This window comes from Leptospira kobayashii (assembly GCF_003114835.2).
GTDB classification, from domain to species: Bacteria; Spirochaetota; Leptospiria; order Leptospirales; family Leptospiraceae; genus Leptospira_A; species Leptospira_A kobayashii.
Genome location: NZ_AP025028.1, coordinates 1,330,001 through 1,560,686, shown reverse-complemented (window position 1 = coordinate 1,560,686; position 230,686 = coordinate 1,330,001). Strand labels below are relative to the sequence as shown.

The window sequence follows — 230,686 nt, the reverse complement described above, 5'->3', positions numbered from 1 at the left end:
TTGGAAAAACCAAGCAGCTTGTAATTGGTAAAAATATAACGAAGCCCGGAAATCACTGTGATGATCGTAGTGAATAACATTCCGAAATAAGGAACGAAAGAAGCAATGGATGTGAAAACTTCCGAACTTTCTTTTTCCTTTTCCGAACTGACTAAATCCACAAATCCATGCGCATTGGCGCAAGCGATTTCAAACGTACTCAGTCCGGCGGTTCTGCCTAGGGAATACATATCGTTGATCATCGCTCTTCTTTTGCCCGAAATCAGCATAAAGATCACAAGTATGATCAAAATCGCACCCATTTGAAATGCTGTTTTTACTTTTCCCATCATCGTGGTTCGTAAAGAAGTTCCTGAACGCACAGCAATATAGCGTAAAAAAGTAATCAACATATCACGACCGATGATGAGTACCACCATCCAAACTTCAATCGGCTCATGAATGAATAAAAACGTAATGAAACAACCGATTACCAAAAACTTATCGGCAAGCGGATCTAAAAATTTTCCAAACTCTGTTTGTTGATTCCATTTACGCGCTAAGTATCCATCCACCAAATCCGTGATAGATGCCAATGCAAACAGTACAAAAGCGAAAATCTGATAATTGATTTCCTTTTGAAAGAGCGCAAAAATAAAAAAAGGAAGCGCGAGAACTCTAAGTACGGTAAGTAAATTAGGGATATTTGCTATTGTTTTCCAATCTTCCATTAAGCTACCCAAGAACCTGCCATATCCAATTCGAAAAAGGATTCCACTCGCACTTTTCCGATCTGGCCGACTTGTAAATTACGATCTTCCACAAAAACAACTTCATCAATCTCAGGTGCGTCCTGAAATCTCCTAACAGTTGCTCCCTCTTCCGTGACTTCATCCACGATGGCAGGATATATTTTGCCGATCCTGGATTGGTGTGTGTCTTTTAAAACTTCCAGATAAGCGTCTCTCACCAAATTCACACGTTTGGAAATCTCTTTGTCTTTGAGCTTACCTTCCAAATCAAAACCTTTGGTTCCTTCCTGAGGAGAGTAAGGAAATAGATTTACCTTTTCCGGTTTTACATCTTGGATGAATCGAATGATCTCATCCACATCCGCCATAGTTTCACCCGGGAAACCCAAGATAAAAGAAGTGCGGATCTCAAGCCCCGGCTTTACCGATCTTGCTTTTTCAAACAAAGATTTGAAATAGGAATACTCTCCGGTTCGGTTCATTGATTTCAGAACGGATTTGGATACGTGCTGGAGAGGAGATTCCAGGTAAGGAGCGATCTTGTCGATTTTGCCGTAAAGATCCAAAAGCCTTTCCGTTTTTTTGTCAGGATAAAGGTATAATAATCTTAAAATCTGAAGCCCTTCCACTTCGGAAACGGACTCAATCAACCCGAGCAATTTATCAGTGTCTTTTCCGTAGAACACGGTATCCTGCGAAACAAGTGCGATTTCTTTTGCACCGGCAGCGATTGCACGGCGAGTATCGCTTAACACTGATTCCTCGGAAGAATCCCTGAACTTTCCCCTTAAATTCGGAATGATGCAAAAATGGCAACCACGGTTGCATCCGTCGGAAATTTTTACATAAGAATAAGGTTTGGAATAATTTTCAATGGAATTGGAAAGAGTGAGTCTTTCCAAAATGTCTTCGTTGAATTCCTTGATTTCTTTGAAATCGAGAGGGAATGTCTTTTTTAAAATATCTCCGGCTTGATCGTATTTCCCTGTTCCGAAATGAAGATCTACTTCCGGAAGATCATCCGAGATTTCTTTGCCCGCACGTTCGGCAAAACACCCTACTACTACCAGTTTTTGATTATTTTTTTTTTTCAAATCAATGGAATCAAGTATCGTTTGGATCGTTTCCTTGGTTGCGTCTTGGATAAAAGTACAAGTATTGATCAGGTGAAAATCACTCGCTTCAGGATCATTTGCAGGAAGCAGTCCCTCTTTTAAAAGAGACTGGTGCATGCTCATGGAATCGACTGTATTTTTGGGACACCCCAGAGTCGTAATATAAAACGACTTAGGGAGTGTGTCTTCCTTTTCCTTGGTCTTCGGCATTTTATTCGCCTAACTCCCCAATGATGGACTGGGTAGAATCATAAGGATTTTGTTTGCGTATGAATATCTTTTTCACGAGTTTGCCAGGCTTGCCCAGAACGGATCTTTCTTTTCCGTTTTGAACCATTTCTACCGCACCACCGTCACCAACTTTCATTTCCAGGCGGTCTCTTGCTTCCAAATGTTTGACCTCACCCGCAGAAACAAGTCCTCTTTCTCCCATTTGACCGTCGATTACGAATTCCACATAACTAGGTTTAGAGAAAAACAATGTAACCTGAATGGGAACATCTCCTACCGGTTTGGAGGCGACTCCTTCTCTTTCTTCTTTGAGAGTCACGAGTACTTTCGCTGATTTTTCGGTCACTGCTTGAGTCACAACTCTGATATCACGGCGAAGAGCGGAAAGTTCCGCTATTTTATAGGAAAGAACAGTCTCTTCTCCTTCGGCGGATTGAAAACTATATACGTTCTTTTCAGGGAAAATATTGAATCCTATGATGGCCTTTCCGCCTTGAACTCCCTTAATGAACATCTTACATTGTTGGTTGTTCACGCTGAAAGACACTCCCCTATCTTCTGTTAGGATGAAAGGGACACTTGCATTTTCGGGAACACTTTGAGAAACAAAATTGATTCCGGAAGGAATCTCGGCGGAAGATACGGGGGTGGATTCGGAGGATGAAGTTGTTGTCTCTTCATCGGCGATGGAGGAGCCCGATTCTTGAAAACTCAAGTAGATGATATAAGCCGATATAACAAACAAGGCAACGGAAACGATCGTGATGAGTTTGTTGCGATCCAAAGTGAAGCTGGAAGTCGTAGGCCGGGTAAGTTCTTCCAAAGGTGCTTGCGATTCTTCTATTTGTTCGCCGCGGTACAAATTGAGTAACATCGCAGTGTCCAATTTCAAATAACTGGCGTAATTCTTTAAAAATCCAAGTGCGAACGTTTCCGCTGGAAACTGGGAATAATCTTCCGTTTCCAAGGCAATGATGTACTTCGCTGCGATATTCGTATCTTTAGCTACATCTTTTACAGAGAGTTTTTTTTCCTCTCTGGCTTCTTTTATGATTTGGCCTACTCTTTTCGTATTCAAAACGTTTTTCCTCTTAACAGGGATTAGTTCTCAGAAACCAATGGATTGTTTACTATCTTTGCATTCCCACTCATGTGAAAATTAAACACTCCATCCTGAATCTCTTCTTCAAAATTAATATTAGAAAATGCAATTGTAGTCTCTTTGCCGCGTCCGTCCGTTGCAATCGCTCTTTTGATCAGATAGGATTCCGAGTCTACAAACAACTTCATTTTTTCAAACCCGCCGATCTTTTCTCTTTGGTCCAATTCCAAAACAAAGTATTTGGTAGGGTCTTTTTCAAAAACGATTCTGGGTTGTTCGATCGCGTCGAATTTATAATGATATTTGCGAAACAAACGTGACAATCCGTCGGCACTGTTCGTAGTAAAAAGCGCTCCGGAGGAATTTTTCTTATCCAAACTTAAGTCCTGTTTGCCGACGGCACCTAACCTCTTGATGAAAATATAAAGAGTTTTGCCGTCCGATACGATTTCGTCCCCTTCCGGTTCGTTGAAATTGTAACGAATCTTTCCCGGTCTCTTATAAAGAGACTTTCCCCGCATGGTTTTTTCTTTTTTATTCTCCACGCTCTTGATTTGGAAATCAGCGGAATAGGAATTGATTTCGGAGAATTTCTTTTTGATTTTTTTGACTACTTCCGAAGGGGAATGCCAATTATGCGCAGGCCCGGTTTGGGGAAAAATAGGAAACCAAACGAGTAAACACACAAAGACAAGGCCAATACGAACTTTCATAGTTTCCCAGTTTTTCAAGAAAGCCTCACTTGTCGATGATTTACGCTGAACGAAGGATTTCTCTGGGTTTCGAGCCGATTTGCGGCGAAACATAGCCGCGCATTTCCATAAGTTCCATGAGTCTCGCCGCTTTATTATAGCCGATCCTCATCCTTCTCTGGAGGTAACTGGCACTCGCTTTTTTCTCGGAAACCACGATATTCCAAGCCTCATCAAAGAGCTCTTCATCCTCTTCCGAGCCGGATTCCGTACTTCCTTCCTCATCCCAGTTCATTTCTACATAAGCCGGAGCGCCTTGTTTTTTGGCCTCTTCCACGATCGCTTCGATTTCCTTCTCTTCAATGTAAGGCGCCTGGATTCGGGTTAGGTCGGAGGAAGTAGGAGAACGATAGAGAAAGTCCCCTTTTCCGAGAAGGGATTCGGCACCGTTCGTATCCAAAATAGTCCGGGAATCCGTTTTTTGTGCCACATGGAATGCCACTCTGGCAGGGCAATTGGCTTTGATAAGACCTGTGATCACATCCACGGACGGTCTTTGGGTAGCCATGACCAAGTGAATTCCCACAGCTCTAGATTTTTGGGAAATCCGGGTGATCTGGTCTTCCAGGTCTTTCCCGGAAACCATCATCAAATCCGCAAGCTCATCGATGAAGATCACTATATAAGGAAATTTTTGATAACCTTTTTTATGGGCGAATTCTTCCACCTTGTCGTTATAACTTTTGAAATCCCTACTCTTCAATTGAGATACCATTTGGTAACGGGATTCCATTTCCTGGATCGCCCAAGACAAGGCCTTGGTCGCCTTTTTGGGATCTGTAATAACAGGCATTAATAGATGAGGGATGTCCTCATAAAGGGTCATCTCCACCATCTTAGGATCGATCATGATAAAACGAACTTCTTCCGGAGAACGGGTACAAATCAAACTTGTAATCATCGAGTTCAAACTCACCGATTTACCCGAACCTGTTGTTCCCGCAACAAGCAAGTGAGGAAGTTTCGCAAGATCTATAATTACGGTTTTACCGGAAATATCCTTACCTATGGCAATGGTAAGATCCTTGGTTTTGTTTTGAAGGATGGACTCTTTTAAAATCTCGGACAAAAACACATCTTCCCTATGGATATTGGGAACTTCAATTCCTATCGACGACTTACCGGGGATAGGCGCTACGATACGGATATTTTTTACCGCCAAATGAAGTTTCAATTCATCGGAGAGGGAAGTGATCCGACTGAGTTTGATTCCGTGAGGAATGGTAAGCTCATAACGGGTAATGATCGGACCTCGCTCACGTGCAATCACTTTGGATTCGATTCCGTAATAACCTATGATCTCTTCGATTTTACGACCTACAGTTTCCAACTCCGAATCGAATTTTGCGGTAAAAGACGGAGGTTGTTTATGATCGGCAAGAAGCTTAGGAGAAATATAATAAGATCCCTTCTTCAATTTGATCAAAGGAACCATGGAACCCATTGCGAATTCTTTTTTCTCTTCCTTCTTAATCTTTGACTTGGGTTTTTCCAAAGCATAAACATTGGAAGGAATTTCATCCTCTTCTTCGGATTCTTCATCGGTTTCCAATTCGGACGCATCTACCTCATCATATTCGGGAGAGTCATCTAGTTCGGATTCTACCGTTGGAAACTCTTCTTCCCATTCTTCCTCTTCCTCGGGACTAATCGGTAGAGACAGAACTTCGTCCTCTACTTCGTTCACCACAGTCTCAATGTCTTCTTCCGAATCATCCGATTCCAAAATAGTTTCTTTTGTTTGGCGGTTTGGATAAAGATCAATATCATCAAAACTGAATTTGGAAATCGGTTTGTGCAAGGAAGAACCTGGATTTAATTCGGGAAACTTGGACTCAAGTATATCGGAAACAAAATTTGTTTCCGGCTTTTGCGAAACCGGTTCCAAAGGAATAGAAACGACTTCTTCTATAACTTCAGGAACTGCCAAACCCCTAAAATCGCTGACTTTGATTTTAAATAGATCGGGAGCGAAATTCTCCGTACGTAGTTTCTTTTGCAAGCTAACAGATGTTTTATGAAATCGGAAACTATCTCCCGACTCTTCAAAAAAACCTTCATACAAGGAAGTATTTTTATAAACCACCTTTGGGGATTCGAGTTTAGTTGTTTCTTTGGGAAAAGAAAATTCCACAGGTTCTTCGTCTTCCCAAATCGTCGATTCTTGTTTTCGGGAAACCGGATCTATTTCCGATTCCAATTTTCTTTCGAACCATTTCTTGGAATGAGTATCCTCTCCGAAAATAGGTTTGGCTGGGAAAGTCTTAGATACAATCGTTTGGTTTAAAAAATCGGGAAGTTTAAAATGACTTAGATCACGGGTTCCACCGAATCCTCTGTACATTACATGTGCGAAAGACTGCAATTTACCCAATGTGAAATTCCAAGTGGAATCTTCCAACCAGATCACTGCGGAATATAAAAACAAAAAGAAGACGACTATGATGCGTCCTGTTTCTCCGAAGAGATAATTCAAAACCCAGGAAAAAAACTGACCGAAGATTCCACCACCATCACCTAACTGACCGAGAGGTGTTTCCATAACGTTCAAAGCAACGGAGGAACCTATGATGAATAAAGGGAAAAAAAGCGCCTTTCCCAAACGGTCAAACTCGGGGTTTTTAAATGAAATCACTCCAAGAACAAGAGAAAATCCTGCGAGTAAAAATGCCGATTTTCCCAGCAGATAAAATAGTGTGAAGGAAACATAATAACCGATTCTACCGAACCAGTTGGCACCGGTTCCATCCTCCGTTTCCGTAAAAGAAAAAAGGGATAAAAGTAAAAAAACACCAAGAAAAACCAGGATATAAGGCGTAAAATCCTGACGGATGGCATTCCATTTGGGTATGGCTTTCTCTTTGTTGTCCATATCCAAACTATCGGATGTTTCGAGACATAGCCGGGAAAAAAAGCCATTTACCCGACCGGGAAAGTCTAAAAAAAACTAAGGACGAACATTTGGAAAAAACAAAAAACACATCAATTAGAGACACATATATTTTTATAGGGAATGCGATCCTTTTGGTTACAACCGCCGGGTTAATCAATTCGATCGCCATTTTAGGAATCCACGGATCTTCCGTGGCTCACGTAACGGGAAGTGCCAGTTCCTTGGCAATCGAACTTTCCAAAGGAATATTTTCCTACCATCTTGCACTTCTGATATCCACTTTTTTATTGGGAGCCTTTGCTTCGGGTGCATTCATAGGTTCCGTCAAATTCAGAAAGCAAAACAGCTACGGCGTGCTTCTCATCATCGAATCCTTTATTTTGGTCTTCGGAGCCTTTTTATATATCAATGAAATTGAAATCGGGGCCTATATGTTTTCTTTCGCCTGCGGACTTCAAAATGCGATCGTAATGACTTACAGAGGAAGCATCATCCGCACAACACACCTAACAGGAATTATGACGGACTTCGGAAGTTATTTGGGAAACAAGGCGAGGGGTGTGGAAGTGGAAGCCTGGAGAATTTATATGAATTTTTTCCAGATTGTGGGATTTCTATTCGGGAGTTTCTTCGGGGCTTATTTTTTTCTGGAATACGGAATCATAATGATTTGGCTCCCTGCAATCGCTTGTTTTTCGATAGGACTTTCCTATCATATCTGGAGCCATTATTTCCGAAAGATCATCCATTTGCAATAAGACGCATAAAACCGGATTTCCTAAAACCCGGGTCACCGGGTTAGATATCTAACTTAGCCTTTAAAGTTTTGGAAATTCGCATCAAACTTAAAATCCGCATTTCGAACGGCTTGCATCACTGCTTGCAAGTCGTCCTTTTTTTTGCCAACCACTCGAACGGAATCTCCCTGAATGGTGACTTGGACTTTTAGTTTCGAATCCTTGATCAAATTTGTAATCTGTTTGGTTTGTTCTTTGTCCAATCCGTTTTGGATCTTTACTTTTTGGCGGACAGTCTGTCCGGTTGCAGGTTCCACTTTGGATTCGAAATCAAATGCGCGAAGACTGATTCCCCTCTTCGCCATCTTGGTGGTCAATACGTCGATGACCTGCTTTAATTTGATTTCATTTTCGGAGGTAAGTACAATATGTTCGTCCTGTAATTTGATTTCAGAGTTGGAACCTTTAAAATCAAATCTGGTGGAAATATCGGTCATAGCCTGAGATATCGCATTTTGTAATTCAGGTCTTTCTACTTTGGAAACGATGTCAAATGATGGGTCTTGTGCCATAGCTTATGCTCCGAATTTATTTTGAATTTCTTTCACTGCAGTTTCAAGTGCAAGATCGATTTGGTCGGGGTTTTTCCCACCACCTTGCGCCATATCCGGTCTGCCTCCACCCTTTCCGCCAAGGATTTCGAGTGAGTTCTTCAAAAGATTTCCGCAATGAACTCCCTTGTCGACAAGTACCTTATTGCACATATAAACCAAGGTGGAAGTATCTCCTTCTTTGGACGCAAACAAACAAAGTATTTTTGTTTCTCTGGATTTCAAAGAATCCGCAAGGTCTTTTAGGGATTTGGCATCGACTGCATCAAAGCTATGTTTTGCGATCACTACGTCCCCGATTCTGATCGTTTTGGACATTAGATCTTCGACAAGCTCCGGATTCAAAGAAAAGGAAAGTGCTTCCTTTTTCTTTTTATCTTTGTGCAGACTGGAAAGTTTTTCAGTCAAGCTGTCTTCCAGTTTTCTTTTGATCTCTCTTAAATATTCCACTGCCGAAGTCTTTTTGGATTCGAACAAGGACTGAACTTCTTCCGGTGCAGGAATTTTATCCAGGATTCCGTGGGTCTTTAGATCACCATACACGTCTTTAGCGTTCAAATTATAGTCTTGGATTTTCTCCGCCAAGACCTGAAACGCGGACTGGAAATAATCCACAACAGGATCCCCGCAAATGGCTTCGATCCTGCGATTTCCCGCTCCGGGGCTTGATTCTTTCAATATGGCAAAGTATGAAATTTCCTTCGTGTTGGAAACATGGGTCCCGCCGCAAAATTCTTTGGACACATCTCCCATTCCCACTACCCGAACCAGATTTCCGTATTTCTCATCGAACATAGATAATGCGCCAGAAGTTTTAGCCTGTTCGATCGGGAGAACTTCCGTTTCTACCGCGATCCCGCGTGCCACGGCCCCGTTGACATCTGCTTCTATCTTTCTGATTTCTTCGTCTGTTAAGGAAGCAGGATGGGAAAAATCAAATCGCAGATATTCGGGAGATACTACAGATCCTTTTTGATATACATGAGATCCGAGGACTCTACGAAGTGCACCGTTTAACAAATGAGTTCCTGAATGGTGATTGGCGAGACTCTGTCTGCGTTTGGAATCCACTTCCAAATCCACCTGATCTCCCAATTTGATTTCACCCCGCAAAACAAGTCCCAGGTGAAGATGGGAATCATTTTCCTTTTGAGTATCTTGTACTTGGAATTGGGAAGAGCCTGCTTTGATATAACCCCAATCTCCCAATTGTCCTCCCCCTTCGGCATAAAAAGGAGATTTATCCACAAGGATAACTCCCTCTTCTCCCGCCTTTAAAGAGTTTACCTGCTTTCCATCTTTGAATAAAAACTGAACCGTGGCACCTCCCTCAAGGCTGGTGTATCCTGTAAATTCCGTCTTTAGTTTGGAGGTATCCGTAATACCGGTGAGGTACGCTGTTTTTTTGCCTTTCCAGCTAGCACGTGATAAGTCACGATCCTTATCCAATTCCGCATCGAACTCGGAATCATTAAAACTGAATCCTTTTTCCAAAACAAGTTCTCTAGTCATCTCTCTTGGAAAACCGTAAGTGGAATAAAGCCGGAAACTATCGACTCCCCTAACCTCTGTTTCATTTCTGGATTTCATCTGACTCAAAAGATGTTCCAATTCTTCGAGACCCACTTCCAAAGTATTGAGAAAAAGTTCTTCTTCCTTACGAATGACGGATTGAATCTCCTTGGCTCTTTCTTTGAGCTCCGGGTATCTCTTGGAATAGATCCCGGTCAGAGTATCCACAAGTTTGTAAATAAATGGTTCCGTTATCCCGAGTGTGCGTGCAAATAAGGATGCTCGTCGGATTAAACGTCGGATCACATAACCGCGACCTGTGCGGTCAGGATAAATGCGATCTCCAATGGAAAAGAATACGGAACGGGAATGGTCGGTAATGACCCTGAAATTTACCTTCGTGGACTGGTCGTATGTTTTGCCGGAAAGGGATTCGATCGTTTTGATGATGTTTTTCAATTCATCCGTATCATAAACGGAATCCACTTCCTGTAAAAGCATGGCAACCCGTTCGAGTCCTGATCCTGTATCGATTCCAGTTTGCTTCAAAGGGAGGAGTTCTCCCGAAACGGTCTGGTTGAATTGATTGAATACCAAATTCCAATATTCCAAATAACGGTCGCAGTCGCAGCCTGGTTTGCAAGTGCCGGAGGTACCACAATCGGGTCCTCCTTTTTCAGGTCCCCGGTCCAGATACAATTCGGAACAAGGTCCGCAGGCACCACTGTCCCCCGCAGGTCCCCAAAAATTGTCCTTTTTGCCCAAACGAACAATCCTTTCTTCCGGGATGCCTGCATTCATCCAGATTTGTTTGGCTTCGTCATCGTCCAGATAAATGGTAACCCAGATTTTATCTTTGGGAATTTCCAGATGGTTCAAAGAAAAATCTAACGCATATTCGATGGCTTCCTTTTTGAAATAATCTCCGAAGGAAAAATTCCCCAACATTTCAAAAAAAGTACAATGCCTTTCCGTCTTTCCCACAACTTCCAGATCGGTTGTGCGAACGCATTTTTGGCAGGAACATGCCTTAGAGTAAGGAAGCTCCACCGCTCCGGTAAATAAGGGTTTGAATTGAACCATGCCGGCGGTCGTGAACAGAAGCGTCGGATCCCCCGCAGGGATTAGGCTCGAAGAAGGCACCACAGCATGGCCCTTCGACTTAAAATAATTCAGATATAGATCACCGATCTCTTGTACCGACTTAAACTTCATACTCTTACAGAGATTTTGTTTTTGGCGGATTTCGCAAGTAGATTCGAGATTTAAGCCTCTCTTAATTCAGAATAAACAAAAAAAGAAAGTATACTCGCGATGAGAAAAAAACCTCCCAAATAAGAGAAGGCCACCAAAATCCCGAAAGCGTCTCCCAAAAAGGCGGAAACAAGTCCGGACACTGCAGGAGTGAATTGAAAACAAACGGTATAAAGGGAAAGGAGTCTACCTCTCACACGATCTTCCGCACGTTTTTGCAGAATGGCAGGCAATAGACTGGAAAGAACTCCACCTGCGATCCCAAATAGAAATAAAGAAAAAGAAGTGATCCAAGCTTTTTGAAACGGGAAAAATCCGATAAACAGTACCGAAGAAAAAATCAAAAGTAAAAGTAATATCTTACCTTTATTCTCTCTTTTGTGAAGGATCATACTGAGAGCTCCTCCGAAAAATAACCCGATCCCCAAGGGAGCCAATACCTTCCCTCGGGAAAATTCCCCCAGCCCCAAAATATCTCTTACATACAAAGGAAGCAACACCTGGATCGGACCGAGTGCAAGCATAGTCAGGATCGCGACATACATCACCTGCCTGGAAACGATATCATTCAAAAGAAATTCTTTTACTTCGGAAAAATTAAAACGAATCCCCTCTATCTTATGAGTCACTTCGGTGATTCGAACAAAAATCAGTAAAAACATACTGAATAAGTTCATACTTCCCAAAAGCCCGAAGAGTTCCGAAAAACTAAGACTCTCTTTCAAGGAGCCGATGATGATCGGATTGATTCCGAAAAATAAAATCAATACCAAGTTGCCCGCAATCGTGTGAAACACCAAACGATGATGAGGTGCAATATCCCGAAGGATTGCCATCCTTCCCGGCAAAACCGTCGTCATAGCGATTCCGTTCAGAAAAGCAACGGGAAGAAGGAAGAGTGGATTCTGAGTCAGCCAGTCGGCAAAACAAAAGACCAAAAAGGCTGCCAGAACATGCAAAGCCTGGAAAGAAAATAGAACCCATTTTTTAGAATAACGATCAAGCAGGTATCCTGTTCCGAGAAAAATCAAAGGAAACGGTAGAAACAGAAAGAAGAAAACGATTCCCGAAAATCCGTGGAAGGTAGGAAAACTTTGGCTAAAGATCACCAGAGTGTATAGAAAAGAACTCCCGGCAAGGGTTCCGATTCCGAAAGCCAGGTAAAAAAGAATTAGGTTCATTGCAGCTAATTCTAGATTTTAAATTTTTATAACAACCGTTAAAAAACAAAAAAGCCTCCGGGTTGCGGAGGCTTTCAGAAAAAAGAGGAAAGAAAAAATCTTAACGTTTAGAGAACTGAGTTCCTCTTCTCGCTTTGCGTAGACCGTATTTTTTACGCTCCACCATACGATTGTCACGTGTAAGAAATCCTTCTTTTTTCAAAGCAGGTTTGAAAGCTTCATTGAAAGCAACAAGAGCACGAGCCACAGCGTGACGAATCGCACCTACTTGTCCTACAACTCCACCACCGGATACGTTCAAAAGAATATCGTATTTATCACGAGCATCCAATGTAAATAGAGGCTCAAGTGCACGACGAACCAAATGTTCTCCGTTTTTGATATATTCAGTTACATCTTTTTGGTTTACAGTAATCTTACCGGAACCTGCGGAAATTCTTGCTCGCGCAACAGATGTTTTACGACGACCGACTGCCCAAATTGGTTTAGCTGCCATAGATTATTTTAACTCCAGTTTAAGAGGCTTTTGTGCGCTCAAGTTGTGCTCAGCGCCGGCAAACACTCTGCAATTGCGAAGCATTTGATCGCCTAACTTTGATTTAGGAAGCATACCTTTTACCGCTTCAGTTATGATTCTTTCGGGATTTTCTTGAATCAATTTATGAAAAGCAATCGCAGTCATACCGCCCGGGTAACGAGAGTGATGATAGTAAATCTTTTGTTCCGATTTACGACCAGTCACTGCTACTTTAGAAGCATTGATGATAATGATATTGTCTCCGCAATCTTGATTGGGAGTAAATGTGGATTTGTGTTTGCCTCTCAAACGAGTGGCAACTTGGCTCGCTAGGCGTCCAAGTGTTTTATCAGTAGCGTCCACAACAAACCACTGTTTTAATATTTCTTCTTTTTTCAAAGAAGGTGTCTTGTGGGCTTTAGACAATAGTTCCATAGGTACGAGATTTTCCTCTTTTCTGTCAGGATTTTCGGTTTTCACGGCGGGTCAAACAAATTTATTGGGACTTACCCTTGAAAGAATCCGAGATCATTCATACCCTATTTCCGAAACAGGATTTCCCCGAAGATGATTGTTATTTTCTGGCACCGGATACCCTTGTCACTACAGATTCTTTGGTGGAAGGAACTCATTTTCTGCACCAGTGGTCTTCTCCCGCTCAAATCGCAGAAAAATTAATCGAAGTCAATGTTTCCGACATCGCAGCTTCCGGGGGACTGCCTAATTTATGCTTTTTGAATCTGGGTTTATCCAAACATTCGAAAGAAGCCGTTTGGGTGAAGGAATTCAGCAAAGCGCTTCTGAAACGTTTGAAAAAATACAAAATGGATTTGGTTGGAGGAGATACTTTTTATTCCAAAACCACTCATTTGACTTTGACTGTTTTTGGCAAAACCTCTCGGCCTTGGTTTCGAAACGGAGGAAAGGACGGGGACTATCTTTATCTTACCGGTTCCCTGGGGGATTCTCAGTTAGGGCTCAACATTCTGAGCAAGGGAAAAGTTAGAGATCTAACCCGATACAAAGCTTCCATTCGCAAACACCTAAGTCCCGAATCTAAAATAGAATTGATCCCTCATTTGCAAAAATACGCGATCCATGCTTGTATGGATATCACCGATGGACTCATCCAGGACAGTCTTAGATTGTCCCTTGCCTCCCGGGGAAAATTGGAAATTCATATGGAGGACTTACCCATATCTCCTCTCATTCGAAAGGAACTGGGATGGGACGGAGCCTTGTCTTCCGGAGAAGAATTGGAACTATTGTTTTTATCACCTTCCGAATTGCCTTCGAAAATCGAAGGAATTCCCATTTCCAAAATAGGAAGATTCCGTTCCTCTCGCAAAACAGAAGTTACTTATATACTTGACGGATCAGTCTATATTCCGAAGAAATTAGGTTTTTTGCATTTCAAAAATTAGAAATCAGTTTTAAATGAATTTATATATAAGGTAATTTGATTTTAAATTCTACTTTTGCCTCTTTTGAATCTTTCGAGTAATCCGTTAAGTTTGCCACCTGGACAGTCCCTCCGAATTTAGTAATAGCCTCACGAACAAAACTCAATCCGAGACCGAAATCCAAAGTTTTATATGCATCGTAATTGTTTTTATTTAAACGGAAAAAAGGCTCGAATAATAAGTTATGTAGCTCGTTGGGCAATGCTTCACCAACTCCATTATCAGAATTCATCACATTGATAAAGGAAAGAGAGATTTCATCTTTTTCCGTATAGATCAAAATCGTAATTTTAGATCCTACAGCGGAAAACTTCATCGCATTTAAAAGTAATTCCGTTATAATTTTAGTGAAAAGAGTCCGATTTAACAATACCTTAGCTTGATCGTATTTACGGTTATCAGGCTTTCCTATCAGAATGGTTTGGTCTTTATTTTTCAGCATATCTTCGAGATTCATCTTCGCTGTGTCCAAGATTACGAAAATATCCTGCACTTCAGTCGGCTCGGTTTTAACCCTATCAAAAATAATATCTTCTATTTCAGAAAAAGTATCTACAATCCGATTCGCATAACTGGCATTTTCTTCTAATATTTCAACGATTTCCTCCTGGAGCAAATAATGTCCTTTCCCATCTTTTTCCATTGCCTTGATTATATCGATAATCTGCATAAGAATACCGAAACCCGCTCCTTGGGAAAGGCTTGTTCTCAATGTTTGGAATAAATTTTTATGAAGGGTTTTTTTATCGAAATCGCCTTTTTCCATCGCGCGATTTTTGAAACTGTACCAATCCAAAAGTTTTTCCAAAGAAATAATTTTCTCTTTTTCATAAATCCATCTGGAAAAATCTATTTCCGTTCGTGAAAGTATCGATTGGACCTTGTTCACTAATTTTTTTCGATCAATCGGTTTGATCAGATAGTCCTGAACATTTTCCCTCATTACATCGATAACGACACTCAATTGTTCATTCGCGGAAATAACAAGAATGGGAATCGTTTTATGAATCGAACGAACGTATCTGACAAAATCAGCGCCATCTCCGTCTGGGAGACCGAGATCTGTGATAATGATGTCTTCACTTTCTAACTTGGATGCTTCGCAATGATTGATGGCAGCTTTACTCGTAGTAAAAGAAAGTATTTCAGCCCCTTCTTTTTTCAGAATCGCACCGTACAACTCCTGTGTGCTGAGATCATCCTCTAGAAGCAATATCTTCGTCTTTTTTGCGAACACTAAATATCTCCTGGGAGACTCTAAATTTTCAAACTTATCTACTACTTTTAGGACGTAATTTTTTAATCAATCTTAATCTTACCTTGATTTAACAGGTACAACGTGAAATGAATGATGGTTTTGCATTGAAATCCTCCTTTGCAAAAAAAGGAGGATTATGATCAACACTGGTGGGGAAATGCGGTATCTAGGGATTTAATCTTCGCTATCGTCCGCCGGTGGTTTTTCCGGGCGACGTGGATTCTGGTCTCTAGGTTCTCTCGGAGTATCGGAATCCGGTTGGTTTTGATTTCCTCGGGATTCGGAATCCGAACCCTGGTCTTGTCCATTCGGGTTTCTTCCGGGATGCGGTCCTCGTCCTCCCCTCATTTTTTTGCGAGGCGGACGTTTCTTTTCTTTTTTACGGTTTTGTTGGCCGAACTGATGGGAATCCGGTTTCGGTCTTTGCCGTAAGGAAATTTCCCAAAAGAAAGCGGATTGAACTGCAGCTTCGTTATTTTCGGAAAGAGCGACAATCTTGTACACCATAAAGGCATCGTAGAAGTAATCTTTCTTTTTGAAGAAAGTATTTTGTCTTTCTCTTTCATCATCAGTCACGAGAAATCTAGGTTGGCTGATAAACACCTTAACAAGATTGTCCTGTTCCCGTTTCGGAATTCCCATTCTCTCGAACACAGGTTGAAGAGCATCTTTGATATTATGGGCAAGATGTCCTTCGTCGGAGGAAAAGATATCGCTTACCAAATCATAAAAAATCAAGGAATAGAAGATGGCAGGAGTCATCTCCTCTCTGGCAGATAACAACTGATCCGTGATGACTAAACGTTTTCCGAGAGGAGTTTCGAGAAAATGTTCTCTCCATTCCGGATCGTTTTTTTTCAGCTTATCAACTAGTTCTTTGAATAGAACTTCAAAAAGAAAATTTTCAGCCAAACCTTGGAAGATTTGAGAAGTTTTCCAAGTGCGGAACATTTTATTGTATTCTTCAAGTAACCTTGCGGAAGAGGATTTCTCCATTTCCAGGCGATTCTTTTTGATAGCAAGTTTTGTTTTCTTTTCAATATCTAACCCGAGTAATACGGAGAACTTTACTGCTCTGAGCATTCTGACCGGATCTTCTTTGAAAGAAATGTCTGGATCGCCGATCACTCGGACGATTTTTTTTTGGATGTCATCAAACCCACCGACGTAATCCAGAATGGAATCGTTTTTAGGGTCGTAGAACAATGAATTGATGGTAAAGTCGCGTCTAGCGGCGTCTTCCTTTGCGGTCCCGAAGGAATTGTCTCTTTTGATTAAGTAATCGTTTTCAGCCTTGTGTTTTTCCAATCTGTGTTCCGGGAGGGAACGGAAAGTGGAAACTTCAATGATCTTACCCTTAAAAATGATGTGTACAATTTTAAATCTTTTGCCAATGATGCGGCAATTATTGAACACTCTTTTGATCTGGTTCGGTGTGGCACTAGTCACAATATCAAAATCTTTTGGGCGTTTACCCATGAGGAGATCACGCACCCCTCCACCTACCAAATACGCTTTATAGCGAAACTTGTTCAGACGGTTGATGATTTTTATGGCATCTTCATCAATGTTTGTACGGCGGATGGAATGTGTCTCTCGGTAGTATCTCTTTCCCTCGGGATACATCAAAAAGGAATCGACAGAGTCGGCTTTCTTTCGGAAAAGAGATGTGAGAAATTTAAACATATTCGATTCGTCCACTTTCCCCCAAAAAATGGCTCGGGCAAGTTAAAAATTGGCAGTTTAACCGACATTGGAAGAAACTTACTCAACAACCACCTATGAAAGGCTCCTCATATCCCAATTGAGGTGGAAAAAGCGTATTTTGAAGCTTTTGGACAAGGGGAAACGAAAAGTTAGTTTTGTACTCATCCCAAATAATGAAAAAGCACTCTTCCAGGTGGAAATCTCTCTGGGAATGCTGGTTTTCCTCTCCGCGCTCTCTTCTGCCCTTGTAGGGCTTTCCCTAGTTTTTTTAGTTTATTTTTCCTTTATTTACCAACCGAACCTTTCTTTGGAAAAAAGGACGGAAACCCAACTCACCTCATTTCTATTTTATGACCTGCTTTCCCAGGATTTAACGGAGTCGGTGAAGGATTTGGAAGGAGCAACCGAGGATTTAAACCTATTGGCCTGGGACCAGATTCCTGAAAAAGAAATGATCACCCAAGATTATCTCTTGAAAGAAGAATTTGAAAAAGACGAAACCCAATTGGATTCCAATCTGAATCTTTATAAAGAAGTGGTTACCACCTACAAGGAGTTTGGTGTTCGTTTAGGAAATTTGGTCCCGAATTTTCAAAATGCAATCGATTACCTTTCCATGAGAGAGAGTATTTTTTATTCCATGCCGAGAGGAAGACCCCTGAAACCGGGAGTGGGAGTTGTCACTTCCACATTCGGATACAGAAGTGACCCTTTCGGAATTTTGCCTGTGGGAGAATACCATTCGGGAATTGACTTTGCAGCAGGAGAAGGGACTCCGATTTATGCAACCGGTCCCGGTGTCATAGGAGATGTGGACGCTGCCGCGGGGGGACTGGGACGTTCCGTTCGGATCAATCACGAAAACGGTTTCTTTACTTTATACGGACACTGCTCTCAAGTTTTGGTATCTCCCGGAGACCGCGTGAAACGAGGAGATAAAATCGCGTTAGTCGGTCAAACGGGAAAGGCAACCGGAGCACACGTTCATTACGAAGTACGTATCGGTCTGGATGCTCCTTTGGATCCGGAAGAATTTATCAACCTGGATTAACAGACTACTTAACTGACGCTAAGCCCAATGTTCGGGAGGAGCAATCGGTTTTCCTTGTTTTTCCAAAAAACGATCCAATTGATGGATTCGTTTATGATCCGGTGATAATTTTCTAGCTTCTCCCAAAATCACGTTGGCCCGATTCCAGTTTTTCAGTTTGATATGAATGAAAGTCAAGTTGAGAAGCACCTTTAGATTGTCAGGTTCTCTCAGTCGGACTCTCTCCGCCATGTCTGCGGAATCATTCCAATCCCCCATATGATACTTGTTCAACGAAGCGAGAAATAATGCTCTGGTTTCTTCCGGAAAATATTTACTGATTTCCTCACATACCTGAAGCGATTCTTTAAACAGCTTTTTTTTATGCAATGCAACTGCATCCTTCCACATGGGACGAAGGTCCAGTGAAATCGAATTTTCGGGACAATACTCGATACGAAGTAGAGAAAGATCGTCAGTAAGATCTCCGAATTTTTGAATGTGTTCCGCTATATTATTGAGGTTGCCATCCCCTTTTTCCACAAATTGCAGAAACTTGGTTTCATCTTCGTTGATGATCCTTTTGTTTTCCCCTTCCGTCCCGATAAGTAGGTCGTCTCTTCCGTCGGAGCCGGAAATCAAAATATCTCCCGGTTTCATTGCAAAAATACGAACGCTTAGGTTTCCTTCGGTGATTCGAATCCCCAATTTGCGAAGCTGCATTTCCCGATCTAAAAATTCAGCGATTCCGTCTCTGTACAATACCAAACTGGGATGTTCCGCATTGATATAATAAACTGTTCCGGTGGAATCGTCCACCAAACCGAGAACAAGCGATACAAGCATGCTTCCGTCGAAAGTTTCAAAAACCTTCTGCAATTCCAAAAATGAATTTTTAAGCCATCTTTCCGGATAAACATTGGAAGTGAGTGTGGACATTTTAGTTCGTTCCACTATGGCTGCAAATACGGAACCGAGAACGAGGACCCCACCTGCCCCTTGAATGGATTTCCCCATAGCATCCGCATTTACAAAGACCGTATAATTTTTGTTTTTCAAACTTACCGAATGAGTAACGCAAAGGTCTCCTCCGATTTCGGAATTCCATTGTTTGAATTGAAATTTCTTTTTCTGCTGAATTAGAAATTCGATTTTGACATCTTGGTTCTTAGAAAGATTGGAACCTAATGGGCGTAATAAAAGCGAAGTAAGAAAATAATCTCCATCCTGTTGTGCCTTCAGCTCCTGGATGCTATCCAAACTCCTGGAAAGTTCCTTGGTTCTTTCGATTACTTTTTGCTCGAGAGTGGCATTCAGAATTTCCGTTTGTCTGTGCAATTCGGTGAATTTGTCCGCAAGGACAGTCGCAATCCCCAACATATAGATGAAAAAGGAATATTTTGAGATGGCAATTCCCGTATTAAAAACAACCGAGTCGAGAATATCGAACATTGCCGTCAAAATCAATGCAATTGATCCGAATAAAAGATTTTTCGAATAACTTGCGTTTGTTTTTACACCTTTGTAAAGTAAATACACTACCGCTGGCAAAACGAAAAGAACAGCGGAGAGCTGCCATAGACGAAGTATATATTCACAAATGTAAAGAGGAGGGAAAACGGTAATGAGCGCCAAACTGATATTAAAATAGAATAAGGTTTTTAAATAACGATTTACGGAGCTGAAATAAAGATAGGAAAAAAACAAATAATAGCAGGAAACGAAAAGGTAGAGAATGATGAGCTCTGTTTTTTGGGTTATTTCGGAATCAAGACCCAGTTCAAAGATCTCATTTGTCCTTGTAAAAAAATAAATCCCGGCCCCGATCGCAAACCCGCAGAAAAACAAATTATGAAGCTCTTTTCTTCTTTTGAGAAATAGAAAAAAATGATACATGCCGATAGCGATATAAACCGCAATCAATCCCAGGGAAGTTCGGTCCTGAGCTTCGTATTTCAGATCATCGTAATACCCGATTTCATAACCCCGAGTTAAATAGAGCCCCGTATGATCGTATCTTGGATCACCTATTATATGTAATACGAGTAGATTGTTTTTCGGTCTTAGAAATTTTTTAGGAAGGTGATATACTTGCCCTCTGATGGTTCTATGAAAACGGATTTGCCCGTTTTCGAAAATCCCGTCCGAGGTAATTTTTTCACCATTGACATAAATGGTAAAAACTTCGCCGATTTCCCCCATCCGGATTCCCATCTGAATTTCGTTTTCGAAATATTCATCAGGTACATCAAATCGTGTAGAAAGGGTATAGTTTGCCGAGGATTCGGAAGAAGGATAAAACTGGTTCAACCAAATCGGAAACGATCGAACTTCTTTCCAATCCTTCGAACCGTCCATGTTCTCCTCCGGCTTGAAATCCGGTTTTAAATAGTTTTGGTTAAAATCATTTTTGATATTCCATATTCGGCCTTCACACTTCTTTTCCGAACATAGTTCAGACAAATGGATTGGCTCTATGGCGTAAACGGCTAGAGAGAAAAAAAAGTAAAGCAGTAAGGAAATAGAAAGGCGCAGTTTAAGCATGGGAATTGTTTCTTGTTATGGAAATGTAAGCCAGAGTCAAACCAAATTCTGTTTTAAGACAGATGATGCAATGATTTGCCTAGAGATTGATCAAATTTGTATGATGGTCAGTATTTATTCTTCGTTGGCAGAAGAAATCAAGCCATGGCAACTAACATAAATTAAATTTGATTAGGGTAAATACGGAAAATGCGGGGAGTTATAATCGATAGATCAAACGAACCCGAAAGAAACTACCTGGCCAAGAAGGTTTTGTAGTGAGGGTGAGTTTGAGTTGGGGGAGGAGGGCTAGAGGTCTAACCACCCCCATCTCCCCCAAAACCTCCCCCCACCCAATATCATCCATCTCCAACATATACGAAAACAACCAACATTTCGAAACCCCGAGATAAGTCGCAATAACACCGAATTCAATCAAATCCACTTCCCTTACCTTTACCCCAATTCTTTTCAAATTCAGTCCTTCCGATTGGTAGGCCCGATTCACGGAAGTAGCTCTTACGCCACGACAATTTACTGTAGACTCCACATAATTTCGCAAAAGCGAACGAAATGCTTGAGCGAAGGTTCGATTCCGAACCAAAGATTCCAATTTCATCTGAAGATGAGCCGGAACAAGAAACATAGCACCGATAGAAGTGTATCGATCCATTTTAGATACATTATTGTAAACGTTGATAGAGATAGGGTGACTGAGATAAGTTGGTTTTTTTGCCATACAAGCTATATGGTTGAAAAACCAATCCCTTTGGTTCGAAAAAGTTTACATTTACTCAGTTTTAAATCTAATTTTTAAGAAACTTTGAATCCCCTCCTCCCAAAATTCTCCTTTTCACTCACCCCTATCCTTTCTAGCGTATTCCTATGATTGATCGAATTCCAATACCTAACCCATTTGGATGGGAAGGACTTTCCACTTTTAGCCTTCTGATGATGTTGGCATTCCTTGTCGGTTCTTATACCTTACCGAAAGAATTAGCTAGAAAAAAACTAGACCCAAGTCATTCCGATTGGCTGATATTTCTTGGAATTTTAGGCACTTTGATTGGTGCGAAAGTGTTTTTCATTTTTGAAATTTGGGATCAAATTTTTGTGAACGTTCCCGGATACGAAGGTAGATTTATCTATCCTATCACTCATTGGAATGGATTCCCGGGACAACCCGGACTTTGGTCTTCCCTGTTTAGCGGAGGGGGACTAGTATTCTTCGGAGGCTTGCTTTTCGGAATGCTATTCATTATCCTCTATTTCAGATACTTTAAACTGGATACTGCGGCATATCTGGATGCGGTCGTTCCGTCCGTTAGCATCGGCTATGCGATCGGGAGATTGGGATGTTTTATCAGCGGAGACGGATGTTACGGATTTGCAACGGAAGCCAACATTCCTTTTTTCGTTTTCGAATTTCATGGCGCCCACCCTTCCGGCGTCCCCGTATGGAATACTCCCGTCATGGAATCCATTATGGCATTCGGATATTTTGCTTATTTCCAATACTGGGCACGTTACCAAAATTTTAAAAAATTAAGCATTGGCGCCCAATTTCTGATTCTTCATGGAATTGCCCGACTATCTATCGAATTCCTTCGCGTCAACAAAGCTGTTTTTCCGTTTATCGACCCGCCTAATATGGTAAATATTCCGGATGCAAGTGGCAATCCCACCTTTCTGACAGGATACTATTGGCATGGATTCTCCCAATCCCAATATATATCTCTTGCATTGATAATTGCAGGTGTGATAATGATGGTCCGAGGAAAACTCTGGCAAAAAGAGGTGCAACCCGCATGACTTCCTATCCGTTTTTCGAAATAGAACAAGAAAGAAATGTTGCAATTGTTTACTTAAACAAGCCTGAAAAAAGAAACGCAATGGATTGGTCTTTCTGGAGAGACCTACCCGCGGTCATTGATGACATCAATCGGAATCCGTCCGTTCATTGCTTTATGATTGCCGGGAAAGGAAAATCCTTTTCTACGGGACTTGATTTGGATAATTTTTTCAACGAATTCAGTTCTGTCGTACAAGGCGAATTAGGCGACAATCGGGAAAAGCTCTATCATCTGATTCTAACCATGCAAAAAGGGATCAATGCGATTTACGATTCTCTCAAACCTTCGGTTTCCGTTATCCAAAAACATTGTATTGGCGGTGGTTTGGACCTGATTTCTGCAACTGACGTTCGTTATGCCTCACAAGACGCTTCTTTCTCCTTACGGGAAGCTAAAGTGGGGATCGTTGCGGATATGGGATCTCTCCAAAGATTGCCCGGCATCATCGGCCAGGGAAATACCAGAGAACTTGCACTGACCGGAAAAGACATTGATGCAACCGAAGCGTTGAGAATGGGACTTGTTACAAAAGTACTTCCCGATTTCGATTCTTTACTCAAAGAGGGAAAGAACACAGCGCATGAAATCGCGGAGAATCCGACTCTGGTAATTCGCGGAGTAAAACAAGTATTAAACTATGGGGTAGGCAAATCTCTTTCTGATTCCTTGAATTATGTAGCGGTTTGGAATTCCAGTATGTTGGATTCCAAAGATTTTCGTTCCGCCATCCAAGGCTTTCGGGAAAGAAAAAGACCTACATTCAATCTTGAAACAAGAAGGTTGAACGATTAACAGTAAATGTCTAGTAGCCTTTGGGGAGAAACTTGCGCTGTTACTTTCTCTTCAATGGCCATTTTCATCAATTTTTCCGACAGTTCGCTGTTCTGTTTAAAAATCTCTTTCGGTAAATTCGCAACACTTTGGAGGCTAATTGCATTGTTGATCATATCCCCCTCCTATTTGGGTTCTATACTCCCCAGTCTTAAGTTCGACAGTATCCCGAAAATCTTGAGCCATTTCTAGAAAAATGAACTATTTTTTTACACTGATTCGGGAGGCAAAAGAAAGGGAGGAAGAGAAGGAATTCACCAAAGCATTCAATCTTTATACCCAAAGCGAACAACATACGAAAAACCAAGCCTCTCTTATCAAGATTAAAGCGAAAAAAGCATGGTGTTTGCATTCCGTCGGTAATCCCAAAGAAACAGATTCATTATTCCAGGAAATTCTCGCCTCATTCCCCAAATCACCGTTAAGTACTGTTGTATATTCTAAATATCTAATTAAAACAAAGCGGTATAAAGCGGCCAAAAACCTACTTGCTAAGGGCATCGAAGAATTTCCCACTTATCTGGAAAATTACCTGATCCTCGCTTCCCTTCTAAAAGATACGGAAAGATCCGAAGAAGCGATTGAAATTTTGAAACTAGCTCTTTCTCAGGAAGAATTAACCAGGGCAAGAGGAATCGACAGAAAAGATATCTGGGCGGAACTGGGGTCTCTTTACTTTTCCAGAGGAGATTTCAATTCATCACTCGCTTGTTTAAAAAAATCACAGAAGATGTCGAAAGAAGAAGATTTTCTTCATTACGATGTGCTATCCTTGTGTTATTTGGAGTTGGAAGATCCTGATAATGCCCTGAAAAGCATACATCTCTTTTTGGAATACAGAGGAGAGATTGATCCGGATATTCTTTTGATATTAGCGCGAGCACAATGTAGGTTGGGACTCATCGACGAAGCGGCGCAAAATCTGATTCAAGCTTACTCATATGAGGATTCGTTGTCTTTGAAAGCACATGATTTCATTGACTTCGCTCCGCTCCTCAGAAATGGTTTTTTTACAACGTTAGAAAATATAGAATGGGAAGATGAATAATATAATTTCAAAGAGTCTGGACGAAACCCTTCAAATCACAAAAAGTTCGGTTCTTGTAGAAAGAGAATTGGAACGAAACTTATTTCAAAAAGAAAAATCAAATTCCAAAAACAATCTCAAAGGATTATCCATCGACGATCACTTCTATATAACAGGAGATATATGGAGAATCTCCATATCCGTCTCAAGCCCTAACGCAAACAAATCCTGGTTGAGGCAAGGTGCTCCTGCATTACTGGAAAGAGAAGATTTTTCCCTGGTTGTACAAATTTACCAAGTGAAAGAGAAACTCATCATTTTACAATACAAAGGTGAAATCGAAATTCCGGAAGAAACATCGTTTACGCTTTCTCCTTGGTATTCCGAATCAACTTATGATGCCTACTTGGAAGCGATCGATACTCTCGCGCAAAAAAAAGATAAACGTGCCCGAGACCTACTCTCCTGGATTTTAGGCTTCAACAAAAACGAAAAACCAAGTCCGCCAAAACTTCAAAACATAGCTTCTTATTCGGAAAAATTACTGGATATTAATGATTATGCCTTTCTATACGGACCACCTGGAACCGGTAAGACGACTGTTCTTACGGAATCGATTCAAAAATGGAAAGCGCAAGGAAAATCGATTCTAGCACTTGCACCTACCAATTTTGCTGCGGATTACCTAGTGGAAAAAGCGGTAAGTCAAGGGCTAAGACCGCTCCGTTTGGGAAATTCCGCAAAAATCAAAGAATCCGTCCAAGATTATTTACTGGATACTGCTCTGGAAGAATCCGAGGAACAAAAACAAATCAACATTTGGCGAAAAGAATGGCAAAATCTGAAAAAGAAAGCGTTCGCATGGAAAAGGAATTTCGGCGCTGAGGAAAGAGAAGAAAGGAAACAGCTCCAGAAAGAAGCGAAAGAACTGATTAAATTAATCGGTAGTTCTCAAAAGAGAGTCAAAGAAAGAATCATTGCAAATGCTGATTTGGTAGTATCGACTTTTTTAGGAGCCTGGAATTTTTTCGAAGAAGGAAAAAAGTTCGATATAGTTGTAGTGGACGAATGCACTCAAGCCTGGGAAAGCGCCTGTTATATGGCTATTCTTATGGGAGAAAAAGTAATATTCGCAGGAGACCCGAAACAGCTTCCACCGACTTTTCTGGATACGAATACCTCTCAAATGAAATCATTCCTGGAAAAAGGAATCGAAGAAGATGACGGAACCAGAACAATCTTTTTAGAAACGCAGTATCGGATGCACAACGATATTCTATCTTTTTCAAATAGCGAATTTTATGACTCCAAAGTGATTACAAGCGATTCTCTCTCTCCTTCGGTAAGTTCAAATATCAAATCGGTCTTAGGTTCCGACAAAAATCTTTTTTGGATCGATACCGCAGGTTCCGACGCTTCGGAAGAAACGAGCGAAGAAGACGAATCCACATTTAATACGATGGAAGCGGACCTTATCTTGGAACTTCTTGGGAATGACATCAATAAATCCTCCATCACGATTCTTTCTCCCTATCGGGCTCAGATAGATCTGATTAAAGAAAAAATAAGCAAAGAATTTTCCGGTGGAACCGATCTACCGATGGTTCAGACTATCGATTCTTTTCAAGGAAGAGAGGCGGACACGATCATTCTATCTTTCGTTAGAACGAACGACGAAGGAGAGATCGGTTTTTTGAAAGATTATCGAAGGCTAAACGTAGGATTGACAAGAGCTAAATCAACTCTCATTCTGATAGGAGATAGCGTCACTCTCTGCTCGGACAAAGTATATTCCAGATTATTTGAAACTGTTCAAATCATAGGAGAACATAGAACTATTTTTGAATTTTTATACTGATTTTGCTGGTATAAATAATCGAAGCAAATCCACCGCCAACTAAAAGCAGTAAATAAGATACAGCGACTAACAATGTCTGTAACCAAACGAAAGGAAATGATAAAAATAAAAATGTCAAGGGCATGCCCAGGATTGTAAAGGTAAACCCTGCAAAATAGATAAGTAGAAAATCGAATTTCAAGTTATACTTTGTCGCTAAAATAAAATTACCCAACCAATAGATCGGGAAGATCGCTAAAGTAAGAACAGGGTGAAAGAGTATAAAGTAGAGTAACATGGTTCTGTTAAGATGTTTTTGTAATAAAGATCCGTTTTGAAATTAATATTCCTATCAGAGGGCAAAAGAACAAAATCATCCAGAACACAACGGCAGTTTGTAACTGCAATGCAATGCTGAGATAAAAACAAAGGGAGCCTACCAGTACGGAAAAAGGAAGCGCAAAACAAAGAGAAGGGAAAAATAAAAACCTTAAATCGGATTTGGAAAGTTTCACAACTAGAAATAATACGAAATAAGAAAAAAGGAAAATGAAAAAAGCAACATAAGGAAGCAAGAAATAAATTCCAAACAAAGCCATGGTTTCGTTATGAGAAGAATTCATAAAACCACCCACTTGGAATCATCCAAAGAATACATAAGGCGAAATGCTCCGTCAGCCCCCGGAGGAACATCTTCGATCTCTTCAAAATCGAAATCAACTACAGTCTCCGCATTTTCTTTTACGGAACTAGTCACTAAAATATCCCATGCTTTTGCTGTATCCTCTCCTAGTTTGGAAGCTGCATTCACTTCGGATCCAAAAACATCGGTATCTCCAATCTTCAGAATCTTTCCGTATCCTAAGCCAACGCATAACAAAATCTGCTCTTCTGCCAACTTACCTTCGTTATATTTTTTAACCGTTTTTTGCATCTGTATCGCACACTGAATGGCCTTATTAGTGTTCCGGAACAATACCAAAAAACTATCCCCTTCATCTTTTAATAAAATCCCATCGTATTCGTCCAATACCGGAATCAGGATTCTTTGAGACTCGTAGATCGTTTGTAAAAAATGAATGATTCCGAACTGAGCCACCCCACGAGAAAAGCCGGACAGATCCGTGAACATCACACACCATGTCTCTCCGAAAAGATCCCAAATCCTATTGTCAATAACGGTTTGATTTGCACCTGATTTCAGTCTTTCTTCTAAAAGTTTTTCGAGTCTTTCTTCCGAAGCGGAAGTGGCAATAGTACGTTTTTGACCCATAATGTGAAACTATATCATTCTAAAATTTTAGATTGTCAAAGTAAATTTTTTATTAAAACTGAATGCTGATAAATGGATTATCCGAGGCCAAAGACATTTGAAGAAGCTCTCGATCGAATTGCAGCTTTAGAAAAAGAAATTAGCAATAGCAAACTATTTCAAATTTCAGAAGAGCGATATCGTAAAATGTTCGAATTTGATACGGACGCTATCGTTGTATTTGATCCGGTCAGTGGCTTTTTCGTGGAAGCAAATCCAAGTGCTTGTGATTTTTTCCATTATAGCAAAAACGAATTATTAGGAATGACCCCTTACGGTCTTAGTCCGGATTATCAGCCGGATGGCAAATATTCTCAAGATGCAGCCATGTTTTATATCGAAGAGACGATAAGAACAGGTTCCTGCATTTTTGATTGGACGCATAAGGATAAATTCGGCCAAACCATTCCTTGCGAGATTCATACACTGGCGATTCCCTACTTCGACGGTAGTCTGCATGTAAGAGGACTTATTAAAGATAAAAGAAAAATTTTGGAATTGGAAAAACAAATTATCAAAAACCAAGATTTGATCACCAGAATTACCAAAACGCTTCCGGGAATTTTATATATCTTAAACCTAGAAGACCGATCCTATACTTATTTTAATAATAATTTCGAAAACCTTCTAGGCTACCAAGAAACGGAGTTTTCTTCCTTCAACTCAACAGACCTGCTAAATTCCCATGTCCATCCGGAAGACACGGACAACCTGAGAGAACATTTACAAATCATGTTGGAAAATCCCAGTCTGCCTTCAAAAGAATTGGAATTCCGTTTAAGAAAAAAAACAGGCGACTATCTTTGGTTACATACCTGGGAAACAGTTTTCAAACTAAACAAGGCGACCGGCAGAGTGGAGGAAATTCTCGGAATTGCACAAGATGTAACAAAAGTTAAGCAACAAGAAATTTACTTAAAAGAGAATGACTTCCGTTTTAAAACGATAGCGGAACAAACCGGGCTCATCGTTTACGAATATGATATTCCTTCGGGAAAGATATACTGGGAAGGAGCCATCAAAGAGGTATTAGGTTATACGAAAGCGGAATTCGATTTGGATATCATCGGTTGGGCGAAATTAATTCATCCTGACGATATTTTTCGGGTTCAGAAAAATTTGGAATTTTCCATCCGAAACGAAATCTCCTTTAAAGACACTTATCGATTTAAAACAAAAGAAGGGAATTATATCGATATTAACGAAAGAGGCGTCTATGTAAAAGGAGACCACTTTCATTCCACTAGAATGTTCGGTGTGTTGGAAGATGTTACTTCCAAAAGATTGGCCGAAGAAGAAATCAGAAAGAGCGAGGAAAGATTTCGAATCGTTGCGGAACAAACCGCTCAAATGTTATACGAAGTCGATATGGAGACTGAAAATATAATATGGGCCGGCGCTATAACTAAGGTTACAGGATACTCGGAGGAAGAATTCAAAAGGTTCAATCTGTCCGAATGGTTCGATTCGATTCACCCTGACGAAAGAGCGAATTCCAAAGAAATTTTCGAGTCCGCAAAAATCGGGTCCGGTATTTACAACGATATTTATCGTTTCAAAAAAAAAGACGGCGATTATATATACCTGGAAGATAGGGGAACTTTCCTAAAAGACGATTCCGGAAATATCACTCATATGTTCGGAGTCATGGAAGATGTTAACGAAAAACGTCTTTATGAAGAAGAGCTTAAATCAAGCGAAGAAAGATTCCGTACTTTCTATCAACTTACAAACGAACCGGTCCTCATTATTGATCCGTTAGATGGTAAAATATTAGATACAAACCCCGCTTTGCATACCTTATTTGAATTCGAGAAACACGAAATGTTGGGATCATTCCTTGATAAACTGTTTTCCAGACCGTCACTTATCAAAGACCTGACTTTGAATCTGGATGATCCCGTGGTTCCTATTTCCGTCGAAGGAATTACAAAAAACGAGAAAAGGATTCCCCTGCTCGTTTCTGGCAGACTTTTCATTATAGGAAAACAGGAACGATTTCTTATTTCCGTATTGGATCTTTCTTCATTGAAGGAAGCGGAAACACTTAGGCGTGCAATCCAGGATATTGAAGAAAGAAACAGATTGATCCAGGATCAAAAAGCGGAACTTGAATTTGCGATAGATACTTTGAAAAAAACCCAAAATAAATTGATACTTTCCGAAAAGATGGCATCTCTCGGGCAATTGATAGCAGGGATCGCACATGAAATCAATAATCCTATCGGAGCGATGAAAGCATCGAGCGAACTCATCCAAGATAGTTTGGAAAATCTTCAATCGAATTTACATCGCTTCATTCAATTATTCAAAACTTCACCTGAAAACATATTGGAAGAAGTAAAGGAATGGATTCAAGTTTCCTCCCATCTGGATAATATGCGACACGGGATGGAAGCGCGTAAGCTCAAAAAAAAACTAACAGAGGAATTGAATCTTCTGAATGTAAAAAATCCTTCCCATATCGCAGATGAAATCGTTGATATGGGAATCCAAGATAGTCTGGATCAAATCAAATTGTTTACGAAGTATCAGGATTTTTATGAAATTTTCACCTTCGGAATGTATCATATTCGTTCTTTTCAACATTTAAATTCCATTCGCGAGTCCATTGGTCGTATTGCAAAGATTGTATATGCTTTAAAAAACTTCTCTCATATTGATATCTCCGGAATGAAAGCGCCTACGAATATCGCGAAAAACCTGGAAACAGTTTTAACAATCCATCAAAACCAACTGAAAAAAGGAATAGAAGTTATTAAGGAATTCGAAGAATGTCCGGATATTCCATGTTATGCGGATGACTTGATGCAAGCCTGGACCAATCTCATATTCAATGCGATCCAGGCTATGAATTACAAAGGAACCCTAACGATCAAAATCAAAAATGCGGAAGCCCATATCATTGTTTCCATCAAAGACACCGGTACAGGGATTCCGATTGAAATACAACCTCGCATCTTCGAACCCTTTTTTACAACAAAGGCACCGGGAGAAGGAAGCGGGCTCGGACTAGATATAGTAAAAAGAGTGATAGAAAAACACGAAGGAGAAATCCGCTTTCTCACTTCCAAGAACGGAACCGAATTTCAAATCTTTCTTCCCAAATAAAAAAGCCCAAGGCGTTAAACCCTGGGCTTCCCAAAACGAAGTCTTGAAAGATTCGTTTAGTTTTGTTTCAGAATGTTTTTATTCACGTATTCCGTATCTTCCAATCCCTTTGTAAGTTCAGCCAAAGGAATCTTATCTTTAGGAAGATCTTTCAAAGTTCCGTACTCATAACCTTTAGGATAATGTTCTTTATCATTCGGGTCATAGAAGAATTTGTAATCTTTCACAAGGTTTTTAGAATAACGCCATACGCTTTGTTCCGGGTCTTGATTCACTATGAAACATTTCGGGTTCATATAACCTTCATTCTTCGCAGTTTGAACACGGATAAAATATCTCGGCGCCCATACGTTATGATTTCTGTTTTCAAAAACTTTTACGACGGTTCCTACCGGAACAAATTCAACCACATTGGACTTGTTATCCGCTTCCGCATACAACGGAACCGTAAAATCCAATGTTGCCTTGTTTGTTTTTGCATCACAAAGTTTATGCCAAGCAACTTGCGCATTATGAGAACAATTTACAAAGCCTGCTAAAGCGAGAGTGCTAATTAGGATTGTCTTTTTCATATTCATTTACCTATTGATTGTGGTGTAGACATTCGTCTAACCTTGGATCACCGACCGGAACCAGACTGTGTTTTTCCAATTTTTTAAAGACAAAAAGTCCGAAAAGTCCGATCGTTCCGATCGTTGCTCCCAGAGCCAATCCGAAGTGAACGAACGAGAATTTTTCGAAACTGGCAGGGAAAACCAACCAGAATAATTCAAAAAACTGAACTGCGAAAATCCAAATTGCCATCTTCCATAGAAAATCCAAATCACGTTTGTTAGGACGGTTCAAAAGAAGTAAAAATGGAATTACGAATTTTACAAAAGGAAGAAGAAGAGTAGTATAACCCCATCCTCCTGTAAGTCTCATCTCGTAGAAAAAAGTTTCTTCCGGGATGTTTGCATACCAGATCAACATGAACTGAGAGAATCCTACGTAAGCCCAGAAAGTGGTCATACCTAGTAAAAATTTTGCGATATCATGGTAATGGTTTTCATTCACCACTTCTCCGTAGAAACCGTTCTTTTTCAAGATTGCGATCACTAATAGGTAAGAAGCAAGACTGGTTTGGAAAGCACCTGCAAATGTATAAACTCCGAACATAGTGGAAAACCAGTGAGGAGAAAGGGACATGAGAAGATCAAATGCGAACAAACACCAGGAAAGTGCAAAAAACAGAATGAACCCGCCGGAAAATTTGGCAAGTGTCTTTGTTGTTCCGACCTCTTTGTCTTTGTCCTGCCCTACGGATTTGCTGTGGAAGATATAAGCAAACACAGTCCATACGACCAGAAAAAGAACAATTCGAATGATAAACGCAGTCGGATTCAAATATCCGCTTTTGTGATGAATCAAATGGTCTTTTTCACGAATCGTAGCATCCGCCCATTCATACAGATCATGCATTCCGAAAAGAACACCGATCAGAAGAACTCCCAGAACAGGTACGAATAATCCGTAAGTTTCGAAAAGACGTCTTACAGTCACTGACCAATGAGATCCTGTTAGGTGCTGGATGGCAGTGAAGAAAATCCCGGTAATGGCAAGCCCTGCAACAAAGTAAGTTGCTACAAGAAGCGCATGATAACCCAGGTTGGTATGGTGGAAACGTCCTGCTTCATCCATATGACGGGATGTTTCGTGTCCATAACCGAGAAAGGATACAAGTAGACTCACTACCCCGATTCCAATCATTGCGATCAAAGCGTTTCGCAAATTGGCAGGAAGCTTGAATTGTAAAAGTTTTTCGTCTAGTTTAGCTGCTTTGTGTGCGCTCATAGTTTCCTCTAGTTTGCCTGGCTCAGCTTTTGATTTTTGGCTTCGAACTCTTGCAATTTACGAATGTAAGCAATGAGTTTCCAACGATCTTCCGGTTCGATCTGGAAAGCATAACTTCCCATCAGACCACGACCCATAGTGATGATATGATAGATTTGTCCGTCAGACCAGGAACGGATTTTGTCCGAAGTCACAGGAGGAGGAGACTGAGCAAACCTTGGATAAGGACCGACTACGTTTCCGTTTCCAGCTCCACGAACTCCATGACAAGGAGAACAATAGGTTTGGTATCTTTTTTCACCTAACATCAAATCACCTAAATTCGCTTTTACGATCGGATTTTTCAATCCTTTGTCAGGGTTTGTAAGATTGTCAGGAGTGGCGACAGCAGTATAAGGATAAGGGTAATATCCTACAGGAATCGCACCTTGGGGAGGAATACGGGAAGCCGCTCCGTTTCTGGAAAACGAATCCGCCTCTTGGGATTCTCTTGCAGGAGAATCATACATATTGGGAAAATATTCCCAAACTGGTGTCTTGTATTCGCAGTTCGCTAAAGAAAGAAGTGCTAATGCGAATAACAAACGTAAAATGATATTTTTCATCTATTTGTTCTCCGATTTTACAACAGTCACTTCCGTGCCGCCGAGTCCTTTGATAAAGGAAACAACTTCCGATTCGTTATAACCTTTTGCATGTTTCGGAATCCAAAGGGCAAATTTATGAGAAGTGATGTCTTTATGAAGAATCCTTCTATTTGCCTTAGGAAGACCGGAAAGGAAAAAGAGGGCCACAACAGTGTAAATACCTGCTGCGAAAACGGTTAATTCGAAAATGATGGGAACGTAAGCAAACCATGCGTTCAAAGACTTACCTGCGATATTCAAAGGCCAGTCATGAGCGTGTGTTAGGTATTGAAATAAAATACCGATCGTGCATCCGAAAATCCCTGCAAAGAAAGTCACCCAAGGAAGTCCCGATCTAGGTGTTCCCATCGCTTCGTCAATCCCGTGAACAGGATAAGGAAGCAGGCAATCAAAACCTTCGTAGTTTTTTTCCTTGGTTTTTTCCGCTGCATGAATGATCGCATCGGGAGTGTCGAAGAGGCCGAAAACCCCTTCTTCCATCTCTTTGTATTTATGAAATTGTTCTAGTTTAGGAAGATACATATTAGTGATGTGCTCCTTCTTTTGCAGGCATAACCGTTTTTACTTCCGCAATCGCAATCACCGGCATGATTCGACACCACATCAGGAATAATGTGAAGAAGATACCGAAAGTTCCGATTAACATTGCATAGTCGAAAAGAGTGGGAGTATACATGGCCCAACTGGAGGGTAAAAAGTCGCGGTTGAGTGTCATCATGATCACAAATCTTTCAAACCACATCCCCACGTTTACAACGAGAGATGCGATGAACATCACAGGGATATTGTAACGAAGTTTTCTGAACCAGAACACTTGCGGACTGAGAACGTTACAGGAAATCATAATGAAATAAGCCCAACCGTAAGGACCGAAGGCTCTGTTCCAGAATGCAAATCCTTCGTATTCGTTACCGGAATACCAAGCGATGAAAAACTCAGTTCCGTAAGCAAGACCTACGATGAGACCGGTAACCATCATGATTTTGTTCATGTTGTCCAAGTGTTTTCCGGTGATGTAGTCTTTTAGGTTGAATACTTCCCGAGCGATTACCATAAGAGTTACCACCATGGCAAAACCGGAAAAGATCGCACCGGCAACAAAGTACGGTGGAAAGATCGTAGTATGCCAACCAGGCAAAATGGAAACAGCGAAGTCAAAAGATACGATTGTGTGAACCGAAAGAACGAGTGGTGTGGAAAGTGCCGCGAGAATCATACATACGATTTCCATATGAGACCAAGCGCGAGCGGAACCGACCCAACCGAAAGAAAGAATGTTATAAAGACTCTTTCTCCAAGTTTCCGTTGCTCTATCTCTAAGAGATGCTAAATCGGGAATGAGTCCGATGTACCAGAATACCACCGAGATGGAAAGGTAAGTAGATACCGCGAATGTATCCCAGATCAGAGGAGATCGGAAGTTCACCCAAAGAGGACCCCTTTCATTCGGATAAGGGAAAAGCCAGAATCCTACCCAAGGGCGTCCTACGTGAAGGATCAAGTTGGATGCGGCAACAAGAACGGCAAAAATCGTCATCGCTTCCGCAGCTCTGTTGATCCCTGTTCTCCAACCTTGACGGAAAAGGAATAATACCGCAGAAATCAAAGTTCCTGCGTGACCGATACCAATCCAGAATACGAAGTTTACTACGAAAAATCCCCAACCAACCGGGTTGTTGATCCCGAGTAGGTAAAGACCTTCATAAAATAGATAACCGATGATGGCAACGTCGATGAGTGTGATCGTTGCGACCAAAGTGAAAGTATTCCACCACAGTTTTGTGGGAAAATCCTCATTCGGTTTGGCGATATCAGATGTTACATCTTTGATGCTTTTCCCGCCTGTTACCAGGTCGGGGATGTCCAATTTATCTCGAACTGCTTGTGCTATTGACATAAACGCTCGTGCTCCCTAAACGTTGTTACGAACTCGAGTCAGGTAGCTGACCGCAGGTCCAATGTTCAAATACTCCAAGAGTTTATAAGATCTTGGGTCTTTTAATAATTTCGCGACTCTTGATTCCGGATCATTTACGTTACCGAAAACAATGGAATCCGACGGGCAAGACTGCTCGCAAGCACAGGATGCTTCCCCGTCTCGGAGAGTTCGTCCTTCGTTTTTGGCTTGGATTTTAGCTTCTGCTACACGTGAAGAACAGAAGTTACATTTTTCCATAACACCACGAGAACGAACCGTAAGTTCCGGGTTCAAACCTAAGTTACGCGGAGGAGTTGCTTTGAAAGTGTAAGTGCTTTCTCCCAAAAGATTGTGCTCATTCCAATGCTCTAACCAATTGAAACGACGAACCTTATACGGGCAGTTGTTAGAACAGTAACGAGTTCCCACGCAACGGTTGTAAACCATGTCGTTAACCCCTTCCGAACTATGAACTGTCGCAGCCACCGGACAAACAGTCTCACATGGAGCATTGTCACAATGTTGGCACATCAATGGTTGGTGAGCAATTTCGATGGACTCAGGAACTTCTGGGTCACCGATATAATAACGGTCGATACGAAGCCAATGCATCTCACGACCCATTCTGACTTCGTCACGTCCTACCATAGGAACGTTGTTTTCAATGCTACATGCAACTACGCAAGAACCGCATCCTGTGCAGGAAGTAAGATCCACTGCCATTCCCCATTTGTATCCTGGGTATTGGAATTGGCTTCCCGGTTGGTCGGCAGGAGCGTTTGCCCCTTGTGCACGAACCAACTTTCCATCGACTAGGATTTTTGGAATCTCAGGCTCAGGGATGTTAGCGGAAGGGTTCTTATCGTAATCTTGGATTTTTGCGGAAATGATAAGAGGTCTTTCTTTCCACTCAACTCCCATCATCACACCGGGAGACATCATATGGTGATCTTGAGTGGTAGCTAGTTTGTATTTTTTGCCTGTAGGTTCAACGGATACGGAAAGTCCGGAATAAACGATTCCGTCTTTTGTGATAGGTGCAAGAACACTTGCATTCTTACCTACACCGTTTCCGATTTCACCGACTGCAGTGCGTCCGTAACCGATTGCGATTCCCACTGCTTCCGGGTGAAGACCCGGTTGAACGAGAGCTGGCAATTCGAAGGACTTGTCCCCTACAGTTACCTTCACCACATCATTCAGTTTGATTCCTGAAGAACGTGAAAATTGTGGACTGATGGCAACATAATTGTCCCAAGTTACTTTGGAAACAGGATCCGGAAGTTCTTGCAGCTGGGAGTTGTTTGCACGCGCTCCGTCTTTTACCGCAGAACTAGTGTATAACGAAAGTGTCAAGCCTGACTTGGAAGCAGCGAGAGGAGCGATTGCCCCTTTGAATCCGCGAGCTCCTTTGTCGGCTTTGCGATTTCCCGCAGTATTGTAAATTCCACTGCGAAGCAGCTCTTCCCAGTTTGTTTTTTTAGAATACTTTGTTTTCAGGTAATCGTAATAAGAAGAAGCACCCAGTAAACTTCCACCCGCCCAAGCGATCAAAGAATCTTCGAAAGATCTGGAGCTGAAAAGAGGACGAATGGTAGGTTGTTGGATGGTTGCGATTCCGCTGAAAGGCTCCGCATCTCCCCAAGACTCAAGGAAGTGGGAAGCAGGTGCCAGCCAATTGGAAGCAAGTGCCGTTTCATCCACTCTGTCGCTGAGTGTTACGATTTGCGCCGCTTGGTGAAGCAGGTTTTTCCATTCTTCTCCGTTCGGAGCGGAATAAACCGGGTTGAATCCGTAAAGGAAAACCACGCCTACTTTGCCGTCTTTCAAATCTTTTGCAAGAGTGGAAAGGTTTGCGTAATAATCTGTGCGTCCGTTTTTTCGCACACTTGTGGAATCGATCGTCTTACCGTCGTTACCAAGTGCACTATTCAACATATTCACAGCGATTTGCAAATCAACCGCATCTGCAGTTTCCGCACTAGATCCGCCGGCAACAACCAAGGATTCACCCTTAGCACTTGCAAGTGCGGTCGCGGTTTTCGTAATGAGTTCTTTCGGGATTCCAAGCTCAGCTGCAGTCTTAGCTAAGTCAAGACCCGCAACTCCCGAGATTCCGCCCACACCTAAATCGGAAAGTGCTTTAGCAACAGCTAAAACAAACTTTCTTTGATCGCCCGGCTTAAGAGGAACTCTTTGGTCTGCATTGGTTCCTGTCATCGTAGGATGAGTTTCCGCTGCGATGAACTTGTTGAAATCTTTGGATTTTTGTTTAACCAGGTCTCTTCTTTTTGCGAAGTCTTTTTGGAATTCTACGGAAGAAAGCCACTCTCCAAGAAAATCACAATCAATCGATAGGATTACTTTTGCTTTGTCGAAATGGTAGTTCGGAAGAACCGCTTTGCCGTAGGATTTTTCCTGAGCGATTGTAATTGCATCTTCGGAAGTTCCAAGTAAAATTTCGTAATGTTTTCCACCGCCAACTGATCTTAGGAAATCATTTACGATCTCTTGGGAAGAGGAAGAAGGAAGAGGTTTTGTCACCACCACCGTCTTACCTTTGTTTGCGGAAAGTTTATCTTTTACGTCTTTATCGAGTACGAACCAATCGGAAGCTTTTGCTTTGCCTTCGATGATTTGAACAGGCTCTTTTGCTCTGTCAGAATCATAAAGGTCAAAAATAGCTGCCTGACCGGATGCACAAAGTGCACCTTGAGAAACAGGGTGATTCGGATTTCCTTCCAATTTCAAAGGACGTCCGTCTCGGGCTTTTACTAAGATCCCGCATCCAGCACCACACTCTCCGCAAACGGAAGCATAGTGATAAGACTTGCCATGTTTTACGAAGTCGTATTGTTCGATTTCGTCCTTTTCATTTTTGAAAGTAAGATTTACATAAGGAAGAATCTTTTCTTGCGGTTTTGGGATACAACCTACCGTCGTCATCACAACGGAAGCACCCATAAACTTAAGGAAAGTTTTGCGATCGAAATCGCCTTTTTTGATCCTTGCGATCAGAGGATCCGGAGATGTGTAAAATTCTTGTTTACGAAGTTGCGATTCTTCTTTGGATCCGCGGAGTTCGTAAGACTGCCAGTGGGCTTTTTTCTCTTTTTGGAAAGTATCATCTTTCATCATATATATTCTCTTAAGTCCTCCGGATTACCTGTGACAAGTAGAACAATCGTTTGGCGCATTGTTTTCCCGGTGGCAATCCACGCAGAAACCCATGTTTAACGATTTGGTTTGTTTGACCTTGACCATCTCGGCTACGTTTCCGTGGCAAGTGGAACAATCCACTCCCCTTTGCACGTGACGCGAATGATTGAAGAAAACAAAATCTGGTTGGTCATGAATGCGAACCCAGGGAACGGGTGTTTTGTTGTCAAATTGTTGATTTAACCATTTAACATGTTCTTGTTTACCAGCAACGTTTCCGTATGCACCACCATGACAATTCATACAAGTGGAGCTAGGTGGTATTGTCGCATGGGCAGATGTCTCTACACCAATATGGCAATACTTACAATCTATCTTGTTGTCGCCCGCATGAATTTTGTGGTTAAAAGGGATGGGTTGATCCGGAGAATAACCCACATAACGGCTTGGTGAAAAAATCAAATATGCGACCGCGGCAATTGCTACGATCGGCACAGAGATCTTGAGTATTTTTATGTTCATTCGAAGAAATCCTGAGCCCGTTTACACTGTCTTCTGACAAGGAAAGGTAAAATAAGAAAAAAAGCAAGTATGTATGAGTTTTCTGATTAGAAAAAACTAATAAGGAGACATAACTAAAAAATCTCCCGGCAGGACTGTAATTGATTCTTATTCTCAAATAGATATTTTAAGACAATTCGATTTAGAAAATCATTATATTCTAAATTTCTAAATTTAAGGAAAACTACTAAAAATATTACTTCAAATCGGATTCATTCTGCCGGAATTTTGAATCTTTGAGTCACAACCCTAAGAGTCTCAGCCGTATGGGACAGGTTCTTAGACGAAGATGCCACCTGTTCCGACCCGGAAGCAATGTGCATTGTCTCATTATTAATCCCTACTACCGATAAGGAAATCTGCTGCATCGCCTTTTTTTGTTCTTCCATCGAGCTTCTGAGGAAGTCCGACTCCCTTCCCACTTCTTCCGATCTCTCATCAACCTCCCGATTGTAGCTCAATTGGGACTGAGTCGCATCATAAAGCCGCTTCATCACGGTTTCTACTTGGCCGATTTCTTTGATGATATGGTTGAGTAATTCCACCGAAGACCTGATTCCTTTCGCACCCGCTTCCAGATCCTGACTGTTTTTTCCGATCATATCTTCAATGGACTGAATGGAATGCGCGGTCTTGTCCGAAAGTTTGGAAATCTCCTCTGCTACCACCGCGAAACCTCTACCTGCCTCCCCCGCTCTCGCGGCTTCAATGGCTGCATTCAACGCAAGTAGGCTCGTTTGTTCCGAAATCTCATCGATGATTCCGATCACTTCTCTCATTTCCGTGGAAGATTCCAAGATAAGAGCGATCATATCTTTCATCTGATTCAAAGATTCTCCACCCAACTTTGCTTGTTTGGTGATGTTTTCCGTATTGGAAAGAGCGGATTCGGTATCTTTCCCGATCTGTTTCGCACCTTGGGACAGCTCCATGATTTTTTCGTGAAACTCTTGTATGTTGGTATGTTGTTTAACGGTAGACGCGGCGGTGCTTTCCATACTGGACAAAACTTCTTCCGTGGTTGCGGAAATCTCTTCGGAGGAAGCTGCGGTGCTTTGCGCCATTTCCGAAAAAGAATCCGAAGAACGATTCAACTCTTCCGAAGAAGATGCGATTTCTTCCGCTACGACTTGGATTTCACGGACGGAAGTGCGGATGCTTTTGATGAAACGGTTGAGAGACATACTCATCCTGCCGATCTCATCGTTATAAGCAGGTTTCAAATCTTCCGTCAAATCTCCTTTTGCCATTTTTTCCAAAACAGCTCCCGATTCCTCCAAAGGCTTCAATCTCTTATTCAGTAAAATGAAAATTCCTATGATAACAACCGCAGTGATCAGAATGGCGGCAAGTGCCGCATAAAGCGCGACTTTTGCGAATTCGTTTTTGATTTCCGATTTGGGAAGTACGACTCCGATGATAGTTCTCCATTCTTCCAAACGATGAATGAGCATCATACGATCGGTTCCTTGAAATTCGTAGTGGATGAATTCACCGGATTTGGCAGCTAACATCTGTTGACCGAATGGAACCTTTTTCAAGTTCAATTTTAAAATTTGGGATTTTTGCGGGTGGGCAAATACCATTCCTTCCGTCGTGACTGCGGAAACATAACCCGATGTTCCCACATGCACTCCTTCGACCATCCTTTTGGAAACTTCCTCGAGGTTGAGTGCAATCCAAAGAATTCCCACTACTTTGTCTTTTGCATCTTTTACAGGGACTGAAATCAAACTAACGGGAAGACCGGTAATCGGAGATTCATGGACAAAGCCGATGGATATTTTTCCCGCCAATGCCTCTTCTACGTTTTTGCCTGTTTTTTCTTTTTCCAATTTGAAACCGATGGATCTGGGAATTCCTGCCGCAAAGATGCGTGCGGTATATTCCGGAACGGAAAGGAATATATTTTCATATTCTCCCTTGGAATCATTTACGATCTCTACGAATTGTTTTGTAGCAGCTGTTCCGTTTAAAGTCTTAAGCCCGTCCAACACTTCATTTTGTTTCGCCAACATTCCCGCCACACGTAGCTGAGATTGGTAATAGGAAACCAATTCGGAACCTGCGCTTTTACCTGCGTTTCTCATTTCGCCTTTGTAAACGTTCACCAACATATTCCAGGAAAGATAAAGGATCAAACTGGAAACTACAAATGCCAAAAGGACAATAGATAGGAAGGTATAAATGCCAAGTATATGTTTCAGACTTTTCATAGGTTAGATTTTTTATAGGATACGTTCAGTACGGATATGAGACGAAAAAAAAATCTCATATAACGACTGCAAATTTTCATTACACAGAGGCAAGAGATTAATACAAATATCCAAAAGGATCAAGTGATAATTTTTTGACAAAACAAAGATCCCTAGTGTTCGTACGAACGAGCGGAATGATAAGTGTACCATTTGAGATATAATCGAAAAAAGATGAGGGTAAAAAAAAAGGCCCTGATTTACACCAAAGGGCCCTAAAAACCAGACTTACACAATTTAGCCTAGTTTATGTTTCGTGAATTTTACGGTTTTCCCTGAGTCTTTTTCAACCAAACCAGAGAAATTTTCTTAGTAACGAGGTGTCTGGACTCCTTTTTCAGGAAAGCGACCGTGGGAGTGGCCACTTTGTAGGATTCTTTCTCCAAAATGGGTTCAATGATGTATTTCTTTCCCGCCGTTTCCTGGAGCGCTCCCAAAAACTCAGTGGGAACCACGACCAGACGTTTTTCTCTTCCTTCCCAAGCCTTTTCGATTTTCCCCGAATCGTAGATATTACGGAACAATCTGTTGGAATAAAACGCATAAGATCTTTTGGAATGGGAAATGCGATATGTATAAAGAATCGGTTCTTCCGGTTCCAGTTTTTGAATCTCCTTACCAAAAAGATGGGAAGGTTGATAACTTGTAAGAAGAGGATAGTATACCAAACTGATCGCTCCCAAAAAGAGACAAGCGCCGGTAGTGGTCACTAAAATTTCGAGAGGTAGAATTTGTGCGGAGATCAGTATAAATGCGATTCCCACAAATGCAAAAACATAATACAGAACTCCTACTTCGTTCACAAACAAAGGAAGCAAAAAATAAGAAACCAAGTAGACGATCCCCGCGATCATAAAGGAAGGGCGGATTCGTTTCGCCGAAGAAGTAAACAAACTCTCTTCCGAAATTTTACCGAAGTAAAGTGCTCCCGCAGGTAAAATCCAATAAATATACTGAGGAAGAGGAAAACGGGAAAAGGAAATTAGAAATAAAAACAAAAAGAGCCAGAAGGGAATCACGAAATCTTCCCCTTTGTATTCATTGTCTTTGATCTTTCTCAGTATCTCTTTCCAACCTACCGACTTAAAGTATTTATAAGATCTGAACACTACATACAAAAAGAGTGGAATGACTCCACTAAAGAATGCCCAGGCAAAACTTTTGTAAAAGTAGAACGGATCAAACTTCACATCATACATATCCTTGTAAAATCGTCCGAAGGATTGAATCCATAAAAAGAAAGTGGGACCGTACGAATTGTACTCCCGGTAAAGATGAAAACACCAGAACAAAGGAAGAGATGCCAAAACAAAAATCCCGGTGATCGGTCTCATCTCCCAAAGCAACTTCCAATCTCTTCGGAAAAGAATGTCTCCTCCGATGGAAAGCGCAGGAATCACAACGCTGATGGGACCTTTTGTAACAAAACCCATAGACATCATAAGATACATCAGATAATAATAACGGGTGTCTTTCTTTCTTCCCAAATAATAAAAATGGTAAGTGAACGCCAAGTAGGCAGTGAGATAAACATCTATTTTCGGATCGACCACCATCGCAAAAAAACCGGGAGCAAGCAAATAAGCGAGTGAGGACAAGTAGGCTTGTCTCTCTTTTTCCCAAACCAACATGGAAATACGAAAAATGGAATATACCGACAACAAACTGAGAAATAATGCAGGTAGTCTGAATGTAATGTTATTTACACCGAATAACGAATACGAGGCGGCAATCGTCCAAAAAGTAAAAATAGGTTTGTCCAGATACTTTCTACCATTGTCAATAATGGTAAAAAATTCTCCCGACAAATTCATCTCGCGCGCGATTTCCGCATACTGGGAAGAATCGATATCGATTACATCCAAAGGGAGAGTGCATAAAATAGGGATGGATGCGATTAAAATTAGAATTCTGAAAAATAATCTTTCTGTAGTAGTCATTTTTTACTCGAGTGTTCCTATTTGAATCACGCATTCTCCGAAACCCTGACAAGAAGTAGGTTCTTGTTCGAAACATTGCAGAATCTCACTATTATAAGTAGTGCATCCGTTCAGACAAGAGGTGTGTCCCGTCTTGATGGCTTCGGGTGCAAGCTCGATCTTCATCACTTTCTGAGTGCAAGATACGAACTGATCGCAAGCTGCGATGCATTTTTTTTCAATCACATCCTGGCAGGATACAAAAAGTCCCAGATGCAATAAAATCATAAGTAAAACTAATTTTCTCATTTTAATCCTAATACTCCATATAAAAGAATTATGACTGACCAACTAGTCAAGTTCCTATTTGGGCTTGTCCAATTTGGTTCCCAAAATTTCATTGAAATTGGAGAGAAGTTCATACAGGGGTATTCATGAAATCAGTCCATAATAATAATATAAAAAAATGGGTTTTATCACTTCTAATCCCAGTTACGATATTGGCTACTGATTTAGGTTTTAGATTTGAAATTGTTAAGGGATTCGAGTTAGTCCAATTATTTTTTTATTTAAGTTCCATCTTTTTTTCCGTATTTCTCTACTGCTTTTTTCTCTTCAGTTTAATCGGTACAAATAAAGCAAAAAGAACTTACGAAATTTTGCTAATCACCATTGCCATTTTTTACACTATTGCAGTGATAGGATCGTACGGGTACTACCAGTATTCGGGGATCATGCCCAATTTTTTTGTCTTTTCTTTTATGTTCCAGGAACCTTATAATAGTTGGGTTTTATTCAAAGCCGGACTTTCCATTGTTTCCTTACTTTTGTTCGTAACTGTATTTTTCATTTTCTATCTTGCCTTACGTTCGATCACTCGTAGGGAAAAGTTTCGTTTTTTCCGATGGACTTATCTCGCACTCATACTCTGCCTCATTTTGCTTAATTTCTTTTTTCATAATAATGCACGATTTAACGATCAAATGTATGTAACCGATACTAATGCGGTCGTATTCATTAATCGTAATGTATACAATTTGCTCACGGGAGACCGGCTTGGATCGGCGGGATTGCAATCCAGGAACAAACCGAAACTGGGGATTGAAACAAATACATCCAAGCCGAACGTCCTTCTCATCATTGCAGAAAGTCTACGCAGAAAGAGTATGGGATTGTATGGCTATGAAAGGGATACTACTCCTCGATTGGATCGTTGGTTTGCGACAAACACGGGCGGAAACAAAGTTTTGTTCAAAAACAGTTTTTCCAACTCCAGTTCCACTCTGATTTCGGTGCCCAGTATCCTTTCCGGAATTTCTCCTGACCAACCGGTAGCACTCACTCACAATTCCCCTTTGTTTTGGGAGTATGGCAAAGCTGTGAATCTATCCACCTTCTTTATCTCAAGCCATAGCTTTCGCTGGAATAATTTCGAAGGTTTTTTTAAGAACGCAGGAATAGATTATCTTTGGAACAAAGAAACAAGCGGAAACCCTACTTTCAACGATATAGGAATCGATGATAGAAAAACTGTGAAGGAATTCAAAAAACATGTAAGTTTGCTGAAAAAAAACGGTAACTCTTTTGCAGGAGTGCTGCACTTCAACACAAACCATTTTCCTTATTTTATTCCGAAAGAATCGGAGTTTTTGCCCGTAGGGAGAGACATACTGGCACCTTACGACAATTCGGTGAGACACTTGGACTCTCTCGTAGATGATGTCCTGAACTTTTTAGAAAAAGAAGATCTCCAAAAAGATACTCTCGTCATCTTTACATCGGATCACGGCGAAACGATATTCGAACACGGATACATCGGACATGTGGAAAGCAATCATATTGAAACTGTTTCCATCCCTATGTTTTTTTATGTTCCCGAATCACTCAGATCGCAAACAAGAGATCAGATTTTGAAAATCAATCAGGATAGGAATGTGGAAAATATAGATATCATTCCCACCATTATCGACTTTCTGGGATTGGAAGGAAGAAAAGATATCGCCCCTTATATGGCAAAGCTGGAAGGAAAATCCCTTCTAACCAAAGTTCCGACGGATAGAAAGATCTTTATCGCAAATAATAATGAAACATCCCTATACCGGGTAGGGCTCAGTTTTATATACAAAGATCTGCACTATATGTTGAGATTGAACAAAACTTCTCCAACGGAAGAATTGTTTGAATACACGAAAGATAAAAACGAAACCAACAACCTTTGGCCGAACTTAAATGAAACGAAAAAAAAGGAATATCGCAGCCTCTTAAAAGACTGCAATCTTTGTTTCGATCTCTATTCTACAGCGGACATTTCCTTATGAATGACTTTATCCAGTTCTTTATCAGTGGGAAAAATTAAATTTTGATTTAAAAGATCATAACTCAAATTTAAAAATGCCCTTGCTTTGATTCCCAAATCATCGCAAGGCCCGTGGTTGATTTTACAAATGTCTTTTTTCTCACGAGGAGGATCAGTGTCATATGCAAAGTCCTCTTTCCCGTCGAAAAATCGCGCATAAAAAACATTGTCTTGTATCCAACCGAATAGATTTCCGTAAGCGTAATATGCCGATTTGGAACGTTCTTTCGCTAGCAGGTTCCTACCCATGGCCGAGAAGTATGTTTCCTTTCCCACCAAACCAAGAATAGTCGGGATTACATCCAGTTGCGATCCTATGGACTCTTCTATACCCGGTTTCACTCTACCTGGTGCATAAATCAAAAACGGAACTCTTCTATCATCATAATAATCCAGATATCTATGATGCGTATGATCCGCAACGAACACGAAAATGGTATTTGAAAAATACGGAGAAGCTTCCGCTTTTTTCATAAACCGATCCACTGCATAGTCCGCATAATGATATACATTTAAAAAATCTGAGTCTCTTGTTTCCGAGCTGAAAATATTAAAAGATTCATGGGGAGTTCTATAAGGGTAATGCGTAGTCAAAGTCAACGCGACACCCAGAAAAGGTTTTTTGGAAGAAGAGATCTTTTCATGAAGTACGGTTAAAACATCTTCGTCATCATATCCCCAACTTCCTAATTTGAATCGATTCAGTTTAACGATTTCCTTTTCACCATTGACATCTTTAAAACCCCAATGAGGCATCAAAGTATTCTTATTATCAAAATTCAAATCACCACCGGTGACAAAAAAAGTATCGTATCCCATCTTTCCGAAAATACTGCCGAGACCGGAGAAGTTTCCGAGCACCTGATGCGTTCGAACCACAGTGAGTCCCGGCCTGTCGGGAACTCCCGTAAGGATAGACATCATTCCGTTTGTGGTCCTTCCACCGGAAGCCATGAAATGATTGAAGAATTTTCCTTTCTTGATCAACTGATTAAAATTAGGTGCTACTTCCTTTCCGTCCACCAAACCGTCAGAAATCGGTCGGATGAATTTTCCCGTCCAATTTTCCAATAAGATCAATACTATATTGGGAGGAGTTCCTTTGTTAGTTTCTTTTTGCACACGAAGAAGAGGATAACGGTTGCTGATGAATTCCGCTCCTTCGTAAGAGATTTCTTTTCTTACAACTTCAATGTATTCTTTCGAATCCATTCGAAGGAAACCGGGAATGGATTGACTTTTCATATCCATCACGGATGTGAAAACACCGTTGAGCGCCAGGTTATTCGCAAATGTATTTCCGGAGACAATCGCATTGGTCGCGCGTATGGGAGAAGTCTGAAGTCCTCCCCTGATCCCTATGATCACCACCGCAAGTATCAGAACTAATTGAATGAGTTCCTGCTTCCAGGAAAGTTCGACGTATTTGTAAGGATTGAATTTTTTAAAGATCCATGTGGAGACAGGAAGAAAAACCGCCAAAAAGAATAAAGTTCCGATCGAGAGAAATGGATTTTGTTCAAATGCGGATTTAAGTAAAACTCCCAAATCTTTGCCGAGAAAAACAAATCCTTCATAACCGATATGTTTGTTTGCATTCTCATAATAAATAATATCAGCAACCAAATGAGAAATCATCCAAAGGCTGAGTATAATGGGTGTATAACCCCAAAAAAAACGGTAATAGGAATATCTGTTTAAGTAAGGAACGGCGGATAAAACCGCAAATAGGCCGAGAACCATAGAGATCGTAGCCAGGTCGAATCGCACTCCCAAAAGCAAAGCGCGTAACATCTCCGATGTTTTTATATCTTCCAGACGGTAAAAATAAACCCCGAGAAAGGTAAATCGGTAGAGTGTTAAAATGGCAAAAAAGAACAGAACATAAACAAAGATAAGTTTGAATTGGGAAGGGAACTTCCAAACAAAATCCTTGGGCAAAATCGCAGCCAACCTCTTCTTCATGATTCGGCTCTCCTCAACAATACCAAATTAGAATGATTGACTATGCGGTCAACATAGAAAGAACACGACCCGCACAAGCCTTTTCGATCGTAATCATGATTACCGCATTCCTGAAAAAACAGTAACTAAGAATTCACAGATTTCCAGAAAAATAAAGACTGTATTAGAATATTAAATTATTAAACTTCAACTTCTTTTCTGGTACCTTTTAAGGCGAGCATACCGCATGCGCCGTTGATATCCCGACCGGGACTCTGTCTATTCAAGATAGGTACACCCGCCTTCGCTCTCAAATAAGAAACAAATTCCCCCACTTCATCCTCGGTAGGTCTTCTCCACTGAGTGAAATCGGTATTTAATGGAATGACATTGATTTTGCATTTGTTCACGGATCTCGCAATCTTTACGAGTCTGTCCGCATTTTCCCGACCCATATTCACATCAGGGATGAGTACATATTCAAATGTAATCATTCGATCCAATTCCTGGGTAAATCTGCGGGCCACGGCCAGAAGTTTCTCCAGAGGATGTTTTACATTCACATCCATGATCGTATGACGGGTGTTGGGATTGGGATGATTGAGTGAAATGGCGAAATTAAAAGGTTCTTTATTTTCGATAAAACGGGTGATCCCCGTAACTACTCCTGCGGTAGAGATGGTAATCCGTTTGGCGCCCAACCCGAAAGCATCTTTATCATGAAGAATATGTGCCGCTTTCATTACCGAAAAATAATTGTGCATGGGCTCACCCATTCCCATAAAAACGATGTTAGTTGCACGGTCGCCTACGATCTTTTCGACTTGGATGATTTGATCCAGGATTTGCCAAGCATGCAAATTCCCTTTGTATTCGAGAAGTCCTGTTGCACAGAAAGCACAATTGAGAGTACAACCTACTTGAGAGGAAATACAGATGGTTTTGCGTTCTTCATCCGCAGTAGGAATCCAAACGGTTTCGATCTCCTTACCTGGTTCCACTTCGAATGTAAATTTTCTGGTTCCGTCTTTCGAAATCAATTGGCGTCCCAGTTGGATTTCAGGGTATTCCGCATTTTCCGATATTTTGGCGATGAGTTCTTTGGAAAAAGTCGTGAATTGGGAAATGGATGTATAACGGTTTTTATAAATGCCGGTATACAATTGTTTGGCGCGAAACGCTTCGACCCCTATGGACTTGCAAAAGTCCTGGATCTCTTCCAGACGTTTCCCTTTCAGTATAAACTTTTCTTCTTTCATATGTATTTCAGGCTTAAAAAAATTAAGCCTTTGCCGCCGGTGCAGGGGCTTCGGAAATTACTTTTCCGTCTTCCAAAATCATTCGGATGAGTTTTGTCATTTCAACAGAGTATTCCACATCCAAGTGTTTTGTTACGCCTTCGCAAAATCCGTTGATGATCAGCAATTTGGAATCGTCTTCGCTGAGTCCTCTGGATTGTAGATAGAACAATTGGTCTTCATCTATTTTGGAAACGGTGGCTTCGTAATTCAAAGTCCCCTCTTCTCCGGAAACATCATTATAAGGATAAGCATGGGACTGGGAACGATTGTCCATCATAAGTCCGTCGCATTTGATATGGCTATAAGACCCTTTACTGGAAGGTTCGAATTTAACAAGTCCACGATAGGAATTGATTCCTCCGTCCAAGGCAACTCCTTTTGCCAAAATATTGGAACGTGTATTTTTTCCCACGTGAATGATTCGGGCCCCAGTGTCTTGCACTTGTCCGCCGCCCGCGAACGCTAATGAAAGTACGTCACCTGTGGAATGGTCCCCTTTCAGTATGATGCCGGGGTATTTGATTGTGTTCGCACCGATATTGCAATCCGTCCAAGTGATATGTGCCGCTTCTTCGCATATTCCGCGTTTTACGGTCCAATTGTACATGTTCTTTTTCCAGTTTTGGATGGTAGTATAAAATATCTTGGCATTCTTTTTGGCAACAAGCTCGACGACTGCCGTATGAAAATTGGTTCCTTTGTCTTGGACGGAAGTACAACCTTCGCTGTATTCCAAATGGGAATCTTCGTCTGCGATCAGAAGTGTTCTTTCGTATTGGCCGGAACTTGCGGCAGTGACTTTGAAATAAGCCTGAAGAGGCATCGGTGTTTTTATGCCTTTGGGAATGTATGCAAAAGATCCACCGCTAAACACACATGAGTTGAGGGCGGAAAATTTATTGTCTCCGATCGTTACCACGGTTCCCAAATACTGACGAACCAGTTCCGGATATTCCTTGATGGCTGTATCAATGTCGCAAAAAATGATACCTAGATCGGTCAGCTCCTTTTTCACGTTGGCATAGATGGTTTCGGAATCGTTCATCGTTTCCATACCGGCCAGGTACTTTCTTTCGTGCTCAGGGATGCCCAGTTTTTCAAAACTGCGTAAAATTTCAGGATCCACTTCGTCCCAGGATTTTTTCTTTTTCTGGTTGGTCCCTACATAATGAACATAATCATCAATATTGATATGGAACTGAGGAATAAAGCCCCAATCCGGCATAGGCTTTTCTTCATAGATGGAGAATGCCTTTAACCTAAACTCTGTTAGCCAGGAAGGCTCGTTTTTAATATGAGAGATCGACTCTACTACTTTCCGAGAGAGTCCCTTGGGGAATCCGTCGGCCGGATAAAAATCTGGATTTACTTTCGGAATTTCAATCGTAGTGTTCATATTGCCTAACTATTAGACTAAATAGTCTCTCCAAACCAGACTGGAATAAGGTCTGATTTGGAGTAGAAGGAAATTTTAATTTACAGCGGCAAAATAGTCTTTGGAACCTTTTGGATCCGCTTTCATTGTTTTTTTGCCTTCGTCCCAGTTTGCAGGGCAAACTTCACCGTGTTTTTCCACAAATTGGAATGCTTTGATGAGGCGAAGCGCTTCGTCTATATTTCTACCGACAGGCAAATCGTTCACAGTCGCTTGGCGAATGATTCCGCTCGGATCGATGATAAATGTTCCCCGTAGAGCAACACCTGCATCCGGACCTGATTCAATCAAAACTCCGAAATTCTTAGAGATTTCTTTTGTTTTGTCTGCAATCAAAGGGTATTTTACGTCCCCGATCCCGCCTTCTTTTTTAGGGGTATTTTTCCAAGCTAAGTGAGAGAACTCGCTGTCGATGGAAACTCCCAAAACTTCTGCACCGATTTTTCTGAAATCTTCGAGTTTGGCATCGTATTCGATGATTTCCGTAGGACATACAAAAGTGAAATCCAATGGGTAAAAGAAAAGGACGACCCATTTTCCTTTGTAATCGGATAATTTGATTTCTTTAAAAGTTTGGCCGACGACGGCAGTTGCCTTAAAATCAGGCGCGTGAGAGGTTACTTGTGGCATGATTGATTCACTCCTTAGAATTATTCTAAATTTAGACTTAGTTCCTGTCTAGATGTTTTTTAGGAGAAAACCAAACGGAGTAACTCAAAATTACCATTTAGGATCATTTGCCCTTTTCATTCTTTTTTCAAAATACTGTTGGGAATCGTATTCCTAAAGACAGATCCTATCCGAATGTCTCATACCCGGGTCTAAGGATCTTCTTTATGGAATCGTTTGAAAAAATCCGATTTGTCCTTTCTATTCATTAGTTCCGTTTCAACCGTCTCGTCCCAATTCGTAAGAAACAATCTGTCCGATTGGGAATGATAGATCCATTTCTTTTCTCCTTCCAGATAACCCATGTAAGAATCGGAATTCCAGGACTTGAATTTATGTTCGATCTTATATTCTTTATTAAAAAAGTTTTTTTCTTCCCGGATCCCGACATCCGGAAAATCAAAGAGCGCGAGCAAACTCGTTTTAAAATCGGAGAGAGATCCTACGGGAAAATGTTTCCTTTCATTCGATTTCGTATAACGAATCATAAATGGAACCAAGGTTTCGGAATTATAAACGGAATAATTATGCCCGAAGAATCCCCTTTCTCCGAAAGATTCCCCATGATCGGAGGTAAGGATGAATAAAGTATCTCTTCCTCTTTTTTTCGTTATCTCATTTATCATTTCATCCACCAAACTCAAATTAAATTGCAATGCGGATAAAAATCGGGAATGAGGGTCGGAAGAATTTTCCGCGGGAAACGGATTGGAATCGGAAACAAAATACGGGCTATGGGTATTGGAAAAACCGACCCAGAGAAACATCGGCCTTTCAAAATCCGGCAAATATTTTTTTACAAAATCCAATAAAGACCTGTCGTCCAGTCCCCAACTGAACTCACTGTAACGGGAATTCAATTTGGATTTTAACTTCTCCTTATCATAATGAATTTGAAACAGCCTCTTTGCCATTTCATCTATATTTTCAAATACGGAAGGTTGGGAAAAAAGAAAGATCGTTTCATAACCGTTTCTCTCGAGTATTTTAGGAAGACTCGCACTTAAATGGAGCGGATTCAGATTCGGCCTGGTTTCCCTGATTTGGGTTACCCCTGTCAGTGCCGTAAATATGCTTTTGCTGCTATGAGGAACGGAAATATAAAAATGATCCACTTCCCAAACAGGATTTTTTTTGGAAAAATTTTGCGATCGGTTCAAATTCAGATCTTTTTTGCCGACTCCTTCCAGAAAAAAAACAACGATATCCGTATCCTTAGATAACTTCGGTATCGTAAAATCGATGTTTGGTTTGGAATCGAAAACAGTCCGATTGGAAACCTTTCTTTCCGGGTTTTGCAATGAGGTGAAGACCAAAAGAAGAATGAGTATTCCCAAAAAGAGGAAACTCAGGTTTTTCCTTTTAAAAAAAGGAAAACTACTGAATAAAAAATAACTGAAAAATATCAAATGGATCCCGAAAGGAAGTTCTTTGATCTGAAATACAAAATCATTCCACAAATAGGAAATATGGATGATAAAATAAGAAAATAGGGAAAACGAAACGGAAACTTGAAATTTCCTTTCATACAAAAGGAATAAAAGTAAAAATAGAAAAGAAATGTTTTGAATCAGAATTCGAATCGGTTTATATTTGTTTCCATATTCAGATCCGATTCGTATCAGAATGCAGATTGCAAATACGGTGAATTTAAATATTGTTTGGTGGTTCCACCACAACGCAAAACCGTTCCATAGAGGAATCGGAAATAATATCAGGAGCAAAAAATAAGGAACTAAATACAAATAGGAAGAAAGGAATTTCATTTTACGATAAATCTTATTTTTTGAATTTCTTTTCCCTCTTCCTTGAGTGCAAGACTATGTTCTCCTCTCTCTATGGGAATACTCGCATTACCGGAAATAGGAATCGGAATACTGAATGATCCGTTTAAGACCAGAGAAGGGTTTCTATCTTTTTTATAACGATAGTTTCTCAATCGAACAGGAATCTCCTGACTGTTTTTTGAAACTCCGGGATGATAAAGAAATACTTGTCCGTTTGCAGGAAAACTGATCGTTATACTCTCTTTTGTTTCGGAAAGATTTTCTTTTTCCTTATGCCTCGAACAATATTCCTTCGGAGATCTGAGCTCTCTCATATGAAGTGTAACGAAAGGACATGTCTCGAGAGCAAGCATTCCCGTCTTTCTGCAAATTCTTTTTGGCAAAACGGAAACGGGCAAATAAGAACGATCCGTTTCCCTTTCCATCATATAACGCATAACACTATGAAATATCCTTCCCGCGCCGAAAGAACCGGATACTTCCATCGTTTTTTCTCCTGAAAAATTTCCAACCCATGCACCGATTATGTATTTTTTCGTGAATCCGATGGTCCAGGAATTACGAAAATCTTTGGAGGTTCCCGTTTTGATCGAAACAGGATAAGGAAAGTCCATAAAGTTTCTGTTTCCAAAGGCTCTGGATCTTAAGGAAGAATCATTTAAGATATGAGTGATTTCTTCCGCTGTTTCTTTGGAAAATAAGACTTTGGAACTTCCGAAATAAATTTCGGAGTTTCCGTTTTTGCCGATGGAAACTTTCGGAAGAATCCCTCCCAACGGAAAAGAAGCATAAACGCGCGCTAGTTGAAAAAGATTCGCTCCACCCGTTCCCAAAGATAATCCCAAACCATAACGATCCGATCCTTCCTTTAAATGATTCATTCCTGATTTTCTGAGGAAAGAAAGGAATTCACCTACTCCTATTTTCCGAGCCGTCTCAACCGCAGGTATGTTTCTGGAATTTGCCAATGCTTCCGCAACAGTCATTTCTCCCCAGAATTGTAAGTCCGCATTTCGGGGAATATAACTGCCCGAACCGTCCTCCAAAGGAAATGTTTTGTTCTCATCATGCATAATGGAATTGATTTGAACCAAATTTCTTTCGACTCCTAAAGCGTATAACATAGGTTTCAAAGTACTTCCGGCATCTCTATAAGCCAAAGCTCCGTTCACCTGGCCGAAACCGTCTTCAAAGAAATTTTTAGAACCGATCATTCCCACCAAACGTATCTCATCCTTCTTATTTTCAGGAATTTCAAAAGCAATGACGGATGCATTGCTCACATTGTATTTTCTTAAACCTTCTAACTCAGATAAGACGATCTGATGGATCTTATGGTTTGTTTCGTTTGAAAAATGGGTTTCCAGAGAACCGGTCAGACCGGGAAGCTCCGATTGAATCCAAAATTTAAAATGTTGGTTTTCCGATTTCAAAACATCGGACAATACTTCTGTTTGTTTGCCGATTTCCAAACTGGAGACAAGATATTCAAGATCGGGCTTTTCTTCCGGTGAAATTAAATTCATAAGAAGAACCACCCTTCTTTTGAAATCATTTAAAGAAGGCGAATTGGAACGAATGAGAACCGCAATAGCCACTCCTTCTTCCACAGATAAAAACCGAACATGTTTTCGAAAATACTTCCGACTGACGGAAGAAAATCCTTCATAATTGGAGCGAATAGAAATCGAATTGAGATATGCTTCCAGTATTTCCTTTTTGGAAAGCCATATCGTATAACGAACGGAAGTCAGTATCTCCAAAGGTTTACGAACATATCCCGGAAGGGATCTTATTTTCGGGTTTTGGATTCTTACCAATTGTTGTGTGATCGTAGATCCACCGTTGGTTTTTTCATTCCAATTTACCAGTGAATACAAAGCTCTCAGCATTGCGATCGGATCGAATCCGGGATGGTTGTAAAATCTTTTGTCTTCCGCAAAGATTACGGTTTGCAACACATGTTTCGGGTATTGATCCAAACTAACCCAATCACGAAATGCCCCGGAAACATTGGTTTTGTTTCCGATACTCGCCTTTTCAAGGGATAAAATCCTCAAGGAAGAATTTGTTTTGAATTCCTCAAAAGAAACAGGGGTCAATAGAAATACAAACAAACAAAGGTTAATTGCAATAAGAATAAACCAATGTTTGCCGGTTTTTCTTGTAAATTTCATCCGCTATTCCACTTTGATTTTGGTTGTCGCAGTGTTCGCATAAATATTAGGATGATACATCAAAAAAGCTTTTGCAGCCGGACTGAGCGCCAATCCTTTGACAAGTGGTCTTAAGAAATAATGGAATTCCGTTTTTCCTTTACTCAGATAATCTCTGGAAAATAAAACCTTATCATCTCTAAACTCCTGGTATCCTCCGTAAGAGATATGATAATCTTCTTCGTTTCCATCTTCATTCGATTCTTCATAACCTTCTTCGTTGGATTTCCCTTCGGTCAAAAAAGAAGTGTTTACTATCTCCGAATTGCTTGGGATCGGATCCACTACCATAAGGAAAGGTCTGTTCTCTTCGGACTCTACAATGATTTTAACCATATAAGTTCCTCCTCTTTGGAGAAGAGAGTTGGAATCTTTTAGGATCGGATCTCCGTTCGAATCACGCCCTTCCACACGATAGATTTTTTTCTCAACATTGATTCCGTTTGAGACTGCTTTTCTTTCATCTTTTGCGGGAATATAATTGAAGCTGGACGAGTAGTACAATCTACCTTCGCTACTGGTTCTTTGAAAAGATAACTCTGTAGAGGACGGAGGTTTTTTTTCAAAAAGACGATCCAATGAATATTCTTCCTGAAGAATGGAAGAAGCACTTCCCGAAAAAGATTGATCGATTAGATTTCTTTCTCCGAAAAACACCGACGCGGAAGTATCGGATTGCCCTACTTCATAAGTATTTCTATACTCTCTCAGTGCGAGAGCAAGATTTCCCGAACCGTGACTTTCATCCCAATAGCTCAAAGTTTTTTCCAAAAGAATGTTTTGAACCAGTTCGGGGATCTTTTTATTCTGAGAATCCAATCGAACCATAAGCCGGAGTAATCCGGCAAAAACGGATGCTTTCGAATAATACGAGTACCAGTATTTACCCGATTGGTCCGAGATGATTTTGATGGAATCTTTTTCCCAAACGAAGTTTTTCAAGAACTGGTCATATCGTTTTTTCAATTCCGAGTCCGAGCTAACATTTGTTAAATTTTTTGATTCCGCATATGCTAAAAGAAAAATCGCCTGAGACTTCGGATTGAGTTCCGAAAAATTGTCGAATAAGGATTTTTGAAGTCCTGCTACGTCCTTTTTATCTTTGGAAAGTACGGAATAAATCAAACTCAAAGTCTGCCACGACTCATCCTTGCTTTCCGTAGGGTTCTTTAAATAATTTTCCAAATAACGAATCGCTTCCGAATATGCTTTGGGATTGTACCTGTAACCTTTCTCCTTCCCGATTTGCATAGTTTGAACTACATAAGCCGTCAGAAACGGGTACCCCGATCTTCCGTATTTTTCCTTCCAAAGTCCGAAGCTTCCATCGGAAAATTGAAACTCGGACATCTCGTCCAAAAACAATTTTTCGATATTATTAAAATCATAAGATTCATGGGAAGGAGGAGAGTATTTGAATTCCTTAAGTAACTCTCCTGCACTCACCGAAAGTAGATAAGCGGAAGTTCTTTGTTCCATACAAAAATAAGGATTTGATGCGTAAAAATCGAATGCGTTCCGAATTCCGGTAAGTGCGGTAGCGGATAAATTGACTTTCAAATAACCTCTGTTAGCAAGTATGGATTCCTGATTCGGAAACTTTATGGAATACTTGGATGTGGAATCGGTATATCCCGAAGTCCGTGCAATCGTAACCGGTTCCAATTCCTTGATTGGGATAACTACCTTCAAAGAATCCGAAATATCCGTCTTTTTCAGATCGGAAAAATCGGAATAAGATTGAGGTTCCGCATGTACTTCGTAAGTCGCTGAAAGATTTTCCGAAGTGTTTTTCGATCTCATCTTCAGATATTGTTCCTGGGTCAGTTTGAATTTTTTGTTATATTCCTTGGTCTGCCCCGCAGCCAAATCCAAAATTTCTTCCTTAGCCGGTGACACCAAAAATTCGGAAGAAATCAAAATCTTAAATTTACCGTTCTTCTTAGTGTTATTGGTGATGGAAACTCCTACCTCCAATTCATCCCCCAATCTTAGAAAGCGGGATGCGGTCTTTTGCAAAACCAGACTTTTTTTAACCCGGAACTCTTTGTTTTCTACAGCATAAGATCCGTTATTTGATGATGCAACCATCACTCTGAACGTAGTCAGATTGTCAGGCAATGCAAAACTGACTTCGGCTTCGCCGTCGGAGTCTGTCGTTACAGTAGGGTTCCAGTAAGCGGTGTATCGAAAATCCTTTCTGATTCCGCTTTCAGAATCAAATCCGAACCCACCACCTCCTTCGTTTCCGTAATCACCTCCGGGACTATCGCCTTTATTCTGATAAGCATAATGTTTGATGATCATTCCCCTGAGCTCGAAAGTTTCTACGATGTTTCTCCATAATCGATAGAAGGCGGAAACGGGATTGATAAACCTATAACCAACCAAATCCAAGACTCCTCTATCCGCTACTGAAATCGCTAACTCAGAATAAGGTGCGGTTTTGATGGAAATGGTAACTTTGTCCCTTGGTCCATATTCTTCTCTGTCCGTTTTGACAACCAAAGGAGAAATTTTGCCCGAAGTATCCACCTTTAAAACAATAGATCCCGTTTTGGACTTGGGAGCACCTAAATCTTGTTCGTTGAATTCTTTTTTATCTTCTTCCGAAGCATCGTCCGGAAGACTCTGCCTTCCCGTAATCAACATCACTTTCACTTCTACGTTGGGCAAATATTCGGAGGAAATGGGAATCTCCAAAGGAAGGCTATTTCCTTTCATTTGATATGTTTTAGTAAAATACAACTGATCTCTTTCTACGGTTACAACTGCCCGTGCATTTGCAAAAGGAGACTTTATCAGAATTTTAGCTTTGTCTCCGATCGCATACTCCTGTTTGTCGGACTTGAGTTCGATCGAATCATCCCCTCTGAAATCCCAAGTATAATGGGATTCTTTTTCATAAGCATAAAAATCCATCCTGGAATAGGCACCGTCTTTGTTTGTGACGATCAGAGTATAACTGCCTGAATCTTTTACTTTGTAATCGAACGCTACTTTGCCGGAAGTTGTGGTCAGTTTTTTCGTATCCACAATCTTCTTTTTCAACTGATTGGAGCGGAACAGATACTTTCCGATCCCTTGGGAAAGAACGGAAGTCCAATCATTATAAATTATATATGCCTTGATATCCTTTCCCGATAAAGGTTTTCCGTCATTGGAAAGAGTCACAAATTCAAACTTGAAATTTTTCTCCATCCCCTGATATCGATCGGAACATTTGACTCCCACCAAAAAATCGGAAGGAAAATATTGAACGGATTCCGTTTTAGTAACGGACTTTCCATCTACATCAAAAACGGAAGCTTCTACTGCAAGATTGTAAGGCTTTACAATTTCAATATCCTCTCCTTCCGTAGAAAATTGAGTCGCAAGATCCTTTACCGGAATATCCAATTGATATTTCCCTTTCTCATCCAGGCTCGATTCTTCACCGGTAATATAGCCGGAAGAATCCTCGGAGTAGTCATCCGAATAATCGTTGTAATACCATCTTTCTCCGAAATCATATTCGGAATATTCGGGAAAATGAATATAACGGTTCTTTTTAAGAAGTGAAAATTTCATTTTGGCATTTGCCATCGGCGCACCGAATAAATATTTCCCTTCCACGTCCCCTTTGATAGATTCATTCTTCGCAATGGAATTTTTCAAGTTTACATTCACCATAAAATTCACGGGACGGAACTCTTCCACTTGAAAGCTATCGCTTGCGATGGCATAACTTTCACCACCGACAAGAACACTTACGGAATAATGTCCCAGAGGAGAATCGGAAGATATCGTATAACTTCCATTTGCTCCTCCTTGGGAAGAAGTAATCACGGATTGAGACAATAACTCTTTTCCTTTCGAATCTCTAATCAGGATGGTCGCAGACTTTCCCGAATAAGGTAAGAAACTACCTTTCTTTTTTTCTCCGAGGAATGCTTTAAACTCCACCCGATCTCCTGGCCGGTAAAGTTTGCGGTCAAAGAATAGCTTTCCCTGATATGTAGAATGATCGGAATAATAACTGTAATAATCGGACTTTGTTTCTCCCAAATAAAGGAATGCTTTATCACCATCACTTTGTTCTGCGATCAAAACGGATTTGTTCGTGTCTAATTTTTCTCCCGAATAGGATAATGCGCAATAACCTTCCGCGTCCGTTTCACAACTACCTTTCGCGTTCCCTTTTTCATAGAGCTTTACGCTTACTTTATCAACGGGTGAAGCTTTGCTTAAAGTATGGGCCCATACATAAACTTTTTCCCTATCGGTTTTGGCAGTGATTCCCAAATTCGTAGATTGCAGAAAAATCTTTTCTTTTTTGAAAGTCTCCTTGTTTTCCGAGCCGATGATATTGGCTCCGATTTCCAAAGCAAGCCAGGACTTTTGTTTTGGTTTTCCGAAGTAAGAATCCAAATCCATTCCCTGATCGGAATTTGCATTTATCTTCTGGCCGGGAATCCAAGTTTTATTTTTCCATCCGATTCCGTTTTCAAATTCATAATAACGGTTCCCCAAATGAGATACGGCTTGTACCAAAACCTGAGGGTCAATCTCCGCATAACGTATTTTAAATTCTTTGATATTGGAAACCGAGATAGGAAGTATTTTATTTAAATCCGATTCGAAAATATTTTCACGATTCAAATAAAAACCGGGTTTTCTGGGAAGAGCCGGAATTTTAAAACTTTGTTCTTTGGAATAAATACAATCGTTCTCGCTGAAAAATTTGGAGACCCGAACCTCATATTCCCGGTTTGATAACAAACCCCAATTGTCCAAAGAAAATTTTTCAGAACTCCAGGAGTATTCATCGGTTAACTCCTGATAGTATTTTGCTTCCGGTATAAATCGAACCGCCGAAACGAATTCCTTGATTTCCGTTTTTTCGGAAACCTGAAAATGATAATTCCAAAGATCATCAATGTATTTCAAATCGGTAGTATCGAGCGTAACTTCCACCCTGCAATCTTTCGGAAAAAGTGTGCGACTGATTTTTCTCCAGGCGTTGGAAGTGAATTTTCCTATCCCGCAAAAGGAAACAAATAGGGGTAATAATAAAATTATAAGAATTCTTCTTTGAAACATTGTCTTTCCTGAAATCGGATTAGACAAAGTTTAGAAATCGTAAGAAAGAAATGCCAACTTTTATTAAAAATGAAGCGATGATTTTTACGGATTTTTTTTATGGAAAAACCGATTTGCGAAATTCTTATGCAATAAAACCGACGTTCCGTTGAAAAAAGACAATGAATTCCTTATCAAATAAAAATCTATATCTGAAACCCGGTAAGCCTTTCTGTAGTATTTTTTATTCCAAAATCCCAAGAGGCGGTATTGCCTGCGAGTATCACTTGTTCTTTAGCGCGTGTTAATCCCGTATAAAGAATATGTCGGTTTAAAAGCCGGTTCGCCTTTTCATTGGGATCCGTATCCAAACGGTCCGGCAAATAAAAGAAAACGGTATCGTATTCGGAACCTTGACTTTTATGAACGGTAAGTACGTAAGCCGCCTCATGTTTGGGAAGAGTGTCCAATGCGAAATGATACAGTTCATTATCAATCGGAAAAACCGCTCTCAGCTCTTCTCCCAGTTTCATAACGAGTCCGATATCTCCATTGAATAGTTTTCTATTCCGATCATTCTCGGTTATAAGCAAAGGCAATCCGGAATAGTACAATCGTTCTGCGAGGTGTTTTTTATAAATAGAATCAGAAATATTTTTAGTCTGCGACCTTAATTCCAATTGAGCAAGCGAAGCAAGTTTTTCCTGAATCCCTTCGACTCCCCAATAACCGGATCGGAATGTAGTCAAACACCGGAACTTTTTCAACTCAAGAGAAAACTTATCATATAAGGATTTTTCTTTGATCTCGGTATGATTTTTTATCTTCCATTCCGAAATTCTTTTTACCTGAGGAAATAAATACTGTTTCCAAACTTGCAAAAGGATTTCATCCCTGGATTGATTGGAAGAACCGTTTTTAGATTGAAACCAAACTACTTCGCTTGGATAGGAAACGGATTCCCCTATCTCATTCGTCTTCTTCAAATCATTTCCGATCGAAACGTTTTTTTTCAAATCCGCGCTTTCGTTTTTCAAAATAAAATCGGCAAGTTCGATAATTTTGGATGTTTCCCCGTTTTTTCCAACCTTCTGTCGATTACTCTCCGTTAGTTTAGAAATGAACTTTCCCTTCTCTTCCAATACGGATAAAAAATCGCCGAGCACCGCTCCCTTATCTACGGAAGGCAATTGATTAGGATCCCCTATCAAAATAAGTCGGATCGGTTTTTGTTTCGGATTAGGCAACGCTTCCAAAAGAGAACGCATCAATTTTAAATCCACCATAGACACTTCATCGACTATGATAAGGTCGTGCGGCAAATAACGGTCTTTGTTATAATAAAATCCGCCTAAGTAGTGTTTGTAAGCGAGTAAGCTATGAATTGTTTGCCCACGCAAAAAATCATCTTTTGCCGAATTGATTTTATTTAGATTTTCACGAATGGATTCGGTTAGCCTTTGTGCCGCCCTACCTGTCGGAGCAGCCAAAGCGATTCGATCCCCCTCCGGTAGCATCCCCAATTCTTTTAAGATGGCAAGTATATAGGCAACGACAGTCGTTTTGCCTGTTCCCGGTCCCCCGCTTATGATTTGGAAGGGGTTTCTGATTGTTGCAAAGATAGCATCCTTTTGGCCTTCTTTCAAATGAATCGCATCTGGTTTTCCTTCGGATTTTTCCAAAAAGGCAGATATCCTATCTTCATCTAACTTTGTTTTGGAGACAAACGCCAACCGCTCCTTTAATTTTTCTTCCAAAGCTTTCTTCGCTTTAAATGTTTTCTCAAAATATAGTAATTTTTCTTTTCCTTTCGTTTCGAGGATCAAACCTTCCGGTTTGGATTTTAAAAGACTTTCCCACTCCTTTTTTATGGGAATGCACAGGTTTCCTTCTTCTTCCGAAAGCCATAGTTCCGTTAAAATGTTTTCCAATTCAGTAGACCCGAATAAAGATTGCTCCCTCTCTGCCACATAACTAGAGTTATGTTTCAATTTTTCCAAATCTTCTTTCAACCTGGACACAAAATTTTTCATGAAAGGCTCTCCTCTCCGGTCAGCCTTTGGACTTCGGATTGAATTTTAATCAATCTTTCCTCGTTCCAATCTCCATCGAAATAAATTCCATCCTGCTTTCCGACTTTCATACCTCTGAGAAAAAAATAATACACACCGCCTAATTTGGATAAAGCGTCGTTTTCACCGTATATATGTTTCAAATACTCGGCTAAAACCAGCGCGTAGATATCTCTTTGTAAATCATATCTGCTCTCCGGATCTGAAATCACATCTTCCAAATGAGAAGAAGAATAATCGGAAAGTAAATTTGATTTATAATCCGCCAGATAAAACTTCCCTTTAAAGGAAAATACTAGATCAATCGAACCCTTTAGAAAATTGCCGGGACCTTGGGGAAGAGATTTGTATTTAGGGTGATCCAAATACAAATGAAAGTCCATTTCGGCAACCCTGTCCTCCTTTGACAATTCCGCCAATCGAAAACGATCGGCTCCCATTTCCGCATTCAAAGAATTCCATATAATTTCCATGGTTCTTCTTTCATACTCCGGTTTATCGGAAATCAGCCCGAACCGGTCCAAATGATAGTCGATTTTGTTTCTTAGTTTTTCGTTCTTATACAAATCGGACGGATCGGGAACCATAAACCAGGAAAAATCGGAAGTTTCCAAAAGAGAGTGTAAATACGAACCGGTATTAGCTGATGAAGGTAATAAATCTGCTATTTCATTTATATTTTTTTTCTCATCGTCCGATTTTTTTTTCGAATCGGAGTCATTGAATAGAAAAACTTTTTCCTTCTCCTCTTTTGCACGCAAAGAGGAGTAACTGTTGATTTCTATCGTTTTCCGAAGGTTGTCTCCCTGAAAATAAAGAGGCTTACCTGTATCTTCTTCGGGAAAAAATCTTTGGGATTTTTTCTCCAATTTCAGACGAGGAATATAGTCACGAAAACCGATCCCTTTCGTCCCTATACTTTGTGTCAGTGCGGCGTGAACGAAATTTTTATAAGGGGAATTGGAAGAGGTTTCAAAATAAGGTAGATACAATCTGTATTTCGGCCTAGTCATTCCAACGTAAAACAGTCGTTTGTCTTCTCTGACCAGTTGACTGAGATAAGTTTTATTATCCGCATTCCAAAGATCCAATTGGTGTATTCTTTTTCCATTTTCAGCGATCGAATAACTATAGCTGGAATTATGATACGAATTCAGATAACCTTTCAGATGAAATAAAAAAACGATCGGCCACTCCAAACCTTTGGATGCGTGCAATGTCAGGATCTGGACTGCATCCTTTTCCGTTTCTTTTTCATATAACGGAAGTTCTTCTTCGTTTGTCTTTTCCTCTCCGAGCCGAACCAATTCTTTCAAAACTTCCTCCAGCCCAACTTGTTTGGCGATTTGGAATTGAAGTAATTTTCGGAAAATCTGTCTATAATTGGTTCTCTTTCTTTCCCAAATGATATCCGTTTCTTCTTCGTTGAGTAAAATCCGACTGTCTTCTTCGATGGAACGGAATAGTTCCGCGAACTTTCTTTCCGTTGCAAGCACCTTCCATCGGTTCAGCATTGTTTTTTCATAAGAATCTATCGAGTGTTCGTCGAACGAAGCAAGATATTTCGGATGAATTTTAAAAATATCACTTAAAAGTATTTTTCGATACGAGGAAGGTTTATTCGGATCCAGCAAACATTCCAAAATATTTTGAATCTGAATCGACTCTTCCGATTGATAGATTCCCTGTTGTTTGTAAAGAGTGAATGGAATTCCCCTCTCCTTCAATGCTTGACCGACCAAGATCCCATTTCTTCTGGAGTCCACAAGGACGGATATATCCTTCGGTCCGATTATTTTCTTTTTTTCGTTTTCAATATAAGAGAGTGCTTTTCCGGAATTCAATATTCCATCGATTTCGGCTGCAATACAGTCGATCCACAAATCCCTTGCTTCGCCGATACTGAGTTTATTTTCGGAAAGTCTTAGAATATGAATCGAATCCTCAGTATCCTCGGGAGATTTTTTTGTCTTCAAAGAAGTTTCTTCGGGTACAAGGACAGGAATATAATCCACCTTCTCTTCAATTTCCTCTATGGGAAAAAAATGACCGATGATTTTATTATAAGCCGAAATCAATTCGGGAACGGATCGGAAATTGTATTCCAAATGAAACAATCTTGCTCCATTTTTAATTAACTCTTGTTTGGCCCCCAAATAAGTGCCCAAATCAATTCCTCTAAATCCGTAAATGGACTGTTTGGGATCTCCAATCAAATACAATGCCTGATTTTCTTTTTCCAAAAACAAAGAGGAAAAGATTTCATACTGACCTGCATCCGTATCCTGAAACTCATCGATGATTCCGACTTGGTATCTTTCACTGAGCGCTTCTTTCAAATGCGGATTCGTTCGCAAAGAGTCCCTTAGTTTCAGAACCATTTGATCATAACTCATCCACTCGCCTGTTTTAAATTCTTCTTTAAGATTTTCCGCAATTAGTATTGCGGTATTCTGTTTGAAATTTTCCGAATTCCATTCTTCCATTTTATAAGGGTAAGATTTTCCGCTTAATAATTTTTCTACTGAAAAAAGAATCTTATCCACAGATTTGAAAAAATTGGATTCGGAAAGCAACTTGGCGAGTTTTTCCTTTTCAATCAGGCCGTTCCAAAGATTGTGCTGAAGATCATATAACAAAAGTTTTGCCTTTGACTTAACATCCGTGATTTTGAAATGATCGAAAGTTTCCGTTTCAATCGGGTATTCTCCCAAAACCATATTGCAAAATCCGTGGATTGTGGAAATAGTCGTTGAATCCAAATCCCGAAGTTCGTTCGTTAATTTTTCCTGGACGAGTTTTTTTCTCAGTCTCTCTTTGAGTTCCCCCGCCGCTTTTTCCGTATAAGTAAGGATTAGAATTTTTGAAAGCGGGATATGATGAAATTGGATCAGATCGGAAACAATCTCCATGATCGTATAAGTTTTACCGCTTCCCGCGGAAGCTTCGATAAAACTATGCTGCAACGGAAACGGACGAAGGCTCATAAATGAATTCTCCAATCCAGAAAAGGTTGATAAAAATCTTTTGCAAAACCGAGGGAAGATTCCAAAATCATCGAATGCAAGTCAGGATACAAACGAACGAGAGAATCCAAACCGGATTGAATCGCATCTACCTCTTCGTTCAAATATCTTTTCCAGGAAACTTCATCTTCGTAAACTTCGGTTAGGTTGGGAAGATTGGGATTTTTGCCGGAAGCTTTTTCCACGCTTACATAATATTCTAAAAATGCGTACCTTGGAAAAAAATAAGGCTCCTCTTTCTGATAAAGAGAAATGAGTTTGGAAAGATAAGAAAGATTTTCCTTTTTATCTTTTGTCTTATAACGAAGAGTAAAAAGGTCTTCCCCTTTTTTCTTAGGATCTCCTTTAGGTCTGGAACGAAAAGAATAGATTCGAAAATCTGATACCTCCGAACTAAGAACGGCTAAAGAACTCAAAAAAGGAAAACTCATTTTTTTCCAATAATCAGTGAACCCGTTCCAATCCACTTCCGGATCTTTGTCCAAAAGTTTTGGTAAAATCCAAAAATAGATTCCGTTCTTTTCAATTATATGTTCCCATTCGCCTACGATTTCCTCCGCACCTATTTTCAAAGAAGGAATCTTTTTACATACCGTCTCGGAAAGTCCCGTATCACCTAAGCTGAAAAAACGATGATAAGTTCCTCCTGCAAATTCGGAGTTCCATGTTTTAAATATTTCATTCGTGATAGAAAGAAACCGCAACAATTCCACTTCTTTCACTTCCGCATAAACGGATTGCGGAAACTTCGCCCTCGATTTTTCCTTTTTTATTTCACCGGAAAGCAGTTCCTTCAAACGATCTTCATTCCAAGGCCAATCCCCTTCTACTACCAAATCGGGAATCATATGTTCATAAATTGATTTCAAGATCATAGATTCACCAAGCTCTTGTATGGTGAACATTTCTCCAATCTCTCTATCGGTTTCCTCTTCGTTTAAATACATCCCCATTCTTTTGCTTAGGTATGCGGAAAGAGGATCTTCCAGGAATTGGGAAATTTCTTTCAAGTGGATGATTCGGGAAGAAGTGAGCTTGGAAATGGTTTCCAAAGAAGACGGATCCTGGAAACGGGAAAGTAATGGATGAGCCTTTCTATCCAGAGAAAGCCAGTGTTTTGAAAAATCAAAGCTAAGCAAACCTTGTTTCAATTCATCTTCCTTATGAGTATAAAGTTTACTGTAAGAATGGAGCGGAATCTCCGTTGCGGTTTCAATACCCAAACCGAACATTATCTCGTAAAGGCTCGAACAAGGTTCGAACGATTTGTCTTCCTGTATGTTTTTCCCCACATAACTTAGAGTAATCGATTCACCTGCGGAATGCAATGACTCCCAAAACAAAGACTCGCCCACTTCCTTACGGTTGATATCCCATTCTTCGGGAACATCTTTTCTTAAATTCAAAGGAGAGAGATCTTTTGAGCCCGGAAATTTTCCTTCTCCGAGTCCGAGTATATAAACATGTTTAAAGGGAATGGGCCTCATAGGCTGCAAAAGGAAAATAGTCACTCCACCCGTCAGATAATCTCCCTTACGGTAAGGGATTTTATCAAACGACTGTTCCGTGACAAACCGAAGAAATTGAATGCCGTCCTTTTCCGATAAATTTTCCAATCCTTCCCACTCGGACATCGATTCCAATAAGGAATGAAACAAATGCAATTCTCCCGTTTCTTCCGAAAGATCGAATAAGGATTCCAATATCTCACGGATTGCCAAAAACTCATCCTTTCCCCAATATCCTTTCTCCAAAATCAATTGTAGTCTGTTTCTTGTTTGAAAAACAAGTTCCCAAATTTCGGTCAGGATAACAGGATCTTCTTCCGATTCCATGGGCAAAAGTATCTCTTCGTAATTTTTCCAGGAAGAATCGGAATCCAAAACTGCGGACAAACGAATCCTGCGTAGCCCCCTGGATATTTGAAACCCTTCTTCTTCCCTGCCCTTCTCTTCATACTGAACACCCGTTAGTTCAACTAACTCTTCCAGTCTTAGAAGAGTTTCATTATCGATATTCAATTTAGAGAGAAACAAAGGATTATGAAGCAAAGATAAAAAGGAATCTTTCGTAATTCCCATACCGGAACATAAATCCCAAAAGCCCATACAACCTTGATAAAGATAGGAAGAATCACTCGCTTTAATATCGGTTAGTGAGTATGGAATTTTTTTCCGGATCGGTTCCGAGGTTTCCGAACTTTGGATGAGGAGTCCTCCGTCAAACACCCATTCTACTGTCGGTCTGTAGGTTTTGATATCCGTCAATAGGATTGCGAAATCCACATAGGAAAGTCCGGGGTCCCGGTTCAATTTGAATAAAATATCATTTGCTACCGCTTCCATTTCCCGAAATGCGGAAGGAGCATTCCAAAAACGCACCGAAAAATCGTCTGTCCGGGAATTACCGGACAAAGAGTACGGTTCCTTCAATTGTCCCGACAATAATTTTCTCAATGCTCCCAGACCTTCCGGGTATGTCTGTTTCGGAGTAATATCCTTTTGGGAGAATTTACCCATATTCCTAATGCGGGAATGTGTTTGGACCTGAGGTCTTGACCAATGAACGGGGATTAAACTATCTTTGGGAATATGCGAAAACCCGTTATGAAACTGGTAGATATAAACCGGGAAATCATCCGTTTCCGAAATGGATTCCAAAATACCCAAATATGTATCCGCAAGATTGGAAAGACAGAACAAATGAACGGAAGAAAATTCGCTTTTGAAATTTCCTTTTTTTTTCTTCGATTCCTTCAGGAAAAAATGAATCGAAGATTGCAAGTTTTCATCCGAAAGGGAAGGATCTAAAAATATATCCTGATAGATTTTCTTTTCCATTCTCAGATAATCATTGTCATGTGGAAACTTCGACTTTTTCTTGGATACGGAAGGAATTTCTATTCCGTTTTCTTTCGCCCATTCCTCAATCCATCCGGAACGATTCAATTCATAGTCCCGAAAGAGCAATGCAAGTTTTGCACTTAGGGAAAATACCCTGGGAATGTTTGTCAGATAAGATGATAAAAAAACGAATTCTTCCTTTTCTTTATTACGAACAAGATAGGACAGAATTTTTTTTTGAATGTTTCCTGGGCCCGGAAATGTACGAACCAAAGGATCATATTCCTTCCCTGCGCGACCCAAATAGTACTCTTCAAAAAACCTTTCTAAAAACTGATACCTTACTTGCGTTGACAGTCCTCCGATTCTTGCCAAATTCAGATCCAACCACCTACGCATGTTTAGGTTAGGAATGATTACTGTCGGAGCTTTGAGAGGATACCTTTTTCTCTCCTCCCATAAATTGTCCGATAAAAGCGAACTGATATCGTGTAAAGAAAGACTAGTAAAATGTTGTATTGGCATTGGAATACAATTTCCCATCTTGAATTTTCCATTCCAGAAAGGAAAGTCTTTCTAAAAACCGAATGTCATGACTTACGAGCAAAATCGCCGAATGAATGGAAATCAAAATCGATTCCAAAACTTCGATCGAAACCAGATCCAAATGATTGGTTGGTTCGTCCAGAATCAAGAGCTCCGGCCTACTACCGACCGCCATAGCGAAAGAAAGTTTTTTCCATTCTCCCGGACTGAACTCTTTCGATTCCAAAATTCTTTCCGGATCCGTCCCCAAACGATGAATGACGGAGAGAATCTCCCCCTTATTTTTCGTATCCGTATTTTTCCAGGAAAGGTCGATTTCGTTTTTGTTTTGGTTTGTTAATTCCTGAGGGAGATAAAATACTTTATCATTTGTTAGATTTAGATGGGAAGAAAGCCACTTCAGAAAACTGGATTTGCCGGAACCGTTGGCACCGGTTAAAACGATTTTGGATTTTGGGGTTATGGACAAATTTCCGGAAGAAAGCTTCAAATATCCGAAATCCAATTCACCCGCATCCTTGAGAAATAAAAAATCCTTCTTGGAATACCCTGTCTCCCAGCTAGCACCTAACGTTTCTTTTTTGGAAAGTTTCAATCTAATTTCTGTTTCTTTTTGGTAGATCCGATCGACCCTGGATTCCAGTTGGGATTTTAATTTTCCCGCCTGTCCATCTTTTCCGGAAACAATGGCAAGCCCGATCCTACCGCGACCGTCACTATCGTGTAAGGCTAGTCTTTTTTTCGACCTCTTACCATCCGCGACAAGTGCATCTTCCGTTCTCCTCTTCAGTTCCTTTTCCAATTTTTTTTTGGTTTTTCGAATCGCATCCAAATCGTTTGCAACTTCTTCTTCCTCTCTTTTCTTTTCCAAATTCCCTTGGGTATAATTTCCCATTCGTTGAATCACAAAAGGCGGCTCCATAAAAACGCAGGATTCGCAAGCATCCAAAAGTTCACGGTCGTGGCTGACCAAAATCCCGATCCCTTTGTATTTGGACATTGCAGTGACAAACAGATCCCTGCTCTCTTTATCCAAATGATTGGTCGGTTCGTCCAAAATCAAAATCTTGGGGTTATGAAAAATAGCCATCGCCAAGAGAGCTCTTTTTTTCTCTCCGTAACTTAAGTGCTCGATTCTTTCCAAAAAATCATAACCAATGGCAAGCCTGCTTTTCCAAAAGCCCGATTCGTTCGAATCATCGTATAAAAATTCTTCCAAAGCATTGTAAGTTAAAACAGGTTCCTGTGGGTAATACTCCACTCCGTTATTTCCGATGATTTCTCCTGAATCCGGCTTTAATTCGCCTGTGATGAGTTTGGTGAGAGTGGTTTTACCGGAACCGTTTCGACCGACGATGCCAGTCCATTGGTTTCGGAAATGAAGATTCACATCCCGCATCAGATAAGAAGATGCTGTGGGAAATCGGAAAGAAATATTATGAAAGGAAAGATGAGATAACATAAGATGCCCCTTTGGTTTGGAAAACAAAACCCAGGTAAACATCCGGAATTTAAGAAAAGATTTTAAAACAAGCGGTTTACCTGGAATTAGGCGGTCAGTCTCATCGGTGAAAATACCTCTCAGTTACTTACAACAGAAATGCTAAAATTGAATTTGTCAAATGAAAATCATTTCATTTTTCCCGCTCTCGAAACATATTATTTCGGCTTCTAAACTTCAGCAACCTTTTGGCGCCTATTGTTCGTTATACGAACAAAGAAACCAACGGTTGTCCCGACCGGGCTCTCCTTAAGGCGGCAACGCTCGCTTCGCTGGTCGATCCCTGGCGAAGGAAAAATTTCGTAATTATTTTATTTGGGATGACAGGAAATGACCCAAGGAGGGATTCGAAGGTATACCATCCCCGCCCTATTCGAACTGGGTGGGGTTAACCACCCGCCACCCAATGGCTTCCATCTATCACATCGCCTATTTTTTGTAAAGCGGGGATGAGTTTTATTGAATTTTTATTCCAATAAGTTCGGCTTTCTGCCCTGTTATCGCTCTCATCTTCGTCACATCCACCTAACCGCCTTTGGCCATTAGGAATTTTTCCATGAACTCGGTGATATCCCGGATGTTTCTATTGATCATTTTACGAAGTTCTGGCGGAATATTTTGCGATTTGATCACGCGATAGTAGTTCAAAGCGTTCTTTAGCATTTTTCTTCGGGCAAATTCCTGAGCCTTCATCAACATGGGTTTGTATTTAAAATAAGAATATTCCATAATCGAATAGTTTTTCGACAAACGGAAAGCATGCGGTATTTTTCCGAAATCATAAGTAAGTGTAAGAAAAGGTGCATCATCCGCTTCGGGGGGTTTTAATTCCAAAACCCCGTGGATGATTTTTTCCGGTTCTTCCTCCGTTTTTTCCGCCAGTTCATCCGGAGTGTCCGTCGCTTCGGGGATCTCATCCAGATTTCCATCAACGATTTCAATTTCGGGAGGTTCCGTATCTAGTTCGGGTTCTTCCCCTTCCTCAAAAGACCCCGGCTCTTCTCCTTTTTTAAAAGGTCTATCTCTATAAACTTCATCCGGATCGGGAAGCCCGATTTTCAGTTCTTCTTTTTGAGTGGGACCACCCATCAACTCCACTTGGATAGGGTCGTCCGTTTCGATTACTGTTTCCGATTTTGCCTTTGCGGGATCTATTGCATCCGGTAAACCGATCTTAGGTGCCGTGCTCGAATAATCATATGGATCCACGGGAGCCGGCAGATCCACTTCCTTACGAAGTGCCTTTGTTGTTTCTTCAAACCATTCCGATTCGTCCCCGATCCACTCCTCTTCCTTTGGTACTTCCTTCGTAAGAGGATCAGGAAGATCTAGTTTCTCGGTAGGTTCAGGTTTGGGTCGTAAATCATCTCCCGGAGGAAGGTTCAGTCTCTGAGGAAGTGCGGGAAAGTAAGGAGCGAGTAAATCATTCAACGAAGACTTGGGAAGGTTTTGTGCCTTCTTTACATCTGATTCTAATTTCTGTACGGCTTTATCTTTTAGATACTCTTCTCTTTCCTTGAACTTATCGCTTTGCCTTCTGTCAAGGCCCGATCTACGGTCTTTTCTTCCCGCTTTTTCCCTTCTGTCGGCATTGACTCTTCTTTCCTTACCCGACCTGCGATCCACCAATGGGAGATCTCTAAACTTTTTCCAGTCATTGGAGAAGAAAGTATCATCGGGAAGATCAAGTCCGCCCAAATCTTTAGACTTGGCACTGGCACCTAACGCAGATTCCATGCCACCCGCGATGTTACCGAGATTTCCAACTTCTTCGGTAGCCTTCGAGAGTGCTTCCGATAAATTCTGAAAATCGGATTGAATCTGTCCTGGATTCGGTAGATAGAAAGGACCTACGATTCCGGACGCAGCCGGGCTTGCTCCTTCCATCGAAGGAGTACCGGGAGATGCTCCTCCCGCCATAGGAAAATTAGGTGGTAGAACAATAGGTCCTCCTACGGAAGGAGGAGCCATCAGCCCTTGGTTTAAGGACTTAAGTAGATTTTCATAATTCCCTTTTGCTTCCTTTTCTCCTACATGAGAGTAGTCAGGAAGAGGAGGTGCGTCCTTTAAAAATTGATACACCAGCGGATGTAAAAAATCCGCTCCTGCAGCTCCCGGAGGAGGAAGAGTATAGGGAACATCTTGCCTTCCCCCTCCTCCGGATTCTGGTGTTCTTGTTTCCGCATTGCCTGGTTTTTGGGGCGTGAATTTATCAGAATCAATTGCATTGGGATTATTATTAACAGGAGTTTGTGGGGAAGATGGCGGAGGTTGGAACGGTTGTTGACTTGATCCGGGTCCAGGCCCTCCTCCCGGAGGAAGGTTTTGGGCATATTGAATTGCTTTCGCAATGGATTCCGCAAATACCTCGGATACTTGTTTCAACGCGGAAACAAAATCCTGATAATCTGCATTTTTAGAATCACCTAACTTTTCTTTTTTGGAATCCTTTTGAGGTTTCGGTTCGTCCCTTTTGCCGGAAGGCAGATCTTTTTCAGGCTCGAATACTGGCTCTCCGCCTGCGAACTCAATGTATTCTTCCAAGTCCCGAATATTTTTCTGGATCTTACTTTTGATTTCCGGATCGGGGATTCTGTCTCCGGTTCTGGTATAAATTTCAATCGCTTCTTCCACATGGTCCGATTCAACCAATGCTTCCGCATTCAAAAGCGGTCTTCTGTGAAAGGAATATTTCGAGTTTTTAGAAATGATATCATCGGCAGAAAAGGAAAGTTCGGGTTTTTCCTTTCTTTGCTTTAAATTCCCGGCAAGAATCGGATCGTCTTCGTCTTCACCAAACTCTCCTAAGGGGATATCTTCCAGAGATTGCGGTTTGGTTTCCTTTTTTTTATTTTTATCTCTGGATCTGCCTTTGGGAGCGGGAACAGGCGGATAACCGGCATTATCTTCTTCATCGCCTAACTCAGGTAATTCATTTTCTACCGGCTTTGGTAGTTTTGGCTCTCTATCGGTAGGACCTTTCGGTGTACGGAACGGTACTTCTTTTCCCCTTCCTCCCCATTTAGGAGGTGGAACATCCGGCAATCCATCCCCATCCTCTGATTCTCCGCTTTCTTCGCGTGCGCGTTTTCTCTCTCTCCTCCGCCTACTACTTCCCCCACCTTCCTCCTCTCTCTCTTTTCCCCGGGAAGGCTCTTTGATTACATTGTACAATCCGGCACCGGCGCCGGAAAGTCCGAGTAACATCATAAGAGTGGTGATCATTTGAATAAGGCCTTATTAGTTATTTTCGAGGTTTCGGAACCCATTATTGAGTAAAGCTTACTCAGGCTTCAGATAAAACGGAAAACTTCTCTAACCTGTAGACGAATTTAAGTAAGATGCAAGTGCCAAAAAGGAGTATGTGTTTAGGCGAAAAGCACGATTTCCGCCTAAAAACCCACAGAATCGGCCTAGGCTTGATTTGGCACGTTTTATGCTTGACACCAGAGTTTTTCTTGCGTGTTATGGTGGCATGAAATCCGTTGCCAAAAAAAATCTAAGCTTTGCCTCGAGTCCGGACAACGCAGACGGGTTGCAGCTCAAAATCACATTCGACGAAGACACTAAAACTGCCTTCGGTGACTACACCTGCCCCGACAAGTACCAGGGACTACCGGATCAGATCCACCCAGGTATCATCTCTACCATATTGGATGAGATCATGATGAAGATCAACGAAGCGATGAATTTCGAAACCACAACAGGTGAATTGACCATTCGGTTTTTGCAACCTGCCAAGGTAAATGAGCCACTTCACCTTCGAGGATGGTTTGTTAAGAAAAACAAAAAAATCATCGAAAACCGTGCTGAAATTGAAAATGAGATCGGCAAAATAGTGGCCCGCGGAAAAGGTAAATATATCGAAGCAGAGGATTAAAGCTAAACCGCCGATGTGGTGGAATTGGTAGACGCAGTGGATTCAAAATCCACCGATGGCAACATCATGCCGGTTCGATTCCGGCCATCGGTACCACCCACAGAACTCTAAGGGTTCGTTTCAGCACTCCTCTTCGCTTCGATAAAGTAATCTTTTTCTATTTCATCAATTGCTTGCACGATCGCAAGCATCTCTTCCCGGTTCAGCTTTTCAAATAAATCTTTCCCTCTTTCCAAAATCAAAATCCCCAACTGGATTCCTTTTCTATCTTCTTCCGTATAGATGTTAAACTTTTTCTCCATTCGAATCAGTACATCTTCCATAATCAGAATGATTTTATTTACAAGTATTTCATCCGCAAAAAGAGAAAGTAATTTTCCGATGTCTTTACGAAAACTATCCGCATCCTTTTGTGAAATCCTACCTAAGATCTTTTTGAATCCTTCTTCCGTATGGAGAAAGTAATCAAGTCTTGATTCCTTCTTTGCTTCCTGCAATAGTACTTCTTCAAAACTATGAGCGGTTATATACGAGTGTAATGCGGCGATTCCGGCTTTCAATGCTTGCGGAAAATGTTTTCCGAACCGGAAAATGGATGCTGCAAGATTCCCCAGAATCCCCCAGAGTTTTGCAGGATGATGAATAAAACCAGCTAACGAATTAAATGCGGAATCGAGTTTTTTTCTGTCTTCATATTCAGGATATAGAAATTGTATGAAAAATTTTACCAACCCGTCGATCAATTCCCTATCTATGTTTTTGTATTCGGGATATTTGTTCAAAGATTCGCGGGAGTATCTGAATCTTAAGGAATTTTGATAAGCGAGGATGAGTTCGGGAAAAACGGGATCGTCCAGAATATTTTTCTCTTTCAAGGTGCTGCCACCTCTTCAAAATAATCTCCGTATCTATCCCAGTTTACTTTTTTACCTTTCGGAAAAATCGGCATATTCTTAAATTTCCGAACTTCGATACCGCTAAACAAGGAGTAAATGCCGACTGCAAGAGAGATTGCGGTTTCTTTTTTATTTTCAGTCAGATACTTTATATCTCTTTTTCGATTGATGTAACCGATCTCGATAAACGCGCAAATCGCATTTGTATATGTAGGCAGGCTATAAGTCGAAATATAAGGATTTTGAATCGGGCCGACCTCCGGATACCCCTTCTCGTCTTTCAATTGCAATCTGAGTCCGTATTGGACAAAACGCATCAGCTCTTTTGCTGCGTAATAATTATCCCCACCGAAACCTTCTCGACCCCCTTCTCTTCTCCAAGTTTCCTTTTTACTTTTTTCCCTTTCAAAAAAAGCTCCTTCGGGACGGAAACCGGAATGGGTTTTGGAATAAGGACCTTTTCCATTGGCATTTGCTTTGGCTTCCCAACCTTTTTCATCCGCATACTTCCAACTAACCATATTTTGGCGATATCCTTCGAATTTATCCAATTCCGTTTTTTTTCCGGAACGATCGGACCAGTATCCATGAAAATAAATCCAGGCATCCGCAACCGCATTTTCCAATTTGGACCAATTGCCGGCAAACACCATCCAGTCGGACCAGGGTTTGTTCAAAAATTCTTTAGGTTTTCTTTTGCCTTCCGAAATTTCTTTTAAGAGATTGAAAGTGGAATAACCGGGAGTAAGTACAGCTGCCATTCCCCCCGTTTGCCCCTTACCCGCAGGATTCAAATGAAGGGAAAGTACAAGATGGGGTTTTTGGTCGTTGATAAACGAAATTCTTCCTTTCTTTCTAACGCCTGTTTTGGGGTCGGGAAAATCATAAAGCCTGTATGGGGCATTGGGATCGGAAGAAGAAGGGTCGGAATCGAAATTGGATTTTCGAGTCAAAACGGATTTGATGATGATTCTAGGAAATGTTTTGGATTTAGAAAATTGACCGAGGTAGGAGGAAAATTTAATCCAACCTTCTTCCGTTTCCGTAAGCCGAAGTATTGCCTCTACTTCTTTGGAAAGTGCAAGAACCACTTCTCTTTCCGTTACCTTACCTGACTCCGTTCCTTGTTTGTATTTTTCCAAATAACCCATAGTGATCGAATCATACTTGTCACCGTGTTCGCTGGTAGGGTCTTTTGCAATCCCACCATGTCCCGGATCAATGACTACCTGATAGGTGGGAAAAGAAAAAAGGGAAAAAGAAATGAAAAATAAAAAAATAAATCGAATCAAATCGGAGATCCGCCAAGGTGATTACCTTGGCTCACCTTTAGTTAATTAATTAGGTTGTGCGGACGAACCGGAACCGTAAATCAGATTTCGGTTATCGCTTAAGTCTTTCGCGTATTTGTCCTGGATCGTTTTTTTGTCCGCTTCCGTTCCTTTCAGATCGGTCAAAATTTTGATTCCATAATCCTTGGCATTGCGATAATGAACGATAGAATGATAGTAACGTTTGCTTTCCGCCATATCAGTAGCCAAACCTAATTGATAATATGCAATTTTTAATTTTTGTTGGCTGCTGGTAATATCAACATATACATTCGATTGTTTTCCGGACTCTTTTGAATCATCCACCAATTGACTTTGTTCCTGTTGGCTGATTGCATCGGCACATTCGGTCAGTAGAGCTTGCGTTTTGGCATCGAATGATTTTGCAAACTTGGAAAGTATATCACTCAGATCCTTGTCCACCTGAACGATCCCTTTTCCGGATAAGATATAAGTCCTTCTGTAATAATAACGGAGAGCTACTTGATAATCCTTTCTGATCTTTTCCAAAGTATTTTTGGAATCGGGAACATCTTCTCCGAAATTGGCAGTGATGATCGTGAGCAGTTTTAATCCGTTAACAATCCTTTCACGATAAGATTCGGAAATCTCCTTGGCTTGTTTTTTTTCCAAATTAGATCCTTGGTCTAATTTTTCAATTTCGTCATGGGATTCTTTCCCTTTGTCCGCTCCGCCTGATTCTTGGGCGGAAAGAGAGCCGATCGTGAATAGAATGATAAATAGAAGATAGAACTGTTTCATTTCCAACAAAGCATAATATTCAAACCGGCAATGAAAAGCATTTTTTATGGCTTTTCAATAAAGAGTAAGCCGTCTCCCACAGGATAAAGAGTGAACGGATATTTGGAATCTTTCACCTTTTCCCAAAAACTCTTGATCGCAACATCAGATGGCTTTTGCAATTTTGGGTCCAAAATCCTTCCGTGCCAAAGCACATTATCATAAATGATTTTTGCTCCCGGCTTCGCTTTTGCGGAAAGCAGTTCCCAAATTTGAGGATAAGTCACCTTATCACAATCGATGAAAAACAAATCCGCATCCGACCATAAATCTATGTTTTCATACATATAATCCATACACCAGGAAGTGATTCGTTTAATTTCTGTTTTTCGAAGATCACTCCATTTTTCCTTATATCCGTCGAGTAAAGCGGCTTGGGACCCGTTCCTGTCTATGGTAGTGATTTCGGATTCGGGCGAACCGTAAGCCATCCATAAAGTCGAATAACCGATCCCGGTTCCCAACTCCCAAACGGATTTCGGTTTGAGAAGGCCTACGAGATGGGATAATACTTTTCCAGTCGCGGCAGATACGATCGGAATTGAATTTTCTTTTGCATACTCTTCCATCTCGTCAAACAGAGAGTGAGGCCGCAAAACATAGTTTTCTTCTATATGATCCTCTAAGTGATCCCGGAAAATACTCGGTCTTGATTTCATACGAAAGCTTTTGTAGGAATGAAAAGATGAGTGCGGTCTCGCAGACTATCCGGAATTTTTTTACGAAACCATTCGTTTAATTCCCTGTAACTATATCTTTTGGAAGGATGGATCAAAACGATCGCTTCATTTTGAAACGAATCCGCGTAAGCGACGATCTCGTCCAAATGAGTGTGTCCCCATTCTCTCGCTCTTTCCACCCCTCTCTTCTCGCAATAATAAGTACATTCCAAAAACAAAATACTGCTTTTACGAACTTCTTCGTTTTCAAGCAGATATTCTATTTTAGTATCTCCCGAAAAAGAAACGATTGGAGATTGGATTTCTTCCGTAGGATCCTGACCTATTTCACGAAGGGTGCGGATTTCATTTTGACCGAGTCCTATGAATTCTTTTTTCAACTTGCGTCTGGATTCGAAGACCGTATAACCTTGTGAAGGTACTCTATGAAAAGAAGGCAATGCTTTAAAAAAAAATCCCGGTTTCAAATCCACTCTTTTGTTATGCGGAACGCCCTCCAAGTGGTATCCGTAATCGAAGTCTTCCATTTCTGAATAAAGTTTCAAAACCTTTCTCATATTTTCTTCCAATTCTACCGGAACGTAAATTTTCGGCTGGGACAAACCCCGAAGACTTCTTTGGGAAACATAATAGGGAATGCCCGCGGAGTGATCCAGGTGAGCGTGAGTCAAAAGAATCTGACTGATATGAACTTTGTCCGGATTGACTGCACCGAAATCGAACATCAAATCAAGTGCGGGAAACGCAATGGAAGTCCTGATTCCACCTTCGGAAACCCCGTCAAATTTCCAACCCTTATGTTCGAAATAAGATACTGCCATTAAGGTATTCTGTCTTCTGGAGAGATAACCTGAAACTTTTCACCTAAGTTCTGTTTGAGAGATTTGGGTCCGACAACCACGGTAGCCAGTTTTTCCGGATTAAAATACAATTTGCCAACTCTTTGGATATCGGAAAGACTTACCTTTTCTATATTTTCCCTGAAGTTCACAAGGTATTCCTTGGGCATATGATGTTCTTTGAATCTCAAATCGTTATTTAAAACTTTTTTGGAATCATCGAATAGAAAAACAAACTGATTTGTAATCGCTACTTTCGCGCGTGTAAGTTCCTCTTCCTTGATCGTATTTATAAATTTGGAATCGATCAACTCTTTCATCAGGCTCACGACTTCCGGTACCGATTCTGTTTTTGTCATCGCGAAAAAATTGATCACTCCGTACTGATCTTGAAAATCAGCGGAACTTCCGGCAGAATAGGCAAGCCCACGATTGTTCCTGATCTCTCTCATAAAGTACGAATTGAACCCTCCTCCGCCAATGATATAATTCAATACCTGGATGGAATAAAAATCAGGGTCATTGTGTTTGGGAAGAACTCCCATCATAATTACAAACGATTGGGAAACATCCTTATCCACCAGAATGTTTTTACTTTTAGCTCCCGCCAAAGATTGTTTCAAATTTTCAGTGGTTATCTCTTCCGAGGAAACTTTTGGAGGGGCTTCATATACCGCTAAAGCGGATAGATTTTTTTTCCAGGAAGATACATTTACATCTCCGGATAAAATCAGAACTCTTTTCTTTTCAGATAGAATTTCCTTTTGAAATTCAATCAGATCCTCTTTCTTAATTCCTTCTAACCCTTGTATGGTGGAGGTTTTTCCCTGGAGAGTACCCGAAAAAAGCAGTTCCTGGGATTTTCTTCCTCCCACAGCGGAAGGATTATCATTTCTTCTCTTAATCTCTTCTAAAATCCTTCCTCTCATGGTGGAAATCACTTCATCATTCAATGCGGATTCTTTCCAAAAAGATTGAAATAGCTCAAATACCCTTGCTTCGTCCTTTTTCAAATAACTAAAACCGATCACTGTTTTATGATAACCGATCGAAAGGGAAAAACTAGCTCCTAAATTTTCGAACTCCTGCAGTAGAGTGTCTTTAGGATATGACTTCGTACCTGAAAATTCCCAGCTATCTTCCAAAAGCCGGATGATTTCCACAGGTCTTTCTCCCAGATCCTTTTTACCATGATAGATATGTAACTCGGAATAGATGATTGGAAATTCCGAATTAGGAAGCGCCAAAATTTCGGTTCCATCACTTAGTTTTTCGGAAACAAAATCAGGGATCGAAAAATGGAGAGGAGTGATTTTTATATCTTTTACAAAATCTCCCATCTCTCTTGCAAACAAACCGGGCGCTAAAAGTAGAACTATGATTAAGATTTTATTTTTCATTTTTGATTTCCGTTTTTTCTAACGTCTTCCAAAACACCGATGGTAACACGGTTTTTGGACAAATAGGTTTTTACTATATATTTTATGTCTTCGGATTTAACCGCGAGGATCGCATTGTATTGACGGAACAATTGGTTCCAGTTTCCGTATAACAGTTCGTAGTAACTGAGGGAATCGGCGATATTCGCATTATCATCCATGGATTTCAGAAATTCGGAAACCATTTGATTCTTGATTTTTTCCAATTCCTGGTCCGATACTCCTTCCTTTTCGATCAGATCCAATTCTTCTCTGATCGTATCTTCCATTGTTTTTTGGGAAAACTCTGACTGAGGTTTGATAAATAGAGTGAAAAAATTGGAATATCTTTCTCCCGGATATCCGTTTGCAGAACCTACGGAAACTGCCGACTTATCTTTTAACACAAGTCTTTGATTCAATCGGGAACCGGCTCCTGTCGTAAGCAGATTCGACAAAACGTCGAAAGCAGCATTGTCCTTATGAGGATAAGGAGGTTTCAGCCAACCCATCATGATTTGAGGACTGGAAGGATGAAGAACGGAAAATCTTTTCTCACCTAAGTATTGTTTTTCGGATATCTTGTAAGGAGATCTTTCTTTTCCCTTTTTCAAATCGGAAAAATATTTTCTGATAATCTTTTCCGTAGAATCAAAGTCCTGGTCTCCTACGACGGCAATCACCATTCTATTGGGAGTATAGTTTTCCAAAAAAAACTTTTTCGTATCGTCTATTTTCAGGAAAGGAAGTCCGGTCGCATAACCGATCACAGGTTTTCTGTAAGGATGGCTTTCAAATGCCACGGAAAAAAATCTTTCCCTGAGAACTCCCGCTCCGCTATCTTCCGTTCGCATCCTTCTTTCTTCGATGACAACATCCCTTTCGGTGTAATATTCCCTCAAGATAGGATTTTTCAATCTATCCGATTCCAATTTCGCCCAAATTTCCAGACGATTGGAAGGCAATTGAATTTGATAATTGGTTACGTCCTGGGAAGTATAAGCATTGAACCCGACTTCCCCGTTTTGTTCGTAAATATAAGAATCTTCGTTTTTAATGATAAAAGAATCCTGAAGTTCGATCAGATTCTTCAGTCTTCGACTAAGAACGGTTATCTGATCATCCAGCTCTTTGGGAACTTCTTCTCCCCTTTCCAGATAATCCCTTTTCAAAAGGCCCAGGTTGTCCAGTTTGGTTCCCCAAACTTCTATCTGGATCTGGTATTTTTCCTCTTCGGAAAAATTACTGGTTCCTACATTTTTTGTTCCCTTGAAGAGCATATGTTCCAAGAGGTGGGCGATCCCTGCCTGTTCGGGAGTTTCATCCACTGCGCCCACTTTGAATTTAATATAAAGGGCCAAAGTGGGAGAAGTCCCTCTTTTCATGAGAATGGCTGTAAGACCATTTTCCAATTTGATCTTTCTGATTTTTTCAAGGAATTGCTTTTCAGAACTGGGAAAGAAGTTTTCCTGGGCACTAGTCCCGGTTGCGATAAGAAAAAGGCAAAGGAAAAAGGATCGTATTTTCAACATCTACTGCTATCTTTGAGACTATAAAATGAATCGTAAACTTCTAATTTTATCCTTTTTCTTCTCTTGTTCCGGCTTTCAACCTGCGGACAAACTTCTTGTGGAAAGGGCATTACAAAATGAGACGGATATAGGTTTTATTTCCAGGGAATTTTTTCAAATGAAAGTTGAGATTCCTTACTCTTCCTTGGAAGCCCCGAAAAAAACGAAAAGAGAAGAATGCAAAACCAAGGCGTTCCTAAAACGGGAAGAACTTTCCATGCCGTTTCTTTTGCAAGTTCATAGGGACAAATACAGATTTGGCGAAGGAATAGAAGACTATTCAAAAACAAGAGTCGGGCAAATGCGAGCTCTCAAACAGCAAAAGGATGCCCAGGCAAGTGCAAGTCCCATTCCGGGGCTCGCCGTTGGAAATACAAATACCGCACTTCCCAACCAAACACAAAACCAAAACCAAGCCGCAACGGTTCCCCTTCTATCAGCCCCCCTCCCTCAGGGAACGAAACCGTACACTCAGAACTTTGCATGGTTCTTCGACTCACTTCATCTTTATAAAGAAGATTATTCGGATAGATCAAAATGTGCTTTCCTATTTAGAAACATTCAAGAAAAACTATACGCAAAGGTAGAGGAGACCCAAGTTCCTTTGGGTGCTTTCCAAAATCTTGAAGAGAGGGATTTAGAGTGAAACAGACCCGTATATTTTCGTCTACATTGGCATTTCTGAGTATTTTTTTTCTTTCAGCTAATGCTTGCAAGACGCCGCAAAAAGAAGTCAAATCCAATCAAGAGACGATTATCAAAGAAGAAGTAGTTGAATCTCCGGAAGTGATCGAATTTACAAAAGCAAAAGAAGGATTCTTAAACGAGAATTTATTCCAAGTCGCTATTTCCAGCGTTCTTGCGGATTCGGAATCGCGCAAATCCGAAGCAAACACAATCGCAGAACAAAAAGCACTTAATTTATTAAAGACATACTCTCCCCCAAATCTTTCGGAAAAAGGGAGAAAAGAATTACGCGAAATCTCGAAAGAGGGTAAATTGGTGGATAAGAATATCTCGCTCGGCGGAAGATATTTTTTCCTATACCAAATCCAGAAAAAAGACTTAAAAAGACTGGTTACAAGCCAACTCGAATAACAGACGCTATCTAAAGAATCTGTATCTTTTGCGAAATCTTTCCCGGGATACAGATATTCTTTTTAAAGTTGCAATAAAACAATTTTCCGTTTACTTCCAGATCCCCCTTTCCCGAAACTTCGAACGGCAGACCTTTTACATATTCAAAATATTCCACTTTCTTAGGATGAATGGGACCATTTAATTTCAAATCCGCTTTCGTAACAGTCAATCCATTGGCACCTGACAAAAACAGACGATGCGGCGCTTCTATCTGAAATCCGTAATCGGGCGGAAGTTCCAATCTCAATTCAAATTTGTTATTTTTCAATTTCGCCGCAGTGATCACAATCGGATGTTCCGGAACGAGGCTTCCTTGCTTTGCCGTTTGACTCATGGAATCGCTGCATTGCAAAACAAGAAAGGATAAGATAAAAACAAATACAATTCTTCTAATCATTCTGATTATTAGACTGGAAAAATAAAAACAATCGTCAATTCTTTCTCTGTTTATGAAAAGCTAGTTTGCCTTTCTTAAAACCACGCAGCGATTGGAATTTGTACCTTTTTCGTTATTGGATACGTTCCAGCAATTGGAAAGTTTGGTAAAGCTTTGCGTATGAATATAAGTTTTGGCCCAGACAAGCCCTGTTCCCTTCGCCATATCCACGACATCCTCATCCAAATTAAGAGTTTCTTTTCCCTTCTTCACCTCACCCACTTCCATTACCATATACGCACCCTTTTTCAAAACACGGGATGATTCTTTCAATGTGGAGCGAATGAACTGATTCCAATCCGTGATATTACTAAAAATACTGAGTTTGCGTTCTGAATTTTTAGGAATATCCAAAAACCAATGTCTCAGCCAATTATCCGCTTCATAATCCACCTTATCCAAAAAAGGAGGAGAAGTCACGATCAGATCCACGGATTCGGAAGCGATCGACGGAACATTATTTGCTGAAGACAAGGTGTATAAATTTTGTTTGGAGAATTCATGATAAAAAGGAGGAATCGGTGTCGCAAGATCCCTTCTCATCTTTTGAATGATTCTGGATTTGATATCGCGATACTCCGGAGTCTGATGCCTCTTTATATTATTTTTTCTCTGAGCTTCCGGAGGGATGGAAAGTTGAGGAAAAGTATAAACTGAAAAAAATCCGGTGCTATGTCCATGTAACCTGGACAATGCGATAAGTCCCAAAAATTGCATTTCAGGAGAAAGATCTTCTTTCATATAATTCTTCAGGTTTTTGATCTCAACCAAAGTATCGGGATGAAAAAAAGGAAGTAACCTTTCATCACCTTCCTCTTCGGGAATATGTTTTTTCAAATCCAAAGACTCCAGTTTTTTCACTAAAACATCGAAGCTCGGAACCGTTTGCCTTGCGCTCGCCAAAAAAATAGACAAAGGATGAATATCGTTATGAATTGCAAAATGCCCTTCTATATTGGCCTGAACAGCGGTAGTTCCACGACCACCAAACGGATCATAAACGACTTTTTTCTTTTTATGTAAAAATTCCTTCATAAAGAAAGAAGGTAACTCGGGCTTAAAGGAAGCTCTATAACTAACCGTATGATGGATAGGATGTCCTTGTCTTTGTTTTGCGGTCCAAAATTCTCCGAATAAAAATTTATCCGACTCTTTTTTTAATCTCTCTGCTCCTGCCATCCGTTGCAAAAGCCTCCTATCTTTATAACAAGATCGGAAAGAAATGAAAAAGAGCGGGGATGTTTTTTAAATTATGTTACGCGACATATTCGGACGGAATATCCGCAGCTAAGTGACATAAGTCAGACGAAAGAGGACAATGAAAATTATTTTCTTCACTGGTAGTCGGATCGACGAAAGACAACGAATATGCATGAAGGCATTGGCGGTTGTGTCCCAATTCCTCATTCAAAAGATCGGACTCGCCCGTTTGAATGAAATCAAGAAACGCAGTTTCTCTTTTTCCGTAAAGTTTGTCCCCTACTACGGGAAAACCTTCGCTAAATAATGTAGCACGTATTTGGTGGATTCTTCCCGTATAAGGTTTTACTAATAAAACGGAGATATCTTTTTTCGGATCATAGGAAATAAGAGAAAATTCGGTTAGAACGGGTTTATCGTCACCCAGACTTTCTTTCCGAAGGGATTGTTTTTTGCGGATACTCGAATCCGGATCTTTTCCCATATATCCTTCCGACACCAGTTTCTCTGGAAATTTTCCATAAACAAAGGTTATGTATTCTTTCCGAATCAACCTGTCTTCGAATAATCTTTGCAAAACAAGTCGAAACTCAGCGGTTTTTGCAAATAAAATGATCCCTGAAGTCTCCCGGTCCAATCTATGAACCGGATAAAATTTAGCACCTCTGTCGTTTTCCAGAAGATTCAAAAGAGTATTGGTTCTGTATCTTCCCGCAGGATGAACTGGAATATTGGGAGGTTTGTTCACGACGATAAAGTTTTCCTTTTCCGCCAAGATACTATAATCTTTGTTAATATCCGGTTCCCGAATGGAATTCGGTTTCGGGGAATAGGAAATTTCATCTCCTGTTTTTAAAATCAAATCAGGGAAAGAAGGATTTCCATTAATTAGAACATTCTGATTTTCTACTAAAGAAATCCAATCCTCTTCGTTATGATAGGGAAACCTTGCCTTTAAATATTCAATCAACGGATAGGAATGAAAATTGGACGGTACGAAACTTTTGTAACTCTTAAGAGGAATGGAAGACACTATTCGGGCAACGGTTCACCGGCAAAAGGATCATCCGAACTATCTGTTTCACCCGCATTATCTTCCGCATTGTTTGTTTCTTCCGAAACTTGATCTTCCGAAGTATCCGTCTCTTCCCCTTCTTCGGAAGCATTCTGTTCGGATACCTGCTCGGGAGGAGCCGCCTCCTCGGTAGGTTTGCCGATGCTTAAGAATGCATCAAGTGCATCTATATCTTTTTGGTTTAGGTTATAAAACTGACAACCTACCCTAAAATTGGTTTCCTGGTTGCGAATATTCTTAATGATACCCCTGAATGTTCCTTTGGATTCCTGATTAAAAACTATATCAAACAGGATCGTTCCGTTCATCGTCATACTTCTGCTAAATGATCTGGACGGAGAATGAAGAAAACTGATACCACCGGAACTTAAATCCATAACTTGGCAGACTTCTCTGGACTCCTGGAAGACTCCCGTGCTAATCACATCTCTCGCTACTGCATTTGCAAAAATTTCCACTTGCTGATAGGCTTCCATCGTCAGGCTGTTTTCACTTAAGACCTGCACATAACCGAGATGAACATAACCTTTGTACCGGATGGGAATACAAATCTCGGAAATATACTTATCATCAATTTTGGAAGATTCAAAAATTCTTAAGTATTCGTCGAAAGGGAAATATTGAGGATTTGCCGAACTTTTATCCTTTCTATCCATGATAAATATGGATTTTTCATAATGATGCATCAATCGAAGTCTGTTGTCCATTCTTCCCGCAAAGTAGATGGAAGATTGAGGATATGCTTTCAGTAATTTCGTTCGATAAGCAAGTAACACTGCGTCCACTTTTTTATCATCAAATCCGATCGCTTTGGAAACATCGATCACATTGATGATATTGATCGCCTTTAAGCTGGCATTGCTTCCGCTTGCAGGAGCAACTTCAACCCTGGTGGTCTCCCTTGTAGCGGCTACGATCGATATTTTTCTAGGTGTAAGTATTTCGATTCCGTGTCCGTCGCCACCAGCTAACAAAAACTGTGCGATAAACTTGCTTCCGTTATGAACAACTGATAAATTGCGATCCTTATTTGGAAAAATAAGAGGAGTGTTTATGATAAGAGCTTTGTTTTTTAAAGCGATGATCTTGACCGGAATATCCTTCCCTTCGTATTGAATGGATACGGGTAGTTTGCCGAAAAGCGCGGTAATTACTTTTAGAACACCCTCAATGTCGGTTATTTCTTTATCCATAAATCAACCATTCATCTTATGAAGTAACATTGTTTTTGCGATTTGCGATAGATCGGATGCACCGCTAACACTCATGCTTTGAGTTAATTCTTCCGAATATTTGTTGAGTAAAAAACGAATTCCCGCTTCATCACCACCCACAAGAGAAATAGCAACAGGCCTTCCCACAAGTACCGAATCCGCACCAAGTGCTAACATTTTAAACACATCCATTCCACTTCGAATGCCACCGTCCGCAAGAATCGGAATTCTTCCTTTTGCATATTCTGCGATTTTAGGAAGTACTCTTGCAGTCCCTGGCATACCATCTAAAACTCTACCGCCGTGATTGGATACTACGATTGCGGAAAAATTTCCATCTATTGCTAATTTAGCATCTTCTAAACTCATAATGCCTTTCAGTACAAAAGGTATTTTGATTTTTTCTCTGATTTTGGAAAGAGATTCCATAGATCTGGAAATACTAGAAAGATTTTTGGATGTCATTGTTCTGAAATTAACGGCGTCAATGTCCATACCTACTGCAAACACACCCGCTGCTTCCGCTTCAAGCAATCGTTCCATCAGTAAACCTTCATCCGCTCTCGGTTTACAAATCAATATTCCTTTGCCATTCGATTTTGTTATGGCATCGATCATGATTTTATATTTTTCAGGACTGGCACCGTCTCCAAGCCAAGCAATGGAACCGTTTTGTGCAAATGATTTTACGACAGCTTGTGCATAGTCCGCATCCGTCATAACAAAATTCATATTAGTCCCTACCCCGGTCATAGGTGCGGACATAATAGGCATCTTTAGTGGAAGTCCTAAAAAATCTGTGGAGATGGACGGAATCACATGATCGCGAATGTATCTGGGAACAATTTGAAACTCTTGTAATGCGGTATAATTGTCCTGGAACGTCTCCATTCGTCCGACTCCGCCCATTCCGGGAATGCCGGATGCACAATTGACTCCGTCACAGACTTTACAAACCCAACAAATGTCTTTTCCGAATCTTTGTCTGGCGGAATCATTGATTTCCTTTTCGCTAATGGAAAAAAGTTCATCTACTTCAAAAAGAATCGTCTTTTTGACTTTTTCAAAAATAAGCTCAGCTTCCGACAGAGAATCAGCAGTAATGATTACGTGTCCCGACTTATCAATGTTATTCGTAGGCTCTTTGATTACATCCCCCGGTTTGGATTGCAAAAAAACTTCATTGACTCCGTCGATTTTTTTTGTTTCTTCCAATCCTGAGATTTGAATGAGTTTGCCGGGCTTTGATAATAAGGATCTTTCGATGGAAACACGGGTCAAAACCGGTTCCAGATTGTCGGGAGTTTCACCAAGCGCAATGAGTAATGCCGCCCGGTTCAAATTGACACCGGTTGACAATGGATAGGTGAAAGCGGACATAAACCCGCCGGAAAGTCGAGCTGCAATCTCTCCGATCATTACGCCTTTTTTTGTGACTTTGATATCGCCTTTACCCGCGCCCAAATGAATTCCCAGAGCGCGCATTCCTCCAGACATCACCTTTTCCACTTCCAGGATCGTTTCTTTGGATAAGGCGGAGGGCATATTATGCCCTATTTCAATAAAAAAAGGTTCTCTTTCAATGATACGATCCGCAATCCCGGTCATTCGAATCTGGCCTTGAAAAGCAAGAGCATCTACGGATAATTCGGGACCTTCCATGTATTCTTCCAAAATCAATTCCCCCGTCGGGCAGAATTTTTTGGCATGCCGGAATGCATGAGGAATCTCATCCTTATGATTTACTTTGATCACTCCTCTTGCGCCCATATTGTCGGCGGGTTTCATTACCAAAGGAAAAGTCAAAGAATCCAGAGCATCTTTTGCATCCTGTAAGGACCAAACAGGTGCAAATCGGGGAATGGGAAGACCATGTTCTTTCAAACGTTGTCTCATCTTCACTTTGTTTGTTGCGGCTTCCGCGTCCACGAAACGGATACCGGGAAGTCCCAATGCGGAAGCGACCGCTGCAACAGTCATACTTGCATCGGTTCCCGCAGTGATCACTCCGTGGATTTGTTTGGTAAGGCTGTATCTTTTCGCCTCACGGACCATTCCTTCCAAATCTTTCGTAGACATGATGATCTTTTCATCTGCGATTTGAAATCCGATCGATTGGGGATTCATATCCGCAACAATCGTTTTCAATTTCATAGTCTTTGCAGTTTGAATGATGGGAACCTGTAATAGCCCTCCACCAATGATTAGAATGGATTTATCCGCAACTGATTTCAAATGACAAAATTCCTAGTTATGTTTGCCCCGAACCGGATACGGCGAGTTGCCCTCTTTGCAGTTGAATGCTTCCTTTTCGGATGATTCCGCCGCCCAAAAGATAATTATCATCTAACGGATAAAATGTGGCGGATTGACCCGGCGTAACACTTTTTACCTTTTCGATAAACTCCACTTTCCAAGAGTCACCGAGACTGGTCACTTTACAATGAACAGGAGTATGGCGATATCTGATTTGAACTCTCATTTCGGCCGTTTCTCCGACTTCCATGGGGTGGATCCCTTGGTAAGTGATATCTTCCAAAACGAAAGACTCGCAAAAGGTTTCTTCATCTTCCCCGACCACTACTGTTCCGTCGTCTTCGATGGAGATCACATAGAGAGGGTTTTTCCAAGACACGCCCAGACCTTTTCTTTGGCCGATTGTAAAATTTTCTTTGCCAGTGTGTTTGCCAATGATCTCACCGGAAACCAAACGGAAAAAACCGGGGGTAAAATCAACGCCTTGCTTTTTTAAAAAACTTCTATAATCGTTTTCAGGAATAAAACAAATTTCTTGGGATTCCGGTTTTTCCGCAACGGGGAGTCCCATACGTTTCGCAATTTCGCGGACTTCGGACTTATCCATTTCTCCCAAAGGGAATATAGTAGAGCTGATATTTTCTTGAGACAAACCGTACAAATAGTACGCTTGATTTTTTTTCATGTCCACGGCATTGCGAATGGCATAACGGCCGTTTATCTCAACGGTCCGTGCATAATGTCCTGTAGCGATTTTGGAAATCCCAAGCGCCTTCGCTTTTTCAAATAAAGCGCCGAACTTTACGAATGTATTGCACTCCACGCACGGATTGGGAGTGCGGCCGTCTTTATAATCATCTATGAATCTTTGGATTACCCTTTCTCCGAAAACCTTTTCCATCTTGATCACGTAAAAAGGAATATTGAGAGAAAGTCCCACATCTCTTGCATCCCGGATATCTTCGGGAGAACAGCAGGATTTTTTTGTAACATCGCAGGCCGGGGCTTCGTATTCCCAAGTGCGTAAATTAACACCGATTACATCATAACCTTGTTCTATGAGCAAACCCGCGGCAACTGCGCTGTCGACTCCCCCACTCATTGCAACTATGATCTTTTCTTTTGTGCTCACTTTTAATTGGACGAATGATTTAAGATGGCGATTCTATTTCTTGCGAAATCCCAGAATAAGGGTTTTCTGCGCAAAATATCCAAACCGATGACCCAAACCTCTTCCCTATCCTTGTCCCTTGATAAAAGGAAATTCTCAAGTGAAATTCCGCTTAAAAAGTAAATGTCAAAGTATTCTTCCCAAATTCCCAGGTTCGTCCCCAAATAAAGCGGCCCCTTCCAGTAAAAAAGATCCGCTTCCTGAATTTGATTTCCGGGCAAAAATACCTTCTTTTTGCCTTGGGATTCCAAATCCTCTTCTCCTTTAAAGGGAAGAAGACTAAGGCTCGCTCCGGTGTCCAGAATTCCAAGATAGGTCTTTTCCTTTTTGCCCTTAAAACTTGCATAATAATGAAGATTCCATTTCCGAACGGAAAGTGTACGTAAACTGGTGGATAAAAAAGCCTGCGGTCTTTCGCAAAAACTCGAAGAAGAATCGAATACAAGTAATTCCCCGTTTTCCCACCAAACACACGTATTATCAAAAAAGTCGTTTCCTACAAGTCCTTGCAGACTTTCGGGAAGAACTCCCTTTCTTTTTTTGAAAGGAAAATCCTTTCCTGCCCATCTCAATCGGAATTGGGTATCCGTCTCCGCGCCCAGATGTTCCCTCACAAAACTAATATCCGAACCGGTATCCCATAACAACGGATAAGGTTTATTTGTCTCCGGATCGGAAAACCCATGGAGCAAAAGATGGGTTCCCAAATCTTCCACTTTGAATTTGCCCTTAGGAAGAACGTTTAGTAATGATGTTTTGTTAGAAGAAGAATCGGGAGAAATGGATACGATTTCCCTCTGGCATTGAACAAAAAAGAAACAGAGGGAAAATAGAATGAAAGATCTTAAACCAGTTTTTTGATACAATTTTGATTGGGGCAACGGGAATAATCTACAATACAATCTCTGTATTCGATCCCTGTTTTCTCTTCTTTGGACTTATACTCGATAAAACAGGAATAAGGTTGGAAGTTAAACGATTTAAGTCCCAGGGCTCTATCCCGGATAGATTCGAGTACCCCGGAATGGCCAGGACGGGAAAGATCGGAGAGGATGGTAACTGCTTCTGCCATACTCTCCTCATCGGCTTTTTTTTTATTCCTTAAAGCAAATTGTTCTGTTTCTACCGGAATGTTTCGCTTGGTAGAGTGCCTTATCCGCACGTTCGATCAGATCTTTATTATTCCGGTCTGTAGATCGGAAAGTGGAAACTCCTACGGACAAAGTCACTTTCAAATCTGTGCCATCGTTCGGGTTCTTTACAACCATTGCTTCCACACTCTTGCGAATCTCCTCACCCTTAGCAAATGCTTCTTCTTCCGTAGCTCCAGGCATAACCAAACAAAATTCTTCTCCGCCGTATCTCGCGGGAATGTGATGACGTTGGCCAGCATTGATAAGTTGCCTTGCCACTTCAATCAAAACGACGTCGCCAGCTTGGTGACCGTAAGTATCATTGAATACTTTGAACTTGTCCACGTCCGTAAAAAGAAGTGCGAGCTTGGTTCCTTTTTTGCGGCAACGTTCCATTTCTTCTTTCAGTTTGGTTTGGAAGTAATGATGGATTTTCAAACCCGTCATCATATCCACGGTAGCAAGCTCATACAAACGAGCGTTATCTACTGCAATCCCGGCCAAATTGGCAAGTGTGGTCATGAATTCCTTTTCATCTTCCAAAAACTCTTCCGTAGTCATCTTTTCCCCGAGAACGAGGAGGCCGTTCACCTTTCCTTTTGCATTCAAAGGAACGATGATCTCGGCACCTAACTCACGTAAGTAGTTAAGGTCTTTGGAATCTTTTAGGGACTCAACCAAAAGGATTTGATCCATCGTGATCGCTTTCGGTTTTTCTTCGAAATAATGAATGAGAGGAGTATCGATTTTGATTTCGTAATTATGATCAGCTTCCGTTAACTCGAATCCTTTCGTGGATTGAGGCTCCAACCGGAAAAGACCTAAATCTATCTCCGGCTCCAGGTACATGGCGGCATGTAAAGTCTGCAATTGAGCTAGGCAAATATTTAAGATCGCATCAATCAGATACTTGTAATCAAGCGTAGAGTTGAGAGCGCGGGAAATCTCAAGGAGCTGTTTTTGATCGTAGATTTTTTTTTCGTAATGTTCGAATACTATGTCTGTATTTTCTTTTAGTGACAAAGCACACCGCCCAAGCTCAGATTAAATTATTAAAAACAATGAAAATAGGGTCAATGTAAAGTAAGATTTTAGGGATTGGTTTAAAAATTGTACAAATTGTGTGAACTTCTTAGAACAAAGTATAAACGATCTTGACAGAAAACCCGCGTCATAGAATGTGGTATTTACACCGCGCGGTGGAGCAGCTGGTAGCTCGTTGGGCTCATAACCCAAAGGCCACAGGTTCGAATCCTGTCCGCGCAACCGTTATTATCCTTCTTTATTCCTTTCCACCCAGTTCTTTGCTTCTCTTAGTTGCCTCCGTGACCGCATCACGGACGGCTGTGGTAAACCCACCTCTTTCCAAAGCATCCAAACCGTAAATCGTAGTTCCCCCCGGAGAAGTGACCCAATTCCGCACTTCCATCGGATGGAGACTGGGGTCCGATTCACTTAGCTTACGAAAGTACTCCACACTCCCTGCAATCGTCTCCAAAGCAAGATCCAGACTTTGCGAATAGGAAAGGCCTGCTTTCAATCCCCCTTCCGCCAGTGAATGAAGAAAAGTCATCACATAAGCCGGTCCCGATCCGGAAAGACCTGTTACGGCATCCAGTAAGGATTCCTTGTCCAGTCTAACAACCGTTCCAAGAGAAGAAAAAAGATCTACAACCAAAGAATCAAGACCGGGTTCTCCGAAAAATCCGACTGCCCCCCGGCCCACCACCAAAGGTAGATTGGGCATAAGCCTGGAAACCTTAGAACCTTTGGGTGCGTTATTTTGAATGGTGGCCACGGAAATTCCAGCAGCAATCGACAAAAATGTTTTCGGTTTTTTAAATTCTTTCACCACGGAGGCGATATCGTTCGGTTTGACTGCAAGTATGATGATATCTGCCATTTCTTCCAAGGAAGGAATTCCGGATTTGTATTCGATACCGGGGATCTTTGTTTTGGTGAAAGGATCATAACCGTAAACGAATCCTTTTCCAGAGGCATGGATTCCGAGAGCGATCGCCCCGCCCATTTTTCCGAGTCCCACCACTCCCACATTATGCCTGTTTGTCTGTTCCATAAACCCTATCCCCAAATATTTTTGAACCGATCCGCAAATAATCGGATCCGTACTGAAGTGCGAGATCGTAATCCCCACTCATCCCCATTGATAATTTTTTATCGGGGAAGTATTCATTTCTCAAATCATTCAATTTCCGAAAAGCCAGTTTAGTTCCCTCCGATTCGCCGTCGGACGGTCCCATCCCCATCATTCCTTCCCAAATGCAATATTCATTTTGAAAGTTTAACATCTCTTTCTTACGAGAGATCAACTCTTCCGTATCCATCCCGTTTTTGGAAGATTCCTTCGTAAGATTGCACTGTATAAAGTATCGGATTGTTTTTTTCTCTTTCAAAGCCCGTTTCAATAATTCGTTCAAAGTGGAGAAAGATCCCACTCCGTGAGTGAATTGGAAATGGCCAAATAACTTGCGTAAAGTACCGGATTGCACAGGTCCTATATGATGCAATTGTACCTCTTCATTTGCCTCGGGAAACTCTTCTCTCAGCCTTGTGAATTTTTCAATCGCCTCGGGAATGTAATTTTCTCCGAATACGCGGATTCCGCCGAGATAGGCTTTTCTGATTACTTCATAAGGTTTTGTTTTGGAAACAGCCAGGATTTGAAATGATTTCTTCGGGTATTGGGATTGAAGAGAGGAAATGAGGTTTTTGTAAGATTCTCCGTAGAAAGACAAGAATTAAGGTCCGAGAGATTTTTCTAATTTTTCGATTCTTTTTTCAATCTCTGTAAAACGCATTTCGTTCTTTTGGTTCTGCAATACAAACTTGGATTCCATATCTTTGAACCGCGCTTCCAAACTCACAGATTGTTTTGATTTGGTTTCTGAACCGGTGCGACTGGGTTTTGCCCAAGTCTTTTTGACTTGAGACTTAGAATCGGAAACTTTTTTTGCGGTGTAAACATATTTTGGCGCAGATTGTTTTTTCTTTGCCGCAGGTCGATAAACAGCAGTTTGCTGCTTGTTTTTCTTTTCTTTGGAAGTGGAAGAGATCTTTGGACGGACTTCTTTGGGAAGATCACGAGGCTCTTCCGCAAACTTGTCTCCGATCATTTCCTTTTCTTTTTCTATAGCAACTTTTTCGGATGATTTCGGATTTTGTTTTTTTTCCGTTTGGCTACCGGTTACGGAAACGGATTTGGAACTAGGCTTTTCCCAAGCGGGATCCATCTCTTCCAAACTGGGGAGATTGGGTAATTTGGTCTTTGTGGATTTGTCTTCTTTATTGGAAGGATCCTCAACATTCGCAGTTTCCTTTTCTGAAGAAACAGGGGAAGTCCAAGGTTTTTCGATGATGCGGTCTTCTTTTTCCAAAGAATTGGCTTTGCCGATCATCTGAATTTTTTGGTAGATTTCATTACGATAAATGAATCCAAAAATAAAAGAAGAAAGGAGTAGTACGACAAGGATCGCCGTTGTGAAGATTTTTAGATTATCCTGTCTAGCCATAGAAAAGACTTTACCCTTCTTATTTTTTACCGTTACTATAGAAAGGATTACACTTTTTTGCCGATTAGAAAAGTTAGAAATGTTTTTATTTATAAAAAAAGTTAATATATTTTTTCTACTTCTTATCTTTTTTTGCCTGGACCTGAGTGGCGCACCCAGACCTTGGGACAGAGATGAAGAAGGTAGAGTTTTACGACTGCAAAAAGCACTCGAAAATGAAAAAAACTATGTCTTATTCCTTGCGGAAGACTTCGAAGGAGAAAGGCCTTGGAGTATTTACAGATCCGATTCTTTTTTAAATCACACCGAGTTCAGCGCAAATCTTCCCGACTCCTCCGCATTTCCCCAAGAAAAGGAAATTTTGAAAAACAACGGTTATCCGAATGTACAAACCCAAAATTCTTTTTTGGTTCATAGTTATGTGGAGAATCCGAAAAGAGACCATTGGACGATCAGACCCGAAGAACAATTGTTACTTCCTCTAGGACTTCCCATTCAAGCGATCATTTGGGTTTATTCGGAAGGCCATCATATGGCATTGGATCTGGTAGTGACTCAGAAAAAATCAAAAGAGATTTACCTGCCTTTGGGAATTTTGAATTTTTTCGGTTGGAGAAGACTGGAAGTTCCCATCAATCTCCCGAAGGAAAATGCAAGACTCATCCAATCTTTTTCCTTACCTATGTCAGTAAAAGCATTTCGGCTAACATCTCAACCGACTCAGAAAACCGGTGCCTTTCATTTGTATTTCGATCAATTGTGTTTTTTAATGGATAAGTCCACTTTTGTTTACCCCGGATCTGAAGTGCAAGATACTTGGGGAAACAAACGTTAAATGGCATATTTTTTCTATAACCTGATTCTCATTCTGCTTTACCTCCCCTTTCGGATCATTGTTTTTCTTTTTCCCAAAGGAAGAATGTTATTAAACAAAAGAAAAAATAGTTTAACGGAACTTTTAAATTCGGAAGAGGACGCACGTAAAAAAACAGTTTGGTTGCACGCTTCCAGCGTGGGGGAACTCGATCAGGCCCGTGCACTTGCAGCGGAAATCAAAAAACAAAATCCTTCTCTCTTTATCATCCAATCGGTTTATTCGGATAGCGTTACCGACAAACAAAGGATCGATCCTAACTTCGATCGTAGTTTTATCTTGCCTTTGGATTTTCCATTCGCTTACGATTCCGTATTCAAAAAATTTAAACCGGAAAAGCTCATCATCCTGGCTTGGGACACTTGGCCTAATTTATTAAAGACGGCATACAAATACGATTGTAAGTCTTATTTGGCATGCGCTTCTTTGTCTTCCGGTTCGGGAAGAAAAAAAGGATTCGTTCATTCTTTAACAAAAGCTAGTTTCCAATATCTGGAAGGGATTTATCCTTCCCATCCCATCATGGTGGACGAGTTCAAAACATTGGCCTCAGGCCATAAGATAGAAACATTGGGTGATACACGTTTCGAATCGGTCTTGAACCGGATCGAGTCCGGAACTCCTCCGGAAAGATTTCAAACTTTTTTGAAAAAATACAAAACGGAAATAGAAAGCCGGAAACCGATCTTACTCGGTTCCACTTATTCCCAATGCGAATCCTATTTTTTGGATTTTATTTCCCATTGGTCCGAAGAGAATCATCCTTTGCCCACATTTTGGATCTTTCCGCACAAATGGGAAGAGAATCGAATGAAATCATTCCGATCGAAATTGGAATCGATTACGACTGTAAAAACCTTTTCAGAGCTTACTGATAAGAATTCGGAATACCCTAAGATCGTGCTTGTGGATGAATTGGGGATTTTGGCATTTGCTTATCAATTTGCCAAGTTTGCTTATGTGGGAGGCGCTTTCCATCATAGGGTGCATAATACGATCGAACCTGCAGCATTCGGGCTCACTCTAGTCACCGGACCGAAAATTTCAAACGCACCGGAAGCCATCGTTATGCAAAAGCTAGGTGGTCTTGCAGTTTGCAACGATAAGAAAGAATATATAGACGCTTTTGAAAAGCTGATTTTAAACCCGAATCTCGCCAAAGAATTGGGGGCAAAAAATAGAAACTTTGTGCTGGAAAACAAAGGGGCTTCGGAAAAAATCTACAGTAGAGTTTTTTCGAATGACCCTAATTAAAATTGCAGCTGTATCTCTCAATACAACTCCTCTCGATTTTTCAGGAAATCTAAAATCAATCAAATCCAGTCTCGAGTCGGAAGAGATTACCGATTCCGATTATGTATTATTTCCGGAACTTGCCATCTCGGGATACGGATGTGAGGACGCTTTTTACAAAGAAAGTGTTTGGAAAAGATCCTGGGCGTCCCTTCTGGAAATCCTTCCCTATTCCAAAGATAAAACGATCTTAGTCGGTTTGCCTGTCTTTCATTCTTCCTATCTTTATAATTGCATCGCGGTTCTTCATGCAGGCGAAGTAGTCTGTTTGATTCCGAAAATGAATCTCGCCAACACGGGAATCCACTATGAAAAAAGATGGTTTCATTCTCCAACAGGTTTTATAGTCGAGAACTTTATTCCACCAAACCATAGTTCAATGAATCGTGGGCCGATTCCTTTCGGGCATTTTATCCTGGAAAAAAACGGAATCCTCTCTGCGGTGGAAATCTGCGAAGACTCCTGGAACTTGAATCGCCCTTCTCAATATTATGCGGAAAACGGAATCGATGTTTTGTTTTCTCCGGGTGCTTCCCATTTTGCCATGGGAAAAAGAGAAATCCGAAAAAGAATCTTTCAGGAAACAAGCAGAATCCAAAGAAACCTGGCAGTCTTTACCAATCTTTGCGGAAACGAATCGGGGAGAGCCATATACGAAGGAGGAAGTTTGTTTTGTGAAAACGGAAACGTTTCCAAAGAAGGGCCAAGACTCTTTTTTTCCAATTACAGGATCACCACATACAATTCTTCTCTTTCCGAACTTCGTTCCTTGCGTGCCAAGGAATTCAGAAATTCCCATCCGAACGGAAACCATAAAAAAATCCCTGTCTTAGGTTTAACCTCGTTTAACAAAGATTCCAGCCCTTCGAATTTCATATTGGATATGAGAGAAAAAGAGAAACGAAAGGAATCCGATTACAAGGCTCCAATCACTGTGTATGAGGATTTTACCCGCGCCGTTTCCCTCGGACTTTATGATTATCTACGAAAGTCAAAAACAAAAGGATTCACTTTATCTTTGTCAGGTGGTGCAGACAGTGCGATCTGTGCGCTACTTACCAAATCTATGAAAGAACTTGCCAAACAGGAATTGGGAGATTCCGTTTTTTCGGAACTGGGAATCCAGGAAGAAAATCTATTGGTTACTCTTTATCAAAAAACGGAAAACAACTCCACACTAACGGAAAAGATCGCCTCCCTACTTGCCAAGGAAATAGGAAACAAACACTATCAAGTCTCAATTGATTCCTCCGTAACCCTAGCGGTCGAATTGATCGAGTCTCAAATCGGTAAAAAACTAAATTGGGAAACGGATGATCTCGCACTCCAAAATATCCAAGCCAGAGTCAGGTCTCCTTTGATTTGGCTACTTGCCAATACCAACGGACATCTTTTACTTTCCACAAGCAATCGTAGCGAAGGTAGCGTCGGTTATACGACTATGGACGGGGATTCTTCCGGGTCGCTTTGTCCGATTGCGGGAGTGAGTAAGGAATTTTTGCTTCGCTTTTTGGATGATATTCAAGCGGGAAATAACGCATACATCGGCCCCAAAGAATCCATTGGAATCTTAAGACAGACAAAACCGACAGCCGAACTCAGACCTCTTGTCACCGAACAGGAAGATGAAAAGGATTTGATGCCTTATCCTATTTTACAGGAAATCGAAAGGCTTCTTGTTTATGTGGGACTCGACGAAGAAGAATGTTTGGAAAGAATTCTGGAAAAAGATAACTCTCTTTCCCAAGATACTGTTTCCAAACAAATAGAAAGATTTGTCCGATTGTTTAAAGTCTCCCAATGGAAAAGAGAAAGGCTTCCTCCCTCTTTCCATTTGGATGAATACGGATTGGATCCGAAGACAAGTCTTCGGTATCCGATCCTATCGGGCGAATTCTAAATTTAAGGGAGAGGAATGCCCGCTTTGTTATAGGCGGCTTCCATTTCCCGATCCACTTGTTCGTTCTGAAATTTAATGTTAGTTAGTATTTCCTGGAATTTTTTGTCCATTTCGGCATCTTCCCCGCCTTGGCTCTCAATCAGATAATTGATGATCTCCATTCGATCGTTCCCTTGTTTTTTCACATGAGAATAATAAAATTGAACATCCGATGCGGGAGGATTGCCGCCAAACACTGCTGTTGTGGCCTGCGCCAATTTTTGCCCGTGTTGTTCCTGTTGCGCTTTGAGTTCGGGAGTCAAACGTTTGGGAATCAAATCGTTGTCCGGAAAAAGTTCCCGTAGTTCGTCAAATGTCTCCATAGCCTCGGGTGGATACGGTTTGCCGGTTTGTGGATTGATAGGGATCTCTCCGTCGCCTGAATTGTTTGCGACTTTGGATTCTTCCTCGTATTTCATCCCTCCGGCTTTGTAATAATCCGAGTCGAAGATGGATTCCGCATCTTCGCCCCTCACCCCAAGCGGATTGTTTGTTTTTCCTTTGGGACCGCCTCCCAACAAATAAGAAAGAGCTTTGGATTTTTTGTCTTTTTTCTCTTTTTCCGCTTCATCATCACGGAAAGTAAAAAGCAAAGCGACAAAGAACAGAATGAGTGCTACGAAAGCTGAATAGAGTATTTTTTTTTGGATTCCCATAGATTGAATTCCTAAAATCGTGGGAGGGAACGTTTTTTACATGCGCCGCACCCTCTCATATCCATTATATCTAATCAGCTTTTCCTTTCTTTCCTTTTTTAGCTGTGGAACCAATACGGATACTCCGGTTGCTCCTTTTATTTTTTTAGTACCTCCGGGCGTTCCCCAAATTCTGGCAGTAGTCGCTGTAAATAGCAATATCACCGACAATTTTGAATTGGATGCCCAGAACTTTAATGCCAATCCCCGCCCGGAATTTTTAGTTCGTTATTATGTAACCAATAGAGAACCTCAATTCCAAGGTTATAATCTCTATATTACGACTGCTACACCCGCCATCATTCAAACGATTTCCGGGGAGTGGTTGGAGGATGGGGTACAACCCAGTTTTCCTCATTTGCCGTTTCAAAACTCTACGGATTCCAAAAATATAATTACCAAAAGAATCCGTTACCAGGTTCCTCCCCCAGGAGTGTATCCGTTTCAAAAATGCCAGATTTATAATTTCACCCTTCGTTCCTTCCTTGCCAATGGCTTGATTTCCAACCCTTCTGCGAGTGTCTCCAACTGTTCCGGTGGTTATGAAATGGTAGCCCAAGGGTTGGGAGTTTCCCCTCTCTCACTTTGTCCGGCCAATACCGGTTGCAATACAAACACTGCTTGTGCCATTTCCGGCTGCGGAACCCCAAGTGCCTGCCCTCTGGGAAGTGCCTGCAATCCCTGTTTGGTTGCGGGAAAAGAAACATTGGGTTGCCCCTGTCCTTCCGGTTCCAAACCCCCAGGGTGTCAGTTCATTGGCCCGTAATACCGAAAAAGGATGTCTTTACGTAGTGGCGACCCCCATTGGAAACCTGGGAGACGTCACCGCACGGGCGATTGAAGTTTGGAATTCCGTGGAAGCGGTTTATTGCGAATCTCTTTCCGAAACCAGAAAGCTTTTTTCCAAACTAGGTGTGAACGCAAAAGTCTACCCGGTTTATAAAGATTCCTCCGAAACACCTTACGCTCCATTGATGCAAGGTATGAAAGAAGGCAAATCCTACGCACTTGTATCGGATGCAGGAACACCGGGAGTTTCCGATCCAGGCTCCCATTTGGTACGGATCGCAAGGGAGAAAGGTTTTTCCGTTGTACCGGTTCCGGGTGCTTCCGCACTCACTGCCCTACTCTCCGTTTCCGGATTTCAGGTAAATCCTACTTTATTCTTAGGATTTTTATCGGAAAAGCCGGGCAAAAAGAGAAAGGAGCTGGAAGAAGCCGGAAAAATAGAAGGATTGGTCGTTTTTTACGAATCCGTCCACAAATTACCCCGCCTTTATCCTATGCTTTTGGAACTTTTTCCCGAAAATGAAATTCTGGTAGGAAGAGAATTGACAAAGACATTCGAGGAAATACGTTATTATGCCAATCCAAAGGAACTTTTGGAAAATCCTCCTGTTGCGAAGGGTGAGTTCGTATTTCTCCTGAATTTACGAAAAAAAACGCTTAAGGGATTTTCCATAATCTCCGATACTTGAATCGAAAGAGGACAAATAGTATGAACGTAGATAAAATAGGGAGAGTTGGTGGTTACGGTTATGAACCTAAAAAGACTGCTGCTACTTCCAAAACAGAATCTAACGGTCCGGTAGACACAATTTCGATCTCTGATGCGGCTAAAAAACTTGCAACGGAGGCAAAATTACAATCTGAAGTGAAACAAATCGCAAAACAGATCGTAAGTGCTCCTCCTGAAGAAGACCGCACGGAAAAAATCAAGGCAGTTAAAGATCGTTTAAAGAACGGAGATTATGATAATCTTTCCAACGACATGTTGGATAAAATTTCCGACCAAATTGCTTCTACATTTTTAGGACAACTGTAAAAAGGACAGGTGGTGAGGGGTCCTTTCAATTTGTCCTCTTTGCGGATTCTGCCACCTTTACTTAGTTATACTTAGGAGGACGTATGCCAGTCCTCCCGGAATGGATCAACTTCCAATTTCCCCCGAAAATTCACTTCGAAATCGACTGCGGTTATAAACTAGGTTCCTTTGTTAAAAACATAGGCACCAGAGTTGTGCTGATAGCAACTCAGAAAGAACTCGAAAACGCGGAAGAATTATCCATCATCAAAACCAGTTTGGAAAAACACTCGGAAGGAGTGATCATCTTCGATGATATCGTCGATAAAGTTCATTTCAAAGATCTGGACTCCACTGCCCATTTCCTCCGCATATCAAATGCAGATTGTGTCGTAGCTTACGGCTCTTTCGAGTCGATTAATGCCGGTAAAGCGGCTGCACTTCTTGCTACAAACGATCTATTCGCAGAAGAGCTATTAGTTGGCAAAAAACAATTAAAAAAAAGGGGCCTTCCCGTCATCGTCGTTCCCACCAAACCGCTCCTGGGAAACGAATGTTCTCCTTTCTTTTCGGTTGTGGATGATAAGGACAAGAATAGAAAGTACTTCGCGCACGAATGGGCTTTCCCCGAACTAGTCGTATCCGATCCGAAAATCGGTGCCGGTATGTCCTCTACGGAAACTGCGAAAACGGGGATCGCCATCCTATCCGCAGCAGTAGACAGTATTCTTTCCAAATACGCAAACGAAATCACTTCTTCCACTGCACTGCGTGCCATCGAATTGATTTCCAAAAACATTGTGCCCGCCATCCGGGAACCTCGTAACCTGGGTCCCAAAAACTCGATTTATGCGGCAAGTTTACTTGCAGGAATCGCACAATCCACAAGTTCCCTCGGACTCTGTTATGCGTTATCACTCGCAGTAACAACTGTTACTAATCTTGATATATTTCAAGCCATGTCGATCCTACTTCCCCATGTGATGGAATACAACCTCACCTCCTCCGCAGGTAAATACGTAATGATCGCGAGAGCTTTGGACGAAGATGTTTCCAATATTTCGGTCATCGAGGCTGCGATCAAAGCGGTAGAGGGAATCAGAAAGATTTATCTGGAACTCAGAATCCCACAAAGATTATCCGAGTATGAAGTGAAAAAAATCGATCTTCCCGGAATTGCAACTCTTGCTGCGACTTATCCGTTTCTAGATTGCCTTCCCAGAGAATTACCGAAAAATGAGATAGAGACGATACTAGTCGCCGCTTTCTAAGTTTATTTGGTAAGATCTTGATCCGATTAACAGAATTTGAAACAGAATTGATGAATACCTTTTCACTCAGCGACCGTGATGCACGGAGACTGGAAAGAGTCATCGCGGATCTATCCGCTATAGTGGGAATGGATCATACAGAAATTTTCGATTTTTTACGTTTCGGTGTGGAGAAAGAATTAGAAGAATTGAAAGTCGATTATCATTGGGAAAAATTCAGAATCAAAATTCAGAAAAAATTGAAAAAATCAAGTTCTTGATCCACAAAGAAGGAAAAAACTACCATTTCTTTTTTGCTACACCGAACTCAGTAGCAAGAATTCAATCCACACGAGTTCCTTTTTACGATTTTCCAAAATCAAAGATAACGGAACTTCCCTCTCTCCATAGCGAACCGATTCTCATTCCTAAATTTTTGTATTCAGTCGACTGGAACCGAGTCCATTTCCCAACTCATGCAATTTACACTCCGAGTTATCTGAACCCGAAACCGGAAACAGGCGAAACCCAAATCGGGGGAAGCACCGGTGCAAGAAAAATCCTTCTAACAAAGATAAAGCGAACAAAATACGGGCAATCCAAATATCTTTCCCTAAGAGATATAGTGAATCCGAATTATTCGGAAGAAGAAGTAAACGCCAAAATAGAAGAACTCTATTTCGATCGGACAAATAAAAATTTTTTATTCCGACTGGTTCGAATTCTTTATTCAGGAAAACCGGAAGAAGAATATAAAATCGTTTCCAACTTATTCACTCATGAACCGGAGTTTGCAAAATTTCTAAGTAGCAGTATGTTCACGGCAGAAATCATTCCGCTCATACACGGACCGTTTCTGCAAAGTTTCATCTCTTCCTTTGAAGAAAGGATTATCAAATTCGAATTACCCAAACTTTCCAAACCGGTAAAAGATGTACTGCAAAAGTCGGTTTCCAAAAACAAATTTCAAATGATTTTAGACTCTCCTGCCATGGAACCAAAGGAAGGAGAAGGTTTTGTAGAAAAAATGGAAACCGAAGTCTACAGAAGGTTTTCCAGAAATATTTATTTTGAAGAAGGGAATATCTTTACTTACCGGATTCCTTCCGGAGAAGACGAAACGGAAAATCAAATCTCTTTGGATTTGGAAGACTCGCAAAAATTCAAATTATGGAAATCAAATCCTTATGTGGAATTTCTGGGATGCACAAAAACCAAACTGTTTTTCAAGACAAAGGAATGGATCGATTGTTTAAGATTTGATTGGTCTTTATCCAGGAAAGATTTGGAAGTCTATGAGTTTCACAGACTTCCACCCGAACTCGTCCTCGAGATTCCTTTTTTTCCCACGGGCCTAGCGGTAATCGGAGGCGGAATCACAAAGGAAAGAAAGGATTTCGAGTTCACCTTACAATGGTTTGATTATTGAACGGTTTTAACCCTGCGAATCGCATCATTCCAACGGGTGATTTCCTCTTTTCTCTCCGACTCTTTCATCTTAGGCTCGAATTGAGTATTTTTAGTTTCCAGTTTTTTCAAAGCGGCTACGTTTTTAAAGAACCCTCGTTCCAAGCCCGCTAAGTAGGCGGCACCAAGCACCGTAGTATCTACGTTTTGCGGGCGAATCACACGAGTGCCTAAAATATCCGCTTGAAACTGCATCAACCACTGATTGGCTGTAGCTCCTCCATCCACTCTTAAAAATTTAAGAGGTTTGCCAGTTTCCCTTTCCATGGCATGCGCGAGTTCATAAGACTGAAGTGCGATCGCTTTCAATGCGGCACGAGTGATTTGTGCAGGAGTCGTATCTCTGGACAATCCGAAGATGGCGCCTCTCGCTTCCTGATCCCAGTGAGGCGCACCAAGTCCTGCGAATGCAGGAACAAATACGATTTCATCCTTTGTTTTCAATGCTTTGACCAGTTTTTCGGAATCCTTGGAGTATTCGAAAAATTCCAAATTGTCCCGTAGAAACTGAACCACTGCTCCTCCGATAAATACAGAACCTTCCAAACAATAAACTGTTTTGCCTTCCGGGCCTAATGCCAAAGTGGTAATCAAACCTTGGTTAGAGATTCTAAATTCGTCCCCCACATTGAATAGAAAAAAGCAACCGGTTCCGTATGTATTCTTTGCTTCTCCCGGTTCCGTACAGAGTTGACCGAAGAGAGCTCCCTGTTGGTCACCGACTAACGAAGAAATAGGGATACCGTCCGGCAGGGATTTTACACCTGATGTATGACCGAAAAGATTTTTGGAATTGAATGCTTGGGGGAGAATCGCACTGGGAACCCGTAAAATTTCACATAGTTCTTCATCCCATTCCTTGGTTTGAATATTGAATAATAAAGTACGGGATGCGTTTGTATGATCCGTTTTATGTTCTTTGTGGTTGGTGAGTTTGTACAACAACCAAGTGTCGATCGTTCCGAATTGTAAGTCCCCTCTTTCCGCTTTCGCGCGAGCTCCCTTCACATTGTCCAAAATCCATTGAATTTTGGTTCCGGAAAAATAAGCGTCAAGAACGAGGCCCGTCTTGTTCCTGAAATTGGACTCAAGACTTTGTTTTTTCAAATTATTGCATATATCAGATGTTCGTCGGCATTGCCAAACGATCGCATTATAAATAGGCTTTCCCGTTTTGCGATCCCAAACAACGGAAGTTTCTCTTTGGTTCGTGATTCCGATGGCAATCGCATCTTTCGGATTCAAATCCGCCGATTTGATCACATCTCCGATGAGTTTTTGTGTTTTGGCCCAGATTTCTTCCGGGTCATGTTCCACCCAACCCGGTTTAGGATAATGTTGTTTGAATTCTTGGTAAGCGGAAGCGATCACTTTTCCTTTATCATTAAAACAGAATGTACGAATCCCGGTAGTGCCTGCATCAATTCCGATGATATATTCTTTTTTTGCCACTTTATATCTCCAATTCTAAACTTTCATGAGCCATAATGATTTCTAGTTTGCCATGGGGGTCAAACATCTCTTTGTATTTCAATGCACGTAAATAAACCAAATCCAATTTGTCATCATCATAGGAAGGATCGTGATGGAACATGATTAGTTTTTTTACTTTGGCACGAAGTGCAATATCCGTTGCGATGGAAGCGGAACTATGACCCCAATCGATCTTTTGCAAGGACTCTTCAAATGTATATTGAGTATCGAAAACAAGGATCTCCGCATCTCTGAAATAATCAATATAAGTGTCTATATTTTCCATTTCATCCAAGTTAAACTCCGCATCGGATGCGAAGATGATGGACTTTCCGTTTTCCGTAAACCGGTAGGAAAAGCTCCCTCCCGGATGACGGACCGCCTTGCTGAACGCAGTGATATGAGGACCTAATTGAACTTCTTTTCCTTCTTCTTCATAATGAAACATTTTGTTTGCGGCATAATGATCGAAGGATACAGGAAAATGGCTGAATACGAATTGATACTTTAACCGATCTTCCATGTCTTCAAAGGAAGAATGAAATTCAAAATGATTTCCGGGAAGAAACAAAGGAACAAAAAAAGGAATCCCTTGGATATGATCCCAATGCGTATGCGTAAGAATCCAGTGAGCATGCCCTCCGCCTTTTCCGAATTCGGACGGCATAATGGAATTTCCCAACTCGCGAAGTCCGGTGCCTCCGTCTATGATGATCAGGTTATCGTCCTTGTCTCGGATTTCAACACAAGTCGTATTACCACCGTAAGTTGATGATGCGGAAAAACTGAGTGAATTTAAAAACTTGCGGATACTTTGTTCGTTTTGGATATCGGTGGGGCTCGCTAAAGACAAAATCTTTTCGATTTTTTGCTTAACTCCGGTAGGACGAATCGGTGAACCAATTGAACCCCTTACTCCCCAAAACTTGATTTTCATTGCTCTTTTTTTATGATCCTTATTTCAAAAAATCAAACGTTTTATATGGAGAATCTTTTTAAATCAGTCGCAAGATTCGAATTAAACACGTAGTTCTTGGATGGTATGAATCACAAAGGAAACGATCCCGGAAAACACATAGAACCCGACAGCCCCGTACAGAAAATGCGGCCATTTCGAAATCCCAACAGCTAACACCAGTAGCGCGAGCCCGCCGAGAGCAAAAGCCATTCTTTTCCAAGTGAAGATTCCACGGATTGCTACCTGAGGTTTGGAGTAACGGATGGTTGATACCATAAGAAGCGCCGTGCAAATAAAGAAGGCAATTGCCACAAGTTTCGGAACCTGCTCCACTCGGAAAACAAGAGGGAAAATCCCCACAACTACTCCTGCGACGGGAGAAGGAAGTCCGTGAAAAGATCCCGGATCATGAGCTACATTGAATCTTGCAAGTCTGTATGCCGCACAAATGGGGAATAATGCAGCGATCAACATTCCCACAGGAAACATATCAGGCCTTCCGAAAAGATCGATTTTGTATTCGTCCAAAAACATTTTGTATGTTAAAAATCCGGGAGCGATTCCGAAAGTAGTTAGGTCGGCCAAACTGTCCAAGTCGGCTCCAAGTTCGGATGTACAATCCAATGCTCTTGCCGCCATTCCGTCAAAGCCGTCGAATAACGCAGCCAAGATGATGAATACTCCTGCCAATTGAAACAATTCATGGCTAGGTGTCGCGCTAAGTCCGATTTCGGAAGCAACCAACATGGATACAAATCCGAGTGTAAGGTTTCCGAGGGTAAGAGTGTTTGGTATCCAGGTAAGTTTTTTTTTCATATCGTTTGAGAGAGATTTCTCTTTGGGCTAACTTTAAAATTTAGAGGAGCGGTAAAACCTTTCTGCCAAAGGTAAAATCCAAGGTTTGCTATCATGGCGCCGTTGTCTGTACATAAGATTTTTTTGCTAGGATACAATAGAGTCCAATCCTGTCTTTTGGCAACCATTTCTAATTCTTCCCGGAGAGTCGAATTTGCGAGCACCCCTCCCGCACAGACAACAGTTCGGATTCCGGTATTTTTCACCGCTTTTGAAATATTACGGGTCACCAATTCAAAAGCAGTCTCTTGAAAATCGTGGCAGATTCTGGGAATATCCAAGTCTTCCTTCGGTTTTCCCTTCACATGATATAAAACAGCCGTTTTCAGGCCACTGAAAGAAAACTCGATTTTGTCAGACGAACTTTCTTTTAGTAATTTGGGAAATAGGGAACCTCTCGGCTTTTCCATTCTATCAAAAAATTTCCTGGCTTCTTTTTCGACAACCGGTCCTCCCGGATAGGGTAAGTCCAGAAGAGCGCTGACCTTATCGAAGGCTTCCCCCAGGGCATCATCCATAGTATCCCCGATGAGTTGCAAATTCCCCCAATCGGAATAACGGTAAACGGAAGAATTTCCTCCGCTGAGAAGAACCCCAAGCCAAGGAAAAGCAGGGACTTCCTTTTCTAAACTAACGACCGCAAGATGAGCTTCCAGATGATTGACAGGAACAATGGGGATGGAATGAACCAGGGAAATACATCTCGCAAGTTGAGCCCCGATCATAAGAGACCCCATAAGACCCGGGTGCGTCGTAACTGCAATATAAGCGATGTCTTTCCAATCCACATTCGCTTCGATCAAACACTCTTCCAAAAGAAGATTGATCTTTTCCAAATGAGAACGGGAAGCCAGTTCCGGCACCACACCCCTGTAAGGTGCATGGCTTTCGATCTGGCTGTAAATTTTAAGAGAAAGTAGTTTTTTGCCAGCCTCTACGATGGCGACCGAAGTTTCGTCGCAGCTGGATTCTATCCCGATCCCGATTTTCGAATTCACGACCTTATTTATTGTTCTTTGGAAATCAATTGAATCGCCTCTTTCAACTGTAAGTCCAATTCGGTATTCGGTTTTTGGAAAGAGGAAGTCGATTTGAGTTCGCTGAAAAGATAGAGTCGGACTACGGAATCTCCGATACTTAATTTTTCCGATTCCAATAACTTTTGAAAATCACGAACCACATCTTCATTGAATTCGGGATGTTCCGCGAGAAACGGTCGAAGTTTATTTTTCTTTTGCAATTTATCAAAAGCGAATTTTTCTTCATCGGTCGCAGTGATCGGTTGAACCACCAGATCAGGTGTAATCCCTGTTCCATGAATAGACTTGCCGGAAGGAGTAAAATATTTTTGAATCGTTATGGCAACGCCCGTTCCATGAGAGAGAGGAAAAATAGATTGAACGGATCCTTTCCCGAAACTCTGAGTTCCTACGATCTTGGCACGTTTGTTATCCTGTAAAGCACCGGCTAAAATCTCGGAAGCACTCGCAGAACCTCCATTGACAAGAACGGCGATCGGTACATCTAAAAACTTGGTCTCTGATTTTTCCGAACGAAATGTACGGATAAGAACTCCTCCCCTTCCCCGAACGGATACGATTTCTTTGTTATTGGGCAAAAACAAATCCGCAATCCGAATCGCGAGATCAAGTAGCCCGCCCGGGTTCATCCTCAAATCAATGATGATATTTTTTGCTCCGGAGTCTACAAGCTTACGAATGTTATCCGTAAATTCTTTTTCCGTATTTTCCCTACCCATAAACTGAGCAAGTTTGATATATCCGGTTTTGGTTTCCGGTAAAAACGCAGAACGAATGTATTGAATTTTGATCAGCTCACGAACTAGGCTGACAGTAAACGGATCTCTCACTCCCTTTCTTTCTATTTTCATAGACAGAGAAGAGCCCACATCTCCGCGCATCATAGCTATGGAATCCGAGAGGGATAGATTTTTTGTGCTCTTTCCGTTGATCTCCGTAATCCTGTCATGAGGCAGAAGGCCTGCCTTCCAAGCGGGAGTTCCCTCCAAAGGGGAAATAATGACGAAGGCACCTTCCTGAAAACTAACCTCGACTCCAATTCCACCGAAACTGCCTTTGGTCTCGTTTTGTAATTCCTGAAAATCGTCTTTGTCTAAAAACCGGGAATGAGGATCACCTAAGCTCTGCAATGCGCCATGAATCGCGCCGGTATAGATTTTTTTCTCTTCTATCGGATCGACAAAATCATTTTCAATATAAGATACTACTTCATGTAAAATCTGAAGATACGTTTCTCCGTTGGAAGAAATCGCTTTTGCTTTTTCCAAAGGGGAAAAGACCCAAGCCGCCAAAAGTAAAAAGGTAATACTTGCCCATAGAATTCTTTCTTTCTTACGAGTCATGATTCATTTCCGTAAAAGGATAGGTAGAGAGATTCGTTTTTTTCTTTTAAAGCTTGTTTTGCTTTGTCAATGGGAAGGCGGTAGATATCACATGCTTCCTCAAACAACTCCCGGTCGGATGGAGATGGCTTGTCAATGTCGGCGGTAAGACCGGTTTGAATTCTGGCTTGAGCCACCCGCTCAAGAACCCTTTTCAAATCATAAGGACTGACCGCCTCTTTTTTAGGAGCGCAAAAGCTAAGGAAAGAAAGCAATACCAAGCCGATGAAAAAAATCGGCTTTGAAGGAAGAAGGTGCATACCCCATAACCTTCCTTACCGCTCGGAATCGGGTCAATCAGTAAATTCGATACAAACCTACCAGCTTGCCTATGATCGTTGCTTTTTTTGTACGAATGGCTTTCAAGCGGGAGTTGCGAGGTTCCAAACGAATGTGGTCCGCATCCTTATAAAAAACTTTCAATGTGGCTTCATTTTCGATCATGGCAACCACGATCTCTCCGTTTCGTGCCGAATCCTTTTTCTGAATGATGGCAATATCTCCGTCACTGATCCCGGCTTCAATCATGGAATCCCCTTTCACTCTCAGTGCAAAGGTACCTGGCTTTGTAGCCAGATGATCCGGTACGGCAATATATTCTTCTATGTTTTCTTCGGCAAGGATAGGATTCCCTGCGGCCACCTGACCCAAAAGAGGAATCCCCGAGGCACGAACCAAGAGTGTATCGTCTGCATTTCCCCGCAAAAGCTCGATGGCACGACTTTGGTTTTTGGAAGTGCGGATGTATCCCTTTTTCTCTACGGCTTTGAGGTGGTCGTAAGCGCCTTTTGCAGTGATTCCGAACTGATCCCCGATCTCCCGGATGGTAGGAGGAAAGCCCTTTTCTCTTACAGTATCTGTAATGTATTGGAGTACTTGTTCTTGTTTTTCTGTAAGATCTTTCATACTTAACAGACAAATAGGAAATATCCGTTATGTCAACCAAAAAAAAGGGATTTTTTATTGCATAGAATTGAAATTTTTTTCCTTTTTCTGTATAACAAAAATTAGTTTATGCAATTGACAAAACCTTGTTAGCTTATCATCTTCACCGAAGATTATATAAAAATCAGGTAACCAAATGAAAAAAAATATTATTCTGTTAGTTGCAGGACTAACATTTGCAAGTGGGCTTTTCTCACAAGAAAACAATAAAAAATTCTATGCCAAAGTATCTCAAAATACAGTGGATTCGGCAACATTAAAGAATGCACTCGAAATCGAAAACGGTCTCTTTCTGAATCGTTCTATCGGAGGGACAACCGCTTACAGAATGCCTCAAACCAGCACCTTCAAAGGGACAGGAGTAGAACTTGGTTCCTCATTCAAACACAGCGGACTTTTACAAACCAATGTAGGATTCTTTTTTGCCAACCTATCTTCCGGAAACCAACAGGCGATCGATTACAGCAAAATTACTTTTAGTTCCGGAACAGGCTCTAGTGCCACTTCTATCCGTTCGGAGGGTACCGCTGTCTCCGAATTTACAAGCAATCGGTTGCAAACAGCCAGAATCGAATTGGTAGAGAACATTCAGTTCCTTCATGATTCCCAAAACCAATTTCTAAAAGGATTCGGAGCTCGGGTAGGATTTGAAATTTACGGAAATGAAGTGAAGTCCACATCTCCTTATTATTATGGAAATAGTTCGGCGACAACTTCCTCTTCCTCAGGCACTTCAACCACTGGAGGAAATTTTTTTTCCGTAACTTCCATTGAAAAATTAAAATATAATGAAGGTTTTGCGAACGGAGTCTTAGGTCTTGCCTATGCGGTTTCCATTAATGAGAAACATAAAATAGATTTGGGAGCGGATTATTTTAAAAGCTTTGCCAACGCGGGAAAATACACTTCCGAAACAACATCCCTTCTCATTATACCTTCCGCATCGGGAAGTGGGAGTGCATTACCCATGACAACAAAACTCACCGGAGACGTAAAAACGGAGTTAGTCGGAAACAGGCTCAGTTTCGGATATACTTACCAAGCAACGGAATCGGTAAGCATTCGTTTTACCTACCAAACAACACATTCAACCCATAAAGTAGTCGATTCCAAGGTAAAAGAACCTGGTAACTTTTTTACACTTCTCAGTGGTTCCGGTAGCGCCGGCATATTACCCTTTCTATTAGGAGGTCAGCCCGGATTCGGGCCATTTCCGGAGAACAAGGACGTAAGATCGCAGGTAGGTTTGGAAGTAGCTTATCATTATTGATTCTTTGTGAAATTAATCCCCAAACTAACCTGTTGTTTATCTATACTATTTTTTTCTCTTAATTCCATACTTTATCCAAAGGGCAAAGTTCCTTTTGATTTTTCAAAGTATGAAATAAAAGAATTACCACAAATTGATTGTTCGGAGAAAAAAACTTGTTATGAAAAATGTCAAAATATCGGAGATTGGACTTGGATCTTCTTTATGGCTCCTAGAGACTATAACTTAAGTAGTAAGGTAAAAGCTGGTTGTCATTTCGATTGTTCGCACATACGATGTTCGGCAAAAGGATAGCAGAACCCCACATAACTTTACCGTGTCTACTCAAGCAAGAATTTGCTATGCAAATCCTTGCTTGAACTAGAGTCAAATTAAGGTGCATAGCTAATAGATTATAATTTCAAATATTCGCTTTTTAAAACAAAGGATCCGTCTTTTACTATGGCATCCGTCTCGGAAACACCCGTAGTGATTTCAACCCAGCTTTCATAACTTTTTCCAAGAGAAACTTTTTTAGGAGAAAAACTTCCGTCGGCATTTCGAATGAATACGTAATTTTCTCCTTCAATTTTATGAACCGATTCGTTAGGAACAACTTTGATTTTGTTTTGCGAATTTTCGCTGACAATTCCTTTGACAACGGCTGTTACACTTTGTCCGGGACGGAGTCTGCCTCTGGAATTTCTTACTTCCAGACGGATCTCAGCTGTTTTTTTTACAGGATCGATCACATCGGAAATATGAGAAACAATGGCTTTTAACGCATCCGCACTGGAACCGATGGGATGTACTTTCGCTTCATTCCCTACTTTGATTAGATAAAGATCTTTTTCAAACACTTCCAAATTGATCCACAAAACGGAAAGATCGGCAACCGTGAATAAATTATCCCGGGCATTGACTGCTTGTCCGGTGATCGCTTCCCTGACTGTCACCGAACCGGAGATAGGTGTTCTTATAAAAAGGTTTTTGGAATTGTATTTTCCCGCTTCCAGATTTGTAATCTCGGAATCGTTCAAACCCAAATTTTCAAGAGCATTTCTGCTTGTTTCCATTTCCGCTTTTACGGATTTATAATCCATAAGAGACATTTCATATTCTTTGGCAGAAGTGACTTTTCTTTCATATAATTCTTTGGCGCGGTCCGCTTGCACTTTTAATGCTTCTAGTCTCGCTCTCGCTTTCAAATAATTCGCTTCGGTAGTTCCCAGTTCCACGGATTGAATGGAAGCAAGAGGAGAACCTTTTTTGACTTGGTCTCCTTCTTTCACAAATACGGAATTGATCCTTCCGTTGACTCGTGAGCCAACCTTCGCCACATTATTCATGTCATACGATACTGTGCCCGGAAGCTGAAGTTCTTCTTCCACTTCCTTTTCCTCCAGATAAACCAGAGAGAAAGGATGGTTTTTTTGAATCTCTTCCGAAATTCGAAATTTCGACTTATCATCCGCCAAACTTTCCGTCTTTTTGGAATTTGCGATGAACTTTACGTACCCGAAATACAAAAGACTCGCGCCCAAAACTACAATGCCTACATTACGAAATGATTTTGTTTTGTAAAAAGGTTCCATATTTTTCCTAATAATCCGAAGTATCCATTTTCCCGACTGCCGCACGAAATGCCTCTAAGGCATTATAATATAAATATATGATTTCATAATAGCTACGCAAAACATTAAGATAGGTTTTTTCCGCTTCCAAAAAAGTGACCAAATTCGAAGCTCCCCTAATATACGCTAAACGGGATTTTTCCTGAACTTCTTTGTTTTTATTGACCAAATCGAAAGCTTTGTATTCCAAAAGTTGGGACTCACGTGCCTGCAATTCCTTGATTGCTGCGGAAATCTCAGAGGTGATTTCATTTCGTTTCGCTTCCACTTCAAAACCCAATTTTTTATGTGACTCTTCGAATTTTAAAATCTCACCTTGTTTTCTATCGAACATAGGCAAAGGAATTGTTGCATAAACACCTGTAACATTTTCGTTCCCTTTGTTCAAGTATTCCATACCGAGAGTTAAAGTAGGGATCGCTTCTCTTTTTTTCAATTCAACATTCATTCGCTCTCTTTGTTGGCGAAGCTTTAAAGCGATTAAATCGGGTCTGTTCTCGATATCAAAATCGGAAAGATCGATTCCGAACTCTTTTGTGGAAAAAAATTCGAGTCTTCCTTTTACTTTCAAAGGAATCTGAGTGTCCGCAATTCCGATCAATATCCTCAGATTTTTCACCACTTGGGCACGTAAAATACGAGCGTTCCGATAATCCCGATCGATCTGAATTCTTTCCAGAGTGAGTCTGTCGTATTCCAAAAAGGAGATATCTCCCTTCTCCGCTCTGAGTTTTGTCAAATCCAGTAAGTCCTGGTAATTCTCCAAAAATTCCTTTTGAAAATTGATCTGTTCGGTAACATAAAGATAGGTCCAGAAATTCTGCCTAAGTCTCAGTCGAAAAATACGATCAAAATCGTTAAAGCTCGCAATCGTAGCAAGAAACTCTTGTTTTGCGACTTTTTCTCTCTGAGGAATCACTCCGCTCACATCAAACGGTTGATTGTAAATAATGGATGTTTCGGGAAGACCCGTGCCTGCGCTCGCCCGTGCACCCATAAACTGCTGTTGGGTGTTGATCACAGGATTATAATACAAGCTGGCGGTGATGATATCCCCCCGCGCCATTCCGATGTTTTGTTTTTCTTTCAAATACAGAGGATTGCTACTCACTGCAAATGTTTCCAGCTCTTCCAAGTTCCAGCGGGAAAGAAAATCCTCTTTGCCGAATTCTTCTCCGGCAAACATGGGATTCTCCGTATTTTTCGGTTTTTGGTCCTCATTTTCCTTCGGCAAAACATCTACGGAAAGAAAAACAAAACTCACAAAAACCAAATGACTAAAATGTTTTTTCATACGGTAACAAACTTTTTTATATAATCTTCTATTCCGAACTGGATCACTTTCAATGCTTCCGCCCGATCATAAACTTCGGTGATTTCCACAGTTCCCGTAGAAGGAGAATTCGGATCGAGTTTGTAAGTTAAAAAATAATGATGAAGTTTGTTGATGAGCGCCTTCGGTGCATCGCCTATATCTTTCATAAGACCGAACACTTCGTCACCTTTCAGAACAGCAATGATTTTGTCGTCCGCTTCACCTTTATCAATCATACGAAGTCCTCCGATGGGTATCACTGTTAGGATTGTATTTCCGTGATTGATGGGACTTGCACTTAATACGCATATATCGACAGGATCTCCGTCTCCTTTTATATCAGGTCTTCCCACCACTTCGGAACAATGTTTTCCGGACAGATCACCTGAATAAGTACGAGGAATAAAACCGTAAAGTGTCGGTGAACGGTTGCTATATTTTTGAGGGCGATCCACCCGAATGAATCCCGATGCTTTATCGATTTCATATTTAACCGGATCCTGAGGAGTCAATTCTATGAAAACATCCAACTCATCGGGAGCTTTCGGTCCCAATTCCAATCCATGCCAAGGGTGTGCTACGTAATAATTAGGCTTCATCATTTACCTTTCCTTTTTTTAGTCTGTGAAGGTTCCGGTTCATGATGACCGTGAGATTCGTCATGATCGGATTCCTCCATTTGGTATTTTTTCATTTCTTCCAGAAAATACTCATTCATCTTTTTCTCTCTTTCCGATTGTCTTCTTTCCTGTCTTTGCGCCAATTTCACCAAAAACTCGAATACGATCGGCAATAAGAATCGGGAGAGTATCGTAGCAACGAGTACCCCTCCCATAACGACGGTTGCAAGCGGTCTCTGTACTTCCGCACCCGCACTGGAAGCAATCGCCATCGGCAAAAATCCGATAATGGCCACAAGTTCCGTGGTAGCTACCGCCCGCAATGTATAGACTGCCGCTTGGACTACTGCTTTACTCGGATCTCTGGTTATTTTCAGCTGATCCTTTAGTGCGGATGCATATACCACCCCGTTCAGTACGGAGATACCGGCAGCTGCGATAAACCCGACTGCCGCAGGAATAGAGAAAGGAAGCCCACGAAGTGCGAGAGACAAGATCCCTCCCGATAAGGAAAGAGGAACCAACATAAAAACACCTAACGCATAATAAACGCTTCCGAACGCTATGAACAACATTCCGAAAATGATCGCACCTGCGATCGGGATAACAAGCCCTAGCCTTGCTTTTGCTCGGGTGAAGTTTTCAAACTGTCCTCCCCAATCCACATAATAACCTTGGGGAAGATTGGTCTCTATGGAGTTGGTTGCTTTCTGGACTTCGTTTACAAATCCGATCATATCCCTTCCGCGGACGTTTACTTCCACGAGAATTCTTCGTTTCAAACCTTCGTGATAAAGTGCCGCAGGACCTTCCGTCATAACTATGTCAGTGACCTGTCCCAAAGGAACGGTTCCGCCAAACTGAGTCATAACGGGCACGTTCTCGATCACATCAATATCCCGAACATCCGCATCAAGCCGGACGATCAGATCGAATCGTTTGTATCCTTCGTACACCTTACCTGCATTAAATCCAACGCGTAAAGTTTCGATGGTAGTTAAAATTTCTTCGGCACGTACTCCGTATCGTGCCATATTGGAACGATTCATCTTGATTTCCAAAAGAGGAAGCCCCAATAATTTTTGAACTCTAAGATCGGCTGCTCCGGGAATTTTTTTGATTTTGCCCGCGTAATTATCAGCAAGCGTTTTTAAAGTTTTGAGATCATCACCGTAAATCTTGATTACAATATCAGCTTTGGAGCCAGAAAGTAATGCATTTACCCTGTTTTCAATCGGTTGCGACAAACTGATATAAGTCGAAGGAACATTATTGGAAATCTCTTCCTTCATGAGTTCCATCAACTCTTCCCTATCTTTCGTAGTGACCCATTCTTTCCTTGGTTTCAATTTCACCATAGATTCGCCTTCTTCCGATCCGATCGGTTCAGCGGCGGATTCACCTCTACCTTGTCTGGAAACTACGGAAATGACTTCCGGAAATTTCAGCAGAATCTTTTCCATTTCCAAATTCAAATCTCGCGAATGATTTATGGCAGTGGAAGGAAGTCTCTTTATATCTACTGCGATTTCCCCTTCATCGATCCTAGGTAAAAATTCTGAACCTAATGTTCCCGCAAGCGCAAAGGAAAGTAATACAACGCCGATTCCTGTCAAAGCGAATTGTTTTTTGAATTTCATTCCATAGGTCAAAACTTCGGAATATTTATTTTGGAATTTTTCCCAGAAAGCGGACTCATGCAGAATCGGCTTCTTATAAATCAACGTCATAAGTGCAGGGAATGTGGTAATGGAATACAAAAGCGCTGCACCTAACGCAAACGCTACGGTAATCGCCATCGGACGGAACATTCTACCTTCCACTCCTTCCAAAGTCATCAGAGGAAGATAAACAAGTAGTATGATTCCCACACTGAAAGCGGAAGCCCTTACTACTTTGATACAGGATTCCATGATCACATCCTCAATCCCGTCTTCCATATCCTGGGCGGAAGTTTTTGTGATTAAAAATGTCTTTCGGATCATAAACCCGTGCAATGTGGATTCCAACATCACTATGGAACCGTCCACAAGTAGTCCGAAGTCAAGAGCACCGAGTGACATCAAGTTCCCCACGATTCCGAACATATTCATTAAAATCGTTGCAATGAGCATGGAAACGGGAATCGCCATCGCCACAGCGATGGCACCTTTTACAGTTCCCAGAGTCAAAATCAAGCATACAAGTACGATGATGGCAGCTTCTACCAGGTTGGTAAATACAGTAGACAGAGTTCTTCCGATAAACTCGGAACGATCGTAATAAACTTCGATTTTCATTCCTTTTGGCAGTTTACTTTCAATTTCTTCTACTTTTAATTTTACTCTTTTTACAACTTCGAGCGAGTTACTACCGAGTAACATCATTGCGGTTCCACCGACAACCTCTCTCTTTCCATTCATCGTTGAAAGACCGAAACGAAGTGCGGGGCCCGTTTCCACTTTAGCAATTTGACCGAGAGTCAAAGGAATCCCGTCGGAAGAAGTACGAACGGAAAGTTTACTGATATCTTCTACGGACTTAAACTGACTTTCTCCACGAATAACAAACTGCTCTTCTCCCTTTTGAATGTATCCACCGCCTAAGTTGATATTGGCGCCTTCCAAAGCTTCCGTGATATGGGAAAGAGTCAGATTCATGGAAAGGAGTCGTTTGGGATCGATCTTGATCTGGAACTGTTTTGCATCTCCCCCGATTACGTTCACGTCGATAATTCCCTTAACGGATCTTAGCTGGCGAGCCACTTCCCATTCCATCATGGTTCGGAGTTCTTCAGGGGTATGGGTTTCGGATACCAAAGCGATTTCATAAATATCTCCCAGACCTGTCGCCACAGGAGACAATTCGGGACGTCCGTAGGATTTCGGAATGAAGTTTTCCGCCTGCTTCAACCTTTCGTTTACCAACTGTCTGGCAAAATAGATGTCCGTTCCATCTTCGAAAATAACGGTTACGGAACTAACACCTGTTCGTGAAATCGAACGAATCTCGGTTACCTTCGGCATTCCGTTGAATTCCAATTCCACCGGGTACGTGATAAACTGTTCCACTTCCAAAGGAGAAAGCCCCGGAACGGAAGTCACTGCGGATACTTGAACGTTTGTTACGTCAGGAATCGCATCAATCGACAAATGAAGGGCATTGTACAATCCTAAAATGGTAAGAACCGCAGTGACTACGAGAACCGCCGCCCTTTTGTGAATGGAAAATTGAATGATTTTTTCTAACATGAAACCGTAGCCCCTTTAAGCATGAATCAACTGAAATCTTCTGCGGGTAGAGCTATACCTACCCTAACAGCTAGCAAGAACTAGGCCAAAGTGGGAGGGGGGAGGCTAATTAGAAAAAAAATAAGATAAGTTTCCTGAATCATTTCATTTTCAGAAAAAATGAAAAATGAAATGGAACTGGAAGGAGCTTCCCAAAGGGAAAAAGAGCTTAAAAGCAGTAGATTCGGAGCATTTTGTTTTTTAGGAGCGAGAGAAATGACCCTAGTCGTTTCTTCCAATTCGAAGGAATGGTATTCGGTTGCTAAATCTTCCAGGGGTGCAACAAAGCGATCATCTACAATATTGAAGTTGATAAATACAGAGAGAATGAGTAAAAAAAGAGTATCTACTATCTTTTTAAGTCGCAAAAAGGAACACCCATCTCCATGATCTCCCGTCTACCATCCGGTTCAACTGGAAAATTGGTAAAAAAGCGAACTTTTTTATTAATTCCTAAAGAAGATGATGCGAACGAGTTGCCAAATCCATCTACCAGTCCACTCTATCCTTAAGTTATGAAAGACGAATCAATAGATACCATCATCAACGATGACATCAGCTTTCGAGGCACTCTCTCCTTCAATCAAACTCTTAAGATCAAAGGTCAATTCAAGGGAACGATCACTTCAGCGGGAAGACTGATCATAGATGAGACCGGCGACGTGGAAGCGGACGTGGAAGTAGGTTCACTTGTTGTTCTGGGAAGTTTGAAAGGCAATGTGGATGCAAAAGAAAAAGTAGAACTTCGCAAACCAGGCAAAGTAGTTGGAGATATCAAAACTCCCGGACTGGAAGTGGAAGCTGGATCCAAAATCATAGGCAATTGCTTAATGTAGCAAAGGTTCGGTTTGGACCGAGTCTGTCCGAAATCCGAGCCCAAGTCTCTTCAAAAAAACCTCTTCTTCGTTATTTGGTCGATAGCAGAGAAGAGTTGAAGAAAATTCCACCCCACGAATTTTTAAATACCAGTTTCGCTTACCTCCATTCTCCATTCTCTTTACCTGATATAAGAGAAACGATCGAAATCATTTTAGAATATTCTAAAAACAAAAAGCACATTGTTCTCTACGGAGACAGGGATGCAGATGGGGTTTCCTCTACTTCCTCGCTTGCTTTTTTTTTAAAATCCCATCCTTATTTTAAAGAAGTTCCCATTTCCGTTTTGAATTCTTCCGAAAGCGACCCTTACGGTTTATGTGCCGAAGCCTTGGAAAAAATAAATAAGGTGAATCCGGCTCCCGATTTACTCATCACTCTCGATTTCGGATCTTCACAAGCGGATGAAATAGACCAATTGACAAAAAAAGGAATCAGAGTGATCGTTTTGGACCATCATGAAATTCCGGAACGAATTCCCGAAAAGACCTTCTTGGTGAATCCCAGGCGTTTGGACTCACGTTATCCTGAAAAAAAAATCTGCACCGCTGTGCTTGCATTCAAAATCATTCAGGCAGTCTTATTTCGATTGAGTGACGAGTTTGATAAGATTTATTTCAAAGAAGAAAACGGAGAAACAATCTATTTTCAAAACGGAATCAGAGTTTCCGAACTCACTTCCCCTTCTTTATCTCAAATCGTTTCACATCCGAAGGAAAATCTATTTCCCTTTCCGGAAAGGCCTTCCGCCAAAGGAGAGTTACCCGATGATGACGAGAGATTTTTATTTTACACACAGTGTTTGAAGATTCAGGATTTTTTCGAGTCTCTGGAAGAAGAAGTGGATTTGGCCGGTATAGGAACCATCACGGATCTTATGCCTCTCGGCGGAGAAAACCGAATGATTGTTAAACTTTCCTTACAATCATTATTGACTTTTTTAGATCCGAAACTTCCCAAAAGGCGTTACGGAATCAGATCTTTACTGGGGCAATTGTCTCTAAACCCGAAAAATATCACCGCAAAAGACTTAGGCTGGTCGATTGGCCCGCTTCTCAATTCCGCAGGCAGAATGGGGAAAACGGAAGAAGCAGTAAATTTATTATTGTCCGAAGATCTTCCTTCCGCCGACAAAAAAGCCAAAGTCCTTGCCGGCATCAATGAAGAGAGAAAAGACAGAACGAAAAGAAATCTGGACCGGGCGGATCGTTATTTTAAAAGAAAGACGGAACGAACGGAACACCCGATTGTATTTTGTTATGAGCCTGATATGGAGCCCGGGGTCAGCGGGATCGTAGCCACCCGGATGGTGGAAGATTTCAAAAGACCGGCAGTCTTCATTGCACCGGACAATGGAGACGCAAGAGGATCCATTCGATCGTATAGCAAAGAAAATGTGATCGAACTTTTGAATCTTGTGTCAGAGCATTTGATTCATTTCGGAGGCCACCCCGAGGCAGGTGGATTTTCAGTGGAGCTGGACAAAATACCGGACCTAGAAAAAGCGATGTATGAAAAATCCAAACTCTGGTTAGCCGAAGAAAAAGAAACCATAGACAAATACATTCTTTCTACCGATATCACTGTGATTCCTGAAGAGCTGAATGATAAACTTTATAAAGAATGGAAACCTTTGGAACCGTTCGGTCAGGGAAATCCGGACGTAAAGATCGCAATCAAAGGAATCAAACCAATTCATCTAACACCTCTCAGTGGAGGAAAACACATTCGGTTCAATATACTTGGATCGGGTTCGATGAAATTCATCCTATGGAACAAGGGAGACGAGTTCCAAAAAGCTGTCTCTCACACGGACAAACTGGATTTGATCGGAAAATTGGAAGAAAACTATTTTATGGGAAAATCCTCCATCCAGTTCGTAGTAGATTGGTTCGGCGAAGCTACTGCAGTCGAATAAGGCAAAAAGGCGAACTTTTTAGAAGAATTTTCCCGAAAGCCGAACTAACGTTCGACGGAAGAAGGAAATTGTGATAGAGGTTTTGATGCGAGCCCACGAACCACACCCCCAACCCCTTCTTCGCGCCAAAAGAAGCGATGAAGTATTCGAAGAATCATCAGCAGAGCTGATCTCAGGGCGGGGGCTTTAGTACCCACGCATGTCAAAGATTATGTCTCTTACTTACTTTTTCCAACCAACTTACGAATGAACCAATACCTTGGATTCATCTACGTAGACTGGGGTCCAACCGGTGTTATCTTTGAAATAACGAACTGCCTTAATGCGAAACGCATCATCCAAAGTGAACCAGTGGTTTGTGTTTTCCGGAATGGAGATAAAATCACCCTTAGAGACATGAACTTCGAATTTTTCCCCGTTCACGATAAACCCGAAAACTCCGGATCCATCCACAATGTAGCGGACTTCTTCATCCGTATGAATGTGCAATTTATCAAATTTAGCAAGTACATCCTGAATGCCAGGGATTTCATCATGCAAAACAACTAAATCACGTGCGATGTATCCGAATTGTTTCTTCAAATCCTCAAAACGATATTCCAAACCGCGAAGCAATTCCTCTTTTTCAGGATCATTCAGTGATTTTTGCCCTAAAATAGAATCCAAAGCCGGAGGCGCCGGGAATGATTCGTAAATAATTCCGTTCTTGTTCAAGAACTCTTTTACTGCTTTCGTATCTTGGATTTTTTCCGTCTTGCGTAGAATTGTAGCCATATCGCCCCCTGGGATCTGTAAAGAAAAACGACTCTGTATTTAATCCATAAAAGAAAACGCCAAAAAGGAAGACAATACCTTTTCGTTATTACGAAATATTATCTGCTATAGCGAATCTTATAAAAACAGGCCGGGCTGCAAAAACAACCAACCCACAGAAACTACCAAAAGGGAAATGACGGCAACGATTCCAATCCCTGGCTGCCTTGCAATATCCGGCTCACTTGCAATCACTCCCAGTTCCGTTTTCATATATGAGTGAATTGTAATTCTCATATAATAATAAAAGGCTACTGCCGAATTGGCAACCGCACCGAAAAGCAGAACCCGGTTGAATAAGGAATCAGATTCGGCAATTTTTTGTAACAAAAACAGCTTGGCCCAAAAACCGGCTAAAGGCGGGAACCCAGCAAAGGATAAAAACACAAGAGAGAGCCCGAATGCAGTCCAAGGAAAAGTCCCGCTCAATTGCGAAAGAGAATCTAGCGTAATGATTCGTTTCCCCTCTTCCAAATATGTAATCAAAGAAAAGGCCGCCAAATTCATAATGGCGTATAAAAAAAGATAATAGAGAGCTTCCAGATTGGCACCACAAGCGATCCCTGCACAAATGTAGCCCGCATGGGAAATGGAAGAATACGCCAAGATCCGTTTTACGTTCGTTTGGCGAAGGGCAATCAGATTCCCCCAGGTCATGGATAACAAAGAAACGATTCCCACCAATATCTTCCAAACTTCCCCATCCTCACCCGCAGGAATGTGTTGGAAAAAAACCATAAGTAGTCCCATAGCGGAAGCTTTTCCTGCCGAAGCCATAAAACCGGTGATAGGTGTTTGTGCTCCTTCGTAAACATCGGGAGTCCAGGAATGAAAAGGAACGAGCGCCGACTTGAAAAAGATTCCGATTAAAAACAGACCGAATCCTATTTTGGAATAATTGGACTCGTATCCTTTTAAAAATAATCCGCGTAAAGCTCCGTCTACGTTCGTTGTTCCCGATCCACCGAATAAAAATGCGATTCCCAAAAGCATAAACCCTGAGCTAAATGCGCCTAACAGGAAGTATTTCATTGCAGATTCCAACGCAAATACGGAATTTCTCGCCATACCGATCAGAATATAAAGACAAAGAGATAAAATTTCCAAACCCACGAAGATAACGATCAAATCATATCCTGAGGTAAAAAACATCATTCCCGTAATACAAAAAAGCAAGAGAGGAAAAAATTCAGGGAAAAGAGATTTGCCTTGTTCCAGGGCTTTCGGTGCAACCAGTAAAGTAGCGATACCCGCAATCAAATATATGGCGTTCAACCAAACCGTCATTGGGCTCAAAGATACTTGAGATAGAAAATACTTTCCATAACCAGGGCTTTGCGTACTGTACCACAAAGCAAAAAGAGAAGCTAACAATCCGAAAAAAGTCAAAACCCATAAAGGTGCGATTTCATTTTTATTCGGCAATAAAAACTGAACCACAAGCAGAAGGATCGCGGTTCCGGAGAGAATGATCGCAGGTAAAATTGCGAAGAGATCGTTTATATTCGGTATGTAAGACATATTATTTCTGCCCTTCAGGAGTAGATTCTATCGGAAAATCGGATTCGATTTTCTGCTCCAATCCTTCCCATTTTTCTTCCGTTTCGACCGGCTTGGCATCCTGTCCGTTCAAAGGAACGATCGTGTGTTTGGAAACATACTTCCCCAATCTTTCCTCAAAGGACAAAAGAGGGGCGCCTAGCGCAACATAATCGGTAAATACCTTGCCGATCGGTTGATTTGCAAAATCGCGAGCAGGATTTGTTCTCTCCTGGATTGCTTTCACCGAAGCGGAGTTGAGATAAACTCTTGCGGAAGGTTTTAAAATATCGAGAAATGGAGTGGGATAGATTCCTATCCAAAAAATCAAAACGACAAGAGGAGAAAGGATAGCGACTTCTCTGAAGGAGAGATCTTTATAAGGTTTTGCCTGAATGGTTTTGCTTGTTCCGAATAAAAATCGTTTCACGAACCAAAGAAGATACAATGCCCCAAGTACAACTCCGATGGCTGCGATCCCGCCAAACAAGTAATTGGCTTTCAGGCTTCCCACCAGAATTAAAAATTCTCCGATAAATCCGTTCGTTCCCGGTAGCCCAACGGACGATAAGACCGCGAGTAAAAAGAAAATAGAATACAAAGGCATTTGTTTGGCAAGCCCGCCGAATTCGGATATATCACGTGTATGTGCTCTTTCATAGATCATTCCGATCATAAGAAAAAGCATCCCTGTGGAAATCCCGTGAGAAATCATCTGCAACATCCCACCAACAGCGCCTTCTTCCGTAAAAGAAAAAAGTCCGAGCATACAATAACCCAAATGGGAAAGAGAACTATAAGCAATGATCCGCTTGATATCCGTTTGGACAAGAGCAGCCATGGCTCCGTAGATAATTCCTATGACGGCAAGCGCCTGGAATAAGTCTTTGGATTCCAAACTGATCCCCGGAAAGAAGGGAATGCAAAATCGTATAAATCCGTATGCGCCTATCTTAAGTAAAACTCCCGCAAGATCCACCGAACCGACAGTAGGTGCTTGTGTGTGAACATCAGGCATCCAAGTATGAAAGGGAAACAACGGAATTTTAATGGAGAAAGCAATCGCAAACGTGAAAAACAAAAACCATTGCATGGTTTGTGAAAAAATAGTCAGATCCATCGTAGATAAGGATTCTATCGAGGTTTTGCCGGTTTTGAAGTATAAAGTCAGAATCCCACCTAACATAAAAAGTGATCCAGCCATGGAGAATAAGAAATACTTAATGGCAGCTTTGGTTCTGTTTTCTCCACCCCAAATTCCGATCATCATGACCATAGGGAGAACCATCAATTCCCAAAACACATAATATAAAACCAAATTGCCTGCGGCAAATACTCCGAGCACTGCACTTTCCAAAACAAGCAAACAAATATGAAATTCTTTGATCTTGATAGGAATGTTCGACCAGGAAGCAATGCTTGAAATAAAAAACAAAAAAGCAGTTAGGGAAAATAATAAGAGCGCTACACCATCAAGCCCGACATGATAATCGATACTCAACCTGCCGGATACGATCCAATCGGGGATCCAATGTACGAATTGAAGACCACTATTGGATGGATCAAAGAAGAAAAACAAAACAAAGGACAAAAGGGCCGTAAATGCGGAAGAGATAGCGGATATGATACGAACCGCCCCGATTCTGGTTTGAATCACAATCAATAGAGAAGCAACGATCGGGATGGCTATGATGATGGAAAGAATTTGATCAGGCATCCGGTTTTACACTCCCTTCGCCAAAAGATATAAGATGATACAAAAGGAACCGAGCACAATATAGAGTGCATAGTCACCGACAAACCCGGTTTGAAAGCGTCTAAGTGCGCCACCAAACCAAGCCAGGCTAAAACCGAAAGTAACGAAAAAACGATCGATAATGACCCGATCGAAAAAATACCCGATTCCATTTGCGAAAAATAAAAAAGGTTTCACTATGATAAAATCGTAAATCTCATCAATATAATATTTGTGAAAAAGTATCTTTCTGAAACCTGTGTGTTCTTCCAAGATTTCCGATTTTTTCCATTGAAACAAAAGATAGGAAAAAAGAATCCCGATCAAAGCAACACACACTGAAAATAACGCCAGACCCATTTCCACTTGGGAACCTAACTCAGTCCCCTTAACGGTAGCTTGGTGGACAACCGCAAGCTCTTTTCCGTATTTAAGAACAGGTTCAAAATAAGATTCCAATTTATGAATATTCAAAAAGAAATGAGGCGTTTGTAAAAAGCCGGTAACGACGGCTCCGATAGCCAAAACAATAAGAGGAAAGGTCATTGTGCCGGGAGACTCATGAATGGTTTTGCCGTGAGTTTGCGTATTATCCTTTCCGAAGAACACTACAAATACGAGTCGGAACATATAGAATGCGGTAAAAAAAGCGGCAACCACTCCGAATGTCCAAAGAATCGGTCCGTAAACAGGATACACATAAGCTTTTTCCAAAATCAAATCTTTGGAAAAAAATCCGGAAAAAGGAGGAAGACCTGCAATGGCAACCGTTCCCACAAGGAAAGTCCAACTTGTGATTTTGATTTTGGAAAAAAGTCCACCCATCTTACGGATGTTTTGTTCATGATGAAGTGCGTGGATCACGGATCCTGCACCGAGGAAGAGTAGTGCCTTGAAAAAAGCATGCGTCATCAGATGAAAAAGTCCCGCCACATAACTTCCCACGCCCATGGCAAGGAACATAAAACCTAACTGGGATACTGTGGAATAAGCCAAAATCTTTTTGATATCGTTTTGCAATACCCCGATTGTAGCCGCAAACAAAGCGGTAAAAGCACCGATACATGCGATGAAAAACGAAGTATCAGGCGCGATTAAAAATACAAAATTCAATCTTGCAATGAGGAAGATCCCTGCAGTAACCATCGTTGCCGCATGAATGAGGGCGGATACCGGAGTCGGACCAGCCATCGCATCGGGAAGCCAAACATAAAGAGGGACTTGCGCTGATTTCCCCATAGCTGCAATAAAGAAAAACAATGCGATCAGATTGGCATAATTGATAAATCCGGGCAAACCGGGGATGCTAGCCTGAAGGTCCGCATAACGAACGCTACCTACGATCCAAAAAAGAAAACCGGTTCCCAGGATAAAGCCCACATCCCCGATTCTGTTCAAAATGAACGCTTTCATTCCCGCCGCAGCTGCCGAACTTTTTTCGAATTCGAAACCGATGAGTAGATAAGAACAAAGCCCTACTCCTTCCCATCCCAGAAAAGTCAGAACAAGATTGTCCGATAGAACCAAATTCAACATGGAAAAAATAAACAAGTTCAAGTAGGCAAAGAAACGGTTATACCCGTGATCCCCTTTCATATAACCCATGGAATAAAGATGAATCAAAGTCCCGATTCCGGTAATGATCAAAGTCATATAAAGGGAAAGTTGATCTACCTGATATCCGATATCAGCTTGAAAATTACCTACGTGAATCCAGGAAAAAACATGGATTATGTGAGGAGCGGTTCTTTCCATAGGACGAAACTGATAGAAAGAAACAAGTGTAACCAAAAAGGATAAAAATACAGCGAATGTTGCAACGATCCCTGCGAATCTGTGAGGAACTTTATTGCGAAGCAAAGCGTTGTGCAAAAAACCAAGCAGAGGAAATAAAACGACTAAAGGAAATAAATCTAACATCTGTTTACCACTTCATCTCTTGGAGTTCATCCACATTTGCGGATTTTTTCTGACGAAAAATGGCGATCACGAGTGCCAGTCCCACCGCAGCTTCCGCTGCAGCAATCGCCATCACAAAGAATACTACCACCTCACCTGAAATATTGGATAAGGATTTGGAAAAGGTGACAAATACCAAGTTCACCGAATTGAGTATCAATTCGACCGACATAAAAATTACCACTGCGTTACGGCGAATGAGTACTCCCAAAACTCCGATGGAAAATAAAATCCCTGCGAGTCCGAGAAAAAAAGGAACGGGAATACCGGAAATCAACGGATTCATAAAGTAGCATCCTTGGCCTCGGAGCCTTCACCTAACCTCTTTTTGGCGAGGATCACCGCACCGATCACCGCAACAAGAAGTAGTATGGAAATCAATTCAAAAGGGAGCACGTATTCCAAATAGGTGGCAGCTCCGACCGTAGCCGCATTCCCGTTGGCTGAAACCGAACTTGTGCCTTGGATCGGATACTGGTATACGGAAGTTGATTCCGTAGTTTTGTAACCTTTACCCGATTGATAAGCGTTAGGTACTCCCATATTCAAAGCGGAGTATAGTCCGAAAAAGAAAAATAAGGCGAGCAGTGAAAGCGATACTACTTTGAAAGGGTTATTCAAAAATTTGGACAGGTTTTCCGCCCTTTGACTCAAAAGCATAAGAACAAATACAACCAAAACCATAATGGCACCGGCATAAACTAATACTTGCATGGTGGCAATAAACAAGGCACCCATGATTCCGTAAATCCCCGCCAGGGAAAAAAACATGAATACAAGGGAAACTGCGGAAACCACCGGATTTTTTTGAAACACCACGCTTATGGCAGTTCCGATACAAATGGTTCCGAACAAAAAGAAAAACGCCAGCTCAATGGAAAATGTTTCAATCATAGAAATAATTTCACCCAGGATTCTTTCCAATACACAGTATAAATGGAAGCAAACATCACCGCAAACAATCCCCAAGGAATCATTTTCTTCCAACCGAGTCGCATCAATTGGTCGTATCTAAAACGAGGCAAAGTCCAACGAACCCAGATAAACAGGAAAGCGAAGAACAAAACCTTTCCGATAAAAAAGAGAAGTCCGATCCACACCGCCCAGTCCGTTCCCTTACCTATCTCAAAAGGAACATTGTATCCGCCAAAGAATAGTATGGTGGTAAGGCACGACATGGTCACCATATTCATATATTCAGCGAGAAAAAATAATGCGAATTTGAAAGCTCCATACTCGGTATGAAAACCCACAACCAATTCGGATTCGGCTTCCGCCAAATCGAAAGGAAGTCTGTTGGTTTCGGCAAACATGGCAGTCACGTATATGAAAAAAGCAACGAATCCGGGAGGAGTGAAAAAATTCCAAACATCCTTCTGAGCATCACTAATTTCCGTTAAACGAAGAGATCCTGACATAATGACCACTACAATGATGGACAATCCCATGGGGAGTTCATAGCTGATCATCTGAGCTGTGGAACGTATTCCGCCGAGTAGGGAGTATTTATTATTGCTCGCCCAACCTGCGATCATGATTCCGTAAACTGCCAGAGAAGAAACCGCCAGCATGTAAAGAACTCCCGAATCCGGGTTCGCCACTTGCAAGTCAATAAATGTAACACCCGTAAGCTGAGTGAGCCAAACGGGTGCGGGGATGGTTCCACCGAATGGCATCACCGCCCAGGCCATAATGGCGCAAGTCATGGAAATGGTAGGTGCGAGTATATACATACCCCTGGACACGTTTTTGGGAAATATTTCTTCTTTGCTGATAAATTTGATTCCATCCGCCAAAGGTTGAAATAGTCCGAACGGACCCGCACGGTTCGGGCCGGGTCTATCCTGGATAAATCCGGCAAACTTACGTTCTGCGAGTGTATAATAAGCTACACCCGTAAGAATAATTACGAATAAGGCGAGAATTTTGATCGCCCAGGCAATGATAAAACCCCATTCCATCGCTTCTAAACTGCCTTTTTAGCCGACATTGGCTACTTCTTTTTTGGGTTCGGTTGGTTTCTCAACCGGTTGTAGTCTCTTTGCAAACTCTTCTTTGAATTTTTGCATGGTAGGTCGGACCGCCATCACACAAGCATCGGCCAGAGGACAAATGGTCGTCCCGCCTTCCATATTCCGGGAAAGAGAATAAATCAATTCCACATCCTTTTCAGTCCCTTCCCCTACTTTGATTTTGTGCAATATGTCTTTGACCCAATGAGTTCCCTCGCGGCAGGGAGTACACTGTCCGCAGGATTCATGAGAATAAAATTCGGCGAGCCGGTAAGTAGTCTCTACCAAATCCGCTTCTTCCGACATGATGATGACTGCACCGGAACCGAGCATGGATTTGAGACTGGCAATGGATTCGTAATCCATAGTCGCAATCATTGCTTCCTCGGAGGTCAGAATCGGAGAAGAAGATCCGCCGGGAATCACCGCTTTCAGATTTTTATCGTTCTTAATCCCACCGCAAATATCGTAGATCAACTCCTTCATAGGAGTGCCCATTTCCACTTCGTAAATCCCCGGCTTTTTGACATGCCCACTAACAGCAAACAAGCGAGTGCCGGGAGATTTTTCGGTTCCGATCTTCTTGTATTCTTCTCCAGTCATCTGAATGATATGAGGAACATTGCAGAATGTTTCCACATTGTTCACGACTGTAGGACAAGAGTAAAGGCCCGATACCGCAGGAAAAGGAGGTTTGAGTCTTGGATGACCCCTCCTTCCCTCAAGGGAATTGATGAGCGCGGATTCTTCTCCGCAAATATAAGCACCCGCACCGGAATAAATGGCGAGTTCGAAATCATATCCGGATCCTTGGATATTTTTTCCAAGAAGTCCTGCCGCATAAGCTTCGTTCACCGCTACTTCCACAATATCAAGGCCCTTCATAAACTCACCACGGATATAAATATATCCCTGGTGGCAGTCGATTGCCTTCGCGGCAATGACCATACCTTCGATCAACATATGAGGAAGTTTTTCAATGAGCAGTCTGTCTTTGAAAGTACCTGGCTCCCCTTCGTCCGCATTGCAGATCAAATACTTGGGTTTGTCGGTTTTCGGAATGAAACTCCATTTGTTTCCCGTGGGAAAACCGGCCCCGCCTCTTCCTCTGAGTCCGGAGGTCTTCACATCATTTATGATCTGTTCCGGGGTAAGGATGTTCAGTGCTTTTTTAGAAGATTCATACCCCCCCACGGAAAGATAATGTTTCAGAGTATGGGACTCCGGATGGTCAATATGCGTTGTTAAAAGTTTTCTGATCATACTAACCTTTCCGTCCTAACTCTTCCAATACTTGGTCTATTTTTTCAGGTGTAAGATTTTCATAATAACGGTCGTTAATTTGTGCTACAGGACCGAATCCGCATGCACCCAGGCACTGTACTTCGTCCACAGTGAACAATTTGTCCTTAGACGTTTGGCCTTTCTCCAAATTCAATTTTTCGCAAACCTTTTCGGTGATGGAGTCGGATCCTGCCAGATAACAGGAGATATTGGCGCAAATCTGAATATGAAATTTGCCCACAGGCTTTTTATTGTACATCGTATAGAATGTCGCCACTCCATGTACATGTGCGAGGGAAACGGGATTGCCGATCCGATCCGCTATGTATTGCATCCCGTCATGATCCACAAATCCCTGATCTCTTTGTAAAAGAAACAGACAAGGTAGAATCAAGGAACGTTTGTTGGGAAACTGAGGAATCAGTTTTTGAAATCTGGTTTCCGAATCGGATGAAAATTGATATGCCATTAACAGTCAAGCTCCCCTGCAATTACATTCAAAGAACTCATAGTTGCGATCGTATCCGCAAGTAATCCCCCTTTTACCATTTGAGGGAATGCCTGATAATACCAAAAACACGGTCTGCGAACATGGACTCTCCAGGGAGTTTTTTCTCCTTCCGAGACCACATAGAAACCTAACTCTCCATTGGCGGCTTCCGTAGCATGATAGTATTCGCCGGGAGGAACTTTAATTCCATGCATAATGATTTTGAAATGATAAATCAATTCTTCCATGTTATTATAAACTTTGTCTTTGGGAGGAAGAAACGAATGAGGAAGATCCGCATGATAAGGACCTTCGGGAATTCCGTCTATCAATTGTTCTATGATGCGAATGCACTGTCTCATTTCTTCCATCCGAACCAAAGTCCGATGCAATGCGGAACCGTCTTCTCCGACGGGAACATCGAAGTCCACTTTGTCATACAACATATAAGGAGTGTCTTTACGAACATCCCATGGTACACCGGCAGCACGCAGATTGGGTCCGGAAAATCCGTAAGCGATCGCATCTTCTGCGGAAATCCCTCCGATCCCGGCGGTTCTTTCGTTAAAAATTTTATTTCGAATCAAAAGCTCTTCAAACTCGTCTAGCGCCGGTTTGATGCCCTTTGTTATGATTTTGATTTCTTTTTGGAAGTCAGGATAGATATCTCTTTCCATTCCACCCACCCGGCAAAAAGTCGTAGTAAGGCGAGCGCCCGTTAGTTTTTCTAAAATCTGATATATATTTTCCCTATGATGAAATAAATGAAGAAAGCCGGAAAATGCCCCCAAATCCACACCCATCACACCGTTGCAGATGATATGATCCATCAGACGGGATAGTTCGGAAATGATCATTCTCACATAAGTGACCCTTGCAGGAACATCAATCTGCATCATCTTCTCAACAGTGAGAATCCATCCTATGTTGTTCAAGGGAGTGGATACATAATTCATCCTGTCCGTGCAAACCAGGAACTGATTGTAATCGTATCTTTCTCCCAGTTTCTCAAAACAACGGTGCACATAACCGATGACAGACTCCGCTTCCACCACTCTTTCTCCGTCAATCTGAATGACGTTTTGCAAAATTCCGTGAGTAGCGGGATGAGACGGACCCAAGTTGACAAGCAAATGGCCTTCAGGAAGGTCTTTGTATTTCTGACCGAAATATTCTGCGGTTTTTTCGTACATTACCATAAGATTTCCGCCTATTGGCTAATATCCTCGTTCGTATGAATGGTAAGAAGGTTTTCTATCAGGTAATCCTGTCCCGGACCTTCCAAAGGATAATCCTTACGCAAAGGATGTCCGATGAAATTATCAGGCATAAGAATCCTTTCCATTCTAGGGTGATTTGCAAAAGGAATTCCGAACAAATCGAACACTTCTCTCTCGGGCCAGTTGGCACCGACAAAAACTTCAACAAGGCTCGGAACGGATTCCCCTTCTTCTACAGGAGTGCGAAGTTGGATACGGAAATGTTTGTTTTTGGGAGAGCGAAGCAAATATACTATCTCAAACCGCGGTTCCAACTTTCCTAGCCAATCAACAGCAGTTAGGTCATTCAGATACTGAAACTGAAATTCATGATGTTCCTTCAGCGCCTTTGCTACGGGAACAATTCCTTCCGGTTTGATACAAAAGTACGGAAGATTCGTGTTTATGTCACGTCCAGGAAGAAGGAAGTTCGAAAAATGGGATTCTAAATAAGCCTGGATTGATTCTTTCATGCAACAACAAGAGGTTTATTTTTTTCGTTGATCTCTTGGATCTTTTTCATGATTTCCTGACGTCTCGCTTCCAAACCTTGCGATCTTACTTTTTCCTGTAATTTCACAAGAGCATCCAGAATCGCTTCCGGACGAGGGGGACAACCGGGAACGTAAACATCCACAGGAAGAATCCGATCCACACCCTGTAACACTCCGTAGGTGTCGAACATACCTCCCGAAGAAGCACAAGCTCCCACGGAAATCACAAATTTCGGTTCGGACAACTGATCGTAAATCTGACGAAGGACGGGAGCCATTTTGTAAGTGATGGTTCCCAAAACTAAAATCATATCCGCTTGTCTGGGAGAGAAGGAAGGACGTTCGGCACCAAAACGTGCCATATCATAATCCGCGCACATCGTACCCATGTATTCGATCCCGCAACATGCGGTCGCAAAAGGGTAAGGCCATAGAGAATAACTTTGTCCCCATTGAACCACATCTTCCAATGTGGCAACTTGGAACATATCTCCGAACATTTCACCGGGTTTGCTTAAAACATCTGTTAGTCCCATTCCAATGCCCCCTTTTTCCAGATATAATACAGGCCTACTACAAGTATAAGTAAGAAAAAAAACATTTCAATCAGAAAGAATCCGCCAAGGCCGGCATTCTTAAAATTCAAAAGATTAACAGCCCAAGGATAAAGAAAGACCGCCTCGATATCGAATAATATGAATAAGACGGCGACCAAATAAAACTTAATGTTGAAAAGGCCGCGTGCGTCCCCGTAATAAGTCACTCCGCATTCGAATGTGTCTGCAGGTTTCGACTTTTTTTTGGGGTTGAGAAGGAAAGCAAGCGATAGGATGACTGCGGAAAAACCGATTCCCAAAGCAAGCTGGATAAGGATAGGTGCGAAACTATCTGGAGCTAAACCCATTGATAGAATCATCTCATTCAATAGCCCTATTGTCAAGGCTAGATTCTTTATAGTAAGGAAATCATGAAAATTTACAGTTCGCCTTTGAAAATCTGTACAAAATGACCACCGAGTCATTCAATTGAGAATCACTCTCAATTGAATCTACAAATTACTTTCCCCGCTTTCCCGTCCATAAAACAAAAATCCGAAAAAATCCTAACTGACTTGTTCCGGACAAAACTTAGTCCGCGGGAACCGGCAACAGAACAGTTGTTACAAGAACATCCTTGGATGGAAAAACTCCCCCTAGGGAGACATTTATTCGGGAACTTTGCGGGAAAGTACGAATCCATTCCCCAGGGAAGATCGGAACGACCCAAAAAAAAAGAAAGACCTGAGATTTAGGAAAAACGAGTGGTTTTTAGTTTCGGAAAAAACAAACCAAAATCGAGTTTACCTCTTGCAGGCAGGAATACGTATTTAGCTTTTCGAAATATAAAATAAATAGATTGCTCTTGAAACAAAGGAGCAAATGTTTCTTTACAGGCGAATTTTTTCATTTGAAACCCGATGATCCTTCATCTCTTTCACCTAAAGGTAGTTTTATGGTATTTTCGCTTTCCCATTTGAAAAAAAATTACTTTTTATTACTTATCCTTGCCCTCTCTTTTTTTTCCTGCAAAGTAGCCACATCCTCCCATCCCGACGCAATCGAAGGAAACATGGATCTTTCCGCATGGGAACCAAATCAAGGTTTGGTGAATCTGAAAGGTGATTGGGAATTTTGTTGGGATGAATTGATTCCTCCCGGATCGGACGAATCCCTTTGGAAAGAAAAATGCCAAGGTTATTTCCCCGTTCCTTCCTTTTGGAAGTTCTATAAAATCAAAGGAGAAAATCCTCCTATCTTCGGAAAAGCCACCTACCGGCTCAAACTTCGCATTCCTTCAAACAGTACGATCCATTACGGTTTGTTTTGGACGGAGATCATGTCCGCATTTGAAATTTTCATTAACTCCCGTTCGGTGGTTAAGGTAGGAAAAACGGGAGATAGTTTTCAAACCATGAAACCGGATTTGAAACCAGGCGTTTCCTATTTGGGAAATCTTCCGGAACAAGTGGAAATCGTCATCTGGGTTTCCAATTTCAATCACGAAAATCACGGATTTTGGGAGCCTATGTATTTTGGGAAATGGGAATCGATTGCAAGACAGCATATCGAGTTTGTAATGCGGGACATTGCAAGCTGCTCAGCCATCATTATCATCGGTTTATATCATTTAATCATTTATCTTTCCAGATTGCGGTCCAAAGAATATCTGTTATTCGGTCTTTTTTGCATTGTAATGGGAATTCGACAGTTGAATTTCGAAACGCATACTTTTTATTATCTATTTCCTAATTTCGAATTTGATTCCTATATCCGTTTCTTATTCGGAGTGATTTATCTGATCGGGATCCTTATGGTCACTCTTTACGACCTGCTTTTTCCCGAAGACATTCCCAAATTATTCACAAACTGTCTTAGAGTGATATTGATTTCCTTTCTATTTACACTGTTTTTATCCGTACCAGTTTTTACTCATTTTGCCGCCTATCTATTCGGATTTTTGGCTTTCGCACTGATCGTTTATATTCCTTTCTTCATAAGGGCTTTCTTCAGGAAACGGGAAGGTGCGGACTTGATGCTCGTGGCATATTTCATTACCACGATTACGATTCTTAACGATCTGCTATTCAATTTCGGTTTTATCCATACCGGCTATATTTCCCATTTAGGGGTTTTATTATTCATATTCATACAAGCGGTGATCTTATCAAAAAAAATCACCAAAACTTTAGAAGAAAAGGAAAATCTGGTAGATAAGTTAGGCGAAACTCTGGAAGCAAAAAACAAAACTCATACGGAACTTATGAATCTGAAAGAGTATCAAAAATACGAACTCGAATTGCAAGTCAGGCTTCGTACGGAAGAATATGAAATCGCCAAACAGATTGCAGAGACGGCGAGTAACGCCAAATCCCAATTTTTAGCAACGATGAGTCATGAAATAAGAACTCCCATGAACGGTATCTTGGGAATCGCAGAGTTACTTAAGATGACTCCATTGACGAAGGACCAGGAACAGTATCTGAAAATGTTGCAAGACAGCGGACAATCCCTGTTAACCATCTTAAACGATATTTTGGATTATTCGAAATTGGAAGCTGGAAAAATCGAATTATTGGAAACGGATTTCTCCTGGAAAATCTTACTTGAGCTAGCGGAAGGAATTTTCAAATACCAGGCGGAGAAAAAACAAGTCAAGTTCGAAGTGAATTTCGATCCCGATTTCGTATACCTTGCGCACGGAGACGAAAATAGAATCAAACAAGTGTTATTCAACATAATTTCTAATGCCGTGAAATTTACGGAAACGGGAGAAATCAAAATCCATCTTTCTTCGGAAAAAGAAAATACCGGAAATTGGATTCAATACAAAATATCAGTTACCGATACGGGAATAGGAATTCCGGAAGATAAAATGGATTCTTTGTTCCAAAGATTTACGCAACTGGATTCGAGTATTTCCCGCAAGTACGGAGGGACCGGACTAGGTCTTGCCATCGCCAAAAAAATCACCGATATGATGGGAGGGGAATTGGAAGCAAAGAGAAACTATCCTGTCGGTACTACTTTTGAATTCAGAATTCGGTTGCTTCGCAATCAGGTTTCAAGAGTTCTCCGTTCGGAAGATTCCGTGGATCTTTCCCAATTACCACCAAACACGTATGTTTTGATTGCGGAGGACGATCCTACCAATTTGTTTTTGCTTTCTAATTTTTTAAAAAAATTAAAGGTCAGACACGATACAGCGAGGGACGGACGGGAGGCAGTTGCCAAAACAAAAGCCAATACGTTTCAATTGATCTTTATGGATATCAATATGCCGAACCTGGATGGAATCGGCGCTTCGGAAGAAATTTTAAAAGATGAAAATATAAATCCGAAACCGATTATCATTGCGGTCACTGCCGACGTTTTCCAAGAAGATAGGGAAAAATGTTTGAGAGCGGGAATGTCTTCTTTTTTACCCAAACCATTTCAAAAGAGAGAAATCGAGCAAGCGCTCTACGAATGGTTGATTGAAAGAAAGTCTCAGGAATAAATATGAATTTTCCCCGAATCAAAGGGAATCCTCCGTATTGCCAGAATCTGCTTCTTTTTGCATAAACAAATATACGCTATATTAGATTTTTATTCCGTGATAACGAATTAGGCCTTGAGCTATCTCCCAGAATTTCGAAATTCATTCCAAGGAGTGGCACTATGTTTACAGAAGTCAGACCAAGCTACAACCCCTATGAAATTTCCAAAGAATCGGAAGAAACTCTGGAAAACCTATCTTCGTTACTTTTATCCCCTCCCTCCGGTGATTTTTTTCAAACAAGAGTTTTGAGATTGGCGAATGTTCTCCACCTATCAACCGTTTGGATTGCGGAGTGGAAAAAAGATTCTGCCGTTTTCCAAACCTTGGCCTTGGTTCATTCGGGAGATTTGCTCCCTCGTCAAACCTACAATGCCGATATCGCACCTTGTTCCGAAGTGATAGAAACAAAATCACATTACCATTCGGATCATTTGGAAGAAAGATACCCCGGATTCGAATCCGTTCTTTCCGTCAAAGGAACACATTACCTGGGTTATCCTCTGAAAAATCGTTCCGGAGAAGTGATCGGAGTCATCTCGGTTCTGGAGAATAAAAACATACGAAACCTCGGACGGGTCCTGAAAATTTTTGAACTAATCTCCGTTAGAACAGCACAGGAGCTGGAAAGAAGAAAATCGGATACGTATATTTCCCATTCCATCGAGTCGGTCTATGCCTTAAGTCATTCTTTAAAAGAAATCCATAGGCTTGCGACATCTAACTTCGATTCAATCGAGGATTTATTTTCCGGCTATCTCAAAACAGGTCTCAATCTGTTTCACTTTCCGATAGGACTGATCAGCAGGTTAAAACAGGACAAGTACAGAATCGTGAGAATTGAAGGAGATGTTGCCAATCTAAAACCGGGAGATCAGTTTCGGGTTGTAGATACTTTTTTTGCAAAAGGATCCGAAATCGGAAAAACAATTTATTATGAAGACATTCATTCGGAAGACGGACTGCAAAAAACTCTGTTTTTCAAAGATTACGGATTTAGCAAATTCATCGAAGTTCCCATTATCATCAATGGAAAAGTAGAAGGTTCCATCGGATTTTTTTCCAAAGAAACGGGAGGAACTCCGATTGAAGACCATTTTATAGAAGTGATTGAAATGATGAGCAGGAGTATTGCCTCTGAAATCGAAAAAAGAGAAGTCGCGGAAGAAATTCAAAAAATGAAACTTCATCAGGATGGAGATTATTATCTGACTTCCCTATTGGTAAAACCTTTGGGTGGAACCAAAATCGAAAGCGACGAAGTGAAAATCGAATTTTTAACCAAGCAGAAAAAGGAATTTTCGTTCAAAGGTAAAAAGGGAGAAATCGGAGGAGACTTATCCATTGCACATACGATTTTTCTTCGGGGAAAAAAACATACTGTATTCATAAATGCAGACGCAATGGGAAAATCGTTGCAAGGAGCAGCAGGTGCACTCGTTCTAGGTGCGGTCTTCGGCTCCATCATAGAAAGAACCAAAAACCGTGAAGATTATCAAAACCAATATCCCGAACAATGGATCAGGGAAGTATTCAATGAGTTGAATAAAACTTTCGAAAGTTTCGATTATACGATGCTTGTATCTTTGGTTCTCGGGCTTCTGGAAGATGAATCGGGGCTTTTGTACTTTGTAAACGCGGAACATCCGAATCTGATTTTATACAGAGATGGCATCGCCAGTTTTATAGAAACAAAATACAGTTATTTAAAAATCGGTGCGACCTTGCCGCAAGATCGATTTGCCATTAATATTTTTCATATGCAGGGAGGAGATATCATCATAGGCGGGTCCGACGGAAAAGATGATATATTGGTTCACGGAGCTTGCAGTGGAGGTCATTTTCTAAATTCCGATGAAAAACTTTTTCTGGAACATGTAAGAAGAAGACAGGGTGATCTGGAAGGAATCGTACGTTCCATTCAACAAACGGGGGACCTAACAGATGATTTATCTTTATTCAGATTGGAATATATTTCCCCGGAAAAACAGGAAAATACGGGTTTATCTCAAGACTTGGATCAAATTCGAAAATTCAAAAATGAAATTCGAAAAGGCAATTTGGAACTAGCGCTCGAATTATTGGAAGAGGCTTATGAACTGGGTCATCAAAATCTGGAGGTCTTGCGCAGTCTGGTCAAATTTAAAATCGCAAGCAAAGAATACGATCAGGCAATCAAACACGGTGAAGAATATTTATCGGTAAAAGCCGATAACAATTATATACTGCTCTCTTTGTCTTTTGCTTATCAAAAATCGGGCAATATAGACAAAGCGATAGAATATTCGGAAAGATTGATACTGCGGGAACCTCAGTTTTCAAACAACACAACCAATTTAGCTGTGTTATATGCTAAAAAAGGAGAATTTCAAAAAGCGAAAGAACTTTTGCATTTTGCAATCGATTCGACGAACGACGAGCATCGACTGGAGAAATTGGAAAAATATTTAGCAAGAATCGAACACGTTCACGCGAAACAAAAGAGAAAAATTTCAGTGATCTGATGGACTTGTCCGTGCAAGATGGAATCGGGGATTCGAGAAGATAAATATGTTATTTATCTTCTCCCCAGAGTTTATTCAATTGTTCCTTTAGATTTTTCTCCATCCCTTGGTTCGTCGGCAAATAAAACTTAGGTGGGTTCGGATAAAACTCTTCGGGAAAATATCTTTCTTTGACAAAGTGGTTCGCAAAATTGTGAGGGTATTTGTAATCCTGCCCCGCTCCTTCCTTTTTATGAGTGATGGTCGGAGCATTTCTCAAATGATTGGGGATGGTAAAGGTAGACTTATTCGATCTTACAAATGACAAGGCGCCATCGACTGCCATATAACTTGCATTTGATTTTGGTGCGCTGGCAAGAAAGCTGACACACTGTCCGAGAGGAATCCTGGCTTCCGGCATTCCTATTCTTTCGACTGCCTGCCAAGTAGCGATCGCCAAAGGAAGTCCATGTACGCTTGCATTACCCACATCTTCACTCGCAAATACAACAAGTCTTCTTGCGATAAAAAGAGGATCTTCTCCTCCCTCAAGCATAATTGCCAGATAATAAAGTGCTGCATCAGGATCGGAACCGCGTAAGGATTTGATAAATGCGGAGATCACATCATAATGACTCTCTTTGTTTTTATCATATTGGATCACACGGGCACCGAGAAAATTTTCCACCTGAGTGATTCCGATTTCCGTTCCCGGTCTTGTTTGGGAAATCAATCCTTCCAGGATTCCCAGTAACTTCCTCGCATCTCCTCCGCTCGCATTCAAGATTTCCTTCATTGACTCTTCGGTAAAGGTTCGCCCTTCTCCTTCTATTTCCAAAGCGGAGTCGATGATTCCCTTTTCCTCTTCTTCATCTAACGACTGCAAACGAAACACCTGCATTCGGGAGAGCAAGGCACGATTGATTCGAAAAGAAGGATTTTCCGTTGTGGCGGCGAGTAAGATCAAATCTCCCTGCTCTACGGAAGGAAGAAGCGCGTCCTGTTGGGAGGAAGAAAAACGATGGATCTCATCCAAAAATAATGCGATGGTTCCTATCTTTTTGGACTCCTCTATGACTTCCCGAAGTTCTTTCACTCCGCTTGTAACTGCGGATAAAAACCGTTTTGGTAAATTCCATTTGTCGACAATAAGATGGGCAAGCGTCGTCTTACCGGTACCAGGTGGTCCATAAAAAAGGATCGATGTGGGTTTGGTAAGTGACTGGATTTGCCCCACTACTTTTTTTTGCCCCAAAAATCTTTCCCAGGTATTGGGCCTGATTTTATGCGCTAAAGGAACTTGTTTGTTCGGGCCGGGAAAAAGAGAGGACATAGGATGAGGATTTCATCCCGATTTGTTTTCTTCAAGTGACTTTTTCACCATCATATAACATTTGTATATGGTATCGTTGCACACGTCACATCCGGAATGGCAGCATACGAGGCTCCTCTCGGAAACTTTTCCGTCCAAAATATTTGTAATAAACTGTGCAGTACGATCCGGCAAATAAAAAAAACGGACTTTTTCTAGGATGATTTCTTCTCTGGAAATCGGAAACAATCTCTCTAAATCCACAATCTAAACCCCACTCACCCAACCGGCGAGCATTGCATAAAAGTAAATCGCCATGCGGGCAAAACGAAAGAGCGATCCGAGAAAAAACAATCTGTATTTCATTTTGAAAGTTCCCACGGTATAAGCCATCCACGAATAAGGGATGGGAGTGAGCGCAGCGAGAACCACTGCCCAAAAACCATATCTCCTTACATAAGGAAGTAGTCTGTCTTCATAATGCAAAACCATCTGTCTTCCCAAATGAAACCTGGGAATCAAATATCTACCGATGACGTAGGCTAGGCTACCTCCGATAATACTGCCGGTTCCCATCCAAAAAATAGTAAGCAGTCCGTTCATATTTCCAGTTACGGCTAACATTAAAAAGGCGTCAGGAGGGATAAATGCAGGAAGACTATCGGAAAGCATCATTCCAAAGAAAAGGCCAAGATAACCGAATAATTCTACAAAAACCGAAGAAAGGCCGAGAAGTGGTTTTCTAAAAAAATATGCCAGTGCAAATACGATTCCCACCACAATGACGATCGAGATCGCCGTTTGGATCAGAATTTTCTTTAATTCCTGTTTGGTGGAGACGGAAGATTCGGAATGAGAGGTTTTGGTTGGGTTCAAGCAGCCGATCCTTTTTTGAGATTATTCAAAGCGTTCTTGAGCCATTCATCGATTTTTTTGGTGGATTCGGAAAGTAGTGCGTCGAACTCTTTTCTTTCTTCTTCCGTAAAGTTTTGTAAAACATAATCGGCAACTTCCATTTGCCCTTTCTCCGGTTTTCCCACTCCAAACCTCAACCTATGAAAATCAGAGGAACCGATTTTCTCAACTATATCCTTTAGACCGTTATGACCTGCGGTTCCACCGCCGATTTTGTTTTTTATTTTCCCGAAAGGCAAATCGACTTCATCTTGTAACACAAGGATATTTGTGGCGGGAATTTTATACATTTGGGCAAAAGTTTGCACTGCTTTGCCGGATAAATTCATATACTCCAGTGGTTTTACGAAATGAACTTTGTAACTATCACCGTTGATGACAGATTCGTAATATTTTTTGTTCTCTTTCCAAGACTCACCTTTGGATTTTACATACTCATCCAAAATGATAAAGCCGATATTATGCCGATTCAGTTCATATTTTTTTCCCGGATTTCCGAGACCTACGATGAGTAAGTGAATCATGAATGTTCTAGCCTAAAATGATATGGAGTAGTTTTTCAGTGGCTTTGATTGCGGCCACTTGTTGATCGGAATCGATTCCGATGGTTCTGATAGGTTGCAGATCCGTCTCTCTCTTCCAAGTGATTACGGTTTCCACCAGTGCATTCGTATTTCCTCCGGGAGGAATCCTCACTTCATAATCATATAACGGAGGTATGCTGATGTTCAATTTTTGAAGCACTTTTCCCAAAGCATTCATAAAAGCATCGTAACCACCGTCTCCCGTTCCCGTTTCTGCAAAACTCTGATTTTTGAATTTAACCTTTAAATCGGCAGTCGGTTTTACACCGATTCCGCTGGTAACAGTACAAGCTTCGATTTGAAAGGAAGCTTCCCTGTTTTCCCCCGTTATATCCGCGATAATGTAAGGAAGATCTTCTTTTGTGACGGTTTTATTTTGGTCACCTAACTCAATCACTCTGGACAAAACTTTCTTTTCCACTTCGGGAGATAAAACCATTCCCAATTGTTTCAAGTTTTCGGTGATACTCGCCTTACCGGCTAACTTACCAAGTGCGTAAACTCGGCTTCGCCCGAACCTTTCGGGCATAATCAGATTGGCGTATAAATTTCCTTTTTTGTCTCCGTCTGCATGAATCCCTGCGGTTTGGGTGAATACGTCTTCTCCCACGATCGGACGATTGTCGGAAATCCGCTTGCCTGAAAAAATTTCCACAAGGCGGGATGCGTTTGTAATTTCCTTTTCCACAACATTGGATCGAAATTCCGTTTTATCATGCAATGCAGTAATCACTGCTTCCAAAGGAGAATTGCCCGCTCTCTCTCCGAGTCCGTTCACAGCAACATGCAAACCTTTGGCACCCGATTTTACGGCGGCAAGGCAATTAGCAACTGCTAGGTCATAATCATTGTGACCATGAAATTCAAACCAAAGATCGGGAAATAGACCGACCAAATCTCCTATTGCCTTTCCCACTTCGTCGGGAGACATGACCCCGAGAGTGTCCGGTAGATAAAATTTTCCGATTTTGAATTTCGATACATTCTTAAGATAATCGATCACATAATCGCGGGAATGCAAATATCCGTTCGACCAATCTTCCAGATAAACGTTGGTAGTGATTCCGTAAGCGGAAGCAAATTCGACCGTTTTGGAAATATCGGAATAATGTTCCTCGGGAGTTTTTCGTAGTTGGTTGGTTAGGTGATTCAAGGATCCTTTGGTCAGAAGATTCAAGACCTTAACACCAGTGTCCCTCATCCAGTTGGGAGTTTTCTCGAAATCAACAAATCCCAAAATTTCGATTTTATCGGAAAGACCTTCCGTTCCCGCCCATTCCACGATTTTTTTGACCGCTTCGAATTCGCCGGGAGAAACCCTCGCACTTGCGATTTCCACCCGATCGACCTTAAGATCGTATAACAAAAATTTTGTGATATTCAGCTTTTGCTGCCAGGAAAAAGAAACCCCGTTGGTTTGTTCTCCATCACGTAAAGTAACGTCTAAAATTTGGATTTTATCGGAAAGACTTTTCATTTTTTCAATCTATTGATGTATTCTTTGGAGGGAGCCAAAATCTCTACTTGAGTGGCTCCCGGGTTGCCCCGGAACATCGGATCTCTATCCAGTAATTTCAGAAAATCGCAGGACTCTACGTAGTCAACCGCCATTCTTTTCAGTATCCCTTCTCCGATTCCATGAACGATCTCCACATAACTCTCCCCATCCATAAAAGCATCGTTGATTTCTCTTTCCAATTTCAACTTCGCTTCTTCAAATCTCATTTTGCGGATATAGATGGTGCGCATAAAAGGGCTCTTCTCCCATTGCAAAATTTCCCTCTAAATTGTTCAGGATTTTTCCTGTTTTTGAACGGATTTCAGAAGAAAATTATAGCGTTCGATGCTTCCGGCTCCTGCCGCATGACCCTCGCGGACCCATCATAGTTTTTTGGGCGAGTCCCCGAAATCCGGTTTCCCTCCTTCCAATTAATTCCTATTTGTTGAAAGATTGGTCCAATTGTTCGGGGTCAGGCTACTGCGGGGTGTCCGTCGCTTGCGCGACCGCGTTCCGCGCCCTTCGTATCCTTCTCGCGGAGGATTAGTTTAACTATGCATAGGTGGTGAATAAGGAATCCTTGGGCAGAAAGGCGAACTTTTCCCGAAAATTTTCGGCATAGAGCAAAGAAGGATAGCCTAATCCGATAGGATATGTTAGTTGAGACTCATTGGGTGGCGGGTGGATCACCCCACCCAAATCAGGGCGGGGATACCAAAATCCCATCTTATAACAAACTCAGAGAAATTTATAATAAAACCCAGCAAGTTCCATGTTTCTCGCGGTAGCAAAGCGCATCTCAGGATTCATGTGCATTTTTAAAAGTCAGCAGATTAGACTTGCATAGATGACCCGAACTCGTGTGTCGTAACAGTAGGTTACTCACGCAAGGAGAGGGGAACATCGAACGCTTTTTTTTTACCAACCACTCAAATATTCACGCGACTTTCCTATCTATAAAATCCAAACTTTGTCTATGAACAAACCTTCATTACGAATCCCAATTTCCCTATTCTATATATTATCATTTGCGTTCGCTTTTTCCACTTGCGATTCCATCCGAAGCCTTTTGGTTTCAAAACTGGGGGCGGCCGAAGATTACAAGCCGGAAACCGATCCGGGAAAACTTGTAGCCGAATTTTCAAGCAAAGACACTTCCCGAGAAAAGATTAATATTCGTTTGGTGGAAGTGGCTGCCGGATTTGCGCAGCCTACCGATTTACAATTTCCTCCCAAAGAAGACGAATACTTTCTGGTCGCGGAAAAACAGGGAAAATTGAAATGGGGAAAGGTAAATAGCAAACTAACCGGTGTTTTGCTAACATTGAATGTGATTTCGGAAGGGGAAGAAGGACTTCTGGGACTTGCGTTTCATCCCGATTTCGCAAAGAACGGAAAAATATATCTGAACTACACTTTGAAACAAGGGAAAAAAGACATCAGTCGGATTGCGGAATGGACTCTTTCCCAACCGAAGGATCTTCCCAATGCCAAAGCCGAATCGGAAAGAGTGATTATGGAAGTGGAACAACCTTACCCCAATCACAACGCGGGACAAATTGCATTCGGCCCTGACCGCCTACTCTATGTTGGGTGGGGTGACGGAGGATGGATGGCCGATCCCAGAAAGAACGGACAAAATCCGAAAACGTTTTTAGGAAGCATGTTACGAATCGATGTGAACTCGCCTTCGGAAAAACTTCCCTACTCCATTCCCAAAGACAATCCTTTTGTAGGAGATACTTGCTGTGCTCCGGAAACATTCGCTTACGGTCTCCGCAATCCATGGAGATACAGTTTCGATCCGAAAGGAAGACTGATTCTTGCCGATGTGGGTCAGGATCTTTGGGAAGAAATCGACGTCATCGAAAAAGGAAAAAACTACGGCTGGAATACCAAAGAAGCCTCTCATTGTTTCGACCCGAAAGAAAAATGCAAATCCGAAGGTTTAACAGATCCTATTTACGAATACGGAAGAGAAGAAGGTCAATCCATTACCGGCGGATACGTTTACTCCAATTCCAAAGTAAGCGGCCTTACCAACAAATATGTGTTTGGTGATTTTATCACAGGCCGACTTTGGGCGATTTCCATTCCCGAAGATACAAACAGTACGGCTAAAACAGCTTATGCACTCGGCAAATGGCCTATCCTGATTTCCACATTCGGAAGAGATCATTCCGGCAATGTATATGTAGTCGACTTTGCTTCGGGAAGAATTTACAAAATCGAGTGAAGTTTTTTAGTTTTTAATTTGGGCGAACCCCCTTCGGGGTCAGGCTGACTCCGGACTTCGCTTACGCTTCGGTCGCAAATGCGACCGTGCCTTACGGCACGCCCTCCGCATCCTTTTCGCATAAACTGAATTTATTATGATGATGAATACAAAAAGAGCTCCATAAAAAATCATCTTAACATAGGATCATCGGATTCCTATATCGGCCAGGGTTCGCCCCCTTGACTTTTCCTTCCTGTCGTTGCAGACTAAGACGGAGATTTTTTTATCAAACAAAGAAAAGAATCCCACAGAATATGCCCGGGTCTCTCAGTAGAATTAGGTCCAAACTAAACCGTATGGTTTAGTTTGAATTTGAACGCGCGACTCAATCCAATTTACTGAATTCGTAAGACTCTCCCACTCCCAGAAGTACCGCCTTATTTCCCAAAGGTTCGATTGCTTTCAAAAGATCGGGTAGTTCCGATTCCATAGAACGATAGAATGTTCCGAAATGAATCGGAATCATTTTCTTCGCATGTAAATCAAGAAATGTCTGCACCGCCTCATTCGGGTTAATGTGAATTGCATTATTCGGTCCTTTGCTTGGTCCGACGGGAAGTAGAGCGACATCTATATCATATTTTTTTCCCATTTCTTTGAATTCTTTTCCCTGATAACCGGTGTCCCCTGCAAAAAAAACAGTCATATCTCTGTATTCAATCATATAACCGGTATAAGGATCACCATCCCAGACATTATCCAACAACCATCTCCCTCCGAAATGTTTGGCAGGAACCGCTGTTATTTTAAGTCCGTCCGTTTCCTTACTCTCCCAAGTTTTCATCTCAATGCCTTTGGAATCTAAAGCTCCAGGGATATAGGTTTTAGCTCCCGGAGGAAGATAAAGATTTCCTTTCAGATTCAAAACTTCCAGAGAAGATTTATCCAAATGATCGAAATGGGAATGGGAAATAAGCACAGCATCCAAAGAGGGAATGCTTTCTGGATTGATGCCCGGTTCCACATAACGCTTAACAACAAGTCCCAGACTTTTTGAAAAATTAGGATCAGTTAAAATCCATTTATCGTAAATCTGAATGAGTACGGTTGCATGCCCCACCCAATGAAACTTCACCTTGTCCGTCGGAGCCGGCTCCAAAGAAATCAATTGGGAAGGTTTGTCAATGGAACGAAATAGAAAACATTGTAGTTGGAAAACGGTAAATAAGATAAGGATAAACGGTTGTTTCACAGTGATTCGACCGGAGATCGTAAGATTTGGTTCCTTTTCTTTTCATTTTTTCATTTTATTTTTCAAAGTATTTGGAAAAAAATCCGTTCACTTCCATCGTTCCAAAATCGGATTCACCATCCGAAACCACAGAGGAGGAACCAGAGCAATCAATATCATGATTTCATATCCGTAAGGAAGCTGAGGAGCTTCGGGAAAATGTCTTAGAGTTTGGTATCTTCTGGCCGCATTGGCATGATGATCGGAATGCCTTTGCAATTGGAATAATAGCGCGTTCGAAACCAGGTAATTTCCATTCCAGGAATTAACGGGAAGAACTTTTTCATAATTTCCATTTTCCAACTGTTTTCTTTCCAAACCGTAATGTTCGATATAATTAACAACTTCCAGCAGGCTGAATCCCAAAACGGATTGAATCAGAAAGAACAGGACCGATTTCCAGGAATAATCAGCTATATTCGTAGGCAACATTCCTCTTTCCAAAAAGTTAAATCCGAAAAATATAAAACTAACAAACATCAGTTGAATCAGACTAAACTGAATCATCTCGTTTTTATAATGAAAAAATGATAATCCTTTTCTCATTAATTTTTCTTTTTCCAAAGACCAGGCCGATAAATAGGAGCCGATTACGGTTCTTGGATAAAAGGAATAAAAGGATTCGTTCTTTCTCGAACTGGCAGGATCGTCTGGGGTCGATACTTTTACATGATGGCCCCGATTGTGCTCGATATAAAAATGCATATAACAGACCTGCAAAAGTAGTAATTTACTCGAGAATTGTTCCCATTCAGAATTTTTATGACCAAGCTCGTGCGCAACTGTGATTCCGATTCCTCCGGTCACAAGGGAAACGGAAAGAATAAATAAAACCGATTCCAAAACAGTGAGTGCGGAAAAGGCAAAAGAATACAATGCCCATAGCAAAAATACGGATTGCACGAATACCCAACCGTATGTCAGATATTTATAATACTCCGAAGATTGAATTTCTTGAAATCGTGAATCCTCAGGGTTTTCGGAATCTCTACCAACTAACAAATCCAATACCGGGACCACAATAAATACAAAACATGGTGTCAATAAATTCCCATACCCTCCGTAATAAAAACCCGATACGGTCAATGCTGGTAGGGCAAAAGAAATAAAAAATGAATATTGTTTAATAAGTCTCATAAGGGTCTCCGATTCAAATGATAGAAAATTGAAATGATTTTAAAACTTCCTTAAGGTTATGACCCCACCGGATAGGATGACCAATGATTAGATTCTTATACAATTCACCTATGATATAAGATAATAAAAACTCTCCCTTGGATTCGAATCTGCTTTCCAGGATTCTTTGAAATTGCAAAAAAGATTCGTTCAACAAAGAACTGAATTTCAATTTCAAATCGGAATTACGATGAATGTCCAATGCAAGAACCAATAAACTTTGGAAATGGGACGATTTCGATTCCAGATATTCTATTAGAATTTCAGAATTTTCTGATACATTCTCTCCCTTCAGTTTCCATCTTTCTTCCAATTGGGAAAGATCCTCCCCTATAACGAATCGAACCATCGTCTCAAATAAAATTTCTTTCGTTTCAAAATAATGATAAAGAGTCCCGGTGGAAACATTCAGTACCTGAGCCAATTCTCTCATCGTTACGGGCAAATACCCCTTCTCGATAAAGATGGGAAATGCTCCTTTCCAAAGCTCTTCTCTGTATTTTTCATGATCCACTATCTTAGGCATGTTTTTATTTCGAACGTTCGATATAATTAATCAAGCAAAATTACTTACGAAAGAATTTTTTTTCAAACATGCGTTCTAAATAAACGTTAAAAATCATCATTATTAGGAGCTTTCAAAGGAAAACCAATCATGACAGGAGCTGATTACGGAAACTTTTCCAATTTTGAGATCACTTGGGTTTAGAAATACTACAAGCAAGCAAACTAGTCGGATGAATCATAAAAAAGATAAATCGGACCTAGGCTGATCAAATCTCCGACTTTGAATACTGATTACAACCGGAGATGGATTATATAGTTATCTTTGGTGTATATCCTTTGGAAACCTTTTGGCTTCAATCTTGTAGGTTGTAAAACGAATACGCTTAAAATGAAAACGAGACAAATCAAGATTATTTTCTCTGCCTAAGCTTGCTGCCCGAAATGAAGTATTACAAACATTAGTTGCTTTTGAATGTTTTTTTTCGAGGAACAAATTTCAAAATGGTGGGAAAATGCAAATTAAGACCGCCTGTAGGTAGAGATATGTGGATTTGCATTTCATATTTAATAAGGAAAGGGGGCGTGGTCTTATCTTCGAGCGATAGGCAAAAAGGCGAACAAATCGGAAGAAAAACGGCGAAGTTGAAAGTTGTGGTTGTTTTTTCGGAGGTTATGGGTTAATAAGGGGGACGGAGCGCGGGCCCACGATCCACTCCTCCCCACCCTAGAAAGGGCGGGGGACCGCCCTCTAAGGATTCTCCATGAAACTACAAACAACAATTGCCTCACTCGCCCTCTTCCTCGTTTCTTGCACCGGCTCCCGACCAACGAACTTGGGAATCAAAGAAGGAAAACTGATCACCTGCCCGGAAACACCGAATTGCATTTCCTCTTTTTCTGACACAAAGGACACGGAACATTTCAGATCCCCGGTAACTTATAAAAAACCATTACCGGAAGCATTCGCCGCTTTAAAGAAAAAAATCAATGACTACGAAAGAACCAATATAATCAAAGAAGACGGAAATTATCTCTATGTGGAGTTTACATCGCTAATCATGCGTTATGTGGACGATGTTGAGTTTTATTTTGATGAAAAAAACAAACTTCTGCATTTCCGATCCGCTTCCAGATTGGGCAAATCGGATTTGGGAGTGAACAGAAAGAGAATCGAAAGAATTTTAACAGGATTGGATCTATAAACCCGAAACGAGTTTATAGATCTTTATCATCTTATTTCTTTTTAGGAATTTTGTGAATTTCCTGCAAGGAATTCACGGTAAATCCCTTATCCTTCATTTCAACCAGACCATGGATCAATGCCTTAGCGGCTTGAGCCGTGGTCAAACAAGGCACCTTGTATTTAATTGCCGCTTGTCTGATTGTAAACGCGTTTTCCCGAGTAACACGTGATAGAGGAGTATTGATAATCAAGTGGATTTTTTTCTCTTTGATATAATCAATTACGTTCGGAAAGTATCCGTCATAGATCTTATTGATCTTGCTAGATAAAATTCCGTTCTCAGATAAAAACTTATGTGTTCCCTCCGTCGCAATCAGAATATAACCCAAGTTGGAAAGAGAGCGCACAGGTTCCAATAATTCCTTCTTAGTCTTATCATTGATAGTGACAAAAACCGTTCCCTGTTTAGGAGGTTCTTCACCCGCCATGATCTGAGCTTTCACAAATGCCTCACCTTTTGATAAAGCGATACCCATTACTTCGCCGGTAGAACGCATTTCTGGACCGAGAATTGTGTCCACACCGGGAAATTTGCTAAAAGGAAGCACTGCTTCTTTTACGGTAATCATCGGTGCGGAAAATCTTTTCCCCAAGTTGAAACTAGCAAGCGATTCACCTAACATAATGCGAACGGCTAATTTTACGATAGGGACTCCAATGGACTTTGCAACGAAAGGAACAGTTCTGGAAGCACGTGGGTTCACTTCGATCACATAAAGAGTTTCATCTTTGATTGCAAATTGAATGTTGATCAATCCCTTTACATTCAATTCGATCGCCAATTTGTGAGTTGCCTCTTCAATTTCTTGGATCATTCTTGTAGAAATGGATTGAGGAGGAAGAACACACGCGGAATCTCCGGAATGAACTCCCGCTTCTTCAATATGTTCCATGATGCCCGCAACAAATACGTCCTTTCCATCACAGAGTGCATCCACATCTACTTCAGTTGCGTCCTGTAAAAACGAGTCAACGAGCAAAGGTCTGTCTTCGGACACCTCTTCCGCTTCCTCCATATAACGATCTAGTTCGACTTCTTCGTTCACGATCAACATGGCCCGGCCACCTAATACATAAGAAGGTCGAACCAGGACGGGATAACCGATTCTAGTAGCAATTTCTCTTGCTTTTTCTTTCGAAGACGCAATTCCGTTTTCAGGAGAACGGAGTTTCAATTTGTCTAAAACTTCTGCAAATCGTTTTCTGTCCTCCGCACGGTCAATGGAATCTGGACTCGTTCCAATGATAGGAACACCTCTTTTTTCAAGGGCCCGAGCCAATTTCAAAGGAGTTTGACCGCCTAACTGAACAATAACACCATCGGGCTTTTCTTTTCTAAAGATATTCAAAACATCTTCCAAACAAAGCGGCTCGAAATAAAGTCTGTCGGAAGTATCATAATCCGTAGAAACCGTCTCAGGATTGGAATTGATCATAATCGATTCAACACCTGCATCTTGTAATGCGAAAGAAGCATGACAGCAACAATAGTCGAATTCGATTCCTTGGCCGATCCTGTTCGGACCGCTTCCCAAGATCATCACTTTCTTTCTGGAAGAAACTTCAGCTTCATCTTCTTCATCATATGAAGAATACAAATAAGGTGTAAATGCTTCGAATTCCCCCGCACAGGTATCGATTCTTTTATAAACAGGACTTAAGTGTTCCTTTAGAAGATAAGTTTCCAAATCCTCTTCCTCTTTGCGTAAAATCCCTTCGATTTTCGATTTGGTAACGTCTATCGGAGCGCCGCTTCGCAACTGAGTATAAATTTCAGATTCTTTAGTTAGGAATGCCAACTGGCGGTTGGAAAATCCCGCCTTCTTCATTTCTCTCAAGATGGTTCGACCTTCCGTTTTGAATCTTTTTTCCAAAGTTAACAATTCATCGAATTGATATAAAAACCAAGGATCAATTTTGCATATATCATGAATCTCTTCCACACTCAATCCGTAATTGAATGCAAGCTTGACGTAAAATATCCGTTTGTCGGTGGGTCTTTTTACTTTTGCAGTAAGCCATTCTTTTTTATCGGAATCTTTGATTCCGTCCCATTCTATCAACTCTTTCAAATAACCGTCACTTCCGAAACCGAAACGATCCGATTCCAAAGAACGAAGCGCTTTTTGAAAACTCTCTTTGAATGTTCGACCGATCGCCATTGCTTCGCCCACGGCCTTCATCTGAACACCTAGAGTCGGATCGCTACCAGGAAATTTTTCGAATGCAAATCTAGGTATTTTCGTTACAACATAATCTATAGAAGGCTCAAAACTAGCGGGAGTTACACGAGTAATGTCATTCTTAATCTCATCCAAAGTATATCCGATGGATAATAAGGCTGCAATTTTGGCGATAGGGAAACCGGTCGCTTTCGATGCAAGCGCGGACGAGCGCGAAACACGAGGATTCATCTCAATTACTATCACATCCCCATCTGCCGGGTTGACTGCGAACTGGATATTGGAACCGCCTGTTTCAACTCCGATTTCACGGATAATATCGATCGACATATCCCTGAGTCTCTGATATTCTTTATCACTTAACGTTTGTTGTGGGGCAACAGTAATGGAATCTCCGGTATGAACCCCCATCGGATCCAGGTTTTCAATCGAACAGATAATCACTACGTTGTCCGCTAGATCCCGCATGACTTCCAACTCGAATTCTTTCCAACCTAATACTGATTCTTCTACCAGGATTTGCGAAATTGGAGATGCGGATAAACCTTTTGCTGCAATATCTTCGAATTCATCCTGATCATAGCAAGTCCCTCCTCCCGTTCCCCCGAGAGTGAAGGCCGGGCGAATGATGATGGGAAAACCGATCTCGATCGCGGCGGCTCTGGCTGCGACCATATCCGAAACCATAACCGATTTCGCTACCCGGATGTTCAATTTTTCCATAGCTTTTTTGAAAAGCTCCCGATCCTCCGCTTTACGAATCGCTTCGACCTTTGCGCCGATCAATTCTACATTATATTTTTCCAGTATACCGTCTCTGTGCAAAGCCAGAGCCAGGTTCAAAGCGGTTTGCCCACCTACCGTAGGTAAGATGGCATCCGGTTTTTCCTTTTTGATGATCTTTTCCAAAACAGGAACCGTCAAAGGTTCGATATAGGTTGCATCTGCCAGATCCGGATCAGTCATGATCGTGGCCGGATTTGAGTTAACAAGAATTACGCGAATCCCTTTTTCACGAAGGGCTTTCGTAGCTTGCGTCCCGGAATAGTCAAACTCGCAAGCTTGACCGATTACAATCGGACCTGAACCAATAATTAAAATCGAATTTAAATCACTACGTTTCGGCATATTTTTCTTCCTATATCTATTATTAAAAATTCACTATAAGTCGCCATTCCTGAGTGTCCCAGGCAAAAGATATTCTCCTGCCTGACTTGCGTCTTCCCATTTCTTTACTAGTGAGTATAAGTTTTCCTTTAAAGAAAGACCGATAGCTCCGGTCGGAAAAATGTTTTTGGTATTCAAGGGGTCGTTTTTCCTATCGTAAAGCTCAAATAGGACACCTTTTCTAGTCGGAATGTATATAAACTTATAGCGTGAGTTTTGAACTGACCGATGTTTGGCGAAAGCAATCGTCTCCTGAAAATTACGGTCGGTTATCATGATCTGAAATTCTTCTTCTGGAACCACTTGATGGAGTTCCAAAATATTTGGATACGGAATTCTTTGGGATTGAAAAAAATGATCACCTATATCGGAAAACCAAATCCCGGTTTCGGAATATACGACTCTGTCGTTCGCCCAATCTTTCTCTCCGATAATGCCCAACAAAGACATACCAGGTAACTCTTGTTCGATTGGAATTGAAAAATAATCCGATAAAGTGGGAAAAAGATCAACCGAGGAAGTAGTTCCGAAAAATTCGCGATTCGGCAGAGAAACATACTTACTATCGGAAGGGAACTTAATCAATAACGGAACCTTAGTGACCGCCTCCCCTCTCAAATGTTCCCCGTGTCCTTGTCCGTGGATGTCTTCGTACAAAGCTTCACCGTGATCTGCGGTCAGAATGATAATTGATTTATCATACAAATCCTTATCTTTTAAAAATCGAATGATGGCACCGAATTCTTCATCAAATGCATATACGGAGGAATCGAATAAGCCTCGGATCTGTTCGATCTCTTCGCTATTCAGTTTGTCCGTAGCAGTCGGATCGACAAATTTCAGATATTTGTATTTACCATAGTAATCGGGATTTGTGAATTTTTTGTAATTGGGATAAGCGGGTGTATATGGGAAATGAACTACGCTGGAAAAGTATGTTAGAAAAAAAGAAGATTTGCCTGATTTCCTTACCACTTTCTTGAGCCGGTCTACAATCCTTTTACCGTCCCCCCAAGTGGACAATCCGTCCATCTCTTCAATATAATCTCCACCGCCCAGAAAACTTCCCGTAACAACAGGCAATAAAAATAGTTGAGACTCCGCCGTTCTTTGTAAAGTCATTACCTTAGCGTTGAAATTGGGAGCCAATACTTCATCAAAGCCGAAATCCGCCCTTGGAAAAATATCCGCCGCAAAACTTCCGATAGCCGATGTTTTATAACCTATCTCTTTTAGCTTCTGTCCTATGGTAGGAAACTCTTTGGAACCGATTCTGTTTTTTTCCGCCTTAGACGGAAACATATCTCTGACTTTATGAGTCATCGAATACTTTCCTGTCAATAGATCCGCCCAACTTGGAAAAGTACGCGGAATCGTAGTATGATGGTCATGGAAAACAAAACTGTCTTTCGAAAATAAATCTATATTCGGTGTGATTTCCCGATTGCCATTCACAAACCCCAGTTTGTCGTATCGAAGCGAATCGGCGGAAATCAAAATAACAGGCGGTTTGCCCTTATGATTTTCCGTGAAAGTTCCATATAAAGAATCGAATAGAAAAGGGAAGGGAAAAAGAAAGACAAGAAACGGAATCAATAGGAAGTAAGTTCTGATATGTATCCTATCTTTTAACTTATGTAAGATGGGAAAGACCGCAATAAAAGCAAGTGCCGGGTATAAGCTACCGAACCGATGAAAAAGAAGTATAAGTAGGATTGTCGTTAAATAAAAGAAGGATAGTTTTGTTTTTTCCTTCCAAACATAGTACAATATGTTCGCCAATTGAACGGACAAAATCAAAACGATCGTATAAAAAAAGAAATCGGGTGAAAAATGATCCGTAAAAAAATACAAGAGGGAAGAAAGAGAAGAATAACGATAAAAGAAAAATTCTCCGTAGATCTGAGGATAAAGAATGATGGAATGAAATAGCCCGAGCAAATCCATTGCGAAAAGATATAGGAGTAGTAAGGGAATTTGTTTTTTTATCTTAAAGCGCGGATAGGATTCCAAACTATAATGAAATAAAATCCCCAATGAGAAATGAAATACAAGAGAAGCGGAAAAAACCTTGAATGTGGAAAATAGATAAACCCCGAAAAAATCACCTAAGTATTGTTTTAGGTAATCTCCTACATCCACGCCCATAATTGTAAAAGATGTATTAAATAATAAAAAGAATAAGTAAAAAAAAACCGTGTAGCCAATTACGGCGAACAGTACTTTTCGAAGGGATGAAGGGGCTGGAATTTCTTCCATTGGAGTCATAATTCCATAACCCCTAAATCCGTAAACTTTTCCTAGGAATCCGAACTCGAAATCTCAAAAACTCCGTTGGGAGATTCCGCAAATGTTTCCGGAGAATACATCGCTTCCACCCGAGTAGGAGGGAGAGGAAAAATTCCAGGATGGTTCAATTGAATCGTATATTCCGTAACCCAAGTTCCCTGTGGCAAATATTCGTAATAGGCACGGTAATTTGTAAACGACCTCTCTTCGAAACTAGGTGAAAAATCTTGATCATTTGTAATTCTTCCGCTTAGGATCTTGGACTCTTTTCCCAAACCTCGGCCTATATGAACGGAACCGGCGGGGATTGGATCTTCCAAAACCACCCAGGTTTTTTCCGAGTCGGCGGTAATCTCCAAACGGATCTTCAAAATATCCCCCTTGGTCCATTTATCGGAAGAAGCACGGCTGACCGCTTCGATCGATCGTTTGATCCGATAACCGCTGAAAAGAGGCTCCTTCAATGGAATTTTACTTTTCGCTTCCCAGAAAATCCAAGGTTTCCCCTTACCGGAATAACCGACTGCCATTTCTTTCTTTCCCGATTCCATCGGAACCAATGCGGAATTTTTATCGGAAACATTCGGATCCAAAGAAAAAACGGATTTGCCATCGCTTAAGGAAACATTGCCGCCTTGTACTCGTTCGCTTTCCAATACTTTACCCGCTTTCTTTAAAGCCAGGATTCCATATGCATTTCCCAAAGTAGTGTCCCATCTTCCCTTCTTTTGCTTTTGAGTTAAACCTTTGATAAGTCTAGGCATATCCTTTTTAAAAGAGGGGTCGGTAAAAGACCATAACACTAATCTGGACATTGTGTAATCATTGGATCCCAGAATCCACCACGGATTGGAAAAATTCGAATCCGCGATCACTAGTTCCGTTCCTTGCAGATTCAATCTGGATCGCAAAGCACTTGCAATACGGGATTTCAACTTAGGATCGTATCCGTTCACTCTCGTTAGAATTTCACTCAAATCGATAAGCGAGGCAGTAGGAAGTAGTTCGATATTTACATATACAGGACTTACCAAATCCCATTCCAAAGTTTCATAACGGGAAAGTGCTTCCATAACTATGATCTTACGAATTACAGAATCCGCACCGAAGGTCCAACTATCTCCCCGAATATTTCCGAGTAAAAACGCCCGTAGACCTTCCACCATCTTAGTAACGGAATCTCCGTTCAGGTCAAAACCATCTAACTTACTTGAGGTGAGAACGTAGGCGGTTAATATCTCGCTTCCACTTTCCATTCGGGGAAAGTATTTTACCAGTCCATTCGAATCCAAATAGGATCCCAGTTCCGAATCGATTTGTTTCCATCTGCTTGCACTGGAAAGCCCGATTGCCGTGGAAACTTTTTGTTCCAAACAATTATAAGGATACTTTTTAAAATAATCTTCTACTGCTTTCTGACTCCCCAGAATGCTAGGTGAAGTTGTTACTTTAAAAAAACTCGATCCGGGAATGGAGTCTGAAGGAGATTCTATGCTTTCTTTGAACTCACCCTCCCATTGAAATAGCCCTGCTTGATAAACCCTTTGAACCAGATTAGGCAATACTTTTTGATCGACTGCGATTCGATCGAGTATGGTTCCCGAATCGTCTTTCACTTCCAAAACCAGGTTCCTAGATTGCAAATCATTCGGAACTTTCAAATCCCACGCAAACACTCCTGTCGCGGAACCACCCAAAGACAAAGTTTTCTCAGGTAAAACAAGAACAGTTTTTTTCAATGAAGGAGAAGTTCCCGAATCGGTAACGGAAAGTTTTGCAATGATCTTTTTTTCCGATGAAGTTGCATTCCGAACGGAATACTCATGTAGTATGGAATCTCCTTCCCTTACAACACTCGGGATACCGGAAAAAATCTGAATGTCTTGGGTGGATTGAATGCTAACGGAACCTGTTCCGAATTCGGAAATTCCCGAAGAAGCAATGGCAACAATTTTAAAGGAAGAAAGAGAGTCGTTTAACGGGAAATTGATGGTCGCACGACCTTCCTTATCCAATACGATTTTACCTTTCCAATAAAGAAGAGTATCGAACAAGGATCTTGTAGGGCTCTTTCCGCCCCCTCCTCCCGTCGGTCTCGCTTTCAAGCCGAAATGTCTTCTTCCGATCACCTGACTTTGACCAGTCGAAGTATTGACTTCATGTCCGCGAAGTCCCATCATTGCATCCAAAAGCTTCCAAGTCGGGTTGCCGGAAAGTTCAAGAAGAGCTTCATCCACAACGGCAACAGCCAATTCTCCACCGGCTTCCGGCGGTTTACCGTTTGCACCTTTGACTTGGATATTCGCTTCTACCTTTTCTCTTACCTTATAATTGGAGTTTTTCGTCTTCACGTTTACACTCAATTCATAAGGTTTCCATCCGACATGAATGGGAATGATCCCCATTCGAAAAGACGGCCTTGCCAAATCGACAAGTGCAGTAGGTTTCGGATCGCCTACCCTGCCCCGGATAAGAAGAACAGAAACATATATGTTAGGTGAATATTCTTTTTTGATGGGAAAACTAATAGTAGGTTCTTTTCCTGTAACCGGCATTACAAAGGAATCCATAATTCCTTCTCTTTCGATTGTGACAAGTGCCGTTGCTTCCCGAAAAGGAGACCTCAACTGGACTTTTAATGTCTCACCTATTTCCACATTGCTTTTTTCAGGCAGGATATCCATTCGATTATGATCACTTGCTTCAAACCAGGATTCTTCGGAGGAGGCTACCCAAATCGATTGGGTGGAAGCGGTAAAATTTCCTTTCTCATCCTCGGAAGAAGCGGAAAAAAGAATCTCTCCCGTAGCCGGGGCAGGAGCGTCGCAAAAGAGGATACCTTTTTCATTGGTTTTTCCCGTACAAAATGTACCTAAATCCTTTACTTCCTTGTAATGGTCATAAGCGTAATATCCACCAACTAATCTACGTCTGTTGGAATAATAGGATCTGGAAAAAGCCTTAACCGTGATCTTTTGGTTTTTCTTAGGTTGGTTCTTAAGATCGAGAGCAAGTATTTGCATCTCTACCTTATCTTTGGTAAACATCCAACCCTTCGGCAAAATACCTATCCTTAGATTGGCGGAATAAATTGGAAAACTGCGATATGTCGTCTGGATTTCACCGCTCGGATCGAGATATTCCATTTCGACTTCCAGCGAGGAATCGGAAGAAATCGAATTCATATCCTTAAAGGAAAAACTGGAAAAACCTTTTTCATCCAGATTGATTTTTTCACCCGGATATGTTTTTCGTTTGGAGTCTTCACCGGAGTCGCCTCCTTCTTCATCCAAAACGACTCTTCCCGTTTCGATTTTTTCAGGGAAAAAGGAAAACTCGGAGTATTCTTCCGAAACGGAAAAACTCTGTGGACTGATCTGCCCTCTCACCGTAACCGGAAATTTGGAAGCTCCTCCTCCAGACAAATATTGTAAATTCAATTCCACCTTAGCTTGGTTTGGTGCAACGAGATAACCCGCTCCTTCCGAAAGCTGGATTCCTCCGTGTAACACAGGAAGGCGAAATTCTTCCACCCTGAAACTTGCAACCGTATTTCCGTAAGAATCATCCTCTTCCGAATACGGATAAAAAATCTTATAAGTTCCGAGTCTTGCCTGTTTCGGAATAGCAAATTCGGATTCCGTGGAACCAGGAAAAGACCACACCAAAGGAGAAACGAATTTTTCTCCCGAACCTTCATGTTGGATCACTACTTTTTTAGGATAAAGTTTGGGATCGCTTGCAGTCATACCTTGGATGGAATGTCCTCTTCTGAAATGTTTCAGATGAACAGTCTCCCCTGCTCTGAATAAAGTCCTATCCATGACAACTGTCTGGATTTCGGAAGAATCGTTGTATTGGGAGGATGGTAACTGATATCTCCAGGACTCAATCCCCTTATCCCAGTTAGTTGAAGTAAAACTAAAATCCTCTCCTTTCGCAGCAAATACGGAAAGACCGCTCCCCATTTCATAATATCCGCAGTAAGGAACTTCTCCCGTTCCCATCTTTCCGAATCGAACGGTTCCTTCTTTCCCCGTTATACCCGTTCCGCGGACAGTACCTTTGCAATCTATGATTTTTACAATCACTCCCGGTTCGGGAGCCGCTTTATCGAGAGAGGTCACCCAAACGAGACTCGATTCTCTTCCCCATTTGAAATGAACCGACATATTCGTAACCAGAGCTCCGCTTGTTACGTACATCTTTCCTTTTTTTTCAAGGAGAGAAGCACCTAACACATCACTGGCAAGTTCAACAACGTAAAAGCCCGGTTTTTCCAATGGAATTCCGACGACTTCCATCGCCTTTTTCCCGTTTGGTTTCGGTAAATTGGTCGAGACAGGCTGTCCCGTGGCAATCTTGGATGCAAAAATGGATTTTTCCCTTTCCTGTTTGGAAAGTGCCTGAAACCATTTCTGAACCTCGATAGGATCGATTGTTTTTTGCGTACTACTTGTAATGTTAAGAGAGACTGTTTTCAAAGGAAGTTGCGTTTCAATATTCCGAACGGTGACTGGAATGGCAGGATTCGCATTCAGTTCCAGGATTCCGAACTTTGCAGGAAATTTGGCAAGAGGGGGGAATTCACCGGAACGCACTGTCAGCGGGAAACCGGATTGATTTACAAGCGATCTACCGGTTTCATCTTTCAGACCGGGTGGAATCTGAATGATGAATTCTTCGTTTTCCGGAAACGGCCCCGCAAAACTTAAGTAATGTGAACTCTTTGAATTTTTATCTTCGGGATCAAGTTTCGAAGGATATTCTTTTCCCGATTTGGATTTTAAGCTGATCTTTGAAAGTTCATCCGTCGGAACGGCACCGCTGAAATAAAGACTAAATGGCAAAATAGGGATACAATCCGCTTTGGCATTCACTCTCTCGCAGGAAAAACTAACGGAAAAAGGTGCTCTGACTTTGAAATTATGGATTTCGTCTTCTGCAATTTCACCGCCCCAGGAAGAACGAACACCTTTACCCCATACGAGTTGGATGTTTTTTTCCGGTAAAAAAGTCTGCTTGGCTTTGACTAGGATCGTAGTTTCGACATCGGAAGCGTATTGACTTTTTAAAATATCGGTTCTTGTTTTTCCTTCCACGATTTCCAAGCCGATCCTGTTGGATAAATCCTGCTCTGTAAAATAGGCGTTTCGCAAAACACTATTTAGGTCAGGTTTTGCATCCAGATTCAATATAAAAATCTGATCTTCGTCAACAGTTCCTCCCGAATAAGGGGATGAATATAGAATGGAAGGCCCGCCTGTATCAAATAGAAAAGTTTTTTGGCCCGAAATCGTTTGCCCGTCCAAAGTTTTAACGGAATCATACAAAACGAAATCGCATTTCACACCTCCCGGAAGCTCTCTTTCAAACTCATACACCCAAGTGGAACTATCGATCCAACGGGGAGCCCCGGCAATAGGACAATTGATTTTAAAGATATCTTGTTTGGGTCTGGGATCCCCCAATGTTACCATCGGCTTCGAAAACCTAACTTGAGTTTGTTTGACTTGTTTGGAACTCCCTTCGGGGGTGAACAATTCGATATGAGGAGATGGATTTTGGGAAAAAAAGGAAGTCGTTGTTAAAACGAATAAACTTGCCGGAAGAAAAAATTTACGAAAGAAGGTCCGATTCACCATGGGGAAAAGAATGAAAAATGAGGAAGGATCGAAAACAAAAAAAGAAAAAGTTTAGATAATATCTTGAGCTTTCATCTGAAAGATCTTCTTACCAAAACAGAACCCCGCCCAAATCAAAAGCACAACCAGGACACTGCCCAAAGACCAAATCCCTTTTCTCCGGATTTCCATTTCTCCCCATGGTTTCCAAACCAGGAAGATCGACCCTTCCTTGGGAATATTTCCTTTGGCATTTCTTTTTTCCGAATCCCAGATGGACTCGTGCAATACATTTCCTCCCGTTCCGGAATCTGAGAAAGAACAGAAAGAACCCAAATTCGCCATGCAAACCGCATACAAGGAAAGATCTTTCTCCGGAGCGAAGCTGGAACGAATGGGAGCAAATTGAAATTGAATCACCGGACCGTAGTATTTAGAGGCACCGCGACTTCTTACGGTAAGAGGTGCTTGAAAACTGCCTCCTTCCTCCTTTAGTATTTTATAATTTTTCAAAAAGATAAATTTATATTGGGAATATTTCACAGCTTCTTCCGGATTGATATCCGTCACAGCGGTAATCCTTGTCATATACCCGATATAATCTCCCAAAAACAGAATGGATATACCGCCTCCAACTAACGAAAGAAAAACGGAAATCAAAATCATATATCCGTATTTTTTTATCAAATAGATTCCCATAAATAATAAAGGTAAAAACAGAATCACAAGCGCCCAAACGGAAATGGATACAGGCAAGTAAGCACCAAACGGCAAAACCGCGATAAGAAAACCCAAGATCAGACAAAGCCCGATCCAAAATAATTGAAATATGCTCGGCTCGGAATCAGGTCGCTTCGGTCTTTTTTTCTTAGGAGTTTCTACAAAGGCAAACATACTAATATTCCCTCATCTTAAATTCGGAACGAATCAGATTCCAATATGAGTTTGCTTTTTCCTTTTCCGTTTCGGGATAAGATAAAGAAATCAGAAAACCCAAAGGAGCTTTATAAAAATAATATTCTTTCATTTGATAATAGGATACGTTCCCCGTTTCGTCGATCACTTTCCATTTACTAATATAATCCCCGTTTTCTTCAAATCTGGTAAAAGATTTTTCATGGATCATTTTGGGATTCAAACCTCGCATCTTATCCCAAAATCGAAAATAATCTTTCGAATTCCGAAGTCTCGGAACCGTATCGAATGTGGACGCAACGGAAAATAAAATCTTCCTGGGTGCTTTTTTTGTTAGACCTGCTGTTTGTAAGGTGAGTGCTTCCTCCATATCATCCCAACCGTCGTTTCTGGTAGGAGAAAGAAATTCCACAAAACGAACGAGTCTGTACATGAAATTCTTTTCCAAACCGATATGACCTGCGTTCGTTCGAAATAATCCTTCATATCTCAATTGACTGGGAACGACCAATCTGTATCGAAATGTTTCGGATTCCAAAAACAAATTTCCCAAAGATTCCGGTCCGCCCGCATAACAACCAAACGGGTCCGATGCGAGAAACATTTCTTCCGGCTTGTCCAAAAGCCGACTGGAAAGCTGGCTCGTTAGTACATTCGCCTCTTTCGCCCAAAGAGGCATAAAATCTTTCTGTTTTTCCGCATGAAGTCTTTGGCAAAGTCCGATTCCCTTTCCCAAAAAAAGAGCATCTTTTTCTCTTCCCACTCCTACCAAAGCCTCCATTTCCCTGATGGCAAGATCCCCGTCTTCCAAAATGGGGAATTCCTTATGATAATCGTTATCTATCGTATAACGTATCTTTAGCGAAGGATAGACATGATAATTTCTTCCGAATGCATCTTGAGCGAGTTTTGTTTTTATAATTTCTTTGGAGGAAGCCAGGAACCGGTGATAACTGTTTTTTTCCTCAGCTTGAGAATCCAAAATCCAAGGACGTTGCATCAAAGGATCTACGATCAATGTTTCTTCGGAAAAGAGAACGAGAGGAAAAACGAAGAAAAAAAGCAGTATTCTTTTGTTCACAGATTTACTCCCTGATTACAGAAAGTATGTATTTCCGCCGCCGGATCAATCCTTATACTTGGATTGAATGAAATTAAGTGCTTGTGAAAAAATCCGTGTTAGGTCCTTTTTATGGTTTTCCTCATTCACCCGAGAAAGAATTCCCTTGAGACTTCTTTGTACCGCTTCGTAATTGGGAACATCAAAAAATGCTTTCTGAATATGAGGCCATGCCATTCGAACCAAATTCATAAACTCAGGAGTTCCCTTTTTTAGTTCTGCGATGGTTCTGTCCAAAGTCATTTTTACAATTTGAAAGTTTCTAAGTTTCCGCTGTAATAACTGTAAGCTGTCAGTGGTAAATTCGGTTTTGGAAGAAATTCCCTGGAATACCTGGTTCCAATCCACAGGTTCTGCTTTTGCTTCTTTCATCAGTTGAGCGCGAAAGGAAATTACCGTTTTTTCAAATTCCGGTTGGGCCCTCAGCCAGTTTTGATAACCTACTTGATCCGCTTTTTGCTGATAAGATACAATAACTGATGTTAATTCAATATACTCTCTAACCGAATAATTCCGAACAGTTTCCAAGTAAGGATCCTGTGGTTCCGGCTCTGGCTCAGGGGTTGAATCGAAATCCAAGATCCCTCCGATATCATCCAAAATTCCATCGGGGATTTCCGGTGCAGTATTTTGTGACTGGGAAGAACCGGAGTCTTCTTCAAAGTCCAGGTCTTCGATTTCATAATCGTCTTTCTTTTCTTGTTTGGAAGAAGGAGGTTCTTCAATAGGAGCGTTTTCGTCTACAGGAGGACCGATCTGAATCTCCAACGGTTGTCCGGTCAATGTATCTCCGAAGAGCTCGACTATCTCCTGTAAGATGGATTTTTCTTTTACCGGTAAGAGTGTTTTTTTTACAGGAGGAGGCGGAGGTGCGTTCGCTTGTGCAAGTGCCTCCGTCAAAGAAGCAGTTCCTATTTTCTCACCGGGATTGCCTGACACTGCTAGAGCCGCCCTTGCCGACTCCGCCATAAGTCCTTTCGGCTCTGTGATCTCTCCCGTCTTAGTATTTTCCAAAACGATCAATATCCCCCGTTCCGCAAAACGAGTATCAGCCGGGAAAACAAATTTCAATTTTTCTATGATTTCTTCCGTAATACGTTCGTATTGTTGTTCGGGAGCATTGTTAATTTTGTCCAACTCTTGCGCTTTGAGTTTTTCCTGAACCTTTCCCAGAACTTCAATGAAGTTTGTATTTAAATAACTGGAAATTTCCCCTTGAGGAACACCTAACATAGTGGAAAACTGAGGGAGATTTTCAAAAAAATGATCCGTCTTTTTGATATTCGCCGTCATATAGGCTTTCACTGATTTTGAAATCGCCTCTATCTGTGCGGGATCGGTTTTTTTGGCTTTGAGTAATCTTTTAAAAATATCGATATGTGCGTGAAAATAGGACAAAAACTCACCATAGGGAGTGAATTCATATTCCCCTTGTCCTTTTTTCTCAAGAACCTTTTTCGCAGTTTCAGCCATCTTAGATTTCCTCCAGACAATGGAAAAAACCTAGCGGGTCAAGTGATTTACGATCCGATTGACGAAAAGATGACCCACCCAAATCCTTGAAATATGAATCCTGTTCTAAAGTTTTTCATTCTACTCAGTCTGGTGTTTTTCTCCTTTGCTTGCAAAGAACGGGAAGACAAAACCATTGAGAAAAATCTGCTTCTTTATACATTAACTTGTAACGGCGGATCTTTGGGAGCTTGTCAGTCACAATGTGCGGCTGCCTACCCGAGCGTAACGGGGGACAATTTTCCGTCTGTCTCCACTTGCCAGTCCAATTGCACCACAAACTGCAACCTTTCCAATACTTTGCTTTTGCTCCTCAGCAAAAGATAAAAGACAGCACTCTAAGCTTTCTTTTCCGCAAAAGCAATCAAAGAAGCCGCAGCAATACCTGCGGTTTCCATCCGAAGGATTCCCCCGGGAAAAGAAAACTTAGGAATCTTTTCCAAAGACATCCATTCTTCTTCCTCAGAATGAAATCCTCCCTCTGGCCCGATCACAGGGATCAGTCCGGAAAAATCTCCCGGTTTATAAACATTTTCCGCTCTAGGATGAAGAATACAGATTCTACTCTTATTTTCCTCCATCCAGATCTTTGCATCCACTATCTCTAATAGGGGTAAGATGGCTTGTTTGGATTGGCTTGCGGCCTCTCTTACTATTTTTTTAGCACGATCCAGATTGAATTCCTTTCGGATGGAATGGCGGAAAATACAGAAATAGATTTTATGGATCCCCAGTTCCGTGGCTTTTTGAAGGAAAAAATCCAAACGATTACCTTTGGGCAAAGCAATCGCCAAAGTTAACTCTCGTAAGTTGCAACTCAGTAATGTTTCGGAAAGAAAGGAAATGGATCTATTTCCCGGTTCATAAGAATATAAGTAGGATTTTCCGAGACCGTCCCGAATCTCGATTTCACAAGATTGTTTGTCCAGACGAAGGCTGCGAAGGTGCGCAATCTCTTCCGGCAGGATCGGAATCTTTTCCTTAGGAACAAAACCTTCTCTGAAAACGAGAAAGCTGTCCTGTTTCATCGGCTCAGGTTATCGACTGCGAAAAGGGATTGATCGGGAGCTACCGACTTATCCACTTCCTGAATTTCCCAAACAGTGATACTACCCGTATTCAAGTCTAACATCTCCCAACGGGAAGCTTTTTGTAATTCTTCCACTTTGGAAGAATCTTTGATTTTGACAGGCCCGTATTTTAAGTTGAGGGTTTTGAACAAAATCCCGTCCTTATCATGAAAGTCGATCCTGTAGGGCTTCAGATCCTTTTTGCCGATTAAGAGAACCAGTTTTTTATAAAAATAAGGTAGGATCGGTTTCAAGGAAACGCGATAGAAAGATTCACCACCTATCTCAAGTTCGCCGTTCACCAAAGGATTGTAATTCGCCTGATAGGAATAACCCGACAAATCTATGTAAAAAAAACCTGTTCCCATCAATGCTTCGTATTTTTCATCATCCGTCTTTTTGAATAACTTGGCGCTTAAGACATTGAAGAAATAGATATTTTCCCCTTCGTCCTTGGTAAGCAGTTTCGATTCAAGTCCTCTCCCCTTTCTGTCAAAAAGATAAAGTGCATCTTCTCCGTTGAAGAAACGATTGATCTTCCAGGTTTCGGACTGACCGTTTCTTCGAATGAGTACGTAAGAACCTTTAACGAGTCCTTTTCCGTAATCCAATTCACGGTCAAGTCTTGCCAATAACTCCTGGGCGGATAAAACCGCATCAGGAGAGGCAGCGCCTTGCGCATTCAAAACGCAAGGCAGCGTGAAAACCAGAAAGAGATAAATCAAAGTATTTCGCATAATTTTGGTTTGGTTACTCAACTCTCATGGACGGTTTGGTATAGGAATACAATCCATGAACGGAACCTTGCGCCTGTGCTGACTCGGTTCTTCTTTCAAACCGAACTCGTCCTGCGCGAAGTGCCGTGTGTAAATCCGTAACATTTCTAAACCCCATATCTTGAAATGACTGTTTTAAACCTTGCACCAAATAAGGAATCAAATTCAAAACGGATCCTTTATCCACAACATACCCGGAAACACCTTGTGCCACCTTGATCTTTTGTGATTCGGAAAAATATCTTTTGTCTCCGCCTTTATTCATCGCTTCCAAACTTGCCATACCACGATAACGTTTTAGACGAATTCCATTCTCATAGAAATACTCTCCAGGCGCTTCTTTTGTTCCGGCAAACATGGATCCCATCATACACATAGAGGCACCGATCGCCAAAGCATTCGCAATGTCTCCGATATTGGAAATCCCACCGTCAGCAATCACAGGCACTCCATGTTTGGATGCATAGTGCGCGGTTTTATAAACGGCAGTTGCCTGAGCACGACCCACTGCCATCGTATCCTGAGTGATGCAAATGGAACCGGGACCCATCCCGATTCTAAGCCCGTCGGCTCCTGCAGCAATCAAATTGGCAGCTTGTCCTTGAGTGACCACATTCCCGGCGATCACATCAATGGAAGGATAGTTCTTTTTGATAAACTGAATCATTTCAATTTGATAGGATGAATTTCCTTGAGCGGAATCAATGATGATCACATCCACACCGATTTGAGAAAGTAAAGAAACACGTTCCAAAGATTCGGGCAATGTGGAAATGGCCGCACCTACTCTCAATCTTTTGGTATCATCTTTGGAGGCGTGAGGAAACTCTTTGTTTTTCTTCAGATCACTTCTGCAAATCAGAGCCACAAGTTTTCCTTGTTTGTCTACGATCGGCAATTTTCCTTTTTTACTGGTACGAAGTATATCATTTGCTTCTTTCAGGCTGATGCCTTGGTTTGCAGTGATCAGTTCTTTCGTCATCACCTTACCGAGCTTAGTGGAACGATCCTGTTCGAAATCCACGTCTCTGTTGGTAACGATCCCTACCAATTTGGTATTTGCAGTTCCGTCTTCGGTAATGGGAATCCCGCTGAAACCGTGTTTTTCTTTTACATCATCCAGATCGGCAACAGTGTGCTCCGGAGAAAGCAGTACCGGATCTTTGATAAACCCGTTTTCGAAACGTTTTACTTTTCGAACCTGCTCCAATTGTTCCTCAATGGTATTATTATAGTGTATAATTCCAATTCCACCCATCAACGCTTGTGCGATCGCCATCTCGGACTCCGTTACAGTGTCCATAGGCGAACTCATCAAAGGCCGTTTCAGAGAAATATTCTTGGAAAGTTTGGTATCCAGCTCCACATCGCTCGGATTGAAGTCGATAAAACCTGGCAGGACCAAAAAATCCCGGTAGGTGAGGCCCATATTGACCGAAAAGAGCTCTTCTCCGCTCACTCCGTCTAGGAGTTCGGTCCCTGGTTGGGGGTGATTTGACATAATTATCCTTCCTTTTTCTACTTTAGGCTAGAAAACTCTCCTTGCAAGAGAATTTCGTTTGTTTTTCGTCCGATAATTTAGACAGCACCAACTCAAATGGAAACAATTGAACGTACGAGACGATCTCTAGATGTATTTTCAGACAAGGACAAGAAACTCCACGTACTGACGAAGTTCCTTTTAAACCAGGAACTGAACATCAAGGACACGGAAGGCGGGGGAGACGTCTGCTATTTGAAAAAAGTAGCAGGAGACGGGACAAAAATCCTTGTAGGGACCCGCCCTACAACTACCCTCTATGTGGGGCAAAAATTAGTACTTTATAAAATACTAGGCAGATACCTCCACTTGGATTGCACCGTAGAACAAGACAAAGGTGACAATCAATATGTCCTGGTTCTGGACAAAATAGCGATCGCCAAAAAGGACAGAGAGAGCTCCCGACTTTCCGTTCCACCCGGTTCGGTCTGGATTACAAACATAATTTCCAGCAAGGCGAAGATCGAGACCGATATGTTTATCGTTCCCACTGCCGTAAAAGTGAGTTTTGAAGACTATGAAAACAGGCTTCATGGGAAATGTGATTTTATTAAAATTTCCACTTTCTCTTCGGATGATCCAGAAAAGATAAGGCGTGTTAAATCAACAAAAAAGATACTTCTGATTGAAGACACCCAAAAAGAAGAATCCTACGAAACAGCTCCGACGGAAGATTTTTTGGTATATTCGGAAGAAATAGATTCCGACGTCCAACAACAGATGAATCAGTTTAGAAATCAGAAAGTGATTTCGGAACTCATACTTCCCGTACTTTACCTGAATGACGATGATGAATCCATTCCCATCGGTTACATCCAAATGCAAAGTAAAACGGAAAATTTCGACCTGGTAAAAGCCATGGAAACAAAAACCCTCGCGTTTGAAATGGTGGATCGGATCAGACACTCTAACTTGGTTAAGGTGGATGGAAAGTATCCGGTGCTTGATATTTCGGAAGGCGGAATCAAAGTAAAAATCGATCATCCGGATCTTTTACAAAGCATTCCGAAACTCAGCGGATTTCATTTTGATATTTTCTTTAGGATGCAATCCCCTCTTACCGCTTTCGGAATGATCAAGTCCATCCAAAAAGATCAGGAAGGATTTTTAACCGTAGGTTTATCCCTTGCCGGTCACTCTTCCAGACAAGGTGAGAAAAAAAGATTTTTGGAGAATGTCGAGATCCTAAGAAAACAAATAGGAAAATAATTTTCCTATGTTTCTCCGTATTCCAAAACTTCGGTAGACCATTTCCTTTCCAAGTTCCGAGCTGCAAAGGAAACGGTTTCCGGATCGGACTTTTCCTGCAAATGTTTCCAAACCCTATCTTCTACCGTTTGATCCGGGATCCATGCGAAAGGCATTGAAACTCCTAATTTTTCCGCGTGAGAGGATGCAAAATCGGAATTCATTTCCTGATATAAAACAACCGACTCCGTTCTTTCCATTTGTTTTTGCCAAGAAGGACTAATCGCAGCATCTTTCTTTAAAATAAAAATCAATCTGCGTTGCATATTTTCCCCACGGTGTGCCAATGCACGGGAAAGGTAACTGGGGTTTGCTTCCCGGATGAGTGCTTCCAAAAATCCTATCAAATCCAAAGAGACTTCTCTTTCCGTATAAAAAACAAAATCCATTGTGCAGAAAGGATCAACTCCCAAGCGAACATCCATTAGTTTACGAACGGAATCTTTTTTAGATTCGAAATCTTTGCTAGTAAACCAAACGGATTGGTGCCTTGCTCCCGGCAATTTCGCCCTGGAAACTAGTGCAGTCAGATCCAAAGTATCCAAATCAAAATCGTATCTATCTCTTATGTTCTTATCCGGAGCACATAAAAAAGGTCTGGGAAATTCATCCAGTCTTCTGTCCAACAAATCCTCGGCAAGATACAGACTCTCCACCAATTGGTCCGGGGAAAAATCGGCAGTTCGAATGATTCTGTAAGGCGGTGCCATAAGATAGTCCAAACCTTCCGACTCCGCATCCCTTCTCATTGCGGTGCCGGGGAGAACTGACAACGGAAATGCCTGAACCCACTCGCCAAGTCCGTGTTCCAGAAAAAAATGAATGCCCCTTTCCACATCTTCCGGTTTATCACCGGGGAGACCTATGATCAGATCCAAAAGCAAATCAATCCCTTCACCGGCGAGCATCTTTGCCACTTCGGCTACTTTGGCAGGATCTCCATACCGCTTAACACGCTTTAACGTTTCACGGTTTACGGACTGCATTCCCAATTCAATACGATTGAACCCGGCTTTTCTCAATTTGTTGGCTAACTTGGGAGTTACCCCTTCCGAACGAAGTTCGGCAAACATGGACATTTGCCCGTCCGAGTTTACTTCCGCAATCGCATCCAGAAAGTTATCAAAACCTGGTCTGTGATTGAAAGTAGGATCTAAAAAAACAAGTTCCTTCGCACCCTGGTCTTTCAAAGAGCGAATCAATTTGATGGTTTCTCCGATATCAAGAGTTCTCAGATTCTGGGAACTCTTGGGATAAAAACAATAAGTACAAGAGGATTTGCATCCTCTCACTGTCTCCAGATAAGTGGATCTCTTCGGATCTACTTTCAAAAACCCATTGGTATAAGGTGAAGGAAAATCAGTAAGAGGAAAATCAGGAGAAAGTTCCCGGGAGAAAGCTCCCATTTTTCCGAAAGAATTTCGATAGGCGATATTCTCGACTCCGTCTAACGAAGACTTATCGAGCAAAGTTTTCATCAGTTTGGCAAAACTATGTTCCGCCTCTCCGCTCACTGCGATATCGTAACCTTCTTCCGAAAGTACAAAAGGGTTGTCGTGATTTACCTCGGGGCCGCCTATTATGATCTTCGATTTGGGTGATTTTTTTTTGATCTCCCGGGCAAGATGCAAACTCCTTTCGGTATTCCAAAGGTAAAGGGAAAATCCCACGAAGGCGGGTTCGTCTTTTGCAATATGATTTGCGAGTTCTTCATCCCCCATAACATCTGTTTCATCAGGGGAAAGCACTTCGGTACTCAGACCAGATCTGCCAAGTCCGGACAATTCCAGTGAGCTTGCAAGAGTTCCCGCTGCAAGGGGAACATTGCCGGTAGCCGCATAATAGGAAGGCGGAGGGACAGGTAGTTGGATGAGTTTGAGAGTTGCCAAGTAGTCCTCTATCCGTCATATAAACAGAGAATGAAAGATTGGCAAAAACTTTCCCTAACGGGAAACGACTATATCAATGAAGAGGATTAAATTTTCTCCGAAATCCCTGGAAAATGTACGCAACATCACATTGTCAGTGATGTCATGATAAACAGGAGAAATCGCCCAGGCATCTTCACTCGTTCTGGATTTATGGATGTGTTCGAAAAAATAAGGTCTCCAGGACCAGTTTTTACCCAAATAACCGTAATCGGCTAACATCCCTTTCTTGGAATCGTGAACATAGTTGGGAGAAATCTGAAATCCCAAAAGATTGGTGATGTACATTCTAAAAAAATCCCTGTCTTTGGAAATTTCGGAATCTGGCCTGCCGGTCCATTCGTAAACTCCGTCCGTATTATCAAAACCGAGAGTGATCTTGGATAGTTTTTCCTTCCACTTCGTTTCCCATTCGATTTCCGCATTCATCTCTTCATTTTTTCTTTCATGAAAATATTCCAATGAACGGCTCATTTCGGAACGGAATGCGAATCTCTTCGCAAACTCTTTCTCAGGTTTGGAAAAATAATATCCTTGTATGTAACGTGCACCGTAATTAAGAGAATTATAAAGTTCATCATTTGATTCGATTCCCTCGAACAAAAGAGAACTTCCGAGAGACTCTCCCAATTTGGAAAGATTCAATAAAATTTCCTTGAAGTTTCTGGAGAACGTAGATCTACGTAACATCTGTAAGTCGACTTTGATGATTTCGGGATGATACAAACCGATCCGATCCAGGTTGGAAGCTTCGGAACCTGCGTCATCGACTGCAATACTAAATCCTTCGTTCCTATAGAGACTGAGGAGCGGTTTTAGAATTTCCAAATTATGTTCGAATCTTTCCTCGGTGATCTCTATCACAATACGGGTAGGATCAATTCCAAGTTCTCTCACCTTTTGAATCGTAAAGGGAAGTTTTGCCGGATAATTTTTTAAAAAATCAAACATTAAATGAGGAGAAACATTGATGAATAATTTGGTTTCGGGAGGTGCTTCCTCCTTAAACTTTTGTAAGGCGAGATAACGGATCTCCCTATCGATTTTCTTTTTGATCCGAAAGAGATCGCTGGTTCGATTGACCGATTGGCCGGGACCACGCGCCTGATCGAATGCAAGAAAGAAAGGACCCAATGATTCCAGACCAGTGTCCGTAACTAGCCTTCCCAGCACTTCGTATCCAAAAATGCCGGTAGATTCCGAGGATAAAATGGGTTGGAAAACAGGCACAATCCTTCCAGAACCCAACCAATTTTCCCACTCCTCTGAACTTTTACGTGTTCTCTCTTCCAAAATCATGTTTTAATCTATCTATTGAATGCAAGAAAGGTACCAAGGAACTAGATCTCACAATCTTTAATCAAATTGCCCAAATTCCAAACAAGGGAAAATAAGGGCCACCCAAGGCTACGCAAATTGCCTTTTTTTTAGACAAATTGGTTTCAGATATAGGGAAAACTCTTAGCTTTTGGAAAATGACTTGGACAGAAAGGATTCTATAAAGGAATGGAACGATTAGGATGTTTTATTATACGAAGTATTGCTTTACCTTACTTTCGATCCTTTACTTTTTCTTTAGCCCCACATCCCACCCTATCTTCCAGTTTGAAATCTTCGGAGTCACTCTCACTGTTGCTTTTGTATTTTCCATTTATGCTTACTTTTATCTGAAATCAGACCCGAAGAAAATTCTGGATTTGATTCTATTTTTAGTTTTGCTCGGACTCTCCGCCGTCAAGTGGGGAGAATACGACCCACTCCGAGTCCTTCCGGAAAAAGCTTCCGTAAAAATGACATTCCTCTTTTGGGCGGTTCTACTGATCTATCATTTCAAGAAAACACGCACGTCGGAATCATTTACAAAACTCGGTTCCATCATAGCTATCTTTCCGAATATAGCACTCACTGCTTACAATCCAAACGCGATTGTTCCCGTTTGTTTGGGTTTGGGTTACGGACTTTTGCCGAAAGAACTTTCTCAATTTCATTTTCCAAAGATAAGATCAAAAACCTTTCTCATCCTGACCTTGTTTATTTTATCCGCATTTATTTCCACATTGCGAGGGCTTGATTCGGAAAACGGACTTTTACAATTTTATCTATTCCTGATCGGCGGTCTCGTTCTCATCCGGGGATATTATTTGAATCCTGAGGAAAAGGAAAAAGTATTATCGTGGTTAGGTTATATATATTATATCCAATGTTTGTTTTTTATTCTGAAGTTAAGTTTGGATACCGGTTTTGAATTCAATTTCAATCGAAGTAGTTTTTATCATCTTCCCGTAAGTCTCCTCGGCGCCAATTCCGCGATCTTTGCCTGTTTATTTCTGGTTCAGCTGATCAGAAAACAGGCAATCATGGAAAAAATATACAACGCATTCGGCTTGGGCATTGCACTTTTATTTTTGGGAATTTCCAGCTCAAGAAGTTCCATCCTGATGTTTATCTGTTTTGCAATATTCGTATTCGGAATTCTGGTAAGAAAAAAATTCAAACTCAATCATCTGTTTCTTCTGATTCTGGCCGTTCTTATTTTAATATTTTTCAACCAATTCAACGACAAAAAACTGATCAACCTGGATTCAATAAACATCCGTTTGATGATTTGGAAATTTCATATTACGAATACCCTTCACATCTCTCCTCTGTTCGGATTCGGGTTGTTTCCGGAAAGCCAGTTACTGTTTTTAGATACGAACCTGGATAGTTCCTCCCATTACCAGACCATATTGGATTACGTGAATGAATTCAAGTCGTTCCCGTTGGCCCATAGTCTTTTCATTCAATTATTCAGTTCTCTCGGAATCGCAGGGATCATACTATTGGCAATTTTACTTTCTTTGTGGATCAAAAAGGTTTTCTCGATTGTGCTTTCGCAAAACGAAAAGACAAATCGTTACGTACTTTTGGGAATCAGTTTGGTATGGCTTGTTCACGAAATTTTCGATTTTAATTCTTTTGAAATTCCGAATCTATATGCGATGCTATTGATTTTAGGAATCGCTTTGGATCCTAAAGATAAGGAAGAGACAAGGATCGAACCGATCGAAAAGAAAATCTTTCTGATTTTACTCATCGGATTCACATCTTTGTTTTTCTACAAATCCTTGCAATGGAATGAAACGGAAAGTTACATTCGTAAATGGACAAAATTATACAAGACTTCCAATTTTGAATTCTTTCAGTACAATTCGAAAAACAAGTTCGCCCATTTACCGGAAGAGCCCGTGGAAATAGAAACTTGGAGAGAGTATTTTTTAGGAGAAAAATACATTCATCTTCAAATGGCACGCGCGAAACATCAAAAATCACCTGCCTATTCGCACTATCTTACTCTTTGTTTCAACAAAACAAACCAAAAAGCATTTTGTTATTCCGAGTTATATGATCTGTTGAAAGAAGAAAAGGACAACCAAAGACTACTTCCTTTCATCAAAGCCATACTCTCCATACATGATCCCTATAAAATATATCTGAGCCAAAAACAATGAAAAAAAAATCCGTTAGTTTTGTAATTCCCTGTTTGAATGAAGAACAAACTCTTCCTTATGTTTTGACAAAATTGGTCAAAATCAAAAAAGATCTAAGCGCAAGTTTTGATGTCGAAATCTTGGTTTCGGACAACGGAAGCACCGACAAATCTTCGCAAGTTGCCAAATCCTTCGGAGCAAGAGTAGTTCCTTGTGCTACCAAAGGTTACGGTGCCGCTTTGGATTCGGGAATACGCAATGCGAAGAGCGAAATCATAGTATTTGCAGACGCGGATGATACTTATGATTTTCTAGAGGCGCCTGCCCTCATCCAAAGCCTTGTACAAGGCAATTATGATATGGTGATCGGATCCCGACTGGACGGAAAGATCCATAAAGGAGCAATGCCTTTTTTACACAGATATCTCGGAACTCCTGTAATCAACTTCATCATCAATTTATTATATGCGAAAAAAACAAAGATCAGAGATTCCAACTCAGGATTCAGATGTTTTACCAAAGAAGCTTACCTTTCCTGGAATGTAAAAAGTACGGGAATGGAATTTGCTTCGGAACTTTTGATCCAATCTTTGCTTCATGAATCCAAAATCCATCACGTCCCTGTTTCCCTTTGGCCGGACAAAGAAGGTAGAATCCCTCACCTAAAAACATGGAGAGACGGAATGCGTCATCTGCTTCGCATTTTATTCTATGCCCCTCATCTTTTCGAATGGATGGGGATCGGACTTTTTATACTATCTTATAGCAATCTGCTTGTGGGAACATTTACAGGCATCGTCCATTTCGACGGGTTCAATTTGTACGGCGGTCATTCAATGATCGTATTTTCTTTTTTCAGTATCATGGGAGTTCAGATCTGGGGGACAGGTCTTTCCATCGCTACCAAACAGAACAGAATATCGAAATACTATAAAAAACTATTGGATCTTCCCGAAGACAAATTGTTCTTCTTTGCATTGTTCGGCGCTTTGACTTTGATTTCTTCTTTGGTTTATACGATCATTCAATGGAAAAAAAACCAATACCAGTTTATCAACTTTGAGCACCAGTTGTTATTTCTAACAACGACAAGCCTTTCTATTTTCGTGATCACCTTTCAAACCGTTTCCGCTCATATCATGAAACGGGAATGATGTTTTATGAAGATTAGATCCCTGAGAGTTTTAATTTTCTTTCTCGTCTGTCTTTATCCTTTATTACACAGAATCCAGTGGAACGGAGATTCTGTGTTTGTGGGAAGCGATCCTGAGATCAAATTGTATCAAGTGGAAGCACTCCGAAAAGGAACGAACTTTTCGGAAAAATTGCAATGTTATTTTCCCGCCAAGGATTTAGGATTTGAAACCAAACAGATTCCGATCGGTTATCCTTGGGCATTTTTTAAAAAAGATGGCACCTGCTATTTTCAATACCCCGTTCTATTTACACTCGTACAATCTTCGATAGGGTTTTTGTTTCCGATCCATTGGATGACTTATATTCCCATCCTATTCTTTTTTTTGAATCTGATACTAACGGATAAACTATTGAGGGAACTTGGAGTAAAAGAAAAAATATCGATCGTAGTCTCCATACTTATACATTTTTTCAGTTTTTTATTTTTATCCACTCTTGATTACTCCGAGCTGACACTTACCAATTTTTTTGCACTGATCTCGGTTTTAAGTTATTTCCGGATTGAGAAGAGCCCCACCCTACTTTACAATTTGGCTTTCGCATTTTCAGTCAATTTCAGTTTTCAGCTTCGCCCGGAAGTGACGATCGGAATCGTCTTTTTTATCATAGTTCATTTTTTACTTTCGGGGAATAAACGGACTTGGATACGAAATCATTTTTTATCAGGAATCATCGCAGTTCTTGTTTTGGGATGTATCTCTTTTTTCAATTACAAACTGTACGGTCATGTCTTCGGAATGAGAGGAATGAATACGATCCAGGACGTGGATACATTCTCTAACAGATCTTATATCGGTTCCTGGATCGCCGACCTTTGGGGTTCCGAATCCAAAATAGGAATATTCAAAGGATACCCGCTATTTTTCGTATTTCTTTCAGGGATCTTTTTTTTGAAACGAACCAATGTGATTTCAAAAAGTCTGTTCCTTTCGGGACTCTTGTTTATTTTTCTTGTTCCCATACTTTCCCCCTACCGCGCCGGTGTGGATATTTTCGGGATGAGATATTATGAGATAGGTGCTTATCTGACTGCGATCGGATTTTTTTCTTTGTATTTGGAATTCCCGAAACAAAAGCCCATCCATTTCCTTTTGATCCTATCTTTGCTAACCTCGATGTATTTCGGATACAAATCAGATTTACGGGCAATCCGTATTTGGAAATCTTCTGCGGAAATGTATCATGTTTTGAAAAAAGAAATAAATACCGCAAAACCTATGTTAATTGTCCATAGAGGACTTTCCTTAAGTTATCTGATGGGAGGATCCTATCTTGAGATTCCCCAGGTAGTGGCTTATACGGAAAACGACTGGATCGAAATACAAGAAAAATCAAAATCCTTAAACCTGAAACAAATCCTGTTTTTATTCTGGCCGGGTAACTCACTCTATAATGAAGAGATACCCAAATCCATTTGGAAAACCAAGTTTGATCTAAGTTGGATGCCTTCGGAAGATCTATATGAAACGAAAGAAGAGATCTCCGTCTTTCACATTAGAATGAAACAGTTCGTATTGAAATCGGAAAGGTAAGAAGAGGAAAGGAAACCCATCCGAAGATGGGGATACAAAAAAAGACTACTTAATGTCTCTGCTACGTTGTTTAAGCGCTTCGTTAAGAGTAGGCTTTTTGGAAGGTTTTGGCTCTTGTAATTTGTTAATATCGTTTTGTGTAGGTTCTTTCACATCGTTCGATGCGCAGTTTACCATAACAATTGCAAATAGGGCTACAAGAAGAGATAAAGAGATTTTTTTCATTTTAGGCTCCTCTGGATAAGTTTTTGCCGTGCATAAAAAAGTCTAGTAAAAATTATGAAAGCTCAATTAGGACAAATATGGCCAATATGAATTATTTTTTTGTTTTTGAAGGCATTGATGGCTCGGGGAAAACTACCCTTTCCAAACTTGTTGCAGAGAACTTAAAAGCGCAAAATAGGGATGTAATTTGGCACAGAGAGCCAACTGACGGGGTGCATGGGAAAAAGATCCGCTCCTTTCTCTCGGGAAGAATTTCTTTGACCGTAAAAGAACAATTGGAACTTTTTATTTTAGATAGAACCGAGTCCGTTTCGCAAATAATTTCACCTAACATAGAGAAAGGTGTGATCGTGGTGCAGGATAGATATTATTATTCCACCGCAGCCTACCAGGCAGGAAAGGAAATTTCTGCCGAAGAAATCATCGCATTGAACGAAAAGGAAAATTTTCCCAAACCCAAACAGGTATTTTTCCTGGATATCACTCCGGAGGAAGCGAGAGAACGCCGTAAAAACCGGGGCGGGAGCGAAGAAGCCTTTGACGACGATTATTCGCAAAACAGAATATATGAAAATTATATGAAGATTCTGCCCGAAGGTACGATCTTCCTGGATGCATCGCATCCTTTGGAAGATCTGGTAGATGCAGTGATGGAGTGTATTGAAATTTAAGAGAGTGTTTCCACCGGCTTTCTCAAAAGTACGGCAAGCATATCCCCTTGGTTTGTTTTCTTCACAAGCCAATCCGCAAATTTTTTAGCCAATTTGTAAAAGACACTTGAGTTCGGTTTGGAGGTGAATCCGCTTCCGTAAGAAAGGGAAACCGGAGATTCGAAACCTATTTTTTTCAAAACTTTCAAAAGGCCTGGCAAGGAATAATAATACAAATGTTCCGGAACATTCAAATAACGCCAGTTTGGTCCGAGGAACTTTGCCAAAATTCCGTATCTGCAAGTGGATAAAACCAAACATCCTCCGGGTCTCAAGTGTTTGAATATTTTTTCCAAAGTCTCTTTCGGTTTGTGAAGGTGCTCGATCGTCGCCCAAAGAGTGATCACATCAAATTGATTTTGAAAACCTATGTCCCAACTTAAAAAATCTTCCTGATATACTTCCAACCCCAATGTTTCTCTTGCGAATTTGACAGGACCGTCAGCGACTTCAATCCCGTAGGAAGAATAATCCCTACTCCGCATATAATCCACAAAATACCCTGCGGCACATCCTATATCCAAAGATCGTAATTTTGCACCGGTTTCTTTCTTTTTCAAAATGGTGTTTATGTAATTCTCCTCCCATTGAAAAAATTTCAGATCCTGAAGATTGAGCCGGAACACACGGGAGATTTCAGCCTTCATTTTGTCGGAATAATAATTATCATAACCCCGATCGGTTCTTTGGGTAAAATAAGAATCAGAATAGTACCGGATGACTTCGGCAAGACTCGGTTGCGGGTTCACTTGAACCAAAGAACATACATTGCATTTTACGATCTGAAAACTTTCGCCGAGGGGACTTTCTTTGGAAAACAAAGATTTGAATTTTGTATTCCCACAGGTATTGCATGAAACCATTTCCATACTTTACTTATCGGAAAAATATCAGAACAGCCTTTTGAATAAACTCCTGACTCCTAAAATCAAAAATGAAAATACGCACATAAATACGATGATCATAGACGAAGTAGGAAAATAAATAGTCTCGCCTAAATGAGAGAACCCGGTGAGGCTCAGAAAAAATCCTGCGATAGTACCTGTTATGGAAAACAAAACCGATACAAGTGCCAGAATCTTAGTTGAGCGAACGAAAGGTAAAAGTGTAAATACGGGGATCAAGAGATGGGCGATGGAATAAAAGGAACCCAAAACATTGACCGCCACTGTGACAGCGGAGGCCAAAATCAAATAAAACAGAATATCAAAAAAGAATGGGTTTCCGATTTGAATTCTATATTCGTCCCGATCGAAACTTAGGAATAAAAATCGCCGGAAATAAGCCAGATAGATGAAAAATGCGATTCCTGCAGTCCAGATTCCGAATGAATTCAATTTCACCTGTGAAGTTAAAATATCTCCGAAATAGGAAGCCATCAAATGATTTTGAACATTGCCACCTAACGCAAGTAACACTTGCGAAATGGAAGCAAAGAACACAAATAAAATTCCCAAAATCACATCCTCTTTGATATGGGAAATTCTTCTCATCAAAATGATGGGAATGATGAGCAAACAGGACAATAAAATAGGATAGATCTCACGATCCCAATCCATAAACAAACAAAATGCTACGGAAAAACCCACCGCTTGCGAAAGAGTGATTCCGAAGAAAGTCATATTTCTGAGTACCAAGAGAATTCCAAGAACACTGAGGAGAGCTCCTAAAATTCCCCCGAGAATCATCTGGGGCAAAAACAAATCCCAATTTTGAAGCACACTAGTCATGGTGATGGCAATGAGGGGGTTTTTCCCCTTGGGAAATTTTATAAAACTTGCCTTCGTCAATCTCAAAGATTTCGGAAAACTCTTGTCGCCAATCGTTAGTTAAACTATGAGTAATGACAAACAGGGAACGGTTGTCTGTTGCGATATATTCTTCCAGGATCAGTTGGAAAAGTTCTCTCGATTCATGATCCAACGAGTCCATCGGTTCATCTAAAAAGATCAGATTTGCTTTGGTGAATAAGGATCTCAAAATCAGAACCCGCTGCAATTGCCCACCGCTGCATTCCGAAATTTGTTTATTTAAATATTTCCCAACGCCTGTGCGTTCGATCAGAACCAATTCATCTTCCGTGAATTTTCTTTTGGGCAAAAAACTCAAACCCACATTGGCAGGCATACGCAATACTTCTTTCACGGAAAGGGGAAAATCCAATCGCATCTTTTTTGCCTGTGGAACGTAAGATGTGGATTTAAGAACGGGGAATTGGATTTCTCCCGCAATCGGAGGAAGTAGTCCGGTAAGTGTTCGGAACAAAGTGGTTTTGCCCGCACCATTCCCTCCGGTCAGAGCATAGGTTCTGCCGGGGTTCACTTCAAAGCTAACTCCGGAAACGATAGGAAATCCCTTTCTGTATCCTACGGATAGATTTTCCGCTTTTAAGAAGGAGGAAAAAATCTGAATCTTATTTGGTTTTGTCGCTAGCATCTCTAATCTTCTGAAGCATGATCTTTAAAGTCTCTTCGTAACTGGTCGCTTCCGGTGTTCCTCCGACGGAAACCGGCATAATGAGAACAACGCTCCCCGGAACCTTGGAAGAAACGTACTCGGCATATTTTGGGTTGTGGTATGGTCCGAGCAAGATGATTTTTATTTTTTCGGCAATCATATAACTCACAACCTGATCCATATAACGAACCGAAGGTGGAACTCCCGGTCTCTCTTCTATGGAAAGGTTGGCGGTAAATTTAAAACGATTGGCCAGATAAACAAACTGGTCATGAAATACGGCCACCTTCATTCCAAAATAAGGTTCCATTTTTTTGAGTTCTTCTTTCGTAAGAAGAATCAGCCTTTTTTTGAAACCGGCAAAATTTTCATCATAATACTCGTGGTTGAGAGGATCCACCCTCGTGAGCGCATTTTTTATATTTTCCGCCATCTGAATCGCATTGATGGGATCATTCCAAAAATGCGGATTGCCGTAGATATGCATATCTCCCATGGAACGATCCATCATCACGGTCGGCTCTCCGAGAATTTTTACTTGTACCGAAGTATCGCAGTATCCCGGTTGTCCTTTTTGAATTTTGATATTTCTGGATTGCTGTTGTAGAAAAGGCACCCAACCTACTTCCAAATCCAATCCGACCACGCAGAGAATATCCGCTTGGTTCAAACGAACAAGAAAGTCAGGTCTTGTCATGATAAAATGAGGATCATCCACCCCGCGGATCATTCCGTAGACTTCCGCCCGATCACCTGCTATTTGTTCTGCGATGTATTTTATATCCGTTGTGGTCGCAACCAAAGAAACTTTTGCCTGCAAACCGGAGGAAATCAAAAGAACGGAACAAAAACCGGATAAAGACAAAAATCTAAAAATGCTCTTCATATAATGCCTCTTTATTAATAACTATGTGCAGGGTGAGAACCGAGGATCGCAACCATTTGAATATTTGCTTTGAATTCTCTGAGCTCTTGACTATCTTCTTTCGAATAATCCTGAGTGAATCTTCTTTCTACCGAAACTCGGATTTTTCCAAATTCGGAACTATGAAATGTAACCTGCAAGGACTGCGATTCGATCGCATTCTGGGCGAATTTCCCATCCTTCCCCGTTAAGTTTTTATCCGTAAAGTAATCGTATCTTCCACCTACAGACCAAAGCTGGTGAAATTTATAATCTGCAAATAAATAGTAACCCCATTGGTTTTGTGAATTCGGTTTGGAAATTTCATAAGTACTTAGATTCATTTTTTCAGGAAAAATTTCCTGTTGGTACCAGAATTCAGTCATAATCATGATTTCTTTTAAATTGGATTGGCTCCATCTTAAAACACCGTCAAATCCGTAAAGGTATCTTTGGTTTCTTCTGTCCGTAGTCGGTTCGAATCTTACACCTGAAAAACCGAACTGTGTTCCCCAGTTATTTCCGAAGTAATAGAAATTTTTCAAATGGAAATAACCCATCGGATTGTTTTTCTGAATTCCTTCCGAATGCGCATGTCCCCATCTTTTCCCGTTAGTTGCACCTACAACCAACTCCTGAGTGATGAATCTCCACGGTAAAAGAATACTAAATTCGGCCCCGGTATCCATAGTGGATTCCTGTCCGATAAATTTTTCATGAACGATGGGAGTTGTGATGAAAGGACGATCATGCCAATGGATTTTATTGAGACGTCCGATATCCATAAACATCTGGCCCGCTTTTACGGACGTATTGAACGGTAAAAAAGGCGCCTGGATCCAAGCTTCGTGTACTTCAAAGTTGTATTTTCCGTTTTCATTATGTGCAGCTGCGAGGAAATTACCGCGTAACCACTGATCTACGGCACCGGTAAAACCGAACTCTGCCGTTCTGACATCCAGTTTGTTATTTGTAGTTCTGGGCTTGTTTTTATCCCACTCTCCTACAATATCAACCGCAACGGAAGCATCCATCATCAGGTTTTGAGCGGAACGATTGATTTGGTTATTGGAGCTGACGGGGGAAGTCGTTCCCCTGGAATCCTGAGAACCTTTGCTTCGTTTCTCCTGTTCCTTCAGATCTTTTTCCAAATCATCTTCCCAATTATTATTGTTTCCTTTGTCGGGTGACTGTTTGGTCTCTGATGTTTTTTTCTCGGAACCGTTTTCCAATTCCTTTTCCCATTTATTTGTCTGGGCAAACGCGATATAAGAAAAAAAAGCAAGCGCTGCAATCACACCTGCTCTAATGAATTTTCGGAAAGGAATCACTATAAGACTTTTATACCAAAGTTTAGTCGGAAGTTCGCACCAAACCAGCAGTGCCGATGGTTGATGAATAAATAATGATTGATTTGATGTTTACTTTGTTCAGACGGAAAGAAACCCTATCTCCTGAAAAGTCATATCCAGTTACGGCCTCTTCCTGAAATTCATAACTGCCTCGGTTCACGTTTGCACAAGTGCCTTGCCAGCCGAACATATGCGCTCCGTTTTCATTATGGACTTCGATACAAATCGTCTTATCCTGAGCGACACTGGATGCCCAGAGCCCGGGAGTTCCACCTAATGCAGATGTTGCGCCCAAAACGTTCTTTTTCTTGATTTCGGTAGGAGTCAGTTGAAAAGTAGGTCCCACCAAACTTGTAGTAGATGGCATAACCACTTCCAAATAAGAATCGGATGCGGAAAGATTGTAAGTAAGTTGGATGGTTGCTTTTTTCTCACCACCTAAATTGGAAAGCCGGGAAGAATCGGCAACGATTGTGCTCGAAGTTCCTGTCCCGACAACTCCTCCGGATAGCACAACGTTGGTTCCCGTAAAACCCGCGACTTTCAATGCTGCCGAGGCGTCTCCCTTACACTGGGTAAAATCAAAGCTTGTGCCGTTGGACGGACTGGAAACCGCGGAAGTAGGACAAGCAACCGATCCGGCCAAAGCAAGAAGTGCAAATCCGGTATTGTCTTTGTCTTTTTTCTTCTTCAATTCAGCGCAATGGAAAGCAAATAGAGTCAATGTTAATAAGGATATTATGGATAGTTGTTTCATTTGTAAATACTCCTTGCGCAAGTATTTGCAACAGCGTTGCAATTGCAACACTGTTTTATTTGCAACAGTGTATTATTTAGATAAAATTTTACGCAGTTCTATGCCAACCGACTTTTCACCCATTTTCCCCCGCTCATGCAAAAAAATAAACCGTCATTAATAATCGATCATACGACGAACCGTCTTTGAAAATCGTTCTCCGTATTCCTTTTCGATCAATTCCAAATTTGCATCCATGGTAAACGCCTTCTTACCGGAAACACGCAACGTTCTTTTTGTAAAATTTTTCTCATCGCATTCTCCCGGACAAATCCTCAAATCATGATCCAGATAATTCTGCGCTCCCGATAAGAATAATCCGTTTTTTGATTTCACAAATCCGTTCGCTACCGCTTCAATCTTCGATGGAAAAGTGCGCGCCCAAGCATCTAACGTCAGAGCCAAATGCATTTCATCAATATCCGGATGAATTTCAATTGCGATCTTAGGATCATTGTCGAATAACACTTTTTTTGCGATCCCCCATTTATCGGAAAAAGAAAGCGGTTCACCGGGATAATCCTTTCTGAGAGTTGCAAAAGGGTAATTGATGTTTTTCATTGCAGTTTGCAAAGCCGCTTCCCCTGCAAGTTCACGGACGAGAAAAAGAGATCCTTCTATGCTGGAAGCTACGCCGGCAGTACTAATCAGATCGCCGTCTTTTTCGTATTTTTTACCTCTTTGCCATTTGATCCGAGGATAAATTGTTTCGAGCTCAGAGATCGAAGTTGCATGAGTCGTCATCTTGCGCCCGTTAAATTTTTCCGTATTTGCGACGAGTCTTGCTCCTTCACAAACGGAAAGAATCCTTTTATCCGACTTAGAAAGAAATGAAATAAGATCCTCATCTTCCGTGTGTGTCAGATAAGGAACAACGACCGCATCATACTGATGTGGAAATTCAGTTACCGAAAAATGAGGCAACACTACCAATCCTTTCCAAAGAGTCACAGGTGATTTTTTATTGGAAAGGATATAAACATTGAAACCTGATTGTTTTAATACTGAGAAAGGAACAAGTAAATCCGTTATTTCCGTTCCTTCCGAATCCGCCAAAATCACTACTGTCCGTTTCGAAGAATCGTGATTCATCTTGTATGATTTTTGACTTAAGATGGAAACATCCATGATGTCCACTTTACCGAAACTCTGCAACTGCGCGCAGTCATAGGCAAATAATAACAAAGCAAACGGAAAAACACGAAACCATCGTGACGTAAAACAAAACTTAAAACTCATATACTCCTCCGGAAGTAGAAACTTACCTAAGAGTTTAAACGATTAAGAAAAATCTGTCGTCCGGATCCATACGGACAGAAGTATGAATTTATACCCCCGGACCTACTGCCTTTTTTCGATAGTCTGTGGGCGTGGTCCCGGTTACTTTCAAAAACTCCGAATGAAAGGATGATTTTGAACTAAACCCCACTGCGCCCGAGATGGAAAGTATCTGTCGCAAAGGTTCTTCCGTAAGCAGTTTGCAGGCGGCAGCGATTCGATGTCCGTTTACGAAATTTTTGAAACTCGAATTCAGTTGATTGTTTAGGATTTCGGAAAGCTGGTGTGGAAGAATATCGAGTGCTTCCGCCATCCTTCCCAAACTGAGATCTTCATCGGCATAGAGATGTTCCATCTCCATCAATTCACGGATTCTGCCGATCACATCGGTGGAATCAATCCCTCTCAATCTTGATTTCACATAACGACCTCTAGCTGCTTCTTTTCGCATCGAAATCAGGTAGTCAGGATACACTTGCATTCCCCAAAAAATCAATACGGAAAGAACGGTAAGTAACCCGAAAGAAAGTACCATCCCCAGTTCCGACTTTTCGAACTGATACCATACTAGAAATACCACATCCGAAATCGCAATAAGGACATAAACTATAGTTAGCCGGTAAATGCCGGGAAGCGGTGATATGCTTGTTTTTAACAAAACCCATAAATCAAGTAATGCCAGAAAGAGAAATACCAATACATAAAGCATGATCAATAGAAGAACAACATCCAACCAAATATGAGTATGTGAGACGTCTCGCGGTTGTCCGTAAACAGGGATAAGTATTCCGTAAGCAAGTCCGAAAGGAATCAGATGATAAAAGTGATGTTTTTTCCAAAGAAACTCACGATCGATTATCTGGTGAAAATAAGCGTAAGTCAAAGGTCCTAAAAAAATATAGAAGGGAGGAAGCAATAATCCCAATCCTGGCAAACGCTCGTAAAACCCGAGCAATTCCATCGAAACGCTCAATTGAGGCAATGCCACCAAACAAAAAAGTAGCGCTGACAAACCGTTTTTACGGAGATCCGATCGAATGAGAAAACCCAAACCGATTACAATAGAAAAGAATGCCCCCGCCAACTCAAAAGCAATGAATGCGTCCGAACCTGTCCAGGCTATCCCGTTTACGGACATCCAGTAACTCCCGAAGCCATACTATTTTCCCGAATCCGAATTGAAAAAGTTTTCTCCATTCTTCCAAAGGATCTTTCTTTTGGCTTCATCGCTGATATTTGTTTCCAAGATTCTCATAATGGGATGAGAAAGGTTATAAGGAATGTTGGGGAAATCCGATCCGAAAAAAATCCTATCTTGGTATTTTTCAAGAAGAGGAATCGAATCGTCCGCGTCTTCACCGGTGGCAAGAAAATCTACGAACACCATTGTAGTATCCAAATATAGATTAGGATAAGTATCAATTAACTCCGAATAGTCGAAAATTTCTTTCGCTCCCATATGAGCAACGATGACTTTCAGACCGGGGTATCTTTGAATGAAAGGCAAAAAATATTTGATTCCGGTGAATTCTCCCGGCAGAGGAGCGTTTCCGGTATGAATGACGAGGGGTATGGAAAGTTTTTCCAAATAGGAAAATACTCCTGTAAGTTCCTTACGACTTAAGTCGAGTTTGGAGACTTCGCAATGAAGTTTGAATCCTTGGAATCCGTATTCTTCCACAGCTCGTTTTACATAATGATCTACTCCTTCTTCCGGATAAAAAGTTCCGAAAGGAATGGCCCCTTCCCAATTTCCATAATTGGAATAAGTCCAATCATTCAACCATTCCGCCATAGCCGGTTTATGAGCATAATTTAAAGTAGTAAATCGCCTAATTCCATTTAAATGAAGTCTTTTTACCCTTTCTTCTTCACCATATCGGTAAGCAATCTCCCAATTTACCTTATCAAACCATTTCCAGATCAATTTCAATACGATTTCGGGAAAAAAATGGGAGTGTATATCGAAAACATAAGGTATATTCAGCTTTTTCAATTCTTTCAGATGAGATGGATTTTGGTCATCCAATAGCGGAGGAAAATCGTTTCCCTTCCAACGAAAAGGAGAAAGTAGCCTTTTTTCTTCCGAATTAGCTGATAAAACGGAATAGGAATCCTTTCCATTTTCCGCAAAACAAGCGTAACAAGGAAGGATTTGGCGATTCGAATTTGCCATGGATTTTAAGTATCGATAAAAGAGAGTGGATGCAAATCAATGCAGACCGCCAAACAGATCCGTTTTGAGGAAACGGTTTGGCGGTTTATCCGTGTCAGATCAGACAGTCGCCAGGCTTTTTTTCTTGCCTTTAATCTTTGTTAGATTGGAAACGAGGATTGCAGAGCTATCCAAAACGTAATCTTGAGCGATTGTTTTACGGGCAGCTCTTCTTTCCACTTTTGCACGAGGAACACTTCTTTCCAATAAGAGACTGACCAAAAGACGAGCAGCGGATTCCACAACTTCGAAAGCGAGCTCTTCTCTGAGAGTGCCGGAGATTTCAGCAAATTCACTCACGATTGTTTCCAACTGACTCCAAAGTTCTTTCAATTCGTCGGAAACTTTGAATTTGGACATTTCGTCTTTGATGTATTCTCTGAAAATACCTGTCTCCGTCATACCCGCAACGATACTTCCTATACAAGCAACTACTTGCAACTGAGTCGTACCTTCGTAGATATTTGTAATACGAACATCCCGATAAATTCTTGCTACATCATAGTCTTCCGTATAACCGGACCCACCGTGAATTTGCAAAGCATCGGAAGCAACTACGTTGGCAAGTTCGGTAATATAGTATTTGGAAAGAGGAGTAAGTAGAGATGCTAATTTTTCCCAACGTTTGAAGGTTTCGTCTTTTCTGATTTCCTTTTCAGGAATTCCGTTCATACGACCTCTTTCTTCTTTCCAACGATAAAGATCCACGGAGCGGCTTGCTTCGTATAGGATACAACGCATTCCCGCAATTTCTCTCTCCATACGATCCAACATTTTTTTTACGGCGGGAATTTGATCGATCGTTTTACCGAATTGCACCCGTTCGGTGGCATATTTACGACCTTCAAAATAAGCTGCGGTTGCAATTCCCATTGCTTGTGCAGCAATATTCAAACGTGCTTGATTCATCATCGCCATGGAATATTTAACAAGACCTTTACCTTCGTCCCCGATCAAAATCCCCGGGCTGTTTTCAAAAACAACTTCGCAGGTAGGAGAACAATGAAGTCCCATTTTCTTTTCGATGGATGCTACAAATATATCTTTAGAGTGAACCAAAAAGAAAGAAAGACCGCGGGCACCACTGGTTGTAGATCCGGTTCTTGCTAAAGTCAAAATGATGGAAGGCATAGTATCAAAACCGCAAGCGTGAGTGATGAATCGTTTGGTTCCCGTAATTCTCCAAACACCGTCTTCTCCTTTCACCGCTTTGGTTTGCAGATTGGGAAGGTCGGATCCGTAGTTGGGTTCGGTGAGTGCCATAGCACCGCAAAGTTCTCCCGCAGCCATCTTAGGAACGAATTCATGAATCATCTCTTCCGTTCCGAATCTTTCTACTGTTTCCGCAAGGTTCATACAACCGAGAGTAATCGCAAGTCCGCCGTCCGCACGGGAAACCGACTCGGATAACATGGATTGTACGACGGAAGGAAGTCCGATCCCACCGTAATGACGGTGAATCCCGTATGGAAGAAGACCCGCTGATTTGATTTTATTAATCACATCGATCATTTCTTTCGGAAAAGTTACTTTTCCGTCTTTGTATTTAAGTCCCACTTCGTCCATTTGTTTGGCAACTTGAGAGACATCCTTACCTGCGATATCCCCACCAGCTTCTAAAGTAGAACGATAAAATTCAATCGCGTCTTCGTAGTTTCCGGGAGCATAAGCGAGTTCTTCTTGGCTTGTTTTTTGATAGAGTGCATAGTCTGCAAAATTTTCTTCGTATGAATCCACGATTTCCTTCCAATCAGTGAGGGAATCGAAATGATCTTTTAAATCTTCATTATCAGAAAAATAATTATTTGATATCATGTAGGGATCTCCGAACTAGAAGTAGTTCCAGATCAATTATAAGGGATAGCCCGAGAACCACAAATATTTTTCTTAAGGATTCCTCCGAACAAATAACCGATCCGGTTGATCAAACGGAGAAATAACTGAGAAAACAAGTGTTCACTAACCGACTCTTTATCTGATTTTCTCAGCCTGCCTCGCAATCTCTTCGATTTGGTCCTGGAGAAGTCTTGTGTTTTCCGCAACCACTTGCACTGCGTCTTCAATGCTTTGGGCAGCGCGAGTCACTTCTTTATTTCCGATACTTTGTTCCGTCGCAATGGTTTCCAACTGAGAAGAAAGATCCTTCAATTCTCTTTGCGAAGAAACAACCCTTGCATTGATGTTTTGCATTTCTTCTATTTTTTCGTGAAATACTTTTACGCTGGTCTCAATGGCGATGAGCTCCTTCTCCTGGTTAGTTGCCATTTCCGAAGCAATGCCGGCGGAAGTGTTTCCGTTTTCCAGGTCGGATCTGGATTTTTGAATCGTTTTTGAGATAATGCTTGCATTCGTAGCGGAACTGTCCGCGAGCTTTCCCACTTCCTGCGCAACGACTGCAAATCCCCTACCGTGTTCTCCCGCGCGCGCAGCTTCGATGGAAGCGTTCAAAGAAAGCAGATTGGTTCTGTCGGCAATCTCTTTCATGATTTGGTTTACTTCTTCGACTTTCATAAAAGATTGTTTCACTTCGTCCAAAGCGGAATTTAATGAGGACATGGAAGCAGATACCTCATTACTAAAGTTAGTTGATTGATTGATTTGTTTGGAAATCTCTGAGATTTCTAAACGGATTTCTCCGACTAATTTTTCCAGATTATAACTTTCTTCGTTCAGTTTTTCTATTTTTTGATATTGGTCCCTTACGAAATACGCCGAACTTTCTGTTGCCTGGGAAATTTGAGTGAGAGATGCGCTGATCTCTTCGATGGACGCGGCTTGTGTTTGGATCTGAGAATTCAAATCTTCCGTAAAGATTTTCAAAGCAGAAACGGATTCGTTGAGTTTTACTGCGGTTTCCTGCATATTTTCCTTTTGCTTACCTACAATTAACGAATGTTCATCGGCAACCCGTTTACCTTCCATTGCCTCGTCTCTGGTTTTGACAAGAAGACTCACCATTTTACCCGTGGCGAAAGTCGCCATAAGTAAAAACGCTAACTTTACCACTTCAATGGAGCTGGATATTGCGAAAGGAAATTTATGAGGATCGGTCCTATCGATGAATTCCACACCGCTCAAATAAGCGACATACAAAGTCACGAGATCAATGATCGAAAGCAACACGCCCACAACAACCGTTTGGCGCCAGGAAAAAAGAAACCCTGAATAAAGTATTAGAAAAAAGCTGATTGTGTAATTGATTCCTAGTTTGATGGAACCGGCCGCTATATCCTGATTGATATTAGCCTGAAGGATGGTGTTCATCCCGGTCACGAACACATCACATAACACAAAGTAAAAAGGTTTCGGATCCCAACCTTTTTTGAATAAAAAAGCCTGAACTCCCGCACTGATCCCGTATATAGCTGCGCCTATAATCATGAAGGTGGATTGAGTCCGGTCGAGCGTAGAATAAGTTCCGATGATGCCTAAAGCAAAATTAATAAATAAGAAAATTCGAATGGAATTGATCGTTTTTGCGGGTTGAAGGGAGTAATTGTCCATCTAGTCAACTACTGGTTCCAAAGAAAATTCTGACAAACAAATTTAGCCCATTTGTATATGCTTTTGATTTGAAGACATAAATGCAATAGAATTGCATTTATGTTTGACAGAAATACGGAGTCTTTAATATTGCAATTTAGTTGCATTTGCAACATTGTTGCACACACAGGAATTTGTCATGAAAAAAATACCAGTCACAGTTCTTTCCGGTTTTTTAGGAGCGGGTAAAACCACGTTACTCAACCACATCCTCCACAATCGGGAAGGTAAAAAAGTAGCAGTCATCGTAAATGATATGAGCGAAGTCAATATAGACGCGAGACTTGTCGCAGGAAATTCGCAACTTTCCAGAACGGAAGAAAAACTAGTGGAAATGTCGAACGGTTGCATCTGCTGCACGTTACGCGAAGATCTGCTGATTGAAATTGCAAATCTGGCAAAGTCGGGAAAATTCGATTATATACTCATCGAGTCCACAGGAGTCTCAGAACCGCTTCCCATCGCGGAAACATTCACATTCGAGGATGAGTCGGGCACAAGCCTCTCTCAAATCGCAGAACTGGACACAATGGTGACCGTTGTGGATGGAGTGAATTTTCTGAAAGACTTTCATTCCATCGAGTCTTTGAAAGATCGTAAACTGGAAGCGGGAGAAGAAGATGAACGGGACTTAGTCGATTTGCTCGTAGATCAGGTGGAATTTGCAAATATAATCATCGCAAATAAATGGTCCATGTTAAAACCGAAAGAACAAACAACGCTTTTATCCATTTTAAAAAGTCTGAATGCGGAAGCAGAAGTAATCCCTACCGATTTCAGCAAAGTTCCATTGGATAAGGTAATCAATACAAAACAATTTAACTTTGAAAAGGCGGCAGAGTCTCCTCTTTGGTTGAAAGAGTTAAGAGGAGAACATAGTCCGGAAACGGAAGAATACGGAATCAAAAGTTTTGTATATAAATCCAGACTTCCCTTTCATCCCGACAAATTTTGGAATTGGCTCGCGAAGGAAAAGAAGGGACTCATTCGAGCCAAGGGATTTGTATGGCTTGCTTCCAAAATGGATTGGGTCGTATTGTACTCGCAAGCCGGGAGTCTAAGTTCTTACAAACCGGAAGGTTACTTTTGGGCGGCGATAGATCCGGAAGATATACCGGATGATCCTAATGTAAAAATCAATTTGCAAAACGTATGGGAAGAGCCTTGGGGGGATAGAAGACAGGAAATCGTTTTGATCGGAAGGGATATGGATGAAAAAAAAATCACGAAGTCTCTCAACGATTGCCTACTCTCTCCGGAGGAAATGAAGCGGGGACCGGCTCACTGGAAAAATCTGAATGATCCTTTCCCCGATTGGGACGAAATCCTATCCGACGAATCGAATGAATCCGAGGTCGCCTAATGAAAGTTTATTTGGGAGACAAACCTATATAAAATCTACGGATGTGAATCGGTTTAAAGCTTTTTTCGGTGTGGGAGTGGGAGGATCTCCGAGGATTGCTCACGGATTATTCGCTTTCCTCGGTGGAAGGTTAATCCGATCTCTTATCCCCAGACAACAGTACGGAATCCCCAATATCAAAAAATTTTTGGATTCGATCAGTTCTTAGTTTTGGTTCTCCAATCATTCCATTCCTTTTTCGTTCTGAAATGCTCTCCTGTAATGGCTGCTAAAGCATAGTAGGAGAGTTTTCTTTTTTCTGCTTCCGGCCCGTTCACATGTTCAAACAGAATCGGAAGGGACAGTTTGTCCTTTCGTCTGGCCAATTCTTCCATAGCCGGGCGGTATACATTCGGGTCGTTTGAGTTTGTTGCGTCTTCAATGACAAGTCTTGCTTCTTTACTTTGAAGTTGCGACACGGCAGATAAAACTTGAGGAGCCATCTGCGGTCTGTTTTTGAGAAGCCTAGTTAACGCAGGCAATGCGCTCTCGTCCCGAATCGAACCCAATGCTTCCAACGCATAAGATACCAATTTCCCGTCGGAACTGTTTGTTGCGGTGATCAAATCCCCTACCGCTTCCTTGGCACCCATCACGCCCAATGCCCATGCGGATCCGTAAGGACCCTCTTTTGCACCGGAAAGTAAGATCTTCCTAAGTACAGGAATGGATGCCTTGTCTCCGATCCAACCCAAGGCTTCCGCAAACGAATCTCTGCTAGGTGTAGAATCTAAAACGAGCAGGCTTTCCAGTTTTTCCCGAGCAGGTGCGTATTTTTGACGACCTGCGATTTTGGCAGCATTTCCCCAAGTGGATTTTTTATCGGAATTCAATAATGCGAGGGCGCGTTTTCCCGCTTCCAAAGAAGGAATACCGGACAAAACGTCCGTTACATACATTTGTGTCTCTTCCGTTTTGGATTCAAGTAACGGAAAAACCAAATCTATCGTTTTAGGATCTCCGATTTGAATGAGGGATACCGATGCGTTTTCTTTTCCCTTGGAAAAGGAAAGATCCAATGCCTTTGCAAGAATAGGTACTGCTTTTTTCGCACCGATTCTGCCTAACGCCAAGTAAGCGGCGGCAAGTGTAGTGGATTCATCCAAAGTTTTAGTCAGACCCAAAAGATAATCTTCAGATCCTTTGTAACCAAGTTTGCCAAGGGCCATGGCATAAGTTTTATCTTTTTCCCTGTTCTTGTTTTTCAAAGCCATCTTTAGGATGGAAGCACCTTGGTCTTTTGCTCCGATGAGAACAAGCGCCTCTATCGTTTGCAATCTAAGAGTCGGATCTTCCGAATCCAAAAGAAGAACGATTTGTTTTCCTGCGGATGGATCTTTCAATCTCCCGAGCGCATCCAGATATACGTCTTTCGGATTTTCCTTATCCGATTCAAGTAGTTTAACAATCGTTTGTGTGGCTGATCTTTCCTGAAGATCTCCCAAGGCGATCGCAGCCCCCGCCCGAACCCCAGGCTCCTTGTCGGTGAGAAGTTTTTTCAGTTTGGGGACACTCTCTTTCACCTGCCTGCTACCCAATTGAATCGTTGCTTGGGAGCGTAAAAACACGTCGCTGGAATCCAAATCTTGCAGTAATTTTGACGTTGGTATTTCTTCTTCCACTTCATCCTCTACTACAGGTTTTGGTTGGACTTGATCTTTGTCTCCGCATTGGAAAACGAATGTACTTAGAAAAAAAACGATTAGGAAACAATATCTGGAAAGGTGCATAATTTTCTGTATATATTTGCCAACTTAAGAAAAAGTGTAAACCTCAATATCAAATCCGATTGTTCATAAACTTTCCAGGTATTCGATCAAACGATCTCTTAAGTCCTGATTTAAGTTCTTAACAAAATTTTTACTTTTCTCCGCTTCCCCTCCGTGCCATAAAATAGCTTCCATTAAGGTTCTGGCTCTTCCGTCATGCAAGTATCTGGCTTCTCCGTGAACCGTTTCCAATAAACCGATTCCCCAAAGAGGAGCGGTCCTCCATTCATTCCCGCTTGCATCTCCGTCTTCTTTTCCGTCGGCAAGCCCTTCCCCCATATCATGCAATAAAAGATCAGTAAAAGGACGGATGGTTTGAGAGGCAAGTTGCGGGAAAGAAGAGGTTGAAGCGGTCTTCATTTTGGGAATATGACAATTGGCGCAACCAGCCCAATGAAACATTCTTTTCCCTTCCAGAATATTTCCGTAATAAGCCTTTCTTCGGATGGGAACGGCAACTAACTGCATGTATTTGGTAATTGCAACGATCTTGGCTTCCGATACTTCCGGCGAACCTCCGTTTGCTGCAGAAAGGCATAGTGTTTGGATCGATGTACAATTTTGAGTGGAAAAGATCGGATTTGTGATCCCCAAATCCCCAAGAAATGCCGCGGAATTCTGTCTTTTCAAACTAGGCATATTTGCCTTCCAACCGAACCTTCCCAGGCTTTTACCCGAACCGGAAAGATCCCGAATATAATTCGGTCTTCCTGTAATCCCGTTTTTATCCTTATCCTCGGGATCTGCAAAACTCAAAATCGTTTCTTCAGAAACCGACTCCAAGAGCCCGAGACCGATCACCTGTTGTGTCATCCTAACAGATGTTTTGAGATCGGAAGCGAGTGCTCCGTAATTCAAACCGGAAAAAACTATCTTTGGAGACCTGAGTGTATAACCTGTCCCGTCTCCGAAATTGCCGGTTATTGTATCATACTGAAGGATCACATTTCCCTCAGCGGGAACACTTCCTACTCCGTTCGGCTGCAATTGATTTCCGTAATTCGGTTCCGGATCATTTCCCCCGGAACCGACGCCTAACCGTACCAAGCTGGAAATCAACCTGGTTCCATCGGGATCAAAATTTCTTCCGTTTTTTTCGTGGCATCCCAAACAGGAATCCCGATGAAAGATAGGGCCTAATCCGTCTCTATCAGGAAGGCTTGCGGAGAAACCGGGTGTCCAAGGAACATCAAACACGGATTGGCCGATCGTAAATTCGGATATTTCGGAAAGTTTGGAAACGGGACCGAATTGCAAAAACGCTCTGTCACCAAGTTCCGAGCTAGTCATGTTTCTACCTGCGGAAAACTCCTCCCCGTCTTCATATTCCCAAGGAACTGTCTCTAACAAACGTTCTACTGTAGAATCGGAAGATCCTGAAGAATTTTCTTTCAATACCGGTAAAACGGAACAAACTCCACCTCCCTTACAGAGGGAAATTCGGGGATCGGCGCATTGGAGAAAAAAAGAAAGAACGTATAACAAGCATACGTTCTTTAAAATAGGAGAAATATACATTCAATAAAACTTTTTAATCGGGAAGAGTGACAAGAACCGGTGTTGCGGCTCCCCAGGATTCCTGCAAGTCAGGACGACCCAAGGAACCTTTGAAATTCCATCCCCATCCGTAAAGTGATCCGTCGCTTAACATAGAAAAATTATGAGTGGCACCGCAGCCGAAAGATACTATATTCTTAATCCCGATCACTGCGTCCGCCGGTTCGTAAACCTTAGCTGTGGTAGTGTTGCCGATTCCCAAACTCGCTAAAGTGGAATTTGCCCCCCATCCTTTCACAGTTCCGTCCGAAAGTATCGCAAAACTCTGAGTTCCATTGGCCCAAACGGAAGTAGCATTCGAAATATTATTAACAAGTGTCGGAGTTGCTACGGGAGTCGGGCTACCCGACCCACCTGTTCCCAATTGACCGCTCGCTCCCAGCCCCCAAGAATAAACTTTCCCATCCGATTTTAAAGCGAGAATATGATCCCTGCCGTTTGCAATTTGTTTAATCCCACTAATACTTGTTATTTTCTTCGGGGCAGAAGTGACAGCAGTAGCAGTGCCGATCACTCCGTCTCCCAAATTCCCGTATTGGTTTCTACCCCAAACATATACATCACCTGTTGAAGTAAGCGCTGCTGAATGTTCCGAGCCGGCAATCACTTGGATCACATCTGTTGGAAGACCGACAACTGTCACGGGATTTGCGGAATAACTAGTCGAGGAAAGTCCTGTAGCTCCGTTTCCCAGCTGACCGACGTTATTTTGTCCAAATGCCACAACCGATCCGTCCGATTTCAAAACTACAGCATGATTGAATCCGAAAGATCCCATAACTGCGTTGGAAATACCCGGCACTTCGCGGGGAGGATGCCTCGGGCCTGCTGTCGTCGCAGAAGTCTCCAATTCCACATTATCTCCTTGTCCCAATTGACCTTGAGCGTTTGCACCCCAGGCCCAAACTGTCCCGTCCGATTTGATGGCAAGTGAGTTGTTTTGGTTGAATGAAATGGAAGCTACGTCACTGATTGTAGAGAGTTTTGTAATGGTAGCATTGGCAAGATCACCCGTGGAAGTTCCGAATCCCAACTGACCCTTGTTATTTCTTCCCCAAGTGTACAAAGATCCGTTCTTTACAAAACCGGAATGAGATCCTCCTCCGGTTGTCCTATTTCCAAAATAAAAAGAAACGGATTTGGTTGCATAAGTTCCCGTATTCCCGATGAAAGCGACCTTAAGATTATTTTGTCCGAGAAGCGGTTTGATCGTTCCCGAAAGAGTAACTAAGTCCGTGGAAGAAGAACTAAGCGTTAACTTTTTAGAGTTATTCAGATAAATTTGATAAATCCCTTGTTCTTGGGAAGAAATGGAAAGGTCCACTTGATAAACAAACAGTTGTTTGCCTGCCGAAGGAGAAAGAATCGAAAAATTGGAACCTCCGCTTCCCATAGCCTCGGAACTTGTAATGATGGTAACTTCAAAAGAACCGGGAGATGCTCCGGCAACGTTAAATATCACCGGGTTCGTTCCGGTTGCTGTTGCAATTTTAAAACTTCCCAAGGAAACGCCGTCTTTCGATGTCACATAAAGATGAAACGTGCCTTCCTTAAGATTCAACTGCCAGACTCCATTCTCGTCCGTGGTGGCTTCGGCTTTCTGAGATGTAGTAGCACGAACAGAACTCGTTTCATCTGTAAAAGAAAGGGATGCACCGGAAAGAGGACTGCCGGAAGAATCCTTCAAAATCCCAGAGACTCCGAACGATGTCTCTCCTCCCGATAGGATTCCCAAAAGTCCGAAATTGACCTTGGGTACATCCTCTTTGCAAAACGACAAGGAACCTATCCCGATAAGGAATATGGTTAGGACTGAGAATCTTTTGACTCTTCCCATATGTGCACCTCTATAAACTTGATAATGAGACTTACTCTCATTATCAACAACTCAGAATATGCACTTATTTGTCAAGTATTGAGCGATTTGAATGATTTTCGGTGTAAAAAATAAAAAGCCCGAAGTGAATCTTCGGGCCCGAGGGAAATTTTTTATGTTTGAGGAACTTGGCTTCTAACTTGTTGAAGGGAAGAAAGTTCTTTTCTCCATACTTTCAAGTCTTTATCAGCGTTTACTTTTTCCGTAGCGGATGCTTGGTTTTCCATCCAATATTCTATCATTTGAATACGGGACTCCAATTCATAGATCTTATAGTCAAAGTATGCTCTCTGTTTTGCGGGAGCCGGTCTTTCCGATCCTGCAGAAGGAGGATTGCTACCTGGTTCCGACCATTTGTTCTTGGAAATGAAACTGGCAAAACTTGCGTCCATTGCCGTGAAGTCTTCCAATAATTCTTGTGCTTCTTTTTCTTCCGCCTCCGTTCTAGGAGCGCGGATCTCTTTCGGGATGTAGAAATTTTTAGGGTATTTCGCCGCAAAATCTCTCCACTCTTCTTTTACTTTTTCCTTTCTGTTCGGCTTTTTTTCCAAAGCGAAAGGCCAAAGTTTTTCCGCCTGACTGAGTTCGTCATCCTCCGGATAGGGAGCATCGGCAAACTCAGGGTCATCAAATAGATGTTTTGCGGAAGTTTCAAAAGAAGGATCGGATTCGTCCATTCCCAAATTCTTTTTGGAACGATCCGAATCTCCGTCATTTAAAAATACCAAGGATAAAGCGAGGGCAAGGACCATAAGTCCAAACCCTCCCAGAATCAATTTATACCGCTTTTTCATAGTTCCCTCTTATGCGAAGATGGATACAACCCAGGAAATTGCCTGACCGAAAATGTTTTCAGTTAGGAATTTTTTAAGATCAACAGGGTTACGGTTCAAGCTATCATAATACCATGCAGTGTATTCACTCACTTGAGGAATTGCAAATCCGTAACGGGAGTTAATCGCTTTGATCAATTCGTTTGCAAATACCGAGTGACCGAACATGTTCGGGTGAACTCCATCCAATCCGAATACTCCCGGTTGGTTAGGAAGAGGCCAAGCAGCTCTTGCGTTTCCAGGAGACCAACCAGTGGAACTTGCCAATGGACGACCGTTTTCTTTCATATCATCAAAGATCACTTTTAGGTCGGCCACTGCGAAGCGCATTGTCGCCCCTTGTGCTTTGATTTCATTGTTGAGCATAGTAAGGAAAGTGGAAATCTTAGCTACTTCGGTCGCATCCAATACTTGATTAGGATCGGAAACGGAACCTCTGAAGAAAGCTTTGAGTCCGCTGTAATTCGCTCTGCCTTGCGGGTCAGTGTATTTTTCAAGAAATGCAATTGCAGTTACGTTAGGAATAGTGAATAGAACTCCACCTTTCAAAGAACCCATTGCGGACATTCTTGCAAAGAAAGCACGAATATCTCTTTTGTAACGGGCTTCATCCAAACAATCCGTGGATGTATGAAGTGCAGTACATAATACGTGATTTGCGGCAGCAGTTCCGAATAGGAAAGTAGGTTTTACTTTTTCCATGATTTGCGTTTGAGTTCCCGCATCACGTAATCCGTATTGGTGAAATTTGTCAGGATCTTGGCAATCGGCAACAGTCACCCAACGATAAGTGTACCAGTACCAAGTTTCCCAATACCATTCTTTATCTTGTTTAGTAGCAGTGATGTCTTCGCATTTACCGGAAGTTTTGAGAAGAGTTGTATATTCAGCTCCGGTGATACCTGCGTGAGTCGGAAGGGATACGGTTTTCCCGTTTCCACCGATGATGGAACTTGCGATACAAAACACACCGCAATCCCATTTCAAAACGTCCTCTAAATTTACATAAGGACCGGCCAGTTCGTTATACGAAACGGAAGCTCCCGCTTGTTTGGAAACAAGTACCGGATAAGCCCAATCCTGGGTCTTTTTTTCTACGGTCACACCGAAGAATCCGTGGCTTAAAGAGTCACCTACGACCCCTACTTTTTGAAACATTTGTGCCTGAGTTTGAGACCAAACCGGCATGGACGAAATTAGAGCTAAAAATAGCCCTAAGATGATTGATTTTTTCATTTTTCCCTCTGTTTTATACATATTTAACACAATTACGCCAATTGCATCATTTTTGTGCATTTTTGAACCAGTGTCAAGATTTTTGGAAATTTATTTAAAAAAAAAGAACATTTTTTTCACCGAATGTGCTTTTCCGGACTTAGCATCTTCAGAAAGATCGACCCCATGCATTTGGCCATAATTACAAAAATCAAAAATCGATTACTTTTACTCGGCCTCGTCGGCGGGTTATTCTGCATTTCGTTTCCGACATTTGCGGATTCCAAAAAAGAAAAGCAAACCACCAAACAGGAAACAGTTGCAGGAAACCAAGGCATTTTACTTGAGTCCATCGGGACTTTGTCCGCTCAAGGACTTTATCTCACATATATGTCGATCGGAACTCTTTCGGACGGATTTGTTTCACAAGCCTACGATAAGGAAACCACGGAAAACATAATGAACTCTTATGTGAATTTATCTAAAATCTGTAAGGATCAGATCTCCACACTCATCAAAGAAGGAAATCTTTCCGCAGAAGACAAAAAGTTTCTAAAAGAAATCGAATCCACATACGGACATCTTATTTTGCAAGGACAAGCTATCCTCGGCTATATTGCCACTTCGGACCAAACGCAACTGAAGGTTTTTGAATCCAATCGGTTGGAGGCCTGGAAAAAAATCGCTAAAATTCTGGATATAAAGGAATAATTTCATCAGTCTGGAAATAGATAAAATCAAATTCAGCTTAAAGGAATTTTATGATTTTTTGTGGCTCGGAGAAGTGATTCGCGTCTCTGGATTTCATTTTAAATTTCCATTCTTTCACGGAAAAACAGTGATATGTTGCCATTGATTTTTACGAGGCGAGTATTCATTACGACTTCGATCGGCATGTCACTCAAATCTGTGACATAGACTATCACTCAGAAAAACCGTTCCTCAATCAAATGGAAAGTGGGAAAAGAATCATTCGAAATCGCGGAAAAAGCAATCCGCATCGAAAAACAAGATCGATACGATTCCTTGAATGATTTGTATTCCGCTTGGACAAAAGCAAAAGACTGTTTCCTTTACAAACGATAATGAGACTCAATATTAGTATCTTGACAGAGTAGGTTCCCAAAAAAATATGAGACTGAATCTCAATTTCAGGACACAATCTATGAAACGACTTACCACTACCCTTTTTCTACTGCTTGGCCTCGCAGTTTCTAACTGCGACCAACTCGGCTTAAACGGACTCAACCCATTCGAAAAAGAAAAAAAGGAAAATGATGCGCTCGCCCTTGCATTTCTTGCACTTACGGGAGGTGCCGCTCCCACAAAAGAGAATTTTTTAAAAACTTACGCGAACATTGCCGAGAAAAATTATTCGGATGCCTACACTGCGGCAGTCTCATTCCAAACCAAGGTAAATGCATTCGTAGCAAATCCGACTCAAACAGGACTGAATGAACTGAGAATTGAATGGAGAAAGGCAAGAGTCAGTTATTTACAAACTGAAATCTTTCGATTTTCCAACGGTCCGGTGGATAACAAGGAAGTTGTTTTCGAAACAATCTCAGGAGAAAGTAAAGAAATAGAACCTCTGGTCAATGCATGGCCACTCGACGAAAGTTATAATGATTATTTGGTGACAAACGGAATCGTAAGTAAAGCCGCCTTGTTGCCTGCAAACGAACAGGAGGAAGCTACCGCCGACGAACCTACCGAAGCCGCAAAACATGTATCAGTCGGATGGCATGCGATAGAATACACTCTTTGGGGAAAAGACAATGCGACATCCAACGCCGTCGCGGCGGGACAAAGACCTCTTGCCGATTTTGTATCCAATGCAAACTTCGCAAATAGAAAAACTTATTTAAAAAGTTCAACCGATCTCTTGGTGGATCACATAACAATACTTAAAAAACAATGGTCTTCGACGGATTCCAATTCCTATTATTATAAATTCACGAAAGATGCGGACGGAAAGTCTTTGGATTCTGTTCTTCGCGGAATTGCCAAATTCGCATACGGGGAATGGGGCGGAGAAAGAATGTCCGGAGCTGCTTCCGGTTCACAGGAAGAAGAACATTCCTGCTTTAGCGATAATACCAAAAACGATTTTTATTATGACGCGACAGGATTTGAAAATATTTTTACCGGAACTTATAATGGATCTTCCGTTTCTCCGGGGATCGGGCTCGGTTCCATCTTAACTTCGGAAGAAAAAACGACTACTCTCAAAAATATCAGCAATGCCAAACTTTTTTGCCTGAATGAATTTGATGAAGACCCTTCTTTAAACCAAACATGCGCAAACGGAACCATTTCCTATCGTTTTGATCAAGTGATTGTTGCTTCGGCGGTGGGAACAACCCAACATACTATCTTTACCGGCACGATTCAAACGAGCGTAAAAGCCATCGGAAAAACAATCCAAGCCGCAGCAAAAAGATTCGGAACCACGATCGAAGACTCAGGACTGAATCTATAACCCGGATCAATGTTTCGTATCTTTACAAAATTAATATTACTGATACAGACAAGCCTCTTCCTAGGGGCTTGTTCCCATCCGTTCCAAGAGAAAGATAAAAAAAATCCGACTGCCGAATGGACTGCACTTGCCTACTATCTTATGAATGCAAACCAAGACGATCCCAGAGAGGCTTATTCGGGAGGAGATACTACTACGTTTGATACTACGGTAAATGCATTCGATTTGATTGCAAATAATGTGGATGATATTGACCGTTTGGTTCGTTTCGACAATGGAAATGCGAATTTTAATTTGAATTGGGTTCCCGTCGGAAGCACAGCATTGCAGGGACTCGGCCCCACTTTCAACAGTACATCTTGCAACGGATGCCATGTAAGAGACGGAAGAGGAAAACCTCCCGACGACGGCACAAACCTCACTACCATGCTGATTCGAATCGGAAAGACGGGAGAGATACATCCTGTCACCGGAGGAAACGTGGGACTAGACAACTTCGGAACACAATTAAATCCAAGAGGAATCATAGATAATAACGGAAATACAATTCCCGGAGAAGGCTCCGTCCATATCACCTATCAGGAGATAGTCGGAATATTTCCGGACGGAGAAACATATTCTTTAAGAAAACCCACTTATACGATCAACTGGAATACAACAGGACTGGGAGTGGCAGCACCTGCAAGTTTCGAACTTTCTCCCAGAACCGCCCCCATTATACCTGGGTTAGGTCTTCTGGAAGCAATCCCCGAGACAAAATTAACGGAATGGGCGGATCCGAACGATTCCAACGGAGACGGAATCAGCGGAAAAATTAATCTTGTTTGGGATAGAGCCACTTCATCGGCAAAAGTGGGAAGGTTCGGCTGGAAAGCCGGTCAACCGAATTTGCGCCAACAAAATGCGGAAGCATTCTTAGGTGATATCGGACTTACAAATCCTCTTTTTCCGACGAATGACTGTCCCGGATCGCAGACCGATTGTGCCGCAAGTCCCGCATTATCGGAATTGGAGGTAAGTGAAGTCAGGCTGGGACTCGTTTCATTTTATACAAGTTTGGTGGGAGTTCCGGGAAGGAGAGGATGGAAACTGGACACAGTCAAAAAGGGAAAAGTATCTTTTTTGGAAATCGGTTGTGCCAATTGCCATAAACCTTATGTGATCACGGGAGAACATACTACCAGAGAAATCTCCAACCAAGACATTCGCCCTTATACGGATTTGTTATTGCATGATATGGGAGAAGGACTTGCAGACAATCGCGGAGAGTTCCTTGCAAACGGCAGAGAGTGGAGAACTCCCCCTCTCTGGGCCATCGGACTTATCAAACAAGTAAACCAACATGAATTCTTTCTTCATGACGGACGCGCTCGAGGATATCAGGAAGCTATTCTTTGGCACGGAGGAGAAGCGGAGTCCGCCAAACAAAAGTTTATGCATTTGTCCAAAGAAGATCGTTCCAATATCATTCTGTTTTTAAAATCCTTATGAAATTAAAAAATCCGATTCTATTCGTTTTGATTTTACTCACTTGCCAAAAGCATCAAAACAAAGCTACCGAAGACGCAAACCTCCAAGGATCTCTTCTAACACTCGCTACAGTATTTAGGACCAGTGATTTTTTAAAAAACACCGCTGAAAATGTAATCCTTCCCTCCTACCAAAGGCTTCAAACGGAAACAAAGTCGTTTCAAAACATCTGCGCCGGCTTCAAAACAAACCCGACAACGAATCACCTAGATGAAATCCGTAGCCAATGGAGAATCGTTTGGAAACAGGTAAAAAGAGTGGAATTTTACAGATTCGGTCCCGCAGAAAACGTATTAAACGGTTACGGGCAACTGGAAAGTTATACTCAAAAACTTCCCATTTCGCCTGCGGAAATAGAATCCGCAATCAACTCCAACTCCATTCCTTTCGGAGTTAAAAAATCAGGCTGGGGTGCGATCGAATATTTGCTCTTTAGTGGAATCGGGGGGAATTTTTCCTTAACTCAATTTCAAACGGATCCGAATCGGGGAACTTATCTTTGTAGAATAGCGGATAAGATGGTAACTGTATCCGAATTTCTCTCGGATTCCTGGAAAAAGGATACAGCCGAAAGTTTTTATCTTCAATTCCTTACTCCTGGAAGCGCAAGCAGTCCTTACGAGAGTCAGGCAGATGTTGTGGATGAACTGATGAACCAATCCATTTTTTTACTTACCTCCGTCATCGATACGAAGCTGGGACTTCCTTCGGGATTACTTGCCTCTTCTCATGGAGTGGAAAATTGGAATCAAAGGGAAAATCCTTATGCGGAAGCATCCCTTGAATCCGTTCGTTCCAACCTGGAATCGATTTTGTTTATCATGCAGGGAAGTCTGAACGAAAATACAAACAAGGGTTTTTCGAAGATTCTGGAATCGAAAGGTTCCGGTTTGGGAATTGAAATCGAATCCGAAATCCAAAACTCAATCCGAATGATAGATACATTGCAATCCAACTCAGTGTATTTCGGTTTGCAATATTCCTTCGTAAACCAGAACAAAGTTTTTCGGGATATATTCGAGTCTGTCAGAAAATTAAGAATTCAATTCTCTACGGGTGTAACATCCGCATTGGGAACAACCGTGGGAGTCTCATCGAATGACGGTGATTAACCTTCTTCAAAAAAGAGTGCCCTCCGAGATACTCGTTCATTTCAGAATCATCTATGGAATGTTGGGATTCATACTTGTCACCCGTTATCTTTTTAACGGATGGATCGAAGAATATTTTTTAAAACCGAAGGTATTCTTTCCCCATCTGATGGAATTAGATCCTTTACCATATCCATGGCCTTATTTACACGCTTGTGTTTTGTTACTTCTCTCTTCACTCATTAGTTTCGGGATCAAGACCAGATGGGCTCTCTCCTTTTTTCTTCCTCTCTTCTTTGCATTTCATTTTTTCGACAGAACCATTTTCTTAAATCATTACTATCTGTTTTTGTTATTCGGTCTTTTGTTATTTCTTTCTCCATTACCAGAAAGAAATGAAAAGATTTCTTTTATATGGATTTTGATCTTTCGGATTCAAATTCTAATTCCTTATTTTTTCGGAGGAATCGCAAAATTAAATCCGGAATGGTTACTGGAAGGTCAGCCTCTTCATATTTGGTGGTCTCGTTCGGAAGATATGAAATGGATCGGAAGTTATCTCGCCTTACGTGAAACGGGAATCCTTGTTAGTTGGATTGCCTGCATATTCGATCTGACGATCCCTTTCTTCCTTTCTATTCCGCACACCAGATACATAGCCTATTTATTTTTGATCGTATTCCATTTTCTGACAGGCCTTTTTTTTCCTTTGGGCATGTTTCCTTGGATGATGCCCCTTTTGGGGCTAGTCCTTTTTTCTCCTGAAATTCACGGGAAAGTGGGAGATTTTTTCTACAACAAAATTCCCCATTTGGATTTTTCACAGAAAACCAACAAACCTAAAGAATATCCTCTTAAAAAAGTGTATATTTTGTTATGTGGTATTTTGTTTTTATTCGAAATGTTTTTGGCAAATAGGCATCGGTTTTATCCGGGAAACCTATTTTGGACGGAAGAAGGATTTCGTTTCTCTTGGAATATCATGGTCGTGGAAAAGGCAGGGCATGCGGAATTTTGGATTCAAACGGATAAAAATAAAATTCCCGTCCGATTGAGAGATCATCTGAGCAATTTCCAAATCAAGATGATGTCGTATCAGCCGGATATGATCGAACAGTTTGCACGCTACTTAAAAAACGACTACATCCGGCAACATCCCGAAACAAAGAACATTCAAATTTATGCAAACGTATTTGTATCCGTAAACGGCAAAAGCCCGAAGCGTCTTGTCAATCCAAACTATGATTTGAGCGGGGACGTTACTCCAATGTTTAGAATTCCGAATTTCGTATTAAAAAATAATTATCCATGAATCCAAAATCAAATCAGATCACTTACTTTTTTTCCATTTGCATTTTAACTTACCTCTTATCTTTTTCCGTTCTTGCTCAATCGGAGAAATCGGAAGATGCCGATGAAAAGGAAAAACAAACCAAAGAAGAGCCGGGAATCAAAGTCATAGGTTCAAAAGATAAGGATCTGGCAAAGGTGCCCGGATCCGCTACGGTGATTTCAAAAAAGTATCTGGAAGAAACAAATCCGATGGATCCTTTGGAAACTCTCCGAAGGGTACCGGGAGCTTCCGTTCGTTTTCAAGATGCAGCCGGATTAACACCTAACATAGGTTTTAGAGGGGTGTCCAATGAAGAGACAAGGAAAACTCTGATCTTGGAAGACGGATTGCCGGTTTCCCTCTCCCCTTACGGACAACCCGAAACCTATTATTTCCCATCTATCGAAAGAGCGGAGAGAGTGGAAATTGTAAAGGGTTCGGGTTCCATTCTTTTCGGACCGAGTACAATAGGCGGAATCATCAATATTGTAACGAGAAAACCTCCATTAGAGCCGGCTTTTCAATGGAAATCCATGGGAGGAACAAACAGTTATTTCTCCAACTTACTTCGATATGGTGAGACATTCGGCAAACTTGGGATCGATACGACCGTATTCCGAAAGTCCGGGGACGGATATAGAGACCACCAATCCTTTCAAGTCAATGAATTAGATTTGAAACTACGTTATACTCTGGACAATGATTCCGCATTTACTTTTCGATTGCAAAGTCACGAACAAAAAGCGGAATCAACCTACCTCGGATTATCGCAAGGTCTATATAGGAAAAATCAGAAAATCAATCCGGCTGTATTCGATGAAAAAAAACTATCACGCATAGCGACCGTCATAGGATGGGAAACGTCTCCGCTTTCCTTCATCAAGGGAGGAATCCGAACCTATGGAAACCAATCCAGCCGTGACTGGGGAAGACAGGACTATCTGTTTGATAATCATACAAACGGTGGTTATTTGCCGCCACCCGGGGATACCTTGGGGGTTTACACACCATCCTTTATCGGGGCAAGGCCGGGAGACACGATATATTTGCGTGAAACTTACGGCCAGAGAAACCAGGACTTTCAGATATTCGGATTGGATGGGAGAGGAGAGTTCAGTTTTAAAACAAAAGAAATTTTGCATGAAATCGACTTCGGCGCCCGTGCTCACGGGGAAAAAAATCAAAACCGACTTTATTTAAGTAAAACAAAAGACTACCTAGGGTGGATCACCAGAAGAAATTTGCTGGATGATTTTACCGGAACAAACGCGGCAGACTTTCTTTATAAATCAACCAATCCCGACCAAACAAACAATCAACTGAGAAAAATCGAAGCTTATTCCGTTTTTTTACAGGATAGAATTCATTTAAGTAAAAACTTTCAACTCATTCCGGGAATCCGGCGTGAAGATATAAAACAAACAACTGTTACTATAAGAAGATCTCCTTCTCTTCAGGAACAATCGATCGGATTTGTATATCCCGGAGTTTCCTGGATAGAAACAAACGATAGTTCAACGGTAAGAACCAACATCTGGTTACCCGGAATCGGATTCGTCTATAAACTCGCGGAAAAAACGGATCTGTTCGGAGGAGTTCACAAAGCTTTTTCACCTCCTACTTTTTCTTCCGGCTTTGATCCTTACGGAAGAGGTTATAATCTCAAACCCGAAACCAGCACAAATTATGAAACGGGAATCCGTTCCAAACTTCCTCACTTTGTACGTTTGGAAACTGCAGTTTACAAAATGTTTTTCAGAGATCAAATCATCAATACGAATGAAGCCGGGTCGGAATTAGGAGCAAGACCTGCAAACACGGGATACTCCATTCACCAAGGACTGGAGTTTTCGCTCGGATGGGATATGGGAAAAACAATGCAAAGATCCTGGTCTTTGGAATGGGAATTCATCTATTCCAAAATAGATGCTCGCTCGCAATCAACACCTAACCTTATCTACTCGATAGACTATAACGGAAATTTGGTTTATGATACGAGACCTCTTTTAGTTACGGAAGGAAACAACACTTATTCCAGAGATACCAGAGGAAATCTGCTACCTTACGTATCCAGAGATAGCGGTGCCATAGCACTCGCCTTCTCTCATCCGAAAGGATTCTTTCTTCGCAATGAATTCCAATACGTAGGCAAACAATTCAGTGATTTGGAAAATACCGAAAACGAAACTCCGAACGGTTCCAGAGGAGTCATTCCCGAATACTGGCTTTGGAATATCGGCTCCGGATATAAGCCGGAAGGAGCGAATTGGTCTTTATTCATTACGGCAAAAAATATAGCGGACAAAAGGTACGTATCCGGTAGACTTCCCATCGGAATCCAACCGGGAACCTTTCGTCAGATCAATATAGGATTCAGTATCGACTTATGATCGGTCGGATTCGCCAGAAAGGATTAGCGGATAACTCGATTTAAACGATCTTAACGATTCTTTTTACTCGCGCAACTTGTCATTTGTTCCTTCATCCTCTCCACTACCTTGCGATCCTTAGTAAGAGAATAAAGACGAAGGCCGCCCAGATAAAGCATATAAAGTTCCAAACTCAAAGACTTGATTCCATCCTGTTTCAAATCAGATCTAAACCGTAGAATGCAAATCTCGATCGTATCGAGTACATACTGAATCGCTTCCGTTCGATAAGGATCGAATTGACTTAAATGGGAAACTTCACCTGAAAATAAAGCGATGGGACAATCCTTTCTGGATGAATTTCTTTGGTTTCTCAGAATAAAATTCACCCATTTTTCGATAAAGTCTTCCAAAGAGACCGACTTGTCCAACACCTTCAACATAACAACTCTTTGCTGAAGAGAAAGATAATTCAAATACTCGTAACCGATCTCGTCTTTCGATTTAAAATGATCGTATAAGGTCTTTTTGTAAGCACCGGCTTTTTCCAAGATCTCCGAGATTCCCGTAGCTTGGAATCCTTTCTCACGGAAAAGAGTAAATGAACTTTCTAAAATTCTCTCTTTTGGTTTCATATATATAAAAATTACCTTAGATCGATGGTTGCTTAGTCCGCATTCAGCTAGACCGACTAGTTCACTTTTACAGATAAATTCAGTGGGTCAATTCGAATTCCCTACGGGGGTCCGAAATCTCTCCCGAATCCGACTGAAAAATTCATAAATTTTCAATAAGATCCAGACAACTAGAATCATTAAGATCGAAAATAGGAAACTTGCGAGATAGGTATCGTTCGTAATGAAAACAAATCTTTGAAATATATTTTTTCGAAAAAGAGAATAAACCTGCAATCTGGCAACAATACCGGTAAATACAAAAACAAACAAAGCGTATTTTCCGTATAACGAAAGCCAGTGAAAGACGGAGCGATTGTATTTTCCTACAAACTCAAGCAATTGATAAAGAAACTGCGAAATTCCAGCAGTCAAAAACACAAAAGAAATAGACCATAATGTTTTATTCAAAGGAATCAAATAGGAAACCGCGATTCCTAAAAGAATGAAAACTACGGAACTAAAAATCGAAACCATTGGCGCTCTGAAGGATGAGTCATTCGTTTGATTTTGACTTCGAAGGCCTAATAAAAATCCGAATAAGACCGTGGATAAAGCGGGAATTGTACTCAGACAACCTTCCGGATCCAAAGGGGATGTTTCCTTCCAAACATGTGCTCCGAATAACAGTCGATCGGTAAATGATGCCCAGTTGTTTTTTGGATCCAAAAGCGGAAAATCGGCATTCAAACCGATTGTATCTTCGTTCGGAATCGTAAACCATACAAAAAAACTATAAAGAAACAAACCGCTTATCACAAAGAAAATAAATCGTCGAAGCCCCAGGGTATACAGCAAAACCGTTGTTAATAAATAAACGATGCCGATCCTTTGCAATACCCCCGGAATTCGAAAATTTTCCCAGGAAAACTTGGGAAAAAGATTCAGAAAGAGTCCTAAAAAGATAAGAATGCATGTGCGTATGAGGATTTTTTCCCATTTTAAAACGGGGGTTCCTTCTCTTTTGTAACCGAAAGATATGCTGAAACCGACAATCCATAAAAATAAGGGGAATACAAGATCCGCCAATTGAAATCCGTTCCAGGCTGCATGTTTGAAAGGAGAATATTGATACGACCAGGAACCGGGAAGGTTTACGATTAACATCAAAAAGACGGCAAGACCGCGAAGTGCATCCAAACTGGAATTGCGATCGCCGATCGACATGTTAAATGAAGGTACCGAACTGTTTATAATTTACCAAAGTAGAACGGATGATTCCTTCTTCCCATTCGTCCAAAATCACATGACTTCCCTTTAAGTAGGAAATGATTCCCGCTCTGTCTTCTTCTCCCACTTTAATCAATTCATATAATATCAGTGAAATTCGTTTCGAATCTCTCTCTTTGGGAATTTGTTTTCGTTCCGTAAGCAGATCGAATTTGTCTTTAAGGTTGGTGGCAAAAAGTTCCCACTCCCGAATCCCTTCCAAAATATCCTTTAGGATTTTTGCCTTTTCATCCCCTACTTCATCATCTGTGATTTTTCTGGAAACCAACATCAGACGTAAATAGATATAAAGAGTGGGACTATTCAAAAGGATGGTTCTGATTTCCTGTTCTTTCAAATTTACGAATATTCCAACTAATGCATGTATGGTTTTTTCGTTTTGCTCCAGAATATCGAAATAAGACTCCCAAGTTTGCGCATCCAAATTGGCAAGTAAATGGATTTTCAAAGTAGGATCTTTGTCCATCTCTTCAGCTAACGAAAGAATACGAAGACTTTGTTCGGAGTCGATCAAATTTTTTACCTGAGCGAAATATACGTTGGAATCAAAATGGCCTTGGAGGATTTGTTTTCCATACCCGAAGTAGATAAATCGCAACAACAGCCAGGGAGGAAAATCCGAATGGTTCAAAAGGATTCTGGTTTCGGATTCGGAACGATAGAGCCAAAGGTATTCGAATACCAGATCAATCAGCGAATCATCCTTGTGAAATGCCTCAACCCAATCCTTTAAAAAACATTCTTCGTGGATCTGGCGGAAAAAATTGATCATCTCAATGGGTGAAGCGTTCATCCAGAAATCGGATTTTTTCCATCGCATAACGTTCATTTGCAAAGGGAAAAGAACGAAGGTCAAGCAGATTCAGGGCAAATTCCCTTCCAATATAGCCAAATTAGGATATTCGATTGTTTTTTTACAGGTAAACTACTTGACACTATTTTAGTTTACCTATCTACATTGTCCCTATGAAACTCTCGGAAACTGAAGTATTGATCAGCGGAGCTGGTCCGACCGGTTTATTTGCCGCCTGCCAATTAGCCCAATGGGGAATCCAATTTCGAATTATAGAAAAAGGTTCGGCTTTTTCCAATTTTTCCAGGGCGCTCGCCATCCAGGCGAGGACATTGGAAATCTTCGAACAAATCGGAATCGCCGAAAAGGTAATTTCGCAAGGGGAAAGAATCAAAGGAATTTTACTTTTATTCAAAAACAAAATGGCAATCGGCGATCTGGGAGATTTAGGCGAAGACATTACCCCATATCCTTTTTTACTCGTCCTTCCCCAAGACAAAACGGAAAAAATCCTGGCAGAACATTTGGAAAAACAAGGGGGAAAAGTGGAATGGCAAACCCAATTGATCTCTCTGCAAGAAAAACCCGACTCCATCTCTGGGATCATCAGCGGACCGAATGGAGAAGAGAAAATCCAAGCTCAGTACATCATCGGTGCAGATGGAGCACATAGTACGGTTAGGCACAGTCTGGGAATAGAGTTCATAGGTGATTCTTATGAACATAATTTTTATCTGGGAGATTTGGAAGTTCATTGGGAACTACCACGCGGTTATGCGGTCCTTTCTCCTGCGGAAGAAGGGCTCAATGGATTTTTTCCCATGCCGGGAGAGTTGCGATACAGAGTGCTCGGGATTATCCCCGAATCGGAAGAAGGTAAAAAAGTAGATCTAGGTTTGGTTCAAAAAATCTTAGACGAAAGAGTTCCCGTACAGGTTCGTGTTTCAGATCCGCATTGGTTGTCCCAGTACAAATTGCACCATAGATTCGCAAAATCCTTTCGACAAGGAAGAGCGTTTTTATGCGGAGATGCGGGTCATATACATAGCCCCGCCGGAGGCCAAGGAATGAATACCGGGCTTCAGGATGCTCACAACCTTGCATGGAAATTAGCATCTGTTTTGCGAAAAAAAACATCATCCCATATTTTAAATTCCTACGAAGAAGAAAGACTTCCTTTTGCGAAACAATTAGTAACGGAGACAGATCGGCTTTTCACTCTTATGACAGGTCAAAAACGAATTTCCAAACTGATCAGGAGATTCATTCTGCCGTTTTTAGTTCCGGTTTTATTTTCCTTTCCCATGATAAGAAGAAAAATATTCAAACGGATTTCCCAAACTCAAATTTCATACAAGAATAGCTTATTATCGGAAGCAGTCTCATCCAAATTATCGGGTATTAGATTGCCACATGCAAAACTTTCCACAGGTGAATCGGTTTTAAACAAAATAGACAATTCGAATTTTCATCTGATCCTTTTGGAAAATGTAAAACTTGATCACCTGGATTCTGTATGGCCCGGATTGAAAATACATACTCTGACACCCGGATCGGAGCCGAACTTTGCAAAAGCGGTAAGGATGAAAAAAGGAATGATTTTAGTACGCCCGGACCAATACATAGCCTTCCAAAGTGAAAAAATTTCAATTCCCGGTTTAAAACGGTATTTTGCAAAAATCAATGTTTAAGCGCATATTAGAAAATACATTACTTCTTTTTTTATCCAAAGGGTTTAACAAAGTGAATACGGATGAAATTGCTTCGTCTGCGGGAATTAGCAAAAGAACTCTTTACCGTTACTACTCCTCAAAAGAGAAATTAATCACGGACGTTATTGAATTTTTTAAAGCCCAGATCCACTCCAAGATTGATGAAGTTCTGATAAGGGATGATCTTTCCCCTATTGCAAAATACAGAATGATCCTGTCTCATGTGGCAAAGTCGACTTCCAAAGTTTCCAAAAACCTTCTCGTTGATATTCAAAAAGAAAGGCCCGATATATTTGAAGGGATTGTGGAGTTCAGAACCAATAATATTAAGAGCCTAGCCTCCTTGTTGCAGGAAGCGCAAAACCAAGGGGACCTGCGTTCCGATTTGGACCCCAGTTTTGCAACAGACATTCTAATCGGGACTATCAATAATATACTTACTCCGGAATATCTGATTCATCATAATTTTTCTTTCGAAGAAAGTTTAGAAACGATAATATCCATATTTCTGGAGGGGGTTTTAGCGAGAAAATAAAAGTAAGAACAATATCTACGATAAATAAAAATAAAATATTAATATATCCGAATATAGGAAATCAATTATGAAACAAACTCTAAAATGGATTCTATCCATTTTCTTAACACTATTTATTCTACTGATCGGAGGAATGACATTCGTATATTTTTTAAGCAATACACGAATGAATCGGACTTTCCCAGTAATCGAAGGAACTATTTCCATACCGACAGATGTATCTTCCAAAGAAGAAGGAAAACGACTTTTTCTCTCCAGAGGATGTATTGATTGCCATGGTAAAAACTTAGCCGGACAAGTATTTATCGATGATCCGGCTATGGGTCGCTTTACTGGCACTAACCTAACAAAAGGACTAGGCGGTCTGGAGGAAAAAACGACCGACTTCGACTTGGCACGTGGAATCCGGCAAGGAGTGGCGTTTGACGGAAGAGCACTTCTTTTTATGCCATCCAGTGATTTCCAAGGAATGAGCGATGAGGAAGTAGGTAAATTGATCGCTTATATCCGTAGCGTCCCTCCGGTGAATCATCAAATAGAGCAGCAAAAAGTCGGCCCCTTAGCCCGGATTTTATTCGTATTGGGTGAGCTTCCCTTACTTGTATCTGCGAATATCATAAACCATTCCGTCTCCGCACCCAAGCAGGTAAAGGCAGCTCTCACACCGGAATACGGTCGTTATGTGGCAGCAACATGTTCAGGATGCCATGGTCCTGAATTCTCGGGAGGTCCTATTCCCGGAGCTCCTCCTGATTGGCCTCATGCGCAAAACATCACTTCCACAGGAATCGGTCATTGGACTGAATCGAATTTTATCCAAGCCATCCGAACGGGAATTCGCCCGGATGGATCAAAGATACGCCCTCCTATGTCCTGGCAAAATCTAGGGTATATGAATGATTTGGAATTAAAGGCAATTTGGTTGTTCTTAAATACTTTGCCGACGAAAACGAATAAATGAACGTTTAATATCCGATAAATTAACATAAATTTTATGACAAATCAGCATTTTTTAAAAATAGGGAACTTGCTACAATCATTTCTAATCGTATAATTTATGTTACGCTTTTCTAACTCTTCGCAAATCAGCGAAGAGACTTTTTTTGCTGATTCACCGATATCCGAATTACCCGAATTTCTAAAAATAATTTGTATCTCACCGGAATCATTGTCAAAATCAATAATCAATCGGGACTCTTTCAAATATTGATTGAACGCAGAAGTCCAAAGTAATTCATCATTTTCAATGAAACCCTGCTCGGAGATACCTAGGTCTCTCGCAACCGGTTGAATTATATCGAAAATTACTTTTTTCTTTAGCTCTTTCTTTTCACCAATCCCGGCAGACAGAACTTTAATCTCGATTACACTCCCTTGCGCGGGTCCACCCATAAGTATGATGGCAATTGAAGAAACAAGTATATAACCGATATACTTTTCAATCATTCGAATATTATACTATTTTGTTCCATTGGCTGTTACTTTTGCCGCAGGTTTATGCTCACCTTCTAACAATCCTATGATAGCAAAGAGGGGGGTTCCAATTAAAGTATAGGCTGCCCCAATCGGCCCGACCCATTGCTTGGACGGCGTTGTTGTCCAATTTCTTTTTATCCAATCAATCTCATTCATGTCGTTATCATGATGAAAAGATGCAACGTCACCTTGATTGATTTGCATGCTTTGGTCCTGTCCGAAATAATCAGTCCCCCAGTTTGCTCCTCCGAAACTTCCATAATCCAAAATAACCGCGTCCTTAATCAATCTGGCGATAGCACCATGTATATAAGTTGGTTTCATATCTTTCAATTCCGGATCATAATTTCCTAATTCAGGAATCAAGCCTAAGGTAAGAATATTTGTAATATCCCTTAATGTAGTAATGCTGGTTCCAAAAAGTCCCATTCCTAGAGCAGCTATGTCTCTTACTAAAATATCTCCCATATTAAAAAGCCCTTTTCCAAGCTCGGATAAACCGGCCCGAAAAGATCCTGCTTGGCCTAAGGTAACTACATCGGCAGCAGCGGAAAAAGTACCGGAAATAATATCTCCTCCAGCACCTAACAACCCACCAAGGAGAGGAATATTTCTCAAAACATTACCTAAACTGGAAGTATTTGCAGAAGCAACAGCCAGATTCTGAGCGGCATTAATATTATCTTGAGCCCAATTCATTTCCGCCATTTGGAATCCGTTTGAAGTATTTGTTCCGATATTGACTCCATTCGTTACCAACGAAGACGATAAACCGTTCTGACTAGCATTTAAAGAAAGTCCTACCTTACTTTTCGAATCAGTATAAGAGAGACCACCGGAAACACCTCCTCCATCCAAGTCATAATTAGCAGAAATATTAAGGCCGTCTCTCGGCCCCTTACCTGCGTTATAACTTACACCCACCGTTGATGTTCCTCCTGTTGTATGGTTAATGGTTAGCTGTGTGCCAAGCGGACCACCGGAAGAAAGAGAGACTGAACTTGGTCCTCTTTGCGAAAATGAAAAAGAGGCATTATTGACTTTATTGCCCAACCCTATGCTACCTCCCCAACCTGTATCTTTGTCATAGGTTACTCCAAGTCCCAATCCAACTTTTTCGCTAGCTGTTCGCAATGCGTCTGCTATACTATTGCCTTGGAATGCTCCTGCTGTAACCATTCCCAAAGCACCGTTTGCAGCACCGGCGAGTGCTCCTTCCCATCCGTTCCTTGCACCATCCACGACTTGGACCGCACCTTTAATGACAGCAGCGCCGACATTGGCGGCCACATTGGCGCTTGCACCAAAAGCAGTACCTATTGAACTCATTGCACCTCGCACTACCGAACCCAAAGCTCCCGCCGCTCCCAATGTAGCGGCCGTAGTAACGGCAGTTATAACGGTAGACTTGATCGCTGCATTTTGTGCCTTTTTATCCGCTTTCTTCTGTTTTATCCTGCCGTATTCTTTACGGAACAAAGCATTGGTTACATCCTTATCCCATCCGGTAGCGGCCGCTAGTTGATCGACTACCATACGTTGACCGAGTTCCTCTACGATTCCTTCCTTGTCTTTAGGAGTGGAGGAAGTATAACTGAGTGCTCCCAATTTCATACCGAACATTTGGTTGGCATATGCTTCGCTCCGCAATTCATCTGCAGTAACATCCAAATTGCCCGAATAGAGTATTTTATTTCCGTCGCTCAACATCTCCTGGATGTCTCTTTCTTTTGCTCCGAATGCAACTGCAGCGGTTTTGATGATTCCCCCCACTGCCCCGACCACTTGCGAACCTATGTTCCCAAGTGGATTTGCATTTGCCGCCCTTCTTGCTTTTTTAGCTTTCTGTGAGCCCACATAGTCATTTACCAAAGTAGTGGCAACTTCAGGAGGTATGCCTGTTGCCGTTGCAATTGCTTGCGATGCGTAATTTTTTATTATGGATTCCTCGTTTGCTTTGATTTCACTCATAGCATTTTTGGCACCGAGCATCTTTTCCGATTGTTCGCCTATATAGTCTGCCGCTTTCTTCGTCGCTTCCGCTGCCAACATAGTTGTAGGACTTAAAATTGCTCCGATGGTATTTCCAAGAGGGCCTAAAGCCTTTGTGACTGATCCGATTGTATCCGATACCACCCCCGCGACCTTCGTTACAATTCCGGTTCCAACAGCTAACACAGCTCCTGCGGCTCCGAAAGTAACGTTATTTGCAACTTCCATCACCGTACTGAATGATTTACTTACCATATTTTCCAAAGAACGGATTGGGTTACTGATGGACATTGTATTGGCTCTCTTTTTCATCTTATCAGCCTGCATACGTCCTCGTATAAGACTGATTAGGTCGGCAACCTTTTGTATGTCCGCTTCACTTCCTCCCGTGCCGCGGATAAATGCTTCGGCAAGTCCTGAGTTGATTTTATCTTCGATCTGACTTTTAATGGAAGCAGTGACTCCGGCCATCCCTCCGGAAATATAAGCCATAACCAATTCTTTGATCATCTCATCGGTTTCTTCTTGTACTGCTTTCTTTTGTTGGAATAATTTTTCGTTTTTGGATTCGACATCACGAATGACCGAAGTTGCCTGCGTAAGCATCTTGGAATCCTGTGCCAGGCTCTTCGTATAAAAATCATTCATCACTTGGCTTGCTTGAGTATCTATATCATTCCAAACGTCTTGCCCCCATTCCGCAAACAAGTCGGTGCCTTTAGGGGCTACCACAGGCGCTACTTTGGAAAGACTGATGTATCTGGATTCGGTTTGCGTTCCGGAGATATACTGCCCCGCATTGTTTGTGCCTCCGATGCTTCCATTACTAATGATCTTGGATAATGTAACTCCACCGGTTTTATCGTAAGAAATAGTAAATTCCTGTTTGAGCAAATCCTTACACTTGGAAGGGTCCACATAACATACACTTGCTGTTTGTTTCTCAGTATCGGTTAAAGTCAATCCTTCCGTTTGTCCCAATCTGATTTTATCCTCACGGGAAAGGGATTTAACGATCATTCCATTTTGGATCTCATAACCTTGGGCGGCGAGTTTGTCTATATCCGATTGGAATTTCGCTTTGTAATCATCCGACTGAAGTTTGGACATCCTTTGTTCTTCCGCCTGACAAGCAGCATAATCCGTTGTTCCTGCAATACAGAACTGATCGAATTTTAGACCTTTGTATTCGTAGGTGGATAATTTCTTTAGAATATCGGTTACTTCCTGGTTGGAGAGATTCCCTATGGTTCCGTTTAATTTCAAAGAACCTGTCTCATCCAATTTAGCACTCCATTTGGAATCCCAATTCACCTGATATGCCATTTGATTGACCGCTTTTTCCTGTTCCGCCTTTGCCGCACTGGAATTGTTTTCGTTAAGAGAAAGCAGCTGAGAATATTGATAAACACCATTCGCCGTTTTCCCAAAAACTTCTGTTAGGTCCTTGCCATCGACACTCAGACTGGTATCTATTTTCTTTTCATTCGCAGCACCTAGAATGCTGAATTTTTGCGTAGTAAAGGATGTTTCTCCTCCCGCAACATCCGTATTTTTCGGAGTGATTCCGGTGGAATTAAAAGCTGCTTGCTGCAAAGAACCGAAAGTTCCGTTGGAGAAACCTCCCGTAGAAGCACCGATTCCATATCGGATGGTCGAGTCGGAGATATCATTAAACGCTTGTTTGATTCCACCGGAAAATGCAAGTTTATTTCCCAGCTCGCCTTTTGTTATGTTTCCAATGGAATAATCCGCTCCTAAATTTCCAATCTGAGCGAAAGGATCCAATTGTTTTTGAATTCCGGTATCGGCAAGAGCGGGCTCGTATCTTTTTGTAGTGTCTGTAAATGTAAATTCAGTACTAGCCAAAGTATCCAATTTATTATTATAATTATCCAATATGGACTGGGTGCCTGTTGCGATATTAATTCCTGAGGAGACGGAACTATTTACAGCTTGAATGGAACTTGCGACCGATTGTGCATTCTGTCCGCCTGACGAAGAAGCGTTTGAATACAACTGATCCCATTGGTTCAATCCCGCATTTCTTTCCGCTTCCATCTGATTCAACCAAGCTGATTTTTTACTCTCCAAATCCGCCATAGAGTTTTCATAATCAGCTTGTGCCTGGGCTTTCAAAGCATCTGCACTTGTTTTCCACTGTTCGTAAAACGAATTATAGCTCGCCACCTGCGATTCCCAATTTCCTATAGCAGGCGTTATATTATTTTGATATTGAGCCAATTGGCCGTTGAGAGAAGTGTAATTTCCATTCCAATAAGTTGCCAATGCTTGTGCGTTCGGATCGTACATTTCATAAACTACCTGATAACCGATCCTACCCATCTGGAACCAGTTGATCCAATAAGCGGGAGGACTTACGATAAACCTTTCTGCACCCCAATTCCAAGTGGCGGCCCCGTCCCGGTTTAAATTCATTTCGGTATTCAGTGCGCGGAAATAAGCCCATCCGTCTCCGTTGGAGCCGCCGTTCCAATCCGTATAAACATTCGTTGCAAGAACCGTTGCAGTCCTACCGCCACCTATTTGAGATTCGATGATTCCTTTGATATTGGCGCTGTTTCCGTTGGTAATCGATCTGATCATGGTCTCGATGAATGGATCCACAATACCTGAAAATATACCGCTCGTATCAACTCTCCATTGTGAAGTTTGCGAAGACTGCAAATCATAGAATGAAAGAGTCCCGTTATTCACTGCAGTAATCAAACTGCTTACATTTCCTAATCCGTAAGTCGAAGGAGGGTTCAACGATGTTTGAGTCGTAGTCACCTGATTGGAATAATCAATTTGCGTTAGTCGGGCCGCGTTTGTCTGATTGGACAGAAAGCTGTTGATTTCGGAGGAAATAGTAGTAAGCACATTGGAAGAATCCAGGTTTTGATTGTTCAAAACCGTATTGAGTCTTGCAACCAGATCGTTCAATGTCTGACCGGCCGTATTCAATCCTCCGTTGTTTCCGTCACGATAGAGACAAGAGGTAGCTTGGTTGCAAGGTTGATCGATCATTCCCTGGAATTGACCGACCATTCCCCTGATCGCATCTTTAACAACTGTTTTGTACGAATCGATAGCGGACAAATTGTCCGTAAAAGTCGCTTCCGAATCATTCATCGATTGCAGGAAGGAGTCGTATTTGTTTTGAATCGTATTTAAAGAATTGGCAAAATCGTTCAAACCCGCTTGATAACTTTGATTGAAATTCGTATTCCAATTATTGGCAGCGGAAGCTATTTGTCTCTGTAATTCCTGGGTGCTTGCATTCGGATCCTGCGGTTGGTTGAAAGTTCCTTGAATTCCCAAACGACTCAAATAAGACTGATCCACCCGGTCGGTATTCAATTTCAATACAAACTCGTTTCTATTTTCCAGTAATTGAAGATTCGCCTGATTTTCCCAAATATTCAACGCGGCGATCTTTTGCGAGTCCAGCTCTTTGAAAACATAGTCTTTATAAGCATCCACGGAATTGAAAGCATCGCTCGTTGTAATGCTATCCACATAATTGTAAATAGCATCATCCGCAGCAGCTTCCCAGTATGCCCGAAGCACTCCTTTGTAATAAGTCACTTGATCCGTCCAGGCACTTAATGAATTTAAAAAATAACTCTGACCATATACCTGATTCATTAAATTAGAGTTATACGCTTCCATCTGCAGTTGAGGGATCACCTCCTGAGATGCGATGGAGCCGGCAAACAGTAGGGAAAAAAGAAAGGCGAAAAGACTGAGACTTGCCTGGATTTTGGTAGTAAGCGAATACGAATCCTCTGCGACTGATAAAGTTTCTTCCTGAAGAGAAGGTTTTACTTTTTTAGAGAGAGTAGTGAACATACTTTTAACCCTTCGTTTGCGTTATTGCTAAATAAAAAAATACTTTTTGACTGGAGTTTTAATTAATCTATTTGATTTTCATAATATTCGATACTTCAAGTTCAGAATTATAGTTACTACGGGGACTGGGTCAAAAGAAAAAAGAAAATAGGATATTTTTTTTATTTAAAAAAAATATATTTTTCGAATAAAAAATCCATCAGGATGCAATAAATTATTTTATCGATTTTTTCAGAATAGGGTAATAAACCCAACGATCCTCATTTTCACTGAGTTTTGCAATATGTGTTTTTTGGAAAATTTACAAGTTTAACCGAACTTAAGGCAGAGTTGAATCCGTCCTGTCATATGGGCTAATTCTCTTCCACCCAAACAGCATGAACGGTATCAAAGTATTCTTTCACTTTTACAATCCGATTGTCTCTCAATGTAATTAAAAAATGGTAATGGTTGTTATAGAGTTTTGAATTTGATTTTCTTACGGCTTTTGATTCTGCGATCAGGCTCACTCTATCCTCTTCCGCCGTCATCTCTCCCAAAAGAAAAGTGAATTTTTCAAAATTGCGTTGAAGCATTTTAAAACCGAGACTGATTTTTCTTTTATCATAATCCCCGGAAACAGGAATATTTCCCAAAATCCACCAATGAAGGTCATCCGCCAACAGAACGAATGCTTCACTTAACTTTTGTTCGCTAACCAAATCAAAATATTCTTTTACTATTTTTTTGTTTGATTCTTGAGTTGTCATAAGAGGCTTTTCCTGGTTATTATTTTGATTTGATTTTCTGTCTTGGCTGGGTTTTGAAAGCTCTCATTGTATGTTTTTCTTTTGCGCAATCATTAAACCCCGCCCTTCATTGGGTGGGGTGAACCACCCGCCACCCAATGGGTTCCCTTTAGCAAAACCTTGGCGACGAAGCAAACTGATTTCACATTTAAGGATTTTTTTTACAAATAAGTTCGTCTTTTTGCCTATTTATCGATAAAATCCAAATCCGAAAAATAAGTAAAAACCCTCTCTACCTTCACAATTGTGTCGGATCAGCTTAATCCTGAAATCCAATTTTTCCAAGATCCTGCCGGATTTACAAATTAAAATGTAGACCGATCGTTTCACTTTCCATAAACTTGGATAGACTGACTGGTTCACCTTAGGTGTAATTTCCAGCCGAACAAATTGTTTTTTCAAATGGAGATGATATGAAAGCACAAGAATTGCATATAAAAGCGAGAGACGGATACAACTTAGTAGGAACCCATTTTACACCTGACCCCGCTACAGCTAAAAAGAACGAGGACATTATTGTAATTAACTCGGCAGTCGGCGTCAGACGATCCTTTTACGGACCACTCGCCAAATTCCTTTCTCAAAACGGATATCATGTATTTCTTTTGGATTGCAGGGGAATTGGGGACTCCGGAGACCCGAAATCAGTAGATGAAGGCATCTACACCTGGGCCATTCTGGATCTAAGCGCCTTATTTACCCATATAGAAGAAAACTTTCCGAAATCAAACTTACACGTATTAGGTCATAGTGGAGGAGGATGGCTTATGGGATTCATTCATCCTCCTAAAAATCTGAAATCGATGATTCTTCTGAATGTAGGAGACGGTTACTACGGGTCTTTTTCCTTTCCTAAAAACCTGACAATTTATTTGGTTTGGAAATATATGATTCCCAGAGAAGTTAAAAAATACGGAATTTTGCCGACAAGCAAACGTTATTACGGTGTTCCACTTCCGAAAAATATAGCCCTTAGTTGGGCGGATTACGGCTTAAAGAAAGGTTTCACTGAAAATACATCCATGAACCCCCATGCCAAATATTTTCAAGATTACAAAGTACCCGCTTTAGCGTATAGTTTTTCAGATGATACCGTTTTGCCTCTATCAACCATCCTAGTTATGAATCAAAGATTTTCAGGATTGAATTTACTTCATAAGCACATTCAACCGAAAGAAATTGATGAAAAAGAAATGGGGCATTTTGGCTTTATCAAACCCGGCCAAAAGAAAAAACTATGGTTGGATCTTGTTGACTGGCTAAATCATACAACAAGCTCGGCCCAGTCCTCTGAAGAGGGAGTCCGAGAAAAGGAAATCGTTTTAAAAAAAAGAGAAGAAAGAAAAATCAAAGCTCTTGTTTAAAAAAATTTGGAACATAGGCTTCCCCATCATCGAAGAAATAAAGATTGTCTCTTCTCCTTGCGATCCCGATCATATCGTTGTCGAACAGGGGCTAAGGAAGCCCCTATTTTACTTTCGACCAAGGAGTATATTTTGGGAAAATTCATAGGTTATTTCATAGCAATCATTATCGTATTAGCACTAGGTGTAGCAGGTTACACTTGGTCAGTGCTTAGCTGGAGTTATTCGGAAGGAGATCGGGCGGGGTATGTGCAAAAATTATCCAAAAAAGGATGGATTTGTAAAACTTGGGAAGGGGAAATCGCGCTTGTCACAATGCCCGGAACAGTAGCCGAAAAATTTTATTTTACCGTTCGGGATGAAAAAATTGCACAACTTATCAATGAGTCCGTCGGCAAAAGGATTGTTTTGGAATATGAAGAACACATCGGCCTCCCTACTTCTTGCTTTGGGGATACAAGTTATTTCATCACGGGTGTGAAAAATATAGAATAAGATTCCTTAATACCGACCAAAACCTAGTTATGGAACGATTACTTTCCCTGTGATATAATTATCCCTAAATCCGGTAGGATCGTCTTGGACCAGATAGGATGATAACACGACGCATGCATCGGAATAGGCGGTAACATCGAATGTCCTTTGGTCTGTTTGATATTCCCCCATACCAATTGGAGAGAATTGTTCCATCCAAGAAAGATTTGCAGGTCCATTACCGCCGCTCGTAGTAGAACTTGAGGAATCCAAATACAGATATTCTTCCGTAGTAGTTCCTATGGTTGTTTTCGCAATATATCCCATTTGATTTCCAACTAAATCTACAACCAAACAATGGTTCGTACAATTTCCGATCGTAACAGGTGCATTTACACTTCCGGCACAAGGCGAGGCTGGTGGGGGCGGAGGGACAGTATCGATACTTCGATTTCCTTTTGCATCTGCAGTGGAACCGACAACAATGATTTTGTATGCCGAATTTAATTCGGGAGTTAGAAATAAAAAATTCTGTGAAGAGGTGTCGTAAAAGGTAGCGGAAATGTAGTTAATTACATTATAATTGTCCGGCGCAAGACTGATTATACTCGGTCGTCCGATATATGCATCTAATCGTTTGAAGGCGGTAAGATCGGAACCTGCTTGGAATTTAACTCGGATCACTTGATATTCGGTTCCGCCAATGAGCGAACGTTTCGTTTCATAACTTATGATCGGTAGAGTGATTGTATTTGGCGGAATGACAGGAGGATTTGGTGGAGTGGTAATAAGTTCCCGAAAAGAAATGATTTTGCCGTCCTTTTTTAAAGTTAAGATGATTTTGAGTTTTTTGGTAAAATCCGAATAAGTGAATACCACTGAGTTTGTTTGAAAGAGATCTTCCTTTTGATTGAAGTGCCCGGAGATTTGATTCGTTTGGGAATTATAAGAAATTTCATTTGGATTCCCGATATAGGCTTCAACTGTTTCGAATTCATTCTTTGTTATTTTCAATTTATATTCGATGAGAATATCTTGAAATTGAAAGTTCCCATCTTTTCTATAAAAAGTTGTCAATTGAACCGATTGAAATTTGTCTTGAGTTACCTCTGCCGAATCAGATGAAGGAGTTCCAGGAAAACTCAAAAAAGCTACCCAAGAAAAATCATCTTTAGCAGATCGGCCGTTACATGAAATCAGAAAGAACAGGAAAGATAAAATGAAAAAAAAATGAAAAGATCGCATCTATTCTTTTTAACAATTAAAGAGAATATTTTATTAACTTATTTTTTATACGTTCTTAGTTTTTTAGATTTTTGTAACAAGTTTAAATATCAGAATATATGAAAGTGTTTTCATTGTCATGAGATTACGGATTCAATCTGAATTTTTCATGGATTACACTACAACCAATCACGATGCTTGGCCATTAAAGTAAAATTAGAACCCTCGGAAAAGACAGACAAAGAGATCGATTGATTTATTAGATTTTTTCACTTTTCTTCGAAGTAATAAAATAAATTTACACTTACAGCTCGTAGCTCTTTTAGCATCACCTCTAAGGATTTGTCCTTTCGCAAAACAGAATAGAAATCGTGAAAAATAAGAGATTAATTTATGTTATATGGATGTTATTGCAATGAATTATTTAAGTGCAAACTAATCTAGCTAGAAGTGTTTATCGCCCTCATCCGAACGGCTACTTTAATATATACAACAAAAATGAGTTTTCTCTCAGAAATTTAGTTGTAGATCAGGGCAAGGTCGAAATCCATAGAAATGATGGTCACACTAAAACCTAAAAAGATTTTACTTCCCAAAAAAGAAAGAACCCGAGCTCAAATCATGAATGCAGCTTTACGTTTGTTTGCTGTAAAAGATGCAGGTGAAACTTCGATTGCAGAAGTTGCGGTAGAAGCAGAAGTTGCGAATGGAACAATTTATAATTACTTTAAAACGAAAGACGAATTATTGGATGCTTCAGCACTCGTCTTAGCTGAAAAGATGGCTGCAGACGCTGACTTATTAATGTCTGAAATTCAAAATGAAGTAGAGCGATTGGCGTTTGGGGGTATACTTTTTCTTCAGAGAGCGAGAAAGGACTCCAATTGGGCTTGGGCTTTGATTCGAGTTGCCGCGGTTGCCCCAAAGATGAGTGAAATCCTTCGCGCTTATCCGTTAAGAGATATGAAGAAAGCAATTAGTTCCGGAAAGTTTACGATTGATTCAGAAGAATCCGCCTTAGGATTGTATGTTGGGGCAATTCATTACGGAATTCGAAATATTTTGGAAGGAAGAGCAAATCAGAAATCACAGGATGTAGATATGATTGCCTTGGTATTAAAAGCATTTGGTATTTCCCAGGCATCCGCAAAAAATATAGCTCAACGAGCTTTTGATAAAGCATGGAAATGAGATGATTGATATGCATTAAGTCAGATTCCGCCAATACAATTCAGAAACTTCTTTGTAGTTTATAAATCGACTTTGCCGAATATGCGGGTTTGGTCGATTGTTTTCATTTCTTCTCAAATATTGAACCCCCGCTCCTTCAATAAGCAGTCCGTAAAAATAGTTGACTAATTTCACATAAATGAGACATCTCTCAAATTAAGACAATTTCAACATTTATGGAAAATAAATTCAATCAAAACAATCCTCAAACACCGAACGTGGTAATCGTTGGTGCAGGTCCTGTGGGCGTGCTGACTGCCAATCTGTTAGGTTTACAAGGGATTCCTGTCATTTTGATAGATAGGAATCCGGATATCTTGGAAATACCCAGAGCCATTTCGTTGGATCAAGACGCATTGCGAATTTTACAGGCTGCTGGTTTCGGAGAAGAGATCTCGAAATGTATGCCATCGATTTCCTCAATTGAAATGATTTCTCCTTTTAGTGGGACTTTTGCGAAAATCAATTCAGCAGGATCGTTTGATGGTCATCCTCGTCTTGTTTCCATTTACCAGCCTGAGCTAGAAAGGATCTTAAGAAACGGTTTAAAACGTTTTCCTCATGTCTGCCTTTGGTCTGAATGTACATATAGTTCCCATATTGAAACAGATTCAAAAGTTATAATTAATATTAGTTATAATGGAGCAGATTGTAAAGTGACCACAGGTTACCTTCTTGGTTGTGATGGAGCCCACAGTCAAGTAAGAGAAAAGCAAGGTTGGAGTTTGAAGGGTTCTTCCTATAAAGAAGACTGGCTTATTTTGGATGTGGCAAAAATTCCCAAAACATTGGATAAAGTTGAATTTATTTGTGATCCGAAAAGACCGGTGGCCCATGTCCCTGGTCCTCATGGCTCTCAACGATGGGAATTCCTTCTTCGTAACGGTGAGAGAAGGGAAGATATGGAAAAGCCAAGCAAGGTTCGGGAACTAATGAAACCTTGGGGAGATGTTTCTTCCATGGAAGTGCAAAGAATCGCTGTGTACCGATTCCAAGCGAAAGTTGTGGATTGTATGGGGAATGGAAGAGTATTTTTACTAGGAGATGCCGCTCACCTAACTCCTCCTTTTGCGGGACAAGGTTTGGTGAGTGGACTGAGAGATAGTTTTAATCTATCTTGGAAGATTGCGGCAGTATTAAAAAAAACCGCCTCATCTAAAATCCTCTCGAGTTATCATATAGAAAGAAAACCACATGCAATGAAGACAATACGTTTAGCGGTTCTCTTAGGTTCAGTCATAATGACAAGAAGTAAGCTAAAAGCAATCTTTCGGGATATAGTATTTAAATTACTATATTATACACCTCTAAAACGTTATTTATTGGATTTGAGAATCAGACCAAAAAACTCTTTCAGTAATGGGCTTTTTTTAAAAAAGTCTACTTTATCAAAAAGCAACCTAACTCCAGGATCCATTTTTCCACAAACGCCGGTTAAGCTAAATGATGGATCTTGGAAATTATCGGATGATATTCTTGAACCGGCTCTCTATCTGGTTGGGTTTGGCAAACACCCTAGTTTTGTTTTGAGTTCGGACTCCTTATCGTTATGGAACCAAGTAGGCGGGAAAATATTATACATTTCAACTCAACAAAGTGCTTTTGAATCGGAATCCATGATTCCTGATGCGGAAGACGTAACTTCTACTTTTTTCTCTGCTTTCGGCGGAATGGAAAGGTTTGCGATCGTTCGCCCGGATCGAATTGTTGTTTCTGTTTTTTCTTCTGAAAATGCGAACGAAGCCATTCTCAACTTTTCGAAAATATATTCAGGTTCCAAGTTATGAAAAAAAATAGACCCCCTTCCCGATGTCCTGTGCAAGCTGATAATCCTTTGAGTAAAGCAAAAGATATCGCATACATTCGATTGGGCAGAAGAAACCTAAAATCTTCTTCCAGCTACTACCTTGATTTTGGACTTTCTTTGTTAGAAAAAACAGAAGAAAGAATTTTGTTCCATGGTCATGGTTCAAATTTTCCTTGTTGGTCTATTGAAAAAAATAAGCGAGATGTTTTGCTTGGATTGGGTTTTTATATTTCTTCAAAGGAGGAATTCGAACGACTCAAAGGATTAGAAGGTGCAAAGTTTTTTCCATCGGGTAGATTTGGAGATTTTCCGTTTGTAAATATAACCGATCCGTCCGGTCTTTCTGTGGATGCAGTCTTCACTGAAGTTTTTGAAGAACTAAAGAGCCCGGAAATATCTCTACAAAAGTTTTGGAACGCGCCTGGCAAAACAGAAAGAGTTAATTTTCCACACCCTTCCCAGTCAGGTCCAGCAAAAGTAATTCGTTTGGGACATGCCGTTTTACTAAAGCAGGAATTTTTAAAAAATGCACAATGGTATTGCGATACGTTCGGCTTTATTCCTTCAGACATTCAAATTCTCTCCGGATCTAAAGAACCTGTAATCGTTTTTCTACGATGTGATTTAGGAGACAAACCGACCGACCACCACACAATTGTTATTGCTTCCGGAATTGATGATCGATTGGAACATTGCGCATTTGAACTTGAAGATTTAGATGAAGTTGCCAAAGGGAGAGAATGGTTGCTTGGAAGAGGTTGGAAATCTGCATGGGGGATTGGAAGGCATCTCTTAGGAAGTCAGATTTTTGATTATCAGAGAGATCCTACAGGTATGCTCGTAGAACATTACTCAGACGGAGATAAATTTGATGATACGGTTCCAGTAGGGTATCATTGGATCAATCGCAAAAGTTTGTACCAATGGGGGGAAGACATGCCTGAAAACTTTTTAGATTTAACGTTATCCTTTCATAAACTAAAGGAATTGCTAAAAGGAATTTTTTCTGGAAAAGAAATTAGAATGGATACTTTACTTGCACTCAAAAAAACGATGAAAATTTCCCCCAGAAATTGGATTAAATATTAATACAAAAGGAATCTTATATGGCCAAGAATTATATACGTTTTGAAAAGGATCATAAAATCGATTGGGCTAAATTGGAATTTGGAAAAGCATTTCCCTTGGGAGCAGGAGATTTAAACACACGTGAATTTTTAGAATTCATAAAGGCAAAACCTGTCATTCAAAATAACCCTATTTACCAAGCCCAAGAACTTCAGATCCTCTCGCCAATCACAGCACCTTGTCAAATTATCTGCCAAGGTGCAAATTACAGACAGCATTTGATTGAATCTGGATTGGATCCTGACGATAAAACATATAATTTATTTTTCACAAAATCGGATGCTTCTCTTTCCTCACCAATAGGAGATGTAATTCGTCCAAAGCAGGTTCAACTATTGGATTACGAAATTGAACTGGGGTTAGTCTTTGGGAAAACAATCAATAACTCTTTAGAGATTCATTCTGGGAATATATCCGAATATGTATCTGCGTTGTTTATGGCTAATGATATCTCGGCAAGGGACATACAACTTCCACAATTACAATGGTACAAAGGAAAATCATATCGTAGTTTTTTACCCGCTGGGCCAGTCCTTGCTATTTTGGAGGAAGGGGATTTTTCTCTTTTGGAAAGTTTGGAACTTACCTTACTCGTAAACGATAGAGTCAGACAACATGATACTATTTCAAGTTTGGTTTTTTCACCAGCTGAATCCATCCAAGAGTTATCTCGTTTTTGTAATATAAATCCGGGGGATGTTCTTCTTACGGGAACTCCTTCTGGTTGCGCACTCCGTGCGCCTGGGAAATTTTTGCAAAAAATTGCTGCACTTCTACCGGAAAAAAAGAAATGGGAATTATTCATCAAAGGGCAATTGAAAAGGTCAGATTACCTACAACCTGGAGATAAAATTCATTCTTCCATCAGGACTGCAGATCGTAGAATTGATTTAGGAGATCAGGTTTTACAGGTGGTTCAAGAATCATGAAATTTCAAACAAATCCTTTTTGGAAAGACAAAGTGGTTTGGATCACCGGCGCCTCATCAGGAATCGGTGAGGCATTGGTACATTCGTTAAAAAATTCGGGAGCAAAAATAATTCTTTCCGCCAGACGAAAGGAGGAATTAAATCGGGTGAGAAATGAGTCAGGATGGGAAGAAAAAGACTCATTGATTATTCCACTAGATTTAGAAAATTACAATATACTGAAAGACTTACCTGTTTTGGTAATTCAAAAATTTGGACGAATTGATATTCTGATCAATAATGGAGGAATTAGTCAAAGGTCTCTTGCACATGAAACTACTTTATCCACCTACCAATCGCTAATGGATATTAACTTTTTTGGAAATATAGCTTTATCATTGGCTGTTCTACCGTATTTTCGAAATAAAAAAGAAGGTCATATCGTAAGTATTGGAAGTATTGCAGGAAAGTTCGGTGTTCCGTTTCGAACGGGTTACTCTTCATCCAAATTTGCTTTAACTGGTTTTTATGAAGCCCTCAGAGCTGAAAACATAAATGAAAATCTGAAAGTGACATTGATTTACCCTGGATTTATAAAAACAAAAATTTCAGAAAACGCTGTTTCGGGAGATGGTTCCAAACATGGAAAAATTGATCCAGGGATCAAGGAAGGGATCGACGTTCAAACTTGCGCCAATCAAATCCTTTCTGCTATAATTTCAGGTAAACTTGAATCTGTGATTGCGAGTCGCAAGGAGAAGTTTGCAATCTTTTTGCATCAAAATTTCCCCAGAATATTTGCCAAGGTGATTGCAAAAGCAAAAGTCGTATGACTTATGATTCTCTTTTGTTTAAGGTTGCGTTGCTTTAAGGAAAGCAGAACAACCACTCCACTCCCAGGCATTTTGTTTCAAAGCCCGTTCCTTTTCGCTACCGGTAGTGACTACGTTTGGCGTAATCGAAAGACCTGTGCGTTCCAATCCAAATGCAAGGTGGCGAAATTCTTTTGGGTATTTGCCCAAAGGCATAAAGAGGTAA

At 41.2% G+C, this 230,686-nt stretch carries 182 protein-coding genes and 2 tRNA genes (2 of these 184 cut by a window edge); 54 read left to right on the top strand and 130 right to left on the bottom strand.

Features of this window, described 5'->3' with window-relative positions; translation table 11 throughout:
• The 5 genes in view from pgsA to DI077_RS06770 are tightly spaced (at most 40 nt apart) and all read right to left on the bottom strand, a layout consistent with a single transcriptional unit that may run on beyond the window.
• Positions 1-710, bottom strand: the 5' portion of a protein-coding gene (pgsA, locus tag DI077_RS06790; RefSeq protein ID WP_109018846.1) for a CDP-diacylglycerol--glycerol-3-phosphate 3-phosphatidyltransferase. It extends 37 nt beyond the left edge of the window; the window shows 710 of its 747 coding nt (coding positions 1-710); its start codon is at positions 708-710; the stop codon falls past the left edge of the window.
• Positions 710-2,056, bottom strand: coding sequence for a MiaB/RimO family radical SAM methylthiotransferase (locus DI077_RS06785; protein WP_109018845.1), 1,347 nt, complete (start codon positions 2,054-2,056; stop codon positions 710-712). Before DI077_RS06785 ends, pgsA begins: the two co-directional genes overlap by 1 nt.
• 1 nt (position 2,057) lies before the next feature.
• Positions 2,058-3,155: a helix-turn-helix domain-containing protein gene (locus tag DI077_RS06780; protein ID WP_109018844.1), complete on the bottom strand. Its 1,098-nt coding sequence runs from the start codon at positions 3,153-3,155 to the stop codon at positions 2,058-2,060.
• A gap of 23 nt (positions 3,156-3,178) precedes the next feature.
• Positions 3,179-3,892 (bottom strand): LolA family protein, encoded by a 714-nt coding sequence (locus DI077_RS06775; RefSeq protein ID WP_109018843.1) that lies wholly within the window; start codon positions 3,890-3,892, stop codon positions 3,179-3,181.
• Positions 3,893-3,932: 40 nt separating this feature from the next.
• Positions 3,933-6,803, bottom strand: a complete 2,871-nt coding sequence (locus DI077_RS06770; protein WP_109018842.1) for an FtsK/SpoIIIE family DNA translocase — start codon at positions 6,801-6,803, stop codon at positions 3,933-3,935.
• Between the two features lie 89 nt (positions 6,804-6,892).
• Between DI077_RS06770 and DI077_RS06765 the strand changes: the two genes are divergently transcribed.
• Entirely contained in the window at positions 6,893-7,582 is a 690-nt protein-coding gene (locus tag DI077_RS06765) for a YoaK family protein (protein ID WP_167837083.1), read from the top strand.
• Between the two features lie 53 nt (positions 7,583-7,635).
• Here DI077_RS06765 and DI077_RS06760 read toward each other — a convergent pair whose 3' ends face one another.
• The 5 genes from DI077_RS06760 to rplM all read right to left on the bottom strand — a co-directional run bounded on the left by DI077_RS06760 (position 7,636) and on the right by rplM (position 13,071).
• Positions 7,636-8,133 (bottom strand): YajQ family cyclic di-GMP-binding protein, encoded by a 498-nt coding sequence (locus tag DI077_RS06760; protein WP_109018840.1) that lies wholly within the window; start codon positions 8,131-8,133, stop codon positions 7,636-7,638.
• Between the two features lie 3 nt (positions 8,134-8,136).
• Entirely contained in the window at positions 8,137-10,899 is a 2,763-nt protein-coding gene (gene alaS, locus DI077_RS06755; protein ID WP_109018839.1) for an alanine--tRNA ligase, read from the bottom strand.
• Between the two features lie 50 nt (positions 10,900-10,949).
• Complete coding sequence (locus tag DI077_RS06750) at positions 10,950-12,119, bottom strand: MFS transporter (RefSeq protein ID WP_109018838.1); 1,170 nt, start codon at positions 12,117-12,119, stop codon at positions 10,950-10,952.
• Between the two features lie 100 nt (positions 12,120-12,219).
• Positions 12,220-12,615 (bottom strand): 30S ribosomal protein S9, encoded by a 396-nt coding sequence (gene rpsI / locus DI077_RS06745; RefSeq protein ID WP_109018837.1) that lies wholly within the window; start codon positions 12,613-12,615, stop codon positions 12,220-12,222.
• A gap of 3 nt (positions 12,616-12,618) precedes the next feature.
• Entirely contained in the window at positions 12,619-13,071 is a 453-nt protein-coding gene (gene rplM / locus DI077_RS06740) for a 50S ribosomal protein L13 (RefSeq protein WP_109018991.1), read from the bottom strand.
• A 77-nt stretch (positions 13,072-13,148) separates the two neighbouring features.
• Between rplM and thiL the strand changes: the two genes are divergently transcribed.
• A complete protein-coding gene (gene thiL / locus DI077_RS06735) occupies positions 13,149-14,060 on the top strand; it encodes a thiamine-phosphate kinase (protein ID WP_109018836.1) in 912 nt (303 codons plus the stop codon).
• A gap of 19 nt (positions 14,061-14,079) precedes the next feature.
• On the opposite strand, the gene DI077_RS06730 is transcribed toward thiL, so the two are convergent.
• Together DI077_RS06730 and pcnB are read right to left on the bottom strand one after the other, a co-directional pair.
• Positions 14,080-15,336 carry a hybrid sensor histidine kinase/response regulator gene (locus DI077_RS06730; protein WP_109018835.1) on the bottom strand — a complete coding sequence of 419 codons (1,257 nt, stop codon included), beginning with the start codon at positions 15,334-15,336 and terminating at the stop codon, positions 14,080-14,082.
• 195 nt (positions 15,337-15,531) lie between these two features.
• Entirely contained in the window at positions 15,532-17,043 is a 1,512-nt protein-coding gene (pcnB, locus tag DI077_RS06725; RefSeq protein WP_242935393.1) for a polynucleotide adenylyltransferase PcnB, read from the bottom strand.
• Positions 17,044-17,110: 67 nt separating this feature from the next.
• Between pcnB and DI077_RS06720 the strand changes: the two genes are divergently transcribed.
• Positions 17,111-18,115 (top strand): peptidoglycan DD-metalloendopeptidase family protein, encoded by a 1,005-nt coding sequence (locus DI077_RS06720; RefSeq protein ID WP_109018834.1) that lies wholly within the window; start codon positions 17,111-17,113, stop codon positions 18,113-18,115.
• Between the two features lie 18 nt (positions 18,116-18,133).
• On the opposite strand, the gene DI077_RS06715 is transcribed toward DI077_RS06720, so the two are convergent.
• Both DI077_RS06715 and DI077_RS06710 read right to left on the bottom strand, forming a co-directional pair.
• Positions 18,134-20,452, bottom strand: coding sequence for a SpoIIE family protein phosphatase (locus DI077_RS06715; RefSeq protein ID WP_167837082.1), 2,319 nt, complete (start codon positions 20,450-20,452; stop codon positions 18,134-18,136).
• A gap of 385 nt (positions 20,453-20,837) precedes the next feature.
• A complete protein-coding gene (locus DI077_RS06710) occupies positions 20,838-21,356 on the bottom strand; it encodes a DUF1564 family protein (protein ID WP_109018832.1) in 519 nt (172 codons plus the stop codon).
• A 146-nt stretch (positions 21,357-21,502) separates the two neighbouring features.
• On the opposite strand from DI077_RS06710, the gene DI077_RS06705 reads away from it, so the two are divergent.
• Both DI077_RS06705 and DI077_RS06700 read left to right on the top strand, forming a co-directional pair.
• Positions 21,503-22,429, top strand: a complete 927-nt coding sequence (locus DI077_RS06705; RefSeq protein ID WP_109018831.1) for a prolipoprotein diacylglyceryl transferase — start codon at positions 21,503-21,505, stop codon at positions 22,427-22,429.
• The gene (locus tag DI077_RS06700) at positions 22,426-23,262 is read left to right on the top strand and encodes a crotonase/enoyl-CoA hydratase family protein (protein WP_109018830.1); all 837 of its coding nucleotides are present in this window, start codon (positions 22,426-22,428) and stop codon (positions 23,260-23,262) included. The genes DI077_RS06705 and DI077_RS06700 overlap by 4 nt, the downstream gene beginning before the upstream one ends.
• Here the strand turns inward: DI077_RS06700 and DI077_RS06695 are convergent.
• Positions 23,259-23,417: a hypothetical protein gene (locus tag DI077_RS06695; protein WP_167837081.1), complete on the bottom strand. Its 159-nt coding sequence runs from the start codon at positions 23,415-23,417 to the stop codon at positions 23,259-23,261. The two genes, DI077_RS06700 and DI077_RS06695, sit on opposite strands and share 4 nt — an antisense overlap.
• An 80-nt stretch (positions 23,418-23,497) precedes the next feature.
• Between DI077_RS06695 and DI077_RS06690 the strand changes: the two genes are divergently transcribed.
• Both DI077_RS06690 and DI077_RS06685 read left to right on the top strand, forming a co-directional pair.
• Positions 23,498-24,349: a tetratricopeptide repeat protein gene (locus DI077_RS06690; protein WP_109018829.1), complete on the top strand. Its 852-nt coding sequence runs from the start codon at positions 23,498-23,500 to the stop codon at positions 24,347-24,349.
• The gene (locus DI077_RS06685; RefSeq protein ID WP_109018828.1) at positions 24,342-26,186 is read left to right on the top strand and encodes an AAA domain-containing protein; all 1,845 of its coding nucleotides are present in this window, start codon (positions 24,342-24,344) and stop codon (positions 26,184-26,186) included. Before DI077_RS06690 ends, DI077_RS06685 begins: the two co-directional genes overlap by 8 nt.
• Here DI077_RS06685 and DI077_RS06680 read toward each other — a convergent pair.
• The 3 genes from DI077_RS06680 to DI077_RS06670 are packed head-to-tail and all read right to left on the bottom strand — an operon-like array spanning position 26,164 to position 27,438.
• Positions 26,164-26,463, bottom strand: coding sequence for a hypothetical protein (locus DI077_RS06680; protein WP_109018827.1), 300 nt, complete (start codon positions 26,461-26,463; stop codon positions 26,164-26,166). The genes DI077_RS06685 and DI077_RS06680 overlap by 23 nt on opposite strands.
• Positions 26,464-26,470: 7 nt before the next feature.
• A complete protein-coding gene (locus DI077_RS06675) occupies positions 26,471-26,788 on the bottom strand; it encodes a hypothetical protein (protein WP_109018826.1) in 318 nt (105 codons plus the stop codon).
• Positions 26,785-27,438 carry an adenylate/guanylate cyclase domain-containing protein gene (locus DI077_RS06670; RefSeq protein ID WP_109018825.1) on the bottom strand — a complete coding sequence of 218 codons (654 nt, stop codon included), beginning with the start codon at positions 27,436-27,438 and terminating at the stop codon, positions 26,785-26,787. The genes DI077_RS06675 and DI077_RS06670 overlap by 4 nt, the downstream gene beginning before the upstream one ends.
• Before the next feature lie 72 nt (positions 27,439-27,510).
• Between DI077_RS06670 and DI077_RS06665 the strand changes: the two genes are divergently transcribed.
• Positions 27,511-30,588, top strand: coding sequence for a PAS domain-containing sensor histidine kinase (locus DI077_RS06665; protein WP_109018824.1), 3,078 nt, complete (start codon positions 27,511-27,513; stop codon positions 30,586-30,588).
• A 56-nt stretch (positions 30,589-30,644) separates the two neighbouring features.
• On the opposite strand, the gene DI077_RS06660 is transcribed toward DI077_RS06665, so the two are convergent.
• The 10 genes from DI077_RS06660 to DI077_RS06615 form a co-directional block, all read right to left on the bottom strand.
• The gene (locus DI077_RS06660; protein ID WP_109018823.1) at positions 30,645-31,160 is read right to left on the bottom strand and encodes an Lsa16 family lipoprotein adhesin; all 516 of its coding nucleotides are present in this window, start codon (positions 31,158-31,160) and stop codon (positions 30,645-30,647) included.
• A 10-nt stretch (positions 31,161-31,170) separates the two neighbouring features.
• Complete coding sequence (locus DI077_RS06655; protein WP_109018822.1) at positions 31,171-32,421, bottom strand: hypothetical protein; 1,251 nt, start codon at positions 32,419-32,421, stop codon at positions 31,171-31,173.
• Positions 32,422-32,429: 8 nt separating this feature from the next.
• Positions 32,430-33,026 (bottom strand): c-type cytochrome, encoded by a 597-nt coding sequence (locus tag DI077_RS06650; RefSeq protein WP_109018821.1) that lies wholly within the window; start codon positions 33,024-33,026, stop codon positions 32,430-32,432.
• On the bottom strand, positions 33,027-33,590 hold the full coding sequence (locus DI077_RS06645) for a DUF3341 domain-containing protein (RefSeq protein WP_109018820.1): 564 nt from the start codon (positions 33,588-33,590) through the stop codon (positions 33,027-33,029).
• 1 nt (position 33,591) lies between these two features.
• Positions 33,592-34,965 carry an NrfD/PsrC family molybdoenzyme membrane anchor subunit gene (gene nrfD / locus DI077_RS06640; RefSeq protein ID WP_109018819.1) on the bottom strand — a complete coding sequence of 458 codons (1,374 nt, stop codon included), beginning with the start codon at positions 34,963-34,965 and terminating at the stop codon, positions 33,592-33,594.
• A 15-nt stretch (positions 34,966-34,980) separates the two neighbouring features.
• Positions 34,981-38,121 carry a Fe-S-cluster-containing hydrogenase gene (locus DI077_RS06635; protein ID WP_423241784.1) on the bottom strand — a complete coding sequence of 1,047 codons (3,141 nt, stop codon included), beginning with the start codon at positions 38,119-38,121 and terminating at the stop codon, positions 34,981-34,983.
• 27 nt (positions 38,122-38,148) lie between these two features.
• The gene (locus DI077_RS06630) at positions 38,149-38,667 is read right to left on the bottom strand and encodes a cytochrome c3 family protein (protein WP_109018817.1); all 519 of its coding nucleotides are present in this window, start codon (positions 38,665-38,667) and stop codon (positions 38,149-38,151) included.
• Positions 38,668-38,918: 251 nt separating this feature from the next.
• The gene (locus tag DI077_RS06625; RefSeq protein ID WP_109018816.1) at positions 38,919-40,922 is read right to left on the bottom strand and encodes a methyl-accepting chemotaxis protein; all 2,004 of its coding nucleotides are present in this window, start codon (positions 40,920-40,922) and stop codon (positions 38,919-38,921) included.
• 302 nt (positions 40,923-41,224) lie between these two features.
• Positions 41,225-42,901, bottom strand: a complete 1,677-nt coding sequence (locus DI077_RS06620) for an ArnT family glycosyltransferase (RefSeq protein WP_109018815.1) — start codon at positions 42,899-42,901, stop codon at positions 41,225-41,227.
• Positions 42,902-42,904: 3 nt separating this feature from the next.
• Positions 42,905-43,189: a Cys-rich protein gene (locus DI077_RS06615; protein WP_109018814.1), complete on the bottom strand. Its 285-nt coding sequence runs from the start codon at positions 43,187-43,189 to the stop codon at positions 42,905-42,907.
• A 125-nt stretch (positions 43,190-43,314) separates the two neighbouring features.
• Between DI077_RS06615 and DI077_RS06610 the strand changes: the two genes are divergently transcribed.
• Complete coding sequence (locus tag DI077_RS06610) at positions 43,315-45,198, top strand: sulfatase-like hydrolase/transferase (protein WP_109018813.1); 1,884 nt, start codon at positions 43,315-43,317, stop codon at positions 45,196-45,198.
• Here DI077_RS06610 and DI077_RS06605 read toward each other — a convergent pair.
• From DI077_RS06605 to DI077_RS06550, 12 genes are all read right to left on the bottom strand, one after another.
• The gene (locus DI077_RS06605) at positions 45,171-47,201 is read right to left on the bottom strand and encodes an LTA synthase family protein (protein ID WP_109018812.1); all 2,031 of its coding nucleotides are present in this window, start codon (positions 47,199-47,201) and stop codon (positions 45,171-45,173) included. The two genes, DI077_RS06610 and DI077_RS06605, sit on opposite strands and share 28 nt — an antisense overlap.
• Positions 47,202-47,380: 179 nt before the next feature.
• The gene (gene rlmN / locus DI077_RS06600; protein WP_109018811.1) at positions 47,381-48,439 is read right to left on the bottom strand and encodes a dual-specificity RNA methyltransferase RlmN; all 1,059 of its coding nucleotides are present in this window, start codon (positions 48,437-48,439) and stop codon (positions 47,381-47,383) included.
• Between the two features lie 22 nt (positions 48,440-48,461).
• Positions 48,462-49,877, bottom strand: a complete 1,416-nt coding sequence (gene sufB / locus DI077_RS06595; RefSeq protein WP_109018810.1) for a Fe-S cluster assembly protein SufB — start codon at positions 49,875-49,877, stop codon at positions 48,462-48,464.
• Positions 49,878-49,952: 75 nt separating this feature from the next.
• Complete coding sequence (locus DI077_RS06590) at positions 49,953-50,546, bottom strand: peroxiredoxin (protein ID WP_109018809.1); 594 nt, start codon at positions 50,544-50,546, stop codon at positions 49,953-49,955.
• 191 nt (positions 50,547-50,737) lie between these two features.
• Positions 50,738-52,351, bottom strand: coding sequence for a sulfatase-like hydrolase/transferase (locus DI077_RS06585; protein ID WP_109018808.1), 1,614 nt, complete (start codon positions 52,349-52,351; stop codon positions 50,738-50,740).
• Positions 52,348-54,549, bottom strand: coding sequence for a transglycosylase domain-containing protein (locus tag DI077_RS06580; protein ID WP_109018807.1), 2,202 nt, complete (start codon positions 54,547-54,549; stop codon positions 52,348-52,350). The genes DI077_RS06585 and DI077_RS06580 overlap by 4 nt, the downstream gene beginning before the upstream one ends.
• A gap of 3 nt (positions 54,550-54,552) precedes the next feature.
• Positions 54,553-59,670: an alpha-2-macroglobulin family protein gene (locus tag DI077_RS06575; protein ID WP_109018806.1), complete on the bottom strand. Its 5,118-nt coding sequence runs from the start codon at positions 59,668-59,670 to the stop codon at positions 54,553-54,555.
• A gap of 185 nt (positions 59,671-59,855) precedes the next feature.
• The gene (recD, locus tag DI077_RS06570; RefSeq protein WP_109018805.1) at positions 59,856-61,682 is read right to left on the bottom strand and encodes an exodeoxyribonuclease V subunit alpha; all 1,827 of its coding nucleotides are present in this window, start codon (positions 61,680-61,682) and stop codon (positions 59,856-59,858) included.
• On the bottom strand, positions 61,679-64,708 hold the full coding sequence (locus DI077_RS06565; protein WP_109018804.1) for a UvrD-helicase domain-containing protein: 3,030 nt from the start codon (positions 64,706-64,708) through the stop codon (positions 61,679-61,681). The genes recD and DI077_RS06565 overlap by 4 nt, the downstream gene beginning before the upstream one ends.
• Positions 64,705-68,115, bottom strand: coding sequence for an exodeoxyribonuclease V subunit gamma (locus DI077_RS06560; RefSeq protein WP_109018803.1), 3,411 nt, complete (start codon positions 68,113-68,115; stop codon positions 64,705-64,707). Before DI077_RS06560 ends, DI077_RS06565 begins: the two co-directional genes overlap by 4 nt.
• On the bottom strand, positions 68,093-69,598 hold the full coding sequence (locus DI077_RS06555; protein ID WP_167837079.1) for an ATP-binding cassette domain-containing protein: 1,506 nt from the start codon (positions 69,596-69,598) through the stop codon (positions 68,093-68,095). Before DI077_RS06555 ends, DI077_RS06560 begins: the two co-directional genes overlap by 23 nt.
• A 564-nt stretch (positions 69,599-70,162) precedes the next feature.
• Positions 70,163-72,862, bottom strand: a complete 2,700-nt coding sequence (locus DI077_RS06550; RefSeq protein ID WP_109018801.1) for a hypothetical protein — start codon at positions 72,860-72,862, stop codon at positions 70,163-70,165.
• A gap of 250 nt (positions 72,863-73,112) precedes the next feature.
• Here DI077_RS06550 and DI077_RS06545 point away from each other — a divergent pair, with 250 nt between their 5' ends.
• Complete coding sequence (locus DI077_RS06545; protein WP_109018800.1) at positions 73,113-73,517, top strand: PaaI family thioesterase; 405 nt, start codon at positions 73,113-73,115, stop codon at positions 73,515-73,517.
• A 9-nt stretch (positions 73,518-73,526) separates the two neighbouring features.
• Positions 73,527-73,613, top strand: a tRNA-Leu gene (locus DI077_RS06540).
• Positions 73,614-73,624: 11 nt separating this feature from the next.
• Here the strand turns inward: DI077_RS06540 and DI077_RS06535 are convergent.
• Genes DI077_RS06535 through DI077_RS06505 form a run of 7 tightly spaced genes read right to left on the bottom strand, consistent with a single transcriptional unit; the run spans position 73,625 to position 81,014 of the window.
• Entirely contained in the window at positions 73,625-74,392 is a 768-nt protein-coding gene (locus DI077_RS06535) for a hypothetical protein (protein WP_109018799.1), read from the bottom strand.
• Complete coding sequence (locus tag DI077_RS06530) at positions 74,389-75,705, bottom strand: N-acetylmuramoyl-L-alanine amidase (protein ID WP_242935391.1); 1,317 nt, start codon at positions 75,703-75,705, stop codon at positions 74,389-74,391. The genes DI077_RS06535 and DI077_RS06530 overlap by 4 nt, the downstream gene beginning before the upstream one ends.
• Before the next feature lie 45 nt (positions 75,706-75,750).
• On the bottom strand, positions 75,751-76,506 hold the full coding sequence (locus tag DI077_RS06525) for a hypothetical protein (RefSeq protein WP_109018990.1): 756 nt from the start codon (positions 76,504-76,506) through the stop codon (positions 75,751-75,753).
• A 44-nt stretch (positions 76,507-76,550) separates the two neighbouring features.
• Positions 76,551-77,204 (bottom strand): O-methyltransferase, encoded by a 654-nt coding sequence (locus tag DI077_RS06520; RefSeq protein ID WP_109018797.1) that lies wholly within the window; start codon positions 77,202-77,204, stop codon positions 76,551-76,553.
• A complete protein-coding gene (locus DI077_RS06515; RefSeq protein WP_109018796.1) occupies positions 77,201-78,046 on the bottom strand; it encodes an MBL fold metallo-hydrolase in 846 nt (281 codons plus the stop codon). Before DI077_RS06515 ends, DI077_RS06520 begins: the two co-directional genes overlap by 4 nt.
• Positions 78,046-79,464, bottom strand: coding sequence for a M16 family metallopeptidase (locus tag DI077_RS06510; protein ID WP_109018795.1), 1,419 nt, complete (start codon positions 79,462-79,464; stop codon positions 78,046-78,048). The genes DI077_RS06515 and DI077_RS06510 overlap by 1 nt, the downstream gene beginning before the upstream one ends.
• The gene (locus DI077_RS06505; protein ID WP_109018794.1) at positions 79,461-81,014 is read right to left on the bottom strand and encodes a M16 family metallopeptidase; all 1,554 of its coding nucleotides are present in this window, start codon (positions 81,012-81,014) and stop codon (positions 79,461-79,463) included. The genes DI077_RS06510 and DI077_RS06505 overlap by 4 nt, the downstream gene beginning before the upstream one ends.
• A 25-nt stretch (positions 81,015-81,039) precedes the next feature.
• Between DI077_RS06505 and DI077_RS06500 the strand changes: the two genes are divergently transcribed.
• Positions 81,040-81,699 carry a hypothetical protein gene (locus DI077_RS06500; RefSeq protein WP_109018793.1) on the top strand — a complete coding sequence of 220 codons (660 nt, stop codon included), beginning with the start codon at positions 81,040-81,042 and terminating at the stop codon, positions 81,697-81,699.
• A complete protein-coding gene (locus DI077_RS06495; protein ID WP_242935390.1) occupies positions 81,696-82,151 on the top strand; it encodes a lipoprotein in 456 nt (151 codons plus the stop codon). Before DI077_RS06500 ends, DI077_RS06495 begins: the two co-directional genes overlap by 4 nt.
• A 10-nt stretch (positions 82,152-82,161) precedes the next feature.
• Here DI077_RS06495 and DI077_RS06490 read toward each other — a convergent pair whose 3' ends face one another.
• From DI077_RS06490 to DI077_RS06450, 9 genes are all read right to left on the bottom strand, one after another.
• A complete protein-coding gene (locus tag DI077_RS06490; RefSeq protein ID WP_109018792.1) occupies positions 82,162-82,590 on the bottom strand; it encodes a hypothetical protein in 429 nt (142 codons plus the stop codon).
• A gap of 60 nt (positions 82,591-82,650) precedes the next feature.
• Positions 82,651-83,808, bottom strand: coding sequence for a DNA methyltransferase (locus DI077_RS06485; protein WP_109018791.1), 1,158 nt, complete (start codon positions 83,806-83,808; stop codon positions 82,651-82,653).
• 76 nt (positions 83,809-83,884) lie between these two features.
• A complete protein-coding gene (locus tag DI077_RS06480) occupies positions 83,885-84,799 on the bottom strand; it encodes an RluA family pseudouridine synthase (RefSeq protein WP_242935389.1) in 915 nt (304 codons plus the stop codon).
• Between the two features lie 62 nt (positions 84,800-84,861).
• Positions 84,862-86,097 carry a PilZ domain-containing protein gene (locus DI077_RS06475; RefSeq protein ID WP_109018789.1) on the bottom strand — a complete coding sequence of 412 codons (1,236 nt, stop codon included), beginning with the start codon at positions 86,095-86,097 and terminating at the stop codon, positions 84,862-84,864.
• A 3-nt stretch (positions 86,098-86,100) separates the two neighbouring features.
• Entirely contained in the window at positions 86,101-88,353 is a 2,253-nt protein-coding gene (locus tag DI077_RS06470; RefSeq protein WP_109018788.1) for an alpha-hydroxy-acid oxidizing protein, read from the bottom strand.
• 16 nt (positions 88,354-88,369) lie between these two features.
• Positions 88,370-89,506, bottom strand: coding sequence for a tRNA 2-thiouridine(34) synthase MnmA (mnmA, locus tag DI077_RS06465; protein ID WP_109018787.1), 1,137 nt, complete (start codon positions 89,504-89,506; stop codon positions 88,370-88,372).
• Positions 89,507-89,508: 2 nt separating this feature from the next.
• On the bottom strand, positions 89,509-90,426 hold the full coding sequence (locus DI077_RS06460; RefSeq protein WP_167837077.1) for a hypothetical protein: 918 nt from the start codon (positions 90,424-90,426) through the stop codon (positions 89,509-89,511).
• Positions 90,390-90,617, bottom strand: a complete 228-nt coding sequence (locus DI077_RS06455; RefSeq protein ID WP_109018785.1) for a hypothetical protein — start codon at positions 90,615-90,617, stop codon at positions 90,390-90,392. The genes DI077_RS06460 and DI077_RS06455 overlap by 37 nt, the downstream gene beginning before the upstream one ends.
• 22 nt (positions 90,618-90,639) lie before the next feature.
• Complete coding sequence (locus DI077_RS06450) at positions 90,640-91,701, bottom strand: sensor domain-containing diguanylate cyclase (protein WP_109018784.1); 1,062 nt, start codon at positions 91,699-91,701, stop codon at positions 90,640-90,642.
• Between the two features lie 170 nt (positions 91,702-91,871).
• On the opposite strand from DI077_RS06450, the gene DI077_RS06445 reads away from it, so the two are divergent.
• Positions 91,872-91,944: transfer RNA gene (locus DI077_RS06445), tRNA-Met, on the top strand.
• A 16-nt stretch (positions 91,945-91,960) separates the two neighbouring features.
• Here the strand turns inward: DI077_RS06445 and proC are convergent.
• Genes proC through DI077_RS06430 form a run of 3 tightly spaced genes read right to left on the bottom strand, consistent with a single transcriptional unit; the run spans position 91,961 to position 94,208 of the window.
• The gene (proC, locus tag DI077_RS06440) at positions 91,961-92,755 is read right to left on the bottom strand and encodes a pyrroline-5-carboxylate reductase (RefSeq protein WP_109018783.1); all 795 of its coding nucleotides are present in this window, start codon (positions 92,753-92,755) and stop codon (positions 91,961-91,963) included.
• A complete protein-coding gene (locus tag DI077_RS06435) occupies positions 92,733-93,434 on the bottom strand; it encodes a YggS family pyridoxal phosphate-dependent enzyme (protein WP_109018782.1) in 702 nt (233 codons plus the stop codon). Before DI077_RS06435 ends, proC begins: the two co-directional genes overlap by 23 nt.
• Positions 93,435-93,437: 3 nt before the next feature.
• Positions 93,438-94,208 carry a hypothetical protein gene (locus tag DI077_RS06430; protein ID WP_109018781.1) on the bottom strand — a complete coding sequence of 257 codons (771 nt, stop codon included), beginning with the start codon at positions 94,206-94,208 and terminating at the stop codon, positions 93,438-93,440.
• 79 nt (positions 94,209-94,287) lie between these two features.
• Between DI077_RS06430 and DI077_RS06425 the strand changes: the two genes are divergently transcribed.
• From DI077_RS06425 to nadE, 3 genes are read left to right on the top strand one after another with little or no spacing between them, the layout of a single operon-like run.
• Positions 94,288-95,043, top strand: a complete 756-nt coding sequence (locus tag DI077_RS06425; protein ID WP_109018780.1) for a flagellar filament outer layer protein FlaA — start codon at positions 94,288-94,290, stop codon at positions 95,041-95,043.
• Positions 95,044-96,336 (top strand): 3-deoxy-D-manno-octulosonic acid transferase, encoded by a 1,293-nt coding sequence (locus tag DI077_RS06420; protein ID WP_109018779.1) that lies wholly within the window; start codon positions 95,044-95,046, stop codon positions 96,334-96,336. It begins immediately after the preceding gene.
• Positions 96,323-98,275: an NAD(+) synthase gene (nadE, locus tag DI077_RS06415; protein ID WP_109018778.1), complete on the top strand. Its 1,953-nt coding sequence runs from the start codon at positions 96,323-96,325 to the stop codon at positions 98,273-98,275. The genes DI077_RS06420 and nadE overlap by 14 nt, the downstream gene beginning before the upstream one ends.
• Positions 98,276-98,277: 2 nt before the next feature.
• On the opposite strand, the gene DI077_RS06410 is transcribed toward nadE, so the two are convergent.
• Positions 98,278-98,970 (bottom strand): LIC_20245 family lipoprotein, encoded by a 693-nt coding sequence (locus DI077_RS06410; RefSeq protein ID WP_109018777.1) that lies wholly within the window; start codon positions 98,968-98,970, stop codon positions 98,278-98,280.
• Between the two features lie 40 nt (positions 98,971-99,010).
• Between DI077_RS06410 and DI077_RS06405 the strand changes: the two genes are divergently transcribed.
• From DI077_RS06405 to DI077_RS06380, 6 genes are all read left to right on the top strand, one after another.
• Positions 99,011-99,775, top strand: a complete 765-nt coding sequence (locus tag DI077_RS06405) for an LIC11073 family putative lipoprotein (RefSeq protein ID WP_109018776.1) — start codon at positions 99,011-99,013, stop codon at positions 99,773-99,775.
• On the top strand, positions 99,765-100,487 hold the full coding sequence (gene rsmI, locus DI077_RS06400) for a 16S rRNA (cytidine(1402)-2'-O)-methyltransferase (protein WP_109018775.1): 723 nt from the start codon (positions 99,765-99,767) through the stop codon (positions 100,485-100,487). Before DI077_RS06405 ends, rsmI begins: the two co-directional genes overlap by 11 nt.
• A gap of 20 nt (positions 100,488-100,507) precedes the next feature.
• A complete protein-coding gene (locus DI077_RS06395; RefSeq protein ID WP_109018774.1) occupies positions 100,508-100,834 on the top strand; it encodes a flagellar biosynthesis anti-sigma factor FlgM in 327 nt (108 codons plus the stop codon).
• 83 nt (positions 100,835-100,917) lie between these two features.
• Positions 100,918-102,084 carry an iron-containing alcohol dehydrogenase gene (locus tag DI077_RS06390; protein ID WP_109018773.1) on the top strand — a complete coding sequence of 389 codons (1,167 nt, stop codon included), beginning with the start codon at positions 100,918-100,920 and terminating at the stop codon, positions 102,082-102,084.
• A 50-nt stretch (positions 102,085-102,134) separates the two neighbouring features.
• On the top strand, positions 102,135-102,344 hold the full coding sequence (locus DI077_RS06385) for a hypothetical protein (RefSeq protein ID WP_242935388.1): 210 nt from the start codon (positions 102,135-102,137) through the stop codon (positions 102,342-102,344).
• Positions 102,341-103,492 (top strand): flagellar motor switch protein FliG, encoded by a 1,152-nt coding sequence (locus DI077_RS06380; RefSeq protein WP_109018988.1) that lies wholly within the window; start codon positions 102,341-102,343, stop codon positions 103,490-103,492. Before DI077_RS06385 ends, DI077_RS06380 begins: the two co-directional genes overlap by 4 nt.
• Here the strand turns inward: DI077_RS06380 and glpK are convergent.
• The 7 genes from glpK to lexA form a co-directional block, all read right to left on the bottom strand.
• The gene (gene glpK / locus DI077_RS06375; RefSeq protein ID WP_109018771.1) at positions 103,486-104,982 is read right to left on the bottom strand and encodes a glycerol kinase GlpK; all 1,497 of its coding nucleotides are present in this window, start codon (positions 104,980-104,982) and stop codon (positions 103,486-103,488) included. The genes DI077_RS06380 and glpK overlap by 7 nt on opposite strands.
• Position 104,983: 1 nt before the next feature.
• Complete coding sequence (locus DI077_RS06370; protein WP_109018770.1) at positions 104,984-105,940, bottom strand: MBL fold metallo-hydrolase; 957 nt, start codon at positions 105,938-105,940, stop codon at positions 104,984-104,986.
• Between the two features lie 81 nt (positions 105,941-106,021).
• Positions 106,022-106,777, bottom strand: a complete 756-nt coding sequence (locus DI077_RS06365; protein WP_109018769.1) for a CDP-alcohol phosphatidyltransferase family protein — start codon at positions 106,775-106,777, stop codon at positions 106,022-106,024.
• The gene (gene tsaD / locus DI077_RS06360) at positions 106,774-107,814 is read right to left on the bottom strand and encodes a tRNA (adenosine(37)-N6)-threonylcarbamoyltransferase complex transferase subunit TsaD (RefSeq protein WP_242935387.1); all 1,041 of its coding nucleotides are present in this window, start codon (positions 107,812-107,814) and stop codon (positions 106,774-106,776) included. Before tsaD ends, DI077_RS06365 begins: the two co-directional genes overlap by 4 nt.
• A gap of 8 nt (positions 107,815-107,822) precedes the next feature.
• Positions 107,823-109,199, bottom strand: a complete 1,377-nt coding sequence (locus DI077_RS06355; RefSeq protein WP_109018768.1) for a S41 family peptidase — start codon at positions 109,197-109,199, stop codon at positions 107,823-107,825.
• Complete coding sequence (locus DI077_RS06350; RefSeq protein ID WP_109018767.1) at positions 109,196-109,498, bottom strand: LA_1448 family UV-C exposure upregulated protein; 303 nt, start codon at positions 109,496-109,498, stop codon at positions 109,196-109,198. The genes DI077_RS06355 and DI077_RS06350 overlap by 4 nt, the downstream gene beginning before the upstream one ends.
• Before the next feature lie 37 nt (positions 109,499-109,535).
• Positions 109,536-110,144, bottom strand: coding sequence for a transcriptional repressor LexA (lexA, locus tag DI077_RS06345; protein WP_109018766.1), 609 nt, complete (start codon positions 110,142-110,144; stop codon positions 109,536-109,538).
• A 175-nt stretch (positions 110,145-110,319) separates the two neighbouring features.
• Here lexA and DI077_RS06340 point away from each other — a divergent pair, with 175 nt between their 5' ends.
• The gene (locus DI077_RS06340) at positions 110,320-111,453 is read left to right on the top strand and encodes a hypothetical protein (protein WP_109018765.1); all 1,134 of its coding nucleotides are present in this window, start codon (positions 110,320-110,322) and stop codon (positions 111,451-111,453) included.
• Between the two features lie 392 nt (positions 111,454-111,845).
• Here the strand turns inward: DI077_RS06340 and DI077_RS06335 are convergent, their stop codons facing one another.
• The 5 genes from DI077_RS06335 to DI077_RS06315 all read right to left on the bottom strand — a co-directional run bounded on the left by DI077_RS06335 (position 111,846) and on the right by DI077_RS06315 (position 118,638).
• Entirely contained in the window at positions 111,846-113,027 is a 1,182-nt protein-coding gene (locus DI077_RS06335) for an efflux RND transporter periplasmic adaptor subunit (RefSeq protein ID WP_109018764.1), read from the bottom strand.
• Positions 113,028-113,034: 7 nt separating this feature from the next.
• Complete coding sequence (locus tag DI077_RS06330; protein ID WP_109018763.1) at positions 113,035-114,360, bottom strand: TolC family protein; 1,326 nt, start codon at positions 114,358-114,360, stop codon at positions 113,035-113,037.
• On the bottom strand, positions 114,357-114,983 hold the full coding sequence (locus tag DI077_RS06325; RefSeq protein ID WP_242935386.1) for an inorganic pyrophosphatase: 627 nt from the start codon (positions 114,981-114,983) through the stop codon (positions 114,357-114,359). Before DI077_RS06325 ends, DI077_RS06330 begins: the two co-directional genes overlap by 4 nt.
• Positions 114,980-118,231, bottom strand: coding sequence for an efflux RND transporter permease subunit (locus DI077_RS06320; protein ID WP_109018762.1), 3,252 nt, complete (start codon positions 118,229-118,231; stop codon positions 114,980-114,982). Before DI077_RS06320 ends, DI077_RS06325 begins: the two co-directional genes overlap by 4 nt.
• Before the next feature lie 80 nt (positions 118,232-118,311).
• Positions 118,312-118,638, bottom strand: coding sequence for a hypothetical protein (locus tag DI077_RS06315; protein ID WP_109018761.1), 327 nt, complete (start codon positions 118,636-118,638; stop codon positions 118,312-118,314).
• 147 nt (positions 118,639-118,785) lie between these two features.
• On the opposite strand from DI077_RS06315, the gene DI077_RS06310 reads away from it, so the two are divergent.
• Positions 118,786-119,106 (top strand): bactofilin family protein, encoded by a 321-nt coding sequence (locus DI077_RS06310; RefSeq protein ID WP_109018760.1) that lies wholly within the window; start codon positions 118,786-118,788, stop codon positions 119,104-119,106.
• A complete protein-coding gene (gene recJ / locus DI077_RS06305; protein WP_109018759.1) occupies positions 119,094-121,064 on the top strand; it encodes a single-stranded-DNA-specific exonuclease RecJ in 1,971 nt (656 codons plus the stop codon). The genes DI077_RS06310 and recJ overlap by 13 nt, the downstream gene beginning before the upstream one ends.
• 240 nt (positions 121,065-121,304) lie before the next feature.
• Here recJ and DI077_RS06300 read toward each other — a convergent pair whose 3' ends face one another.
• The 13 genes from DI077_RS06300 to DI077_RS06240 form a co-directional block, all read right to left on the bottom strand.
• A complete protein-coding gene (locus DI077_RS06300) occupies positions 121,305-121,838 on the bottom strand; it encodes a cupin domain-containing protein (protein WP_109018758.1) in 534 nt (177 codons plus the stop codon).
• Positions 121,839-121,955: 117 nt separating this feature from the next.
• A complete protein-coding gene (locus DI077_RS06295) occupies positions 121,956-123,398 on the bottom strand; it encodes an NADH-quinone oxidoreductase subunit N (RefSeq protein WP_109018757.1) in 1,443 nt (480 codons plus the stop codon).
• Position 123,399: 1 nt separating this feature from the next.
• Complete coding sequence (locus DI077_RS06290; protein ID WP_109018756.1) at positions 123,400-125,133, bottom strand: complex I subunit 4 family protein; 1,734 nt, start codon at positions 125,131-125,133, stop codon at positions 123,400-123,402.
• 6 nt (positions 125,134-125,139) lie between these two features.
• A complete protein-coding gene (gene nuoL, locus DI077_RS06285) occupies positions 125,140-127,071 on the bottom strand; it encodes an NADH-quinone oxidoreductase subunit L (RefSeq protein ID WP_109018755.1) in 1,932 nt (643 codons plus the stop codon).
• A gap of 4 nt (positions 127,072-127,075) precedes the next feature.
• Positions 127,076-127,396 carry an NADH-quinone oxidoreductase subunit NuoK gene (gene nuoK / locus DI077_RS06280; RefSeq protein ID WP_109018754.1) on the bottom strand — a complete coding sequence of 107 codons (321 nt, stop codon included), beginning with the start codon at positions 127,394-127,396 and terminating at the stop codon, positions 127,076-127,078.
• Complete coding sequence (locus DI077_RS06275) at positions 127,393-128,022, bottom strand: NADH-quinone oxidoreductase subunit J family protein (protein WP_423241783.1); 630 nt, start codon at positions 128,020-128,022, stop codon at positions 127,393-127,395. The genes nuoK and DI077_RS06275 overlap by 4 nt, the downstream gene beginning before the upstream one ends.
• Entirely contained in the window at positions 128,001-129,071 is a 1,071-nt protein-coding gene (gene nuoH, locus DI077_RS06270) for an NADH-quinone oxidoreductase subunit NuoH (RefSeq protein ID WP_109018752.1), read from the bottom strand. Before nuoH ends, DI077_RS06275 begins: the two co-directional genes overlap by 22 nt.
• Before the next feature lie 18 nt (positions 129,072-129,089).
• A complete protein-coding gene (gene nuoF / locus DI077_RS06265; RefSeq protein WP_109018751.1) occupies positions 129,090-130,385 on the bottom strand; it encodes an NADH-quinone oxidoreductase subunit NuoF in 1,296 nt (431 codons plus the stop codon).
• A 1-nt stretch (position 130,386) separates the two neighbouring features.
• Positions 130,387-130,875 (bottom strand): NADH-quinone oxidoreductase subunit NuoE family protein, encoded by a 489-nt coding sequence (locus DI077_RS06260; protein WP_109018750.1) that lies wholly within the window; start codon positions 130,873-130,875, stop codon positions 130,387-130,389.
• A complete protein-coding gene (locus DI077_RS06255; protein ID WP_174705612.1) occupies positions 130,875-132,095 on the bottom strand; it encodes an NADH-quinone oxidoreductase subunit D in 1,221 nt (406 codons plus the stop codon). The genes DI077_RS06260 and DI077_RS06255 overlap by 1 nt, the downstream gene beginning before the upstream one ends.
• A gap of 11 nt (positions 132,096-132,106) precedes the next feature.
• Positions 132,107-132,628, bottom strand: coding sequence for an NADH-quinone oxidoreductase subunit C (locus DI077_RS06250; protein WP_109018748.1), 522 nt, complete (start codon positions 132,626-132,628; stop codon positions 132,107-132,109).
• The gene (locus DI077_RS06245) at positions 132,625-133,185 is read right to left on the bottom strand and encodes an NADH-quinone oxidoreductase subunit B (protein WP_109018747.1); all 561 of its coding nucleotides are present in this window, start codon (positions 133,183-133,185) and stop codon (positions 132,625-132,627) included. The genes DI077_RS06250 and DI077_RS06245 overlap by 4 nt, the downstream gene beginning before the upstream one ends.
• The gene (locus DI077_RS06240) at positions 133,176-133,553 is read right to left on the bottom strand and encodes an NADH-quinone oxidoreductase subunit A (RefSeq protein ID WP_109018746.1); all 378 of its coding nucleotides are present in this window, start codon (positions 133,551-133,553) and stop codon (positions 133,176-133,178) included. Before DI077_RS06240 ends, DI077_RS06245 begins: the two co-directional genes overlap by 10 nt.
• A 587-nt stretch (positions 133,554-134,140) precedes the next feature.
• Here DI077_RS06240 and DI077_RS06235 point away from each other — a divergent pair.
• On the top strand, positions 134,141-136,684 hold the full coding sequence (locus DI077_RS06235) for an ATP-binding protein (protein ID WP_109018985.1): 2,544 nt from the start codon (positions 134,141-134,143) through the stop codon (positions 136,682-136,684).
• A gap of 161 nt (positions 136,685-136,845) precedes the next feature.
• Positions 136,846-139,227: a PP2C family protein-serine/threonine phosphatase gene (locus DI077_RS06230; RefSeq protein WP_109018744.1), complete on the top strand. Its 2,382-nt coding sequence runs from the start codon at positions 136,846-136,848 to the stop codon at positions 139,225-139,227.
• 49 nt (positions 139,228-139,276) lie between these two features.
• Here DI077_RS06230 and DI077_RS06225 read toward each other — a convergent pair whose 3' ends face one another.
• The 6 genes from DI077_RS06225 to DI077_RS06200 are packed head-to-tail and all read right to left on the bottom strand — an operon-like array spanning position 139,277 to position 143,766.
• Complete coding sequence (locus tag DI077_RS06225; protein ID WP_109018743.1) at positions 139,277-140,539, bottom strand: replication-associated recombination protein A; 1,263 nt, start codon at positions 140,537-140,539, stop codon at positions 139,277-139,279.
• 12 nt (positions 140,540-140,551) lie between these two features.
• Complete coding sequence (locus DI077_RS06220) at positions 140,552-140,782, bottom strand: hypothetical protein (protein ID WP_109018742.1); 231 nt, start codon at positions 140,780-140,782, stop codon at positions 140,552-140,554.
• A 3-nt stretch (positions 140,783-140,785) separates the two neighbouring features.
• Complete coding sequence (locus DI077_RS06215; RefSeq protein WP_109018741.1) at positions 140,786-141,394, bottom strand: YqaA family protein; 609 nt, start codon at positions 141,392-141,394, stop codon at positions 140,786-140,788.
• Complete coding sequence (gene pth, locus DI077_RS06210) at positions 141,391-141,957, bottom strand: aminoacyl-tRNA hydrolase (protein WP_109018740.1); 567 nt, start codon at positions 141,955-141,957, stop codon at positions 141,391-141,393. The genes DI077_RS06215 and pth overlap by 4 nt, the downstream gene beginning before the upstream one ends.
• Positions 141,958-141,964: 7 nt before the next feature.
• A complete protein-coding gene (gene cimA / locus DI077_RS06205; RefSeq protein WP_109018739.1) occupies positions 141,965-143,494 on the bottom strand; it encodes a (R)-citramalate synthase CimA in 1,530 nt (509 codons plus the stop codon).
• A complete protein-coding gene (locus tag DI077_RS06200; RefSeq protein ID WP_109018738.1) occupies positions 143,491-143,766 on the bottom strand; it encodes a Smr/MutS family protein in 276 nt (91 codons plus the stop codon). The genes cimA and DI077_RS06200 overlap by 4 nt, the downstream gene beginning before the upstream one ends.
• A 725-nt stretch (positions 143,767-144,491) precedes the next feature.
• Between DI077_RS06200 and DI077_RS06195 the strand changes: the two genes are divergently transcribed.
• Positions 144,492-145,751 (top strand): PQQ-dependent sugar dehydrogenase, encoded by a 1,260-nt coding sequence (locus DI077_RS06195; protein WP_109018737.1) that lies wholly within the window; start codon positions 144,492-144,494, stop codon positions 145,749-145,751.
• Between the two features lie 367 nt (positions 145,752-146,118).
• Here the strand turns inward: DI077_RS06195 and DI077_RS06190 are convergent, their stop codons facing one another.
• From DI077_RS06190 to DI077_RS06180, 3 genes are all read right to left on the bottom strand, one after another.
• A complete protein-coding gene (locus DI077_RS06190; protein ID WP_167837076.1) occupies positions 146,119-146,985 on the bottom strand; it encodes an MBL fold metallo-hydrolase in 867 nt (288 codons plus the stop codon).
• Positions 146,986-147,072: 87 nt separating this feature from the next.
• On the bottom strand, positions 147,073-148,161 hold the full coding sequence (locus DI077_RS06185; protein WP_109018735.1) for an alkane 1-monooxygenase: 1,089 nt from the start codon (positions 148,159-148,161) through the stop codon (positions 147,073-147,075).
• A gap of 13 nt (positions 148,162-148,174) precedes the next feature.
• Positions 148,175-148,726: a TetR/AcrR family transcriptional regulator gene (locus DI077_RS06180; protein ID WP_109018734.1), complete on the bottom strand. Its 552-nt coding sequence runs from the start codon at positions 148,724-148,726 to the stop codon at positions 148,175-148,177.
• Positions 148,727-149,468: 742 nt separating this feature from the next.
• Between DI077_RS06180 and DI077_RS06175 the strand changes: the two genes are divergently transcribed.
• Positions 149,469-149,909 carry a DUF1499 domain-containing protein gene (locus DI077_RS06175; RefSeq protein WP_109018732.1) on the top strand — a complete coding sequence of 147 codons (441 nt, stop codon included), beginning with the start codon at positions 149,469-149,471 and terminating at the stop codon, positions 149,907-149,909.
• A gap of 31 nt (positions 149,910-149,940) precedes the next feature.
• On the opposite strand, the gene carB is transcribed toward DI077_RS06175, so the two are convergent.
• The 6 genes from carB to DI077_RS06145 all read right to left on the bottom strand — a co-directional run bounded on the left by carB (position 149,941) and on the right by DI077_RS06145 (position 164,721).
• On the bottom strand, positions 149,941-153,261 hold the full coding sequence (gene carB, locus DI077_RS06170; protein ID WP_109018731.1) for a carbamoyl-phosphate synthase large subunit: 3,321 nt from the start codon (positions 153,259-153,261) through the stop codon (positions 149,941-149,943).
• A 33-nt stretch (positions 153,262-153,294) separates the two neighbouring features.
• On the bottom strand, positions 153,295-155,448 hold the full coding sequence (locus DI077_RS06165; protein ID WP_242935385.1) for a sulfatase family protein: 2,154 nt from the start codon (positions 155,446-155,448) through the stop codon (positions 153,295-153,297).
• A 152-nt stretch (positions 155,449-155,600) separates the two neighbouring features.
• Positions 155,601-161,234, bottom strand: coding sequence for an alpha-2-macroglobulin family protein (locus DI077_RS06160; protein WP_109018730.1), 5,634 nt, complete (start codon positions 161,232-161,234; stop codon positions 155,601-155,603).
• 51 nt (positions 161,235-161,285) lie between these two features.
• On the bottom strand, positions 161,286-162,107 hold the full coding sequence (locus DI077_RS06155; protein WP_109018729.1) for a hypothetical protein: 822 nt from the start codon (positions 162,105-162,107) through the stop codon (positions 161,286-161,288).
• A 1-nt stretch (position 162,108) separates the two neighbouring features.
• Positions 162,109-163,209 carry an LIC10775 family protein gene (locus DI077_RS06150; protein ID WP_109018728.1) on the bottom strand — a complete coding sequence of 367 codons (1,101 nt, stop codon included), beginning with the start codon at positions 163,207-163,209 and terminating at the stop codon, positions 162,109-162,111.
• A gap of 45 nt (positions 163,210-163,254) precedes the next feature.
• Positions 163,255-164,721, bottom strand: coding sequence for a hypothetical protein (locus tag DI077_RS06145; RefSeq protein ID WP_109018727.1), 1,467 nt, complete (start codon positions 164,719-164,721; stop codon positions 163,255-163,257).
• 93 nt (positions 164,722-164,814) lie between these two features.
• Here DI077_RS06145 and DI077_RS06140 point away from each other — a divergent pair, with 93 nt between their 5' ends.
• Entirely contained in the window at positions 164,815-165,087 is a 273-nt protein-coding gene (locus DI077_RS06140; RefSeq protein WP_242935384.1) for a hypothetical protein, read from the top strand.
• An 11-nt stretch (positions 165,088-165,098) separates the two neighbouring features.
• On the opposite strand, the gene DI077_RS06135 is transcribed toward DI077_RS06140, so the two are convergent.
• Genes DI077_RS06135 through guaB form a run of 3 tightly spaced genes read right to left on the bottom strand, consistent with a single transcriptional unit; the run spans position 165,099 to position 168,107 of the window.
• Entirely contained in the window at positions 165,099-165,788 is a 690-nt protein-coding gene (locus DI077_RS06135) for a 16S rRNA (uracil(1498)-N(3))-methyltransferase (RefSeq protein ID WP_109018726.1), read from the bottom strand.
• Positions 165,785-166,567 (bottom strand): outer membrane lipoprotein-sorting protein, encoded by a 783-nt coding sequence (locus DI077_RS06130; RefSeq protein WP_109018725.1) that lies wholly within the window; start codon positions 166,565-166,567, stop codon positions 165,785-165,787. Before DI077_RS06130 ends, DI077_RS06135 begins: the two co-directional genes overlap by 4 nt.
• 13 nt (positions 166,568-166,580) lie before the next feature.
• The gene (guaB, locus tag DI077_RS06125) at positions 166,581-168,107 is read right to left on the bottom strand and encodes an IMP dehydrogenase (protein WP_109018724.1); all 1,527 of its coding nucleotides are present in this window, start codon (positions 168,105-168,107) and stop codon (positions 166,581-166,583) included.
• Positions 168,108-168,203: 96 nt separating this feature from the next.
• On the opposite strand from guaB, the gene DI077_RS06120 reads away from it, so the two are divergent.
• On the top strand, positions 168,204-169,355 hold the full coding sequence (locus DI077_RS06120) for a DUF1577 domain-containing protein (protein ID WP_109018723.1): 1,152 nt from the start codon (positions 168,204-168,206) through the stop codon (positions 169,353-169,355).
• Positions 169,356-169,360: 5 nt separating this feature from the next.
• On the opposite strand, the gene DI077_RS06115 is transcribed toward DI077_RS06120, so the two are convergent.
• Together DI077_RS06115 and DI077_RS06110 are read right to left on the bottom strand one after the other, a co-directional pair.
• Positions 169,361-171,283 (bottom strand): B12-binding domain-containing radical SAM protein, encoded by a 1,923-nt coding sequence (locus tag DI077_RS06115; RefSeq protein ID WP_109018722.1) that lies wholly within the window; start codon positions 171,281-171,283, stop codon positions 169,361-169,363.
• A 54-nt stretch (positions 171,284-171,337) separates the two neighbouring features.
• Positions 171,338-172,621, bottom strand: coding sequence for an EAL domain-containing protein (locus DI077_RS06110; protein ID WP_109018721.1), 1,284 nt, complete (start codon positions 172,619-172,621; stop codon positions 171,338-171,340).
• Between the two features lie 221 nt (positions 172,622-172,842).
• Here DI077_RS06110 and DI077_RS06105 point away from each other — a divergent pair, with 221 nt between their 5' ends.
• The 3 genes from DI077_RS06105 to DI077_RS06095 are packed head-to-tail and all read left to right on the top strand — an operon-like array spanning position 172,843 to position 177,521.
• The gene (locus tag DI077_RS06105; protein WP_109018720.1) at positions 172,843-174,813 is read left to right on the top strand and encodes an O-antigen ligase family protein; all 1,971 of its coding nucleotides are present in this window, start codon (positions 172,843-172,845) and stop codon (positions 174,811-174,813) included.
• On the top strand, positions 174,810-175,946 hold the full coding sequence (locus DI077_RS06100) for a glycosyltransferase family 2 protein (protein WP_109018719.1): 1,137 nt from the start codon (positions 174,810-174,812) through the stop codon (positions 175,944-175,946). Before DI077_RS06105 ends, DI077_RS06100 begins: the two co-directional genes overlap by 4 nt.
• Positions 175,947-175,952: 6 nt before the next feature.
• Entirely contained in the window at positions 175,953-177,521 is a 1,569-nt protein-coding gene (locus tag DI077_RS06095; protein WP_109018718.1) for an LA_3751/LA_3752 family putative glycosyltransferase, read from the top strand.
• 45 nt (positions 177,522-177,566) lie between these two features.
• Here the strand turns inward: DI077_RS06095 and DI077_RS06090 are convergent, their stop codons facing one another.
• Positions 177,567-177,746: a hypothetical protein gene (locus tag DI077_RS06090; RefSeq protein ID WP_109018717.1), complete on the bottom strand. Its 180-nt coding sequence runs from the start codon at positions 177,744-177,746 to the stop codon at positions 177,567-177,569.
• 86 nt (positions 177,747-177,832) lie between these two features.
• Between DI077_RS06090 and tmk the strand changes: the two genes are divergently transcribed.
• The gene (gene tmk, locus DI077_RS06085; protein WP_242935382.1) at positions 177,833-178,417 is read left to right on the top strand and encodes a dTMP kinase; all 585 of its coding nucleotides are present in this window, start codon (positions 177,833-177,835) and stop codon (positions 178,415-178,417) included.
• Here the strand turns inward: tmk and DI077_RS06080 are convergent.
• The 11 genes from DI077_RS06080 to DI077_RS06030 form a co-directional block, all read right to left on the bottom strand.
• A complete protein-coding gene (locus DI077_RS06080; protein ID WP_109018715.1) occupies positions 178,414-179,325 on the bottom strand; it encodes a class I SAM-dependent methyltransferase in 912 nt (303 codons plus the stop codon). The genes tmk and DI077_RS06080 overlap by 4 nt on opposite strands.
• A gap of 21 nt (positions 179,326-179,346) precedes the next feature.
• The gene (locus tag DI077_RS06075) at positions 179,347-180,144 is read right to left on the bottom strand and encodes a metal ABC transporter permease (RefSeq protein WP_341461797.1); all 798 of its coding nucleotides are present in this window, start codon (positions 180,142-180,144) and stop codon (positions 179,347-179,349) included.
• A 34-nt stretch (positions 180,145-180,178) separates the two neighbouring features.
• Positions 180,179-180,892: a metal ABC transporter ATP-binding protein gene (locus DI077_RS06070; RefSeq protein WP_109018713.1), complete on the bottom strand. Its 714-nt coding sequence runs from the start codon at positions 180,890-180,892 to the stop codon at positions 180,179-180,181.
• Complete coding sequence (locus DI077_RS06065) at positions 180,870-181,799, bottom strand: metal ABC transporter substrate-binding protein (RefSeq protein ID WP_109018712.1); 930 nt, start codon at positions 181,797-181,799, stop codon at positions 180,870-180,872. Before DI077_RS06065 ends, DI077_RS06070 begins: the two co-directional genes overlap by 23 nt.
• 14 nt (positions 181,800-181,813) lie before the next feature.
• Positions 181,814-183,148 (bottom strand): TonB-dependent receptor, encoded by a 1,335-nt coding sequence (locus DI077_RS06060; protein WP_242935381.1) that lies wholly within the window; start codon positions 183,146-183,148, stop codon positions 181,814-181,816.
• 22 nt (positions 183,149-183,170) lie between these two features.
• Positions 183,171-183,926 carry a hypothetical protein gene (locus tag DI077_RS06055; protein ID WP_109018710.1) on the bottom strand — a complete coding sequence of 252 codons (756 nt, stop codon included), beginning with the start codon at positions 183,924-183,926 and terminating at the stop codon, positions 183,171-183,173.
• A 156-nt stretch (positions 183,927-184,082) separates the two neighbouring features.
• A complete protein-coding gene (locus DI077_RS06050; RefSeq protein WP_109018709.1) occupies positions 184,083-185,204 on the bottom strand; it encodes a DJ-1/PfpI family protein in 1,122 nt (373 codons plus the stop codon).
• 88 nt (positions 185,205-185,292) lie between these two features.
• Complete coding sequence (locus DI077_RS06045) at positions 185,293-186,381, bottom strand: AraC family transcriptional regulator (RefSeq protein ID WP_109018708.1); 1,089 nt, start codon at positions 186,379-186,381, stop codon at positions 185,293-185,295.
• 21 nt (positions 186,382-186,402) lie between these two features.
• Entirely contained in the window at positions 186,403-187,419 is a 1,017-nt protein-coding gene (locus tag DI077_RS06040) for an amidohydrolase family protein (RefSeq protein ID WP_109018707.1), read from the bottom strand.
• Positions 187,420-187,518: 99 nt separating this feature from the next.
• Positions 187,519-189,273 carry an acyl-CoA dehydrogenase family protein gene (locus tag DI077_RS06035; RefSeq protein WP_109018706.1) on the bottom strand — a complete coding sequence of 585 codons (1,755 nt, stop codon included), beginning with the start codon at positions 189,271-189,273 and terminating at the stop codon, positions 187,519-187,521.
• A 156-nt stretch (positions 189,274-189,429) separates the two neighbouring features.
• Entirely contained in the window at positions 189,430-190,962 is a 1,533-nt protein-coding gene (locus DI077_RS06030) for a methyl-accepting chemotaxis protein (RefSeq protein WP_109018705.1), read from the bottom strand.
• A 178-nt stretch (positions 190,963-191,140) separates the two neighbouring features.
• On the opposite strand from DI077_RS06030, the gene zigA reads away from it, so the two are divergent.
• Both zigA and DI077_RS06020 read left to right on the top strand, forming a co-directional pair.
• Entirely contained in the window at positions 191,141-192,364 is a 1,224-nt protein-coding gene (gene zigA / locus DI077_RS06025) for a zinc metallochaperone GTPase ZigA (RefSeq protein WP_109018704.1), read from the top strand.
• A gap of 43 nt (positions 192,365-192,407) precedes the next feature.
• A complete protein-coding gene (locus DI077_RS06020; protein WP_167837074.1) occupies positions 192,408-192,572 on the top strand; it encodes a hypothetical protein in 165 nt (54 codons plus the stop codon).
• Here DI077_RS06020 and DI077_RS06015 read toward each other — a convergent pair.
• The 5 genes from DI077_RS06015 to DI077_RS05995 all read right to left on the bottom strand — a co-directional run bounded on the left by DI077_RS06015 (position 192,562) and on the right by DI077_RS05995 (position 199,674).
• Entirely contained in the window at positions 192,562-194,133 is a 1,572-nt protein-coding gene (locus DI077_RS06015; protein ID WP_109018702.1) for a HEAT repeat domain-containing protein, read from the bottom strand. The two genes, DI077_RS06020 and DI077_RS06015, sit on opposite strands and share 11 nt — an antisense overlap.
• Positions 194,134-194,196: 63 nt before the next feature.
• Positions 194,197-195,462 carry a di-heme oxidoreductase family protein gene (locus DI077_RS06010; protein ID WP_242935432.1) on the bottom strand — a complete coding sequence of 422 codons (1,266 nt, stop codon included), beginning with the start codon at positions 195,460-195,462 and terminating at the stop codon, positions 194,197-194,199.
• A 241-nt stretch (positions 195,463-195,703) separates the two neighbouring features.
• Complete coding sequence (locus tag DI077_RS06005) at positions 195,704-197,566, bottom strand: RCC1 domain-containing protein (protein WP_109018700.1); 1,863 nt, start codon at positions 197,564-197,566, stop codon at positions 195,704-195,706.
• Between the two features lie 152 nt (positions 197,567-197,718).
• Entirely contained in the window at positions 197,719-198,399 is a 681-nt protein-coding gene (locus tag DI077_RS06000; protein WP_109018699.1) for a hypothetical protein, read from the bottom strand.
• 9 nt (positions 198,400-198,408) lie between these two features.
• Positions 198,409-199,674 carry a hypothetical protein gene (locus DI077_RS05995; protein WP_242935380.1) on the bottom strand — a complete coding sequence of 422 codons (1,266 nt, stop codon included), beginning with the start codon at positions 199,672-199,674 and terminating at the stop codon, positions 198,409-198,411.
• Between the two features lie 165 nt (positions 199,675-199,839).
• On the opposite strand from DI077_RS05995, the gene DI077_RS05990 reads away from it, so the two are divergent.
• The 6 genes from DI077_RS05990 to DI077_RS05965 all read left to right on the top strand — a co-directional run bounded on the left by DI077_RS05990 (position 199,840) and on the right by DI077_RS05965 (position 208,479).
• A complete protein-coding gene (locus DI077_RS05990) occupies positions 199,840-200,364 on the top strand; it encodes a hypothetical protein (RefSeq protein ID WP_135354829.1) in 525 nt (174 codons plus the stop codon).
• A 454-nt stretch (positions 200,365-200,818) separates the two neighbouring features.
• Positions 200,819-202,135, top strand: coding sequence for an imelysin family protein (locus tag DI077_RS05985; protein ID WP_167837075.1), 1,317 nt, complete (start codon positions 200,819-200,821; stop codon positions 202,133-202,135).
• A gap of 141 nt (positions 202,136-202,276) precedes the next feature.
• Positions 202,277-203,626 carry a di-heme oxidoredictase family protein gene (locus tag DI077_RS05980; RefSeq protein WP_109018982.1) on the top strand — a complete coding sequence of 450 codons (1,350 nt, stop codon included), beginning with the start codon at positions 202,277-202,279 and terminating at the stop codon, positions 203,624-203,626.
• Positions 203,623-204,777 (top strand): imelysin family protein, encoded by a 1,155-nt coding sequence (locus DI077_RS05975; RefSeq protein WP_109018695.1) that lies wholly within the window; start codon positions 203,623-203,625, stop codon positions 204,775-204,777. The genes DI077_RS05980 and DI077_RS05975 overlap by 4 nt, the downstream gene beginning before the upstream one ends.
• The gene (locus DI077_RS05970; protein ID WP_109018694.1) at positions 204,764-206,068 is read left to right on the top strand and encodes an HTTM domain-containing protein; all 1,305 of its coding nucleotides are present in this window, start codon (positions 204,764-204,766) and stop codon (positions 206,066-206,068) included. The genes DI077_RS05975 and DI077_RS05970 overlap by 14 nt, the downstream gene beginning before the upstream one ends.
• Entirely contained in the window at positions 206,065-208,479 is a 2,415-nt protein-coding gene (locus DI077_RS05965; RefSeq protein ID WP_109018693.1) for a TonB-dependent receptor family protein, read from the top strand. The genes DI077_RS05970 and DI077_RS05965 overlap by 4 nt, the downstream gene beginning before the upstream one ends.
• A 50-nt stretch (positions 208,480-208,529) precedes the next feature.
• Here DI077_RS05965 and DI077_RS05960 read toward each other — a convergent pair whose 3' ends face one another.
• From DI077_RS05960 to DI077_RS05950, 3 genes are all read right to left on the bottom strand, one after another.
• The gene (locus tag DI077_RS05960; RefSeq protein WP_109018692.1) at positions 208,530-209,093 is read right to left on the bottom strand and encodes a TetR/AcrR family transcriptional regulator; all 564 of its coding nucleotides are present in this window, start codon (positions 209,091-209,093) and stop codon (positions 208,530-208,532) included.
• An 87-nt stretch (positions 209,094-209,180) separates the two neighbouring features.
• On the bottom strand, positions 209,181-210,299 hold the full coding sequence (locus DI077_RS05955; protein WP_109018691.1) for an acyltransferase family protein: 1,119 nt from the start codon (positions 210,297-210,299) through the stop codon (positions 209,181-209,183).
• Between the two features lies 1 nt (position 210,300).
• Positions 210,301-211,182: an LBF_1199 family protein gene (locus DI077_RS05950; protein WP_109018981.1), complete on the bottom strand. Its 882-nt coding sequence runs from the start codon at positions 211,180-211,182 to the stop codon at positions 210,301-210,303.
• A gap of 146 nt (positions 211,183-211,328) precedes the next feature.
• Between DI077_RS05950 and DI077_RS05945 the strand changes: the two genes are divergently transcribed.
• From DI077_RS05945 to DI077_RS05935, 3 genes are all read left to right on the top strand, one after another.
• Entirely contained in the window at positions 211,329-212,846 is a 1,518-nt protein-coding gene (locus tag DI077_RS05945) for an FAD-dependent monooxygenase (protein WP_109018690.1), read from the top strand.
• Complete coding sequence (locus DI077_RS05940; RefSeq protein WP_109018689.1) at positions 212,839-213,402, top strand: TetR/AcrR family transcriptional regulator; 564 nt, start codon at positions 212,839-212,841, stop codon at positions 213,400-213,402. The genes DI077_RS05945 and DI077_RS05940 overlap by 8 nt, the downstream gene beginning before the upstream one ends.
• Positions 213,403-213,469: 67 nt before the next feature.
• Positions 213,470-214,363: a c-type cytochrome gene (locus DI077_RS05935; protein WP_174705611.1), complete on the top strand. Its 894-nt coding sequence runs from the start codon at positions 213,470-213,472 to the stop codon at positions 214,361-214,363.
• A gap of 41 nt (positions 214,364-214,404) precedes the next feature.
• Here the strand turns inward: DI077_RS05935 and DI077_RS05930 are convergent, their stop codons facing one another.
• The 3 genes from DI077_RS05930 to DI077_RS05920 all read right to left on the bottom strand — a co-directional run bounded on the left by DI077_RS05930 (position 214,405) and on the right by DI077_RS05920 (position 221,474).
• The gene (locus DI077_RS05930) at positions 214,405-214,848 is read right to left on the bottom strand and encodes a hypothetical protein (protein ID WP_109018688.1); all 444 of its coding nucleotides are present in this window, start codon (positions 214,846-214,848) and stop codon (positions 214,405-214,407) included.
• 12 nt (positions 214,849-214,860) lie between these two features.
• The gene (locus DI077_RS05925) at positions 214,861-220,725 is read right to left on the bottom strand and encodes a TIGR04388 family protein (RefSeq protein WP_242935377.1); all 5,865 of its coding nucleotides are present in this window, start codon (positions 220,723-220,725) and stop codon (positions 214,861-214,863) included.
• Positions 220,726-221,078: 353 nt separating this feature from the next.
• Complete coding sequence (locus DI077_RS05920) at positions 221,079-221,474, bottom strand: nuclear transport factor 2 family protein (RefSeq protein ID WP_109022565.1); 396 nt, start codon at positions 221,472-221,474, stop codon at positions 221,079-221,081.
• Positions 221,475-221,926: 452 nt separating this feature from the next.
• Between DI077_RS05920 and DI077_RS05915 the strand changes: the two genes are divergently transcribed.
• Together DI077_RS05915 and DI077_RS05910 are read left to right on the top strand one after the other, a co-directional pair.
• Positions 221,927-222,877, top strand: a complete 951-nt coding sequence (locus DI077_RS05915) for an alpha/beta hydrolase family protein (protein ID WP_109022566.1) — start codon at positions 221,927-221,929, stop codon at positions 222,875-222,877.
• Between the two features lie 132 nt (positions 222,878-223,009).
• The gene (locus DI077_RS05910) at positions 223,010-223,372 is read left to right on the top strand and encodes a hypothetical protein (RefSeq protein WP_109022567.1); all 363 of its coding nucleotides are present in this window, start codon (positions 223,010-223,012) and stop codon (positions 223,370-223,372) included.
• Positions 223,373-223,399: 27 nt separating this feature from the next.
• Here DI077_RS05910 and DI077_RS05905 read toward each other — a convergent pair whose 3' ends face one another.
• Entirely contained in the window at positions 223,400-224,497 is a 1,098-nt protein-coding gene (locus DI077_RS05905) for a hypothetical protein (protein WP_341461794.1), read from the bottom strand.
• A gap of 633 nt (positions 224,498-225,130) precedes the next feature.
• Here DI077_RS05905 and DI077_RS05900 point away from each other — a divergent pair.
• The 5 genes from DI077_RS05900 (at position 225,131) to DI077_RS05880 (ending at position 230,481) form a co-directional block, all read left to right on the top strand.
• The gene (locus tag DI077_RS05900; protein ID WP_242935376.1) at positions 225,131-225,766 is read left to right on the top strand and encodes a TetR/AcrR family transcriptional regulator; all 636 of its coding nucleotides are present in this window, start codon (positions 225,131-225,133) and stop codon (positions 225,764-225,766) included.
• A 215-nt stretch (positions 225,767-225,981) separates the two neighbouring features.
• Positions 225,982-227,592 (top strand): FAD-dependent monooxygenase, encoded by a 1,611-nt coding sequence (locus DI077_RS05895; RefSeq protein ID WP_109022569.1) that lies wholly within the window; start codon positions 225,982-225,984, stop codon positions 227,590-227,592.
• Positions 227,589-228,701, top strand: a complete 1,113-nt coding sequence (locus tag DI077_RS05890) for a VOC family protein (RefSeq protein WP_109022570.1) — start codon at positions 227,589-227,591, stop codon at positions 228,699-228,701. Before DI077_RS05895 ends, DI077_RS05890 begins: the two co-directional genes overlap by 4 nt.
• A gap of 17 nt (positions 228,702-228,718) precedes the next feature.
• Positions 228,719-229,669, top strand: coding sequence for a fumarylacetoacetate hydrolase family protein (locus DI077_RS05885; RefSeq protein WP_109022571.1), 951 nt, complete (start codon positions 228,719-228,721; stop codon positions 229,667-229,669).
• Positions 229,666-230,481 (top strand): SDR family oxidoreductase, encoded by an 816-nt coding sequence (locus DI077_RS05880; RefSeq protein WP_109022572.1) that lies wholly within the window; start codon positions 229,666-229,668, stop codon positions 230,479-230,481. Before DI077_RS05885 ends, DI077_RS05880 begins: the two co-directional genes overlap by 4 nt.
• Before the next feature lie 18 nt (positions 230,482-230,499).
• On the opposite strand, the gene DI077_RS05875 is transcribed toward DI077_RS05880, so the two are convergent.
• Positions 230,500-230,686, bottom strand: partial view of a nuclear transport factor 2 family protein gene (locus DI077_RS05875; protein ID WP_167837238.1) — the 3' portion only. The gene runs 494 nt beyond the window's last position; 187 of the gene's 681 nt are visible here — the last part of the coding sequence; its start codon lies beyond the right edge, outside the window — the gene reads right to left on this strand; it ends in the stop codon at positions 230,500-230,502.

What these genes read in the sequence shown, in the direction of transcription:
- DI077_RS06785 (WP_109018845.1), bottom strand. Translation starts at nt 2,056, where the DNA reads ATGCCGAAGACCAAGGAAAAGGAAGACACACTCCCTAAGTCGTTTTAT.
- DI077_RS06775 (WP_109018843.1), bottom strand. Translation starts at nt 3,892, where the DNA reads ATGAAAGTTCGTATTGGCCTTGTCTTTGTGTGTTTACTCGTTTGGTTT.
- DI077_RS06770 (WP_109018842.1), bottom strand. Translation starts at nt 6,803, where the DNA reads ATGGACAACAAAGAGAAAGCCATACCCAAATGGAATGCCATCCGTCAG.
- DI077_RS06760 (WP_109018840.1), bottom strand. Translation starts at nt 8,133, where the DNA reads ATGGCACAAGACCCATCATTTGACATCGTTTCCAAAGTAGAAAGACCT.
- alaS (WP_109018839.1), bottom strand. Translation starts at nt 10,899, where the DNA reads ATGAAGTTTAAGTCGGTACAAGAGATCGGTGATCTATATCTGAATTAT.
- DI077_RS06750 (WP_109018838.1), bottom strand. Translation starts at nt 12,119, where the DNA reads ATGAACCTAATTCTTTTTTACCTGGCTTTCGGAATCGGAACCCTTGCC.
- rpsI (WP_109018837.1), bottom strand. Translation starts at nt 12,615, where the DNA reads ATGGCAGCTAAACCAATTTGGGCAGTCGGTCGTCGTAAAACATCTGTT.
- rplM (WP_109018991.1), bottom strand. Translation starts at nt 13,071, where the DNA reads ATGGAACTATTGTCTAAAGCCCACAAGACACCTTCTTTGAAAAAAGAA.
- pcnB (WP_242935393.1), bottom strand. Translation starts at nt 17,043, where the DNA reads ATGTTTAAATTTCTCACATCTCTTTTCCGAAAGAAAGCCGACTCTGTC.
- DI077_RS06715 (WP_167837082.1), bottom strand. Translation starts at nt 20,452, where the DNA reads ATGGACGGTTCGAAGGATTGGAAAGAAGTTCGATCGTTTCCGATTTGG.
- DI077_RS06710 (WP_109018832.1), bottom strand. Translation starts at nt 21,356, where the DNA reads ATGGCAAAAAAACCAACTTATCTCAGTCACCCTATCTCTATCAACGTT.
- DI077_RS06705 (WP_109018831.1), top strand. Translation starts at nt 21,503, where the DNA reads ATGATTGATCGAATTCCAATACCTAACCCATTTGGATGGGAAGGACTT.
- DI077_RS06700 (WP_109018830.1), top strand. Translation starts at nt 22,426, where the DNA reads ATGACTTCCTATCCGTTTTTCGAAATAGAACAAGAAAGAAATGTTGCA.
- DI077_RS06695 (WP_167837081.1), bottom strand. Translation starts at nt 23,417, where the DNA reads ATGATCAACAATGCAATTAGCCTCCAAAGTGTTGCGAATTTACCGAAA.
- DI077_RS06690 (WP_109018829.1), top strand. Translation starts at nt 23,498, where the DNA reads ATGAACTATTTTTTTACACTGATTCGGGAGGCAAAAGAAAGGGAGGAA.
- DI077_RS06685 (WP_109018828.1), top strand. Translation starts at nt 24,342, where the DNA reads ATGAATAATATAATTTCAAAGAGTCTGGACGAAACCCTTCAAATCACA.
- DI077_RS06680 (WP_109018827.1), bottom strand. Translation starts at nt 26,463, where the DNA reads ATGTTACTCTACTTTATACTCTTTCACCCTGTTCTTACTTTAGCGATC.
- DI077_RS06675 (WP_109018826.1), bottom strand. Translation starts at nt 26,788, where the DNA reads ATGAATTCTTCTCATAACGAAACCATGGCTTTGTTTGGAATTTATTTC.
- DI077_RS06670 (WP_109018825.1), bottom strand. Translation starts at nt 27,438, where the DNA reads ATGGGTCAAAAACGTACTATTGCCACTTCCGCTTCGGAAGAAAGACTC.
- DI077_RS06665 (WP_109018824.1), top strand. Translation starts at nt 27,511, where the DNA reads ATGGATTATCCGAGGCCAAAGACATTTGAAGAAGCTCTCGATCGAATT.
- DI077_RS06660 (WP_109018823.1), bottom strand. Translation starts at nt 31,160, where the DNA reads ATGAAAAAGACAATCCTAATTAGCACTCTCGCTTTAGCAGGCTTTGTA.
- DI077_RS06655 (WP_109018822.1), bottom strand. Translation starts at nt 32,421, where the DNA reads ATGAGCGCACACAAAGCAGCTAAACTAGACGAAAAACTTTTACAATTC.
- DI077_RS06650 (WP_109018821.1), bottom strand. Translation starts at nt 33,026, where the DNA reads ATGAAAAATATCATTTTACGTTTGTTATTCGCATTAGCACTTCTTTCT.
- DI077_RS06645 (WP_109018820.1), bottom strand. Translation starts at nt 33,590, where the DNA reads ATGTATCTTCCTAAACTAGAACAATTTCATAAATACAAAGAGATGGAA.
- nrfD (WP_109018819.1), bottom strand. Translation starts at nt 34,965, where the DNA reads ATGTCAATAGCACAAGCAGTTCGAGATAAATTGGACATCCCCGACCTG.
- DI077_RS06635 (WP_423241784.1), bottom strand. Translation starts at nt 38,121, where the DNA reads ATGAAAGATGATACTTTCCAAAAAGAGAAAAAAGCCCACTGGCAGTCT.
- DI077_RS06630 (WP_109018817.1), bottom strand. Translation starts at nt 38,667, where the DNA reads ATGAACATAAAAATACTCAAGATCTCTGTGCCGATCGTAGCAATTGCC.
- DI077_RS06625 (WP_109018816.1), bottom strand. Translation starts at nt 40,922, where the DNA reads ATGAAAAGTCTGAAACATATACTTGGCATTTATACCTTCCTATCTATT.
- DI077_RS06620 (WP_109018815.1), bottom strand. Translation starts at nt 42,901, where the DNA reads ATGACTACTACAGAAAGATTATTTTTCAGAATTCTAATTTTAATCGCA.
- DI077_RS06615 (WP_109018814.1), bottom strand. Translation starts at nt 43,189, where the DNA reads ATGAGAAAATTAGTTTTACTTATGATTTTATTGCATCTGGGACTTTTT.
- DI077_RS06610 (WP_109018813.1), top strand. Translation starts at nt 43,315, where the DNA reads ATGAAATCAGTCCATAATAATAATATAAAAAAATGGGTTTTATCACTT.
- DI077_RS06605 (WP_109018812.1), bottom strand. Translation starts at nt 47,201, where the DNA reads ATGAAGAAGAGGTTGGCTGCGATTTTGCCCAAGGATTTTGTTTGGAAG.
- rlmN (WP_109018811.1), bottom strand. Translation starts at nt 48,439, where the DNA reads ATGAAAGAAGAAAAGTTTATACTGAAAGGGAAACGTCTGGAAGAGATC.
- sufB (WP_109018810.1), bottom strand. Translation starts at nt 49,877, where the DNA reads ATGAACACTACGATTGAAATTCCGAAAGTAAATCCAGATTTTTATCCG.
- DI077_RS06590 (WP_109018809.1), bottom strand. Translation starts at nt 50,546, where the DNA reads ATGCCACAAGTAACCTCTCACGCGCCTGATTTTAAGGCAACTGCCGTC.
- DI077_RS06585 (WP_109018808.1), bottom strand. Translation starts at nt 52,351, where the DNA reads ATGAAATTCCTTTCTTCCTATTTGTATTTAGTTCCTTATTTTTTGCTC.
- DI077_RS06580 (WP_109018807.1), bottom strand. Translation starts at nt 54,549, where the DNA reads ATGAAATTTACAAGAAAAACCGGCAAACATTGGTTTATTCTTATTGCA.
- DI077_RS06575 (WP_109018806.1), bottom strand. Translation starts at nt 59,670, where the DNA reads ATGTTTCAAAGAAGAATTCTTATAATTTTATTATTACCCCTATTTGTT.
- recD (WP_109018805.1), bottom strand. Translation starts at nt 61,682, where the DNA reads ATGAAAAATTTTGTGTCCAGGTTGAAAGAAGATTTGGAAAAATTGAAA.
- DI077_RS06565 (WP_109018804.1), bottom strand. Translation starts at nt 64,708, where the DNA reads ATGAGCCTTCGTCCGTTTCCGTTGCAGCATAGTTTTATCGAAGCTTCC.
- DI077_RS06560 (WP_109018803.1), bottom strand. Translation starts at nt 68,115, where the DNA reads ATGCCAATACAACATTTTACTAGTCTTTCTTTACACGATATCAGTTCG.
- DI077_RS06555 (WP_167837079.1), bottom strand. Translation starts at nt 69,598, where the DNA reads ATGTTATCTCATCTTTCCTTTCATAATATTTCTTTCCGATTTCCCACA.
- DI077_RS06550 (WP_109018801.1), bottom strand. Translation starts at nt 72,862, where the DNA reads ATGATCACCACTCTTATGATGTTACTCGGACTTTCCGGCGCCGGTGCC.
- DI077_RS06545 (WP_109018800.1), top strand. Translation starts at nt 73,113, where the DNA reads ATGAAATCCGTTGCCAAAAAAAATCTAAGCTTTGCCTCGAGTCCGGAC.
- DI077_RS06525 (WP_109018990.1), bottom strand. Translation starts at nt 76,506, where the DNA reads ATGAAACAGTTCTATCTTCTATTTATCATTCTATTCACGATCGGCTCT.
- DI077_RS06520 (WP_109018797.1), bottom strand. Translation starts at nt 77,204, where the DNA reads ATGAAATCAAGACCGAGTATTTTCCGGGATCACTTAGAGGATCATATA.
- DI077_RS06515 (WP_109018796.1), bottom strand. Translation starts at nt 78,046, where the DNA reads ATGGCAGTATCTTATTTCGAACATAAGGGTTGGAAATTTGACGGGGTT.
- DI077_RS06510 (WP_109018795.1), bottom strand. Translation starts at nt 79,464, where the DNA reads ATGAAAAATAAAATCTTAATCATAGTTCTACTTTTAGCGCCCGGTTTG.
- DI077_RS06505 (WP_109018794.1), bottom strand. Translation starts at nt 81,014, where the DNA reads ATGTTGAAAATACGATCCTTTTTCCTTTGCCTTTTTCTTATCGCAACC.
- DI077_RS06500 (WP_109018793.1), top strand. Translation starts at nt 81,040, where the DNA reads ATGAATCGTAAACTTCTAATTTTATCCTTTTTCTTCTCTTGTTCCGGC.
- DI077_RS06490 (WP_109018792.1), bottom strand. Translation starts at nt 82,590, where the DNA reads ATGATTAGAAGAATTGTATTTGTTTTTATCTTATCCTTTCTTGTTTTG.
- DI077_RS06485 (WP_109018791.1), bottom strand. Translation starts at nt 83,808, where the DNA reads ATGGCAGGAGCAGAGAGATTAAAAAAAGAGTCGGATAAATTTTTATTC.
- DI077_RS06475 (WP_109018789.1), bottom strand. Translation starts at nt 86,097, where the DNA reads ATGGATAAAGAAATAACCGACATTGAGGGTGTTCTAAAAGTAATTACC.
- DI077_RS06455 (WP_109018785.1), bottom strand. Translation starts at nt 90,617, where the DNA reads ATGGCAGAAGCAGTTACCATCCTCTCCGATCTTTCCCGTCCTGGCCAT.
- proC (WP_109018783.1), bottom strand. Translation starts at nt 92,755, where the DNA reads ATGGAACAGACAAACAGGCATAATGTGGGAGTGGTGGGACTCGGAAAA.
- DI077_RS06430 (WP_109018781.1), bottom strand. Translation starts at nt 94,208, where the DNA reads ATGGCTAGACAGGATAATCTAAAAATCTTCACAACGGCGATCCTTGTC.
- DI077_RS06425 (WP_109018780.1), top strand. Translation starts at nt 94,288, where the DNA reads ATGTTTTTATTTATAAAAAAAGTTAATATATTTTTTCTACTTCTTATC.
- DI077_RS06420 (WP_109018779.1), top strand. Translation starts at nt 95,044, where the DNA reads ATGGCATATTTTTTCTATAACCTGATTCTCATTCTGCTTTACCTCCCC.
- nadE (WP_109018778.1), top strand. Translation starts at nt 96,323, where the DNA reads ATGACCCTAATTAAAATTGCAGCTGTATCTCTCAATACAACTCCTCTC.
- DI077_RS06410 (WP_109018777.1), bottom strand. Translation starts at nt 98,970, where the DNA reads ATGGGAATCCAAAAAAAAATACTCTATTCAGCTTTCGTAGCACTCATT.
- DI077_RS06405 (WP_109018776.1), top strand. Translation starts at nt 99,011, where the DNA reads ATGCGCCGCACCCTCTCATATCCATTATATCTAATCAGCTTTTCCTTT.
- DI077_RS06395 (WP_109018774.1), top strand. Translation starts at nt 100,508, where the DNA reads ATGAACGTAGATAAAATAGGGAGAGTTGGTGGTTACGGTTATGAACCT.
- DI077_RS06390 (WP_109018773.1), top strand. Translation starts at nt 100,918, where the DNA reads ATGCCAGTCCTCCCGGAATGGATCAACTTCCAATTTCCCCCGAAAATT.
- DI077_RS06385 (WP_242935388.1), top strand. Translation starts at nt 102,135, where the DNA reads ATGAATACCTTTTCACTCAGCGACCGTGATGCACGGAGACTGGAAAGA.
- DI077_RS06370 (WP_109018770.1), bottom strand. Translation starts at nt 105,940, where the DNA reads ATGAAAATCAAGTTTTGGGGAGTAAGGGGTTCAATTGGTTCACCGATT.
- DI077_RS06365 (WP_109018769.1), bottom strand. Translation starts at nt 106,777, where the DNA reads ATGAAAAAAAAACTTACCTGGATACCAAACACTCTTACCCTCGGAAAC.
- DI077_RS06355 (WP_109018768.1), bottom strand. Translation starts at nt 109,199, where the DNA reads ATGACTCGTAAGAAAGAAAGAATTCTATGGGCAAGTATTACCTTTTTA.
- DI077_RS06350 (WP_109018767.1), bottom strand. Translation starts at nt 109,498, where the DNA reads ATGCACCTTCTTCCTTCAAAGCCGATTTTTTTCATCGGCTTGGTATTG.
- lexA (WP_109018766.1), bottom strand. Translation starts at nt 110,144, where the DNA reads ATGAAAGATCTTACAGAAAAACAAGAACAAGTACTCCAATACATTACA.
- DI077_RS06340 (WP_109018765.1), top strand. Translation starts at nt 110,320, where the DNA reads ATGAAAAAAAATATTATTCTGTTAGTTGCAGGACTAACATTTGCAAGT.
- DI077_RS06335 (WP_109018764.1), bottom strand. Translation starts at nt 113,027, where the DNA reads ATGGAACCTTTTTACAAAACAAAATCATTTCGTAATGTAGGCATTGTA.
- DI077_RS06330 (WP_109018763.1), bottom strand. Translation starts at nt 114,360, where the DNA reads ATGAAAAAACATTTTAGTCATTTGGTTTTTGTGAGTTTTGTTTTTCTT.
- DI077_RS06325 (WP_242935386.1), bottom strand. Translation starts at nt 114,983, where the DNA reads ATGATGAAGCCTAATTATTACGTAGCACACCCTTGGCATGGATTGGAA.
- DI077_RS06320 (WP_109018762.1), bottom strand. Translation starts at nt 118,231, where the DNA reads ATGTTAGAAAAAATCATTCAATTTTCCATTCACAAAAGGGCGGCGGTT.
- DI077_RS06310 (WP_109018760.1), top strand. Translation starts at nt 118,786, where the DNA reads ATGAAAGACGAATCAATAGATACCATCATCAACGATGACATCAGCTTT.
- DI077_RS06300 (WP_109018758.1), bottom strand. Translation starts at nt 121,838, where the DNA reads ATGGCTACAATTCTACGCAAGACGGAAAAAATCCAAGATACGAAAGCA.
- DI077_RS06295 (WP_109018757.1), bottom strand. Translation starts at nt 123,398, where the DNA reads ATGTCTTACATACCGAATATAAACGATCTCTTCGCAATTTTACCTGCG.
- DI077_RS06290 (WP_109018756.1), bottom strand. Translation starts at nt 125,133, where the DNA reads ATGCCTGATCAAATTCTTTCCATCATCATAGCCATCCCGATCGTTGCT.
- nuoL (WP_109018755.1), bottom strand. Translation starts at nt 127,071, where the DNA reads ATGTTAGATTTATTTCCTTTAGTCGTTTTATTTCCTCTGCTTGGTTTT.
- nuoK (WP_109018754.1), bottom strand. Translation starts at nt 127,396, where the DNA reads ATGAATCCGTTGATTTCCGGTATTCCCGTTCCTTTTTTTCTCGGACTC.
- nuoH (WP_109018752.1), bottom strand. Translation starts at nt 129,071, where the DNA reads ATGGAATGGGGTTTTATCATTGCCTGGGCGATCAAAATTCTCGCCTTA.
- nuoF (WP_109018751.1), bottom strand. Translation starts at nt 130,385, where the DNA reads ATGATCAGAAAACTTTTAACAACGCATATTGACCATCCGGAGTCCCAT.
- DI077_RS06260 (WP_109018750.1), bottom strand. Translation starts at nt 130,875, where the DNA reads ATGGCATATCAATTTTCATCCGATTCGGAAACCAGATTTCAAAAACTG.
- DI077_RS06255 (WP_174705612.1), bottom strand. Translation starts at nt 132,095, where the DNA reads ATGGTAATGTACGAAAAAACCGCAGAATATTTCGGTCAGAAATACAAA.
- DI077_RS06250 (WP_109018748.1), bottom strand. Translation starts at nt 132,628, where the DNA reads ATGAAAGAATCAATCCAGGCTTATTTAGAATCCCATTTTTCGAACTTC.
- DI077_RS06245 (WP_109018747.1), bottom strand. Translation starts at nt 133,185, where the DNA reads ATGGGACTAACAGATGTTTTAAGCAAACCCGGTGAAATGTTCGGAGAT.
- DI077_RS06240 (WP_109018746.1), bottom strand. Translation starts at nt 133,553, where the DNA reads ATGGGTTTAGCTCCAGATAGTTTCGCACCTATCCTTATCCAGCTTGCT.
- DI077_RS06235 (WP_109018985.1), top strand. Translation starts at nt 134,141, where the DNA reads ATGGTATTTTCGCTTTCCCATTTGAAAAAAAATTACTTTTTATTACTT.
- DI077_RS06230 (WP_109018744.1), top strand. Translation starts at nt 136,846, where the DNA reads ATGTTTACAGAAGTCAGACCAAGCTACAACCCCTATGAAATTTCCAAA.
- DI077_RS06225 (WP_109018743.1), bottom strand. Translation starts at nt 140,539, where the DNA reads ATGTCCTCTCTTTTTCCCGGCCCGAACAAACAAGTTCCTTTAGCGCAT.
- pth (WP_109018740.1), bottom strand. Translation starts at nt 141,957, where the DNA reads ATGATTCACTTACTCATCGTAGGTCTCGGAAATCCGGGAAAAAAATAT.
- cimA (WP_109018739.1), bottom strand. Translation starts at nt 143,494, where the DNA reads ATGAAAAGTCTTTCCGATAAAATCCAAATTTTAGACGTTACTTTACGT.
- DI077_RS06200 (WP_109018738.1), bottom strand. Translation starts at nt 143,766, where the DNA reads ATGCGCACCATCTATATCCGCAAAATGAGATTTGAAGAAGCGAAGTTG.
- DI077_RS06195 (WP_109018737.1), top strand. Translation starts at nt 144,492, where the DNA reads ATGAACAAACCTTCATTACGAATCCCAATTTCCCTATTCTATATATTA.
- DI077_RS06185 (WP_109018735.1), bottom strand. Translation starts at nt 148,161, where the DNA reads ATGAGACTTATTAAACAATATTCATTTTTTATTTCTTTTGCCCTACCA.
- DI077_RS06180 (WP_109018734.1), bottom strand. Translation starts at nt 148,726, where the DNA reads ATGCCTAAGATAGTGGATCATGAAAAATACAGAGAAGAGCTTTGGAAA.
- DI077_RS06175 (WP_109018732.1), top strand. Translation starts at nt 149,469, where the DNA reads ATGAAACTACAAACAACAATTGCCTCACTCGCCCTCTTCCTCGTTTCT.
- carB (WP_109018731.1), bottom strand. Translation starts at nt 153,261, where the DNA reads ATGCCGAAACGTAGTGATTTAAATTCGATTTTAATTATTGGTTCAGGT.
- DI077_RS06165 (WP_242935385.1), bottom strand. Translation starts at nt 155,448, where the DNA reads ATGGGCGTGGATGTAGGAGATTACCTAAAACAATACTTAGGTGATTTT.
- DI077_RS06160 (WP_109018730.1), bottom strand. Translation starts at nt 161,234, where the DNA reads ATGGTGAATCGGACCTTCTTTCGTAAATTTTTTCTTCCGGCAAGTTTA.
- DI077_RS06155 (WP_109018729.1), bottom strand. Translation starts at nt 162,107, where the DNA reads ATGTTTGCCTTTGTAGAAACTCCTAAGAAAAAAAGACCGAAGCGACCT.
- DI077_RS06145 (WP_109018727.1), bottom strand. Translation starts at nt 164,721, where the DNA reads ATGGCTGAAACTGCGAAAAAGGTTCTTGAGAAAAAAGGACAAGGGGAA.
- DI077_RS06140 (WP_242935384.1), top strand. Translation starts at nt 164,815, where the DNA reads ATGAATCCTGTTCTAAAGTTTTTCATTCTACTCAGTCTGGTGTTTTTC.
- DI077_RS06135 (WP_109018726.1), bottom strand. Translation starts at nt 165,788, where the DNA reads ATGAAACAGGACAGCTTTCTCGTTTTCAGAGAAGGTTTTGTTCCTAAG.
- DI077_RS06130 (WP_109018725.1), bottom strand. Translation starts at nt 166,567, where the DNA reads ATGCGAAATACTTTGATTTATCTCTTTCTGGTTTTCACGCTGCCTTGC.
- guaB (WP_109018724.1), bottom strand. Translation starts at nt 168,107, where the DNA reads ATGTCAAATCACCCCCAACCAGGGACCGAACTCCTAGACGGAGTGAGC.
- DI077_RS06120 (WP_109018723.1), top strand. Translation starts at nt 168,204, where the DNA reads ATGGAAACAATTGAACGTACGAGACGATCTCTAGATGTATTTTCAGAC.
- DI077_RS06110 (WP_109018721.1), bottom strand. Translation starts at nt 172,621, where the DNA reads ATGATTTTGGAAGAGAGAACACGTAAAAGTTCAGAGGAGTGGGAAAAT.
- DI077_RS06105 (WP_109018720.1), top strand. Translation starts at nt 172,843, where the DNA reads ATGTTTTATTATACGAAGTATTGCTTTACCTTACTTTCGATCCTTTAC.
- DI077_RS06100 (WP_109018719.1), top strand. Translation starts at nt 174,810, where the DNA reads ATGAAAAAAAAATCCGTTAGTTTTGTAATTCCCTGTTTGAATGAAGAA.
- DI077_RS06095 (WP_109018718.1), top strand. Translation starts at nt 175,953, where the DNA reads ATGAAGATTAGATCCCTGAGAGTTTTAATTTTCTTTCTCGTCTGTCTT.
- DI077_RS06090 (WP_109018717.1), bottom strand. Translation starts at nt 177,746, where the DNA reads ATGAAAAAAATCTCTTTATCTCTTCTTGTAGCCCTATTTGCAATTGTT.
- tmk (WP_242935382.1), top strand. Translation starts at nt 177,833, where the DNA reads ATGAATTATTTTTTTGTTTTTGAAGGCATTGATGGCTCGGGGAAAACT.
- DI077_RS06080 (WP_109018715.1), bottom strand. Translation starts at nt 179,325, where the DNA reads ATGGAAATGGTTTCATGCAATACCTGTGGGAATACAAAATTCAAATCT.
- DI077_RS06075 (WP_341461797.1), bottom strand. Translation starts at nt 180,144, where the DNA reads ATGATTCTCGGGGGAATTTTAGGAGCTCTCCTCAGTGTTCTTGGAATT.
- DI077_RS06070 (WP_109018713.1), bottom strand. Translation starts at nt 180,892, where the DNA reads ATGCTAGCGACAAAACCAAATAAGATTCAGATTTTTTCCTCCTTCTTA.
- DI077_RS06065 (WP_109018712.1), bottom strand. Translation starts at nt 181,799, where the DNA reads ATGAAGAGCATTTTTAGATTTTTGTCTTTATCCGGTTTTTGTTCCGTT.
- DI077_RS06055 (WP_109018710.1), bottom strand. Translation starts at nt 183,926, where the DNA reads ATGAAACAACTATCCATAATATCCTTATTAACATTGACTCTATTTGCT.
- DI077_RS06050 (WP_109018709.1), bottom strand. Translation starts at nt 185,204, where the DNA reads ATGAGTTTTAAGTTTTGTTTTACGTCACGATGGTTTCGTGTTTTTCCG.
- DI077_RS06045 (WP_109018708.1), bottom strand. Translation starts at nt 186,381, where the DNA reads ATGTCCGTAAACGGGATAGCCTGGACAGGTTCGGACGCATTCATTGCT.
- DI077_RS06040 (WP_109018707.1), bottom strand. Translation starts at nt 187,419, where the DNA reads ATGGCAAATTCGAATCGCCAAATCCTTCCTTGTTACGCTTGTTTTGCG.
- DI077_RS06035 (WP_109018706.1), bottom strand. Translation starts at nt 189,273, where the DNA reads ATGATATCAAATAATTATTTTTCTGATAATGAAGATTTAAAAGATCAT.
- DI077_RS06030 (WP_109018705.1), bottom strand. Translation starts at nt 190,962, where the DNA reads ATGGACAATTACTCCCTTCAACCCGCAAAAACGATCAATTCCATTCGA.
- zigA (WP_109018704.1), top strand. Translation starts at nt 191,141, where the DNA reads ATGAAAAAAATACCAGTCACAGTTCTTTCCGGTTTTTTAGGAGCGGGT.
- DI077_RS06015 (WP_109018702.1), bottom strand. Translation starts at nt 194,133, where the DNA reads ATGCACCTTTCCAGATATTGTTTCCTAATCGTTTTTTTTCTAAGTACA.
- DI077_RS06010 (WP_242935432.1), bottom strand. Translation starts at nt 195,462, where the DNA reads ATGACTAGCTCGGAACTTGGTGACAGAGCGTTTTTGCAATTCGGTCCC.
- DI077_RS06005 (WP_109018700.1), bottom strand. Translation starts at nt 197,566, where the DNA reads ATGGGAAGAGTCAAAAGATTCTCAGTCCTAACCATATTCCTTATCGGG.
- DI077_RS06000 (WP_109018699.1), bottom strand. Translation starts at nt 198,399, where the DNA reads ATGAAAAAGCGGTATAAATTGATTCTGGGAGGGTTTGGACTTATGGTC.
- DI077_RS05995 (WP_242935380.1), bottom strand. Translation starts at nt 199,674, where the DNA reads ATGAAAAAATCAATCATCTTAGGGCTATTTTTAGCTCTAATTTCGTCC.
- DI077_RS05990 (WP_135354829.1), top strand. Translation starts at nt 199,840, where the DNA reads ATGCATTTGGCCATAATTACAAAAATCAAAAATCGATTACTTTTACTC.
- DI077_RS05985 (WP_167837075.1), top strand. Translation starts at nt 200,819, where the DNA reads ATGAAACGACTTACCACTACCCTTTTTCTACTGCTTGGCCTCGCAGTT.
- DI077_RS05980 (WP_109018982.1), top strand. Translation starts at nt 202,277, where the DNA reads ATGAATGCAAACCAAGACGATCCCAGAGAGGCTTATTCGGGAGGAGAT.
- DI077_RS05975 (WP_109018695.1), top strand. Translation starts at nt 203,623, where the DNA reads ATGAAATTAAAAAATCCGATTCTATTCGTTTTGATTTTACTCACTTGC.
- DI077_RS05970 (WP_109018694.1), top strand. Translation starts at nt 204,764, where the DNA reads ATGACGGTGATTAACCTTCTTCAAAAAAGAGTGCCCTCCGAGATACTC.
- DI077_RS05965 (WP_109018693.1), top strand. Translation starts at nt 206,065, where the DNA reads ATGAATCCAAAATCAAATCAGATCACTTACTTTTTTTCCATTTGCATT.
- DI077_RS05960 (WP_109018692.1), bottom strand. Translation starts at nt 209,093, where the DNA reads ATGAAACCAAAAGAGAGAATTTTAGAAAGTTCATTTACTCTTTTCCGT.
- DI077_RS05955 (WP_109018691.1), bottom strand. Translation starts at nt 210,299, where the DNA reads ATGTCGATCGGCGATCGCAATTCCAGTTTGGATGCACTTCGCGGTCTT.
- DI077_RS05950 (WP_109018981.1), bottom strand. Translation starts at nt 211,182, where the DNA reads ATGCGATGGAAAAAATCCGATTTCTGGATGAACGCTTCACCCATTGAG.
- DI077_RS05945 (WP_109018690.1), top strand. Translation starts at nt 211,329, where the DNA reads ATGAAACTCTCGGAAACTGAAGTATTGATCAGCGGAGCTGGTCCGACC.
- DI077_RS05940 (WP_109018689.1), top strand. Translation starts at nt 212,839, where the DNA reads ATGTTTAAGCGCATATTAGAAAATACATTACTTCTTTTTTTATCCAAA.
- DI077_RS05935 (WP_174705611.1), top strand. Translation starts at nt 213,470, where the DNA reads ATGAAACAAACTCTAAAATGGATTCTATCCATTTTCTTAACACTATTT.
- DI077_RS05930 (WP_109018688.1), bottom strand. Translation starts at nt 214,848, where the DNA reads ATGATTGAAAAGTATATCGGTTATATACTTGTTTCTTCAATTGCCATC.
- DI077_RS05925 (WP_242935377.1), bottom strand. Translation starts at nt 220,725, where the DNA reads ATGTTCACTACTCTCTCTAAAAAAGTAAAACCTTCTCTTCAGGAAGAA.
- DI077_RS05920 (WP_109022565.1), bottom strand. Translation starts at nt 221,474, where the DNA reads ATGACAACTCAAGAATCAAACAAAAAAATAGTAAAAGAATATTTTGAT.
- DI077_RS05915 (WP_109022566.1), top strand. Translation starts at nt 221,927, where the DNA reads ATGAAAGCACAAGAATTGCATATAAAAGCGAGAGACGGATACAACTTA.
- DI077_RS05900 (WP_242935376.1), top strand. Translation starts at nt 225,131, where the DNA reads ATGATGGTCACACTAAAACCTAAAAAGATTTTACTTCCCAAAAAAGAA.
- DI077_RS05895 (WP_109022569.1), top strand. Translation starts at nt 225,982, where the DNA reads ATGGAAAATAAATTCAATCAAAACAATCCTCAAACACCGAACGTGGTA.
- DI077_RS05890 (WP_109022570.1), top strand. Translation starts at nt 227,589, where the DNA reads ATGAAAAAAAATAGACCCCCTTCCCGATGTCCTGTGCAAGCTGATAAT.
- DI077_RS05885 (WP_109022571.1), top strand. Translation starts at nt 228,719, where the DNA reads ATGGCCAAGAATTATATACGTTTTGAAAAGGATCATAAAATCGATTGG.
- DI077_RS05880 (WP_109022572.1), top strand. Translation starts at nt 229,666, where the DNA reads ATGAAATTTCAAACAAATCCTTTTTGGAAAGACAAAGTGGTTTGGATC.